Origin of the sequence: Pontibacter amylolyticus, assembly GCF_014638845.1 — a bacterium.
In the GTDB taxonomy this organism is placed as follows: Bacteria; Bacteroidota; Bacteroidia; order Cytophagales; family Hymenobacteraceae; genus Pontibacter; species Pontibacter amylolyticus.
Window position 1 is genome coordinate 56,675 of record NZ_BMFP01000004.1, and the last position, 230,686, is coordinate 287,360.

213 protein-coding genes, 2 pseudogenes and 1 riboswitch (2 of these 216 cut by a window edge) are annotated in these 230,686 nt (G+C 49.6%); of the genes and pseudogenes, 131 read left to right on the forward strand and 84 right to left on the reverse strand.

Annotated elements, in window-relative coordinates; genetic code table 11:
• From rpoC to hscA, 40 genes are all read left to right on the forward strand, one after another.
• On the forward strand, positions 1-4,170 hold the 3' portion of the coding sequence (gene rpoC, locus IEV97_RS10820) for a DNA-directed RNA polymerase subunit beta' (RefSeq protein ID WP_188501543.1). Its footprint begins 156 nt before the window's first position; the window shows 4,170 of its 4,326 coding nt (coding positions 157-4,326); its start codon lies off the left edge, out of view; its stop codon occupies positions 4,168-4,170.
• A 6-nt stretch (positions 4,171-4,176) separates the two neighbouring features.
• Entirely contained in the window at positions 4,177-4,494 is a 318-nt protein-coding gene (locus IEV97_RS10825) for a DUF3467 domain-containing protein (protein WP_188501544.1), read from the forward strand.
• Between the two features lie 106 nt (positions 4,495-4,600).
• Positions 4,601-5,017 carry a 30S ribosomal protein S12 gene (gene rpsL, locus IEV97_RS10830; protein WP_076669251.1) on the forward strand — a complete coding sequence of 139 codons (417 nt, stop codon included), beginning with the start codon at positions 4,601-4,603 and terminating at the stop codon, positions 5,015-5,017.
• Between the two features lie 19 nt (positions 5,018-5,036).
• Entirely contained in the window at positions 5,037-5,504 is a 468-nt protein-coding gene (gene rpsG, locus IEV97_RS10835) for a 30S ribosomal protein S7 (RefSeq protein ID WP_076669252.1), read from the forward strand.
• A 3-nt stretch (positions 5,505-5,507) separates the two neighbouring features.
• Positions 5,508-7,610 carry an elongation factor G gene (gene fusA / locus IEV97_RS10840; protein ID WP_188501545.1) on the forward strand — a complete coding sequence of 701 codons (2,103 nt, stop codon included), beginning with the start codon at positions 5,508-5,510 and terminating at the stop codon, positions 7,608-7,610.
• A 12-nt stretch (positions 7,611-7,622) separates the two neighbouring features.
• Positions 7,623-7,928, forward strand: a complete 306-nt coding sequence (gene rpsJ, locus IEV97_RS10845) for a 30S ribosomal protein S10 (protein ID WP_007654312.1) — start codon at positions 7,623-7,625, stop codon at positions 7,926-7,928.
• A 175-nt stretch (positions 7,929-8,103) separates the two neighbouring features.
• Positions 8,104-8,721, forward strand: a complete 618-nt coding sequence (gene rplC / locus IEV97_RS10850; RefSeq protein ID WP_116541568.1) for a 50S ribosomal protein L3 — start codon at positions 8,104-8,106, stop codon at positions 8,719-8,721.
• A 1-nt stretch (position 8,722) separates the two neighbouring features.
• A complete protein-coding gene (gene rplD, locus IEV97_RS10855) occupies positions 8,723-9,349 on the forward strand; it encodes a 50S ribosomal protein L4 (protein WP_188501546.1) in 627 nt (208 codons plus the stop codon).
• 1 nt (position 9,350) lies between these two features.
• Complete coding sequence (gene rplW, locus IEV97_RS10860; RefSeq protein WP_040573765.1) at positions 9,351-9,638, forward strand: 50S ribosomal protein L23; 288 nt, start codon at positions 9,351-9,353, stop codon at positions 9,636-9,638.
• A 10-nt stretch (positions 9,639-9,648) separates the two neighbouring features.
• On the forward strand, positions 9,649-10,473 hold the full coding sequence (gene rplB / locus IEV97_RS10865) for a 50S ribosomal protein L2 (protein WP_188501547.1): 825 nt from the start codon (positions 9,649-9,651) through the stop codon (positions 10,471-10,473).
• Between the two features lie 3 nt (positions 10,474-10,476).
• Positions 10,477-10,755, forward strand: a complete 279-nt coding sequence (rpsS, locus tag IEV97_RS10870) for a 30S ribosomal protein S19 (protein WP_188501548.1) — start codon at positions 10,477-10,479, stop codon at positions 10,753-10,755.
• The gene (gene rplV / locus IEV97_RS10875; protein ID WP_188501549.1) at positions 10,755-11,150 is read left to right on the forward strand and encodes a 50S ribosomal protein L22; all 396 of its coding nucleotides are present in this window, start codon (positions 10,755-10,757) and stop codon (positions 11,148-11,150) included. The genes rpsS and rplV overlap by 1 nt, the downstream gene beginning before the upstream one ends.
• A gap of 4 nt (positions 11,151-11,154) precedes the next feature.
• On the forward strand, positions 11,155-11,928 hold the full coding sequence (gene rpsC / locus IEV97_RS10880) for a 30S ribosomal protein S3 (RefSeq protein WP_076669267.1): 774 nt from the start codon (positions 11,155-11,157) through the stop codon (positions 11,926-11,928).
• Between the two features lie 30 nt (positions 11,929-11,958).
• Complete coding sequence (gene rplP / locus IEV97_RS10885) at positions 11,959-12,381, forward strand: 50S ribosomal protein L16 (RefSeq protein ID WP_116541563.1); 423 nt, start codon at positions 11,959-11,961, stop codon at positions 12,379-12,381.
• Positions 12,382-12,384: 3 nt separating this feature from the next.
• A complete protein-coding gene (gene rpmC / locus IEV97_RS10890) occupies positions 12,385-12,585 on the forward strand; it encodes a 50S ribosomal protein L29 (RefSeq protein ID WP_188501550.1) in 201 nt (66 codons plus the stop codon).
• Positions 12,586-12,600: 15 nt separating this feature from the next.
• Positions 12,601-12,858 carry a 30S ribosomal protein S17 gene (rpsQ, locus tag IEV97_RS10895; protein WP_007654288.1) on the forward strand — a complete coding sequence of 86 codons (258 nt, stop codon included), beginning with the start codon at positions 12,601-12,603 and terminating at the stop codon, positions 12,856-12,858.
• A 1-nt stretch (position 12,859) separates the two neighbouring features.
• Positions 12,860-13,228 (forward strand): 50S ribosomal protein L14, encoded by a 369-nt coding sequence (rplN, locus tag IEV97_RS10900; RefSeq protein WP_076420876.1) that lies wholly within the window; start codon positions 12,860-12,862, stop codon positions 13,226-13,228.
• A 20-nt stretch (positions 13,229-13,248) separates the two neighbouring features.
• Positions 13,249-13,572, forward strand: a complete 324-nt coding sequence (rplX, locus tag IEV97_RS10905) for a 50S ribosomal protein L24 (protein WP_007654285.1) — start codon at positions 13,249-13,251, stop codon at positions 13,570-13,572.
• Position 13,573: 1 nt separating this feature from the next.
• Positions 13,574-14,128 (forward strand): 50S ribosomal protein L5, encoded by a 555-nt coding sequence (rplE, locus tag IEV97_RS10910; RefSeq protein WP_188501551.1) that lies wholly within the window; start codon positions 13,574-13,576, stop codon positions 14,126-14,128.
• Between the two features lie 5 nt (positions 14,129-14,133).
• Positions 14,134-14,403 (forward strand): 30S ribosomal protein S14, encoded by a 270-nt coding sequence (rpsN, locus tag IEV97_RS10915; protein WP_188501552.1) that lies wholly within the window; start codon positions 14,134-14,136, stop codon positions 14,401-14,403.
• A gap of 90 nt (positions 14,404-14,493) precedes the next feature.
• Positions 14,494-14,892, forward strand: coding sequence for a 30S ribosomal protein S8 (rpsH, locus tag IEV97_RS10920; RefSeq protein WP_188501553.1), 399 nt, complete (start codon positions 14,494-14,496; stop codon positions 14,890-14,892).
• A 14-nt stretch (positions 14,893-14,906) separates the two neighbouring features.
• On the forward strand, positions 14,907-15,461 hold the full coding sequence (gene rplF, locus IEV97_RS10925) for a 50S ribosomal protein L6 (RefSeq protein ID WP_188501554.1): 555 nt from the start codon (positions 14,907-14,909) through the stop codon (positions 15,459-15,461).
• 8 nt (positions 15,462-15,469) lie between these two features.
• Positions 15,470-15,820: a 50S ribosomal protein L18 gene (rplR, locus tag IEV97_RS10930; RefSeq protein ID WP_188501555.1), complete on the forward strand. Its 351-nt coding sequence runs from the start codon at positions 15,470-15,472 to the stop codon at positions 15,818-15,820.
• Between the two features lie 5 nt (positions 15,821-15,825).
• The gene (rpsE, locus tag IEV97_RS10935) at positions 15,826-16,344 is read left to right on the forward strand and encodes a 30S ribosomal protein S5 (protein WP_188501556.1); all 519 of its coding nucleotides are present in this window, start codon (positions 15,826-15,828) and stop codon (positions 16,342-16,344) included.
• Positions 16,345-16,349: 5 nt separating this feature from the next.
• A complete protein-coding gene (rpmD, locus tag IEV97_RS10940; RefSeq protein WP_188501557.1) occupies positions 16,350-16,529 on the forward strand; it encodes a 50S ribosomal protein L30 in 180 nt (59 codons plus the stop codon).
• 1 nt (position 16,530) lies between these two features.
• Positions 16,531-16,977, forward strand: coding sequence for a 50S ribosomal protein L15 (rplO, locus tag IEV97_RS10945; RefSeq protein WP_116541558.1), 447 nt, complete (start codon positions 16,531-16,533; stop codon positions 16,975-16,977).
• A gap of 5 nt (positions 16,978-16,982) precedes the next feature.
• Entirely contained in the window at positions 16,983-18,299 is a 1,317-nt protein-coding gene (secY, locus tag IEV97_RS10950) for a preprotein translocase subunit SecY (RefSeq protein WP_188501558.1), read from the forward strand.
• A gap of 3 nt (positions 18,300-18,302) precedes the next feature.
• The gene (map, locus tag IEV97_RS10955; RefSeq protein ID WP_188501559.1) at positions 18,303-19,076 is read left to right on the forward strand and encodes a type I methionyl aminopeptidase; all 774 of its coding nucleotides are present in this window, start codon (positions 18,303-18,305) and stop codon (positions 19,074-19,076) included.
• Positions 19,077-19,295: a translation initiation factor IF-1 gene (infA, locus tag IEV97_RS10960; RefSeq protein WP_018476861.1), complete on the forward strand. Its 219-nt coding sequence runs from the start codon at positions 19,077-19,079 to the stop codon at positions 19,293-19,295.
• A 5-nt stretch (positions 19,296-19,300) separates the two neighbouring features.
• Positions 19,301-19,417: a 50S ribosomal protein L36 gene (rpmJ, locus tag IEV97_RS10965; RefSeq protein ID WP_045688470.1), complete on the forward strand. Its 117-nt coding sequence runs from the start codon at positions 19,301-19,303 to the stop codon at positions 19,415-19,417.
• 9 nt (positions 19,418-19,426) lie between these two features.
• Positions 19,427-19,804, forward strand: a complete 378-nt coding sequence (rpsM, locus tag IEV97_RS10970) for a 30S ribosomal protein S13 (protein WP_076669293.1) — start codon at positions 19,427-19,429, stop codon at positions 19,802-19,804.
• Positions 19,805-19,813: 9 nt separating this feature from the next.
• Complete coding sequence (gene rpsK / locus IEV97_RS10975; protein WP_116541555.1) at positions 19,814-20,206, forward strand: 30S ribosomal protein S11; 393 nt, start codon at positions 19,814-19,816, stop codon at positions 20,204-20,206.
• A 22-nt stretch (positions 20,207-20,228) separates the two neighbouring features.
• On the forward strand, positions 20,229-20,834 hold the full coding sequence (rpsD, locus tag IEV97_RS10980; protein WP_076669294.1) for a 30S ribosomal protein S4: 606 nt from the start codon (positions 20,229-20,231) through the stop codon (positions 20,832-20,834).
• Between the two features lie 37 nt (positions 20,835-20,871).
• Positions 20,872-21,861 carry a DNA-directed RNA polymerase subunit alpha gene (locus tag IEV97_RS10985; protein WP_188501560.1) on the forward strand — a complete coding sequence of 330 codons (990 nt, stop codon included), beginning with the start codon at positions 20,872-20,874 and terminating at the stop codon, positions 21,859-21,861.
• 70 nt (positions 21,862-21,931) lie between these two features.
• Complete coding sequence (gene rplQ / locus IEV97_RS10990; RefSeq protein ID WP_188501561.1) at positions 21,932-22,441, forward strand: 50S ribosomal protein L17; 510 nt, start codon at positions 21,932-21,934, stop codon at positions 22,439-22,441.
• Positions 22,442-22,517: 76 nt separating this feature from the next.
• Complete coding sequence (gene carA / locus IEV97_RS10995) at positions 22,518-23,624, forward strand: glutamine-hydrolyzing carbamoyl-phosphate synthase small subunit (protein WP_188501562.1); 1,107 nt, start codon at positions 22,518-22,520, stop codon at positions 23,622-23,624.
• A 20-nt stretch (positions 23,625-23,644) separates the two neighbouring features.
• Complete coding sequence (gene eno, locus IEV97_RS11000; protein WP_188501563.1) at positions 23,645-24,922, forward strand: phosphopyruvate hydratase; 1,278 nt, start codon at positions 23,645-23,647, stop codon at positions 24,920-24,922.
• A gap of 101 nt (positions 24,923-25,023) precedes the next feature.
• The gene (locus IEV97_RS11005) at positions 25,024-25,323 is read left to right on the forward strand and encodes an FtsB family cell division protein (RefSeq protein ID WP_188501564.1); all 300 of its coding nucleotides are present in this window, start codon (positions 25,024-25,026) and stop codon (positions 25,321-25,323) included.
• Between the two features lie 171 nt (positions 25,324-25,494).
• The gene (locus IEV97_RS11010) at positions 25,495-26,061 is read left to right on the forward strand and encodes a helix-turn-helix domain-containing protein (protein ID WP_188501565.1); all 567 of its coding nucleotides are present in this window, start codon (positions 25,495-25,497) and stop codon (positions 26,059-26,061) included.
• 111 nt (positions 26,062-26,172) lie between these two features.
• Entirely contained in the window at positions 26,173-28,035 is a 1,863-nt protein-coding gene (hscA, locus tag IEV97_RS11015) for a Fe-S protein assembly chaperone HscA (RefSeq protein ID WP_116541549.1), read from the forward strand.
• A 64-nt stretch (positions 28,036-28,099) separates the two neighbouring features.
• Here hscA and IEV97_RS11020 read toward each other — a convergent pair whose 3' ends face one another.
• Complete coding sequence (locus IEV97_RS11020) at positions 28,100-28,438, reverse strand: hypothetical protein (RefSeq protein ID WP_188501566.1); 339 nt, start codon at positions 28,436-28,438, stop codon at positions 28,100-28,102.
• Between the two features lie 2 nt (positions 28,439-28,440).
• The gene (locus IEV97_RS11025) at positions 28,441-29,508 is read right to left on the reverse strand and encodes an Ldh family oxidoreductase (RefSeq protein ID WP_188501567.1); all 1,068 of its coding nucleotides are present in this window, start codon (positions 29,506-29,508) and stop codon (positions 28,441-28,443) included.
• Between the two features lie 189 nt (positions 29,509-29,697).
• Between IEV97_RS11025 and IEV97_RS11030 the strand changes: the two genes are divergently transcribed.
• Positions 29,698-32,085 carry a tetratricopeptide repeat protein gene (locus tag IEV97_RS11030; RefSeq protein WP_188501568.1) on the forward strand — a complete coding sequence of 796 codons (2,388 nt, stop codon included), beginning with the start codon at positions 29,698-29,700 and terminating at the stop codon, positions 32,083-32,085.
• Between the two features lie 127 nt (positions 32,086-32,212).
• Here IEV97_RS11030 and IEV97_RS11035 read toward each other — a convergent pair whose 3' ends face one another.
• The 4 genes from IEV97_RS11035 to IEV97_RS11050 form a co-directional block, all read right to left on the reverse strand.
• The gene (locus IEV97_RS11035; RefSeq protein WP_188501569.1) at positions 32,213-33,151 is read right to left on the reverse strand and encodes a Ppx/GppA phosphatase family protein; all 939 of its coding nucleotides are present in this window, start codon (positions 33,149-33,151) and stop codon (positions 32,213-32,215) included.
• A 17-nt stretch (positions 33,152-33,168) separates the two neighbouring features.
• Positions 33,169-34,014: a hypothetical protein gene (locus IEV97_RS11040; RefSeq protein ID WP_188501570.1), complete on the reverse strand. Its 846-nt coding sequence runs from the start codon at positions 34,012-34,014 to the stop codon at positions 33,169-33,171.
• Positions 34,015-34,208: 194 nt separating this feature from the next.
• Positions 34,209-35,285 (reverse strand): calcium:cation antiporter, encoded by a 1,077-nt coding sequence (locus tag IEV97_RS11045; RefSeq protein ID WP_188501571.1) that lies wholly within the window; start codon positions 35,283-35,285, stop codon positions 34,209-34,211.
• A 144-nt stretch (positions 35,286-35,429) separates the two neighbouring features.
• On the reverse strand, positions 35,430-36,323 hold the full coding sequence (locus IEV97_RS11050) for a class I SAM-dependent methyltransferase (protein WP_188501572.1): 894 nt from the start codon (positions 36,321-36,323) through the stop codon (positions 35,430-35,432).
• 102 nt (positions 36,324-36,425) lie between these two features.
• Here IEV97_RS11050 and dapF point away from each other — a divergent pair, with 102 nt between their 5' ends.
• The 17 genes from dapF to IEV97_RS11135 all read left to right on the forward strand — a co-directional run bounded on the left by dapF (position 36,426) and on the right by IEV97_RS11135 (position 55,481).
• Positions 36,426-37,211 (forward strand): diaminopimelate epimerase, encoded by a 786-nt coding sequence (dapF, locus tag IEV97_RS11055; protein ID WP_188501573.1) that lies wholly within the window; start codon positions 36,426-36,428, stop codon positions 37,209-37,211.
• Positions 37,212-37,214: 3 nt separating this feature from the next.
• Complete coding sequence (locus IEV97_RS11060; protein ID WP_188501574.1) at positions 37,215-37,736, forward strand: GNAT family N-acetyltransferase; 522 nt, start codon at positions 37,215-37,217, stop codon at positions 37,734-37,736.
• A 1,016-nt stretch (positions 37,737-38,752) separates the two neighbouring features.
• Entirely contained in the window at positions 38,753-42,118 is a 3,366-nt protein-coding gene (gene secA / locus IEV97_RS11065) for a preprotein translocase subunit SecA (protein ID WP_188501575.1), read from the forward strand.
• A gap of 137 nt (positions 42,119-42,255) precedes the next feature.
• Positions 42,256-42,927 carry a deoxyribose-phosphate aldolase gene (gene deoC / locus IEV97_RS11070; protein ID WP_188501576.1) on the forward strand — a complete coding sequence of 224 codons (672 nt, stop codon included), beginning with the start codon at positions 42,256-42,258 and terminating at the stop codon, positions 42,925-42,927.
• Positions 42,911-43,417, forward strand: coding sequence for a sporulation protein (locus IEV97_RS11075; protein WP_188501577.1), 507 nt, complete (start codon positions 42,911-42,913; stop codon positions 43,415-43,417). The genes deoC and IEV97_RS11075 overlap by 17 nt, the downstream gene beginning before the upstream one ends.
• Positions 43,418-43,538: 121 nt before the next feature.
• Entirely contained in the window at positions 43,539-44,738 is a 1,200-nt protein-coding gene (locus IEV97_RS11080) for a M20 metallopeptidase family protein (RefSeq protein ID WP_188501578.1), read from the forward strand.
• A gap of 9 nt (positions 44,739-44,747) precedes the next feature.
• Positions 44,748-45,524 (forward strand): porin family protein, encoded by a 777-nt coding sequence (locus IEV97_RS11085; RefSeq protein ID WP_188501579.1) that lies wholly within the window; start codon positions 44,748-44,750, stop codon positions 45,522-45,524.
• Positions 45,525-45,669: 145 nt separating this feature from the next.
• On the forward strand, positions 45,670-46,164 hold the full coding sequence (locus IEV97_RS11090) for an Hsp20/alpha crystallin family protein (RefSeq protein WP_188501580.1): 495 nt from the start codon (positions 45,670-45,672) through the stop codon (positions 46,162-46,164).
• 183 nt (positions 46,165-46,347) lie between these two features.
• Positions 46,348-47,841, forward strand: coding sequence for a Do family serine endopeptidase (locus IEV97_RS11095; protein WP_188501581.1), 1,494 nt, complete (start codon positions 46,348-46,350; stop codon positions 47,839-47,841).
• Between the two features lie 166 nt (positions 47,842-48,007).
• Entirely contained in the window at positions 48,008-49,582 is a 1,575-nt protein-coding gene (amaB, locus tag IEV97_RS11100) for an L-piperidine-6-carboxylate dehydrogenase (protein WP_188501582.1), read from the forward strand.
• 359 nt (positions 49,583-49,941) lie between these two features.
• Positions 49,942-50,499, forward strand: coding sequence for an RNA polymerase sigma factor (locus tag IEV97_RS11105; protein WP_188501583.1), 558 nt, complete (start codon positions 49,942-49,944; stop codon positions 50,497-50,499).
• Between the two features lie 27 nt (positions 50,500-50,526).
• Complete coding sequence (locus IEV97_RS11110; RefSeq protein WP_188501584.1) at positions 50,527-51,192, forward strand: hypothetical protein; 666 nt, start codon at positions 50,527-50,529, stop codon at positions 51,190-51,192.
• Positions 51,173-52,291: a DUF4097 family beta strand repeat-containing protein gene (locus IEV97_RS11115; RefSeq protein WP_229733900.1), complete on the forward strand. Its 1,119-nt coding sequence runs from the start codon at positions 51,173-51,175 to the stop codon at positions 52,289-52,291. Before IEV97_RS11110 ends, IEV97_RS11115 begins: the two co-directional genes overlap by 20 nt.
• Positions 52,292-52,448: 157 nt before the next feature.
• Positions 52,449-52,874, forward strand: a complete 426-nt coding sequence (locus tag IEV97_RS11120; RefSeq protein ID WP_188501585.1) for a RidA family protein — start codon at positions 52,449-52,451, stop codon at positions 52,872-52,874.
• A gap of 28 nt (positions 52,875-52,902) precedes the next feature.
• Positions 52,903-54,723 carry a MutS-related protein gene (locus IEV97_RS11125; RefSeq protein WP_188501586.1) on the forward strand — a complete coding sequence of 607 codons (1,821 nt, stop codon included), beginning with the start codon at positions 52,903-52,905 and terminating at the stop codon, positions 54,721-54,723.
• Positions 54,724-54,794: 71 nt separating this feature from the next.
• Positions 54,795-55,037, forward strand: a complete 243-nt coding sequence (locus IEV97_RS11130; RefSeq protein WP_188501587.1) for a hypothetical protein — start codon at positions 54,795-54,797, stop codon at positions 55,035-55,037.
• Between the two features lie 126 nt (positions 55,038-55,163).
• Positions 55,164-55,481 carry a hypothetical protein gene (locus tag IEV97_RS11135; RefSeq protein ID WP_188501588.1) on the forward strand — a complete coding sequence of 106 codons (318 nt, stop codon included), beginning with the start codon at positions 55,164-55,166 and terminating at the stop codon, positions 55,479-55,481.
• 91 nt (positions 55,482-55,572) lie between these two features.
• Here the strand turns inward: IEV97_RS11135 and tsf are convergent, their stop codons facing one another.
• The 7 genes from tsf to IEV97_RS11170 all read right to left on the reverse strand — a co-directional run bounded on the left by tsf (position 55,573) and on the right by IEV97_RS11170 (position 61,925).
• The gene (gene tsf / locus IEV97_RS11140; RefSeq protein WP_188501589.1) at positions 55,573-56,406 is read right to left on the reverse strand and encodes a translation elongation factor Ts; all 834 of its coding nucleotides are present in this window, start codon (positions 56,404-56,406) and stop codon (positions 55,573-55,575) included.
• Positions 56,407-56,612: 206 nt separating this feature from the next.
• On the reverse strand, positions 56,613-57,380 hold the full coding sequence (rpsB, locus tag IEV97_RS11145; RefSeq protein WP_188501590.1) for a 30S ribosomal protein S2: 768 nt from the start codon (positions 57,378-57,380) through the stop codon (positions 56,613-56,615).
• A 21-nt stretch (positions 57,381-57,401) separates the two neighbouring features.
• On the reverse strand, positions 57,402-57,788 hold the full coding sequence (gene rpsI, locus IEV97_RS11150; RefSeq protein WP_018476900.1) for a 30S ribosomal protein S9: 387 nt from the start codon (positions 57,786-57,788) through the stop codon (positions 57,402-57,404).
• 6 nt (positions 57,789-57,794) lie between these two features.
• Positions 57,795-58,244 (reverse strand): 50S ribosomal protein L13, encoded by a 450-nt coding sequence (rplM, locus tag IEV97_RS11155; RefSeq protein WP_188501591.1) that lies wholly within the window; start codon positions 58,242-58,244, stop codon positions 57,795-57,797.
• Positions 58,245-58,557: 313 nt separating this feature from the next.
• The gene (locus IEV97_RS11160; RefSeq protein ID WP_188501592.1) at positions 58,558-59,355 is read right to left on the reverse strand and encodes a TlpA family protein disulfide reductase; all 798 of its coding nucleotides are present in this window, start codon (positions 59,353-59,355) and stop codon (positions 58,558-58,560) included.
• Between the two features lie 34 nt (positions 59,356-59,389).
• Complete coding sequence (locus IEV97_RS11165; RefSeq protein WP_188501593.1) at positions 59,390-61,558, reverse strand: M56 family metallopeptidase; 2,169 nt, start codon at positions 61,556-61,558, stop codon at positions 59,390-59,392.
• 1 nt (position 61,559) lies between these two features.
• Positions 61,560-61,925, reverse strand: coding sequence for a BlaI/MecI/CopY family transcriptional regulator (locus IEV97_RS11170; protein WP_188501594.1), 366 nt, complete (start codon positions 61,923-61,925; stop codon positions 61,560-61,562).
• A 200-nt stretch (positions 61,926-62,125) separates the two neighbouring features.
• Here IEV97_RS11170 and IEV97_RS11175 point away from each other — a divergent pair, with 200 nt between their 5' ends.
• A complete protein-coding gene (locus IEV97_RS11175; RefSeq protein ID WP_188501595.1) occupies positions 62,126-63,106 on the forward strand; it encodes an NAD(P)H-quinone oxidoreductase in 981 nt (326 codons plus the stop codon).
• A gap of 164 nt (positions 63,107-63,270) precedes the next feature.
• Here the strand turns inward: IEV97_RS11175 and IEV97_RS11180 are convergent, their stop codons facing one another.
• From IEV97_RS11180 to recA, 7 genes are all read right to left on the reverse strand, one after another.
• The gene (locus IEV97_RS11180; RefSeq protein ID WP_188501596.1) at positions 63,271-63,984 is read right to left on the reverse strand and encodes an RluA family pseudouridine synthase; all 714 of its coding nucleotides are present in this window, start codon (positions 63,982-63,984) and stop codon (positions 63,271-63,273) included.
• A 70-nt stretch (positions 63,985-64,054) separates the two neighbouring features.
• A complete protein-coding gene (locus IEV97_RS11185; protein ID WP_188501597.1) occupies positions 64,055-65,797 on the reverse strand; it encodes a GNAT family N-acetyltransferase in 1,743 nt (580 codons plus the stop codon).
• A gap of 35 nt (positions 65,798-65,832) precedes the next feature.
• Entirely contained in the window at positions 65,833-66,981 is a 1,149-nt protein-coding gene (locus IEV97_RS11190) for an aminotransferase class V-fold PLP-dependent enzyme (protein WP_188501598.1), read from the reverse strand.
• 322 nt (positions 66,982-67,303) lie between these two features.
• Complete coding sequence (locus tag IEV97_RS11195) at positions 67,304-68,347, reverse strand: sensor histidine kinase (protein WP_188501599.1); 1,044 nt, start codon at positions 68,345-68,347, stop codon at positions 67,304-67,306.
• A 3-nt stretch (positions 68,348-68,350) separates the two neighbouring features.
• On the reverse strand, positions 68,351-69,046 hold the full coding sequence (locus tag IEV97_RS11200) for a response regulator transcription factor (protein ID WP_229733901.1): 696 nt from the start codon (positions 69,044-69,046) through the stop codon (positions 68,351-68,353).
• A 195-nt stretch (positions 69,047-69,241) separates the two neighbouring features.
• Positions 69,242-70,054 carry a DUF3108 domain-containing protein gene (locus tag IEV97_RS11205; RefSeq protein ID WP_188501601.1) on the reverse strand — a complete coding sequence of 271 codons (813 nt, stop codon included), beginning with the start codon at positions 70,052-70,054 and terminating at the stop codon, positions 69,242-69,244.
• Between the two features lie 174 nt (positions 70,055-70,228).
• Positions 70,229-71,272, reverse strand: a complete 1,044-nt coding sequence (gene recA / locus IEV97_RS11210; RefSeq protein WP_116541516.1) for a recombinase RecA — start codon at positions 71,270-71,272, stop codon at positions 70,229-70,231.
• Between the two features lie 196 nt (positions 71,273-71,468).
• Between recA and IEV97_RS11215 the strand changes: the two genes are divergently transcribed.
• Positions 71,469-72,581 carry a lipid A deacylase gene (locus IEV97_RS11215; RefSeq protein ID WP_188501602.1) on the forward strand — a complete coding sequence of 371 codons (1,113 nt, stop codon included), beginning with the start codon at positions 71,469-71,471 and terminating at the stop codon, positions 72,579-72,581.
• Between the two features lie 5 nt (positions 72,582-72,586).
• On the opposite strand, the gene IEV97_RS11220 is transcribed toward IEV97_RS11215, so the two are convergent.
• A complete protein-coding gene (locus IEV97_RS11220) occupies positions 72,587-73,216 on the reverse strand; it encodes a GNAT family N-acetyltransferase (protein ID WP_188501603.1) in 630 nt (209 codons plus the stop codon).
• A gap of 179 nt (positions 73,217-73,395) precedes the next feature.
• On the opposite strand from IEV97_RS11220, the gene IEV97_RS11225 reads away from it, so the two are divergent.
• Positions 73,396-74,262: an SDR family NAD(P)-dependent oxidoreductase gene (locus IEV97_RS11225; protein WP_188501604.1), complete on the forward strand. Its 867-nt coding sequence runs from the start codon at positions 73,396-73,398 to the stop codon at positions 74,260-74,262.
• Between the two features lie 79 nt (positions 74,263-74,341).
• On the opposite strand, the gene IEV97_RS11230 is transcribed toward IEV97_RS11225, so the two are convergent.
• From IEV97_RS11230 to IEV97_RS11270, 9 genes are all read right to left on the reverse strand, one after another.
• On the reverse strand, positions 74,342-74,773 hold the full coding sequence (locus IEV97_RS11230; protein ID WP_188501605.1) for a hypothetical protein: 432 nt from the start codon (positions 74,771-74,773) through the stop codon (positions 74,342-74,344).
• A gap of 274 nt (positions 74,774-75,047) precedes the next feature.
• Positions 75,048-76,013, reverse strand: coding sequence for an AAA family ATPase (locus IEV97_RS11235; protein WP_188501606.1), 966 nt, complete (start codon positions 76,011-76,013; stop codon positions 75,048-75,050).
• Between the two features lie 8 nt (positions 76,014-76,021).
• Entirely contained in the window at positions 76,022-77,395 is a 1,374-nt protein-coding gene (locus IEV97_RS11240; protein WP_188501607.1) for a peptidylprolyl isomerase, read from the reverse strand.
• A gap of 36 nt (positions 77,396-77,431) precedes the next feature.
• Positions 77,432-79,741 (reverse strand): peptidylprolyl isomerase, encoded by a 2,310-nt coding sequence (locus tag IEV97_RS11245; RefSeq protein WP_229733902.1) that lies wholly within the window; start codon positions 79,739-79,741, stop codon positions 77,432-77,434.
• 164 nt (positions 79,742-79,905) lie between these two features.
• Positions 79,906-80,316 (reverse strand): ATP-binding protein, encoded by a 411-nt coding sequence (locus IEV97_RS11250; protein ID WP_188501608.1) that lies wholly within the window; start codon positions 80,314-80,316, stop codon positions 79,906-79,908.
• The gene (locus IEV97_RS11255) at positions 80,309-80,647 is read right to left on the reverse strand and encodes an STAS domain-containing protein (protein WP_188501609.1); all 339 of its coding nucleotides are present in this window, start codon (positions 80,645-80,647) and stop codon (positions 80,309-80,311) included. The genes IEV97_RS11250 and IEV97_RS11255 overlap by 8 nt, the downstream gene beginning before the upstream one ends.
• A gap of 19 nt (positions 80,648-80,666) precedes the next feature.
• A complete protein-coding gene (locus tag IEV97_RS11260; RefSeq protein WP_229733903.1) occupies positions 80,667-82,742 on the reverse strand; it encodes a SpoIIE family protein phosphatase in 2,076 nt (691 codons plus the stop codon).
• Between the two features lie 203 nt (positions 82,743-82,945).
• Complete coding sequence (gene guaB, locus IEV97_RS11265; protein WP_188501611.1) at positions 82,946-84,415, reverse strand: IMP dehydrogenase; 1,470 nt, start codon at positions 84,413-84,415, stop codon at positions 82,946-82,948.
• A 215-nt stretch (positions 84,416-84,630) separates the two neighbouring features.
• A complete protein-coding gene (locus tag IEV97_RS11270) occupies positions 84,631-84,948 on the reverse strand; it encodes a rhodanese-like domain-containing protein (RefSeq protein WP_188501612.1) in 318 nt (105 codons plus the stop codon).
• Between the two features lie 106 nt (positions 84,949-85,054).
• Between IEV97_RS11270 and pnuC the strand changes: the two genes are divergently transcribed.
• The 4 genes from pnuC (at position 85,055) to IEV97_RS11290 (ending at position 87,840) form a co-directional block, all read left to right on the forward strand.
• Positions 85,055-85,678: a nicotinamide riboside transporter PnuC gene (pnuC, locus tag IEV97_RS11275; RefSeq protein ID WP_188501613.1), complete on the forward strand. Its 624-nt coding sequence runs from the start codon at positions 85,055-85,057 to the stop codon at positions 85,676-85,678.
• Between the two features lie 119 nt (positions 85,679-85,797).
• The gene (locus IEV97_RS11280; RefSeq protein WP_188501614.1) at positions 85,798-86,001 is read left to right on the forward strand and encodes a hypothetical protein; all 204 of its coding nucleotides are present in this window, start codon (positions 85,798-85,800) and stop codon (positions 85,999-86,001) included.
• Between the two features lie 429 nt (positions 86,002-86,430).
• On the forward strand, positions 86,431-86,952 hold the full coding sequence (locus IEV97_RS11285; protein WP_188501615.1) for an AAA family ATPase: 522 nt from the start codon (positions 86,431-86,433) through the stop codon (positions 86,950-86,952).
• 12 nt (positions 86,953-86,964) lie between these two features.
• Positions 86,965-87,840, forward strand: coding sequence for an aldose 1-epimerase family protein (locus IEV97_RS11290; RefSeq protein WP_188501616.1), 876 nt, complete (start codon positions 86,965-86,967; stop codon positions 87,838-87,840).
• Positions 87,841-87,914: 74 nt separating this feature from the next.
• Here the strand turns inward: IEV97_RS11290 and IEV97_RS11295 are convergent, their stop codons facing one another.
• Positions 87,915-88,163 (reverse strand): hypothetical protein, encoded by a 249-nt coding sequence (locus tag IEV97_RS11295; RefSeq protein WP_076669363.1) that lies wholly within the window; start codon positions 88,161-88,163, stop codon positions 87,915-87,917.
• A 237-nt stretch (positions 88,164-88,400) separates the two neighbouring features.
• Positions 88,401-88,499: riboswitch (TPP riboswitch) on the forward strand.
• 65 nt (positions 88,500-88,564) lie between these two features.
• Between IEV97_RS11295 and IEV97_RS11300 the strand changes: the two genes are divergently transcribed.
• Positions 88,565-91,042 (forward strand): TonB-dependent receptor, encoded by a 2,478-nt coding sequence (locus tag IEV97_RS11300; protein WP_188501617.1) that lies wholly within the window; start codon positions 88,565-88,567, stop codon positions 91,040-91,042.
• Between the two features lie 801 nt (positions 91,043-91,843).
• Entirely contained in the window at positions 91,844-93,022 is a 1,179-nt protein-coding gene (locus IEV97_RS11305) for an acyl-CoA dehydrogenase family protein (RefSeq protein ID WP_188501618.1), read from the forward strand.
• Positions 93,023-93,232: 210 nt separating this feature from the next.
• Here IEV97_RS11305 and IEV97_RS11310 read toward each other — a convergent pair whose 3' ends face one another.
• On the reverse strand, positions 93,233-93,739 hold the full coding sequence (locus IEV97_RS11310) for a phospholipase D-like domain-containing protein (protein WP_188501619.1): 507 nt from the start codon (positions 93,737-93,739) through the stop codon (positions 93,233-93,235).
• Between the two features lie 210 nt (positions 93,740-93,949).
• Between IEV97_RS11310 and ruvB the strand changes: the two genes are divergently transcribed.
• Positions 93,950-94,993 carry a Holliday junction branch migration DNA helicase RuvB gene (gene ruvB, locus IEV97_RS11315; protein ID WP_188501620.1) on the forward strand — a complete coding sequence of 348 codons (1,044 nt, stop codon included), beginning with the start codon at positions 93,950-93,952 and terminating at the stop codon, positions 94,991-94,993.
• A gap of 97 nt (positions 94,994-95,090) precedes the next feature.
• Here ruvB and IEV97_RS11320 read toward each other — a convergent pair whose 3' ends face one another.
• The 3 genes from IEV97_RS11320 to IEV97_RS11330 all read right to left on the reverse strand — a co-directional run bounded on the left by IEV97_RS11320 (position 95,091) and on the right by IEV97_RS11330 (position 96,755).
• The gene (locus tag IEV97_RS11320) at positions 95,091-95,363 is read right to left on the reverse strand and encodes an amidohydrolase family protein (RefSeq protein ID WP_188501621.1); all 273 of its coding nucleotides are present in this window, start codon (positions 95,361-95,363) and stop codon (positions 95,091-95,093) included.
• Positions 95,336-96,247: an amidohydrolase family protein gene (locus IEV97_RS11325; protein ID WP_188501622.1), complete on the reverse strand. Its 912-nt coding sequence runs from the start codon at positions 96,245-96,247 to the stop codon at positions 95,336-95,338. Before IEV97_RS11325 ends, IEV97_RS11320 begins: the two co-directional genes overlap by 28 nt.
• 61 nt (positions 96,248-96,308) lie before the next feature.
• Positions 96,309-96,755 carry a RidA family protein gene (locus tag IEV97_RS11330; RefSeq protein ID WP_188501623.1) on the reverse strand — a complete coding sequence of 149 codons (447 nt, stop codon included), beginning with the start codon at positions 96,753-96,755 and terminating at the stop codon, positions 96,309-96,311.
• 271 nt (positions 96,756-97,026) lie between these two features.
• Here IEV97_RS11330 and queG point away from each other — a divergent pair, with 271 nt between their 5' ends.
• Positions 97,027-97,974: a tRNA epoxyqueuosine(34) reductase QueG gene (queG, locus tag IEV97_RS11335; RefSeq protein ID WP_373283829.1), complete on the forward strand. Its 948-nt coding sequence runs from the start codon at positions 97,027-97,029 to the stop codon at positions 97,972-97,974.
• Here the strand turns inward: queG and IEV97_RS11340 are convergent.
• Positions 97,965-98,156: a hypothetical protein gene (locus IEV97_RS11340; protein ID WP_076669372.1), complete on the reverse strand. Its 192-nt coding sequence runs from the start codon at positions 98,154-98,156 to the stop codon at positions 97,965-97,967. The genes queG and IEV97_RS11340 overlap by 10 nt on opposite strands.
• 291 nt (positions 98,157-98,447) lie before the next feature.
• On the opposite strand from IEV97_RS11340, the gene IEV97_RS11345 reads away from it, so the two are divergent.
• The 3 genes from IEV97_RS11345 to IEV97_RS11355 all read left to right on the forward strand — a co-directional run bounded on the left by IEV97_RS11345 (position 98,448) and on the right by IEV97_RS11355 (position 102,397).
• Entirely contained in the window at positions 98,448-99,887 is a 1,440-nt protein-coding gene (locus IEV97_RS11345) for a BatD family protein (RefSeq protein ID WP_188501624.1), read from the forward strand.
• The gene (aroC, locus tag IEV97_RS11350) at positions 99,884-100,969 is read left to right on the forward strand and encodes a chorismate synthase (protein ID WP_188501625.1); all 1,086 of its coding nucleotides are present in this window, start codon (positions 99,884-99,886) and stop codon (positions 100,967-100,969) included. Before IEV97_RS11345 ends, aroC begins: the two co-directional genes overlap by 4 nt.
• A gap of 669 nt (positions 100,970-101,638) precedes the next feature.
• Positions 101,639-102,397 carry a hypothetical protein gene (locus tag IEV97_RS11355; RefSeq protein WP_188501626.1) on the forward strand — a complete coding sequence of 253 codons (759 nt, stop codon included), beginning with the start codon at positions 101,639-101,641 and terminating at the stop codon, positions 102,395-102,397.
• Between the two features lie 36 nt (positions 102,398-102,433).
• On the opposite strand, the gene IEV97_RS11360 is transcribed toward IEV97_RS11355, so the two are convergent.
• Together IEV97_RS11360 and IEV97_RS11365 are read right to left on the reverse strand one after the other, a co-directional pair.
• Positions 102,434-103,936 (reverse strand): potassium/proton antiporter, encoded by a 1,503-nt coding sequence (locus IEV97_RS11360; RefSeq protein ID WP_188501627.1) that lies wholly within the window; start codon positions 103,934-103,936, stop codon positions 102,434-102,436.
• A gap of 242 nt (positions 103,937-104,178) precedes the next feature.
• A complete protein-coding gene (locus tag IEV97_RS11365) occupies positions 104,179-105,570 on the reverse strand; it encodes a sodium:proton antiporter (protein WP_188501628.1) in 1,392 nt (463 codons plus the stop codon).
• A 263-nt stretch (positions 105,571-105,833) separates the two neighbouring features.
• Between IEV97_RS11365 and IEV97_RS11370 the strand changes: the two genes are divergently transcribed.
• Positions 105,834-106,448 carry a NifU family protein gene (locus IEV97_RS11370; RefSeq protein ID WP_188501629.1) on the forward strand — a complete coding sequence of 205 codons (615 nt, stop codon included), beginning with the start codon at positions 105,834-105,836 and terminating at the stop codon, positions 106,446-106,448.
• 118 nt (positions 106,449-106,566) lie between these two features.
• Here the strand turns inward: IEV97_RS11370 and secDF are convergent, their stop codons facing one another.
• From secDF to IEV97_RS11400, 6 genes are all read right to left on the reverse strand, one after another.
• The gene (gene secDF, locus IEV97_RS11375) at positions 106,567-109,599 is read right to left on the reverse strand and encodes a protein translocase subunit SecDF (protein WP_188501630.1); all 3,033 of its coding nucleotides are present in this window, start codon (positions 109,597-109,599) and stop codon (positions 106,567-106,569) included.
• Positions 109,600-109,770: 171 nt separating this feature from the next.
• Complete coding sequence (locus tag IEV97_RS11380) at positions 109,771-110,142, reverse strand: RNA methyltransferase (RefSeq protein ID WP_229733904.1); 372 nt, start codon at positions 110,140-110,142, stop codon at positions 109,771-109,773.
• Positions 110,143-110,185: 43 nt separating this feature from the next.
• Positions 110,186-110,878: a potassium channel family protein gene (locus IEV97_RS11385; RefSeq protein ID WP_188501631.1), complete on the reverse strand. Its 693-nt coding sequence runs from the start codon at positions 110,876-110,878 to the stop codon at positions 110,186-110,188.
• Between the two features lie 2 nt (positions 110,879-110,880).
• Positions 110,881-111,495: a uridine kinase gene (gene udk / locus IEV97_RS11390; protein WP_188501632.1), complete on the reverse strand. Its 615-nt coding sequence runs from the start codon at positions 111,493-111,495 to the stop codon at positions 110,881-110,883.
• Between the two features lie 85 nt (positions 111,496-111,580).
• Positions 111,581-112,159: a non-canonical purine NTP diphosphatase gene (locus tag IEV97_RS11395; RefSeq protein ID WP_188501633.1), complete on the reverse strand. Its 579-nt coding sequence runs from the start codon at positions 112,157-112,159 to the stop codon at positions 111,581-111,583.
• Between the two features lie 11 nt (positions 112,160-112,170).
• Positions 112,171-112,680: a phosphoribosyltransferase family protein gene (locus IEV97_RS11400; protein WP_188501634.1), complete on the reverse strand. Its 510-nt coding sequence runs from the start codon at positions 112,678-112,680 to the stop codon at positions 112,171-112,173.
• A 176-nt stretch (positions 112,681-112,856) separates the two neighbouring features.
• On the opposite strand from IEV97_RS11400, the gene IEV97_RS11405 reads away from it, so the two are divergent.
• The 4 genes from IEV97_RS11405 (at position 112,857) to hemC (ending at position 116,683) form a co-directional block, all read left to right on the forward strand.
• Entirely contained in the window at positions 112,857-113,102 is a 246-nt protein-coding gene (locus IEV97_RS11405; protein ID WP_076420761.1) for a type B 50S ribosomal protein L31, read from the forward strand.
• 172 nt (positions 113,103-113,274) lie between these two features.
• Positions 113,275-114,480, forward strand: coding sequence for a GlmU family protein (locus IEV97_RS11410; RefSeq protein WP_188501635.1), 1,206 nt, complete (start codon positions 113,275-113,277; stop codon positions 114,478-114,480).
• Between the two features lie 109 nt (positions 114,481-114,589).
• Positions 114,590-115,717: a DNA polymerase III subunit gene (locus IEV97_RS11415; RefSeq protein WP_188501636.1), complete on the forward strand. Its 1,128-nt coding sequence runs from the start codon at positions 114,590-114,592 to the stop codon at positions 115,715-115,717.
• Positions 115,718-115,729: 12 nt separating this feature from the next.
• Positions 115,730-116,683 (forward strand): hydroxymethylbilane synthase, encoded by a 954-nt coding sequence (hemC, locus tag IEV97_RS11420; protein WP_188501637.1) that lies wholly within the window; start codon positions 115,730-115,732, stop codon positions 116,681-116,683.
• A gap of 98 nt (positions 116,684-116,781) precedes the next feature.
• On the opposite strand, the gene IEV97_RS11425 is transcribed toward hemC, so the two are convergent.
• Positions 116,782-118,335 (reverse strand): alanine/glycine:cation symporter family protein, encoded by a 1,554-nt coding sequence (locus tag IEV97_RS11425; protein ID WP_188501638.1) that lies wholly within the window; start codon positions 118,333-118,335, stop codon positions 116,782-116,784.
• A gap of 295 nt (positions 118,336-118,630) precedes the next feature.
• Between IEV97_RS11425 and IEV97_RS11430 the strand changes: the two genes are divergently transcribed.
• The 4 genes from IEV97_RS11430 to IEV97_RS11445 all read left to right on the forward strand — a co-directional run bounded on the left by IEV97_RS11430 (position 118,631) and on the right by IEV97_RS11445 (position 123,315).
• Positions 118,631-119,266: a peptidylprolyl isomerase gene (locus IEV97_RS11430; RefSeq protein ID WP_188501639.1), complete on the forward strand. Its 636-nt coding sequence runs from the start codon at positions 118,631-118,633 to the stop codon at positions 119,264-119,266.
• Between the two features lie 176 nt (positions 119,267-119,442).
• Positions 119,443-120,351, forward strand: coding sequence for an SDR family oxidoreductase (locus tag IEV97_RS11435; protein ID WP_188501640.1), 909 nt, complete (start codon positions 119,443-119,445; stop codon positions 120,349-120,351).
• Between the two features lie 173 nt (positions 120,352-120,524).
• Complete coding sequence (locus IEV97_RS11440; protein WP_188501641.1) at positions 120,525-122,180, forward strand: sodium-dependent transporter; 1,656 nt, start codon at positions 120,525-120,527, stop codon at positions 122,178-122,180.
• Between the two features lie 175 nt (positions 122,181-122,355).
• Positions 122,356-123,315 carry a ComEA family DNA-binding protein gene (locus IEV97_RS11445; protein ID WP_188501642.1) on the forward strand — a complete coding sequence of 320 codons (960 nt, stop codon included), beginning with the start codon at positions 122,356-122,358 and terminating at the stop codon, positions 123,313-123,315.
• A 10-nt stretch (positions 123,316-123,325) separates the two neighbouring features.
• Here the strand turns inward: IEV97_RS11445 and IEV97_RS11450 are convergent, their stop codons facing one another.
• The 3 genes from IEV97_RS11450 to IEV97_RS11460 form a co-directional block, all read right to left on the reverse strand.
• Positions 123,326-123,808, reverse strand: a complete 483-nt coding sequence (locus IEV97_RS11450) for an NUDIX hydrolase (RefSeq protein WP_188501643.1) — start codon at positions 123,806-123,808, stop codon at positions 123,326-123,328.
• A gap of 27 nt (positions 123,809-123,835) precedes the next feature.
• Positions 123,836-124,927 (reverse strand): alpha/beta hydrolase family protein, encoded by a 1,092-nt coding sequence (locus IEV97_RS11455; protein WP_188501644.1) that lies wholly within the window; start codon positions 124,925-124,927, stop codon positions 123,836-123,838.
• A 208-nt stretch (positions 124,928-125,135) separates the two neighbouring features.
• Complete coding sequence (locus tag IEV97_RS11460) at positions 125,136-125,867, reverse strand: hypothetical protein (protein ID WP_188501645.1); 732 nt, start codon at positions 125,865-125,867, stop codon at positions 125,136-125,138.
• A gap of 218 nt (positions 125,868-126,085) precedes the next feature.
• Here IEV97_RS11460 and IEV97_RS11465 point away from each other — a divergent pair, with 218 nt between their 5' ends.
• From IEV97_RS11465 to IEV97_RS11475, 3 genes are all read left to right on the forward strand, one after another.
• Positions 126,086-130,042, forward strand: a complete 3,957-nt coding sequence (locus tag IEV97_RS11465) for an AAA domain-containing protein (RefSeq protein ID WP_188501646.1) — start codon at positions 126,086-126,088, stop codon at positions 130,040-130,042.
• 623 nt (positions 130,043-130,665) lie between these two features.
• A complete protein-coding gene (locus IEV97_RS11470) occupies positions 130,666-131,523 on the forward strand; it encodes a hypothetical protein (protein WP_188501647.1) in 858 nt (285 codons plus the stop codon).
• Between the two features lie 115 nt (positions 131,524-131,638).
• Positions 131,639-132,505 carry an SDR family oxidoreductase gene (locus tag IEV97_RS11475; RefSeq protein WP_188501648.1) on the forward strand — a complete coding sequence of 289 codons (867 nt, stop codon included), beginning with the start codon at positions 131,639-131,641 and terminating at the stop codon, positions 132,503-132,505.
• A 77-nt stretch (positions 132,506-132,582) separates the two neighbouring features.
• Here the strand turns inward: IEV97_RS11475 and IEV97_RS11480 are convergent, their stop codons facing one another.
• Positions 132,583-134,499, reverse strand: a complete 1,917-nt coding sequence (locus IEV97_RS11480) for a hypothetical protein (protein ID WP_229733905.1) — start codon at positions 134,497-134,499, stop codon at positions 132,583-132,585.
• Between the two features lie 382 nt (positions 134,500-134,881).
• Between IEV97_RS11480 and IEV97_RS11485 the strand changes: the two genes are divergently transcribed.
• Positions 134,882-135,073: a cold-shock protein gene (locus IEV97_RS11485; protein WP_116541469.1), complete on the forward strand. Its 192-nt coding sequence runs from the start codon at positions 134,882-134,884 to the stop codon at positions 135,071-135,073.
• A 72-nt stretch (positions 135,074-135,145) separates the two neighbouring features.
• On the opposite strand, the gene IEV97_RS11490 is transcribed toward IEV97_RS11485, so the two are convergent.
• From IEV97_RS11490 to IEV97_RS11505, 4 genes are all read right to left on the reverse strand, one after another.
• Positions 135,146-136,246, reverse strand: coding sequence for an endonuclease/exonuclease/phosphatase family protein (locus IEV97_RS11490; RefSeq protein ID WP_188501649.1), 1,101 nt, complete (start codon positions 136,244-136,246; stop codon positions 135,146-135,148).
• Between the two features lie 197 nt (positions 136,247-136,443).
• Positions 136,444-136,920 (reverse strand): gliding motility lipoprotein GldH, encoded by a 477-nt coding sequence (locus tag IEV97_RS11495; RefSeq protein ID WP_188501650.1) that lies wholly within the window; start codon positions 136,918-136,920, stop codon positions 136,444-136,446.
• Complete coding sequence (locus tag IEV97_RS11500) at positions 136,913-138,415, reverse strand: regulatory iron-sulfur-containing complex subunit RicT (protein ID WP_229733906.1); 1,503 nt, start codon at positions 138,413-138,415, stop codon at positions 136,913-136,915. Before IEV97_RS11500 ends, IEV97_RS11495 begins: the two co-directional genes overlap by 8 nt.
• Positions 138,416-138,438: 23 nt before the next feature.
• Positions 138,439-138,672 carry a hypothetical protein gene (locus IEV97_RS11505; RefSeq protein ID WP_188501652.1) on the reverse strand — a complete coding sequence of 78 codons (234 nt, stop codon included), beginning with the start codon at positions 138,670-138,672 and terminating at the stop codon, positions 138,439-138,441.
• Between the two features lie 105 nt (positions 138,673-138,777).
• On the opposite strand from IEV97_RS11505, the gene IEV97_RS11510 reads away from it, so the two are divergent.
• Positions 138,778-140,193 (forward strand): lipopolysaccharide biosynthesis protein, encoded by a 1,416-nt coding sequence (locus tag IEV97_RS11510; protein WP_188501653.1) that lies wholly within the window; start codon positions 138,778-138,780, stop codon positions 140,191-140,193.
• Between the two features lie 79 nt (positions 140,194-140,272).
• Here the strand turns inward: IEV97_RS11510 and IEV97_RS11515 are convergent, their stop codons facing one another.
• On the reverse strand, positions 140,273-141,436 hold the full coding sequence (locus IEV97_RS11515) for a zinc-dependent alcohol dehydrogenase (RefSeq protein WP_188501654.1): 1,164 nt from the start codon (positions 141,434-141,436) through the stop codon (positions 140,273-140,275).
• Between the two features lie 156 nt (positions 141,437-141,592).
• Between IEV97_RS11515 and IEV97_RS11520 the strand changes: the two genes are divergently transcribed.
• Both IEV97_RS11520 and IEV97_RS11525 read left to right on the forward strand, forming a co-directional pair.
• Positions 141,593-142,471, forward strand: coding sequence for a GNAT family N-acetyltransferase (locus IEV97_RS11520; RefSeq protein WP_188501655.1), 879 nt, complete (start codon positions 141,593-141,595; stop codon positions 142,469-142,471).
• Positions 142,472-142,554: 83 nt separating this feature from the next.
• Positions 142,555-142,884 carry a DMT family transporter gene (locus tag IEV97_RS11525; protein WP_188501656.1) on the forward strand — a complete coding sequence of 110 codons (330 nt, stop codon included), beginning with the start codon at positions 142,555-142,557 and terminating at the stop codon, positions 142,882-142,884.
• Here the strand turns inward: IEV97_RS11525 and IEV97_RS11530 are convergent.
• From IEV97_RS11530 to rsfS, 5 genes are all read right to left on the reverse strand, one after another.
• Positions 142,881-143,747, reverse strand: a complete 867-nt coding sequence (locus tag IEV97_RS11530) for a hypothetical protein (protein ID WP_229733907.1) — start codon at positions 143,745-143,747, stop codon at positions 142,881-142,883. The two genes, IEV97_RS11525 and IEV97_RS11530, sit on opposite strands and share 4 nt — an antisense overlap.
• Entirely contained in the window at positions 143,710-144,480 is a 771-nt protein-coding gene (locus tag IEV97_RS11535) for a UDP-2,3-diacylglucosamine diphosphatase (protein WP_188501657.1), read from the reverse strand. Before IEV97_RS11535 ends, IEV97_RS11530 begins: the two co-directional genes overlap by 38 nt.
• Positions 144,464-145,114 carry a LutC/YkgG family protein gene (locus IEV97_RS11540; RefSeq protein WP_188501658.1) on the reverse strand — a complete coding sequence of 217 codons (651 nt, stop codon included), beginning with the start codon at positions 145,112-145,114 and terminating at the stop codon, positions 144,464-144,466. The genes IEV97_RS11535 and IEV97_RS11540 overlap by 17 nt, the downstream gene beginning before the upstream one ends.
• Positions 145,115-145,126: 12 nt before the next feature.
• Positions 145,127-147,262, reverse strand: coding sequence for an ATP-dependent zinc metalloprotease FtsH (gene ftsH, locus IEV97_RS11545; RefSeq protein ID WP_188501659.1), 2,136 nt, complete (start codon positions 147,260-147,262; stop codon positions 145,127-145,129).
• A 69-nt stretch (positions 147,263-147,331) separates the two neighbouring features.
• Positions 147,332-147,706: a ribosome silencing factor gene (gene rsfS, locus IEV97_RS11550; RefSeq protein WP_116541457.1), complete on the reverse strand. Its 375-nt coding sequence runs from the start codon at positions 147,704-147,706 to the stop codon at positions 147,332-147,334.
• Between the two features lie 49 nt (positions 147,707-147,755).
• On the opposite strand from rsfS, the gene IEV97_RS11555 reads away from it, so the two are divergent.
• The gene (locus IEV97_RS11555) at positions 147,756-148,505 is read left to right on the forward strand and encodes a biotin--[acetyl-CoA-carboxylase] ligase (RefSeq protein WP_188501660.1); all 750 of its coding nucleotides are present in this window, start codon (positions 147,756-147,758) and stop codon (positions 148,503-148,505) included.
• On the opposite strand, the gene IEV97_RS11560 is transcribed toward IEV97_RS11555, so the two are convergent.
• A complete protein-coding gene (locus IEV97_RS11560) occupies positions 148,498-149,094 on the reverse strand; it encodes a YceI family protein (protein WP_188501661.1) in 597 nt (198 codons plus the stop codon). The genes IEV97_RS11555 and IEV97_RS11560 overlap by 8 nt on opposite strands.
• Positions 149,095-149,894: 800 nt before the next feature.
• Between IEV97_RS11560 and IEV97_RS11565 the strand changes: the two genes are divergently transcribed.
• From IEV97_RS11565 to rlmB, 4 genes are all read left to right on the forward strand, one after another.
• Complete coding sequence (locus tag IEV97_RS11565; RefSeq protein ID WP_229733908.1) at positions 149,895-150,455, forward strand: T9SS type A sorting domain-containing protein; 561 nt, start codon at positions 149,895-149,897, stop codon at positions 150,453-150,455.
• A gap of 129 nt (positions 150,456-150,584) precedes the next feature.
• A complete protein-coding gene (locus IEV97_RS11570; protein ID WP_188501663.1) occupies positions 150,585-153,539 on the forward strand; it encodes a glycosyltransferase family 117 protein in 2,955 nt (984 codons plus the stop codon).
• A gap of 90 nt (positions 153,540-153,629) precedes the next feature.
• On the forward strand, positions 153,630-154,886 hold the full coding sequence (locus tag IEV97_RS11575; RefSeq protein ID WP_229733909.1) for a GWxTD domain-containing protein: 1,257 nt from the start codon (positions 153,630-153,632) through the stop codon (positions 154,884-154,886).
• Positions 154,859-155,704, forward strand: coding sequence for a 23S rRNA (guanosine(2251)-2'-O)-methyltransferase RlmB (gene rlmB, locus IEV97_RS11580; RefSeq protein ID WP_188501664.1), 846 nt, complete (start codon positions 154,859-154,861; stop codon positions 155,702-155,704). The genes IEV97_RS11575 and rlmB overlap by 28 nt, the downstream gene beginning before the upstream one ends.
• A gap of 122 nt (positions 155,705-155,826) precedes the next feature.
• On the opposite strand, the gene IEV97_RS11585 is transcribed toward rlmB, so the two are convergent.
• Both IEV97_RS11585 and IEV97_RS11590 read right to left on the reverse strand, forming a co-directional pair.
• The gene (locus IEV97_RS11585) at positions 155,827-156,903 is read right to left on the reverse strand and encodes a mannose-1-phosphate guanylyltransferase (RefSeq protein WP_188501665.1); all 1,077 of its coding nucleotides are present in this window, start codon (positions 156,901-156,903) and stop codon (positions 155,827-155,829) included.
• Between the two features lie 2 nt (positions 156,904-156,905).
• On the reverse strand, positions 156,906-157,877 hold the full coding sequence (locus IEV97_RS11590) for a KpsF/GutQ family sugar-phosphate isomerase (RefSeq protein ID WP_188501666.1): 972 nt from the start codon (positions 157,875-157,877) through the stop codon (positions 156,906-156,908).
• 68 nt (positions 157,878-157,945) lie between these two features.
• On the opposite strand from IEV97_RS11590, the gene recQ reads away from it, so the two are divergent.
• Positions 157,946-160,126 carry a DNA helicase RecQ gene (gene recQ / locus IEV97_RS11595; RefSeq protein WP_188501667.1) on the forward strand — a complete coding sequence of 727 codons (2,181 nt, stop codon included), beginning with the start codon at positions 157,946-157,948 and terminating at the stop codon, positions 160,124-160,126.
• 225 nt (positions 160,127-160,351) lie between these two features.
• Positions 160,352-161,644: a phosphoribosylamine--glycine ligase gene (gene purD / locus IEV97_RS11600; protein WP_188501668.1), complete on the forward strand. Its 1,293-nt coding sequence runs from the start codon at positions 160,352-160,354 to the stop codon at positions 161,642-161,644.
• Positions 161,645-161,720: 76 nt separating this feature from the next.
• Here the strand turns inward: purD and IEV97_RS11605 are convergent, their stop codons facing one another.
• Entirely contained in the window at positions 161,721-162,137 is a 417-nt protein-coding gene (locus IEV97_RS11605) for a BrxA/BrxB family bacilliredoxin (RefSeq protein ID WP_305884434.1), read from the reverse strand.
• A 300-nt stretch (positions 162,138-162,437) separates the two neighbouring features.
• Here IEV97_RS11605 and IEV97_RS11610 point away from each other — a divergent pair, with 300 nt between their 5' ends.
• Positions 162,438-162,761, forward strand: coding sequence for a hypothetical protein (locus tag IEV97_RS11610; protein ID WP_229733910.1), 324 nt, complete (start codon positions 162,438-162,440; stop codon positions 162,759-162,761).
• A 128-nt stretch (positions 162,762-162,889) separates the two neighbouring features.
• On the opposite strand, the gene IEV97_RS11615 is transcribed toward IEV97_RS11610, so the two are convergent.
• On the reverse strand, positions 162,890-163,432 hold the full coding sequence (locus tag IEV97_RS11615; protein WP_188501671.1) for an HdeD family acid-resistance protein: 543 nt from the start codon (positions 163,430-163,432) through the stop codon (positions 162,890-162,892).
• A 50-nt stretch (positions 163,433-163,482) separates the two neighbouring features.
• The gene (locus IEV97_RS11620) at positions 163,483-164,274 is read right to left on the reverse strand and encodes a glucose 1-dehydrogenase (RefSeq protein ID WP_188501672.1); all 792 of its coding nucleotides are present in this window, start codon (positions 164,272-164,274) and stop codon (positions 163,483-163,485) included.
• 662 nt (positions 164,275-164,936) lie between these two features.
• On the opposite strand from IEV97_RS11620, the gene IEV97_RS11625 reads away from it, so the two are divergent.
• The 8 genes from IEV97_RS11625 (at position 164,937) to IEV97_RS11660 (ending at position 176,987) form a co-directional block, all read left to right on the forward strand.
• Complete coding sequence (locus IEV97_RS11625; protein ID WP_188501673.1) at positions 164,937-167,675, forward strand: family 10 glycosylhydrolase; 2,739 nt, start codon at positions 164,937-164,939, stop codon at positions 167,673-167,675.
• A gap of 474 nt (positions 167,676-168,149) precedes the next feature.
• Entirely contained in the window at positions 168,150-169,514 is a 1,365-nt protein-coding gene (locus IEV97_RS11630; protein ID WP_188501674.1) for an FAD-dependent oxidoreductase, read from the forward strand.
• Between the two features lie 347 nt (positions 169,515-169,861).
• Positions 169,862-171,070 (forward strand): site-specific integrase, encoded by a 1,209-nt coding sequence (locus IEV97_RS11635; protein ID WP_188501675.1) that lies wholly within the window; start codon positions 169,862-169,864, stop codon positions 171,068-171,070.
• 17 nt (positions 171,071-171,087) lie between these two features.
• Positions 171,088-172,035 carry a hypothetical protein gene (locus IEV97_RS11640; RefSeq protein ID WP_188501676.1) on the forward strand — a complete coding sequence of 316 codons (948 nt, stop codon included), beginning with the start codon at positions 171,088-171,090 and terminating at the stop codon, positions 172,033-172,035.
• A gap of 84 nt (positions 172,036-172,119) precedes the next feature.
• Positions 172,120-172,404, forward strand: a complete 285-nt coding sequence (locus tag IEV97_RS11645; RefSeq protein WP_188501677.1) for a helix-turn-helix domain-containing protein — start codon at positions 172,120-172,122, stop codon at positions 172,402-172,404.
• A gap of 4 nt (positions 172,405-172,408) precedes the next feature.
• Positions 172,409-173,893, forward strand: coding sequence for a DUF3987 domain-containing protein (locus IEV97_RS11650; RefSeq protein WP_188501678.1), 1,485 nt, complete (start codon positions 172,409-172,411; stop codon positions 173,891-173,893).
• Between the two features lie 308 nt (positions 173,894-174,201).
• Complete coding sequence (locus tag IEV97_RS11655) at positions 174,202-176,142, forward strand: T9SS type A sorting domain-containing protein (protein WP_188501679.1); 1,941 nt, start codon at positions 174,202-174,204, stop codon at positions 176,140-176,142.
• 503 nt (positions 176,143-176,645) lie between these two features.
• Positions 176,646-176,987 (forward strand): hypothetical protein, encoded by a 342-nt coding sequence (locus IEV97_RS11660; RefSeq protein ID WP_188501680.1) that lies wholly within the window; start codon positions 176,646-176,648, stop codon positions 176,985-176,987.
• 514 nt (positions 176,988-177,501) lie between these two features.
• Here IEV97_RS11660 and IEV97_RS11665 read toward each other — a convergent pair.
• Entirely contained in the window at positions 177,502-179,808 is a 2,307-nt protein-coding gene (locus IEV97_RS11665; protein ID WP_188501681.1) for a DNA-methyltransferase, read from the reverse strand.
• Positions 179,809-179,915: 107 nt separating this feature from the next.
• Here IEV97_RS11665 and IEV97_RS11670 point away from each other — a divergent pair, with 107 nt between their 5' ends.
• On the forward strand, positions 179,916-180,179 hold the full coding sequence (locus IEV97_RS11670; RefSeq protein ID WP_188501682.1) for a helix-turn-helix domain-containing protein: 264 nt from the start codon (positions 179,916-179,918) through the stop codon (positions 180,177-180,179).
• A gap of 212 nt (positions 180,180-180,391) precedes the next feature.
• Positions 180,392-180,775: an HNH endonuclease gene (locus tag IEV97_RS20220; RefSeq protein ID WP_373283830.1), complete on the forward strand. Its 384-nt coding sequence runs from the start codon at positions 180,392-180,394 to the stop codon at positions 180,773-180,775.
• A 76-nt stretch (positions 180,776-180,851) separates the two neighbouring features.
• Here IEV97_RS20220 and IEV97_RS11680 read toward each other — a convergent pair whose 3' ends face one another.
• Positions 180,852-181,136: a hypothetical protein gene (locus tag IEV97_RS11680; protein WP_188501684.1), complete on the reverse strand. Its 285-nt coding sequence runs from the start codon at positions 181,134-181,136 to the stop codon at positions 180,852-180,854.
• A 99-nt stretch (positions 181,137-181,235) separates the two neighbouring features.
• Here IEV97_RS11680 and IEV97_RS11685 point away from each other — a divergent pair.
• Positions 181,236-181,895, forward strand: a pseudogene (locus IEV97_RS11685) (SOS response-associated peptidase).
• Between the two features lie 71 nt (positions 181,896-181,966).
• On the opposite strand, the gene IEV97_RS11690 reads toward IEV97_RS11685, so the two are convergent.
• A complete protein-coding gene (locus tag IEV97_RS11690; RefSeq protein WP_188501686.1) occupies positions 181,967-182,899 on the reverse strand; it encodes a DUF4268 domain-containing protein in 933 nt (310 codons plus the stop codon).
• 67 nt (positions 182,900-182,966) lie between these two features.
• The gene (locus tag IEV97_RS11695) at positions 182,967-183,974 is read right to left on the reverse strand and encodes a hypothetical protein (RefSeq protein ID WP_188501687.1); all 1,008 of its coding nucleotides are present in this window, start codon (positions 183,972-183,974) and stop codon (positions 182,967-182,969) included.
• 229 nt (positions 183,975-184,203) lie between these two features.
• Between IEV97_RS11695 and IEV97_RS11700 the strand changes: the two genes are divergently transcribed.
• The 10 genes from IEV97_RS11700 (at position 184,204) to IEV97_RS20225 (ending at position 198,481) form a co-directional block, all read left to right on the forward strand.
• On the forward strand, positions 184,204-185,721 hold the full coding sequence (locus tag IEV97_RS11700; protein WP_188501688.1) for a competence protein CoiA family protein: 1,518 nt from the start codon (positions 184,204-184,206) through the stop codon (positions 185,719-185,721).
• Between the two features lie 223 nt (positions 185,722-185,944).
• Complete coding sequence (locus IEV97_RS11705; protein WP_188501689.1) at positions 185,945-186,409, forward strand: LexA family protein; 465 nt, start codon at positions 185,945-185,947, stop codon at positions 186,407-186,409.
• Complete coding sequence (locus IEV97_RS11710) at positions 186,406-187,683, forward strand: Y-family DNA polymerase (RefSeq protein WP_188501690.1); 1,278 nt, start codon at positions 186,406-186,408, stop codon at positions 187,681-187,683. The genes IEV97_RS11705 and IEV97_RS11710 overlap by 4 nt, the downstream gene beginning before the upstream one ends.
• Positions 187,684-187,771: 88 nt before the next feature.
• On the forward strand, positions 187,772-188,281 hold the full coding sequence (locus tag IEV97_RS11715; protein WP_188501691.1) for a hypothetical protein: 510 nt from the start codon (positions 187,772-187,774) through the stop codon (positions 188,279-188,281).
• 420 nt (positions 188,282-188,701) lie between these two features.
• Positions 188,702-193,336: a protein NO VEIN domain-containing protein gene (locus IEV97_RS11720; RefSeq protein WP_188501692.1), complete on the forward strand. Its 4,635-nt coding sequence runs from the start codon at positions 188,702-188,704 to the stop codon at positions 193,334-193,336.
• Positions 193,337-193,737: 401 nt separating this feature from the next.
• Complete coding sequence (locus IEV97_RS11725) at positions 193,738-195,021, forward strand: site-specific integrase (protein ID WP_229733912.1); 1,284 nt, start codon at positions 193,738-193,740, stop codon at positions 195,019-195,021.
• Between the two features lie 818 nt (positions 195,022-195,839).
• Positions 195,840-196,154: a four-helix bundle copper-binding protein gene (locus IEV97_RS11730; RefSeq protein ID WP_229733913.1), complete on the forward strand. Its 315-nt coding sequence runs from the start codon at positions 195,840-195,842 to the stop codon at positions 196,152-196,154.
• Positions 196,155-196,499: 345 nt separating this feature from the next.
• Entirely contained in the window at positions 196,500-197,042 is a 543-nt protein-coding gene (locus IEV97_RS11735) for a DUF305 domain-containing protein (RefSeq protein WP_116541395.1), read from the forward strand.
• A 186-nt stretch (positions 197,043-197,228) separates the two neighbouring features.
• On the forward strand, positions 197,229-197,858 hold the full coding sequence (locus tag IEV97_RS11740) for a DUF2911 domain-containing protein (RefSeq protein WP_116541394.1): 630 nt from the start codon (positions 197,229-197,231) through the stop codon (positions 197,856-197,858).
• 476 nt (positions 197,859-198,334) lie between these two features.
• Positions 198,335-198,481: a DUF305 domain-containing protein gene (locus IEV97_RS20225; RefSeq protein WP_366915787.1), complete on the forward strand. Its 147-nt coding sequence runs from the start codon at positions 198,335-198,337 to the stop codon at positions 198,479-198,481.
• Between the two features lie 149 nt (positions 198,482-198,630).
• Here the strand turns inward: IEV97_RS20225 and IEV97_RS11750 are convergent, their stop codons facing one another.
• A complete protein-coding gene (locus IEV97_RS11750; RefSeq protein ID WP_116541845.1) occupies positions 198,631-199,533 on the reverse strand; it encodes a hypothetical protein in 903 nt (300 codons plus the stop codon).
• A 332-nt stretch (positions 199,534-199,865) separates the two neighbouring features.
• Here IEV97_RS11750 and IEV97_RS11755 point away from each other — a divergent pair, with 332 nt between their 5' ends.
• A complete protein-coding gene (locus IEV97_RS11755) occupies positions 199,866-200,105 on the forward strand; it encodes a copper chaperone (protein ID WP_116541393.1) in 240 nt (79 codons plus the stop codon).
• A 202-nt stretch (positions 200,106-200,307) separates the two neighbouring features.
• Here IEV97_RS11755 and IEV97_RS11760 read toward each other — a convergent pair whose 3' ends face one another.
• Positions 200,308-201,321 carry a potassium channel family protein gene (locus IEV97_RS11760; protein WP_229733914.1) on the reverse strand — a complete coding sequence of 338 codons (1,014 nt, stop codon included), beginning with the start codon at positions 201,319-201,321 and terminating at the stop codon, positions 200,308-200,310.
• 249 nt (positions 201,322-201,570) lie between these two features.
• Between IEV97_RS11760 and IEV97_RS20295 the strand changes: the two genes are divergently transcribed.
• The 10 genes from IEV97_RS20295 (at position 201,571) to IEV97_RS11805 (ending at position 212,398) form a co-directional block, all read left to right on the forward strand.
• The gene (locus IEV97_RS20295; RefSeq protein ID WP_108213632.1) at positions 201,571-201,885 is read left to right on the forward strand and encodes a four-helix bundle copper-binding protein; all 315 of its coding nucleotides are present in this window, start codon (positions 201,571-201,573) and stop codon (positions 201,883-201,885) included.
• Between the two features lie 228 nt (positions 201,886-202,113).
• The gene (locus IEV97_RS11765) at positions 202,114-202,785 is read left to right on the forward strand and encodes a DUF305 domain-containing protein (RefSeq protein ID WP_188501693.1); all 672 of its coding nucleotides are present in this window, start codon (positions 202,114-202,116) and stop codon (positions 202,783-202,785) included.
• A 407-nt stretch (positions 202,786-203,192) separates the two neighbouring features.
• Positions 203,193-204,137 (forward strand): manganese catalase family protein, encoded by a 945-nt coding sequence (locus tag IEV97_RS11770; RefSeq protein WP_137761700.1) that lies wholly within the window; start codon positions 203,193-203,195, stop codon positions 204,135-204,137.
• A 19-nt stretch (positions 204,138-204,156) separates the two neighbouring features.
• Positions 204,157-204,951, forward strand: a complete 795-nt coding sequence (locus IEV97_RS11775; protein ID WP_137761701.1) for a DsbA family oxidoreductase — start codon at positions 204,157-204,159, stop codon at positions 204,949-204,951.
• A gap of 113 nt (positions 204,952-205,064) precedes the next feature.
• Positions 205,065-205,304, forward strand: coding sequence for a copper chaperone (locus IEV97_RS11780; protein ID WP_188501694.1), 240 nt, complete (start codon positions 205,065-205,067; stop codon positions 205,302-205,304).
• Between the two features lie 536 nt (positions 205,305-205,840).
• On the forward strand, positions 205,841-206,536 hold the full coding sequence (locus IEV97_RS11785) for a DUF8832 domain-containing protein (RefSeq protein ID WP_137761703.1): 696 nt from the start codon (positions 205,841-205,843) through the stop codon (positions 206,534-206,536).
• A 24-nt stretch (positions 206,537-206,560) separates the two neighbouring features.
• Entirely contained in the window at positions 206,561-208,000 is a 1,440-nt protein-coding gene (locus IEV97_RS11790) for an MATE family efflux transporter (RefSeq protein ID WP_188501695.1), read from the forward strand.
• A 250-nt stretch (positions 208,001-208,250) separates the two neighbouring features.
• Positions 208,251-210,893, forward strand: a complete 2,643-nt coding sequence (locus IEV97_RS11795; protein WP_229733915.1) for a multicopper oxidase domain-containing protein — start codon at positions 208,251-208,253, stop codon at positions 210,891-210,893.
• A gap of 254 nt (positions 210,894-211,147) precedes the next feature.
• The gene (locus IEV97_RS11800) at positions 211,148-211,786 is read left to right on the forward strand and encodes a DUF2911 domain-containing protein (RefSeq protein WP_188501696.1); all 639 of its coding nucleotides are present in this window, start codon (positions 211,148-211,150) and stop codon (positions 211,784-211,786) included.
• A gap of 162 nt (positions 211,787-211,948) precedes the next feature.
• Entirely contained in the window at positions 211,949-212,398 is a 450-nt protein-coding gene (locus IEV97_RS11805; protein ID WP_188501697.1) for a DUF305 domain-containing protein, read from the forward strand.
• 179 nt (positions 212,399-212,577) lie between these two features.
• Here IEV97_RS11805 and IEV97_RS11810 read toward each other — a convergent pair whose 3' ends face one another.
• The 13 genes and pseudogenes from IEV97_RS11810 to IEV97_RS11870 form a co-directional block, all read right to left on the reverse strand.
• Positions 212,578-214,716 (reverse strand): copper-translocating P-type ATPase, encoded by a 2,139-nt coding sequence (locus IEV97_RS11810; RefSeq protein ID WP_188501698.1) that lies wholly within the window; start codon positions 214,714-214,716, stop codon positions 212,578-212,580.
• A gap of 18 nt (positions 214,717-214,734) precedes the next feature.
• The gene (locus IEV97_RS11815) at positions 214,735-215,043 is read right to left on the reverse strand and encodes a phosphoribosylpyrophosphate synthetase (RefSeq protein ID WP_168194102.1); all 309 of its coding nucleotides are present in this window, start codon (positions 215,041-215,043) and stop codon (positions 214,735-214,737) included.
• Positions 215,044-215,138: 95 nt separating this feature from the next.
• A complete protein-coding gene (locus IEV97_RS11820; RefSeq protein WP_137761623.1) occupies positions 215,139-215,804 on the reverse strand; it encodes a DUF2231 domain-containing protein in 666 nt (221 codons plus the stop codon).
• 237 nt (positions 215,805-216,041) lie between these two features.
• On the reverse strand, positions 216,042-216,629 hold the full coding sequence (locus IEV97_RS11825) for a helix-turn-helix domain-containing protein (protein ID WP_188501699.1): 588 nt from the start codon (positions 216,627-216,629) through the stop codon (positions 216,042-216,044).
• Positions 216,630-217,026: 397 nt separating this feature from the next.
• Complete coding sequence (locus tag IEV97_RS11830; protein ID WP_188501700.1) at positions 217,027-217,233, reverse strand: hypothetical protein; 207 nt, start codon at positions 217,231-217,233, stop codon at positions 217,027-217,029.
• Between the two features lie 298 nt (positions 217,234-217,531).
• Positions 217,532-218,161 (reverse strand): DUF3347 domain-containing protein, encoded by a 630-nt coding sequence (locus IEV97_RS11835; protein WP_188501701.1) that lies wholly within the window; start codon positions 218,159-218,161, stop codon positions 217,532-217,534.
• A 125-nt stretch (positions 218,162-218,286) separates the two neighbouring features.
• Positions 218,287-218,760 (reverse strand): hypothetical protein, encoded by a 474-nt coding sequence (locus IEV97_RS11840; protein WP_188501702.1) that lies wholly within the window; start codon positions 218,758-218,760, stop codon positions 218,287-218,289.
• Between the two features lie 15 nt (positions 218,761-218,775).
• Positions 218,776-218,904, reverse strand: coding sequence for a hypothetical protein (locus tag IEV97_RS20150; protein WP_256377517.1), 129 nt, complete (start codon positions 218,902-218,904; stop codon positions 218,776-218,778).
• 7 nt (positions 218,905-218,911) lie between these two features.
• Positions 218,912-220,111 (reverse strand): efflux RND transporter periplasmic adaptor subunit, encoded by a 1,200-nt coding sequence (locus IEV97_RS11845; protein WP_188501703.1) that lies wholly within the window; start codon positions 220,109-220,111, stop codon positions 218,912-218,914.
• Between the two features lie 8 nt (positions 220,112-220,119).
• The gene (locus IEV97_RS11850; protein WP_188501704.1) at positions 220,120-221,436 is read right to left on the reverse strand and encodes a heavy metal-binding domain-containing protein; all 1,317 of its coding nucleotides are present in this window, start codon (positions 221,434-221,436) and stop codon (positions 220,120-220,122) included.
• Between the two features lie 79 nt (positions 221,437-221,515).
• Positions 221,516-222,775 carry a TolC family protein gene (locus IEV97_RS11855; protein WP_188501705.1) on the reverse strand — a complete coding sequence of 420 codons (1,260 nt, stop codon included), beginning with the start codon at positions 222,773-222,775 and terminating at the stop codon, positions 221,516-221,518.
• Positions 222,762-225,968 (reverse strand): annotated as a pseudogene (locus IEV97_RS20230) (efflux RND transporter permease subunit). The gene IEV97_RS11855 and the pseudogene IEV97_RS20230 overlap by 14 nt, the downstream one beginning before the upstream one ends.
• 154 nt (positions 225,969-226,122) lie before the next feature.
• On the reverse strand, positions 226,123-226,557 hold the full coding sequence (locus IEV97_RS11870) for an HYC_CC_PP family protein (RefSeq protein WP_188501708.1): 435 nt from the start codon (positions 226,555-226,557) through the stop codon (positions 226,123-226,125).
• A 1,239-nt stretch (positions 226,558-227,796) separates the two neighbouring features.
• Here IEV97_RS11870 and IEV97_RS11875 point away from each other — a divergent pair.
• From IEV97_RS11875 to IEV97_RS11885, 3 genes are all read left to right on the forward strand, one after another.
• Positions 227,797-228,186: an HYC_CC_PP family protein gene (locus IEV97_RS11875; RefSeq protein ID WP_188501709.1), complete on the forward strand. Its 390-nt coding sequence runs from the start codon at positions 227,797-227,799 to the stop codon at positions 228,184-228,186.
• Between the two features lie 208 nt (positions 228,187-228,394).
• Complete coding sequence (locus IEV97_RS11880; RefSeq protein ID WP_188501710.1) at positions 228,395-229,789, forward strand: TolC family protein; 1,395 nt, start codon at positions 228,395-228,397, stop codon at positions 229,787-229,789.
• Between the two features lie 2 nt (positions 229,790-229,791).
• Positions 229,792-230,686 carry the beginning of an efflux RND transporter permease subunit gene (locus IEV97_RS11885; protein ID WP_188501711.1) on the forward strand. Its footprint extends 2,264 nt past the window's final position, so 895 of the gene's 3,159 nt are visible here — the first part of the coding sequence; the start codon lies at positions 229,792-229,794; its stop codon lies beyond the right edge, outside the window.

The window sequence follows — 230,686 nt, forward strand, 5'->3', positions numbered from 1 at the left end:
TTCTGCGAAAGAATATTCGGACCCGTAAAGGACTGGGAATGCCACTGCGGAAAGTATAAGAGAATCAGGTATAAAGGTATCATCTGCGACCGTTGCGGTGTGGAGGTTACTGAAAAGAAAGTGCGTCGTGAGCGTATGGGCCACATTGAGCTGGTAGTTCCGGTAGCGCACATCTGGTACTTTAAATCCCTTCCGAATAAGATAGGTTATCTGCTGGGCTTGCCTACTAAGAAGCTCGACCAGATTATCTATTATGAAAGATATGTAGTGATCCAGCCAGGTATTTTGGCAGAGGACGGTGTAAACACACTCGACTTCCTGACAGAAGATGAGTACCTGGATATGATCGACAAGCTCCCGCGTGAGAACCAGATGTTGGATAACAACGATCCAAACAAGTTCATCGCGAAAATGGGTGCAGAGTCACTGCAAATGCTGTTGGAGCGCACGAACCTGGATGACCTGTCATACGAGCTTCGTCACGCGGCCGCACACGAAACGTCGCAGCAGCGTAAGGCTGAGGCCTTGAAGCGTCTTCGTGTAGTAGAGGCATTCCGTGATGCAACTACCAGAATCGAAAACAGACCTGAGTGGATGATCATCCGCATGGTACCTGTTATTCCGCCAGAGCTTCGTCCGCTTGTTCCGTTGGATGGTGGCCGTTTCGCTACATCGGATTTGAACGACCTATACCGTCGTGTTATCATCCGTAACAACCGTCTGAAGCGTCTGATCGAGATCAAGGCTCCTGAAGTAATCCTTCGTAACGAGAAGCGTATGCTCCAGGAAGCGGTTGACTCCCTGTTCGACAACTCACGTAAAGTGAACGCTGTTCGTGCAGAAGGTAACCGTGCGCTGAAGTCACTTTCTGACATGCTGAAAGGTAAGCAGGGACGTTTCCGTCAGAACTTGCTTGGTAAGCGTGTGGACTACTCCGGCCGTTCGGTAATTGTGGTTGGTCCTGAACTGAAGCTGCATGAGTGCGGTCTGCCTAAGAATATGGCAGCTGAGCTCTTCAAGCCGTTCATCATCCGCAAGCTGATCGAAAGAGGCATCGTGAAGACGGTTAAGTCAGCTAAGAAAATAGTAGACCGTAAGGACCCTGTAGTTTGGGATATCCTGGAAAACGTGCTGAAAGGCCACCCAGTTCTCCTCAACCGTGCTCCTACGCTCCACAGATTAGGTATACAGGCCTTCCAGCCAAAACTGATCGAGGGTAAGGCGATTCAGCTGCACCCACTGGTGTGTACGGCATTCAACGCCGACTTTGACGGTGACCAGATGGCGGTGCACGTTCCACTGGGACCTGCTGCTGTATTGGAAGCCTCTATGCTGATGCTGGCTTCGCACAACATCCTGAACCCTGCGAATGGTGCTCCAATTGCAGTACCTTCTCAGGACATGGTACTTGGTCTTTACTATGTATCGAAAGGAAAGCGTAGCACAGAAAACGAAAATATACCTGGTGAAGGTATGAGCTTCTACTCTGCGGAGGAAGTAATCATTGCCATCAACGAAGGGCGTCTATCTAAGCAGGCGTATATCAAAGTAAGAGCAAAGGTTAAGAACGAAAAAGGTGAACTCGAGACAAAACTGATCGAGACGGTTGCCGGCCGCGTTATCTTCAACCAGTTTGTTCCGGAAGAAGTGGGATACATTGATGAACTGTTGACGAAGAAGAAACTTCAGCAGATCATCTCCAGAGTGTTCAAAGAGACGGGTATGGCCCGTACCGCCCATTTCCTGGACGATATTAAAACACTAGGATTCCAGTCTGCTTACAAAGGTGGTCTGTCCATGGGTCTGGGTGATATCCAGATTCCAGCAGAAAAAGACATCCTGGTAGCTCAGGCCAAGAAAGATGTAGATGCTGTATGGCAGAACTACTCGATGGGTCTGATCACTGATAACGAGCGTTACAACCAGGTAATTGATATCTGGACCCGTATCAACAACCAGATCACGGAGACGTTGATGCGCCGTCTGGAGAATGACGACCAGGGCTTTAACTCGATCTTCATGATGATGCACTCCGGTGCACGTGGTTCGAGAGAGCAGATCCGTCAGTTGGGAGGTATGCGTGGTCTGATGGCGAAGCCTCAGAAATCATTGCAGGGCTCAGTAGGTGAGATTATCGAGAACCCGATCCTTTCAAACTTTAAGGAAGGTCTGGATGTAATCGAGTACTTCATTTCAACGCACGGTGCCCGTAAAGGTCTTGCTGATACGGCCCTTAAAACTGCAGACGCTGGTTACCTGACTCGACGTTTGGTGGACGTGTCGCAGGACGTGATAGTGAACGAAGAAGACTGCGGTACGCTGAGAGGTCTGGAAGTGAGTGCACTGAAAGACAACGAAGATATCGTAGAATCGCTTTCTGAGCGTATCCTGGGACGTGTGACGGTACACGATGTATACGATCCAATCACTAATGACCTGATCGTAGAGTCTGGTTCAGAAGTGACAGAAGAGGTAGCACGTGCTATTGAGAACACAGCGATTGAGACTGTAGAGATCCGTTCCGTGTTGACTTGCGAGTCGAAGCGTGGTATCTGTGCCAAGTGCTACGGCCGTAACCTGGCAACAGGCTTTATGGTGCAGAAGGGCGAGGCTGTAGGCGTAATCGCAGCACAGTCCATCGGTGAGCCAGGTACACAGCTGACACTCCGTACATTCCACGTAGGTGGTACGGCTTCTAACATCGCGGTAGATGCCATGATCCGTGCGAAATTCGCTGGTAGAGTTGAGTTCGAAGATGTTCGCACGATCGACACCATCAACAACGAGGGTGAGCCAGTGAAAGTAGTAATGGGACGCTCAGGTGAGATTAAGATAGTTGATCCGGCTACCGGGAAAATGCTTATCAGTAACCACGTGCCTTACGGTTCATTCATTACAGTAAATGAAGGCCAGGAAGTTGAGAAAAATGATCAACTGTGTATATGGGATCCATACAACGCGGTTATTCTTTCGGAGTTTGACGGTGAGATTGCTTACGAGTCGATCATTGAAGGTATAACTTACCGTGAGGAATCAGATGAGCAGACAGGCTACCGTGAGAAGGTGATTATCGATACAAAAGATAAGACACAGAACCCTGCTATTATCGTGAACCCGAAGAGTGGCGAGTCAAAAGGCTACAACATTCCGGTGGGCGCTCACTTAACAGTAGAGAACGGCGAGAAAATTAAAGCTGGTCAGATTCTGGTGAAAATTCCACGTGCGATCGGCAAAACAAGGGACATCACAGGTGGTCTTCCACGCGTGACGGAACTGTTCGAGGCGCGTAACCCATCTAACCCAGCCGTAGTGTCTGAGATCGACGGTGTAGTGACCTATGGTAGTGTGAAGCGTGGTAACCGTGAAATCTACATCGAGTCGAAAGAAGGCGTGAAGAAGAAATACATGGTGCCGCTTTCCAAGCACATCCTTGTACAGGACAATGACTTCGTTCGTGCCGGTATGCCGCTGTCAGATGGCGCCATTACGCCAACCGACATCCTGAATATTCAGGGTCCTGGCGCTGTGCAGGAGTACCTGGTAAATGAGATTCAGGAGGTATACCGTCTGCAGGGTGTGAAGATCAACGACAAGCACATTGAGGTGGTAGTACGCCAGATGATGCAGAAGGTGGTGATCATTGACGCAGGCGATACGAGCTTCCTGGAGCATCAGGTAGTGGACAAGATCAACTTCATGGAAGAGAACGACCGCATCATTGACATGAAAGTGGTAGAAGATGCAGGAGACTCTTCGAGCATGAAGCCTGGCCAGATCGTGACGGCAAGAAGATTGCGTGACGAGAACTCCAGCCTGAAGCGAAGAGACTTAAAACTGGTTACGGTGCGTGATGCATCGCCAGCCGTTTCGCGTCCAACGTTGCAAGGTATAACCCAGGCTTCTTTGGGTACACAGAGCTTTATATCGGCCGCATCGTTCCAGGAGACTACGAAGGTACTGAGCGAAGCAGCAATCAAAGGTAAAGCGGACGAACTGCTAGGTCTGAAGGAAAACGTGATCGTTGGTCACTTGATTCCGGCCGGTACAGGTCTTCGCGAATACCAGAACCTGATTGTTGGAAGCCAGGAAGAATACGATTCATTAGTAGAATCAAAAAAATCTGGAGTGGGAACCCGCGCCAAGCAGCAGGAACTTCAGAATAACAGATAAACAGGTATGGCAGAGGAACTAAAAAATCAGAATCAAATCAACATCGAGCTTTCGGAAGAGATAGCGGAAGGGGAATACGCCAATCTGGCGATGATTGCCCATTCAAGTGGGGAGTTTGTGATTGATTTTATACGACTGATGCCAGGATTGCCTAAAGCAAAAGTTAAATCCAGAATCGTTATCACGCCGGAGCACGCCAAAAGATTATTGGCTGCTCTGGCCGATAACATTCAAAAGTTTGAAAGCAGCTTTGGGGAAATTAAGCCGGCAAAAGATGCACCTTCCTTCCCGATGAACTTCGGAGGAACAGTGGGCGAAGCCTAAGGTGCTAATAATTAGTGGATTAAAATTTTGAAATTGCAAGGCGATTTTCATACCTTTGCAGACCAAATTTTAGAGTGAAAAATATCTTATAATTAACAAATTATAAATGCCTACTATACAGCAATTAGTAAGAAAGGGTAGAGAGAAACTGACTTATAATTCTAAGTCTCCTGCCTTAGACTCATGCCCACAACGTCGTGGCGTATGCACAAGAGTGTACACAACCACTCCTAAGAAGCCAAACTCAGCTATGCGTAAGGTAGCCAGGGTAAGACTTACAAACGGCAAGGAAGTGAACGCTTACATCCCTGGTGAGGGCCACAACCTTCAGGAGCACTCTATTGTGCTGATCAGAGGCGGTAGAGTAAAAGACCTTCCAGGTGTTCGTTATCACATCGTACGTGGTGCGCTGGATACTGCCGGTGTAAACGGCCGTCTGCAGTCGCGTTCTAAGTACGGTGCTAAAAGACCTAAGCCAGGACAGCCAGCTGCTGCCGCAGGTAAGGGTGGTAAGAAAAAATAATTGATAGAGTTATAATATAATGAGAAAAGCAAAGCCTAAAAGTAGAGTTCTCCTTCCAGATCCAAAGTTCAAAGAGACCCTGGTAACACGTTTCGTAAACTATCTGATGGAAGATGGTAAGAAAAGTATTGCTTATGGTATCTTCTATGATGCTGTAGAATTAGTAGAGCAAAGAACGAAGGAGAACGGCCTTGAGACTTGGAAAAAAGCATTGAACAATGTGATGCCAAGTGTAGAGGTAAAGAGCCGCCGTGTAGGTGGTGCTACTTTCCAAGTGCCGACTGAGGTTCGTCCGGACCGCAGAGTATCTCTTGGTATCAAGTGGATGATTTCTTACGCTCGTAGAAGAGGTGAGAAGACAATGAAAGACAAATTGGCTGGCGAGATAATCGCAGCTGCAAAAGGTGAAGGTGCTGCCGTGAAGAAGAAAGACGACACGCACAGAATGGCCGAGGCAAACAAAGCATTCTCACACTTTAGATTTTAATTAATGGCAAGAGACTTAAAATACACACGCAATATTGGTATTGCCGCTCACATCGATGCTGGTAAAACCACTACAACAGAGCGTATACTTTACTATACAGGTAAATCTCACAAGTTAGGTGAGACGCACGAAGGGTCAGCTACAACTGACTGGATGGAGCAGGAGCAGGAGCGTGGTATCACAATTACGTCTGCAGCTGTGACAGTAAACTGGCCATACAGAGGTAACGACTATCACATTAACATCATCGATACACCTGGTCACGTGGACTTTACTGTAGAAGTAAACCGCTCACTTCGTGTACTGGATGGTCTGGTATTCCTTTTCAGTGCTGTTGACGGTGTGGAGCCTCAGTCTGAGACAAACTGGAGACTTGCTGACAACTATAAAGTAGCTCGTCTTGGTTTCGTAAACAAAATGGACCGCTCTGGAGCAGATTTCCTTGCTGTATGTAAGCAGGTGAAAGAAATGCTGGGTAGCAATGCCGTAGCGCTGCAGTTGCCAATTGGTGCGGAAGATGACTTCAAAGGTGTAGTAGACCTGGTGAACTTCAAAGCCATTGTTTGGAACACAGAAGATAAAGGCATGACCTTTACTGAAGTTCCGATTCCAGATGATATGATGGAAGAGGCTGAAGAGTATAGAGAGAAGCTTCTGGAAGCAGTAGCAGAGTACGATGAGTCTTTGATGGAGAAATACTTCGAAGATCCAAACTCAATTACTGAGGCCGAGATTCTTGCTGCCCTTCGCGCTGCTACAATTGACATGGCTATCGTGCCAATGCTTTGTGGCTCATCTTTCAAGAACAAAGGTGTGCAGACAATGCTTGACTATGTGATGGCATTGCTTCCATCACCAATGGATAAGGAAAGTATTATTGGTACAAATCCTGATACAGGTGAGGAAGTAGCCAGAAAGCCATCTGCAAGTGAGCCGTTTGCTGGTCTTGCATTCAAAATCGCTACCGACCCTTACGTAGGTCGTCTGTGCTTTGTACGTGCTTATTCAGGTGTGCTAGAGGCGGGATCTTATGTGTTTAACTCCCGCTCAAACAACAAAGAACGTATATCTCGTATTTTCCAGATGCATGCTAACAAGCAGAACCAGATCGAGAGACTGGAGGCTGGAGATATCGCTGCAGTAGTAGGTTTCAAAGACATCAAAACAGGTGATACGCTTTGCGAGCAAGGCGCGAAAATCGTTCTTGAGTCAATGGATTTCCCTGAGCCAGTTATCGGATACGCTATTGAGCCTAAAACACAGGCTGACTCTGATAAAATGGGTATGGCCATTGCCAAGCTTGTTGAAGAGGATCCAACGCTTCAGGTTAATACTGATGAGGAAACTGGTCAGACCATCCTGAGAGGTATGGGGGAACTCCACTTGGAGATCATCATTGACCGTATGAAGCGTGAGTTCAAAGTAGAATTGAACCAGGGTGCTCCACAGGTTGCTTACAAAGAAACCATCACAAAATCTGTAGAACACAGAGAAGTATTCAAGAAGCAGTCAGGTGGTCGTGGTAAGTTCGCCGATATCGTGTTCACGATGGGACCACGTGAGGATGGCAAACAAGGACTGGAGTTCGAAAACGCAATTGTGGGTGGTGTAATTCCAAGAGAATTCATCCCGGCAATTCAGAAAGGTTTCGAAGAAGCAATGAAGAATGGTATTCTGGCAGGCTTCCCAATCGATTCCATGAAAGTTCGTCTTTTCCACGGTTCATTCCACGACGTTGACTCCGACTCACTTTCTTTTGAACTGGCTGCACGTCAGGGCTTCAAAGAAGCGGGTAAGCAGTGTGCTCCTAAACTGCTTGAGCCAATCATGGCAGTTGATGTGGTAACTCCTGACGAATACACAGGTCCTGTGACTGGTGACTTGAACAGAAGAAGAGGCATCATGAAGGGTATGGATACGAAAGGAACGTCAACAGTAGTAAAAGCGGACGTTCCGCTTTCAGAACTGTTCGGTTACGTAACTGACCTCCGTACCATTACTTCAGGTAGAGCAACTGCTTCTCTTACTTTCTCTCACTATGAGCAAGTACCACAAAACCTGGCCGATGGCATCATTGCTAAATTAAAAGGAACTGCAGCTAAATAGTAGTAAAAGATAATGAATCAGAAAATTAGAATTAAACTCAAGTCTTACGACCACAACCTGGTAGACAAGTCTTCAGAGAAGATTGTAAAGGCTGTAAAGGCTACTGGTGCAATCGTAAGCGGTCCTATTCCTCTTCCAACAGAGAAGGACAAATTCACTGTACTACGTTCACCACACGTTAACAAGAAGTCAAGAGAGCAGTTCCAGCTTTGCACCTACAAGCGACTGGTTGATATCTACTCTACTAGCTCTAAAACAGTTGACGCCCTAATGAAGCTGGAGCTTCCAAGTGGTGTAGATGTTGAGATCAAAGTTTGATACGATCACACATGATAAGGAAAAGAGAACCTTCGGGTTCTCTTTTTTTATGTGCTGATTAATAATATTTTAGACAAATGTTGTTAAAGAATTTTAAAATTCATTAACTTTGCACTCCCTTAGCAAAAGCTGAGGGGTGAAATTATAATATCCATCTTTTAAAAAAACAAGTTGAATGCCTGGAATTATCGGTAAAAAAATCGGAATGACAAGCCTCTTCACAGCAGATGGTAAATACACGCCAGTTACGCTTATTCAAGCAGGCCCATGTGTAGTTACTCAGGTGAAGACGGTTGAGACTGATGGCTACGCAGCTGTACAGCTTGGCTACGGTGACAAAAAGCTTAAGAGAGTAACGAAAGCGGAAGCCGGCCACTACAAGAAAGCTAATACGTCAGCTAAGAAAAAAGTTGCTGAATTCGATACAGAAGGAGTGTCACTGAATCTGGGAGATACAGTTGATGTGAATCTGTTCGAAGAAGGAGAATTTATTGACGTGGTTGGCACATCAAAAGGCAAGGGTTTCCAAGGTGTTGTAAAACGCCATAACTTTGCCGGTGTTGGTGGTCAGACGCACGGTCAGCACAACAGAGCAAGACACCCTGGTTCAATTGGTGCATGCTCTTGGCCTTCAAGAGTATTTAAAGGAATGCGCATGGCCGGCCGTATGGGCGGAAACCGTGTGAAAATCCAAAACCTGACGGTAGTGCGTGTTATCGCAGACAAAAATCTGTTAGTAGTTAGTGGCTCTGTTCCAGGTGCCAAAAATTCTTACGTGTTAATTGAGAAATAAAATGGAGCTTTCTGTATTGAATATTAAAGGTGAGGATACAGGTAGAAAGGTAACACTTTCCGATGCTGTGTTTGGTGCTACACCAAATGAGCATGCTATGTATCTTGACGTGAAGCAGTACCTGGCAAATCAGAGACAGGGAACGCACAAGTCCAAAGAAAGAAACGAAGTTGCTGGATCTACAAAGAAGATCAAAAAGCAAAAAGGTACTGGTGGTGCTCGTGCAGGTAGCTTGAAAGCTCCTCTTTTTGTTGGTGGTGGTAGAGTGTTCGGTCCTAGACCAAGAAACTACAGCTTCAAACTGAACAAAAAGTTGAAAGAAGTGGCACGTGTTTCTGCGCTTTCATTGTTGGCGAAAGACAATAAAGTATCTCTTTTAGAATCTTTCACATTTGAAGCTCCAAAGACCAAAGAATTCAAAAACATCCTGAGCAACCTGAAGGTAGAGGGCAAGACATTGATCGTGCTACCTGCAGTTGATAAGAATGTTGTTCTTTCTGGACGCAACCTGAACAAGGTGAAGATTTCAACAGCTAGCGATTTGAACACATACGATCTGTTGAATACAGACCGTGTACTGCTGGTTGAAGATTCAGTTAACATTATTGAAAACCTCCTAAGCGCATAATATTATGATACTGAAGAAACCGCTTCTGACGGAAAAATTCGCTGCCATGAACGAGGTTGGAAAGTATGCCTTCGAGGTGAACATCAAAGCCAACAAAGTTGAAATCAAAAAGGCAGTTGAGAAACTTTATGGAGTTACCGTTGAGAAAGTAGCTACCATGAAAACGCAGGGCAAAGTTAAAAGCAAATACACCAAGTCTGGTGCTGTAACTGGCCGTACATCTTCCAAGAAAAAAGCAATCGTTACCTTGAAAGAGGGCGAAGTGATAGACTTTTACAGCAGCATTTAATTAAATAACAATGGCTTTAAAGAAGTTAAGACCAACAACACCAGGTCAAAGATTCCGCGTAGCGCCGGCGTTCGATGAGATCACCACAGCTACTCCAGAGAAATCTTTGTTGGCACCGAGTAAAAAATCTGGTGGACGCAATAACTCAGGTAAAATGACGATGCGCTATTTGGGCGGTGGTCATAAGCAAAAGTACAGAGTAATAGACTTCAAGCGTACGAAGCACGGTGTGCCGGCTACAGTGAAGACTATTGAGTACGATCCAAACAGAACAGCCCGAATCGCTCTGCTTTACTATGCAGATGGTGAGAAGAGCTATATCATTGCTCCATCTGGCATACAGGTTGGAACAGAGATTGTATCTGGCCCTGGAGTAGCGCCTGAAGTAGGCAACTGCCTTCCTTTATCTGATATTCCGCTAGGTACTATCGTTCATAACATAGAGTTGCAGCCTGGCCAAGGCGCAACACTTGCACGAAGCGCGGGTTCTTACGCCCAGCTGGTAGCAAGAGAGGCACGTTATGCAACTATTAAATTGCCATCAGGTGAACTCAGAATGGTATTAGTAAACTGCTACGCAACAGTAGGTACAGTTTCTAATTCAGACCACATGAACGTGAAAATCGGTAAAGCCGGTCGTAACAGATGGTTGGGTAAGCGTCCAAGAGTACGTGGTGTAGCGATGAACCCTGTCGATCACCCTATGGGTGGTGGTGAAGGTAAGTCTTCAGGTGGTCACCCACGCTCGCGCAAAGGCTTACTGGCTAAAGGTCTGAAGACTCGCAGCAAGAAGAAGCATTCTGAGAAACTTATAGTTAATAGAGGAAAGAAATAGTAAATGGCTAGATCATTAAAAAAAGGGCCTTATATTGACTATAGGCTCGAGAAGAAAGTAGACGTGATGAACGAGTCTGGTAAGAAGACTGTTATCAAGACTTGGTCACGCAGATCCATGATTTCTCCGGATTTCGTTGGACATACATTTGCAGTTCATAACGGTAACAAATTCATACCAGTGTATGTGACTGAGAACATGGTAGGACACAAACTAGGTGAGTTTGCTCCAACCAGAAACTTTAGAGGTCACGTAGCTAAAAAAGATAAAGGAAAGCGATAATGGAAGCAGTAGCAAGACTTAAGAACGTGCCTACTTCTCCTCGCAAAATGCGATTAGTAGCAGGTTTGGTACGCGGCAAGAGCGTAAACAAAGCCCTTGGCTTATTAAAATTCGAAGCAAACTCAGGTGCTGCCAGAATCGAGAAACTTCTTTTATCTGCCCTAGCAAACTGGCAGCAGAAGAACGAAGATTCCCGCATCGAAGATGCCAATCTTTTCATCAAAGAGATTTTTGTAGATGAGGGCAAAATGCTGAAGCGTCTTCGTCCGGCTCCACAAGGACGTGGATACCGCATCAGAAAGAGATCTAACCACGTGACACTCGTGATAGACAGCATGACTGAAGAGCAATTCGAGCAACAGCAATCTAAGAAATCTAAAAAAGCCAATAAGTAAGAATATGGGACAGAAAGTAAATCCGATCGGTTTTCGCCTAGGAGTTATCAAAGGTTGGGATTCTAACTGGTATGGTGGCAAAGATTTCGCTGAGAAGCTGGTTGAAGACGAGAAAATCAGAAAATATATTTTAGCGCGTATCCCTAAAGGTGGTATTTCTAAAATCATTATTGAGAGAACCCTTAAGCGCATCACCATTACTGTTAACACAGCCCGTCCAGGCGTTGTAATTGGTAAAGGTGGCCAGGAAGTAGATAAGATCAAGGAAGAGCTTAAGAAGCTTACAAACAAAGATGTTCAGATTAACATCTTTGAAATTAAGCGTCCGGAGCTTGATGCAAAACTGGTAGGCGAGTCAATCGCTCAGCAGCTGCAGGCTCGTATCTCTTTCCGTCGCGCCATGAAGCAGGCTATTGCTTCTGCGCTGCGTGTTGGTGCTGAAGGTATCAAGGTGCAGGTTTCAGGTCGTCTGGGCGGTGCTGAAATGGCCCGTACTGAACACTACAAAGAGGGAAGAACTCCTCTGCACACACTTCGTGCTGATATCGACTATGCATTGTCTGAAGCCCAGACAGTTTATGGTAAGCTTGGTATCAAAGTTTGGATCTTCAAGGGTGAAGTTTATGGTAAGAAGGATCTTACTCCAAACGCAGGCCTTGAAACCAAAGGTGGACCAGGTGCACAAAGCGGAAGTGGTGACAGAAGAAGCCGTGGTGGCGAGCGTGGCGACCGTAAGAAAACGGACGGAGCAGCTAAGCCGCGTAAGCGTCGTCAATAATTGATTGATAACATTATTAAGTTTTAGAAAATGTTACAGCCTAAAAGGACTAAATATAGAAAAATGCAAAAAGGCCGCGTGAAAGGTCTGGCTCATAGAGGCAGTACTATTTCATTTGGTTCTTTTGCCATCAAATCTCTTGAAGCATCTTGGATTACAAGCCGTCAGATTGAAGCCGCTCGTATCGCCATGACAAGAGCAATGAAACGTGAGGGTCAGGTTTGGATCCGTATTTTCCCTGACAAACCTATTACGAAGAAGCCTGCAGAGGTTCGTATGGGTAAGGGTAAAGGTTCGCCTGAGTATTGGGTAGCCGTTGTTAAGCCAGGTACCATCATGTTCGAATCCGACGGTGTACCTCTGGAAGTAGCTCAGGAGTCATTGAGACTAGCTGCACAAAAGCTGCCAGTTAAAACAAAGTTTGTAGTACGTAGAGATTACGTTGAGAAATAGTATATGAAAAATTCAGAGATTAAAGCTTTGTCTTTAGAAGAGCTGAAAGAGAAGCTTAATACGGAGCACACAACCATGCAGAACCTACGTTTCGCACATGCTATCTCTCCGTTGGAAAATCCGATGAAAATCCGTGAGACGAAGAAATCTATCGCTCGTCTAAATACTGAGATTCGTCGCCGTGAAATCGAAGCTAACTCTTAATACTTAATAGAAATCATGGAAGAGAGAAATCTTAGAAAAGAAAGAAGTGGTAAGGTTGTTAGCAACAAGATGGACAAGTCTATCACTGTGTTAGTGGAAAGCAGAATGAAACACCCGATCTACGGTAAGTTCGTTAGCAAATCCACCAAATTCATGGCTCATGACGAGAAAAACGAGTGCAACATCGGTGATACCGTTCGCATTCAGGAAACACGTCCTCTAAGCAAGAACAAGAACTGGCGTTTAGTAGAAATTATAGAAAGGGCGAAATAAGATGATACAGCAGGAATCAAGATTGAACGTAGCCGACAACAGTGGAGCTAAAGAAGTTCTTTGCATCCGCGTTCTAGGTGGCACAGGCAAGAAATACGCTTCTATCGGTGATAGAATCGTTGTAACTGTAAAATCAGCCCTTTCTTCTGGAAACGTTAAAAAGGGAACTGTTTCGAAGGCAGTTATTGTAAGAACAAAGAAAGAGATCAGAAGAAAAGACGGTTCTTATATCCGTTTCGACGACAATGCCGCCGTTCTTCTGAACGCTAACAACGAGCCACGAGGTACGCGTATTTTCGGACCAGTAGCGCGTGAGCTTCGTGAAAAGCAATTCATGAAAATTGTTTCGTTGGCACCTGAAGTTCTTTAATCATTAATTCAGACATCAAGATGAATAAGAAAAAACTTCATGTAAAAACTGGCGATACAGTTAAAGTAATTGCCGGTGACGACCGCGGAAAGACAGGCCGCATTACAGCTGTTAACATAGAGAAGCAAAGAGTAACTGTAGAGGGCATCAACATGGTGACAAAGCATGCTAAGCCGAGCGCCAAGAACCCTCAGGGCGGAATCTCTAAAATGGAAGCTCCTATTCATGCTAGCAACGTAGCTTTAGTAGATCCTAAATCAGGAGAAACTACCAAGGCAGGCAGAAGAAAAAACAGCGAAGGTAAAACAGAGCGTTATTCTAAAAAATCAGGAGAAGTAATCTAATATGGCAACTGCAAGATTTAAAGAAAAATATCAGAAGGAGGTTATACCTGCTCTGCTAGAAAAGTTCCAGTATAAGAACGTTATGCAGGTGCCTAAGATCACTAAGATCTCCATTAACAAAGGTATCGGCGCTGCTGTAGCTGACAAAAAACTGGTTGATATCGGGGTAGAAGAACTTACAACTATTTCTGGACAAAAGGCTGTCGCCACTATCGCCAAGAAATCAGTTTCGAACTTTAAACTTCGTGAAGGCATGCCGATTGGTGCCCGCGTGACACTAAGAGGTCAGCGTATGTACGAATTCATGGACCGTCTTTTGACAATCGCTCTCCCAAGAGTACGTGACTTCAGAGGCGTAAATGATAAAGGATTCGATGGTCGTGGCAACTATACACTAGGTGTTAAGGAGCAGATCATTTTCCCAGAGATCAGCATCGATAAAATTAAAGCCATTAGTGGTATGGATATTACCTTCGTAACTACTGCTCAGACAGATGAGGAGAGCTACGAGTTGCTTAAAGCGTTTGGTATGCCTTTCACTAATATTAAGAAATAAGAAAAATGGCTAAAGAAGCAGTAAAAGCGAGAGAGCTTAAAAGACAGAAATTAGTAGCTAAGTACGCTGCGAAGCGTGCAGAACTAAAAGCTAAAGGAGATTACGAAGGACTCGACAAGCTTCCTAAGAACTCTTCTCCTGTAAGACTACACAATCGTTGCAAGTTAACCGGAAGGCCACGTGGCTACATGAGAAAGTTTGGTATTTCTCGTGTTACTTTCAGAGAGCTTGCTTCTGCTGGTAAAATCCCTGGAGTAACAAAGTCCAGCTGGTAATTTTTTCTTAAGAAACTAAGAAAGAAGAAAAGATATTCCTATCTTTGCCGCTCGCTTAGAAAAAAGCAATCAAGATTTAAGTGATTCATAATGAACTCAGATCCAATAGCAGATTATTTAACTAGAGTGCGTAACGCCATCAAGGCTAACCACAGAGTAGTTGAAATACCATCTAGCAATATCAAGAAAGAGATAACAAAAGTATTGTACGACAAAGGATACATTCAAAGCTATAAGTTTGAAGATTCTTCTGTACAAGGTACTATTAAGATCGCTCTGAAATACAATCCTACCACTAAGCAATCTGCTATTGTGAAACTTGAGAGGATTAGTAAGCCAGGGCTTCGCAAGTACACCGGAAATGACAACTTGCCACGCGTTTTGAACGGGTTGGGTGTAGCTATCCTGTCAACTTCCAAAGGTGTAATGACTGAAAAAGAAGCCAAGTCACTGAATGTAGGTGGTGAGGTATTGTGTTACGTTTACTAATAGGAGGATAGACAATGTCACGTATAGGAAAATTGCCAATCACCCTGCCAAATAACGTTGAATTTGCGATTGCAAAAGATAACGTTGTTACTGTAAAAGGCCCAAAAGGTTCACTTACTACTCCGGTAGATAAAGACATGATTGTTAAGCAGGAGGAAAACCAAATTGTGGTGGAGCGTCCTACTGAGCAAAAGCGTCATAAAGCTATGCACGGTCTTTACCGCTCGCTGATTAACAACATGGTTGTAGGTGTTAGTGAAGGGTACAAAGAGCAGCTTGAGCTAGTGGGTGTAGGTTATAAAGCAACCGTACAGGGAAACGTAATAGAGCTAGCTCTGGGATACTCTCACAATATCTTTATGGCCATGCCTCCGGAAGTTACTGCCACAGCAGTAACAGAAAAAGGTAAAGCACCAGTTATTACGCTTGAAAGCAATGACAAGCAACTGATCGGTCAGGTAGCTGCTAAAATCAGAGCACTGCGCAAAGTGGAGCCTTACAAAGGTAAAGGTATCCGTTTTGTAGGTGAAGTTGTAAGAAGAAAAGCTGGTAAGACAGCGTCTAAATAATAATCATCATGTCTGTTAATAAAGTATCAAGAAGACTTAGAATTAAAAGAAGTATCAGAAACAAGATTTCTGGTACTTCTGCCAGACCGAGATTATCTGTTTTTAGAAGCAACAAAGCTATCTATGCACAGTTGATCGATGACACTACAGGGAAAACTTTGGCGGCTGCCTCTTCTGCGAAGCTTGACGGTGTAACCAATGCTAATATTTCAGTGTCCAATCAGGTTGGAAAAGAAATAGGAGCTAAAGCTCTCGAGATGGGTATCTCTCAGGTGGTGTTTGACCGTTCTGGATACCTTTACCATGGTAACGTAAAATCATTGGCTGAAGGCGCTCGCGAGGCAGGCCTTAAATTCTAAGAATTATGTTGAAAAATAATGTTCGTAGTGTAAAGGCAAGCGAGATCGAACTCAAAGAAAGAGTAGTAGCGATCAATCGTGTAGCCAAAGTTGTAAAAGGTGGTAGAAGATTTAGCTTCGCTGCCATCGTCGTAGTAGGTGATGGTAACGGTGTGGTTGGATACGGCCTTGGTAAAGCAAATGAAGTAACTGACGCTATCGCAAAAGGTATAGATGATGCCAAGAAGAACCTGGTGAAGGTTCCTCTTTACCATCACACTGTACCGCATGCAATGGAAGGCAAGTACTCAGGTGGTTTTGTGCTAGTGAAGCCTGCAGCTCCTGGTACAGGTGTAATTGCCGGTGGTGCAATGCGTGCCGTACTTGAAAGTGCTGGTATCAAAGACGTACTTTGCAAGTCTAAAGGTTCTTCTAACCCACACAACGTGGTGAAGGCAACTTTTGATGCGTTGGCTAAGATGCGTGATCCTTTGGCCGTAGCCCAGCAGCGTGGTGTTAATTTGCAGAAAGTATTTAACGGTTAATTGAGATGGCTAAAGTAACAATCACACAAGTTAAAAGCATTATTGACAGACCGAAGGACCAGAAGCTTACAATTCAAGCGCTAGGTCTTGGTAAGATCAATAAATCAGTAACTGTTGAGAAAACGCCTCAGATTGCTGGTATGATTAACAAGGTTCACAATTTAGTAGAAGTAAAGGACATTTAATATGTATTTGAATTCATTAAAACCTGCAGAAGGGTCTGTTAAGACTAGAAAGAGAATAGGCAGAGGAACTGGCTCAGGTAGAGGTGGAACTTCTACCAGAGGTCACAAAGGTGCCAAGTCTCGTTCAGGCTACTCGCAGAAGTCTGGCTTTGAAGGTGGTCAGATGCCACTTCAGAGACGTGTTCCTAAGTTTGGTTTCAAAAACTTCAACAGAGTAGAGTATAAAGGAATTAATTTAGATGTTCTGGAGTCATTGGCTGCGGATACTAATGAAAAAGTTTTTAACTTTGATTTCTTCAAGGCACACGGTTTAGTGTCCAAGAATGACAAAGTTAAGATCTTAGGTAGAGGAGAGATTTCTAAAGCTGTAGAAGTACACGCTCATGCTTTTTCTCAGACTGCCATTTCATCCATCGAAAAAGCAGGCGGTAAAACAGTAGCCCTTTAATTTTTATGAAGAAGTTTATAACAACAATTAAGAACATTTTTGCTATTGATGATCTAAGGGTACGCATTCTTAATACCTTAGGTTTTATAGCTATTTTTAGATTAGGTTCTTATGTTGTTCTTCCTGGTATAGATCCTAACCAGCTCAAGTCCAACACAGAGGGTATATTCGGCCTGTTGGATACGTTCTTAGGTGGAGCATTTAGCAATGCTTCCATCTTTGCGTTGGGTATTATGCCATATATATCAGCTTCTATCGTATTACAGCTACTTACCATAGCCGTTCCTTATTTCCAAAAAATGCAGAAGGAGGGTGAGTCTGGTAGAAAGAAAATTAACCAAATCACCCGAGTTCTTACTATTATTATTACCCTTGCACAGGCGGTCGGCTTTGTGGCCACCATCAACAGCGAGGCAATCATAGTCAACACGACACTGTTTACCATCAGTTCGATGATTGTCTTGACATCAGGAACCATATTCTGTATGTGGCTTGGTGAAAAGATCACGGATAAAGGTATAGGCAACGGTATTTCAATGCTTATCATGATAGGCATTATCTCTCGTTTCCCTGGTGCTATTGTGGCAGAGGCATTATCCAAAGAACTAAATGGCGCTTTGCTGTTTATCTTTGAGTTGATCGTTCTCTTCTTCGTTGTAATGTCTGTGGTTATGTTGACCCAGGCTATCAGAAGAATACCTGTACAGTATGCCAAGCAAGTTGGTGGCAGCTCTCTTTACAGTGGTCAGCGTCAGTTTATCCCTCTGAAAGTGAATGCTGCAGGTGTTATGCCGATCATTTTCGCTCAATCACTGATGTTCCTGCCTTCTATGATTGCTTCAATCTGGGCAGACTCAAATGAAACAGCGAGCTATATTGGTGCTACATTCTCTGACTTTACATCATGGCAGTACAATGTAGTATTTGGTTTAATGATCCTGATCTTCACCTACTTCTACACAGCGATTACAGTTAATCCAAATCAGATTGCTGACGATCTGAAGCGTAGTGGGGGCTTTGTGCCAGGTGTAAAACCGGGTCGTGCTACCTCTGAGTATATTGATAATATACTCACTAAGATCACCCTTCCTGGTGCTATTTATCTGGCACTTGTGGCAATCTTTCCTGCTATCGCCATGCTATTCGGAGTGACAAGAGAGTTCGCCCAGTTCTATGGTGGTACTTCACTTATCATCATGGTGGGTGTTGTGCTTGACACGCTGCAGCAAATTGAAAGTTATTTACTAATGCGTCATTATGATGGCATGATGAAATCTGGAAAGCTAAGAGGCAGAACAGAAAATATTGCCATGGTATCCTAATAAATGGTTTTTTACAAGACTGAAGAAGAAATAGAGCTAATTCGCCAGAGTGCTTTCATATTAAGTAAAGCACATGGCGAAATAGCTCTTCTTATAAAAGAAGGGGTATCCACCCTTACACTGGATAAAAGAGCTGAAGAGTTCATTAAAGATCATGGTGCTGTCCCATCTTTTAAAAACTATAATGGGTTTCCTTTTAGCCTCTGTATCTCGGTAAACTCTACCGTAGTACATGGGATGCCAGGAAATTATGTTTTGAACGATGGGGATATAATTTCTGTTGACTGTGGTGTCTATCACAATGGATTCCACAGTGACTCTGCTTATACCCATGCTGTAGGGAATGTCTCGGAGGAGGTATCCCACCTACTGGAAGTTACGAAAGAGTCCTTGTACAAGGGAATCGAAAAGGCAGTTGTCGGGAACCGGCTTGGTGATATAAGTCATGCTATCCAGACACACGCCGAAGCTTCTAAATATGGAGTTGTTCGTGAGTTGGTGGGGCACGGAATTGGCCGCAACCTGCATGAATCTCCTGAGGTGCCCAATTACGGAAAGCGTGGTCAGGGGATGAAGCTTCAAAACGGGTTGGTACTAGCGATTGAGCCTATGGTGAATCTCGGTACCAGGTATATTATACAAGAAGAGGACGGATGGACAATCCGTACCCGTGATAATAAACCTTCTGCTCATTTTGAGCATACAGTAGTCGTAAGAAATAACAAAGCAGAAGTATTAACAACTTTTGAATACATAGATAAAGCTAAACAACAATAAATGGCGAAGCAGTCCTCTATCGAGCAAGACGGTACTATCATCGAAGCATTATCAAATGCAATGTTCCGGGTAGAGTTAGAAAATGGACATCAGGTAGTGGCGCATATCTCAGGTAAAATGAGAATGAATTATATCAAGATCCTGCCAGGTGACCGCGTTAAGTTGGAGATGTCACCCTATGATTTAACTAAAGGAAGAATTGTTTATCGTTATAAATAACTACAATGAAAGTCAAAGCATCAGTAAAAAAGAGAAGTGTTGACTGTAAGATTATCCGCCGCAAGGGTAAGCTCTACGTTATCAACAAAAAGAACCCAAGATATAAACAAAGACAAGGATAATTATTAATTATGGCAAGAATAGCAGGAGTTGATATTCCGGACAACAAAAGAGGAGAGATCTCTTTGACTTACATTTTTGGTATAGGTCGTAATCTCTCTGTGCAAATCCTAAACAAAGCCGGGGTGGATCTTGACAAAAAGGTGAAAGACTGGACCGAAGATGAAGCTAATGAGATCAGAAATATCATTGCAGCTGAGATCAAAACAGAAGGTGTTCTGAGATCAGAAGTGCAATTGCATATTAAGCGTCTTCTTGATATTGGCTGCTACCGTGGTTTGAGACACCGTAAAGGTCTACCTGTACGAGGTCAGCGCACGAAGAATAACTCGCGCACAAGAAAAGGTAAGCGCAAGACAGTAGCAAACAAGAAGAAAGCTTCTAAATAATTTTTGATCATGGCTCAGAAAAGAAAAGACAAAGCTAAGAAGCGTGTTGTAATTGTTGAATCAACAGGCCAGGTACACATCAAAGCTTCTTTCAACAATATCATTATCTCAGTAACCAATAACGCAGGACAAGTTATCTCTTGGGCTTCTGCTGGTAAAATGGGTTTTAAAGGTTCTAAAAAGAACACTCCTTACGCTGCACAAATGGCAGCTTCAGATTGCGCTAAGGTTGCTTATGACCTGGGTATGCGCAAAGCTGAGGTTTTCGTTAAAGGTCCTGGTGCAGGTAGAGAGTCCGCCATCCGTACTGTACAGAATACTGGCATCGAAGTAACAACTATCAAAGATGTTACGCCACTTCCTCACAACGGATGTCGTCCTCCTAAACGCAGAAGAGTTTAATTAGTAATTCAGATTAAATACAATGGCAAGATATACTGGTCCTAAAAGCAAAATCTCCAGAAAGTTTAACGAGGAGATTTTCGGCCCAAGCAAAGCATTAAAGAAGAAAAGCTATCCTCCGGGACAGCACGGCCGTGGCCGTCGTAAGAAACAGTCCGAATACGCGCTTCAGCTTACAGAAAAGCAGAAAGCCAAGTTCATTTACGGCATGCTTGAAAAGCAGTTCGCCAATCTGTTTGAGAAAGCTGCCAGAAAAGGCGGTGTAACTGGTGAGCAGTTCCTGACTCTTCTGGAGTCTAGACTTGACAACACGGTTTACAGACTTGGTATTGCTCCAACAAGAAGAGCTGCTCGTCAGCTAGTATTGCACAAGCACATCACTGTTAACGGTGAGATTGTAAACATACCTTCATATAGCTTAAAAGTTGGTGATACGGTAGCTGTTAGAGAGAAGTCTAAATCTCTAGAAGCAATTACTACTAGCCTGAGCGTTCGCAATGCGCGTGCATTCAGCTGGTTAGAGTGGGATGGAGCTGAGATGGTTGGTAAATTTGTGTCTGCGCCACAGCGTGACCAGATCCCTGAGAAAATTCAGGAGCAGCTGATCGTCGAGTTCTATTCTAAGTAAGCCGCTTAATCAAATTTTAACCTTTAACACTGCAAGTATGTCAATATTAGCATTTCAAATGCCAGAGAAAGTTGTGATGGAAAAAGCCGACGACTTTCATGGGTTATTTGAATTCAAGCCGCTTGAAAAAGGTTACGGAGTAACCATCGGTAATGCTCTGCGAAGAATTTTGCTTTCTTCTTTGGAAGGATACGCAATTACTAGCGTTCGCATACCTGGTGTACTGCATGAGTTCTCGTCTGTTGAGGGCGTAGTGGAGGATGTATCTGATATTATCCTCAACCTGAAAATGGTTCGCTTCAAAAAAATAAGCGAAGTTATCGATGACAAAGTTACCGTTACCATCTCAGGTCAGGATAAGTTTGTAGCTGGCGACATTAGCAAGTTTTCTACAAGCTTTGAGGTGTTAAACCCAGAGTTGGTAATCTGCAACCTGGATAAGAACATGACACTGGAAGTTGAGCTGACTATTCAGAAAGGACGTGGCTACGTTCCTGCTGAGGAGAACAAGCCGGTTGACCAGGTGTTCGGCCTTATCCCGATCGATGCCATCTTCACGCCAATCAAGAATGTAAAGTTCAGCGTAGAGAATACACGTGTTGAACAGAAGACTGACTATGAAAAGCTAGTGCTTGACATACAGACGGACGGTTCTATTCATCCGGAAGATGCCCTGAAAGGTGCTGCCAATATTTTGATCCAGCACTTCATGCTCTTCTCAGACAACACCATGACCTTCGAAACAGCTAAGCCTGAAGAAGAAGAAGCGGTGGATGAGGAACTGCTGCACATGCGCAAAGTACTGAAGACTTCGCTTCAGGATATGGATCTTTCAGTTAGAGCTTACAACTGTCTTAAGGCTGCCGACATCAAAACGCTTGGCGACCTGGTACAGCTTGACATCTCTGACATGATGAAGTTCCGTAACTTTGGTAAGAAGTCTTTGACTGAGCTTGAGAACCTGGTGCAAGAGAAGGGCCTGACTTTTGGCATGGACCTTTCTAAGTATAAATTAGAAGAAGATTAATCAATCTACGGCATAATTCCCGATCCCCGGGTGGGTTGATCGACGGTATGCACGTGCACAATTCAAAATAATGAGACACGGTAAAAAAGTAAATCACTTAGGAAGAACCGCTTCGCACCGCAAAGCAATGCTGTCAAACATGGCTGCTTCGCTTATCCTGCACAAGCGTCTTTCTACAACAGTAGCCAAAGCAAAAGCACTACGCAAGTATGTGGAGCCTCTACTGACAAAATCTAAAAACGACACAACTCACTCCAGAAGAACTGTTTTTGCTTACCTGCAAGATAAGGAGTCTGTGAAAGAGCTGTTTGACGAAGTATCTGTTAAAATCGCTAACAGACCAGGTGGTTATACCCGCATCCTGAAGACTGGTTACAGACTTGGTGACAACGCAGAGATGTGCGTGATCGAGCTTGTTGACTACAACGAGGACATGCTGACTACTACTGGTACTGCCGGTGCTAAGAAAACCCGTCGTCGTTCTTCTTCTAAGAAAAAGGGTGCTGAGTCTACTGAGGCTTCAACTCCTGCAACTCCAGAGGCAGAAGGTACTAAAGAAGAAACAAAAGATGCTGAATAAGCTTCATTTGTGAAATATTGTAAAGGGACATGACATAAGTCGTGTCCCTTTTTTATTTTTGTATCAAATTATCAAGATGAAGAAACACACAACTTCCGAAGCTATTCTTTTATTGCAAGATGGTACCGTCTTCACAGGCAAAAGCCTGGGTCGCATTGGTACGACAGGTGGTGAGTTATGCTTTAACACAGGTATGACTGGCTATCAGGAAATCTTCACCGATCCGTCTTACTACGGTCAGTTAGTTGTCACTACATTTTCCCACATTGGCAATTATGGTGTACAGTCTGACGAGGTAGAATCGGATAAAGTACAGATCAACGGTCTTGTTTGTAAAGAATTCTCCCATTTCTTTTCCCGTAAGCAAGCAGAAGGTTCTCTGCAGGATTATTTTGAAAAAGCAGGTATAGTAGGTATCTGCGAAATCGACACGCGTGCCCTGGTGCGACATATTCGCGATAAAGGTGCCATGAACGGTATCATCTCTTCTGAAACTTCTGATGTTACCCTGTTGAAGCAGCGATTGGCTGAGGTTCCCTCCATGGCAGGCCTTGAGCTTTCTTCGCACGTGAGTACGCACGAGATTTACCACATGAAGCCTGAGGAGGTGAAGTATAAAGTGGCTGTGCTGGACCTTGGGGTGAAGCGTAACAGCCTGAACAACCTGGTGGCCCGTGGCTGTGAAGTGAAGGTGTTCCCATACGACACGCCATTTGAAGAAATGGAGAAGTGGAACCCGGATGGTTACTTCATATCGAATGGCCCTGGTGACCCGGCCGCTACCACAGTAGCTATTAACAGTGTGAAGCAGATACTGGACAAGAGCAGACCGATGTTCGGTATTTGTATGGGCCATCAAATGCTGGCGCAGGCCAATGGCATTGCGACCTACAAAATGCACAACGGGCACAGAGGATTGAACCACCCAGTTAAAAACCTGATCACCGGGCTGAGCGAGATCACATCGCAAAACCACGGTTTTGTGGTGGATGCAGAACAACTGAAGAACCACCCGGACGTAGAAGTGACGCATATCAACCTGAACGACAACACAGTGGAAGGTATACGCATGAAGTCGAAGCCGGCGTTCTCGGTACAGTATCACCCGGAGTCTTCTCCAGGGCCGCATGATTCCGTTTACCTGTTCGACGATTTTATCGCCCTGTTAGAGCAAAACAAGTAAAACTATATAAAAACAAACCGATGAGCTTAATTACAGATATTAAAGCCCGCCAGATCTTTGATTCGAGAGGCAACCCGACAGTAGAAGTTGATGTGTTTACAGAGAGCGGCATACTAGGCCGTGCTGCTGTGCCTTCCGGCGCTTCTACAGGTGTGCACGAGGCGGTAGAGCTTCGTGATGGCGACAAAGGCAGATACATGGGTAAAGGTGTACTGCAGGCCGTTCAGAATGTAAACGAGAAAATAGCTGAAGAGCTTGTCGGCTTCCCGGTGTTTGAGCAGAACCTGCTCGACAAGATCATGATCGAGCTGGATGGCACGGAAAACAAAGGCAACCTGGGCGCTAACGCTATTCTGGGTGTTTCTTTGGCGATTGCCCGTGCTGCTGCGCAGGAACTGGGTATGCCATTGTACCGCTACGTAGGTGGTGTAAATGCCAACACGCTTCCTGTGCCGATGATGAACATCCTGAACGGTGGTAGCCACGCTGACAATGCCATCGACTTCCAGGAGTTCATGATCATGCCAGTGGGTGCGCCTTCATTCTCAGAGGCGTTGCGTATGGGTTCTGAAGTGTTCCATCACCTGAAGAATGTTCTGAAAAAGAAAGGTCTTTCTACGAACGTAGGTGACGAGGGTGGCTTTGCTCCAAACATTGCTTCTAACGTAGAGGCGATCGAGGTAGTACTGCAGGCCATCGAAGCGGCTGGTTACAAGCCAGGCGATGACATGATGATTGCAATGGATGCGGCTAGCTCCGAATTCTACGACAAATCTACAGGCCTGTATACCTTCAAGAAGTCAACCGGCGACAAGCTGACCTCTTCTGAAATGGTGAGCTACTGGAAAGAGTGGACCGAGAAGTACCCGATTGCTTCGATTGAAGATGGTATGGACGAGGACGACTGGAAAGGCTGGAAAGAGCTGACTGAAACCATTGGTAACAAAGTACAGCTGGTAGGCGATGACCTGTTCGTGACGAACGTGAAACGCCTGCAGCAAGGTATAGACCAGGGGGTAGCCAACTCTATCCTGATCAAGGTAAACCAGATCGGTACGCTGACAGAAACCATCAACGCAATCAACTTAGGTCTGCGCCACGGGTATAAGAGTGTGATGTCGCACCGCTCGGGTGAAACGGAAGACAACACGATCGCTGACCTGGCAGTTGCCCTTAACACAGGCCAGATCAAGACAGGTTCGGCTTCCCGCTCTGACCGTATGTCCAAGTACAACCAGCTGCTCCGCATTGAGGAGGAGCTCGGAGAAGTGGCTTATTACCCTGGAAAGAAGTTCTAACGAGCATCCTGAAAATATTTTAGGCATAAGGCTGTGGGTTTATGACTCACAGCCTTATTTTTGTGTAAAGCCCTCAGTGTAATATCTATAGTATCCTATATATGCTCAATCGTATACCTAAGTTTGTTCGCAGTTTCTATTTTGTAACAGGTATGCTGTTTTTGGTTTGGATGTTATTTTTCGACTCCAACGACTTTATCACGCAGTACCGCATGAGCAGAGAACTGCGCAATAAGGAGAAAGACAAGGAGTACTACCTCGAGAAAATGGCCGAGGTGCAGCAGGACCGCGAGGAACTGATGGGCAATCCGGAACTGCTCGAGAAATTCGCCAGGGAAAAATACCTGATGAAGCGTCCGGGTGAGGATGTGTTCATTGTAGTGCCAAAAAAGGAGAAGTAAGGTATAGACCCGCAGATGAATGTGCAGAAAGCTGTTTCGACGAACAGCTTTCTGCATTTAATGCCCTTATGAGCCTTTAAGTCATAAATGTCATAGGAATGACGTAGAAAAACCGCAAGCCTGGATGACACCTTTATAGTAGTATTGAGAAACAAACCTAAAAACAACACCATGAATGAGTTAGGAAACAGAATTCTCGAGATACGAAAGCGAAAAGGCTTGAGCCAGGAAGAACTGTCAGAGATGGCAGGTATAAGCTTGCGGACTTTGCAACGGATAGAGAAAGGGGACACAGAGCCGCGGGGCTATACCTTGAAATCCATCTGCCAGGCACTGGAAGTGGACGTGGAGGAGGTATACGACTATGGCAAGGAGCCAGACAAAAGTGTTCTGTTGCTGATGCACCTGTCCGTGCTTTCGTATTTGCTGATGCCGCTCGGCAACCTCGTTTTCCCGCTGATCATCTGGACAACGCAGAAAAAGAAAGTGCTCCATGTGCAGGAGCAAGGTATCAGCCTGTTGAACTTTCAGATCACCTGGTCTCTGGTTACTTATCCGCTGGTCATGCTTTTTGCCTGGATGAAGATCATGCACTACCCGGGTTCGTGGTATGTGTTCGCCGCCTATCTGGTGCTATACTTCCTCAATGCGCTCTACGTCATCAGAGTGTGTTGGCTGGTCAGCAAAGACGCGTCGCACGATCCATACCCGGTTTCGTTCAACTTATTGAAGGCATAAGCCCGGCTATCAGGTATAAAGCGCCGACATCCCGACACCTCCCCTGATTTTTTCGTAACTTTGCGTATAGCGCTGCCCACGTATAGGGTGGCCTCACTAACGTATACAAACATGGCAAAAGTTGCGATAAACCTTTCTACAGGAGCCCTTCAGCAGGAAGAGGTGATTGTGGGTATAGATCTTGGGACTACCAACAGCCTGGTAGCCTACATACATCCCGAAACCAAAAAGCCGGTAGCCATCAACGACCTGGGTCGTGGTACCATTGTGCCGTCTATTGTGCATTTCACGCAGAGCGGTGAGACAATTGTCGGCACTGAGGCGAAGGATTACCTCACTACCGATCCCGCCAATACCATTTACTCTGTCAAGCGCCTGCTGGGCAAATCCTACAAAGACCTGGGCGAGCACAAAGACTACTTCGGCTACAAGATCATCGATGACGACAGCGAAGGCCTGGTGAAGATCAGGGTAGGGGACAGATTCTACTCGCCAATCGAACTGTCGGCGGAGATATTGAAAGAGCTGCGCGAGCGTGCCGAGCATGCCCTGAAAACACCGGTGAACAGAGCCGTGATCACGGTGCCCGCTTACTTCAACGACTCCCAGCGCCAGGCCACCCGCGATGCCGGCAAACTGGCCGGGCTCGAAGTGCTGCGCATCGTAAACGAGCCAACGGCGGCCTCATTAGCCTATGGCATAGGTATAGACCCTTCTGAAGAAAAAACGATAGCCGTGTACGACCTGGGCGGCGGTACGTTCGATATCTCTATCCTGAGCCTGCACCAGGGGATTTTTGAGGTACTCTCCACACACGGCGATACTTACCTGGGCGGCGACGACATGGACCGCGCCATTATCAACTACTGGATACAGGAGAACCAACTGGTGGCCGATACCATCAACGAGGACAAAAAACTGCAGCAGGCGCTGCGCCTGAAAGCCGAAGAGGCCAAAAAGGCGCTCAGTCAGCAGCAGATCTATACCAGCAGGGTGAACGACACGATAGAATGCGGCATTACGCGGCACAAGTTCGAGGAACTCATTGCCCCGATCGTGGCCAAGACCATTGAAAGTTGCCGACAGGCGATGGGCGATGCCAAACTGAAGCCGGAGCAGATTGATGCCGTGATCATGGTAGGTGGCTCTACCCGTGTGCCGCTGGTATACGAAACGGTATCGGAGTTCTTCGGCAAGCCCGCGAACATCTCCCTCAATCCCGATGAAGTGGTATCCCTGGGCGCGGCTATTCAGGCCGATATCCTATCGGGCAACCGCAAAGACATCCTCTTGCTGGACGTGACGCCGCTCACGCTAGGCATCGAAACGATGGGCGGACTGATGGACTCGATCATCCCGCGTAACTCCAAGATACCAACCAAAGCCGGACGTCAGTACACGACCTCCATCGACGGGCAGGTGAACATGAAGATCTCCGTTTACCAAGGCGAGCGTGATTTGGTGCAGGAAAACCGCAAATTGGCCGAGTTCGACCTGAAAGGTATACCTGCCATGCCCGCCGGTTTCCCGAAAGTGGACGTGAACTTTATTCTGAACGCCGACGGCATTCTGAAAGTAGAGGCGATTGAACTGCGCTCCGGCGTGCGCCAGGAGGTAGAGGTGAAGCCACAGTACGGCCTGACGGATTCGCAGGTAGAGCAGATGCTCATGGACTCGATTACGCATGCCCGCGAAGACGTATCGGCGCGGATGGTGATCGAGGCCCGCACCACGGCTGAGCAGATGCTCTACCAGGTAGAGCGCTTCCTGGAGAAGAACGGCCAGCACCTGACCGAGGACGAAGTAAACCTGACGCGTGAGAATTTGCAGAAGCTGCGCGATGTGCTGCCAAGTGGCGACAAAGACCAGATCCTGAAAGCGGTGGATAATCTGGAAGAGCAGACCAGCCCGTTTGCGGAGCGTGTGATGCAGATCTCCATCAAGCAGGCCATGGCCGGCAAGAAAATTGAGTAGGCTATACCTGTTGCCTATACCTGAAAACAAGAAGAGCTGACCATAATGGCCAGCTCTTCTTGTTTTAACGAATAAGCGAAATCAGCGCGTCGAGCAAGGTATAGTTTAGGTATAGCAGCGTAATCGCGACGATCGTCCCAACCAAAACACTGGCGTAAGGCTCATCTTGTTCGCGTACACCCTTAACGCCCCAGTATACATAGGCCACCAAGGCAAGCACACCGTAGAGCAGCAGGATCACAGGTATAGCAATCAGCACCGACTCCGGAACGAGGCTCCAGAAATAATTGATACCGAGCCAGGCCACATTCAGGGTCCAGGATACTACCAGCATCAGGATGCTGCGCCGCGTGGAGCCCAGGCCCAATACCCGGAACAGGGCTATACCTTTGTCGGTTGCCATGGCTAGAATTTCACGCCCAGTTTTTTGCCTAACTCCGCCAGGTCTTTCTCAACAGGCGGTAGCAACGGTATACCTTTACGCAAGCGTATGGCGGTCATGATGCGCTCCGGATCGCCAGGTATAAGGACGGCTTCCTCACCGCGTTTCACATCCGCCTTTCGGAATGAAGTGATCCAGTTGTCCATGTGCTGCTTGAACTCGTCGGCCGGACGGAAAGCGTCGATGCGCATGGCGCCCAGGAAGTGGCCTATACCTTGTCCCACCGGGTCGGCGGGCGGCGCCAGGAAGCTCACAAAAGGCGGCACCCACGGACCGTAATTGGCTCCGGATAGCACTGCAGAGAAAATATCGACGATAGCGCCCAAAGCATACCCCTTGTGACTGCCATGGGTCAGGTCGCTGCCCAGTGGCAGGAGCGAACCACCCTGCTTTAGTTCGTCCGCATTGTCCGTGTCCTCGCCCTGAGCCGTTTGAATCCAGCCTAGCGGCGCTTTTTCGTTTTTGCGCTGCAGGATTTCCAGCTTGCCGTTCGCCGCGGAAGCAGTGGCAAAGTCTGCTACAAAGGGCGGCTGCTCGTTGGCAGGCACGGCCACCGCAATGGGGTTGGTGCCCAGCATGCGCTTTGTCGAATGGGTGGGCGCCACCAGCGGACTGGCGTTTGTCATGGCCATCCCGATCATGTCGCGCTGCAGGGCCTGCATGGCGTGGTAGCCCGCTATGCCGAAGTGGTTCGAGTTGCGCACCGACACCCAGCCTGTACCTACGTTCTCTGCTTTCTGCATGGCAATGTCCATGGCCCGTGGCGCTACTACCAGGCCAAGTCCACCGTCGCCGTCCACTGTCGCGGTGCTGGGCGTTTCGTGCACAATGGAAATGGAGGGCTTCGGGTTGATGCGACCGGCTTCCCAAAGGCGGATGTAGCCGCTAAGTCGGGCCACGCCATGGGAGTCAACGCCGCGTAGGTCAGCCTCCAGCAATACCTGGGTGGCCAGTTGGGCGTCTTCCAGCGGGCAGCCGATGTTCAGAAAAATCTCGCGGGTGAAGTCGAAGAGGTGTCGGTATGGGTACATAGTAATCGGATTAGGGTCGCAAATTAAAAAAATATCAGGCCAATGCCTCGGAATTCCTAAAGCGATTGTCCTTCACGGAAATTATGGGGCTGGTTACCATTTATATACCCTTTTTTCTATACTTTCGGAGTTTGGTAGAAAAGTGGAATAGATTTTGACTTGGCCAAATCAGGCTAAAACGATACGATTATGAAAAGAGCACTACTTCTGATTTGGATACTCACAGCGGCCGTTGCGGTACAGGCACAGAGCCAGCTTGTGTTTAACGAAGCCATACCTGTTTCTTTCCTGATAAAGCAGGAAGCAGCTGCCAGCAGCAGTCAGGTAAACAGCAACAAGATGATCCAGCTGCTAACCGAAGGCGGCACGACCGCGAGCAAAACCGGCGGCCGCCCCAGCCGCAAGACAGAGTTTGTGGTGCGCCTGGAGCAGCATTCCCGTATTGCCAAAGCCGGCGATCAGTTGCAGCTCAAGGTGCAATTGCAGCAGATAGGTGTGAACGGCGATGTGCATTACCGTGGCTTCGACCTGGGCAGTGTGCTCTTGCCGGAGCAGGCCAAGATGACGGTTCGTTTGCTCAACAGCCAGCAGAAGGAAGTGAAGCGCTACAGCCTGCCTATCCTGAATCTAAAGCCAAACGGCATCGTGGCGCTCGAAACCACCGTACCAGACACCGCCAACAGCCAGGGCTATACCTTAAAAATAGAGGGTTTGGAGTTGGTGTATACCCCGGCCGATGTGCAGGAACTGGAAGGGCAGATCAACCTGATCAAAGACTATTATGCTGCCGACGCCACGCTGAACAAAATGCTGCAGGATGTCGTGTTGATCAAGCATGACGATGTAGACCGCATCAAACAGGAGGACAAGCGACTGCGCGACATGGAGGAAATGCTGGACAAACTACAGGACAAGCGCTTCTCTGACAAGCTGAGTCTGAACCAGTACGACCCGCAGCGCTATACCGCCAAGTCGAACCAGCTGAACCAGTTGCTGAAAGAGCGCCGTAAAGCCGTGAACTATACCCTGGCCACGCTCGATCAGCAGTTTTATAACCGGGGCATCAGCCTGATGGCCCGCAACAACCTGGCCGCTGCGAGTACTTACTTTGTGAAGTCACTGGAGGTGAACCCACGCTTCGCGCCTGCGCACCTGCAACTGGCTCGCCTGGACTTTATGAGCGGCAACCTGCAGGGAGCGGCCGGCCGTACCCGCGACATCCTCACCCAAATGCGCGTGGACCCTGAAACCCAGCAAATGGCGCTGGGTCTGGCGCACGACATCTACAGCTCGTTCATGGCAGAAGGCCACGCCCACAACGGCCGCGGCGATTACCGAAGTGCCGTAGCCGCCTATGCCGATGCCCGCGCCCTGTGCAGCACCCTGGGCGGACTGCGTTGCAACATGCCCGCCCTGAACGATGGCGAAGGCCGTGCCGTGTATGGCTATTACCGCAGCATGGTGGAAGAAGGCAAGCGCTTTTTGAGCAGAGGTGACCTGGCGCAGGCCGACCAGTTGGCTAACGACGCCTATACCTTCCAGCGCCAGTACGATTACCTGCTGCACGACGCACCCGAGGCAGCCGAGCTGCAGGGGCAGGTGAAATACCAGTACTATGTGCAGCACATCGACAAAGGCCGGCAGGCGATGAAGTCAAAAGACTACCGTTATGCGCTGGAGCAGTTCGAGTCGGCGTTGGCTCTGGAGCAGGGCTATACCTTCCAGCCAGTGCGCGAACTGGGTAACCTGCTGCAGCAAGCCGCCAAACCGGTGTTGCTGAGCCAGCTGGCGGAGGGCTATACCCTGGCCATGAACAACCGGTTGAGCGATGCCAGAGCAGTAGCCAGCTCGGCCGAGAACATGCGCAGCCGTTATGCCCTGGAGCGCGACAACGAGGTGCAGGGCAAGTACATTGAGCTACGCGACCGCATTTTCACGCAGGAGTGTCGGAATGTGCAGGCCGAATACGACCGGCATTACCAAAATGCACAATCGCTGGTGCGCGAGAAGAAATTCATTGCCGCTGACCAGGCCTACCAGGCTGCTTTACATGCGGCGGAAACGAAAGTCACCTGCACCATTGCCACGTTCACGGCAGAAGACGGCCGTGCCACTATTGCCGATGCTGTTGCTTATCAAAGTATGCTGGAAGAGGCAAACCGCATGGTAGCGACAGGCCGCTACACGGATGCGATACAACGCTACAACACCGCCGAGCAGCACTACCTGACCAAGAAAGTTGGCCGTTTCGGGTTGGATCATATTTCGCTCTACAATTTTGCCCGTGAGCAAAGCAAACTAGCTTTTACGGCTTCTGTGGTAGACCACTTCACCAGCATCCACCAGGAGAAAGCCGCCCTGCAACTCCTGACCAACCTGCTCAACCATGGCTATGCGAAGGGCAAAACCAAGAAGGTGCAGCAGAAGCTTGGTATACAGCTGGCGATACTGGACGTGAGCAGCGGCCAGACTGAAACAGCTAAGGTGATGGCGGCAAGCTATACCCAGGGCGACAAGAAACTGAAATACCTGGGAAAGGCCTACGAGAAAGAGCGCAAGAAACTGGCGAAAGGCTAAGCGCAGGTATAAGCCTATAAAAAAGAACGAGCCTACTGGAAAGTAGGCTCGTTCTTTTTTATAGATATGTAGGGACAGGTCGCGACCCGCCCAATTAGGTATAGGTATAGGTATAGGTATAGATAGGCTACATCGACTCGAGTGCCTGTGCCAGCACGCCTTCCTTCAGCGCATAAGCCGACACCCGGATTTCTTTGAGGTTGTAGGTCTCCAGCACGAAGTCAACGAGTATACTGGCCAGCACGATCATATCCACCCGCATTTCCAGCATGCCAGGTATAGCCAATCGCTCGTCGTGGGTTTTGTGCAGCAGCTCCTGGTATATCTTGTAGAAGTCAGCGATCTGCAGTGAAGCGGAGGCGGGCTGCGAAAGCTGTCGGGCATTGTCACCGTGACTCAGGGCATCGATGTCGCAAAGAGTGTCGAATGTGCCGGATGCGCCTACCAATCTGGACGGGTTATACTTTGCTACGGCTTCGGTGAGCGGCCGCAGTTGCTCTGCCAGGAACTGCTTCTCAGCTGCGACCTCCGCGTCAGGTATAGGATCGGCGCTGAAGAATTTATCCATCAGGCGCTGGGCACCTACTTCAAAGCTTTGCTTCCAGAAAATCTCCTGGTTATTGCAGATAATAAACTCCACACTGCCCCCGCCAATATCCATGATCAGCGAGGTCTGCTCACCCAGCACTCCGGCCGAGCGCACACCGTAGTAAATCAGCTCCGCTTCGCGTTCCCCGTCGATTATCTCTACCTGAATGTCGGTTTGTTTGTAAATATCTTTAATGAAGTCCTCGCCGTTGCTGGCGTTGCGCACCATACTGGTCGCCATGGCCCGCACCGTCTCCACATCGTATTCGTCAATTTGCCTGCGAAAATCTCTCAGCGTTTTCAAAGCCCGTTCGTAAGCCTCCGGCGCAATAGTCCCCTTGCTGATGCCGCCCTGGCCTAGCCGCACCGGCAGCTTGGTTTTCACGAAGTCCGTGCGGTTACCGCTTTCATCTACCTCAGTGATGAGCAGGTGAAAGGTGTTGGTGCCCATGTCGATGAGTGCGAGGCGTTTGGTCATAGGGTATCTGCTTTAATTTAAACTTTGTTCATGTTTATAATTCGCTGTAATGCGTGAATTGTTGATAAGTAGTGATAGAACATCCAACTATGCCAAATAGATTTATCGTATTTGCTCTTTTGCTTTTCATTATGATGTCTGATTCCAAAGTTGTTAGCAATATTGAATAAATCAGATTCGTCCTCTTTCTGTAAATATTTTTTTGCTTCAGGTCTTAGGTATTCAAGTACATCGACTAAATCCCTTATAGCATCTTGCCTATCTTCAAGGGAAGAACGGTACCTTCTAAATTTTGAGATTGCACGCTCTACTCTCAATGTAATATTTTCAACATCATCTGTAGGTAATTCAGCATCAATCAAAGATGAAAAGCCTGTATCAACTAATTTAAGGATTTCACCATTATTAGTTATTTCATACCCTTCCCCATAGCTTTTTAGAATTGGGTTAAATTTATCTCTGAAATGGACTTTACCTAAAGCATCATCAAATTCAGTATAATGCTGACCGCAATTATTCCAATCGTGGTAAAAGCCGTCGATTCCTTTAGAGCAGAAATCGTAGAGGAATTCTAATACATCAAATAGGTCATCTTCAGTGTAATTAGTAATTTTGTGACGGATTGGATATAAGTTTTCCTTCTTCAGATTGATGAGGAATACCAGTTCTAAATCACTACCTAGTTTGCCATCAATGTAATCTTGGTCTACACAATAGTAGCCAAGATATTTCTGGAAGTAACCTTCTTCTTCTAATCCATTATAGATAACTAAGAATAGTCTTTTTAGGATTTCTAAGTCAATTTTTGGGTTTGGATCTACTTTTCCCGTTCTAACTGAATAATAATCTCGGATGTTATTCATAGTGTTTAATTAAGCGGATACAAAAAGGAGAAATATCCAATAAATATAATTGATTGATTTATAGATACTAAACTTATGTATCTCTGAACTAAACTTAAAAAACGTCACCAACGACATCCTTTGCTTCCTTGTATCCTATAAGGTATAGCTCGCCCTATACTACCGCTTCGCAGCCGCAGCCAACATGATTCACCTCAAGGGTAAATCATCAAAAACACGAAAGCGAACAAGTTGACGAGCAGCACAACCCCGTACACAATATTCGTCTTACCGCCACTCAGCGACAGCATCACCGTGAACACGGACAGCCCCAACAGGATAATGGATTTGATGTCGAGGCCCAGGATGATGGGCATATCATAGTAAATGCAGACTGCGGCCACACTCGGAATCGTCAGGCCGATACTGGCCAGGGCAGAGCCAAGTGACAGGTTGATACTGGTCTGAAGCCTGTTTTTTCTGGCGGCGTTGATGGCGGCTATACCTTCCGGCAACAGAATGATGCCTGCAATCACGATGCCGACAAGGGTTTTGGGAAGGCTGTAGCTTGTAATAATACTCTCGATGGTGGGAGAGAGTGTTTTTGCCAATAGCACGACAATCCCCAGGCAGACAATCAGAAACACCAGGCTGATCATGAACACCCTGTTGGTGATGACGATCGGCACCGCTTTTGCCTCGTCTTCATCCTTACCCACCGTCAGAAAATACTGGCGGTACTTTCTGGTTTGCGCAAACAAAAAGCATCCATAAATAACGAGGCAGGCAACAGAGGCAAAAACGAGTTGGGGAGTGGAGTAATAAGCGCCGGATACACTCTCGGTGAAGGTAGGGAACACCAGTGTGAAAACGACGATCGAGATCAGCGAAACCAAGGCAATGGTAACGGAGGGCTTGGAAAAGTCCTGTTCGTAATGCTTTAAGCTTCCGATCAGCAGGCATAGCCCGACGATGCCGTTAAGGATAAGCATGGTGGCGGCATACACCGTGTCCCTGGCTAATGAAGCAGCAGCCTGTCCTTCTGTCATCATCAGGGAGATAATGATGGAAACCTCAATAACAGTGATGGATATAGCCAGAATGATCGTGCCATAGGGTTCACCGACCCTTTCAGCGATTACTTCAGAGTGATGCACTGCCGCCATCACGCTGAAAATAAGCAGTATGGATGCTATGACCTGAAATAAACCGCTATTGTCAACAAGCCCGGAAAAGAAAAGCACCCAGGCCAGTAACGGGATGACAGTCGTCCACTGTATCAATGATCTCATCGTATATAATTAAGGTATAGGTGTGATCTAATAGTTTTTCAACTTGTTTGGCAGCTCCACCCCGGAGCCAGCGCTACAAATTGTTTTTAGTAGGCTTGTTAGAGAGCAAATGCGCCAGGGAGAGTCTGTTTCTGCAGCGTATTCCTAATTTTCCACTGAGCTAAAGCGAAAGAAAGTGCCCAGGGGCAGCTTGCGTTCGCCGCGGTCGTGCAGGTATATCTCGCCCAGTTCTTCATGCTTGATCTGCTCCCCAAACGTCAAACGCATCAGGTTATCCAGAATCAGGGCCGAGAAACCCAGGGAGTAGAGGTTGATGACCAGGAAATAGTCGGTTTTGTCGAGCATCTGGTGGCAAAGCTTGATGAGCTCGTTGAGTTCGTTTTCCAGCTGCCACTTCTCACCGTTCGGACCGCGACCGTAGGCGGGCGGGTCCAGGATGATGCCGTTGTAGGTATTGCCGCGCTTCACCTCCCGGCGGGCGTACTTCATGGCGTCTTCCACGATCCAGCGCACATTGTCCAGGCCGCTGGCCTCCATGTTGTCGCGGGCCCAGAAGTTCACCTGCTTCACCGAGTCGAGGTGCGTTACGTCAGCGCCGGCGGCTTTGGCGGCCAGGGTGGCAGCACCGGTATAGGCGAACATGTTGAGGACCTTCGGCGTTTTAGTCTTGAGCGAGCGGGTCTTGTCGTAGATGAATTTCCAGTTGCTGTCCTGCTCCGGGAACAGGCCTACGTGCTTGAACGAAGACAGGCCCAGACGGAAACGTAACTTCAGATCCTGATACTGGTAATTGATGAACCACTGCTCGGGCATCCCCTTTTTTAGTTTCCACTGGCCTTTCTCCTGGCTGCCTTTGTCGCGGGTAAACTCGGCGTTGGCCATGCGCTGCCACTCGGAGTCGGGCAGGTGCTTGTCCCAGATGGCTTGTGGCTCGGGGCGGGCCACGTAGTATTGCCCGAAGCGCTCCAGCTTTTCAAAATTTCCGGAGTCAACAAGTTCGTAGTCAGTCCAGTTTTCTGTTGTTAAAAAGGAATACATATATTTGCTGTTTATATCGGTGCACGCCGGGGGACGGCAATTTACGAATTTAATGCCGCGTCTGAAAGTGCACGTATCAGCTGTTTTAAATGTTTCTAAAGTATGCCACTAAGCTTTTATAAATACCAGGGTACGGGCAACGACTTCGTGATGGTTGACAACCGGAAGATGATTTTCCCGGCGTCGGACGAACAGATGATAAAGCATTTGTGCGACCGCCGGACGGGCATTGGTGCCGATGGGCTGATCCTGTTGCAGGACCACGACGAATACGACTTCGAGATGGTGTACTTTAACGCAGACGGCCGCCTGGGCTCTATGTGTGGAAACGGGGCCCGGTGTACCGTTCGCTTTGCCAAACAACTTGGTGTAATTGAGGATGTTGCCTATTTTCTGGCAGCCGACGGCGAGCACCAGGCTACCATCGAGCGCGAAGAGATCCAGCTGAAAATGGGCGATGTGACGGGTGTGGAGCGTATCGGGGAGGACTTCTACCTGAATACCGGCTCGCCTCACTACGTGCGCTTTGTTGACAATGTGCGTGACCTGGATGTGTACGCCGAGGGCCGTGCCGTGCGCTACAACGACCGCTTCGAGGCCAAGGGAACCAACGTGAATTTTGTGGAGCGCCTTTCGGAGGACACCATTTACGTGCGCACTTACGAGCGCGGCGTGGAAGACGAAACACTGTCGTGCGGAACCGGCGTGACGGCCTGCGCCCTGGTGGCGGGCATGCGCGGCATGGAGAGCCCGGTGCGCGTTAAGACTCCCGGAGGCAACCTGCAGGTGAGCTTTGAGCAGCACGGCGACAATTTCCGGTACGTATACCTGACGGGCCCTGCCAGGCTGGTGTTTACAGGCACAGTGCCACTTCCGGAGAAGGTATAGCCCATGTTCCTGAAAGGCGACCATACCAGCCTGCGGGCCCTCGAGCCTACCGACCTGGATTTTCTCTATACCTTAGAGAACGATACCTCCACCTGGCATATAAGCAACACGCTTACGCCCTACGCCAAATTTGTGCTGGAGCAATACCTCGAAAACGCCGCCCTCGACATCTATACCGTCAAGCAACTCCGGCTCGTCATCTGCAACCATCAGCAGGAAGCCATCGGCGCCATCGACCTCTTCGACTTCGATCCGCTGCATAGTCGCGCAGGTATAGGTATTGTTGTTTCAGCCGCATACCGTGGCCAGGGGCACGCATCTGAAGCCTTGCATCTTTTGCTTAACTACTGTGCGCATACCCTGCAACTGCACCAGGTATACTGCAGCATCACGGCCACCAACCATACCAGCATCAGGCTCTTCAAGAGCGCCGGTTTCGAGGAGGTCGGCATACGCCGCGAGTGGCTGCGTAAGTCTGATGGCAGTTGGGACGATGTAGTAGAGATGCAGCGGCTGTTTGTCTGAATCAGGATTTGCAGGATTTTCGTGTAGGATTGTCATCCCACTGCCCTCTCCTTTATCGAGGGCCCCTACCCCCAAGGGGGACTTTGCTCTACCAGTTTCTTTCTGTCATCCTGGAAGGATCTTGGTAGAAGGGAGGACAAGCAGTTGCTATAACCTACCCCTGCCCCTCCCGCGAGGTGATTTAGAGCTGCTTCCACTTTATAGGTATAAGTTTCGTGGTTATAGCAGTTCTTTTGCAATACCGGGTCCAACCACCCCTAACCCCTCCTTGTCCAAGGCGGGGAGCCTGTTGCTACTGCTTTACAGATATAGCTCCGATGCTTTATGACCGTGCACGATTAACATCCCCCTGCCCCCTTCAAAGGGGGACTCCTGCTATTGCCACTCTACAGGTATAAGCACTGTCGTAGACGTCACACACCACTGGCGGGTATAGCAAGAGTAACTTGCACGCTGGCAATGAAACAAACAGCATCAGCCAGGTGCATAAACGACGATTTTGTGTTTGAGCGGTCAGCGAGTGGGGGTAGGGGCCCTCTATTTAAAATCGTCTTGATTTTTTTGTCCCGAAAGCTTTCGGGATGCCCGCCGCACAGGCGAAGCTATAAAACAAGGCCGTGAGCTATACCTGCAAAAGGCATTAGCTATTAAGCAAAGTAAGCTATACCTATACCTATACCTATACCTATACCTATACCTATACCTCTATTAGAGGCCCCACTAAAGCAAACACAAGCGTGGACGCCCGCGCCATAACAGCACCAACTCCCAAAACAAAAACCTGATATGTCACAATGCCACACCACCTCCCGTCACTTTCCCTTTCTGGCACAGGAATTTACAAGGCCTTCGCTTTGTTGAGGGTGTAAGTATAGCTCATCGGTAAATATGGCAGATTGGCTATACCCGTGTTATTCTGGTATTGTTTTGGTGCATTGCCTTAGATATGTCAGAAAAACACTTTATTTTTGACGATATTGCAAACGCAGAATTTCATTTAAGAACAACCAATACAGATGTTTGATTTTTTCGGTAAAACCGTTGCGAAACTATTCGGAACCAAGTCCGACAGAGATATAAAGGAGGTAGCGCCTTACGTATCCAAAATTAATGAGGAGTACGCGAAGCTTACCAGCCTGACCGACGACCAGCTTCGTCAGAGAACGGTCGAAATAAAAGGCATTATTGATGAGCGCCTGAAGCCTACCGACGACAAGATAGCTGCCCTGCACAAGCGGGTGGCCGACGAGACGGAACTGAACATCGTGCAGAAGGAAGCTATCTTCTCTGAGATAGACGAACTGGAGAAGGAGCGTAACAAAGAACTAGAGGTGGTGCTGATGGAAGTGCTGCCTGTCGGGTTTGCCATTGTGAAAGAAACAGCCCGCCGCTGGAAAGAGAACGGTCAGCTGGTGGTAACCGCCACTGACATGGACCGCCAGCTGGCTGCACGCAAGCCAAACGTACAACTGGACGGTGAAAAAGCTGTTTGGGCCAACAAGTGGGAGGCTGCAGGCAACGAGATCACCTGGGACATGCTGCACTACGACGTGCAGCTGATTGGTGGTATCGTGCTGCACCAGGGCAAGATCGCGGAGATGGCTACTGGTGAGGGTAAGACCCTGGTGGCGACGCTGCCAGCTTTCCTGAACGCCCTGTCAAAGCGTGGCGTGCACGTCGTAACCGTGAACGACTACCTGGCCCGCCGTGACTCTGAGTGGATGGCGCCTTTGTTCGAGTTCCACGGCCTGACCATCGACTGTATCGACAAGCACCAGCCTAACTCCGAAGGCCGTCGCAACGCCTACCGTGCCGACATCACCTACGGTACCAACAATGAGTTCGGTTTTGACTACCTGCGCGACAATATGTCACGCGAAACCAAAGACCTGGTACAGCGCAAGCACCACTATGCCATGGTCGATGAGGTGGACTCCGTATTGATCGACGACGCCCGTACACCACTGATCATCTCTGGTCCGGTGCCGCGCGGTGATGAGCACGAATTTTATCAACTGAAGCCACGCATCGCGATGCTGGTGGAGGCGCAGCGCAAAGTTGTGAACAACTTCCTGACGGAGGCCAAGCGCATGATCAAGGAAGGCAACACACAGGAGGGCGGCCTTTCGCTTTTCAGAGCCTACCGTGGTTTGCCTAAGAGCAAGCCGTTGATCAAGTTCCTGAGCGAGACGGGTAACCGTGCCATCATGCAGAAGGTGGAAAACCACTACCTGCAGGATAACTCCCGCATGATGCCGGAGGCCGACGAGCCGCTTTACTTCACCATTGATGAGAAGCACAACCAGATCGAACTGACCGAAAAGGGGCTTGACCTGATCACGGGACAGGGCGAAGATCCGCAGCTGTTCATCCTGCCAGATATCGGCACCGAGATCGCCAACATCGAAAACAACAAATCGCTCAACGAAGAAGAGATACTGCACGCCAAAGAAAAGCTGATCGCTGATTTCCAGGAGAAGACCAAGCGTGTGCATACCATCAACCAGTTGCTAAAGGCCTATACCTTGTTCGAGAAGGACACCGAGTACATCGTGACGCCGGACAACAAGGTGAAAATCGTAGACGAGCAGACAGGTCGTGTGATGGAAGGTCGTCGCTACTCGGACGGTCTGCACCAGGCCATCGAGGCGAAAGAGAACGTGAAAGTAGAGGATGCCACGCAGACCTACGCCACGGTTACGCTGCAGAACTACTTCCGTATGTACCACAAACTGTCAGGTATGACGGGTACGGCCGAGACGGAGGCGGGCGAATTCTGGGACATCTACAAACTGGATGTGGTCGTAATCCCGACCAACCGCCCGATTTCCAGAAAAGACGAGCACGACAAGGTATACAAGACCACACGTGAAAAATACAATGCTGTAGCCGACGAGATCGTAGAACTGACTGAGAAGGGCCGTCCGGTGCTGGTAGGTACTACTTCGGTGGAGATTTCGGAGCTGATTAGCCGTATGCTGACGCTGCGTAAGATCAAGCACCAGGTGCTCAACGCCAAGCTGCACCAGAAAGAAGCCGAGGTCGTGGCGGAGGCTGGTAAGCCAGGCACCGTGACCATCGCGACCAACATGGCCGGTCGTGGTACCGACATTAAGCTGACGCCGGAGTCGAAGGCTGCGGGTGGTCTGGCCATCATCGGTACAGAGCGCCACGAATCCCGCCGCGTTGACCGCCAGCTGCGAGGTCGTGCCGGTCGCCAGGGTGACCCGGGTTCTTCGCAATTCTTTGTGTCGCTGGAGGATAACCTGATGCGTCTGTTTGGTTCTGACCGCATTGCCCGCCTGATGGACCGCATGGGTCTGGAAGAAGGTGAGGTGATTCAGCACTCGATGATCACGAACTCCATTGAGCGTGCGCAGAAGAAAGTGGAGGAAAACAACTTCGGACAGCGTAAGCGCCTGCTGGAGTACGACGACGTGATGAACGCCCAGCGTGAGGTGGTGTACAAGCGCCGCCGCAACGCCCTATACGGCGAGCGTCTGGAGCTCGATATCTGGAACATGATCTATGATATCAGCGAGGACATGGTGGTGAACTACAAGAACACGGTTGACTACGACAACTTCCAGCTCAACATCATCCGTGTGTTCGGTATCAATACCACCATCACCGAAGACGAATTTAAGTCCGGTCAGGCCAATGCCCTGGTAGAGCGTCTGTACAACGAGGCACTGAACCACTACCTGGCTAAGAACAAGCAAACCGCTGATCAGGCTTACCCAATTATCGAGAACATCCACCTGAACCGTGGACCGATGATCGAGAACGTGGCCGTTCCGTTCACGGATGGCAAACGCCAACTGGCCGCCGTAGCCAACCTGACCAAGACGTATGAATCGCATGGCATGGAGCTGATCCGTGCCATGGAGAAAATCATTACGCTGGGTACCATCGACCAGGCCTGGACCGACCACCTGCGCCAGATGGACGACCTGAAGCAAGTGGTGCAGAACGCGGTGTACGAGCAGAAAGACCCGCTGTTGATCTACAAGTTTGAGTCGTTTGAGCTATTCAAGCGCATGATCGGCAAAGTGAACGAGGAAACGGTATCGTTCCTGTTCCATGCCTTTATACCTGTGCAGGCACCAGAGCAGGTGCAGGAGCCGCGTGTGCCGCAAATGCCAAAGGCGCCGGTGCTTCATGAGCAGAAAGAGGAAGTGCACTCGTCGCTGGAGCATAACAGTAGCCCGATGCACGCTCCGGAGCCTGAAAAGATCATGCCCGCCCACTCGCAGAAAGTGGCCGGACGCAATGACCGCGTAAGCGTGCAGTACAACGATGGCCGCGTGCTGAAAGACGTGAAATTCAAAACGGTAGAGGACGACTTGCTCCACAACCGCTGCGTACTGATCGAAGACTAATACCAGATAGCCGCCTGCTGAAAAGCCTGGCGGCTATACTTATTATATGATCATCTGAAAGTTAAAGGATATAAAAGCGGGTGTAAACCCAGTCTTTATATCCTTTACTTTTGTCAAAACATCTTTTGTCAAAAATTATGTCAGGAGAAGAACTTGCTTCCTATATAGACCACACCATCCTGCGCCCAGATGCGACAGTAGAGCAGGTGATGCAGCTGTGTGATGAGGCCCGCGACTACGGTTTCGCGGCAGTATGCGTGCCGCCTTGCTATGTGCAGGCTGCCGCTGAGCGCCTGGGGCCGGGCACGCGGGTAAAGGTGGCCACCGTAGTCGGCTTTCCACTGGGTTATCAGCACCCCAAGGTAAAGATTCTGGAAACCCATCAGGCCATAGCTGACGGCGCCAACGAGATTGACGTCGTGATGAACGTGTCGTTTTTCAAGTCAGGCAGGTATAGCGAGATCGAGGGTGAACTGAGCGACCTGGCGAACTTCTGCCACTTGAAAGAGGCGGAGCTGAAGGTGATCATCGAGACAGCTCTGCTTTCGCAGGATGAGATTGCCAAAGCCTGTGAGATCTGCGCCGCTGCCGGAGTAGACTTTGTGAAAACATCGACTGGCTTTGCTTCGGGGGGTGCCCGGGTAGCGGATGTGCAACTGATGCGCCGCGTACTGCCAAACCACATCAAAATAAAAGCGTCGGGCGGCATTAAAACATACGCCGATGCTGTCGCGTTAATTGAGGCTGGAGCTGACCGTTTAGGTTGCTCTGCCAGTATCCAAATTGTAAAGCATGAACAGAGCGCTTAGTTTTCTTTTTATCATTGCCCTGATGGTGTCCTCGGCCTGCAAGCCCTCAGCAGAGGCACGCACGAGCTCACCAGACAGAGCAAGTGCCCGCGTAGTGGATGACATCAGCGTATACCGCCCTACCTACCCGGCCGATGATGCCAATGCCCCGGCAGCTGCCAGGGTAGAACCCACGAACCACGCGAATGCCAAGGTAGCCGTGTTGATGGATTCGGTGGCCAGCGTCAATAAGAATATACGCTATGCACAGGGCTACCGTATTTTGGCTTACAACGGCTCGGAGCGCCAGACCGTGATGAACCTGCGCAAAGCTATCATCGCTCGCGTACCGGAGCAGAAGGACTACCTGACGTACCAGCAACCAAACTTCCGGCTCAAGATAGGCGACTACTTCAGCCGCATAGAGGCGCAGCAGGTACTCAACCAGATCAGCGACCTGATACCCAACGCGCACATTGTGCAGGACCAGATCAACATACCGAAGAACTAAGGTATAGCGGTCTGCCACAGGTATACAGCGTTGCAGTTGCTCAGGCGGCTGCAACGTTTTTCTTTTTATATTTGACAGCTTGTCATAAGGTGAGGATTGCCCTTATCACTGAAATACTTACATGAATCAACTCGCACAGAAAATAAAAGAGCTGGCCCAGGCCTACACCCAGGATACGGTAGGTATACGCCGGCACATCCACGCCAATCCGGAGCTTTCCTTTGAAGAGCACAACACGGCTACCTATGTAGAGCAGGTGCTGCAAAGCTATGGGCTGGAAACAGTGCGTATGGCTAATACGGGTGTGGTAGCGCTTGTCAAAGGACGCAATCCGGAAAGCAAAACCATCGCCCTGCGCGCCGATCTGGATGCACTGCCTATTACAGAGCAAAACACCGTTGACTACAAATCGAAGAACGAAGGGGTCATGCATGCCTGCGGACACGATGTGCATACGGCCTCTCTGCTGGGCGCGGCCCGCATTCTGCAGGAAGTGCGCGGGGAGTTCGAAGGTACTGTGAAGCTGGTGTTCCAGCCAGGGGAGGAGAAGTTTCCGGGAGGCGCTTCCATCATGATCAAAGAGGGCGTGTTGCAGCAGCCAGCCCCTTCAGGTATCATAGGCCAGCACGTGTTCCCGATGCTGCCGGCTGGCAAGGTCGGTTTTCGGTCAGGTATGTACATGGCCAGCGCCGACGAGATCTACATCACCGTGAAGGGTAAAGGCGGGCACGCGGCGCTTCCGGAGCTCAATATTGATCCTGTGCTGATTACATCGCATCTGATCGTGGCCTTGCAGCAGATCGTGAGCCGACACGCCAGCCCCAAAGTGCCCACGGTGCTCTCCTTTGGCAAAGTGGAAGCGCTGGGTGCGACCAATGTGATCCCGAATGAAGTGAAGGTGGAAGGCACTTTCCGGACCATGGACGAGGTATGGCGCAAAGAGGCGCACCGCCGTATACGCAAACTGGCTGAAGGGCTTTGCGAAAGCATGGGCGGCAGCTGCGACATCGACATCAAGTTTGGCTATCCTTTCCTGAAGAACGACCCGGACCTGACAGGCCGTGCCCGCGAGGCGGCAGCGCTATACCTTGGGGAAGAAAACGTGGTGGACCTTGATCTGTGGATGGGTGCCGAGGACTTTGCTTATTATTCTCAGGAAGTGGCTGCTTGCTTCTACCGCCTGGGTACGCGCAACGAGGCGCGCGGCATTACCTCCGGCGTGCACACCCCCACGTTCGACATTGACGAAGCAGCACTGGAAACCGGAATCGGGCTGATGGCCTGGATTGCCGTGCAGGAACTGGAGGCTAGAACAGCATAATCACTGAAGATGAAAAAACTATACCTGATTTTCTCACTGGCTGTGCTGCCTCTTTTGAGCCATGCCCAGAGCAAAGTAAGTGCGCCTACCGCCATCTGGCCCGAACTGCAACTGAGCTACGGGTTGGGCGAAAGTGGCCTGTTGTTTCTGCAGAACCAGTACCGCATCAACACCGACGGCCGCTACAACGGGGTGGGTAGTTTCGAACGCATCGAGTTCACGCTGGGCTACGAGCACACCTTTACGGAGCACTGGCTGGCGGGTGGCATGTTCCGCTATGCCAAGGAAGACATGCCTTCGAGCAATTTTACATCGGCTTTCCTGCGCCATGCCGGCACCATCAAGGGCTTGTACTTTAACAAACAGCTGACGCTCGACTACGTGAACCAAGAGCGCCGCGATCCTTTTGCACGGTTCAGGCTGGGGGCGGAGCTGGGCAAACGCCTCCCGTTGGGTGAGCGTTATATCACGCCGTCCCTATCGTATGAGCTATTGGTGGTAAAGGATTTTGGGGAAGAGACGAACGATCTGCTGGTGCGCACCATCGACCGAACCCGCCTCAGGTTAGACGCCACTTACGAGGTCAGCGACAAGTTTCGCATCACCCCTTACTTCCTACGCCAAACCGACTACTACTTCGTGGAAGTGAGTCCGAAATATGATGAAGACGGGGTGCTGGTCGAGCCGGGCTATACCACTAAGCGCAACCGTATCTCGCCTGTATTCGGCCTTGAGCTGAAGTATACCTTCCATAAGACTACCTCAACAGCCAGCTATACTTACTAGTTCCTGAAAAATTGACATGGAAGATCATCGCATCCTCAAGGTATAAATGACATTATTTCATGATTTGATAAAATAATCCGGCTGGCAGACTTTTAGCTATATCCTTTTTGTAATGAAAACATTAACTTAAAAAAAGGAGGTAGTTATGGTACTCAGAAAATATAACGGCATGCAGAACGACATGCCACAGACGTTCAGCTCCATGCTGGACAGGTTCTTCAACGAGTCTGTCAACTCAAGAGGTTTCTCCGGCTTCACGCCGCATGTGGATGCCTGCGAAACCGATAATGGTTACGAAATTGAAGTAGCCCTGCCCGGTATTCGAAAAGAGGACATCGCCATTGATTTTCAGGAGGGCAAGCTGACCATTTCAGGTGAGCGCCGCTTCGAGAAGAAAGAGGAAGGACGCCGCTACCAGATGCTGGAAACCCAGTACGGTACGTTCTCCCGCTCTTTCTACCTGCCCGACAACGTGAACCCGGACAAGATCTCAGCACAGCTGCAGGACGGTGTGCTGCTGGTGAACGTGCCAAAAGACGAGCACAAAACCATGAAGCGCCAGATCACGATCGCAGGTGGGGAGGAAGCCAAGCAGAGCAGTAAACAAAAGCGTGTAAGTGCTTCTGAGAATGGTAAATAAGAATAAGGAAAGCAAAATAACAAAAAGGAGGCCACCGAAACTGGCCTCCTTTTTGTTATAAAAATGTTAAAGAGTGCCAATTGCCTTGACTAGGTATACTGTCGTATAGTATATTAGCGTTAAAGGTTTGTTATATATATAATACTTAATATTTAAACCCATCAATCAGAAGGAGTTCAATACATGAAGACGAAACAGTTTATTGTTGGCCTCACACTTTCGGCGCTAATGGGCGGCGGTGTGGCAGTAGGCAGCTATAAGTTGCTGGAGAATGATAGTCAGCAGGGAGTAGAGGCTCAACAGCAGTACCCGACCGTACGCTACACAAGCGACATGCGCAGCAGCGATGTGATCGTTCCGGAAGGGCTTAACTTTATTAAAGCCGCACAGGTAACCACGCCTGCAGTGGTGCACGTGATGACAGAATATAGTGCCCGCACCGCACAGCGCAGCAACACCCCCATGGATCCGTTCCTGCGTGAGTTCTTCGGCGACGGCTTTGGCGAACGTGTGCCACGAGGCCCGCAGATGGGCTCCGGCTCGGGTGTGATCATCGCCTCGAACGGTTACATCGTCACCAACAACCACGTAATTGACCGGGCCGACAAGATAGAAGTAACGCTGGACGATAAGCGCAAATTTGAAGCCACGCTGGTAGGCACCGACCCCACCACAGATCTGGCCCTGCTGAAGATCAACGCCGATAAACTGCCTGTGATCCGCTACGGCAACTCCGACGACCTGCAGGTAGGCGAGTGGGTGCTGGCCGTGGGTAACCCCATGAACCTGACCTCTACCGTAACAGCCGGTATCGTGAGCGCCAAAGGCCGTAACATCAACATTCTGCGCACGAGCCAGAACCGTGACCTGAGCATTGAGTCGTTCATCCAGACGGATGCGGCCGTGAACCCCGGTAACAGTGGTGGCGCCCTGGTGAACCTGAACGGTGATCTGGTAGGCATCAACACAGCCATCGCCTCACAGACGGGCTCTTTTGCCGGCTATTCATTTGCCGTGCCATCTGCGCTTGTAAGCAAGGTAGTGGATGATTTGCTGAAGTATGGTGAAGTGCAGCGTGCCCTGCTGGGAGCCGAGATTCGCGAAATAGATGCCGCCTTTGCAAAAGAAAAGAACCTGAACACACTTAATGGTGTATACCTGAACACTGTTGAAGAAGGCGGTGCGAAAGAAGCCGGGCTGCGTGCCGGCGATGTGATCACAGCGATCAACGATGTGAAGGTAGCCCGATCTTCGCAGTTGCTGGAGCAGGTAGCCCGCTACCGCCCTGGCGATAAAGTGAAGGTGGAGTACCTGCGCGACGGTAAGACCCGAACGGCCAATGTGACGCTCAAAAACGTGAACAACAGTACCGAGATATCGAAGCGAAGCAATGCCAACTCCGTGACATTTGACGGCGCTACCTTTGAAGCGGTGAGCAAGCAGGAAATGAACAAACTGGGTATAGACGGCGGCGCCAAGATCTCAAACGTGGCCAAGAGCAAGTTCCGCGACACCGGCATGAAGGACGGATTCATCATCACGCGCATCGACAAGTATGCCGTGAACGTGCCAACCGATGTGGAGCGCCACCTGAAGAACTTTGAAACCGGCATCGTTTACATAGAAGGTGTATATCCGGACGGCCTCAAAGCCTACTACCCGATCGGGAAACGCTAAGATCTAACCATTCAGCAAAAAAGCTTCTGCCAGGCAAGGCAGGAGCTTTTTTGTTTTATTAGAACAGAAAAAAAGGCTATCTTCATGCTGCAGAGCTTCCTGCATACAGGAAATACTGTTCAGAAGATGTTTAAACACCCATAACTCAAAAAGGATACATAGAATTATGAAACAAGCCATAGATGAAATGCCCATGACAAAGGCCATTGCCGATGTGTTGCAGCAGCTAGGTATAAAAGAACTGAACCCGGCCTACAGCACCGGTTTGAACTGGGGCGGCGAAAACAACAAGACCACCCGCGACATTCACTCACCTGCTGATGGCAACCTGATCGCAAGCGTGAACATGGCTACTGCCGACGACTACGAGCAAGTGGTGAAGACCGCCCAGGAAGCGTTTAAGGTATGGCGCACCGTGCCTGCCCCGAAGCGTGGCGAAATCGTGCGGCAGATCAGTAACAAGCTGCGTGAGCACAAAGAGGCGCTGGGCAAACTGGTGAGCTACGAAATGGGCAAAATCCTGCAGGAAGGCCTTGGCGAGGTGCAGGAAATGATCGATATCTGCGACTTTGCCGTGGGCCTGTCGCGCCAGCTTCACGGGTATACCATGCACTCGGAGCGTCCGCAGCACCGCATGTACGAGCAGTACCACCCGCTGGGCATCGTGGGCGTGATCTCAGCCTTCAACTTCCCGGTAGCGGTTTGGAGCTGGAACGCCATGCTGGCCGCCGTTTGCGGCGACGTCACCATCTGGAAGCCTTCTGAAAAAACACCGCTCACGGCCATCGCTTGTCAGCACATTATCCGCGACGTGCTCGCCGAGAACGACCTGCCGGAGGGTATCTTCAGCGTGATCATCGGCGATGCAGAGATCGGCAGCCTGATGGCACATGACACCCGCGTGCCGCTCGTGTCGGCTACAGGCTCTACCCGCATGGGCAAGAAAGTGGGTGAGGCTGTTGGTGCCCGTCTGGGCAAGTCTCTGCTGGAACTGGGCGGTAACAACGCCATCATCATCACGGAGCATGCCGACATCGAGATGGCGCTTCGTGCCGTGGTGTTCGGTGCCGTGGGTACCTGCGGACAGCGCTGTACCTCTACCCGCCGTCTGATTGTGCACGAGAATGTGTACGATCAGGTACGCGACCGCCTGCTCAAGATCTACCCGAACCTGCCGATCGGTCACCCGCTGAGCGACACCACGCTGGTTGGTCCGCTGATCGACAAGGATGCCGTGAAGGCTTTCCTGAATGCGCTGGAAGAAGTACAGGGTGAAGGTGGCAAGCTGCTGATCGGTGGTGAGGTGCTGGAAGGCGAGCAGTACGCGACCGGAACGTACGTGACGCCGGCCATCGTGGAAGCTGAGAACCATTACCACATGGTGCAGGAAGAGACCTTTGCGCCCATCCTATACCTGATCCGATATAGCGGTGACGTGGAGAACGCCATCGACATCCAGAACGGGGTGAAGCAAGGCTTGTCTTCGTCCATCTTCTCAACAAACCTGCTCGAGACAGAAGCCTTCCTGACCCATTGGGGATCAGACTGCGGTATAGCCAACGTGAACATCGGTACGTCCGGTGCCGAGATCGGTGGTGCCTTCGGGGGCGAGAAAGACACAGGAGGAGGCCGTGAGTCCGGTTCTGATGCGTGGAGAATCTACATGCGCCGCCAGACCAACACCATCAACTACAGCCGCGAACTGCCACTGGCGCAGGGCATCAAGTTTGACATTGGGTAGCAGGTCAGAAGCTGGATTTTAGATTGACAGGGTTTCTTATCAGATGACTTTCAAAATCATCAAATTCTGAACCTTTGTATATCAAATCCTGGCAATCCTTAAATTTTGCAAATCTTAAATATTACAAGCCAGCTCCATTTGGGGCTGGCTTTTTTTGTGGCTATACCTGACGAATAAGTAAAATGACACCTGGTAGCGGTGAGCAACGGAAAATTTTTAAAAATATTTTGCAACTTGATGCAACCCAACGCATTCACTTGTGTCTTTAGTGCAGATAGAATGAAGGGAGGGCTGGAAATAAGATGAAGTAAGAGTATAAGTCGACTAACAAGGCAAACGGAACGATAAACGAGGCGATTTTGGAAAAAGGCACTTTTCAGGATGTGAACGCAAAAGTCGTGCAGCGCTGCAGGGAAGGGGATAACCGTGCCCAGTATGAGCTATACAAACTTTATTCCAAGGCCATGTTTAACGTGAGCATGCGCATCACCAACGACTATGCCGAGTCTGAAGATGTGCTGCAGGAAGCCTTCATCAGTGCCTTCAAAAACTTACATTCTTACAAAGCAGAAGCTTCATTCGGGAGCTGGCTCAAACGGATCGTGATCAATGCATCGGTCAACGCCGTGCGCAAGCGCCGCTCGGAACTGGTGCCGCTCGAGGACCGCATCGCCGGGGACATTCCAGACGAGGACTACGACGATGACACCGAGTGGCAGGTAGAGCAAGTGCGACGCGCCATACAGCGCCTACCCGACGGCTACAGAGTGGTGCTCAGCCTATACCTGCTGGAAGGCCTCGATCATGCCGAAATCGGAGAGGTGCTGGGTATAAGCGAGTCAACGTCGAAGTCGCAGTACAGCCGGGCCCGCAAGAAGCTCCTGGAGATTATGAAAGACACACATTCCATGGCCTAGCCGTGGTTAATGATAAAGAAGAGAAAGATGAAAGACAGGTTAAAGGATTTTGTGAATGAAAACCGGGAGGAGTTCGACGTGTTCGAGCCCAGACCGGAGCTGTGGCAGGAGATCTGTACCGAACTGACGGTGCAGAAAGCGCAACAAGAGAAGCCCCGCAAAGAAGCCAAGGTGATTAGCATCAACTTCGGGGATCGCCTCAACTTCACCGCCGACTTTATGTTTATGCGTGTGGCCGCTACCATCGTGCTGCTGCTGGCCTGTGGCATCACGCTCTGGACGGTGAAGCAAAACAACCCGGTAGCCACCAACACCCTTGCCGCTGCTACCGAAACAGGAGAACAGGCATCGGTATACCAGGTGGCGCCCGAACTGGCGGAGGTGGAGGTGTACTATACCAGCCAGATCAACAGCAAGCGCGAAGAGCTGAGCGAGTACGATCTGAAAGTGCTCGGCCTGGACGAAACACGCGAGATAGACAGCGAACTGGCCCGCCTCGACAGCAGCTATACCCGACTCAAGAATCAATTACAAACTACACCGAATACCGACCAAGTGATGGCGGCCATGATCAGGAACCTGCAGATCCGGATCGACGTGCTGAACCGTCAGCTGGAGGTGCTCAAGAAAATAGAAGCTATAAAAGAACAGGATACTACTGAACCACAGAACAATGAAACTACTACTATTTAAATCGTTGCGCTACCACATAGCCACGCTTTTGGTTATACTGCCTGCCCTGGCCCTGGCACAGCCTTATGCGCCCGAGCCTTGCCCAAGCCAAACGCTCCCTGCACCACCAACCCCTGTCGTGCAGCAGACACTACCACCCACTCCTCCAATTCCGCCGGCGCCTCCTGTAATTGTGGTGCCACATCAGCCGGAAGCAGAGGTCTATACCTATAAATCGGAAAAGCGCAAAACCTTCGACAAGACTTACAAAGTGAGCAAGTCGGATGTGCTGAACATCGACAACAAGTTCGGCAACGTGCACGTGAACACATGGAACCGCAACGAGATACAGGTGAAGGTCGACATCATCAGCCGCGCCAATTCAGAGCAAGTGGCGCAGGAAATGCTGAACAGGATTAACATTGCCGACAGCCGAAGCGGCAACACTATCTCCGTTAAGACCGAAATGGGTTCTATGAACTCCAAGAGTGGTCATCAGAGCTTTGAGATCAACTATACCGTCAACATGCCTGCCGATAACAACCTGACCGTGAAGAACAGCTTCGGCAATGTATACCTGCCAGACATGAGGGGTAAGGTGGATTTGAACGTGCGCCATGGTGCTTTTAAAGTGGGTAATCTGGCTAATGCCTCCAACAACATCAAAGCTTCGTTCTGCGACAGAACTTCCAATACCATCGGCTTCCTGAACAAGGGCAATGTGGAGTTAGCCTATTCCACCTTAAATCTGGGCAATACCAATGGTGTACAAGGCTCGTCTAAATTCAGCGACTTCAAGATCGGAAATCTCTCCGAAGCCCTGGAGATGGATGTGAAATACGGCACATTCAGAGTGGATAACGTGAAGAAGAATTTCAAATCCATCAATGTAACCGGAGGCTATGCTCCAATCCAGCTGAACTTTGAGAGCGATACTGCTTTTGAGTTTGATGTGAATGTCCAGTTTGCCGATTTCAAAGTGGACCGTAACCTGGTGAAGTTTACAACTCTGGAGAAAGGCCATACCTCAGCAGAATACAAAGGCAAGTATGGTAACGCCTCATCTAAGGGCACGCTCAGCATCACCTCTAAGTACAACGACGTCAAGTTCACAAAATAGCCCATTGATTTTAAACATATTAGCCCTGACCGGGTTGAATCATAGAGTTTGTTTAAGGGTAGAAAAGCCGGCCTGGTTAGGGCCGGCTTTTTTATTGTAGTGCCACAGAAGCAGGAACTCAAAGCGCAATGCTGGGCAGAATGTTTTATATTTGAGTATGACAAACGACAAAGAGCTTCTCAATTCATCGAAAGCCCCGGAACCGGTGGGGCTATACCCGCATGCCCGTCGCGTAGGCAATCTTTTGTTCCTGTCTGGCGTTGGACCAAGGGAGCGGGGCACCAAGAAGATCCCGGGTGTGGAGCTGGACGAGGCAGGCAACATCACCTCGTACGACATTGAGACCCAGTGCCGTTCTGTGTTTCAGAATGTGCGTTACATACTGGAGGACGCCGGATCGAGCTGGGCGAACCTGGTGGACGTGACCGTATACCTGACGAACATGAAGGACGACTTTGCCACCTATAACCGCATCTACGCCGAGTATTTCAAGGACAACCAGCCTTGCCGCACCACCGTGGAGGTCAGCAAACTGCCAACGCCCATTGCCATTGAGTTGAAGTGCATCGCCACCATCGACTAGGCTATACCTGCAAACAGAAGAGCTATACGTGAATAATAGACAAAAGGAATTTGAGCAGCGGGCTGCGGCCTACGCTGAACAGGAACAGAAAGCAGCCGGCAAATCGAAGTCGGTATCGTGGTTAAGGGTAGTGGTGTTTGTGGCAGGTGCTATTACGGCCTGGCTCTTTTTCCGGGACGGCAACACCAGCGCAGGCATCATCAGCATTGTCGGGTTTTACGTCCTTTTTATACTGGTGATGCGCTGGCACAGTCGGCTCGATTACAGGTATAAGCAGCTGCAGTTGCTCGGCCAACTCAACCTGCAGGAGATCGACCGGCTGCAGGGCAAGCTCCATACCTTCGATGGAGGTGACTCCTTCAGAGACGACCAGCATCCTTATACCTCCGACCTGGATATTTTCGGACCGGATTCGCTTTTTCAGCTGATGAACCGCTCTGTGACCAGCATCGGGAAGCTGCGGCTGGCACAGTGGCTTAAGCAGGCAGCACCTACCCCGGAAGTGCTGCGCAGACAAGAAGCGGTAGCTGAACTGGCACAGCCCGAACAGCAGGAATGGCTGCAGCAGGCCATCGTGAAGCCCATGCACTACAAGCACACCGAGGCAAACACGCAGGAGTTCTTTGACTGGCTCCGTGCGCAGGATCTGTACAAAGCGCATCCCTGGCTGAAGCTACTGGTGTTTGTTTTGCCTGTATTGACGTTGGCTGCCATTGCAGCCTGGTTCTATGGCTACTCGGGTTACATTGCTGTTGCGTTTCTGGCTATTCAGTACCTGCTGGGGCTTAAGTTCCAGAAGCAACGCGACGAGTACTACGAGAAGAGCATTGGTATGTACGAGGCCATGCAGAGCTATACCGACCAGCTACGGCACCTGGAGGCGCATACCTTCAAAACGCCGCTTCTGGAGGAGATCAGAACACGACTCTACAAAAGCGACATACCTGCCTCTACCGCCATCGGCAAAGTCGCCACCATCATCGATTATTTCTCGTGGCGACTCAGCACCCTGATGAGCTTTTTCCTGAACACCATCCTGATGTGGGATTTCGTGTGGATCTACCGGATCGAGTCCTGGAAAGCGGATCATCTGGAACAGGTAGAGAACAGCCTCGTTTTGCTGGCTGATTTCGAAGCCCTCTCCAGTATGGCGGCCTACCAGTACGCCCAGCCGCATTTTGCTATACCTGAGTTAAGCGCTCTTCCTTTCGAGTTTGATGCCGAGCAACTGGCGCACCCGCTTATCTTTTCGGTGGAGCGCATTGCCAACGATTTTCAGATGCAGGGAGCCGGCAAGACCATTGTGGTGACAGGCTCTAATATGTCTGGCAAGACGACCTTCCTGCGCACGGTGGGCATCAACATGGTGCTGGCCTTTATGGGGGCTCCTGTATGCGCCCGCCGCCTGACAGTGGCACCGGCACAGGTATACACGGCCATGCGCACCGTCGATAACCTGGCCGAGAACACTTCTTCCTTCTATGCCGAGCTGAAGCGCCTGCGCATCCTGCTGAACATGACGGAAGGGGAGGAACCAGTCTTTTACCTGCTTGATGAGATACTCAAAGGCACCAACTCCCGCGACCGCCACGCTGGCGCAATGGCCCTGATCCGGCAGTTGCATCGCCGCAACGCCTCCGGCCTCATCTCTACGCACGATCTGGAACTGGGCGCCATGGAGCAGGAGTTGCCGGGCAGTGTCGAGAACTTCAGCTTCAACAGCACCATCGAGGGCGACAAGATTCTCTTTGACTATACCTTGCACCGGGGCATCTGCCGTAGTTTCAACGCCAGCAAGCTGATGCAGCTGATGGGCATCGAGATGGAACGGACCGATGCGGCTGGATAGCGGCGTGCACCTGCAGCCTGATTTTACGTTAGCATATCAAAAATATAATTATATAAGAAGCAAATAAACCTATGAGAGTAGTAGCCGATATCCCTAACCCGCACGTGAAGATCACGCTGCATTCCTATAACAACAAGTATATCCTAAAGCTGGAGAAAGCCAACCTGGAGCAGATTTATAAGATAGAGGAAACCGAGGTGGCAGGAGACGAGGGAGCCATGGCCTTACTGGATGAGGACTTTATCGAAGCAGTGGTCAACCGCTTCCAGGACATGCGCGACGCTTTTGTGAGCACCGTGCGGCGGAATAGCTAAGGTACAGCCGGGAAGCTAAAGGTATAACCGACAGGGCTTTGGCTTGGATTTAATAGAATTTCATCTATATTTAATAAATCTTTTACTGGTCTATACCTTGTCCACCGGCTAACCTCTCCCCATTTCATGAAAAAACTTATCCTGCAAAACACTTTCATATCCCCTTTGCTAATCTATGGCGGATTGGCGCTGATTATGTGGCCTACTGCGCTGCGCATGTTGGGTGTTCTGAACATCGCAAACAATGTTAGCCCCGCTTTTCTGTATGCGGGCCTAGGCGTGATGCTCGTAGGAGGTGCCTTGCGTGCGTACCAGGAACAACAAGCAGGGGAGTCGTTCTTTAAGAGCTATCTGTTTCGGGTGCTAGTAGGTATAGCTGTGGTTGCTGCCATGATGCAGACAGGCATTGTCAAAACACCAGCCTTTCTGCAAAATCTGTTTTAAAGATATATAATAACGCTATACCTGTTTTAGGCAAGTCACAAAAAAAGGCCCTGAGAAATCAGGGCCTTTTTAATATAGTTGCTAAAGCGGATTAGCCGATAGCTACACGCTTGAACTCAGTTACAGTCAAACCTTTGCTTGTTTTCTCAAGCAGCTGAGAGATAGTCAGCGAAGAGTCTTTTACGAACTCCTGGTTCAGCAGGGTGCTCTCTTTGTAGAACTTGTTCAGTTTACCCTGTGCGATCTTCTCCAGCATTTGCTCTGGCTTGCCTTCCTGGCGCGCCTGCTCTTTGCCGATCTCGATCTCACGCTCGATAGTAGCAGCGTCAACGCCGTCTTTGTCCAGCGCGATTGGCTTCATGGCAGCGATCTGCATCGCGATGTCCTTGCCAACTTCAGTCACGTCCGTGCCGCTGGTGTTGTTCATACCTACCAGTACACCCAACTTACCGTTAGAGTGGTTGTAAGCTACCACTTTCTCAGCCTTCACAGTTTCGTAAGAAACCACGTCGATCTTCTCACCGATCTTACCCATCAGGTCTGTGATGTGGTCCTGCAGCGAGCGACCATCAGCCTGAGAAGCGGCCAGCAATTCTTCTTTAGAAGAAGCGTTAGTAGAAACAGCAGTCTCCAGAACGGTGTTAGCCAGGTTCTTGAAGTCTTCTACTTTAGATACTGGCTCAGTTTCGCAAGCCAATGCCACTACGCGACCAGTTGAACCGTCTGCGCTTACGTTAGTCAATACGATACCTTCAGAAGTAGCATTGTCAGCGCGCTTGCTGGCAATCTTCTGGCCTTGCTTACGCAGAATATCTTTAGCAGCTTCGAAGTCACCGTTGGCTTCTGTAAGTGCTTTTTTGCAATCCATCATACCTGCACCAGTTTCCTGGCGAAGTCTGTTAACGTCTTGTGCTGTAATAGCCATCTTGTTATAATTAAGAATTATGAATTAATAATTAAGAGTCTTTTTAAGGGATTCTCCAGAAAAGGAACAGAACGGTTGGCTGCTATTTACAGTCTTTTGTCCTTTGTCAAAATTTCCTTTGTCTCTCCTATGCCCTAAAACAAACTGAACATTGAAGCTTATGGGCCCAATGTTCAGTTTATTGATTATGCTATATGCATGCGAGATTATTGCTCGTCAGCTTCCTGCTTGGCTTTGATGCCTTCTTCTTCAGAACGCTTACGCTCAGTCTCTTCTTTGTCTACCTTGCGCTCAGACAGACCTTCTTCAATTGCCTTACCGATCACAGAAACGATAAGAGCGATAGACTTAGAAGCATCATCGTTTGCTGGAATTGGGAAGTCAACCGTCTCTGGGTTAGAGTTTGTATCGCAAACTGCGAATACTGGCAGGTTCAACTTGTGTGCTTCCTTCACGGCAATGTGCTCACGCTTCACGTCCACGATGAACAGAGCAGCTGGCAGGCGAGACAGATCAGCGATACCGCCCAATACACGCTCCAGTTTCTCACGCTCACGAGAAAGCATCAGACGCTCACGCTTTGCAATCGCTGCATAAGCTGTGTTGTCTTTCACCATCTTGTCGATCGTAGACATTTTCTTAAGTGACTTGCGCACAGTGGCGAAGTTCGTCAGCATACCACCCAACCAACGGTCAGTTACATAAGGCATTTTCAGACGACGTGCTTCTTCTGCCACGATGTCCTGCGCCTGCTTCTTGGTAGCTACGAAAAGGATTTTGCGACCAGACTTGGCGATGTTCTTGATAGCTGAAGAAGCTTCCTCAAGGGCAACCAGTGTCTTGTTCAGGTCAATGATGTGGATTCCGTTCTTCTCCATGAAGATGTACGGAGCCATTTTCGGATCCCACTTGCGGGTAAGGTGACCGAAGTGAACACCTGCCTCAAGTAATTCTTTATAATTAGTACTTGCCATGTTGTTGATACACCTTTAATATTAACGTTTACTGAACTGGAATGAACGACGCGCTTTGCGCTTACCGAACTTCTTACGCTCCACCATACGAGGATCTCTGGTTACGAATCCTTCTTTGCGGAGTGCAGATTTTGTCTCGGCGTTTTCTACTACCAGTGCTTTCGCGATAGCAAGTCTAAGTGCTTCAGCCTGGCCGCTTACACCACCACCTTTTAGATTAGCAGTAACGTCGTACTTGCCAATAGCTTCTAAGGTTTGAAACGGCTGATTCACAATAGTTTGCAGTACTTCGTCAGGGAAGTACGCCTTGATATCTTTACCGTTAATAGTGATATTCCCTTGCCCGGCCGTCATGTAGATACGAGCCACCGAGGTTTTTCTTCTACCAGATGTATTGATAACTTCCATTAATTATTAGATGTTGAGGGTTAATTCTTTAGGCTGCTGAGCTCCGAACGGATGCTCACTTCCTGCAAAAACATGAAGATTTCTGAATAGCTCGCGGCCTAGTGGGCCCTTAGGCAACATGCCACGAACAGCGCGCTCTACGAGCAGCGTTGATGATTTAGCCTTAAGCTCACGTGGAGAAGTCTTGCGCTGACCACCTGGGTAACCAGTGTGTGACAGGTAGTACTTCTGATCCCACTTGCGGCCAGTGAAACGCGTGTCATCAGCATTGATAACGATCACGTTGTCGCCGCAGTCAGCGTTTGGCGTGTACGAAGGCTTGTTCTTGCCTTTCAGGATCTTGGCGATTTCAGACGCCACGCGACCCAAGCTTCCTTGCCCTGCATCAATAATCACCCAGCCTTTGTTGGCTGTCTTCTTATTGACAGTAAGGGTCTTATAACTTAAATGATCCATTTTTGGTGGTTGTAAGCGATTTATTTAACAATTAATTTCTTCTCGAGGGTTCTTGAAAAATGGTCACAAAGATAGGAACTCTTTATTTGATATGCAATACTTGGTGTAGAAATATGCTGGAATACAGGGGGATACTAAAAAAAGACAGGCGGCGACACAAAGCTGCGTCGCCGCCTGTAAGCTAATCTGTTATCCAAGTTGAACGCTGCTATGAACTGCAGCCTGTTGCGAGGCGTATGCAGGTCAGGTATGAAGTAAGGCTGCAGGCAGCTGCCCATTCTCAAGCCTGTACGCGCGGCATCTCACTGGCAGGTTATTTCAGCAGCGAATCTAATACAACAGACATTTCCTTTAATTTCGGTTCACCGTAACCCATGGAAACATATCTTACGACACCTTCTTTATCGAGAATGTAATTCAAGGGTAAACCTCCTCCTTCGTAAAGTTTCCAAATGTCTTCTTGCGTGTCTATGCCAGAGTTGATGTCTATACCTTTCTCCCTGAGTTTGGCTACAGTTTTCTGTATCCTTTCCTTGGGCTCACCTCTTGAAATGGGGAGGAATACGAAATCTTTCGCCTTATATTTCTGCAAGATAGCTTCAGGTAATTCATGAAACTCCATGATGCAAGGCTGACACCAGGTAGCCCAGAAATTGAGCAGTACAACCTTGCCTTTCAAGTCCGATAGCTTCACAGAAGATCCGTCGATCAACTCTACTTCAAAGTCCTTTGCCATATCGCCGACTTTTAAGGCATTGGTATTTTCAGAGGCTTCTTTGGCTTCGACAGGTCTCACTACTTTCGTCACATTGCTGCCTTCTGCCTTTTTTTGTTTTTCTTCCTCGGTCAAGGTATAGATTCTGGCTATGAAATTGTCTCCGATTACATTGCCAAATTTTGCCTGATAGCTTTGTCTCTCCTCATCGGTAGCGCCTGACACTACATTTTTCACGTATCCGCTTTGCGCGATTTCTTTTACCTCACTTTCCGAAACTATGCTGCTGTCATTTAGGATATAAACTCTTTGCGGCTTTTTTATCTCCTTGCTTTCTTGTGCCCGTGCCAGGCTGGCAAATGACAGAAGCAGTACTACCAATAACTTAAATTTCATATAAACTTACTTTAAGGTTGTACTCAGTTATTTACTAGCGAGGAGCAAGCGTGGTGGCAATCCTGACTTCGCCGGTTTTTTTGTTGCCTTGTACTATCACGATGTTGTCAGCCTCCAGAATGCTTTTTAAAGCTCCGGCATTATAAGTGGCACTGGCACGAGATTTCCTGTTTCTGGATGCGAGCTCAATTTTCAGGCTGCTGATCTTCCCGCCTTCATACTTTTCATTAAAGTCCAGTTCGAAGCCACTGCTTGAGAATGCCTGTTGCGCTACTTCAAGCTCCCGTTTGGTGATCTCCTCCGGCCATAGAAAATAGGCGACATGCTCTTCTGTTTCAACCAGGCGTGCACCACCCGCTTTAGGTATAGCAGGGCCCTCATACCTTACAGGCGGTGGGGGTGGAGGAAGCTGTTCTCCCGCTGGTGCAGGGGGTACAGGTGGTACTGCTTCTCTGCCAGGCGCAGGAGGTGGCGACGGTGCTTCCGGTGCCGGAGGGGCCGGTGGTACAGGAAGCTTTTTGTTGAACTCCTGTACCTGACGGGCGTCTTTGTTCTGTTCAGTTACTACCGAAATAACACCCTTCGAGGCTCCTTTGCCGAATACCTCTACTGCGGATTTACCTTTAATTACATTTATGCTGTGGATAGTCTTCGGGTCAAGCTTTTGTACGGCTGCACGGCTAGCTTCCACTCCGTCAATATAGTACAGCGCTGCTTCTGGCATGATTGATAATAGTTCAGCTTTATCCGGTGCTGGTGGAGCTGGCGGTGCATCGGGAGCAGCTGGTGTAGGGGGTGGCGGCGGCGGCAAGAAAGGAAGTTTCCCCCACTTAGCCTCGGCAGCCGGAATGCGCTGGCTTTTGTTGTAATCGTAGGTCTCTGTCTTCCCGTTTTTGAGGTAGATGACGATTGATTCCAGGTTCTTATCCCTGCTGTTGTCAAACTTCCAGGCTACCTCCTTTACATTGGGATGACGCTTTAGGAAATCCTTGTAATCCTCAGGCCAGTTCGCTTTGTCATCGTAATAGCCGATGTGCTCTAGCTTCAGAATGTAGGATTCATCCTGATTCAAGTTGACTCTTCTGGCAACTGGCGGCGCGCTGGGCATTTCGCCATACTTCAACTCGGCAGAGGCCATGCTCTGCTTGTCACCAAAGGTATAGACCTCCTCAGCACCGGACTTCAGTGCCACTACTATTTTTCCGTTCGACCTCCAGGAGACTTGTTTTACCTCGGTGTTTCGGGCATAGAAGGCGGCGTATTCATCAGTCGGGTTTTCTTCAGTCTGCGTTACAGTTTCTCCTGGAAGTATAGTTTCTGTAAGAGTGGCAATATCGTCCTGGGAGGCGCTCCGGAAAGCAACCAGCAGCACCGTTACGAGGGGAAGCACAACCAGCAATCGGAGCCGGCTTGCCTTGCTTGTGGGCATTTTATTCATCATGGCAATTCTTCGTTTAAGTGATGGGAAGTTAAACTGATTGGCAAGCTGAGGTTGTGTGGCGCCCACAACTTTCAGTAAGAGGTATTGGTAGGCTACTCGGTCGACGCCAGCATTTACAACATGCTGGTCGGCTATAAACTCAAGGTTTTCTTTCATGGCCTGCTTCATGAGCCACACGCCCGGGTTGAACCAGTAGAAAACGGTGCTCAACTCGGCCAGCAGCACATCCAGGGTATGCCAGCCGTTCACGTGTATCTGCTCGTGCCGCAGGATCGACTCCAGTTCGGGCGACTGGTGCTGTGCCGGGTTCAGGTAGATGGTTTTCCAGAACGAAAAGGCCTCGCTTATACCTGGCACCTTGCGGAAGTCCACGCCCTGATAAGAGGCGGGCACTGAGGCGCGGTGAATCCGGTAGAGCGAGACAAACTGCATGGTCAGCCGAAGCAGCATCAATCCGCAGCCTAGCCAGAACAGCCAGACAGGTATAAGCCAATAATCGAATGCGGTCTGTTCAGGTATAGCCGTTGGGGTCCAGGCAGGTATAACCACGGCATAGCTTTGCACCACGGCCAGTTCTTCGTGCCGGCTGAACAGCTCGGAGAGGTCTATCAAAGGATAAACGGCGGAGAACAGAATGCCGAACACCAGGAAAAGCCGGTTGAGGTGGTAGAAAGTGAGCTTGCGCAGCGCCAGGTGGTAGGCCAGGTAAAACAGTACCAGGGCCACGTTTGCTTTTAGCAGGTATAACAGCAAATCCGGCATATCATTTCGTTTTTTTATTCTCGATCATGTCAATAATCTCCTGCAGTTCTTCGGCGCTGATCTGCTTTTCCTTCGCGAAAAAGGCCACCAGCTCTTTGTAGGAGTTCTTGAAGTAGTCGCCCACAAAACCCTTCATAAAGCGCTTCTTGTAGTCTTCTTCTTGGATAATGGGGGTATAGCGGTAGGTGTTGCCAAACTTCTCGCTCTGCAGGAAGCCTTTCTTCTCCAGATTTTTCACCGTAGAGGCCAGCGTGGTATAGGGCGGTTTAGGCTCTTCCAGCTTTTCCAGAAACTCCTTTATAAATCCGCCATCCAGCGACCAAACCGCCTGCATGGCTTCCTCTTCTTGTTGCGTGAGCTTTTCCATAGTTCTACGATGTTTTCGTATAATTACGAAAGTTTCGTAAAAAGGGCAAGTATTTGAGGCTAAATTTCTTAAAAATATTTCCTGCCAAGGTATAAGAATCCATTTTGAATGAATGGAGGCAGTTTTGGTACGAAGAAAGAAACATCTAATTTTAGCTGGCGTCTTAAGGTATAGCCACAACTAATTCCAAACTGACTGATATGAAAGCCATTCTGCTAAAGCAACCCGGCGGACCAGAGCAACTGGTGCTGGGCGAATACGAACAGCCACTACCGAAACCATACGAACTGCTGGTGCGCGTGCACGCCACTGCCCTCAACCGTGCCGACACCATGCAGCGCCAGGGTAAATACCCGCCCCCGAAGGGAGAAAGTCCGCTGCTGGGCCTCGAAATAGCCGGAGAGGTGGTGGAGGCAGGTATAAGCTGTACCCGTTTCAAGAAAGGAGACAAGGTCTTCGGGCTGCTGCCGGGTGGCGGCTATGCCGAATATGCGGTGATAAACGAAGAGATGGCCATGGCTATACCTGAGAACCTGAGTATGGAAGAAGCGGCTGCTATACCTGAGGTGTTCCTGACAGCCTGGCAGGCGCTCTCGTGGCTGGGCAAACTGCAGGCTGGCGAACGGGTATTAATCCACGCCGGGGCCAGCGGGGTAGGCACGGCAGGTATACAGCTGGCACGCGCCTTACAAGCGGAGGTGCTGGTGACGGCCTCTGAAAAAAAGGTGCAGGCCTGCCTGGACCTGGGCGCCCACAAAGCCATCAATTACAAGGAAGTGCCCTTTGAAGACGAAGTGCTGGCCTATACCAATTCAGAGGGTGTGGACGTGATTGTGGACTTTATCGCCGGGCCTTACTTCAAGCAAAACATTGAGTGCCTGCGCCTGGACGGTCGGCTTGTGCTGCTGGCTACGATGGGCGGCGGCAAAGTAGAGGAATTTGACCTGCGCAAAATCCTGACCAAGCGCCTGCAGGTCATCGGCTCCACGCTACGTTCCCGCACCCGTGACTACCAGATCAGACTCACACAGGACATGGCCGCTTTTGCTTTGCCTTTGTTTGAGAACGGCACAATCAAGCCCGTAGTTGACTCGGTGTTCGATTGGGCGGACGTAGCCGAGGCGCACCGCTACATGGAAGCCAACCAAAACATTGGGAAGATCGTGCTGCGGGTTAATTAATTTTGACAAAGGACTTTTTGATGAGTGGTGGAATGGGAGGGAGGCTTAGGAAATAGCCCAAACAGCTCTTTATTTCCCTGACTCACTAAAACAACAAAAGGACAAAAGATGCAGGTTCTCCCAGCGTCTTTTGTCCTTTGTCACATAGTCTCTTGTCAAAAAATCTAGCTGTACTGCCGAAGTTGCTTGATCAGCACGGCCATATCCTTCGGGTAAGGCGCTTCGATTTTGATCGGCTCCTCGTTCATCAGCCTGAAACCGATGGCGTGCGAATGCAGCGCAAAGCGTTTGATAAGGGGCTGCTCTTCGGTTTGCTGCTTCAGGTTGAACTTTCGCTTCAGGGTGCTCAGGTATAGGTCCTCGCCACCGTATAGTTTATCCCCTACTATCGGCGCGCCTAGGTAGGCAAGGTGCACGCGTATCTGGTGCAGGCGACCCGTCACCGGCATGCACTCCAGCAAGGTATGGCGGCTGTAGTTCTCCAGCGTTGTGAAGTATGTCTCGGCAGGCTTGCCCTGTGGTGTAAGCTTGGCCACCCCTTTGGCGCCGGCGAGTATGGAGCGGTTGACCAGGTGGTCTTCGAACTTATGTGTGCCCCAGGCCACGGCATGGTATACCTTGTATACCTCGCGGTGCTCAAACTGCATCGACACGTGGCGGTAGGCCTCCGGGTTTTTGGCAAACACCAGGCAGCCCGATGTGTCTTTGTCAAGGCGATGACAGGCCTGCAGCTTTGGATCGTGCTGCTTGGCCAGTTTGAGCAGGTTGGTCGTGTTCGGAGTGCGGTCCTCGAGCGTGGCTAGAAACGGCGGCTTGTTCACCACCAGAAAGTCCTCGTTCTCAAATATGATCAGGTCTTTAAAAACCGGGTATTTCATCTTTAGCAATAGAATTTTGATAACGATGTCTTTTCAAGATATCGCCATATTGCTGCAAAGATAAGGAAATTTAGGCGGCTCCCTGTTGCGAATTGATGTAATAGCATTCAGTGCGCGACACATATACTTTTAGGTCCTGCTCCATCGCCTTGTCTAATGTTGGGTCATTCCTGTTAGTTACAAGAAACATAGGCCTGCTCTCTTTTTCAGCTATTCTGGCAGCAACCGCGTTTAGAAAATTTACCACTTTAGTGCGTCCAGCAGCGTGACAATATAGATTTTCCAGTAAGGCTGCTCCCTCTGGTAGTCCATTCTCTATTTGTTCAGGTTTTACGATGCCCACCCAGACACAGGCAAGCAGACGACCATTTTCTGACCAGCTATAGGCCTGCTGGCCAACCTCAAACCGGCGCATAGCATCTTCGGTGAATTCCCACCTGGTTTTACTGCCCCCATTTTGCTCAAAGTACAGAAGATCACCCAGATTATTTTGGTGCACTTCTAATGGATCATAAAATGTCTCGTTTAATGGAGCTATGCGTAAAATTCTGGGACTACTGCCCATGAAGCTTGTTTTTATTTGTCGCACGATGCTGCTGAACAAACCCTGTTGGATAAAAGCCCTTATTTTCCCTTTAAGCAGGTATAGCCGTTTGTCCACTGAAAGATCAAATGCCATTGGTCGTATACCCACTTTCGTGAGCAGGTTATGTTTGCTCTTGCGGAGGAACCTTTTAGCTCGGTAAGGGAGATTATTACAGATAACGAGTTCATGCACCTTATCATGCCTGTTAGCCATGCGCTCTTTGTAAGGGTCTCCCCCCGGGGTCAAATCGAAGTAGGTAATGCCTTCCTGCGATAGCCATTGACCCAGCATTAAAAAATGCACAAACCCTGGGGAGTAGTTCGCATAAAAAGGTGAATGAACATTAATGCCTGCTAAGTGCACCCACTCTCCGCCCTGCACAGCCATAATACAGGCAATGATTTTGTTATCGGCCCTTAAAACTGTTGCATGTAGAAGTTCCTGCTTGAACATTTCTAGTAGGAAAGCCGCCTTAAGGGGGTTGTCTCGAAACTGGTTCATGTTGAACATAGCCCCCTGTCTAAAATCGTACTGTATCGTGATTTCTCCCAAAATCGATTGTAAAGTTGCTAGCTCCGTGATTTGCTCGAAGCGAAAGTTGCCTAACCGCTTTAAGCGATTCAATTTGTTGCGGAATTCTGCCTTGCGGAACATTTGTGTCACGTCCGGGGCCTGCAGGTCCATAATAGGACGTTTAAAAGCCTGGAGCTCTATCTTTTGCTTCCAATGCGGATTCTTACTAATCCAGTCAAGCGGCACTTGGGGGGGTAAAAATCTGAGGAGAATGTCTTTTTTAGGGAATCTCTTTTTTACTTCTCTGAACGCCTGTGAAATAAACTCATCGCTTTGAAGGGGTAAAGCCAGCCAAGTTTGATACTCGGCATCATACATACCTGCACCCATAATAAGTGGGTGCTTGTTGTGAATGTTTGATTTAGTCGGCAGAGACTTGGGAAGCGCAAGCATCAACAGGCCTGTCAGCCTGTCATCCTGCGTATCTTTAACCATTATGGGCAAATATTCCTTTTCGTAGGTATGGTACCAGGCAATCACGAAACGGCTAGACTGAAAGACTGTACTCCATGGGCAAGCCTGGTAAAGCCAGTCCCATTGCTTGACAAAGTCCTGCTCACTTATTAAGTCAAGAACTTCCTGGCCAGATAATAGCTCGATAGTTCGGGCTGAAGTATCGGTTTTTATAGGTTGGTATAGCGTATTAGTAGGCATACACTCAGAAATTAAAACAAAGCATCTATCATTTTTCAGCTAGCTACAATAGCGGTTCGTGTCAGTTTCCCCTGTGTTTCGAGTACGGCATTTACAATATGCTCTAAGTGAGCTTTTGTAAGTTCTTGGTGCACAGGTACAGCTAAAATATGTTCACGCCTCAACTTGCTCTTGGGGAAATCCTCAACAGGGAGTGATGGGTGTGGGAAAAACCAGAAAAGAAGCCCTTCTATACCCTGCTTTCGGATACTCTTTAAAAAGCCTCTTGGATCTTCTGTTTCTATAGGGAAAGCAAATGGGCTCTCACCTCCCTGCAGTGTCCGGAAAGGCGCTGGAACCAAATCGCTCAAGTGATCGAGCAGGTACTGATAATTGGCTCTCCTGATTTCAGCAGTTGATTCACTAAGAACAGAAGGTAGTAATCGTGATGACATGTTAGCCGGAGGCAGCATTGGGTCGTCTAGAGCAAAATCTTCGTCAGGGCGGTCTGTTTTTAATCGCCACCATGTTAGGATTGGAGCAAAGAACCACCTTACGCGGCCAAACATACTGTTGCGTTCTGCTAGCCAGTTAAAATGCCTTTTGGCCATGCGAATAAACCCTGATTTAGGCCTTGAAGTTGGAGCAGGAATGGCAACATCTGCAATTACCGCGGCTCCATCAGGTATACCATAAGTTTTGTAGAGACAGAAAACACCCATGTGGCCAAAAGAGCCTACAGGTTGCCCTTCACGTGTAGCGAGAAAAGCCTGGGCAGCATCCTCCATCAGTAAGAGTCCTCTTTGGTCGCACCATTTTCTCCAGTAAGCTGCATCTTGAGTGAATCCTAGATAATGTGTCAGGTACAAAGCTCGCACATCAGGGGTTATTAATTGTTCCAATTCGTTTTCATCAGGCTCAAGCATATCATTCAGCTCATAGTACTTGATGCTCAATCCGGCTTTGAGTAAGGCCTCAATTTCGGAACCATGATGGTAAGCCGGTACAAGTACTACATCATTTCTTTTCAATCCGAGAGCCTGGCATGCATTCCAGATGGCATGTCTGGCCATTGAATATATCTGGCAGTTTTCGTGTCCGAGCGGAAATGGACGGCACTCCATTGGTTGACGGTAGTGTACGTTTAAAGGAAGCGGCGGCCAAATTGCAAGACGGCGAGCATCAGCTGAGTTGTACTTTCTCATTTTTCTTTAAATCGAGTTCAAAATATGATAAGAGAAAGGGTGTTGAGCTAGTGTAGGGACAATGATTTACCAGATCCGCTTTAGAAAGAGAAAATATAATTAATACTATAACCAAATTCCTCGCCTCTACCGCAGTATCCTATATAAAACAAATATTCTTAATAAGTTATATTATGTTTTTACTGAAAATATTAATATTTGTTTTGTTTAAATTACTTTTATTTGATCTGGATGAGCAAGTAAAGCCAAAAGGCTGGAAGAGGGTGGTAAAAGGCGTTTATTGATGGGTGAATTTGGGTAAGATAGGGGTGATTAGAGAATTTTATACTCCCTTCGCCTTCAGTAATTTAAACCGGAGTGTCGTGCCCTTGTCGAGTTCGCTTTTGACGGCGATGAAGGAGCGGTGGGCTTCGATGATGTGCTTGGAGATGGCCAGTCCGAGGCCAGAGCCGCCTTTGTCGCGGGAGCGGCTTTTGTCGATGCGGTAGAAGCGCTCGAATATGCGGTTGATGTGTTCCTGGGCTATACCTGGGCCATCGTCTTTCACGGTGATGGTATAGCGCTTGCGTCCTTCCGTAAACGAAACCCAGATATTGCCGCCCGTGTGACCGTACTTGATGGCGTTGTCCACCAGGTTGATGAACACCTGACGGATACGATTTGGGTCGGCGTGGATCATTACTTTCTCGCCAGGGTTCACATCTACCAGATGCAGTTTCGTCTGGCTTTTATTGGCTTTTTGCTCCAGCTGCTCAAAAACTTCCTGTACCAGCTGCACAGCGTCAAAGTCCTGCTTCTCCATTCTCACAACGCCCTTCTCGAACTGCGAGATGCTGATCAGGTCCTGCACCAGGGTGTCAAGGCCATCGAGGCTGTTGGCCGCCTTCTGCAAAAACTTGTCGCGCACGGCGGGGTCGTCCATGGCGCCGTCTAGCAAGGTATGGATAAAGCCTTGCGCGGCGAAGATCGGGGTCTTGAGCTCGTGTGAAACATCGGCCAGAAACTCGCGACGCATGACCTGCAAGTGCCGGAGTTCGTCGATCTCCTGCTGCTTGCGCTCGGCAATCAGGAAGATGTCGTCCTTTATTTTTCGGAGCGGGTCAGCCGTGAACAGGGAGCGGCCCTCTGCTTTGCGGTACTCCTGCTTCTTTATTTTCTCCAGGCTGGAGTACACATTTTTGACCTCGCGGATGACCAGTGCCTCGTAAGAAAAATAAACCAGCAGGAAGCAGCAAATGAACACCAGTACAAGTGCCGCCATCAAGCCCCTGGAGGAAAAGTAGCTGGCTAAAGCCAAAAAGGCAGTGAGCACAAGGGCCACTGCCAGGGATACTAAAAGGGCAAGCGTACGGGAGTTTAAATTCATGTTTTAGTCGGTGTTAAACTTGTAGCCAACACCCTTGATGGTCCTGATCTGATCGTCGCCTATCTTCTCGCGCACTTTCCGGATGTGCACGTCCACGGTGCGGGCGATCACATACACGTCGCTGCCCCACACGTTGTTGAGCAGCTCTTCGCGTGTGAACACCTTGTTCGGAGTAGCCGCCAGAAAGGCCAACAGCTCGAATTCTTTTTTCGGGAGCGTGATTTTCTCTTGGCCCTTGTACACGGCAAAGCTGGTGCGGTCTATGCGCAGCCCCCCGATCTCGATCACCTGCTCCTGTTCTTCCTGCTGCGCATCGCGGCGGGCATAGGCTGCCAGGCGGCTGAGTAAGGCACGGGGCTTTATCGGTTTTGTGATAAAGTCATCGGCGCCCGCGTCGAAAGCGGCTACTTCTGAGAACTCCTCTGATCGAGCGGTCAGAAAAATGATGTGCGTATGACGGAAGTCCTGGTCTTCGCGCAGCTGGCGACAGGCGGCTATCCCGTCCAGCACCGGCATCATCACATCCATCAAAATCACGTCGGGCTTAAAAGTATTCGCTACCTCTATTGCTTTTTTGCCGTTGTCGGCCTGGGCTACATCGTAGCCTTCGCGGGCAAGGTTATACTGCAGCAGTTCTACGATATCCGGGTCATCGTCAACTACTAGTATTTTGTAATGGGCTTGGTTAGGTGTCTGCACGTTTTTAGGATTATGTTTTCCTACCTTTACTATCAGGCAGGTATAACGATTGTTGGAAGCCATTCAGTGGTCTCCATTTCAATACAAAGATACCATTCCGGAGGTATAGAAGTAGGTGGCGGTCAAATCATAATATTTTCTTAACATTGGCTTTTCAGCAAAAGAAAAACCAGCTGTCTAAGCTGGCTTTTTCTTTTATTTCTGTGCCACAAGGGCAGGTTTATGTTTCAGATTCCGGTGTTCGTACAGGTCAACTTTCACAGCACCCACAAACATATTGGCTGAGATCAGTACCGGTATCTTGTTTTTATCATCCGATAGGTATACGGTAATGGCATCCTCACCATTAAACAGCTTGTTTTTCGGCATGCGCGGCACCAGCTTAATCGCTTTAAAGGCGCCGGCCTTGGTGCTGATCGTTTCGCGGCCTTGATAAGTAACTACCATGTCAAACGCCTCTTCGTCGAAGAATCCTTTGACCGTAAACTTGTCGCCGGGATTGTAACGGTCGTAATCGAGGGTGCGCAGGTAATAAAACCCGCTCACAATATCCTGGGCGCCGGAAGGAATCTTATGGCTACTTTGCCTTTTGTCTCTGTTCTTTTTCTTTGACTCTACCTGGGCCGTGTTTGTGTAGTGGTTAAAGTCCACGGTTTCGCGCTTACGGTAGCTGCCTTCCTCAATGTTGCGGAAAGAACGGTGCGGAAGAATGGCAGCTGTATCAATGTAAGACTGGTAGGTATTGCGAATCTTGATGAACAGGTCGAATGAACTGCTGGTCTTGCCATACACGGTGGCTTTATAGGTCGGCCTGTCGTTGACGCGGTGCAGGTTGGGTGCGATATCGATCACGGCTTCGGCTGCCGTTATCGGGCCATAATGCACTTTATACTTGAGCAGTTCGCCTGCACTAAAGCTTTCGTTAGGGATAGTGCGAAGTGACTCTTTGGCTGCAAAGCCGGAGAGCACCATGATGGCCAATATTATCGCTGGAAAAATCTTCTTCATAAGCAGTTTCAGACTTACAGTGTTTTATAGCATCTCCAATATCAACTATTATACCAACTGCGGGCCCTTACTCTAAAGATAATAAGTTGTCTTCACACTACCAACAACTTAAAATGCAAAAAGGTGCTACACAGGGTAGCACCTTTTTGATTATTTATGAGATGGGAATAATGTTCATTCCGCACCGCTCAGATCTTCCAATGCTGCGGCCACTTTTTCAGGCTCACCTTTCACAATTGCTCTGATCTTAGCTTCAATCTCCTCTTGCAGTTCCGGATTGTCAAGCAGGATCTGCTTCACGCCGTCACGGCCCTGGCCCAGCTTGTCGCCGTTGTAAGAGAACCACGAACCAGACTTCTGCACCACACCCAGCTCAACGCCCAGGTCCAGAATCTCACCTACTTTAGAGATGCCTTCGCCGTACATGATGTCAAACTCCACCACTTTGAACGGAGGCGCCACTTTGTTTTTCACCACTTTCACGCGGGTACGGTTACCCGTGATGTTATCGGCAGACTCCTTGATCTGACCGATACGACGGATATCCAGACGTACAGAGGCGTAGAACTTCAGGGCGTTACCACCGGTAGTTGTTTCCGGGTTACCGAACATCACACCGATCTTCTCACGAAGCTGGTTGATGAAGATACAGCAGCAGCCGGTTTTGTTGATCGTACCGGTCAGCTTACGCAGTGCCTGCGACATCAAACGAGCCTGAAGACCCATTTTGCTGTCACCCATGTCGCCTTCCAGTTCACCTTTCGGTACGAGAGCGGCTACAGAGTCAATTACAATAATATCGATCGCGCCGGAGCGGATCAGGTGATCGGCGATCTCCAGGGCCTGCTCACCGTTGTCAGGCTGCGAGATCAATAGGTTTTCAGTGTCTATTCCAAGTTTTTCGGCGTATGCCTTGTCAAATGCGTGCTCTGCGTCGATAAAGGCGGCCAGGCCACCGGCGCGCTGCGCCTCTGCAATGGCATGCATGGTAAGCGTGGTTTTACCAGACGATTCAGGACCGTAGATTTCGATGACACGGCCGCGCGGCAAACCGCCAATTCCTAAAGCAATGTCAAGTCCAAGCGAGCCGGTAGAGATAGCCGGAATGTCTTCCACTTTGTTGTCGCTCAACTTCATCACGGTACCTTTACCGTAAGTCTTGTCAAGCTTGTCTATCGTCAGCTGCAGGGCTTTTAGTTTTTCGTTGCTTACGCTCATGTGTGTTTAATTAAATAGCTTTATATTGATGTGAAATTACGACGTTCAAAATCAATTTGCAAAAAAAGTAGCAGGTATTTTGCTAAATATTTTAGTTGATTATGGCCGTCTTGTTACAACATATACCGACCGGCTTTTGTGCCATCTTACACGCTTTTTTATGATATATTTCAGGCTTTTATTTTGTGCGTTTGCTGTGCTATACAGTTATTTAGGGTATAGCCAGCTAAACAACGACGCCCTGAAGCTGGCTATACCTGTGAATCCTGAAAATGCTAACCAGATTAGAATTGGACTGCATGCCTTTGGCTTCTCTAAAAACAACGAGTACTTCAACAAGATAGCCGATGGCTATACCTTGTTTGGCTACCATTTGATGCCGCGCGTGAGCTACTACCCGTCTGCTTCTGTGCGAATTGATGCGGGCGCTTTTCTCTGGAAGGACTTCGGCAGCTCAGGCTACCAGGACTTTCAGCCGACCTTCACGGTGAAATGGCAGCAGGAAAACTGGGCCTTTGTGTTTGGCACGTTGGAAGGCAACGTCAGCCATGGGTATGTAGAGCCGCTCTATGATTTTGAGCGGGTGATCAACGACCGGCTGGAGAACGGCCTGCAGTTTTTGCTGAACACCCACCGCGTTAAATTGGATGCCTGGATCGACTGGAGCAAAATGATTTACCCGGCTGACCCGGTGCGGGAGGAAGTGGCCGGCGGCATCAGCTCTGCTATACGCCTGCTCAACAAACCCGGCAGGGTGGAGGGCGATACCCTGCGTCTGGCTATACCTGTGCAGTTCACGGCGCAGCACAAAGGCGGACAGATCGACGCTTCGCCATTGCCCTTACTCACGGTATTCAATGCCGCCGTAGGAGTTGAACTGGAGCGCCAACTGCCGCACCGCGTGCTCCACCGGGTATACACTAAAAACTACCTGCTTGGCTTCAACGACTTCTCCAACACCTTTCAACTGCCTTTCACGAAGGGCGGTGCCCTTTACCTGAATGCAGGTATAGACACCAAGTACCAGGATGTGATGCTGAGCTATTGGCGTGGTGACGGGTATATCACGGAGCTGGGAGGCAAGCTATTTCAGTCGGCTTCCACTACCTACAAAAACCCCGACTACATACAGGAAGACCGACATCTGCTGATTCTCCGCCTGATGAAGGACATCGAAGTACTGGACGACCTATACCTGACGCTGCGCCTGGAGCCTGTCATCGACCTGGATGATCCGAAACTGGAATTTTCGAACGCGCTATACCTGACATTCGATACGGACTTTTTTGTGGCGAAGCCTCGTAAGTAGAGGGGTTAAACCGCTTCCTGGGAATCGCGCTCTTTAAGCTGGGTTGCCTGTTCGTAATCGTCGCGGGTCATGCCGTAGTAGCTCAGGTCTAGAAGATCCTCGGAGTCGGCACCCCTGAAGTCACTTCGCAGCACGCCTTCTTTCACAAAGCCACAGCTCTCGGCCAACTGGGCGCACACATTATTATACTGTGTGCAGCGCATGTATACCTTGTTGAGCTTCAAGTCCTCAAAGGCAAAATGCAGCACCGCTCTGAAAGCTTCCTGCGCCAGGTCCAGCATTTCGGACCAGCTGGTGAAGTATAAGGCGGCCTCCGCTTTGGGCACGGACCGGTCTATGTTTTTGAGCGTGATATCACCGATATACGTGTTGCTCTCCCGAAGCCACACACCAAAATCAAACTGCTTGCGGTTATCCCAGTCGGTGCGCAATTGGGCCAGCTGTATGCGGGCATCTTCCAGCACGCGCACGCTGGCCACTCTTCCGGTAAAGGCCGGGCTCAGGGCCGATGCATCTTCATGGATAACACGCATAAACTCCTGCTCGTCTCCCTCTGCATAGGGCCTGATGACCAGATGGTCTGTCTCTAGTTGTTCATCAAAAGCATCGGGCAGGGTGTTGTATAAAAAGCTCATGGATATGTTTCGTTTTAATGGACAGATGGATCGTCGCCTCTCCTGCTTTGTCTGTCATACGCTAATCAGGCAAAAATGTAAGTATAATCTTTCCTGCCCTACTAAGTACCAACCGACCGGGAGTTGCAGCCGTTATAGGATGATACAATCTATGTGCTAAAAACTTTAACCATTGATCTATGAAAAACAGACTGGAAGGCAAAGTCGCTATCGTGACGGGCGGCGGAACAGGTATAGGAGAGGCCATCTGCAAGAAATTTGCGCAGGAAGGGGCCCGCGTAGTGGTAGCAGGTTTCCCGGAGGACCCCGTAGAAGACGTAGTGAAGGAAATCCAGAAGCAGGGCGGAGAAGCGATCGCCTATATCGGCGACATCTCCACTGCAGCCAACGCGAAGGCGTGTGTTGAACTGGCTGTGAAGCAATATGGACATCTCGATATCCTGGTGAATAATGCCGGGGTTTTCCCTGAGGTGAACCTGCTGCAGGACTATACCGAGGAATCCCTGGACTACATGATCAAGAACAACATCAAGACTGCCTTTGCCATGAGCAAGGCCGCCCTGCCCGAACTGCACAAGACGAAAGGGAACATCGTATCGGCCGGATCAGAAGCTGGCGTGATCGGCATAGCGCAAAATACCCCTTACGGTGGCACCAAAGGTTTTATTCATGCCTTTATGAAAGGGCTGGCCGTAGAGCAGGCGCAGTTCGGAGTGCGGGTGAACATTGTGGGGCCGGGGCCGATTGACACCGCCTGGACCCACGAGAGCACCGGCCCGATGGATGGCAAAATGGTGAAGACCATGAAAGGAGCCACGCCCATGGGGCGCCGGGGCAGCCCCGAAGAAGTGGCGAACGTTTACTGCTTCCTGGCCTCGGACGAAGCTTCGTATGTGACGGGTGCGCTCTATATGGTGGATGGCGGCATCACGGTGGCAAAAGGCCCGGTAGGGGAGGAAGCGGACTCCAGCATGAAGAAAGAACCCAAAGGGGAGTTGGAACTGGAGCATTCCAAAGAGGGACATACCTCTATCCGGAACAAGTAAGCACTCCCAGGTATAAAACACAAAGCGCCCGCAGGAATAAGACTGCGGGCGCTTTGTGTTTATCAGGTATAGCCGAGGGCTATTGATTCAATAGGAAAGGGTATTTGAAGTGTTTTGGGCTGTTAAGCTGCTGCTGGCGCATCATCACCTGCAGGGTATGGGCCGTTTCATTGAAAAACTCCAGTCTGCGGATCAGCATTTCTTTCTGCAGGATCACACCGCCTGACGTTTTCATGTAAGCTTTTTTGTCTTCCATGACACGCTGCAAGGTGTCCATCACCGTGTTCTCGTTCTGCTCAAACCAACGCGTGAAATCCTCCAGTCGGGCTGCCCCAGCTGTTTCAGATTTGAACTCAAGGCCATGCAAACGCAGAATATCAGCCAGCAGATCTACTTCCAGCGGAATAGATACATTGTATGGCATGGAGCGAACCTCCAGTTTGCTGTTCAGGGCTCCAATGATCGTGGCCAGGTTTTTTTTAAAGCGAACGTATAGCGCTGCCGCCTCCATAAGTCTCAGGGTAATGTGTCAAAAAATCAGTACAGGCGCAAAATTACACCAATAAGCTTAGATTGCTAAATTGTTTGGAGGTTAAATTGCTAAATGGCTGAATTGTTAAATTGTTGACTCTTGGATGGTTAAATTGTTCAATTGCTAAATTGTTGAAACCCTGTGTATCTGAAAAATCGAATAGGGCACACTCTGCTTTAACCTTCAACTGTATTCAGTTAGCTTTGCTATACCTTTCCAGCTTTAAACAATTTAACCATCAACAATTTAACAATTACAGGAGTTCTTGAATCAGCTGCTCTACCGTTATACCTTCTGCCTCGGCTTTGAAGTTACGCACTATGCGGTGACGGAGGATGGGTAGGGCAACGGCCTGTACGTCTTCTATATCTGGCGAGTATTTGCCGTTGAGCAAGGCGTTGCATTTCGCCCCGATGATCAAATGCTGGGAGGCACGCGGTCCGGCACCCCATTCCAGGTATTGACTGGCCCGCTCAGATCCCATTGCTGTATTTGGTCGGGTCTTGTGTACCAGCTTCACGGCATACTCCACCACATTGTCCACCACGGGTACGCGGCGCACCAGTTGCTGGAAGGCCATGATGTCATCGGCGTGCAGAATCTTGTCGAGAGCCACACGTGCTGCGCCGGTAGTGTTCTTCACGATCTGCAGTTCCGACTCGTAGCTTGGGTAGCCCAGCGTGATGTTGAACATGAAGCGGTCGAGCTGTGCTTCGGGCAGGGGATAGGTACCTTCCTGCTCAATCGGGTTTTGGGTGGCCAGCACGAAGAAAGGGCGCGGCAGTTCGTAGCGCTTGCCGGCTACGGTCACGGCATACTCCTGCATGGCCTCCAGCAGGGCCGCCTGGGTTTTGGGAGGCGTGCGGTTTATCTCGTCTGCTAGAATGATGTTGGCGAAGATAGGGCCCGTCACGAAGTTGAAATTACGGTCCTTGTCCATCGTTTCGGCTCCCACAATATCGCTCGGCATCAGGTCCGGGGTAAACTGCACCCGGCTGAAAGACATGTCGAGCGAGGAGGCGATGGTCTGGATGAGGAGGGTTTTGGCCAGGCCCGGAACGCCTACCAAGAGGCAGTGCCCCTGACAAAAAACGGCCGTAAGCACCAGCCGAACGACTTCTTCCTGTCCTACGATCACTTTTGATATTTCGGAAGTGAGGTCCTGGTAGGAGTGGTACAGCGCGTCGGCTGCTTCTTTGTCAGAGGTATACTGCTTCATGTATGTGTCTATTGCGTTAAGTCAAGCACTTTGCACTGGTCGTACTCGGGGTCGATCTCAATGAATACGGTGTCTATGTTTTTTCGGAACCACTCATCCACCGCTTTGTCCCTTTTCTGGGCCAGGGCGGCGGCGGCTATTTTCTGGTAGTCGTCGCGCATGTTGGCCAGGTGAGGGGTCGATTTGTAGCGAAGCATAATGATACGGGCGGCCTCTCTACCGTCCGGCGTGGTAAAGCTTACCGGCTTCGATACGTCACCCACTTTCATGGTGTCGATCACGAAGAAGATGCTTGGTTCCACCTCGTTCATCGGGATGTACGAGTTACCCGTCATACGGCTTATAAGGGTGCCTCCGTTGTCCTTTGTGTTCTTATCGTCCGAAAAATCTTTGGCAGCCTTCGCAAAGCTGATGCTGTCGTTCACGATGAGGGTGCGCACGCTGTCCAGTGCGGCGATGGCGTCCTGCACATCCACACGGGCAGTTTCAGGCTTGATGAGGATGTGACGTGTGTTGAACTCCTGTCCTTTGCGCTCGATCAGCTGGATCAGGTGAAAGCCGAACATCGACTCGATTACGTTCGACATCTGGCCTGGCTCGAGGCGCAGCGCAGCGGCTTCGTACTCCGGTACCAGTTCCTTTTTCTTGAAGAAACCAAGTTCTCCGCCTGCTTCTGCCGAGCCCGGGTCTTCAGAATACTCACGGGCCAGTGTAGCGAAGTCTTCGCCGGCCACAATGCGCTCGCGAATTGCTTCAAGCTTCTGGCGGGCAGCCTGCTTTTGCTGGCGGCTTACCTCGGCATACTTCACGATGTGGCTCAGTTGCACTTCGCTGGAGAAGTAAGGCAAGCTGTCAGCGGGAATCTGGTTGAAATAGCGGCGCACCTCTTTCGGGGTTACGGTTACTTTTTCAGTGATTTCGCGCTGCATCTTTTCCGACAACATCTGGTTGCGAACAGAGCGACGGAGTTCGTCGCGCAGTTGCTTTACGCTCTTGTTATAATATTGCTCCAGACGCTCCGTGCCACCTACCTGCGAGGCCAGGTAATCAATTCTGCGGTTTAGTTCACCAGTTACAGCCGTTTCTTCCACTACCACAGAGTCAATCTCGGCGCGGGCCAGCAACAGCTTTTCCTGCACCATCGACTTAAGGATCTCACACTTCATGGGTTCCGTCTGCGGGCTTGGCTGCTGTTTGTTCTGGGCCAGGAACTGCAGGTAGCTGAACTCAAGCTCTGAGCGCAGGATCACGTGGTTGTCTACCTTGGCTATGATGCCGTCCAGTTTCTTCTGGGTGGGCGCCTGTGCCGTCGCTGTAAAGGCTGTGATCAGGCAGAGCAGTAGCAGGGACAGGGTTCTCGTTTTATGGATTGTGTTGTACATGTTGGCTTCTATCGGTTCTCTTGTTGCGGACCCGCTTTATTTTCTAATGATTTTATCGACCTCTGTCTGGTTAACGCTAACCGGGTTCTTTTCCTGCAGCTGCTTCACCCACTGTTCGTCCAGATAGTTCTGGTAGTCGGCCGTTACCTGGCCTCTTACTTCGGAGAGCTGCTTTGGAGCAGGAGCCAGCACGTCGTGCACGATCACCAGGTACTGGCGCTCGTTCAGTTCGGTGTTGTAGGTTCCCTTCTCCCACTTAACAGCGTCCACGGCTTTGTTCTCGCCTTTCTGGAATCTCTTTTCAGTGATCTGCACACCCAGGGGGTTACCGGCATTCAGGTTGTCGGCCAGCACGCTTAGTTCGGGTGAGTAAAGCGTAAACGATACGCGTCTGTTGCGGCGGCGACCGGTTTCTGTATTATCAGCGGCGGCTTGCTTGGTTTTGCCCAGTGCTTTGGCGCTGAGCTGGTTGGCTGGTACGCCTCGTCCTGTCAGGAAGGCTACAATGGCTTTGGAGCGCTCTGCAGCGAGGTCACGCTTGCCGGCTGCCTCACGTGCGTCGGCGTGGCCATTCACTTCCAGCGTCAGGTTCGGGTTGTTGCTCAGGCGGTCTGCTAGTTCGCTTAATCGGGCTATGCTCGCCTGGTCCGGCGTGGCGCTGTTTGTTTCGAATGTGATATCGGCTGGTTTGCCGTTGCGCACCTCGTAGCGGCGCTCGTTCAATTGCTGCTGAGCCTTGGTGAGGAGCTCTTTGTTGGCAGCGCTGATCACGGTGGCATGCACGCGCTCTTTCCACTGGTACTTGTCGCGGTTCTGATCGAAGAAAGCCTTCAGACCAGTCGTGTCTTCCACCGCCTTCGACCATACCTTCTCGTCCATCAGCTGGAACAGGAGGATGCCATCGTGGTACTCGCGCACCAGCATGCGGTAGTCAGGGTATTTGTTTTCCAGGTTGGCACGCTCGTACGCCAGCAGGCTCTTCTGCACGAAGTTGTCGTAGAGCGAGTTCATGTGGTGTTGCGGAGTGCCGACCATACGCGGGCGCTGCTCTGCCTTCACGTAGGTATAGAAGTCGGCCACGGTATAGGGCTTGCCCTGTATCGTGAAGAGTGTGTTCTTCAGTGTTTTGTCGGCGGCATCAAAATCCCACTTGCCCTGCAGCAGGTCATCTGTTCCCTTGCTTAAAGCGGCGGCTTTGACAGTGGCGTCTTCGCTGAAGTTGTTTTCTGATTTGATGCGCTTCAGGAAGGCTGCCTTGTTGAGCTCAGAACGGGAGTCCTTGGCGATCTTGTTGCGCAGGTTTTGCTCCATGTCCTCAAACGAAGGAAGCGGCTGCTTGCCGATCAGCTTGATGATGTGCCAGCCATAGGGCGTCAGGACAGGAGGAGCTATTTCGCCCTCTTTCTTCAGACCAAACGCTACTTCCTCAAAGGACGGGATCATGCGGCCGGTACCGAACCAAGGCAGTTCACCACCGTTGGCGGCAGAGTTGGCGTCCTCCGAAAACTCAGCCGCCAGGCGGTCCCAGTTCTCGTTGCGCTGCACGCGCTTGTAAATAGCGTCTACGCGCTGCTTGGCTGCCAGCGAGTCCGCTTTCGGCATGCCCGGTGTGGCGCGCACCATGATGTGGGCCACTTTCACTTCGCCCTGCGCGTTGCGCTTGTCGTTTACTTTGATCAGGTGATAGCCGAAACGGGAGCGAACCGGCTGCGAGATCTGGCCAACCGGTGTTTTGTAGGCGGCGTCCTCGAAGCGGTAGACCATCTGCATGGCTGTGAAATAGCCCAGGTTGCCGCCGTTTTCGCTGGCGGACGGGTCGTGCGAAAACTCACGTGCCAGCTTGCCGAAATCCTCACCGGCCTTAAGTCGCTTGCGCAGCTCCATGGCCTGATTGTAGGCAGCCAGTGTATCCTGCGGACTCGGGTCGTTGGGCAGGCCCAGCAGGATGTGCGAGGCGTTTACCTCCTGTTTCAGGCGCTCATAAGCCTCCCGCACCAGTTGGTCGGTCACGCTCTTTTCGGTGAGGTAGGGTTGTGCAAGCTGCTCTTTGTAGCCCTCCAGTTCGCGCTTAAAAGCGGCGGTGGTGTCCAGGCCACGGCTCTCGCCTTCCATCACCTTCAGTTTGAACCGGGTATAGAGGTCGAGGTACTCGCTTACACTCTGGCGGGTATAGGCATCTTCGTTGCCCCCGTTGTTCTTCTCATACACATACTGAAACTCGGATGTGTAAATAGGTTGGGAGCCAATGGTCGCAATGATAGGTTCCTGCTTGTCATTCTTCTTAGTTGCGGTACAGCCAGCCATAACAAGAGCCGCTGCCGCAACAAGTAGTTGATTGCTGCGCATAAATAGATGATAAACTAACGCTTGGTTTTGCTCTGACGAGGTCAGATCATGCAATTTTAGTTAATTTTTCTGACAGATTAGTCAAAAAGTACCACTATAATCCTATTGCATGCGATTTCGTTCCGGATAACGGATGCGGGGCGCTAAAAGTGTGCAGTTCAGCCCTATTTAATTTTTTTGTACAGGAAGCAGGTGTTCTGCCTGTCGGTCGTCTCAAATTCCACACGGTCCATGATGCGGTTGACCAGGGCGATGCCGACGCCCCCTTTCTTGCCGACCCGGATGTGTTCTTCGATGTTAGGCTCTTTATACTCAGAGCGACGGAAGGCCACCCCGTTGTCGACGATCTCGAATTTGACGATGCCGGCCTTCTCCGTGATGGAGAGGGAAATGCTTTTGGACGGGTCTTCGTTGTTGGCGTGGATGATGAGGTTGGCGCATATCTCATCCACGGCCAATACGATCTGGTTCATCTGGATGTCTGACAAGGTATACACTGCCAGATACTCCGTGACGAAGTCCCGTATTTGCTTCAGATTTTTTTTAGTACAGCTAACTGTAATTTTATTATTCATCAGCAATGGTCATGGCTTCCTCGTAATCCGAAACAATGGTCATGAGCAGGTCGAGGCCCAGGATTTCGAATACGTTGCGCACTTTGTCCTGCATGTTGTAGAAAATGAGCTTGATGTGAGCATCCTCAAAGCGCTGCAGGTGCGAAATAAATACCCCAAGGCCTGCAGACGAAATGTAGTTCAGGTCTTTGCAGTCTACCAGGATCTTGCTGTAGGTCATAATCTCGGGGTCGGACAGTGCTTCATCGAGCATTACAGATGAGCTTGCGTCCAGTTCACCATCCAGGGTGATGATGATCGTTGTGTCTTTGATTTGGTTAGTAATTTTCATCGGCATCCTTTACGTATAACTATTCACTAGGTTGAGTCGGTTTAAACTTGATGACGAGCAGCGTCTGGTCGTCGTATATGTTTTCTGTCGGACCGGTAAAGTCCTCCAGATCGTTGATGATGGCGTACTTGATGTCCTCGGCCTCCAGGTGGTAGGTCTGGGTGAGCATGTAGCGCAGCCTGTCCTCTCCGTATTCGTCATTCTGCGGATTGCGGGCCTCCACGATGCCATCCGTGTAAATCACCATCACGTCGGTCGGGTTGTAGTCATAATACATTTCCCGGACGTGATTGTTATAACTTTTATCACGAATGATGCCAAGTCCCAGTCCATCCGTCTGAAAATAGAAGGTGTCGTCCATCATGGAGTTGTAATACAGGGTATGGCAGTGGCCCGCGCGGGCAAACATAAAGCCCTTCATGCGATAATCAATGATGTATAGCGCAGAAGTGATAAAAGAGGTTTTCTCGAGGCAGCGGCTCAGAGCGCTATTGGCCTGTTTCATGAACTCGCTTGGCGGCATATCCTGCTGCATCAGGCCATGAAAGATACCTTTCATCTGGGCCATGTGGAAGGCCGCCGAAATACCTTTACCCGACACGTCGCCGATGATGATGGCAATGCGCGACTCGCTTAGTTGCAGGAAGTCATAAAAGTCACCGCCCACCTCTTTGGCGGCTTTGGCGTAGGTCGAGATCTCAAACCAACTGTCGCTCGGGAATTTTTTCGGGATCAGGCTATCCTGCACCACCGAGGCGATCTTGAGTTCTTCTTTGTAACGCTCGTTCTGCAGCGACTCGTGCACCAGGCGCAGGTTCTCGATGGTGAGAATGGTCTGGTTGGTAAAAGTGCGCAGCACGTTCACCGTTTCCCTGTCAAATCCCTGCTCAATGTCCTTGAGCAGGTATAGCACCCCAAACAGGTGCTTCTTGGATTTGATTGGCAGGATGATGAGCGACTTCCAGGGCAGCGTCAGGTCACGGAAACCGGGGTTACGGTCGAGGTTGTTGTTGATGTAGTCGATGTGCTGGATGTTGTAGGCCAGCAGCAGGTGGCGGATGCGCTTGATCTGCTCTTCTTCTATGGTGAGCTGATGGCACAGTTCTATCTCGTCTTTTTTCTCGCCCCTGAATATCTCGAGCCAGGCAGCGCTGGCATCCGATGCCTTCACGGTACTCTCAAAGAGCATATCGTATACCTGTTTCTCACTCTGCCCCTGCTGTATAGACTGGCTTAGGCGCTGAAAATTGAGCAGGTCCTCGCTCTTTTGCTCAAACACACTGGAAGTTGGCAAGCTAAAAAGCGCCACAAGGAAAGAGGCCAGGGTATACAGGGCCACAAAGAACATGGCCAGCAGCAGGAAGCCCACGTCAGAGTAATCGATCACCAGCAGCGGGCTGTCTGCAAAGCCGTAGAAAAAGTCAAAGAAGATATAGCAGGCCAGCAGGATGGCCACGAGCAATATAAGAGACCTGCCTTTTTTGTTGAATGTCAGGTAGGCAACCCACTTCAGGTTGGTGCACAGGAACAAGGTATAGAGCCCGATCAATCCTAGCAAAGGCAGGAAGATCAGACTACTGTAGTTGAAATTGAGCAGCGTTAAAATCAGCGTGGCAAACAGCAGGATCTCGTACCAGTCCCAGGCGATCTGGATAAACTTGTTTTTATGATAGAGTATGAGCTGGCGCCAAACGTAAAAGGCCTTTGCCAGGAACAACACCATCAAGCCGAAGTTTAGCTGGTAGACCATGTGCAACAGCAGCGGCGACTGCACACTCGAGTAGTTGGTGACCATGCGGTATACCATGTACAAGGCAATGCTCAGGTAGGCGGCTATACCTCCTTTGGCAAAGATGTTCCAGAGGTAGCCGATAAAGTCTATTCCTTTGAGGTTCTCGGCGCTAAGGCGTTGAAAACCGAACACCGATATGATGAATACAACGATCAGGAAATTGTTGACGAAAGGAAGATCCAGCGCAATGGAGCTCTCGCGATGCATACTCTCAGCCGCCAACAGCACATTAGCCAGCAGGAGTGACCAGCTGATCAGGGCAGAGGTAATAAATAGAGATTTTGCGTTGGTTCTATAAAGCATAAAACGGAAAACCGTGCTTAGTTTTTTCGGCGATAGAAAATGGCTTGCCCGAGACTTTATCAGTTTGTAAGGTAAGAAAATTTTTTGCTCTTTGGCCAAGTTGTCGAGGTGAGTTTTGAAAGAACAACTTGCATAACGTAAAAAAGAAGAAGTAGGTTAACAAAAGCCAACCTACTTCTTCTTTAATGCTGTCAATGTAATAACTAGCGGCTGTAGTTCGGCGCCTCGCGCATGATGTGCACATCGTGCGGATGACTTTCGCGCAGGCCAGCCCCTGTTATTTTCACCATCTTGGCCTCTTGCAGTGTAGGTATAGTCGGCGTACCGCAATAGCCCATGCCGGCGCGGATACCACCCACCAACTGGTAGATCACCTCCGACACCAGACCTTTGTAAGCCACGCGACCCACTATACCTTCCGGCACCAGTTTCTTGCTGTCTTTTTCGTTGCCCTGGAAGTAGCGGTCTTTCGAGCCTTCCTCCATCGCCTCAATCGAGCCCATGCCACGGTAGGTCTTGAACTTACGTCCTTCGTAAATGATCATTTCGCCCGGCGCCTCTTCGGTACCAGCCAGAAGCGAACCCACCATTACGGTGCTGGCGCCTCCGGCCAGTGCCTTCACAATGTCGCCTGAGAACTTGATACCACCATCGGCAATCACTGGTACACCGGTTCCCTGCAGACCTCTGGCGGCTTCCATCACGGCAGACAGCTGTGGCATGCCTATACCTGCGATCACGCGGGTGGTGCAGATACTGCCCGGACCAACGCCTACTTTCACGGCATCGGCACCCGCATCTGCCAGGGCTTTTGCGCCATCGGCGGTGGCTACGTTACCGGCAATCACCTCTAGCTTCGGGAAATTTTCTTTGATCTTGCGTACCACGTCGAGCACACCTTTGGAGTGACCGTGCGCCGTGTCCACGCTGATCACGTCCACGCCAGCCTCTACGAGTGCTTTGATGCGGTCCATCACGTCAGGGGTTACGCCAACGGCGGCACCTACGCGCAGACGGCCGTATTCATCTTTGCAGGCGTTCGGGCGGTCTTTCTTTTTGAGGATGTCTTTGTAAGTGATCAAACCTACCAGGTTGCCCTTGTCGTCCACCACGGGCAGCTTCTCGATCTTGTATTCCTGCAGAATGTCTTCGGCTTTGGCCAGGTCAGTTCCTTTCGCGGCCGTGATCAGGTTTTCGGTCGTCATCACATCTCTTACAGGCAGCGACATGTTCTTCTCGAAACGTAGGTCGCGGTTGGTGAGGATGCCGGTCAGCTTGCCGTTTCCGTTGGTAATAGGTATACCGCCGATTTTGTTCTCCGACATGATGCGGATAGCATCGCCGAGCGTGGCGTCTTCCTGCAGGGTGATCGGGTCGAGGATCATGCCGCTTTCGGAGCGTTTTACTTTGCGCACCTGCTCCGCCTGCTTCTTGATCGACATGTTTTTGTGAATGATGCCGATGCCCCCTTCCTGTGCCATGGAAATGGCCAGTTCAGTCTCGGTAACAGTGTCCATAGCCGCGGATAGCAGCGGAATGTTGATTCGGATATTACGAGTAAGCTGTGTGGAAGTATCGGTGTTGTGGGGGAGCACCTCGGAGTAGGCCGGGAGCAGAAGCACGTCGTCGTAGGTGAGTGCCTCAAATACAATTTTGGATTGATCTGCGATCATGGCAAATAAATTAGGGGTCCTTATTTGCCGCGTAAAATTACATAAATTAATCCGGAAAATATAGCAAGCGGTGTGAGAAAATTATTTGGGTCATGCTACCGGGCTGCTGCCTTTGGCATTTTTTAGTGTCAAATGCCCCTTAGGATCGCATAAGGGGAAATATTATAAAAAGGGGATAAAAGCTGCTAATTTAAAAAGGACCCGGTACTGTATACCTAGTATACCCGCATAGTTGTATCAATCTGTGTTGCCCAGGCATGGATGCCGCCCTTCAGGTTGAGGAGGTTGTCGTAGCCGAGGCGCTGGGTAAGGTAGTGGATGGCCTGTGCGCTACGGAAGCCATGGTGGCAAACCATGACCACGGGCACGTCGCGGCGGATGCGGTTCACCTGCTTCGGCAGATCACCCAAAGGTATAAGTTCGCCGCCCAGGTTGCAGATCGCAAACTCTTCAGGCTCGCGCACATCCACAATCTGCAGTTCGGCGCTGCGGCCTAATCTCTCTTTCAGTTCCTGCGCTGTAATTTCGTCCATTGTAGTAGAGCTCCTGCCTTTGCTATACCTTAAGCTTTGGTGTTTTGGTTTCGATTTGCAAACTTACCAACAAATTGGTCCAAAACATGGGCTTGCGCAGGTATAGATGACAGATTTTTACTATAGCATGACAGCGGCGCTACAGGCCATGAGCCTGGTCGAAGTGATAGGGGTAATTACAGGTATAGCAGGAGTATGGCTGGCGGCCCGCCAAAGCATCTGGACCTGGCCGGTGAGTGTGGTGAGCGTAACGGCTTACGTGTTTGTGTTCTACGACGCCCGCCTTTACGCCGACATGGGGCTGAACGCCTTTTACATCATCACGAGCTTTTATGGCTGGTACGAATGGCTCTACGGCGGAAACGGACATACCGAGCGGAAAGTGACCCGAGTGGGGCAGCGGGAGTTAGGGGTGATGATTGCGCTTGCAGTGGTGTTTACCGCCAGTCTCGGCTATTTCCTGGACAACTATACCAACGCCGACCTATCGTACACCGACTCAGGTACGACCGCTGTGAGCCTGATGGCCTACTGGATGATGGCCAAGAAGCGCCTCGAAAACTGGCTGGTGTGGCTGGCCGTGGATGTCGTGTACATCGGGGTGTTCACCTATAAAGAGCTATACCTGACGGCTCTTCTGTACTTTATCTTCCTCATACTGGCTACCATCGGCTACCTGGACTGGAAGCGGGACATGGAAAAGGAAGCTGCAGCCCCTGTTACAAAGTGATTATTGGAAATATCCTGTTTTATGTTTTTATCTTATGCAGTCATGGCATGGTATGTGCCGTACATGAGTGTAACTGAGGCAATCGTTGAGTTTTAGTGCGCCCAAGTATGCGAGTACCTATGTTCCACGCTACAATGACACTATGTATGATGAACCGCAAGATTGAATTGCCAGACGAACTGAAGTACGAGAACCGTATGAAGTGGGGCTACGAGTCCCCGGACGAGAGCCCCAAGCGCCTGTTGCTCTGTCAGCACGGCGATCGGCACCCCAAAGAGGTAGAGGTGTATAATTTTTATGATTATAGCTTCACCGAGAATTAAGAAATACCCGTCTCACTAACCAGAGACGAAAGTACAGCGGGGACACATTCCTTAGAATGTGTCCCCGCTTTTTTTTGTGAAGTTCCTTACTATTCTACCTCCTGTCAGGCAGCGTTTACCTAGCTATATTACCCACCTGCTGTTTATTTGAAATTTTGTTAGATGGATTGTATTATTCAAGGTATAATGAATAAAAACTGGTTTATTTTTGAGGGCAGGTATAGCTACTCCGTCCCGACTTAACGAATGACTTTGCCTGTAGTGGAAACGGTTTATTGGCTGGCCAATCAGATTAGAGATATGTTATGATATAAACAGTAGGAGGCTGTTAAACAGAGCTGCCGCTGGTGGGGAAATCTGCCGGTGGCGGCTTTTTTATGGCAGGTCCTGCGATGGTGACTTTCTATATAATTGGGCTACCTTTGCAGTATGCTGAAAGTCGCCATTACAGGGCCTGAATCCACGGGCAAATCTACGCTGTCGCAGCAGTTGGCTGCGCACTACAACACCGTGTGGGTGCCGGAGTATGCGCGCACCTACGTCGAAACGCTCGACAGGCCCTATACCTTGCAGGACCTGGAGCAGATCGCCAGAGGGCAGCTGGCACTGGAGGCGCAGCTGCAGGCGCAGGCCGGGCGCATCCTCTTCTCAGACACCGACCTGCTGGTGATCAAAATATGGAGCGAGCATGCCTTCGGCGAGTGTCCCGACTGGGTGCTGCAAAAACTAAAGCAACAGGACTACAACCTTTACCTGCTGATGGGCGTTGATTTGCCGTGGGAGCCTGATCCGCAGCGGGAGCATCCGCACCTGCGCCAGTACTTTTATGACTGGTACAAACGGGAACTGGAAGCGCTGCAGGTGCCCTATCTGGAGATCAGCGGACAGCACGAAGACCGGTTCAACAAGGCCACCCGGCACATCGATGCGTTGCTCCAACATCAGACATAACTATACCTTGCCATGCTATACTATTTACAGAACTATAACTTTAAAGTGGGCGTCGAGAGCAAAGGCGCCGAGTTGCAGCACTTCATCAAGCTCGATGAGGGGTTGGAATTTATCTGGCAGGCCGACCCGAAGATCTGGGGCAGTCATGCACCCAACCTTTTCCCGATCGTGGGGGAGTTGCCCGAAGGAACCTATACCTACGAAGACGAGATCTTTGCCCTGAAGCGCCATGGTTTTGCGCGGCACAAGGAATTTAAGCTAATCGAGGAAGAAGAGGACAAGCTGGTGTTTGAGCTCGAAGACGATGAGGAGACCCACCAGGTATACCCGTTCAAGTTCAGGCTCCTGATCGCTTACAAACTTGAGAACAACAAGCTGTCGGTCACTTACCAGGTGCTTAACCGCGACAAGAAAGGCCTATACTTTTCCATCGGCGGCCACCCGGGCTTTAACGTGCCTTTTTATGCGGGCGAGCAATACGAAGACTATTTCATCGAGTTCGAGAAAGAAGAAACCCTGCACCGCTACCTGCTCACGGACGAAGGGCTGCAGAGCGGCGACACGGAAAAAGTGCTGGAGCACGATCGGGTGCTGCCCCTGAAGCACAGCTATTTTGCCAAGGATGCACTGGTGTTCAAGAACCTGAACTCAGACAAGCTGTCGCTGGGCAGCCGCACCAACCAGCGCCGCATCGAAATGACCTTTCCCGGTTTTCCATTCCTGGGCATCTGGGCCAAGCCGGGGCCGTCGCCTTACGTGTGCATCGAGCCCTGGTGCGGTATAGCGGGCCGTGACGGGGAGTCCGGCGAGCTCGATAAAAAGGAGGGTATCAACCTGCTCAGCCCGATGCATGTGTTCGAGCGCACCTATACCTTGGAAATACTGTAGCAGAAGCGAATCTCTTAAACTAAAAAGTCCCCTGCCGAATGATCGAGCAGGGGACTTTTTAGTTTCATTTTGTTTCATTGCAGGGAAGGTTCCGGAAACTTGGGAACCTTGATGCGTCGCAGGTCATAGTGCGGTTCATAATCATTGATGGGCAATGATATGCCGGGTGGCAGGTCCAGATCTGGCAGATCGTCGCCGAGCGGCTCACCTCCATCGTCATCGTTATCAGTAGAGGAAGACCCTCTGAATTTTTTGCGTGGAGCGAAAGCGTAGTATGCCAGTATCGTTAGCAGTGCTAAAGTATACAGTAAGCTGATCATCATCACATTTCTTCTTTAACTCTCTCTAAAATTGTTTCAGCCGGCCTGTTTTCCTGGCAAATCCAGCTTTGTTAGGAGCGGGCGCTTGAAAACGTGCCTTGTATTGTTTTCAACGTAGTTTGCCCGCAAGGGGTTATCGGCTTTTGTTAAAATAAAATTGTACTTAACTGGCTGATACTGTGGATTGGCCATTCTTTGCACCATAGGACTTTGTTTTGATCAAAAAACGGGTCTACCTTTGCATCAGTTTAGGGGTGCCTTATAACAACGGGCTGAGATCATACCCATTGAACCTGATTCCGGGTAATGCCGGCGAAGGGAAAAACACGGGGAAACAATGTAAAGCAGGCTGCCGGCCCCAGGCAGGTCTGTATGTTTCATCTTATTCTTTTCTTACACATCAAATGAAAAAATTACTGATTGTGATGGCAGCCGTCATGCTGTTGCCATTGCAGTTGCTCGCTCAGTATAAGCTGAGTGGCCACGTAACCGATGCAGCCCAAAACGAAGCGCTGGCGGGAGCTACCGTGGTACTTTCCGGCAGCAACCAAGCCACCGTTTCCGGCCCCGACGGCCGCTTTCAATTCCAGAACCTGCCAGCCGGCAGCTATACCTTGCAGGTATCTTACCTCGGCTTTGCTCAACTGAGCAGACAAGTGCAACTCAATGCCGACACGGAACTTCGTCTGGCCTTGCAGCCAACTAGTGTGAACACAGGTGAAGTACTGGTGTCGTCTACCCGTGCCAACGAAAGAACGGGAACAACTTTCACGAACGTTACCCGCGAAGAGATAGCGGAGCGCAACTTCGGGCAGGACCTGCCCTACCTGCTGGAGCAGACGCCCTCGGTGGTGGTGAACTCCGATGCTGGCGCTGGCGTGGGCTATACCGGTATCCGCATCCGCGGCTCCGACATCACCCGCATCAACGTGACGGTGAACGGTATACCTGTCAACGACTCCGAAAGCCACGGTACTTTCTTTGTGAACATGCCAGACTTTGCCTCCTCTGTGGAAGACATGCAGGTGCAGCGCGGGGTGGGCACGTCCACCAACGGAGCGGGTGCCTTTGGAGCCAGCATCAACATTCAGACGCAGCGGGTTCGCCGTGAGGCCTATGCCGAAACCGACAATAGCTACGGCTCTTTCAACACCTGGAAAAACAACGTGCGCTTCGGCACGGGCCTGATCAACGGCAAGTTCGCCTTCGACGGCCGTTTGTCGCGCATCAAGTCCGACGGCTACATCGACCGTGCTTTTTCTGACCTGAAATCCATGTACTTCTCAGGAGGCTACTACGGCGACAAAACAACGGTGAAGTTCGTGACCTTCTCGGGACAGGAGCAGACCTACCAGGCCTGGTATGGCACACCGGAGGCGCTGGTGTATGGCAATGCCGCCGACCTGCAGGCCTACATCGACCGCAACGGAATTGAAGGCAGCGACCTGGAGAACCTGCGCACCGCCGGCCGCCGGTATAACTACTATACCTACGACAACGAAACAGACAATTATCAGCAGGATCACTACCAACTGCACCTGTCGCATGATTTCACCCCGGAGCTTACTTTCTCGGGTGCGCTGCACTATACCTATGGCCGCGGCTACTACGAGCAGTTCCGTGCCAACGACAAACTCTCCAGCTACGGTTTGCCGAATGTGGTGATAGGAGAGGAAACGATCAGCCGCACTGATTTGATCCGCCGCCGCTGGCTCGACAACGACTTTTTCGGAGCCACCTACGCCTTGCAGTATTATCCAACGCCACGCTTGAATGCAACCCTGGGCGGTGCCTGGAACAGGTATGACGGGGATCACTTCGGAGAGGTGATCTGGGCCAGATTCGCCTCTACATCCAACCTCGGCGACCGCTATTACGACAACAATGCCGTGAAGACGGACTTCAATATTTTCGGCAAAGTGACCTACAGCCTGACGGACCAGTTGAGCCTGTTTGGTGACATGCAGGTGCGGAACGTGAATTATACCTTCGAGGGCATCGACAAAAACTTCGAGAACCTGGAGCAGGAGGTGGATTTTACCTTCTATAACCCCAAGGCAGGTATAAGCTACGAGTTGAAACCGGGTCATCAGCTCTACGCCTCTTATGCCATCGGTAATCGCGAGCCGGTGCGCGACGATTTTACCGAGTCTACCGCAAGCAGCCGTCCGAAGCACGAGACGCTGCGCAACGTAGAGGCCGGCTACCGTGGTCAGTTGGTGCTGGGCGAGCTGGTAGGGCGTGAAGTGGGTGCGAGTCTGGAAGCGAACTACTTCTTCATGGACTACAAAAACCAGCTGGTGCTGACCGGCGAGATCAACGATGTGGGTGCCTATACCCGCACCAATATCGATAGGAGCTATCGCAAGGGTATAGAGCTGGCTGGAGCGGTCCGCCTGGGTGATTTAGCAAGTCTGAGCAGCAACCTGAGCTACAGCCAGAACAAGGTGCGCAACTTCGAAGAATTCATCGACGACTACGACAATGGCGGTCAGGTCCTGAACCGTTACAGTGAGTCAGCCATTGCCTATTCCCCTGATTTTGTGTCGGCCACACAGCTGGAGGTAGAGGTGCTGAAAGGCCTGAAGGCAGCGTTTATTTACAAGACCGTGAGCAGGCAATACCTGGATAATACCGAGAACGAGAACCGCACTATACCTGCCTACCAGGTAGGTGATCTGCGCCTGCGCTACACCACCGGTTTCACGGGCGTACTGAAAGGGTTGGAACTTGGCCTGCAGGTCAATAACATCTTCAACGAACGCTACGCAGCCAATGGCTATACCTACAGCTACATAGCAGGAGGGGAGCAGACGACCGAAAATTTCTACTACCCGCAAGCTACCCGTAACTTCCTGGCCTCTGTCGGTCTAAGATTTTAACATAGATTGAGAATTTTTTGGAAAGGCCCCGCCAATTGGTGGGGCCTTTTTTTTGATCAGGATTTGTTGAATTGTTAATTGCTAATTGTTGCCGGTGCACGATTGGTACTGGGCGCGCCCTGATACCTTCAAATACGCTAATGCTCTCAATGCCTTCAAATACACTACTGCTCTTCCGGATTTCCGAATCCGGAAGTTAACTGTTGGGGATGTCCACATCCCCGTATGCTGATCGTATTTTCAAGTATAGGGGACAAGGATGTCCCCGGCAGAAATACTTTCGGACACGGATGTCCGAAAGAGCACCAAAATCCGGGAGAGCACTAAAACATACACACGGGGATTAGGAAATCCCCGACAGTGGGGGTAGGGGCCCTCTTGGAAGCTTCGGGATAGATAAATCCCGAAGAGCCTCATGGTAGGGACTTTTTGAAAACGTGACTACTTGTAGGGACAGGTCGCGACCTGTCCGAATCGTGCACCGGCAATCATGCACCCGTATACCAAACCGAACCATGTAACGACATTCATGAACCGCTATACCTGCCCGAATTGTGCGCCGCTATACCTGTCCAAATGCCGTGCCAGCACACCTATCCGAATCTTACAGGGAAATTCCCTCCTCGGACAGGAAAATTCCCTCCTCGGAGTGGCAGGTTAATCGTGCACCGGCAACAATTAGCAATCAGCAATTAACAATTCAGCCACCCTGTAAATCCTTGGGGTTGGGGCCCTATTTAGAGATTCAGAAATCTTGTTATATTTGCGTGTTACCCTTACCCTTAAAAGATAAAATAAGCTATGGCCTACGAATCATCAGGAGCCCCTGACTACTATAACATTGACGATTTACTCACAGAGGAGCATAAACTCATTCGCCAGTCCCTGCGCGAATTTGTGAAGCGCGAGATTTCTCCGAACATCGAGCAGTGGGCGCAGGACGCGCACTTCCCTTCCGAGATCGTGAGAAAATTTGGTGATGTGGGTGCTTTCGGACCGACTATACCTGCCGAGTACGGCGGTGGCGGACTGGACTACATCAGCTACGGCATCATCATGCAGGAGATCGAGCGTGGTGACTCCGGTATGCGCTCTACTGCTTCGGTGCAGGGCTCGCTGGTGATGTACCCGATCTATGCTTATGGTTCGGAAGAGCAGCGCAAAAAGTACCTGCCCAAACTGGCCAGCGGCGAGTGGCTGGGCTGCTTCGGCCTGACCGAGCCGGACCACGGTTCTAACCCGGGCGGTATGACGACCAACATCAAAGACATGGGCGACCATTACCTGCTCAACGGCGCCAAGATGTGGATATCCAACTCTCCAGAGAGCCAGGTAGCGGTGGTGTGGGCCAAAAACGAAGAAGGTCGCATCAAAGGTCTGATCGTGGAGCGCGGTATGGAAGGCTTCTCAGCGCCGGAAATTCATAACAAGTGGAGCCTGCGCGCCAGCTGCACTGGCGAACTGGTGTTCGACAACGTGAAAGTACCGAAAGAAAACCTGCTGCCGAACGTGGAAGGCCTACGCGGACCGTTAGGCTGCCTCGACTCCGCCCGCTACGGCATTGCCTGGGGCGCGATTGGCGTAGCCATCGACTGCTACGAGTCGGCCCGCAAGTATGCCATGGAGCGCATCCAGTTCGACAAGCCGATCGGCGCTTTCCAGCTCACACAAAAGAAACTGGCCGAAATGCTGACCGAGATCACCAAAGCGCAGCTACTGGCCTGGAGACTCGGCACCTTGAAAAACGAAGGCAAAGCCACCACGCAACAGATCTCGATGGCCAAGCGCAACAACGTGGACATGGCCCTGCACATCGCACGCGAAGCACGCCAGATCCACGGCGGTATGGGCATTACAGGCGAATACCCGATCATGCGCCACATGATGAACCTGGAGTCAGTGATCACCTACGAAGGCACGCACGACATCCACCTGCTCATCACCGGTGCTGATATTACAGGTATACCAGCGTTTAAATAGACCCCATCCAACCCGGCCCTAAAAACAGGGGAGGGCTTTTAATATAGAAAGGCAGCTACGGGAGTGGCTGCCTTTTCTGTTTCAGTAGACCTCGCGGTGTGCGCAGCTCCCGCGAGTGTCTGGAAGTCGTATAAGCCTTTATCGCAGAGAGCAAGGAAATACAGCAACAGCCGGCCCAGGTATAGGTATAGGTAGGCGGGTCAGTCCAGACTACACTTCCCGCTCCCAAAACTCCTCCCTGCTTCTGCCTCCGGGGTTGTACTTCATCATATCCTGCCAAAGCCGGTCAAACTCCTCGCTGAAATCCTGTACGATGCTGCGGTTGTCAGTAATCAGGATGTTCTCGTGGTTGTAGAGGGCGGCGCTGCGGGTCCAGTTGTAGCTGCCGGTCAGTACACGTAACTCATCAAAAATGGCGAACTTGTGGTGCATGTGGTTGCGCGTTTTGTCAATCCGCACCTCCAACCCTCTGGCAGCGAGTTCTTGTATGTCCGATCCCGCATCGTGCAGCTTGTGGTTGTCTGTCATAATTTTGATAGCAATACCACGTTTATGCGCCCGCACAATGGATTCTGTTATTCGGTTGTCGCTGATGGTGAACACGCATATTTTTACACTTTCTTCGGCCGCGTCCATACAGGCGATGATGGCGTTTAGGCAGTCGTCGCCGGGGCTGAAGAAGGCATGGCTGGTGATTCTTTGCTGATGGGTTTGCATCGGGTGCTGGTTTTGAGTTTTGTAAGGTACTACAGACCTATCAGATTTCTAAACGAACTCCTTTATTTGCTAACCTGATTAGAATTTTGGTGAATCACTATAATATAGTTAGCAAAATTTAGTAAATTCGTCTGCAGAAATGGAGCGAAAGCAACGCTGAAACTGTTACCTTTAGGTATAGCAGAAAGCGCTAAATCAGATAGCATTTTTATGAGAGAAGATTACCTGACTGGCAGTAACGACTACATGTCGCCGGTCGAAAAAGACATAGACAAGGCGCTCCGTCCGCTGAGCTTTGCCGACTTTACAGGGCAGGCCAAAGTGGTGGAGAACCTCAAAATATTTGTGCTGGCGGCCAAAAACCGTGGCGAGGCGCTGGACCATGTGCTGCTGCACGGACCTCCCGGTCTGGGCAAGACCACGCTGTCGCACATCATCGCCTCGGAGTTGGACGCAGGTATAAAAATGACCTCCGGACCGGTACTGGACAAGCCCAGCGACCTGGCTGGTTTGCTCACGAACCTGGACCCGAACGATGTGCTTTTCATCGACGAGATACACCGCCTCAACCCAATTGTGGAAGAGTACCTGTACTCGGCCATGGAGGACTACAAGATCGACATCATGCTCGACTCGGGACCGAACGCCCGCTCCGTGCAGATCAGTCTGAACCCGTTCACGCTGATCGGTGCCACGACGCGTTCTGGCTTGCTGACAGCACCGTTGCGCGCCCGTTTCAGTATTAACTCACGTCTGGAGTACTATGATGCCGAACTACTGACTTCGATTGTGAAACGCTCTTCGGCTTTATTGGGTGCTCCTATACATGAGGATGCCGCTTTCGAGATTGCCCGCCGTAGCCGGGGCACGCCGCGTATCGCCAACAACCTGTTGCGCCGTACCCGCGACTTTGCCCAGGTGAAGAGCAACGGTACCATCGATGTGGAGATCGCACGTTTCGCCCTGGCTGCCCTGGACGTAGACCACAACGGCCTCGATGACATGGATAAGCGCATCCTGTCCTGCATCATCGACAAGTACAAAGGCGGTCCGGTAGGTATATCCACCATCGCGACGGCCTGCGGCGAAGAGGCAGAGACGATTGAGGAGGTATACGAGCCGTTCCTGATCCAGGAAGGCTACATCAAACGCACCGCCCGCGGACGTGAAGCTACGGAAGCTGCTTACAAGCATTTAGGCAAAATTCCACCGCAGCAAGTAGTGGCTGGTGGTTTGTTTGATCAGGCTGAATAATTATTGTTTGTGATATGTGAAAAAAGCAGGCTATAGGCCTGCTTTTTTTGTTTTAGCAGGTATGACCTTTCCTATACCTTGTTTCACCAAGTGAGCTTTACTTTATCCTCGTCCCGCTTTTCCAGATACCCATGATTTTGCTGAGGGACTCAATGTCGCTGGTTGGGTCGCCATCAATCAGTAAAAAGTTAGCTTTATTATTCTCTTTGATAAGCTGGTTCTCCAAGAAATTGAAAGCGATTGCCGGGTTAATGGTAGCAGTTTTCAGTGTTTCAAAATCGCTAAGCCCTGATGCCTTAAGTAATCTCAATTCCTCCAATAAGTCATCATGAAAGTTTATACCTAGATTAGGTGCATCTGTTCCGGCCAATAAGAGTATTTGATTTTGGTGTAATCTATACACTTCCCTCTGTATCTCATCAAAGTGCAGGTGTTGCAGGGCCAGCTCCTTTTGGTCAGCGTATTGTAGGAGTTTCTTTGTGACGTACAAAGTTGGCATGACGAAAGGTTTTGTGTGGCCAGCCGAGCCAGTTGCTCTTCATCCATTGCGCTGTCAAACCAAATATGCGCAAATCCATCAACCTTTAATTCACTGACTGCAAGCGCATCGTCCAAAGTAGAAATATGCGCCAGGGCTAATTTGCCGTTTTGATGAGCGGCTTCTATAAGTGCTCCAATAGTTGCAAAGTCTAGTGTAGACCGTAGGGGCTCCCTGATTACTTTGATATAATTGACTCCATCATCGACCCTATTCCTGATAAATAGACTCGCCTCGCCAGGATGGGAGACGGTGGGTACAGCATAACCTAATTGCGTGCCGTGTCCACCCGGGGCTGTAGCTCCTGGTCCTGAGGTATAGTAAGTAGCGTAATGTGTAGAATCGTTAAACGTCCGGAGTTGCTTCGCCTTTTCACTGGAGGTATATAGGTCGAGTACCGTGCCTATACCCTGCGCCAGTCTTTCTTTTAGGTGCAGCGGTTCGTGCACATGGGCGTGCGCATTTACCAGCAGCGGTACGATGGTCTTGCCTCTCCCATCTACTATGGTAGCGGCTTCATCCGATATATGTTCCCCAATCGAAATAATTACGCCATCCGAAATCAGTACATCCACCTGCTCCCTGATTGTTGAGCCGTCATACAATCTAACCTGTTTTATCAGCACATGCTGATTGCTATTGCCACATCCATAAAGTAACAGGCAACAGAGGAGCACTGTAATTTTAAAGGTATACTCGAGGGCTCGGAGAATCATGGCAGATAATTGACAGAACAAGACAAATGTATATTATTCTGAGAATAGGTGCATACAAATGCTACTCCGTCTTCTTAATCTCCGCTATCACTTCCACTTCCAGAATAGTGTCTTCCTCAAACAGCCTCGATACCTGAACCCATGTGGCAGCTGGTGTGTGGTTATCATAATATCTCTTGCGTATGGGCTGACATTTCTTGGCTGCTTCAATGTCTGTGGCATACAGGTTCTCCTTTACCACATGCGTCAAATCAAGTCCGTATTGCTTCAGCGTTAATTCAATGGTTTTGTATACGTGTTCCATCGCCTTGTCCATGTCACCTTTCCCGACGGTGCCTGACAGGTATAGCATGTTGCCGCTCCGATAGGCCTGGGCATAATTCCACTCCTGCTCACCCTTCGGATGCAAATGAAAGACTTTGCCATTCTGTAATTTTTGTCCCTGTGCCTGCCCGTTATAAGCAAAGCCAATGAGTAAGGCGATTAGTAATAGAAGGTTCTTTCTCATAGTTTCGAAACTGTTATAAGTTTCATCTGCTATACCTAAGAGTATGCCAACAAAAGAAAGTGCCTTTACCGGGGCTAGGGGGATGTTTAGAGAAGTGATGGGTGCGGTATAAGTGTTCTGAATAGTACAGCCCTGTTCGCAATCGGACAGAAAAGGACGCGCAAATTCAAGAGGCAGGTATAACTGAAGCAAACTTAGATTAGAATCGGACTTTTTTCTCCCTAAATTTGTTCTCCTCAAGGTATAGCTATACCTGAGCGACACGCATATTTTGAACAAAGCACACAATACATACCTCATCAAGCAGAAGGCGCAGGAACTGGGCTTCATGTACTGTGGCATTTCCAAAGCGGATTTTCTGGAAGAGGAGGCGCCGCGACTGGAGAACTGGCTGAAGCAGAACATGCACGGGCAGATGCACTACATGGAAAACCACTTCGACAAGCGGCTGGACCCGCGGCTGCTCGTGGAAGGGGCCAAATCGGTGGTGTCGCTGCTGCTCAACTACTACCCCGAAAAAGAAAACCAGCAGTCCGGCGAGGACACCTACAAAGTGTCGAAGTACGCCTACGGCACCGACTACCACTTCGTGATCAAAGACAAGCTGAAAACGCTGCTCAACTACATAAACGTGGAGGTAGGGGAAGTGGGTGGCCGCTGCTTCGTGGATTCTGCCCCGGTGCTGGACAAGGCCTGGGCCAAGAAGAGCGGACTGGGCTGGGTAGGCAAGAACTCGAACCTGATCGCCCCGCAGGTGGGCAGCTTCTTCTTCATCGCCGAACTGATCATCGATCTGGACCTGGAGTACGATGGCCCGATCAAAGACTACTGTGGCTCCTGCACCCGCTGCCTGGACGCCTGCCCGACCGATGCGATCGTGGCCCCTTATGTGGTAGACGGCAGCAAGTGTATCTCTTACTTCACCATTGAGCTGAAAGACCAGCTGCCGCAGGAAATGAACGGGAAGTTCGGTAACTGGATATTCGGCTGTGACATCTGCCAGGATGTGTGTCCCTGGAACCGGTTTAGCAAGCCGCACCATGAGCCTGCCTTTGAGCCGCACCCGCAGCTGAAGGAAATGAAGAAGTCGGACTGGGAGGAAATCACACAGGAAGTCTTTGCGCAGCTGTTCAAGAAATCAGCTGTGAAACGAACAGGTTACAACGGCCTGCTACGCAATATCCGCTTCGTTGAGCAAAGCCCCGATCCTCAGACCTGAGCTCTGGAGAATACCTTGTTCAGCACATAAAGGTACATCTCCGAAAATTTTTCATAGCACCATTGTTTCAACTGCTTGAGTTCTTCGGGAATCAGCACTTTAAAGGCTTTTCTCAATTCTTTCTCAAACAGCATTTTGTCGAAGCTCACCTTCAACAAGATCGTTTTAACGTACTCCAGCATTATTATAGTTTGGTATTTCGGTATTCTATTCTGCTATACGAAATTAGTCTAAAAGGTTCATTCAGTCTTGATTAAATTGTAAAATTCTACGTTAATCAGTTGATTCTGAATAAGAAAATCAAGCTGGATATTATTGTTTGGCTAATAGCAGAACGCTGAAAACAGGCCTGTATTTTACAGCAACAGCCAGTCAACCCAAAACACACAGAAGCGGTGAATTCATGAAAATTGCACTATAATATTCCGGTGTATAGCGACAAGAATTTGTAAATTTGCTATTATACCTGAATTATGCGTCTGACTTTCCTACTTATGCTGCTATACCTGTTGGTGTTGGTGCCCGCTTTTGGGCAGCAGGCCCGCATTGAGCTAGGCAAAAGTCCGCTGCCCATCAACACCTACTTCACGGTTTCCATCAGGCTGCAGGATCAGCAACTCAAGGAGTATTCTCCTTTCCCGGAGATAGAGGGCTTCAAAAAAAGCAACCGCTTTTCGTCCACCAAAACGGTTATAGCGGGAGGTAAGACCACCACAGTGCTCACCGTCACCCAGAACTATGCTGCCCTGGCCGAAGGGGACTACGAGCTTAAGCCCTTCAGCATGACCGTGAATGGACAGGCCTTGAAGTCGGCGGGTATGAAGATCAAGGTGGGGCCAATGGCTACGGTTAGTCCCAAGGAACCGGAACTGGTTATACCTGAGCAGCCCGAGCAGGGCGAAGCGAAACCCCAGGAGTATGTGGACCAGGAGGATAATGCTTTCCTGACGCTCTACACCGATAAGAAGGAGGTATACGTAGGCGAGGGCCTGAACATTGTGCTGTACTTCTACCTGGCCGAAGCAGATCAGCGGCTGCTGGACTTTCATGATTTCGGCAACCAGATAACAGGTATACTGCGTCAGCTGAAACAACCCAACGCCTGGGAGGAGGTGTTCGAGATAGATGAAGTGACGCCGGAGCAGGTGCTGGTGCAGGGCGAGCCATACCTGCGTTTCAGGCTATACGAAGCGGTGCTATACCCGCTCACAACCGAGCCGCTGCACTTCCCGAAGCTATCGCTGCGCATGCTCAAGTACAAAGTGGCCGTTAACCCAACGCTGCTCGAAGACAGGATGGAAGGCTACAAGACCTTTTTTGCCCGGGAGCGCATTATCCCTGTCAAGGAGCTGCCACCGCACCCCTTGCGCGATATGGTGCCGGTCGGTGAGTATACCTTGCGGGAAGGGCTGTCGAGCCAATCAGTGCCGTTGAACAAAAGCTTCAGGTATATGTTTGAGCTGGAAGGGGAGGGCAACCTGGCCGCCATCATGCCTCCCAGCCCATCGACCACGGGTACACTCGACTTTTATCCGCCGGATATGCAGCAGGACATCACGTTGCGCGCCGGACGTGTGCAGGGCGTGAAGCGCTTTACCTATTCCGTGCTCGGGCGCGTGCCGGGTACTTACAACCTGGCCAACGACTTCCAGTGGATCTACTTCAACCCGGTAACGGCTACGTACGACACGCTCCAGTCCAAACTGAGCGTGACGGTAACAGGTATAGCCGAAGCGGGCACCATGGTGCTGGCCCGCGATCTGGGCCCTTTTTACAAGATCATCGAAAACGAAGACCATACCCTGGTCAGTCTCTATCAGGACGAAGTCATTAAACGCTATACTAACATTATCCTGCTGGTGCTGCTGGCCTTGTCAGGATTCATTTTCTTAAAGTATCGAAATATCAAATGAGCAACTCATACGGTAAGATTTTCAAAATAACCACCTTTGGCGAGTCCCACGGCGTGGCAGTGGGCGTGATCGTGGATGGCTGCCCTGCAGGACTGGAGATCACAACAGAGGAAATACAAGCCGCCCTGGACCGCCGCCGGCCCGGGCAGTCCGACATCACCACACCCCGCAAAGAAGAGGACAAGGTGACCATACTCTCCGGTGTGTTCGAAGGCAAAACGACAGGCACCCCGATAGCCTTGGTGGTGGGCAACAAAGACCAGGCAAGCCACGACTACTCGCACGTGGCGCAGGCTTTCCGCCCCTCCCACGCCGACTATACCTATACCGTTAAGTATGGTCTGCGCGACCATCGCGGTGGCGGCCGCAGCTCGGCCCGCGAAACAGTGGCCCGCGTGGCGGCTGGCGCTTTGGCTGCCAAGCTGTTGCAGCATTATGGCATCACGGTGCGCTCGTATGTGTCGCAGGTGGGAGGTATAAAAGTACGCAAGCATTACGCCAAGCTCGACCTCACGCAGATCGACAGCAACAAGGTGCGTTGCCCCGACGGCAAAACAGCCGCCCGCATGATCAGCCTGATAGAAGATGCCCGTGATAGCCTGGATACCATTGGCGGCGTGGTGAGCTGCGTGGTGCAGGGCGTTCCGGTTGGCCTGGGAGAACCAGTCTTCGACAAGCTGCATGCGGAGTTGGGCAAAGCCATGTTGAGCATCAATGCCGTGAAGGGCTTTGAGTATGGCAGTGGCTTCGAGGGGGTGAAACTACGCGGTTCTGAACATAATGACCAGTTCTATACCGATGATGAAGGCACCGTACGCACCCGCACGAACCACTCAGGCGGTATACAGGGCGGCATTAGCAACGGGCAGGACATTTACTTCAATGTCGCCTTCAAGCCGGTTGCCACCATCCTGCAACCCCAGCAAACCATCAACGATGCCGGCGAGGAGATCACCCTGCAGGGCAAAGGCCGCCACGACCCCTGCGTGCTGCCGCGTGCCGTGCCCATTGTGGATGCCATGGCCGCGCTCGTGCTGGCTGATTTCTTGCTACGTCAGCGAGCTAACAGACTGACATCCTGAAAGGATGTTGCCGCTTTAGCTTAAAATGATTATATTTGTTAGTAGTGATGATAAGCGGCGTTCACATATCCACCTGTGTCAGGCCTTTGATGATGGCCTTCGTGTTGTTCGTAATTTTCATGAGCAACGGGTATGCGGCATCAGGCTGTATAACTGAATCTAAATTCTCCGCGCTACCCGAATCTGTTGCGGTCACACTGCACGAAACAGGTTCTATCCTTTCGCAGGGGAAGCAGCGTCTTTCTCAGGATGCCACTCCGCCTACCGGCCTGTATTTTGGTCTCCAAAAGGCAGGAACGCCGTTAAAGAGCTTTACTTTCCTCATACCTTCCGATGAGGTTATTCCGCCTTATGCCCCCAGAGCCCCCGGCAGAGATGGCTTTTTCAAATACTTCTACCGTTCCATTCAACCGCAAGCCCCCTAGTAGGCTTTTCTTGCTACGCACGCCCGGTTACTGGCAAGGCAAGCTTACCTGACCGGTAGGTATACGCTTTGCTTTAAAGTGCACCATCCGCCAGACAGCAACTAAGGTTCCCTTATACCCTACATGAGCGACTGCCCGGAATGATCCAATTTCGTTGGGCCGTTCGCCTATACCTGCTGTCTGCCCAGTACAGCTGCTGTTATGCAGTTATATTATTTTCACAATTCTTAATTCTGCTAATAAAATGAATAACGATTCAACTTTGATCATACTAGAAGACATCTCTACCTGGCCCCAGGAAATCCTTGACTATGTGAGCCCGAACCTTGCCCGTATCAGCCAGGAGCGTGAACTGGAGCTTGCCAAAAACCTGCAGGGGAAGAGCTGGCTTTCGAATATACCTGACTCCATCTATGTAAGAGCCCAGAAGCAGCTGGCAATCATGCTGCGTAGCTACGCCATAAAGGCATACCACTGTACCAGGCTCATTTCTCCAGAAAAGGCGCTTCAGAAAGGCTTGTTACCACTCAGTTTAAAAACGCTGGCAAAAGGGCTGAAAAATATGTCTACTCTCCTGGCATCGCCGGAGGATAGCGTTGAGGCAGAATTGGAGTTGATACATTTTGTAAAAGGCGAGGACTTCAAAAACCAGCAGGGACTCGTGTGGCTATACCTGACGGAAGCGCAGACGCAGCAGTACGATTGCCAGGACCTGCAGGAGTTTTACGGAGGGCGCTCGTTACGGGCTGCCCTGGCCAATAAGCGTTATAAATATTACCCGCTTCTCAAGCGCCTGGGAGCTCCTGCCGTAATTGCCTGCCGCGTTCAGATAGCGGACGCTACTGACAGTCAGGTGGAGGCACTCGCTAAACTGATGCTGGACCATATGCTGGATGATGCCAACGGATACCCGGCCCGACCTTTAATGGGAGAGCTTTCCGTGAACACGGCGGTGCCTGCCGCACATATTATTGAGATCCAGGAGCAATTACAGTATACCTGACAGAAAGCACTGTAAAGCACTTCTTTTTGAGGTGCTTTACAACTTGCTTGGGGCCCCCAAGCTCTGCATGTTCTGCATCAGAGCTTCCAGGTCGTCCGTGATGATGAGCAGCTTGTCATCTTCCTGGAGTGCCGTCTTGCCTTTCGGTACAAAGTATTTGCCGTCGCGTTTCACCATTACGGCGAGTGTCTTGTCTGGGAGCGGCAGATCCATCAGATAACTTCCCTTTGCCAGCATCTGTTCCGTAATGTTGATTTCAGTTGTGATGGATTTGATTTCATCAGAGAACTCGATATCGAAATCCTTCAGCTTGTGAAGTTCACGCGGCTTCTCGGCCAAGCCCAGCCAGACCGCCACCTGCGAGAGTGTCGTTCCCTGCACAATGAGCGATATCAGCGTACAGAAAAAGACGATATTGAACATCAGACGGGCATGCGGCACATCTGCGGCCAGCGGCAAAATGGCAAAGATAATGGGCACCGCTCCCCTCAATCCCACCCACGACACATAGGTTTTGTCTTTGGTACTCATGCTGCGGAAAGGCATCAGGCACAGGAACACACTGAGCGGGCGTGTTATGAAAATCATCAGGAAGCTGATAATCAAGCCCGGGATAATTATGGGGATTAGTTCGTGCGGATTAACCAGTAGCCCCAGCGTGAGGAACATGAGCAGCTGGCTCATCCAGGCCATGCCATCGAAGAAGTTGAGCGAGGAGCGCTTATGCACGAACTTAGAATTGCCGATCACGAGCCCGCCGATGTATACCGCCAGGAAGCCGTTGCCTTTGATAAAGTAGGTGGCCGAGAAAATGAAGATACAGACAGTGAAAACAAGGATTGGATAGAGCGAGCTGTTGTCAATGTCAACGTAGTTGATCAGGCGCACAGCCAGCCTGCCAAACACATAGCCGGCAACACCTCCTACAATCAGCTGCATCAGCAGCATGCCGCCCGCCGCCCAATAATTCACGCCGCTTCCCATCAGTACTATCTCAATGAGCGTGATGGTGAGGATGTAGGCCATCGGGTCGTTACTGCCGCTTTCCAGCTCCAGCATGGGGCGGAGGTTATTTTTGAGGTTTAAACTCTTGGAGCGGAGGATCGAGAAAACAGAGGCCGAGTCGGTAGAGGACATGGTGGCCGCCAGAAGCAGCGAGGTGGTCAGGCCTATACCTGCAGACCCCATCGTCATGCCCAATATCCACCAAATGGCAAAGCCTGTCAAGACAGCAGTGAGGAATACGCCCAGAGTGGCTAGCACGGCGCCTTGCGCTATGACCGGCCGTATGTCTGCGATTTTGGTATCCATACCGCCCGAGAACAGAATGATACACAGCGAAACCGTACCGATGATCTGGGCAATCTGGATGTTTTGGAACTGAATGCCCAAGCCATCGCTGCCTGAGATCATACCTATAGAGAGGAACAACAACAACGCCGGGACGCCGAACCTGTGCCCTGCTTTTCCGGCCATGATACTTACAAAAAAAAGGATAGCAATAGCAAATAATATCAGCTCGACATTTATGTTCTCCATGCGGTAGTATTATCGGTTAACTAGTTTCAGCCTGCTGCGAGGCCATACAAATATAACCATAAAAACCTAATGGAGCGGCTCTGAAAGTGCCCAGGCGCAAAGTTAGATGCATTTTTTGCTATCGTTGCGCTGCCATATTCCGCTCCGGGGTGTGTAGAAAATGGTTGTTTGTCAAAAAAAGAGCCGCCCCCTGGACCAGGGGCGGCTCTCGTATGATCATGGCCATGCCTTGTTCGTATGGCTTAGAAGAGTCTCAAGTGCACCACAAAGAACCAAACCAGAATGAGGATTGGCAGCAGGAACGGGATAGAGAAGCGCAGCACGTAACCGAAGAAAGATGGCATTTTCACACCGGCGCTCTCGGCGATCGCCTTCACCATGAAGTTAGGTCCGTTGCCAATGTAGGTGAAAGCTCCGAACAGTACGGATGCCAGCGAGATGGCTTCGAGCTGTATGAGCGTATCCATACCTGCGGCAGAGGTGCCGGCGGCGAATTGTCTGACATCCTCCACGTTGCTCTGCGACAGGTCAAACTTGGCCATGGCCAGCGACAGGAAGTTGGCATAGGTAGGCGCATTGTCCAGGAAACCTGAAAGCGAACCCGTAGCCCAATACAGGAAGTTTGGCGTGATGAGGTTGGCGTACGCAGGCGAAGAAGCGATCTCGGCTGACAGTTGCAGGGCAGGCATCATGGTAAAGAAGATTCCGAAGAACAGGAACACGACTTCCAGGATGGGGTGGAAGTTGAATTGGTTACCCGCCAAGGCTTCTTTGTTGGAATTGCGATAGCACATGAAGGCAGCGCCCAACTGAATGATCTCGCGCAGGTATGAGAACTTGTTACCGTCGTAGTAGATGTGTGGCAGCGCATCGATCACGTTTGGGTCGAGGAACACGGCACCGATGATGACAGCTAGCCAAAGCAGGTTGCGGCGGCCCTTGAAGCTGAATTCCGATTTGCCGGAGCTTGGCTCCACCAAATCGAGATCAGCGATGATTTGGTCACCTTTGTTGCGTCTGTCTACGAAGTAGAACATGAGGCAAAGCAGTAGGATCGCCATCATCCATGGCATGAACAGGTGCTGCAGTGTCCAGAAGAACGGCACCCCCTTGATGAAGCCGATGAAGAGCGGCGGGTCACCCAGCGGCGTTAACAGACCGCCGGCGTTACTCACGATAAAGATAAAGAATATGATTTGGTAAGGCTGCAGACGGTGTGCATTGAGGCGCATGAACGGACGGATCAGAAGCAGGGAGGCACCTGTTGTGCCGATAAAGTTGGCTAGAATGGCACCTGTGGCCACCATCGCCACGTTTATCAGAGGAGTTGCCTTGGCATTCACGTTGATGTATATACCGCCAGCCGCAATGTAGAGGGAGCTGAGGAGCACGGCAAAGGTGAAGTACTCCGCCAGCGTATGCACCGGCATGTGCACATCGCCTAACACAAACAAGTAATAGGCCAGCACGGTTAGTCCAAGGGTTACAGCTATTTTCTTGTAATTGTGCTCCCAGAAATGTCCGAAAAAAATGGGGCCACTGGCAATAAGACCAATCAGGAGCAGGAAAGGGATAATCATGAAACCCGGAACGGCTTGCTGTGCTTGTGCCAGCAGAATGTAGTTGTAAAGCATGTTAAACGTGCGGAGAGTTTTTCAGATCAAAAATTTACTGCGTTGCAAAGTTACTTTTTCTGGACTAATTAGCTAAGCAAATTGTTGTCTATACAGGCCTTATGTGGCAATCTGCCAGCCTGAACTAACGAAAAAAAGAACCTGTTGCAGATGCATTTGTCACGTAAGTCGGCATGCGGTATACTATCACTTGTCAGAATAATTGAGTAATTTTGGAAACTTTAAGGCGAAGGCCTAGGTTTTAATTTAAAACGCTGATATCCATGTTAGAAAATAGAGAAAAGACGGTTTCGGTATACGCCGAGGCCAACCCGAACCCCGAGTCCATGAAGTTTGTGATGAACGTAGGCCTTCTGCCCGATGGCCAGAGCGTGGACTACCCGAACTTAGAGAGCGCCGCCGACTCACCGCTGGCACAGGAGCTCTTCAACTTTGACTACGTGACGCGTGTGTTCATTGCCAGCAACTTTGTTACCGTAACAAAAGCTGCCAACATCGAGTGGGTGAAGCTTATACCTGAACTGCGCACGTTCCTCAAGGCCTATGTAGAGGCTGGCGGCCCCATCTTTGTGGAAGGCTTCCAGGCAAACAAGCCAGCAGCAGGTAGCGAGTCCCATGTAGATGCTACGGAAGAGGATGCCGCTATCTCTAAAAAAGTAACCGACCTGCTGGAAAATTACGTGCGCCCTGCCGTGGAGCAGGATGGCGGTAACATCTCCTTTAAGTCTTACAAAGACGGTGTGGTAACAGTACACCTGCAGGGTTCCTGCAGCGGCTGCCCATCAGCTACCGTAACGCTGAAGGCGGGTATCGAAAACCTGTTGAAGCGCATGGTGCCTGAAGTGACGGAAGTAGTGGCAGACGGTGTAACCATCTAAGCTATACCCGAGGAAAACGATATAAAAAAGGCCAGCCCTGTTTAGAGGGCTGGCCTTTTTTGTTGCTATGCAAGAGAGAACACCCGGAGCAGGCTAGTCCGCTCCGGGTGTTCTTGTTTTAGGCTTTCTGCGCTTGCGCCGCAGGCTTGGCTGGAGCAGGTGAAGGCGCCGGCTTCTTCTTCATGGTGTCCACCACGATCGGTGATGCGATGAACAGCGTAGAGTATACACCGAACAGGATACCGATCATCATGGCAAGAGAGAAACCACGCAGGATCTCGCCACCGAAGATGAAGAGCACCAGCACCACCATGAACACGGTGAAAGAAGTGATAATGGTACGGCTGAACGTGTGTACGAGGGCCGGGTTGATGATCTCGCTCACATGCAGGCGCGGATTATCGTTCATGTACTCCCGCACGCGGTCAAAGATTACCACGGTATCGTTGATGGAGAAACCGATGATGGTCAGCACTGCCGCGATGAAGATCTGGTCCATCTCATAAGAGATACCAAACAGGTCGAGTATGGCAAAGATGGCAATGATCATGATGGCGTCGTGGAGCAAGGCTATCACACCTCCCAAGCTGAACTGCCAGTTGCTGAAACGGAACATCACATAGATGAAGATACCCGCCAGTGCCAGCACCAACGATATCACAGCCGTCTTTTGGATGTCATCCGCCATGGTGGCACCTACCTTGGATGAGCTCAGAATCTCAGGGTTGAGGTTCTTGTACTCTTCCAGGCCCTGCAGCAGGGCGCTTTTCACTTGCTCATCCGCTGTGGTGCTCTCGTCATCCGCCAGGTAGCTGGTGATCACTTTCAGACGGTTAGAAGCGCCGAAGGTTTTCACTTCAGTTCCTTCCTCCTCAAAGTTGTCAAGCAAAGCACCGCGAACATCAGATGCCGGAACGGCGTCATCAAACTGCACCACGTAAGAGCGACCGCCTTTAAAGTCCACACCCAGGTTCGGTCCTTTGATAGCCATGGCTACCATACCGAAGGTGATAACAGCAAACGAGAAGATGTAGGCAGGCTTTTTCCACTTCATCACATCAAATTGCACGTTAGCGAAAAGCTTGTCGGTGAAGGAGGTTGAGAAGGACAGTTTGCCTGCTCTCTTGAAGTTACGCTCGATCAGCAGCCTGGAAATGAATACCGAGGTGAAGAAAGACGTCACTATACCGAGCATCATGGTAATGGCGAATCCTTTCACCGGGCCTGAGCCGAAGAAGTAGAGAATGAAACCGGCCAGGAATGTCGTGGCGTTGGCATCCAGAATCGTCAGGAATGCCTTGTCATATCCTTTGTTGATGACATCGCGTAGGCTCAGGCCTTTGGCGGCCTCTTCGCGCATACGCTCAAATATCAGTACGTTCGCATCCACGGCCATACCCAAAGTAAGCACGATACCGGCGATACCAGGGAGTGTGAGGGCAGCGTTGAACTGGGCCAGAATACCCAGGATAAAGAACACGTTGAAAACAAGGGCCAGGTTCGCAATGAAACCGCCTGTTCTGTAGTACGCGATCATGAAAATCACCACCACCAGCAAACCGGCCAGCGTTGACAGCAGGCCCTGGTTGATGGCTTCCTGACCTAGTGAAGGACCCACAATGGCTTCTTCCACAATGCGGGTAGGAGCTGGCATCTTACCGGCTTTCAGGATGTTGGCAAGGTCTTTTGCCTCTTCAATCGTAAAGTTACCTGTGATAGAAGAGTTACCGCCTGTGATCTCGCCCTGCACTACTGGCGCAGAGTATACATAGTTGTCAAGCACAATGGCCACCTGGCGGCCTACGTTGTCGCCTGTCAGTTTAGCCCAACGCTTGGCACCGGCTGGCGTCATGGTCATGTTGATCTCAGGGCGTCCGTTCTGGTCAAAGTCCTGGCGGGCATCGTTCACGGCCTCACCGGTCATCGGCGCTTTGCCGTCACGTCCTTTTTTGATGGCGTAGAATTCTACGAACTCCTGGCGGTTGTCACCCTTTATTGGCTTCACACCCCACAGGAACTTCATGTTCGGAGGGAAGATGGCGCGTACGTCTGGTCTCTGGAAAATGTCGTTGATCCTGGCTGTGTCGCGTGTGTTGGCACCGATACCGCCTGGCATCATGGTAAACAGACGGCCCATTACGCCCATCTGCTCTTCCTGCAGCGACTGAAGCGCGTCTGCAGTGTCTGTTTTTGCCTGGTCGGCAGAAGCGAGCGCTGTCGTATCGTTTGCAGCGGCAGCTGTATCATTAGTAGTAGCGGCAGCCTGTGCTAGTACGTCGTCAGCAGCAGCAGATGGCTTTGTGTCACCGGCTGCTGGAGTACTCTGTGCAGAAGTACGGCCAATGTTCAGACGGCCGGCTTTTTCTTCTTTGTCAAGGTGCTCGCTCAGTTGAGAGAAATACGGGGAGAATTCTTCCGGCGTCCATACCTCCCAGAACTCCAGGTTCGCCATGCCTTGCAGGAGTTTGCGTACACGGTCCGGGTTGTCTATACCCGGAAGCTCAATCTGGATACGGCCACTGCCCTTAAGGCGCTGGATGTTCGGCTGGTTTACACCGAACTTGTCGATACGCGTGCGCAGGATGTTGAAAGAGCGCTCGATGGCATCATCTACTTCCTGGTCAATTACGTTGATAACCTCCGCGTTGCTGGACTCGAAGCTGATCTTGCCACGGTTGGCTGTGTTGGAGAAGATACGGCTCAGGCGTCCGTCCGGCTCCACCTCGCGGTAAGCCTCGGCAAACAGGGTGGTGAACTTCTCCTGGCTGTTCTTCTGCATCTCCTGGGCGCGGGCAAGCGCCTTCAGGAAGTTAGGGTCTTTGCTGTTGCCAGAGAGGGACCGGATGATTTCAACCGGGGAAACCTCCAATACCACGTGCATACCGCCACGCAGGTCAAGGCCAAGGCCCAGTTCGTTTTCTTTTACCTCCTGGTAGGTGTACTCAGCGCCCAGGAAGTTGTAAACAGGCTCCTTCCAGATAGAGTCGAGGTAGGTTTGCTGTTTGTCGTGGTTTACGTTGCCTTGTGCGTCTGTGGCGTAAGCCTCAGCGTCTTTCTGCACACCGCGGGCAACAAACGAAAATGACAGGTAGTACAGGCAGAGCGCCGATACTATCACGGTCATAATGATGATGAAATTCTTATTCCGCATGGGTTGGTTGATAAAAAGGGTATAGTTGATAGAATGTTAATGCTCAGGAAATCACAGCGGCGCTATCTTACATAAACCAAGAAATGCTGTGAAGCCGTTCCGCTATACCTTGAATCTGGGTATGCGCAACGGGGCAGGACCGTAGGTGGGGCCTGCAGGGAAAGGGTTCGCTTAGGGTGCGTTGGGTTGAATGGAAATAGGGAAGAAGCGGGCTACGAAGCCAGCTCCGGGCGCCCTGGCCGCATAGGCAGGCAGCGCCTCGTCAGTAGGTATAGCAAAAGCAGGTATAGGAGTCGGCTCCAGTGCGTTTTGCTCCAGGTTGAGCACCACAAAGGAGGTCGTCGCCTCCAGCATGACTTTTTGCTTGACAACCGTTTTCTCCTGCGGGGCCGTGGCCAGTTGGGAGGCCGACTTGACAGGGGTGCCCTGCGCCGTGTAGGTATACGCCACTACTTCCTGCCCATTGAGCATAAGCGCCCAAAGCAGGGTTACGGTCATCAGAAGATGACGGAAGTGTGGCAATATGTTGGCAGCGTGTGGCATACAGAAAGCAAATGTAAGGCTTTCTTTGAAAAATTAAAACCCGTTAGCGGTTTATATCAATAAATCGTTTGATGTCGTGTTTTTTTCCGATAAGGATCAGGATGTCAGAAGGATAGATAATGGTGTCGGCCTTGGGAACACCGATGATGTGCTCCACCTGCGTGGGTTTGCCGTCCTGTATCTCTTCAAAAAAGCGCTTGATCGTGATCAGGTTGAGGTTGTACTTCTCGCGCAGCGATATCTTGGCGAGGCTTTTATTGGAGATGCCGCGCGGGGTGTTGATCTCCACGATCTCGTAGTTGTCGGGCAGCGACAGGAAGGTGCGGATACTCGGCTGCAGCAGGCGCTCGGCCACTGTTTTGCCAACTTCCCCCTCCGGCGACAGGATTTCCTGCACGCCCATCTTTTCCAGAATGCGACGCTGCTGCTTGTTGGCGGCACGCGTGATGATCCGCTTGATGTTGAGCTCCTGCAGGTTGGCCGTCGTGATGAGCAGGGCCTCGAAGTCCTCGCCGATGGACACGATGGCCGCGTCCATGTCCTGCACGTTCTGCGCCTCCAGTGCCCGGATGTCCGTCGCGTCCAGGGCAACGGCGTAGGCCACGTCGTCCTTTATGTCCTCCACATGGTCCTCGTTGTTGTCGATGGCAAGCACCTCTGCGCCGCGCTCTGCGAGCGTGCGGGCAATGGAGTTGCCGAATCTACCCAGTCCAATTACTGCAAACTTGTGTCGCATTCTTATAGTTTGGAATTAAGAAATGTGGTCAGAACCTCCAGTCCGCGGTCAAACTTCTCGTTGTTCGGGATGATGATGTCTGCGTCGTTTTTGTAAGGTTTGATGTACTTCTCGTATGTCGGCGCCACATGGTGGGTGTAGCGGTACAGCACATCGTCGAGGTCGTAGCCGCGCTCCACCTTGTCGCGCACGATGCGACGCTGCAGCTTGATGTACTCTTTGGCGTCGATGTATACCTTCAGGTCCAGCAGTTTGGCGATTTCCTCGAAGTAGAAAACGAAGATGCCCTCTACCACCACAATGGGGGCCGGCTTAAACTCCAGCTGCCTGGGCACCACGTTGGGGTTGTTGTAGGTATACTCTTTGCGGAAAACGCTTTCGCCCTGGCTCAGCTTCAGGATGTCCTGTGCATAAGCTTCGTCGTCGATGCAGGAAGGAAGGTCGAAGTTGACGACCCCGTTGAGGTCGCGGGTCTGGTGCTCGCGGTCTTTGTAGTAGTTGTCCTGAGAGATCAGGCAGATGTTCTCAGGGGAGAAGGACGCAAGTAGTCTGTTCAAAAAAGTGGTTTTCCCTGAAGCACTACCTCCTGTAATTCCGACGATAAATGGCTTTTGCATTGGAGATTATAGTTTCAGGCTACAAAATTAGTCTTTTAAGGCCAATGTGGCTACAGCCTGTGCTAATTATTTTACCCCTCAAACGCTAGGCTGTCTTCAAAAATTCCACCAGCTTCCGGATGGCCTCCCCGCGGTGGCTGATGGCGTTTTTCTCCTCCGGCGACATCTCCGCAAAAGTGCGGTCGTAGCCCTCCGGTATAAACACAGGGTCGTAGCCGAAGCCCTTGTCGCCCTTCCACTCGGTGGTGATTTGTCCGTTGACAATGCCCTCGAACTGGTGCTCCTGCCCGTCCAAGTATAGTGTGATGGACGTGCGGAAGCGGGCACGGCGAACGACATGTCCTTCGAGCTTCTTGAGCAGGTGGCGGATGTTGTCGGCGTCGTTGCGCTGCGGACCGGCATAGCGGGCGGAGTACACGCCGGGTTCGCCGCAAATAGCGTCTACTTCCAGTCCGGTGTCGTCGGCAAAGCAGTTGACCCTGTATTTCTCCCACACGTACTGCGCCTTCTGGCGTGAGTTACCTTCGAGTGTGTCCTGGTCTTCGGCCAGTTCCTCGTGGCAGCCTATGTCCTCGAGGGTGTGCAGCTTATACTTGCCTTCGAGCATGCTGCTTACCTCGGCTACTTTGTTTTTATTGTTGGTGGCGAAGCAGAGTTCTTTCATAGTGTATAATGTTAATGCAGGTAAGCCGCCACTTCGTCGTCTTGCAGCACCACATCCACGCGCTCGCGCAGGGTGGTGGCCAGCGAGTAGCCGGTATAGGTGCACGACACCGGGAACAGGGTATGGTGGCGGTTCACCAGCGTCGCGATTTCCACTTTCTTGGGGTTTTGCGGCAACAGGGCGTTCAGGGTATAGGCGAGTGTTTTGCCGGTGTTCAGCACGTCGTCCACAATAATCACCACGGCTTTCTCAATAGAGGCAGCCTCAGGCGTGATAGCGACCGGCGATTGCAGCGGGGCCGTTTTGTCTATCGTCACCTTCAGCAGTGTTACTTTGATGGGGGAGATCTTCTCCAGTTCCCGCGCCAGCATACCGGCCAGGGTATAGCCATTGCGGTGTATGCCTGCCAGCACAAGTGCCTGTTCCTCAAAGTTCTGCTCGTATACCTCGTAGGCCATGCGGGTGATCTTCTGCCGGATCTGCCCCTGGTCGAGTATCAGGTTTTGCTGTGGATGTGTCATGTGGGTGTCGGTATAAGGTATGGCGCTGTGCCAGAGGCAAATTTAAATAAATATCGCTAGCAACAGTGCCCTGCGATGAATGTTAAAATAATTTGGTTAGTAACATTTTAAATTCGAAAATACTTCTTAAATTTGCAGTCCGATTCAGAAATTAAGGTTAATTAACGTTTATAATAATGAAAAAAGGCATTCACCCAGAATACAGAGAGGTGGTTTTCCAGGATATGACGAGTGATTTTAAATTTATCACACGTTCTACGATGAACTCTGACGAGAAGATCACGATGGAAGACGGCAAAGAATATCCAGTAATCAAAGTGGAAGTTTCTTCTGCGTCACACCCTTTCTACACTGGTAAAAACATCTTTGTGGATACTGCGGGTCGTGTGGAGCGTTTCAACACACGTTACAAGAAAAAATAGTCAGGTATAAAGCTTGGTTAAAACGTTTGAAAAAAGTCTTTCTGTTACCATACGGAAAGACTTTTTTGCTTTTAACAACTTTCTGAAGACCCTGGCCGGTACAGGTACGGTATAAGTTATTGTGATCAAAGAACCTGTTTCACATTCCGCAAGACTTTTTATTTTTACAGCTATGAACATCATACTCTTCGATGACCCCGTTATCCGGCAGTCGCTGTTGCCGCTGACGTTTACCAGGCCGGTGGCCGATATCCGCATTGGCATCATGACCATTGCCGAAAAGTGGCAGCTGCAGGCAGAGGCGACCGTGTCGTATCTGACGCAGCCATACCTGCAGCAGAAGTTTCCGGCGCATTACGACACGCATAATGTGTTCGTGAACGGGGCGGTATGCCCGGACGAGGCATTGGTAGAGCAGGTCAGGTCCCTGAGAGTAGGGGAAGGACTGTACTGCGACGGTATGCTGGTGGCGCTCCATGCCGATAACCTGGACCTGCACGATGCCGGTGAACTGGCCATCTTCTCTTCCTCTAAAAAGCTAGAATGCCAGCCTGAAAACATCGTTCGGGAGGTGTGGGAAATTTTCGTTCAGAACGGCAACCAAATCCGAAGCGACTTTAAAGTGCTGACAGCGGGACGCCAGAGCCAGCCCATCGACGATAAGTACACCATGGTGTACGATGAGGAGAACATTTTCATAGAAGAGGGCGTCAAAATTCGCGCGGCTATCCTCAATGCTGAAAACGGACCGATCTACATCGGCAAAAACGCCCAGATACACGAGGGCGCCATCATCAAAGGGCCCTTTGCGATCTGTGAAGGCAGCAACGTGAACGTCGGCGGCAAAATGCGCGGCGACGTGACCATCGGGCCTTTCTGCAAAGTGGGCGGCGAGGTGGCGGCTTCGGTAATATTCGGCCACACCAACAAAGGACACGAGGGCTACCTGGGCAACTCGGTGCTGGGCGAGTGGTGCAACCTGGGCGCTGACACCAATACCTCCAACCTGAAGAACAATTACGCCGAAGTGAAAATCTGGAGCTATGCCAAAGGCGGCTTCAAAAGCACAGGGCAGCAGTTCTGCGGCCTCATTATGGGCGACCACAGCAAGAGCGGCATCAACACCATGTTCAACACGGGCACGGTGGTAGGCGTGAGCGCCAATATTTTCGGGGCTGGCTATCCGCGCAACTTTATACCTTCCTTCGCCTGGGGAGGCGCCTCCGGTTTCGAGACTTTTCAGCTGCGCAGAGCCAGCGAAGTAGCCGAAAAAGTAATGGGACGGCGCAATTTGCCCTTCGATGACACAGAAAAGGCTATCTTCGCAGAAATATTCGACCAAACCCAGGAATACCGGGTGTGGGACAGGAAAGGGTAGTGGCTAAATTGTTATTGGTTAAATTGTTAACTTCGTGGAATGTTAATTCTGCGTGTGTTATCCAGCAGTTTAACAATTTAGCCATCCAACAATTTAACAATTCATCAATTTGCATTTCTCTCAAATAATAGGGCATCAGGAAACGAAGGGGTTGCTCATCAACTCAGTGCGGCAGAACCATGTGGCGCATGCGCAGCTGTTTCTGGGGCAGGAGGGAAGTGCCAACCTGGCGCTGGCGCTGGCCTATGCTACCTACATCAACTGCGAGGACAGGCAGCCCGATGATTCATGTGGAACGTGCAACAGCTGCGTGAAAATGAACAAACTGGTGCACCCCGACTTCAACTTCGTGATGCCGGTGACCAGCACCAAGTCCATCACCAAGGATGTGCTGAGCCAGAAATTCCTGACCGAATGGCGCGAATTCGTGCTGGCCAACCCCTACCAGGGACTGAACGAATGGATGCAGCACATTGGTGCTGAGAACAAGCAGGGCAACATCTCCAAGGAGGAAAGCCGCCAACTGGTGAAGCTGGTTTCGCTGAAGGCTTTTGAGGGCGATTACAAGATCGTGCTCATCTGGCTGCCGGAACTCATGCATCATACCGCTGCCAACGCCCTGCTCAAACTGCTCGAAGAGCCACCCGTTAAAACGCTCTTCCTATTGGTGTCGCAGTCGGCCGAGAAACTGCTGGCGACCATCACCTCGCGCACCCAGATCGTGCAGGTGCGGGCTTTTACTGAAGAGGAGGTGATCAGCTACCTGCAGGAAAAGCACGGACTCGACAACACGGCCGCCTACCAGGTGGCGCAGCTGGCAGAGGGAAGCCTGAATGCCGCCACCAAACTCACCAGCGAGGTCAGCAGCGACTACTTCACCTTCTTCACCGACTGGATGCGTAACTGCTACAGCTACAAGTTCGAGAAAGTGGTGGATGCCAGCGAGGAGTTTCAGAAGCTGGGGCGCGAAAACCAGAAGAACTTTTTGCTCTACGCGCTCAACCTCTTCCGCAAGGTGATGCTTTACGGCGTGGACGAGTCGCTGATTGCCTACCTGCCCCCAAACGAGCTTGATTTCGTACAGAAGTTCTCGAAGCTGATCACAGAAAATAATGCCGATAAACTGGCGCAGGAACTAAACGAGGCGCATTATCACATAGAGCGTAACGCCAACCCGAAAATGGTGTTTGTCGACAGCTCTATCCAGATTGCCCAGTACCTGCGCAATGCTAGTTAAGGAGAAGATATCATGGAAAATAATACAATAGTAAAAACCATTCGAATCGGTACGCGCGGCAGCAAGCTGGCCCTTTGGCAGGCAAACGCTGTGGCCGATAAGCTGCAGGCTGCCGGCCTCGATACCGAGATTGTCATCATCAGCACCAAGGGCGACCAAATACTCGACCGCTCCCTCATCAAACTGGGGTCAAAAGGTGTGTTCACGGAGGAGCTGGAAGTGGGCCTGCGCGAAGGCACCATCGAGATTGCCGTGCACAGTGCCAAAGACGTGCAGTCAACTATACCGGACGAGCTGGAACTGGTGGCCTTTATGGAGCGCGAGATTGTGAACGACGTGGTCCTGTCCTTTAACCCAGACTTCAAACTGGAGCGCGATAGCAAGGTAATGCTCGGTACGTCTTCTACGCGCCGCAGGGCTTTGCTCCGGAAGTACTATCCGAACGTGACCACCGATGAGTCGCGCGGCAACCTGCAGACCCGCCTGCAGAAGCTCAAAGAAGGCCCGTTTGAAGCGTTGGTGCTCGCTTATGCCGGCGTAGTTCGGATGGGCTACGACCACATGATCGTGCATACCTTCCCGGACGACGAATTTGTGCCCGCCGCCGGTCAGGGCAGTGTGGCCGTGGAGTGTGCTCGTGACCTCGATCCGGAGGTGAAACAACTGATAAAAGATGCCGTTGACCATGCCGATACCCATGTGTGCCTGCTGGCAGAGCGCGCTTTCCTGCGCACCATGGAAGGCGGTTGCAGCATCCCTTCTTTTGCCTTGGCCAAGCTGACGGCGGAGGGGAACGTACGCATACATGGCGGCATCGTAAGTCTCGACGGGCAGCAGCACCTCTCGGAGGTATATGAAGGAAGTCAGGAGGAAGCCGAAGCATTGGGCACGAGGCTGGCCGAAACGATTCTAAGCCGTGGCGGAGATAAGATACTCAAGGAGATCAGGTCCGAAAGGGAAGAATAAGCAGTAGAGAGTAGATAAAAGATCATAATAAAGAAAGGGGCCGCCTGCTATGTGCAGGCGGCCCCTTTCTTTATAGCAGGTATGTACTACACCTATCCCTATGTTTCTAAGGGGGACGCTTTCACCGTTTCTGTCGTAAGGGGCGCTTTGTTTCTTGAGCGTGCGTAGGCGAGAAAGGTTTTCATCTCGCTCTTTACCACTGGCGCCAGTATGAACAAACCTACCATATTCGGAATGCCCATCGAAAAGAGCATAGCATCGGAGAAGGCGACCACGCTGTTTAGCTGGATTGGGGCACCCAGCACCACAAAAGCACAGAACAACACCTTAAAAGAAATATCGGCCGCTTTGTTGTGGCCAAACAGGTAGGTCCAGGATTTGAGGCCATAGTAGGACCAGGTGATCATGGTGGAGAAGGCAAAAAGAATAACAGCGGCTGCCAGGACAAGTGGGAACCAGCTGATTACGGTAGCAAAGGCGGAGGAGGTGAGCGCAATGCCATCGCCGGTGTCCTGTGTGTAAGCGCCTGTCACTACAATGACCAATGCTGTCATGGTGCAGACGATGACAGTATCGATGAAAGGCTCAAGCGAGGCCACGAAACCCTCTGTAACGGGCATGTTGGTTTTAACGGCGGAGTGGGCGATAGAGGCAGAGCCTATACCCGCTTCGTTTGAGAAGATGCCGCGGCGCAAACCCTGGATCATGACCCCAACTAAGCCACCGCCAAGAGCTGTCGTGCTAAAGGCCCCTTCAAAAATAGAGGCAAAAGCGGCAGGTATCTGGGAGAAGTTGACTGTCAATACCACAATGCCGGCCAGAATGTAAATGCCGCACATCAGGGGGACTACTTTTTCGGTTACACGGGCAATACTCTTCATGCCCCCCAGAATCACGAGTCCCACTAATACGGCCATAATCAAACCGAACAGCCAGGCGTTGCCGCCCCCAAAGAAAGAAGCTTCGGCACCGCCTGTCACCGTAATGAACTGCTGCGTCGCCTGGTTGATCTGAAACATGTTGCCTGCTCCCAGGGCGCCGCCAACACACATCACTGCGAAAAAGACCGCTAAAAACCTGCCCAGGCCCTTCATGCCCCGCTCAGCCAACCCTTTTTTGAGGTAGTGCATCGGGCCACCCGAAACGGTGCCGTCGGCGTGCACATCACGGTACTTCACGCCCAGCGTGCACGAGACAAATTTGGTAGACATACCCAGCAGACCGGCCGTGATCATCCAGAAAGTAGCGCCGGGTCCACCCAGTGAGATGGCAATGGCTACACCCGCAATATTTCCGAGACCTACCGTACCCGAAACGGCAGCTGTCAGCGCCTGAAAGTGTGAAACCTCCCCGGGGGCATCGGGCTGGTTATACTTGCCACGTACGATATCAAGTGCATATTTAAAACCCCGGACATTGATAAAACCCAGGTATACGGTAAAGAAAAGAGCCCCTGCCAGCAGCCAGACCAGGATAAGCGGTATACCTACGCCAGCTACCTGCACTTCGTAAAAGATGATATCAGAAATAAATTGCGCAGTAGGCGCTACGGCAGACTCAATTTTTTCATCAATCGTAGGTTCCAGAGTTTGTGCCTGCGCACTGCCCGAAATAGCAATGGCAAGACACGTTAGAAGTAGTACTTTTTTCATCAAGTAAGGGTAGGTAAGTTTAGTAGGTCTGCATGAATATAATTTTATTTGACGGAAGTAGGAAATTAACCTTTAAATTGCTTCTACGGGTACAGCATAAAGTTCTTAAAATGCAAGCTACACCTTGTTTGACGGTAGTCCCGCTTAATTTGATGCTATACCTGCGGACTTTAATTTGAAATAGGAGAATTCGCATAAGCTGGCAGAAAATGCGGCTAAAACATGAAAAGGAGCTAAAAAGGCTTAAATTTGAAATTTAGACCTGATTTTCAAACCTAAAACCTACCCCTTTAACATGAACCTGCTTAGAAAGATAGCCGCTGTCATGCTGGTGCTATGCCCGATGGCTGTGCTCGCCCAAAAGGCACCCAAAGGCAAAGATCAATTGGTAACCATCTCCACCCCACATGGAGAGATGAAACTGGTGCTGTTTGATGACACGCCACTCCACAAAGAGAACTTCCTGAAACTCGCCCGGCAGGGCTTTTACGACGGCACCACCTTCCACCGCGTGATCGATGGGTTTATGATCCAGGGCGGCGACCCGAACACCAAGGATGATGACCCACGTAACGATGGCGCCGGTAACCCGGGCTATACCGTGACCGCCGAGATCAACCCGAAGTACAAGCATGTGCGCGGCGCGCTGGCCGCAGCCCGTATGGGTGACCAGGTAAATCCCAAAAAAGAGTCGAGCGGCTCCCAATTCTACATCGTGGAGAACCACCAGGGTACGCCGCAGCTCGACGAAGCCTACACGGTGTATGGTCAGGTTATTGACGGTTTGGATGTGATCGATAAGATTGCAGCGCAAGCTGTCGACGGCCGTAACCGCCCACTTTCCGACATACCTATGAGCGTGAAGGTGGAGGAAGTGAAAAAGAAAAAGATCGCCAAGAAGTACCGCTATACCTATCAGCAGGCAGACTAACTATACCTGAAGAAATATCTTCCTCTTTAGTCAATTGCTATACCTGGAAGCAGTGCAACGTCGATAAGTAACCACACACTTACCTTTATTAAAGGCATATGGCGACGCTGCTGCTTGAATGGACAAAGGAGTGATCCCCTTAGGGGAGAATTAATCATACAACAGAAACTGAAACCATGAAAAAAATACTGATTACAGGCTCCAACGGCCTGCTGGGCCAGAAACTGGTTGCCCTGCTGCTTCCCCGCACCGATGTGGAACTGCTGGCGACCAGCCGAGGCGAGAACAAGCTGGCCGAAATCTTCCCGACACTGGCCTTTGCCTCGATGGATGTGACCAACCGCGAAGAGGTGGAAAAGGTAGTGGCCGATTTCAAACCAACGCACTTGATCCATACCGCCGCCATGACCAACGTGGACCAGTGCGAATCGGATCGGGAGGGCGCGCTGAAGCTCAACCGCGACGCAGTGGCCCACGTGGTGGAAGCCTGCGAAAAGCACAATGTGCACCTGATCCACCTGTCCACCGACTTTATTTTTGACGGCGAGGCCGGCCCTTATGACGAGGAGGCAGCAGGCAACCCGATCAGCTTTTATGGCGAGACCAAACTGATGGCCGAGGAAATTGTGAAGCAGGCCAGGTGCAAATGGGCGATCCTCCGCACTGTGCTCGTGTATGGCGTGGTGCACGACTACGGCCGCACCAACATTGTGCTGTGGGTGCGCGACAGCCTGCGGGCCGGCAAAGTGATCAAGGTGGTAACCGACCAGTTCCGTACCCCGACGCTGGCCGAGGACCTGGCCATGGGCTGCTGGCTGGCCGTGCAGCACGACGCCGAAGGCATCTACAACATCTCGGGCAAGGAGATGTACACCCCCTACGACATGGCCCTGCTGGTAGCCGACTATTTCAAGCTGGACAAATCGCTGATCGACAAAGCAGACGGCAGCACCTTCTCGCAGCCCGCCAGGCGCCCTGCCCGCACCGGTTTCATCATCACCAAAGCCGAGAGAGAGCTCGGGTACAAACCGCATACCTTTCGGGAGGGTATCGCTATGGTGGCAGAACAGGCTGATATGTATTAAAAATATTGAATTTAATATGGTTCAATCAGAACCATTGCTTAAATTGGAAGCTTTAAATGCTGATTATGCGGATTTTAACCTTGCTGCATGACTGGTTTTTAACAATTGCGCACAAAACACAACCCTGCTTACCTTAACCAACTAATCTGAACTAACCAACCTTTACCCTTATTATGAGTGCTAACAAAGAATCATGGGGCTCCCGGGTGGGTCTCATACTAGCCATGGCCGGCAACGCAGTGGGCCTGGGGAACTTCCTCCGTTTCCCGGTGCAGGCGGTGCAAAACGGCGGTGGAGCCTTCATCATCCCCTACCTGATCTGCTTTCTGGTAATGGGCATTCCGCTCCTCTGGATCGAGTGGTCCATGGGGCGCTTCGGCGGAAAATTCGGTCACCACTCCACGCCTTTTATCGTGGATACCATGCACAAGAACCGTCTCTGGAAATACATCGGCGTGTTCGGCATCTGGACCAACATTGCGGTAGCCTCTTACTACTGCTACCTGGAGTCCTGGACACTTTCTTATGTGTTTCACTCACTGGGCGGCACTTTTAGCGGACTCGACCAGATTGGCGTTTCAAACTTCTTTGACGAGTATGTGAACCTGGGTGAGTCAACCTTCGGCATTCCGTACGAGCCTATTTTCTTCTTTGTCGTGTGCTTGCTGCTGAACACCTGGATTCTTTCGCAGGGACTTGCTAAAGGGGTGGAGCGCGTAGCCAAAATAGGTATGCCGCTCTTAATTGTGTTTGGTATGTTCTTGGCCTACAAAGGTTTTACTATCAATGCCGGCGAAAACGGTGCCATCAACGACAGCTCGGTTGGCCTGAACTTCCTGTGGACGCCGAACTTCGACGAGCTTTGGTCGCCTACGGTATGGCTGGCTGCGGCCGGTCAGATCTTCTTTACGCTTTCCGTAGGTATGGGTACCATCCATTGCTATGCTTCCTACGTGCGCTCCAAAGACGACATCGCCCTAAACGCCATGTCAGCCGGCTGGATGAACGAGTTCGTGGAAGTAGTGCTGGGAGCCTCCATCCTAATTCCGATTTCGATCGGTTACCTGGGTATAGATGGTGTCGTTGACCTTGTGAACAGCCAGGGTGGTCTGGGTCTGGGCTTCCGTACGCTGCCCTACCTGTTCTACCAGTGGGGTGATGTGCTGGGCGCTATAGCCGGCGTGATGTGGTTTGGCTTGCTGTTCTTTGCAGGCATCACCTCATCGCTGGCCATGGGTACGCCTTGGATTGGCTTCCTGCAGGACGAGTTTAACTGGAACCGTAGACCAGCGGCCTGGTCGTTTGGCCTTATTGTACTGGTGCTGGGTATGCCAACGGTGCTTTTCTTTAAGTATGGCGTGTTCGACGAATACGACTACTGGGCAGGCACTGTATCGCTGGTAGTGTTCGCTTTGTTTGAGTCTATCCTGTTTGCCTGGGTGTTTGGCATGAACAAGGGCTGGAGAGAAATTACCTCCGGCGCTGACATCAAAGTGCCAGGCATCTACAAGTTCATCATCAAATTCGTTACTCCGCTCTTGTTGCTATGGGTTTTCATCGGCTCGCTAATTACACCGAAAGGCGGCGACTGGGCTGGGGCGTTCAGCAACGGCTGGGAACTGGACGACAGCTCTATCATCAACAAGATAAAGAACTCGAATCTGAAACGACAGCTGGCCGAGGCCACCGACCCGGCCGTGATTGAGCAGTTGCAGGAAACGCTGTTCTTCGTGAATGCTTCGCGCATTTTGTTGGTAGTCGTGTTCCTGAGCATCGCTGGGCTGGTATACATGGCGTATAAAAAAAGAGTTAGAGAAGGAAGAATTTAGGAAACTATGAATACATCTGCACTTGTTGTCATGCTCAGTACTATGTTGTTAGTAACTGGTGCAACTATATACTTTTTTATCAGGGTGCTTAAAACGCCTCCCAAACCGGAGCCGGACTCCTATCTCGACAACGACGACGAGATAGAGCGGCGGGCTCCGCGGGCTTAACTATTTTATGAAGAAAATCAGGTACTGGATTCGACGCAACTTTGGCTTTTCGCAGCGCGAGGTAAACGGGTTTCTGGTACTGATAGGGGCAATGGTGCTGCTGACGGCAGCACCATTGCTGTTTAAATGGTTTTCGAAACAAGGGACAGGCGTTGTTGAGAGCGGCGTAGCCGACAAACAGCTGCTCGACAGTCTGGTAGCGCAACTGGAGGCCAAACAGCCGGAGCGGACGGGCAGAAAACAGGTATACCAGATACCGGAAGCATTGCAGCCCTTTAACCCCAACCACCTAACAGAAGCGCAATGGCAGGAGCTGGGGATGCCCAGGTACATGGCACAGCGCATCCTCAACTACCGCAACAAAGTCGGCGACTTCACCTACAAAGCCCAGCTTGCTACCATCTACGGTCTGCCCGATTCCGTCTTTCAGAAGCTATACCCGTACATCCAGCTCCCCGAAACCAAGCCCGACAGGTATGGCCGCCAGCAAGGTATAGCCGCCAACTCCCGGACAGCGCCTAATCCAAACTGGGCCAGCAACTCGCGACCCCGCGAGCGCTTTATCCTCGCCCCTTTCAACATCAACACCGCTGATACCACCGCCCTGAAGCAGATCAGGGGGATTGGCAGCAAACTTTCGGCAAGAATTGTGAAGTACAGGGATGGCCTGGGCGGGTTTCACAGCATGGCACAGGTACAGGAGGTATACGCACTGCCGCCCGCCGTAGTGGACAGCCTGCACAAGTATACCTTCGTGCCAAAAGCCAATACGGTGCAACAGCTGTCACTCAACCAGGCCGATGCAAATCAGCTGAAGGCGCACCCTTACATCAGCTCCAACGTGGCACGCGCCATCGTGGCCTACCGGGAGCAGCACGGCGAATTCAGGAAAGTGGAGGATATCCGGCAGATCAAGATCGTGACGGCAGAGCTGTTCGAAAAACTCAGTCCATACCTGGCGCTGTAGGTATAGCGCCCTACTTTTTAAGGGCTTCTATCAGCCCTTCGGCCTTTTCCAGCGCCTGCCGCTCGCTTTTAAAAGAGATTAATTCCTTTGCTGCCTGCAGATCCACCCAGCGGGCCTCATTCACTTCCCAGTCGTGCTGGCCAATGTCGCCTGACTGGTAGGAGAGCAGGAAGAAGTGCACAAACTTGTGAAAACGGACGCGCTGCCCCGCCTTGTTGCCTACGTACCAGTACTCAATCGTGTCTATCTTTTCAACGAGGCTAGCGGTAACGCCGGTTTCTTCCCGCACTTCCCGCACAGCCGTTACCTCAGGTATTTCACCGGGGTCCACTATACCTTTGGGCAGTTGCCAGCGCTCGGGCTTACCCACCGATATCAGCGCCACTTCTATGCCTGATGGTCCCTGGCGGAATACTACGCCACCAGAGGAGACTTGCTCCAGCATAGGTATAGCGGGTTTGGCATGCTCGTCTTTTTTAGAAGCTTCAGGCATCGGTTTGATTTGCAAGAGGAAAATTACTCAGTGCCCGGCTACCGGCTCAGGAGTAGGGATTGCGGTTTTCTTCCGCTGCTCGTTCAGCCACAACAGGCCGGGGTTGTAGGCCATGTCGTGCTGGCCCACAAACAGCACCAGGCGCACGTTGTCGGACTGCCGCACAAACACCACCTCCGGGTCTGAGGGTCCGAAGTACTTGTTCTCTTCGGTTGTCTTGGCCAGTTCCTCCGGCAGTGTCTGCTCTTTCAAAAGGTAGTCGATGTTTTGCTGCGAAATGGTATCGCTGGGGCTGGCCAGGATGTTGTAGGCCCGGATGGAGTGGTCCGGCGGAACCAGTACGTCGATCGTGCCGTGCGCCAGGAAAATCGGGACGTCTTTGGCTTGGTGGATGTAGGTGCTGGGACTGCGGCGTTTGCATTCTTCGGCGGCGGGAGTGCCTGGCAGCGGCTCGCCCCCACAGGCTGCCACCACATGGCGGTTGTAGTCGCGGTGCGGGTAGTTTTGGCTGAAGGCGTACCAGTCCACCAGATCGAAAACGGGAACCCAGGCGACCACCCCCGCCCAAATCTCAGGATGCCGGCCGGCCGCCACCAGGGCCGTCATGGCACCGCCCGAGGAGCCGAGGATGTAGATGCGGTTCGTGTCGATCTCGGTGTGCTGCTTGGCATAGTTCACGGCGTCCACAATGTCCTGTATGGCCAGGTCAGAGGCCATGGCGTCGGGGTTGTCGAACTTGCCGCGGTAGTTGGGGTGGATGAACGCCCAGTCGTATTCCTTGCTCCAGAGTGCGTAGGGGATGCTCTTGACCTGCAGGTACTCGCTGCTCCAGCTGTGCAGCATCACCAGCAGCGGCCGTGGGCCGGTTGTCTTAGAGGTATAGAACAGGGCCGGCTGGGTGGCGCCGTCCATCGTGGACTTAATATTGACTTTTTGTATCTCCGGAACCTGCTCTTTCCATTTCTCCAGGCTCTCGTCCGTAAACTTAAAAGGGTACTTCTTGGAGGTGGTGAACTCGTCCATGCGTTCTACTTCTTTCTCCACCCGCTCTTTTCGGCAGGAGGCTAGCAGGGTGAGCATCAGCCCAAGGAACAGGAGCAGATTGATAGGCTTTTTCATAGTAAACGTCGGTGCAAACGGGATGCAAGCTACAGCATGTGCGTGATTCTACAACTGCTATGCGGCGGAAAATGTTGTCAGGTATAGCGGGGCACAAAATAGCTTGGCAGGAAATTTTTACTCCATACGGTTAAACTGGCCCGATAGGTTAGGTTGGCGGCAAGCCTTCGGGTTTCAAGCTGCTTTCGGTTAACAGGAGGGGCTGTAGCTAAACCGGGGGCGAAGTTTCTCTGTTGTAGGGAAACAGGAAGGCGTAAAAAATAAAGCTGACAAGCACAAACTCCTGCAGTTCCCACTTTTTCCCATCGTTAATGAGCAGCAGGCTGATGAAGAGTAAGGTATAGAGCAGCGCTTGCAAAGGGGTCGGCAAAGGTAACCTGATTTTATCCACCAGCTGCCTAAACCACTGCCTGTGCCGGTAGAGCACGGGCAGAGCCAAAAAGTAGACGAACACGCCCAGGTATAATATTTTGCCGAAGATCAGCTTGTTCAGGTTCACGCCGTTCAGGTGAATGTTGTGGAGGTTGAACTCGCTTTGCGGATTGATCTTCTCCAGGTCATCCGGCACTTCAAAGCCCAGCAGGCGCTGTCCCCAGGAAATCTCCTCGCCGAAGCCAAAGAAAAAAACAGCCGCCGCCACATAATAGAAAGCCTTCGCCCATTTACCGTCCATCCGGGGGGCCTTATAGAAGCAGTACAGCGAAGTGGCCAGTAAGAAAAAGGAGGTAAAATATTCGATATACCCGTCTTCTGTGAGATAGCTGTAAAAGCGGCTCGTATCCTGGAAATAAAACGCAATGCCGACCAAAACGTGCGCCACGGTAAAGGTATAGAGAAAAGCGCCCAACAGGACAGCCTTGCTGATGGTAACATGTCCCAGGCTCTCCCCGGCAGCAGTAATGAATAAGCTGTATGATCTGAATTTTCTGATCGGATTCATAGGTATAGGTATTGCGCGGAGGTGCAGACCTTGCTGTTGCTGTAGTGAGCTATTAGACAAGGTCTTGTTAATATTTTTACGGAAATAATACCAGGATGATAGCCGTTTCGTCGTTTCCAAGTCCACTAAATTCCTATTAACTTGCCGTATTGCTGCCGACTTGCCGTATAGCTACAGACTATTCTGCAATTCCATCCGTTTTCGGAACAACGCACTTTATGAAATCCATTTTAAAAAGCTACCGCCATCGCCTGCTTAACCTGAGCGCCGGCAACAGGGCCCTGTTGCTGTTGCGGCTTTCGCGTGAGCTGCACCTGGACGTAAACGAGCTGGATTTCATCAACAACAAGCCTGCTTTTCATGTGCTGGAGAAGGTGATCAGTGGCAAAACCGCTGTACTGGCCCCTTTCGCCGACAGCCGCTATGCCCCGGTAACGCCCGTCAGCCAGCGCCTGCGCCTGATCCGCCGCAAAGCCGACATGATTCTGGAGGAGCGCGGTAGCCGGGAGCTATACCTGGGCTGGCCTTTTGTGCATGGCCAGTTCGCCGACGGCACCACCGTGCGCTGCCCGCTGCTTTTTTTCCCTGTGCAGCTGCAGGTTAACGGCAAGCAGGAGTGGGAGCTTCTACCTGACACCACGCAGCCTGCGCAGTTCAACCAGAGCTTTGTGCTGGCTTACGCCCACTACATGGGCACACCGCTGGCCGAAGCCTTGCTGGAGCTCGACCTGGGCACACTGCCCACCCACCCGCTGGAGTTTCGCACGCAGGTATACGAGCTGCTGAAAGAGAGCCAGCTGACGGTGCACGCAGGGCGGGAGTTCTTTACCGATAAACTCAAGCCATTCCACGATTTCCGCAAAGCCGACTACGAAGCCGACCTGAAGCCCGGTCAGCTATACCTGGAGCAGGAGGCTGTGCTCGGTCTATACCCACAGGCCGCGTCTTATTTGCTAGGCGACTACGACGAACTGTTGCAGCGCAGCGGTTTGCAGGAGATGGAGGACCTGTTCACAGGACCTGATGCAGGTATACCGCAGGTAACCCCGCAGGCGCAACACACCTTCACTGCTTTCGCCATGGATGCGTCGCAGGAGGCAGCCTTGCAGCAGGTGAAGCAGGGGCGTTCGCTCGTAGTGCAGGGCCCGCCAGGCACAGGCAAGTCGCAGCTGATCTGTAACCTCGTGTCGGACTTTACGGCCCGCGGCAAGCGGGTGCTAGTGGTGAGTCAGAAACGCGCCGCCCTCGACGTGGTGCACCAACGCCTGTCATCGGCCGGACTCGGTCCGTTTGCCGCTTTGGTGCACGACATCAACGCCGACCGCAAAAGCATCTACCAGCAACTGCTCCTGCAGATTGACCAGCTGGAAGAATACAAGAAACAAAACCTCGCCCTCAACAGCATTTACACCGACCGTACTTTCCTGGAAGTGAGCCGTGGCATCAACCAGTGCCTGCAAAAGCTGGAGAGTTTCCGTACCGCCCTCTTCGACAGCAGTCGTTGTGGCTGGTCGCCCAAGGAGCTATACCTGCGCAGCAGTTTGCAGCAGCCTCACGTGCAGCTATCAGAAGTGTTCAGGCAGTTTACAGCGGCTACCGTTACTGATTTTTTGCCGCGTCTGCGGGCCTGTCTGCAACAGGGCATTGTGCTGGAGCAGCCCGATTTTATCTGGAAAGAGCGCCACAGCATGCGGGGCTTCGGCTGGCCGCAACGGCAGGAAATGGAACGCACCATCGAAGCGCTGCCTGAACAGTATCGGGCCATGCAGCAAGGCATCAGCCAGCTGAGCGGTGCCGAATTCGAACTGAGTAGCCTGGAGCACTTCCGCACGGCCTACGACACCCTTGACGAACTGCAGCACCTGCTTGAGCGGGAAGGGGTGGCTGAAGTGCTGCGTCCGCTGCTGCGCAAAGAGGCCAAGGCATCGGAACTGAAAAAGCTGGTGCGCCAACTTAAAGGGCTATACCTGGTGTGCCCCACTCCGGATGCTGCTATACCTGTCGAGCAACTGACGCTGGTGAAATCGGCGATCACGGTCTTCGAGGCGAAAAAAAAGGATTTCCTGAAAGGGCTTGGCTGGTACTTTTCACAAGACAAGAAAGTGCTGCAGCAGGCGCTGGCCAAGTACAGGCTGGAGCTAACCCCCGGCGGAGTAGGCGAACTGCAGCGGCGTCTCGAACTGCGGGAGCAGGCGCAAGGACTGATCAAAGCCATCAACAAGCCCATCAACTATATCTTGCGCCTCGAAGACAACCCGACCCCGATGCTGCAAAAACTAGAGGTAGTGGAGCAGGCCCTGGAGGCGCACCAACTGCTGAAGCAGCTGCACCGGGAGCGGGTGCTGCACGAAAAGATGTGGCTGGAGACCAACCTGCCAAGTCATTTGCAAGCCCTGGCCCAGGCCCTGCAGGTGTTTGAGCAGCGCTACGGTGAGTGGGAGCAATGGCTGCCGAAAACGCACATCGAAAAACTGGCAGAACAAGAAGGTTACAGCACCAGGTTACTGGAAAGCCTGGGCCAGTATTTTGAGCAACTGGTGGCGTACGACGAACTGCGCAGCACGCTGTCGGTAGCCGAGCAGGAAGTCTGCAAGCAGGTACTGCGCGAAGGTATAGCCAACGCACAGCTAGGCGAGGCGCTGTTTCTGAACAGCCTATACCTGGCCTGGCTGCACGAGCTTGAAAGCCAGTGGCCCGAACTGCGCATGCCCGATAGCGGCGAGCTGGACCGGGTAGAGACTGACCTCCAGAACCTGCTGCAGCAAAAGCAGGACCTGAGTCAGGAGATCGTGCTGTCAAGGTTGCGGGAGCAGACGTACCGGGATATGGAGTACAACCGCCTGGGCAACGCTGTGACCTACCGTCGCCTGCATGCCCAGGTGAGTAAAAAGCGTAGCCTGTACCCGATCCGCAAATTGTTCGAGCTTTTCAGTGAAGAGATCCTGAACCTGGCACCTTGCTGGCTGGCTTCGCCTGAAACAGTATCAGCGGTATTCCCATTGGAGCGCTGCTTCGATCTGGTGATCTTTGACGAGGCCAGCCAGTGTTTCGCGGAGACAGGTATACCCGCCATGCTACGCGGTCAGCAGGTGGTCGTGGCTGGCGACGAGCAGCAGCTGCGCCCCTCTGACTTGTACCGCTCCCGCTGGGGCGGCAACGGTAACGAAGAACCGGAAGAGCTGACCGCGGAATCGCTGCTGCAACTTTGCGGGCTATACCTGCCGCAGACCATGCTCACGCAGCATTACCGCAGCCGCTTCCCGGAGCTGATCGACTTTTCTAATCGCTATTTTTACCGAAACCGGCTGGAGCTTATACCTGAGTTGCAGGACGTGAATGCCCGCCAACCCGCCATTCAGTTTGTGAAAGTGCAGGGCCTGTGGCAGCAAAACAGCAACCTCCCCGAAGCCGAGAAAGTGGTGGAGCAGGTGTGGCAACTCGTGCAGAGCGGCCTGGAAGACGTGGGTGTGATCACCTTCAACTACAACCAGCAAATGCTGGTGCAGGACCTACTGGAAGAAAAGGCACAGCTGCAAGGTATAGCGTTGCCGCCAACCGTAACGGTCAAAAACATCGAGAACATGCAGGGCGATGAGAAGGAGGTCGTGATCCTGTCAGTCGGGTATGCGCCGGATGCGAAGGGCAAAATGGTGATGCAGTTCGGTAGCCTGAACCAGTCGGGCGGCGAAAACCGCCTGAATGTGGCCATCACCCGTGCCCGGCAACTGGTGATCGTGGTGAGCAGCATCCGGAGCGAGCAGTTACAGGTAGACAGTTCGCAGCATGCGGGCCCGAAGCTGCTGCGCGATTACCTGCACTACGCCCAGCAAGTCAGCCGCCGTTATTTCAACTACGAGCCGCAGGTACTGCCCATGCCGACGCAGGTGCCGATGCTAAAAGAGCAACTGGCCCAACTGGTGCCTGCCCTGCAAGCCGCCGTGCCCTTCGCTGACCTGACCTTGATGGAAGATGGAAACTACAACAGTGTGGTGCTTACCGACGATGACCTGTACTTCAACAACCTCTCCGTCCGGCACGCCCACGCCGACATCCCCAAATTGCTCCGGCAGCGGAACTGGCCTTTCCAAAGGGTCTACAGCCGGCAGTTCTGGGCCAACAAAGACGCGCTGGTGAAAAGGTTAAAGGGGATGGGAGTTAAGGAGTTTGGGAGTTGAGGAGTTTGAGAGTTTGAGAAGGTATAAAGTCGGGCATTGTAGCGGCCTCAAACTATGCCGCGGTTTCACTGTAACGTCGTTCCGCTGGCGCACAATTTTTGTAAGGGAAGTTATCGGCCCGGTGCCTTTAACTTAAAAAATTAGAGGAGGCTGATCTGGTTCTTGTTTATCCCAATCTTGAGCGTGCCTGCCTCCAACTACTGCTGGCCTCTGGAACTGAGCGGGCCGGTACACAGGGATGTGGACATCCCTAGCAGAAAACTTTCGGACATGGATGTCCGGAAGAGCGGTTAGGCAGAGCACGCAGCGAAATTTGAAGCATGACCAATGCGGGAGAATAATCCAGCTCTCTCATTTCATTCGAGATGACAGTTTCCCATTTTGCTCTTTTTGACTCAGCTCTTTTGGATTTTCTTCTACTCTTTTGGAATTGCAATCCGGAAGTATGGTAAAAGCGGATTTGTAATCCACAGGCTAAAGGCTCAAACTACTGGCAGCGAAGCGGGCTTAAGTTGCAGGCGCTACGTTACAACCAGTCTGAATCGTTCACCAAGCAATCAACAAATAACAAATAACAATTCAGCCATTTAACCATTTAACCATCCAGCAATTCAACAATTTAAATGCTCATCAAACTCTTCACCCTGTATGTATACCTGCAAACGGCTTTGTGTGGTTGCGGACCCGACCGGCGCAACAGCGACTTTGAGCGGCTTCGGAAGGATTACAAGGTGAGAGTGGAGCGCATCGGCCGCCTGGACGCCCGCATCAGGGAAAGCTCCGGACTGGCCCATGCCACGGACAGCACTTTTTGGACACACCCCGACAGTGGCCTACCGGCTGAGCTATACCTGTTCAACCTGCAGGGCGAGCTGCTACAAACCGTGCCCCTGCCTATGCCTAACCGCGACTGGGAAGAACTGGCGCAGGATGACAAGGGGAATCTCTACATCGGCGACTTCGGCAACAACGCCAATGCCCGGCGCGACTTGCGGGTCTATAAGACGCAGGAGCAGGGGATGACCGTGCAGGATACCATCCACTTCAACTTTGCCGACCAACAGGCCTTTCCTCCGCCAACATCTGGCAAGCACTTCGACCTGGAGGCCTTCTTTTACCGTTCCGACAGCCTACACCTGTTTACCAAAAGCCGCTCCCGCAAGGGAATCACCCGTCGCTATACCTTGCCTGCCGCAGCAGGCAGCTATACCTTGCCGCCGCAGGAAGAACTACGGGTGAGCTCCGCCATCACGGCTGCCGACAGCGCGCCGAATGGGAAAGACTTTGCCTTGCTCGGGTACGGACGGCTATACCTGTTCGAGCCCGAAAATGAGCGGGTGCAATTTGCCGGCAAGCGCTACTGCCTGCCGCTGGCCCGAACAGGCCAGGCGGAGGCGGTGCTATACCTGTCGCCTACAGAACTGCTCATCACCAACGAGAAAGGCAAGCTATACCTGGTCAGCTTTGAGCTGAAACGGTAAACATAGCGGCACCCTAACCTATCGCCAGCCAGATCAGTTTATAAGTATGGCTATAAAACGACACGGCAGCAGTGCCGCGCACGTATAGTGAACATACCTCAAAACAGACAAAACGATGCGACAAACGATATTGGTAACGGGCGCTACAGGTACGGTAGGCCATGAGATTGTAAAACAGCTTTCCATGCAGGATGTCACGGTGCGGGCAGGCGTACACTCCATCATCAAAGGCGAAAATATGAGACGACTACCCGGTGTGGAGATCGTGGAGGTTGACTTCAATGATCCTGGCTCGCTGCATGCTGCCTTCACACACGTAGATAAGCTGGTGCTCATCACGCCACTCTCCGAAAACCAACTGGAGATGGCCCGCAACCTGGTGGAGGAGGCGAAGAAACAGGGTGTAAACTATATTGTCAGGCTGTCGGCGCTGGGAGCAGGGGCAGAGCCAGGTATACAACTGGGCCGCTGGCACCGGGAAATGGAAAGGTATGTAGAGGAAAGCGGCATCCCTTATACCATCCTGCGGCCTGCGGGCTTTATGCAGAACCTGGTGAACTACAGTTCTACATCTATTAAACGCGAAGGTAAATTCTACATGCCCGTGGGAGAGGGCAGGGTCAGCTACATCGATACCCGTGATATTGCGGCCGTAGTCGAGGAGGTGCTTCTGTCAGACAAGCATCATGGGAAGGTATACGAACTGACCGGGCCGGAGGCACTCTCGCATCAGGAAATGGCTGCGCTGCTGGGCGAGGCAACAGGCAAGCAGGTAGACTTTGTGGATGTGCCCGAAGAGGCAGCCCTGCAAGCCATGCTAAAGCATCATACACCAGCACCAATCGCTGAGGCCATCCTGGAATTATACGCTGCTTACAAAGCCGGAAAATCGGCTGCCGTAACGGATACAGTACAGGAAATAACAGGCCGCTCTCCCCGCAGTTTCCGGCAGTTTGCCAGCGATTACCAGGAGTGCTTTTAGAGCGTCAGGTATAGCACCAAAAAAAAGAGGCCCCTTCCTGATGCAGGAAAGGGCCTCTTGCTTTAGATCAATTCAGATTAGTCAAGGTCGCGGTAACGGTCGCTTCTTCTTGTTTCGAAGCTGCTGTCGTCATCATAATTGGAGCGTCCACGCTGCGAGGAGTCCTGGCCGCCCATCATGCCACTGCGATAATTTTCGCGTGAAGACGAGCCCTGGTTATCGCTGTAGTAAGAGGTGCCGCTGTCCATAGAGCCATAGCGGCTCTGGTCGCCTCCTCGTCCGCCCTGGCCGTAGCCACCTTCACGGTAACCACTCTGGCCATAGCCGCTCATGCCGCCGCTTCTCTCGGAGCCACCGTAGCCGCCACTGCTCATAGAGCCGTAACCGCCTTGTGACCTGCCCTGCGAACCGTAACCGCTCTGCGAAGACGAGCCGTAGCCGCCCTGCGAGCCACCGCGGCCGCTCATAGAGCCATAGTCGCTGCCTTGTGAGCCCTGACGGGAAGAACCGCCGTAGCTGCTCTGCGAGCCATAGTTATCACCGTAAGAACTTCCGCCACGGCCGCGGTCCTGAGACGAGCGGTACTCATCGTTGTAAGAACCACCGCGTGAGCCGTAGCCGCCCTGCGAACCGTAGCCACCTTGCATAGAGCTCTGTGAGCTGTAGCCTCTCTGTGAGCCATAGTCATCGCGGTCGTATTCGCTCATGCCTCTCGATGAGCCATAGCCCATGGAGCCGTGACGATCACGATCGCCGTAGCTGCCCTGAGAAGAAGAACCGTAGCCACCTTGTGAGCTACCACGTCCGCTCATAGAACCGTAATCGCCTTGAGAGGAAGAACCGTAGCCGCTGCTATCGCCATAGCCACGCTGCATACCACTACCCTGCGATGAGCCGTAGCCGCCCATAGAGCCGCGCTGGCCATAATCGCCTTGTCCGTAGCTCTGCTGATAGCCGCCCTGGCTGCCATAACCACCCTGCATGTTTGATCTGGATGAACCAGAGCCTGTAGAGCTGGAGCCATAGCCTTGCTGGCCACTGCCCATAGAGCCATAGCCGCCCTGGTTGCTGCTGCGGTAACCACCGCCTTGTTCGTATCCACCGCGGCCGCTGTCGTAGCTGCCGTAGCCGCCCTGGTTAGAGCTACTGCCCTGCATGCCAAAAGAGCCCTGTGAACCACCGTAGCTCTGGCCACCGATGTTGTCGCCTTCTCTATCCTGATAGCCGCCCTGCATACCGCCTCTTGAGGCACCGTAGTCCTGATCCTGGTAGCGGGTGCGGTTACCTTCCATGCCGCCCTGGTTGCCGTAGTTATAGCCACCCTGCGAGCTTCCATAGTTGCCTTGTGAAGAAGAGCCGTAGCCGCTGCTGTCGCCGTAGCCACGCTGCATGCCACCGCCCTGCTGCGAAGAACCATAGTCGCCCTGATAACCATAGCCACTCTGGCCACCGTAGCCGCCGCTGTTCTGCGAGCCGTAACCGTAGCCGCCCTGCGAGCCATAGCCCTGCTGGCTTTCACCGTAGCCCTGGCCACCTTGCTGTGAGCCATAGCCACCCATGCCGCCTTGCTGCTGGCTGCCATAGCTCTGGTCGCTGCTGCCCATCAGGTTGCTATCTGAGTCTTTGTCTTTGCTGCTTCTGGAGGAAGTAGAAGATTTTCCTGTTTTTGAATCAGAAGATTTGGCAGAGGTCTTAGTGCCTGATTTGGCTTTTGTACCTGTCGTCTTGCTATCAGAAGTAGTAGACTTGCTGCTGCTCTTCGAGGAAGGAGTAGAGCTGGAAGATGATGATCCGATGCCGGAACTTCCCTGGCTCATGGAGCCCATATTAGAACCGCTTTGACTGGAGTCTCTTTGGCTGGAACCACTTAGGCCGGAACCACTTTGACTAGAGCCACTTAAACTAGATCCGCTTTGATTGGAGCTACCCGATGACGAGCTGCCTGACATGCTTCCAGACTGGCTGGATGACTGATTTTTTTCGTTTTCTTTCATAGTTCTGATCTCCTCAGTTTATAGTTATAGATTAATTGGAATAGTAAAGGCTCGATTAAATGTGACTTCGCCGCTGCGCAGCACAAAGTGCCGGAACAGAGGCAAGGCCTTGTTCAGGTCACATCAAAAAATGGTGATTATACCTATTTAGTTAGTGTAACTGAACGTTTTAGCTATACGAACCTCGCGTGGGAGGGTTATGAGGCGCGCACTCGGTGGAAGGGGGAATGTTGGTGCAGGAAGCACCTGCGACAAGTAGCTGAGGGAGTTGCAAAATCAAGGCTATGTTTCTGAGTCAGATAGCCTTATTTTATTTTTATGAATTTGGTTATTTATAAGAACTTATTTTTACCTTTGCTTCTATTATTAACAATTATTTATCATGCAAACAGGTAAAGTAAAATTCTACAACGTATCTAAGGGCTTCGGCTTCATCGTAGCTGACGATACAAACCAAGACATCTTCGTTCACCAGACTGGTCTGGTTCACGAAATCCGTGAAAATGACCGTGTTTCTTTCGAAGTGAAAGATGGCAAAAAAGGATTGAATGCAATTAACGTAGAGCGTATCTAAGTTAACGAACATATAGCCCTTTAGGCAGGGCATTCATCTATTTTGACCCGCTCAGTTATCTGAGCGGGTTTTTTATTTCATACCATTTTCAGTCTTCTTTTCCCCATTGCGCTCCTCGCCTTTTTCCAACCCTTCCTGTATCAGCTCATTGGCTTCTTCGTGGTCGTCTGCGCCGGCTTTGGGAGGCTGCTGTTCTTCCTGATTCTTCGGCTCATAGTTGAGTGTGATCAGAATCGGGAAGTGATCGGATCCGAACTTTGGCAGTCGCTCCATGTGCACCAACCGGAATGATGGGTCATAAAAGACATGGTCCAGGGGGTAGCGGAAAAGTGGTATGTAGGCATTGTAGGTGTTGTAAAAGCCGCGACCGACCCGGGGGTCTAGCATGCCACTTATCTGCTTGAACAGTTTAGTGGTGCTCGACCAGGCCACATCATTCAGGTCGCCAGCCACGATAGAAGGGCGATGGGATTTCTTGACAACCTTCGCCGCGATGAGGAGTTCCGCTTCGCGGGTCTCCGTGTTCTGCATGAGCCTGGGCGGCTGCGGATGCACCGTGTACAAGTCAAACTGGAGGCCGCTTGGCAGTTCCACCACCGTGAAAAACGAAGGGATATCGTCTTCCACCATAAAACGAATCTCACTGTCCAGAAGCTTGAACTTGCTGTAGAGCAGCATGCCGTATGTATTCTCCAGCGGCTTTTTGATGGCATAGGGGAAGCGCTTGTCGAGTTCGGGCTGCAAGTGTTCGTGCCATGCCTGGTTGGGCTCGTTAATCAGCACAATGTCAGGGTCGGTGTGCAGGACGAGCTGCAAAAAAATCTCATACTTTTTGTTGGTCATGCGCACATTCGAGACCATTAAAGTGAGAGTGTTGGCTGGCGCCTGTACTTCCGTACGCAGAGCTTCAATCGGAGCGAGCGGCGTAAAGAAATACACGTAGCGCAATTCATTCGCAATAGCCAGCACCCAAAGTGCGAGCATCGCGATCTCAACTGCACCACCCGTCACACCATAAAGCACCACGTAGGCCACCAGTACACCTGTGAGGAGTATGGCCACATGCAGGCGGGGAAAGTCAAGCACCCTGATCCACCACAAGGGGGATTTGATAAGAGGCAGGAAAGAAAATAGCGTCAGAACGAATCCGGCTATCTGGAGGGTGAGCTTCATACAGTTGCAAGCAATTAGGTATAGGACAGTAAGATATACTGCATACTTTCAACCGTAATTTTTTGTTGTAAGAGCCTGCTGTTTCTTGTTAGGGTATAAAGCGTTCGCTTTAAAGTATAGAGCATGAGTGCGCACAAAAAAAAAGACCGGAGCTACATGCTAGCTCCGGTCTTTTTTTTCAATGATCGTGTATGGTCCTACTTGGCAGCTTCTTCCACGCGCACACCCACTGCCAGGATATTGGGAAGCGGATCGCGGCGCATGTACTGTGTCAGTTGCAGGCGGTAAGTGCCCACCTGCGGGAGTGCCACCTCCTTCAGCACAAGCGACTGTACATCGTAGATATCGCTCGAGCCTTTTCCTTCCGGCTTGCCTGTTTTGGCATCCATCAGGTGCAATTCGGTTAGCGACGACGATACCATACTGCTGTCAGGGGCCGTGAGGCGGTGCTGCAGGTATAGGTTATAGTAATCGTAAGCCAGGGAGTAGCGCACATTGAAGTACACGTTATACCGCTTGGTGGTGTCCTCGATGGCAAACTCAAACACAGGCGCATTGTCTACTGTCCAGTTTTTGTCGGGCATTTCTACGTTCTGCTCATATACCCGCGAAGGATCGCAAGCCGACAGTAGAAGGGTGCCCGCTACTGCCAGCATAAGCATCATGTTACGCATCTGTCGGAGGTGATTTTGGTTGGTTTGGTTTCGGGCCTCGGTTTGGTCTGCGTGACCGCTGACGTTTCGGCTGCTGCGGGGCACCTTCGCCCTGCGGTTGCTGGCCTTCCGGTCTGCCTTCACCACGCGGCTGTCTGGGGGCGCCACCTTCCCGTGCCGGTCTTGGCTCGCGGGTCTGCCTGTCGTCTGCTCTTGGCGGTCTGTCCTCCCTGTTTTCCCGTCCTTCGCGGTTGCCGCGGTTGCGTGGCGGACGCTGCTTTTTAGGACGCTGGCCCTGTTCGGCAGGCGCTCCATCCGTTCCCGTTGCAGGCAGTTCCGCTTTCGCCTGTTGCTGCTGGTCAACGGGTTTTGCCTCGCGCGGACCCCTGTCACGACCACGGCCATCACGCTGTCCTCTGCCTTCACGTGGTCCTCTATCTTCACGCGGGGCGCGTGGTTCGCGGGTTTCTGTGTCCTGCACGCCACTTCCGGACAAGCCTTCTACCTTATCGCCAGCCGACTTTTTCTTCTTTTTCTTCTTTTTCTTGTTCTTGAACTTGTCGTCGAGGCGCTCCAAACTGCCCTCTACCTGAGCTACAAATTCGTTCTGCCTGGATTCTTGTACAGGCTCCTCCACCAGCGTTTCAGGTACAACGCCCTGGCTGTTCATTTTGAGGATCTCGTGCACACGCTCCACCGGAACAGGGTACCAGTTGTTGTCGCCGCGGTAGCCGAACCACATCATCTTTTTGAAGATGTCGGTTTTCTGCAGCATGGCATCACCCTGCTTGGTCTGCAACGGACGCGACACAGTAGGGATGTCCTTGAGCGCCTCCATGTAGGTTTCGAGCTCGTAATTGAGGCAGCACTTCAGGCGCCCGCACTGGCCCGACAGTTTGCTCGGGTTGAGCGACAGGTTCTGGTAACGCGCCGCCGTAGTCGATACACTCTTGAAATCGGTGAGCCAGGTAGAGCAGCACAGTTCGCGTCCGCAGGAGCCGATGCCACCTAAGCGGCCGGCCTCGTGACGCAGGCTGATCTGGCGCATCTCGATGCGTACCTTAAACTCCTCGGCCAGCTTTTTGATCAGGTCACGGAAATCGACACGGTCGTCGGCAGAGTAGTAGAACGTTGCTTTGGAGCGGTCGGCCTGGAACTCCACATCTGATAGTTTCATCTTGAGGCCAGTCTGCTGGATGATCTCGCGGGAGCGGTACATGGTAGTCGCTTCCTGCTCCTGCACCTCGCGCAGCTTTTCCAGATCGCGCTCGTTGGCGATGCGGTAGATGGTGCGGATCTCCTCGTTGTTGTCCACCTTTTTCTTAAGCATCTGCAGGCGCACGAGTTCACCTTTCAGCGATACGGTGCCGATGTGATGCCCATTGGGTACGTCTACTACCACCGGATCGCCGGTGGTCAGGTCGAGTCTGTTTATGTTGCGGAAGAAATCCTTACGTCCTCCCTTGAATCTTACTTCTACAATGTCGAACTCCTCAAACGCGGTTGGAATCTCCATATCGCTGAGCCAGTCGAACACATTTAAACGATTGCAGCCTCCTGTGCTACAACCGCCGTTGCTTTTGCAGCCGCCTGGCTTTTCGCCGGTGCTGCATCCGCCACTAGAACATGAACTACATCCCACTTTTTATATCTCCTATATAGCCGTGAGGCTTCTTGTTTTCTTATTGTCTGAATTAACAAATATACTACTTTTTTGAGCTTTTGCTCATCATGACAGCATTTGTACCTGCGGTCTTTAACAGACCGGGGCATAAATTAGTGCTTTTACGGGAGTTTATATAGCATGGGATATGGTGATTTCTGAAAATGCATTCTGATAGGTATGGCTGTGAATGGATTATCACCTAATTTTAGAGGATGCTTCGAAAACTCCTGTCACACGCTGCGATCTACGGCCTGTCTGCACAGATCCCCCGCCTGGCGGGTGTGCTGGCCCTGCCACTGATCACGCAGCACCTGACCCCGGTTGATTATGGGGTGGCAGGGGTCGTGACAGCCTATTATAGTGCCCTGATCATGCTGCAGTCGCTGGGATTTACGGTGGTGATGGAAAACAGCTTTGCGCGGCACCCCAACCGTTTCCAATGGATCTGGCGTCAGCTTTATGGTTTTCTGACCAGTTGGTCGGTGCTTTATGGGCTTGCCTCGATGGGGATTATCTATTTAGCCATACCTGCCGATGCGCATGATAACCGGTCTCTCATCGCGCTGCTTGTCGGGATTCCCATGGTCTTTTTTGTGGTTACTGATCTGTTTGGGGGGATGTTTTGCCTGCACACCCAGCGGCCGCTCCCCATTGCACTGCGATCCTTCCTGATGGGGGGCGTGAACGTCATCCTGACCATCTACTTTATCGCAGAACTCCAAATGGGGTATATGGGCTGGTTCTATGCCAGCACCATTTCGACGGCAGCAGGCTTTGTGGTGAGTTTCTTCATTATTGCCAGGCAAAAACTCTGGCCTATCTTTCATTTTAAATGGCACCGCATCCGGCACAGTCTCAAAGTTTCACTACCAGCAGTACCGCACGGGTTTTCTTTCTTTATGCTCGACACTTCGGATCGTTTGGTATTGGATGTGCTGGGCACCCCTGTCGGGCGGATAGGACTTTACAACGTGGCATCGAATTTCGGGATTTATTTCGCGTCGGCCAGCTTTGCCGTGGTGCAGGCGGCAACACCGCTTTACATGAAGCTTTATGCGCAGACGAAAAGCATAGAAGCCGCGCTCCAGGCCCGCTACATGACCTATACCTTGCAGCTGCTCTTTTTCATCGGCACATTTATCGGGAGCCTCTGGATGAAGGAAATTTTCGACTTCCTGATCCGCAACGAGGAATTGCAACAGGCTTATCCGCTGGCCATCGTCATTCTGATGGGGTATAACTTCCGGCCCATGTACATGGCCGTCATCAACCTGCTCACCTTCCACGAGAAAACAAACAAACTCTGGCGCATTTCCACCGTGGCAGGTATAGGCAACATCGTGCTCAACCTGATACTAGTGCCGCTTTTTGGTTTTCAGATGGCAGCCTACACCACCTTTGCCGCACTCATGTACATGGGTTACGCGGGCTTTTTCCTGAAAGTATACAAAGAGCTGACCCTGGTGCGCTACCATGCCATTTGGTGGCTGCTGGCGACGATTGCCTTGCTAGTGTTGGCTTACCAGTTGCGGGAAGTGGCGGTGTGGCAAAAAGCTTTGATTACACTCTTGAGTTTGAGTGTAGGGATGATGGCTTTTTGGAAATACAGGAGCAGGGTACAGGTCTAGGAAGGCTGTAGCTTCCAAAGCAAAAAACCAGCAGCAAGGTATAAGCCTGCTGCTGGTTTCTTTCTAAGTGGTCTCCAGATTATGGCTTCAGTACTACCTTCAGGCAGTTGTCTTCTTTTTTGTTGAAGATGTCGTACATGCGCGAAGCTTCCGCCAGCGGCACGGTGTGGGTAATGATATCATCGAGTTTCACTTTGCCCTCCTGCACCAGCGATATGAGGTGATCGATGTAGCGGTGCACCCAAGCCTGGCCACCCCGCAAGGTTAAACCCTTGTCAAACCACTTGTAGAGCGGGAAGTTGTTGTAAGGCGAGCCGTAAACCCCAACCACTGACACAGTGCCTGCGCGGCGCACAGAATCCATGCACTTTTCGAGTACTTTCATCGTGCCTTTCTCCATCTGCACGACGTTCATGGCTTTTTCCAGCACGTTGCGGTCGGCCTCCATACCTACGGCATCCACGCACACATCAGCGCCGTAGCCGCCGGTCATATCGCGGATCACCTGCACGGCGTCTACTTCAGCGTAGTTGATGACTTCTGCATTGGCTGATTTGCGTGCCATCTCCAGACGGTAGGGCTGAATGTCTATACCTATTACCCGCTTGGCCCCCTGCAGCCAGGCCGATTTCATGGCCATGATGCCAACCGGGCCGCAGCCCCACACGGCCACTGTCTCACCGCCCTTTAGTTGCGCCCAGTCAATGGCGGCCCAGCCGGTAGGGAAGATATCGGTCAGGAAAAGCACCTGCTCGTCTGTCAGGCTGTCCTGTACTTTGCGGGGACCATAGTCGGCGTAGGGCACGCGCACATACTCTGCCTGTCCGCCGTTGTAACCGCCGTAGATATCGGTATAGCCAAACAGGGCTGCCCCGACGCCTTTCATCATCGGGACTTCTCCTTCAGGACCATAGTTTTCCGGGTTGGAGTTTTCGCAGTGCGTGGGCAGCTGCATGTTGCAGAAGTGGCAGGTACCGCAGGAAATAGGGAAGGGCACGACTACACGGTCACCTTTCTTCAGGTTTTTCACGCCTGTTCCCACTTCCTCGACAATGCCCATGAACTCATGGCCCATCACCATATCGCGGGCCTGGGGCACCATGCCGTTGTAGATGTGCAGGTCGGAGCCGCAAATGGCCGTGGAGGTAACCCGAAGGATACAGTCGCGCGCGTCCTCTATTCTGGGGTCATCAATGGTCTCAACCTGGATATCTTTCATTTTGTGGAATACTGCTGCTTTCATAGTTTATTTTTTAGGTTTTCGTATTAGCTTCTGTAAGCTTTTGTATTTTACAGTACTTCAGTTTAACGGTAAGCAGTGAAGGCGGGTTATTGCGAAAGGCGTGTCGGTCAGGCTGTTGCTGTTGTAACCGGTACTTATACCTTAAAACTAAACTGCATGCAAACGCAAGCTTCCTATACTTTCTCGTTTTTGCGCGAGCACGATATTCCCGCGCTGTACGATACCTTCGTGGCCGCCTTTGCCGACTACGTCATCCCCATCAAGGTAAGCAGGGAGGAGTTTGCCATGAAGTTCAAGCGGGAAGGAGTAGAGCCCACCTTTTGTGCGGGCGCTTTCTACGGCGGGCAATTGGTGGGCTTTATCCTCACGGGACTGGGGGAGTGGCAGGGTATACCTACCGCTTACAACGCGGGCACGGGTGTGCTGCCTGAGCACCGGGGAAACCAACTTACCAAGCGGCTCTACGAATTTCTACTACCCAAACTGCGCGAAAGTGGTGTAGAGCAATGTTTGTTGGAGGTGATTAAAGGCAATGCGGCCGCCTATAAGGTATACCGCTCCATCGGGTTTGGGGTAGTCCGTACACTGGACTGCTATCGAAGCCCGGTTGGGGAGTTACTGCTCTCAGGCGAAGAGCCAGAGCCTACAGTGGATATCAGGCAGGCAGTTAAGCCCGATTGGAAAGCCTATGCTGGTTTCTGCGATATAAGCCCAAGTTGGCAAAACACCAAAGAGGCTTTTTGCAGAAATCCCGATCAGAAATTGGTGCTGGAGGCTTATGCAGAAGAACAACTGGTGGGCTACGTTGCTTTTTTTCCACGCACGGGAGCAATTGCCCAGTTATCCGTGCAGCAGGATAATCGCAACCAGGGGATAGCCAAGGCACTGCTGAAAGAAGCCATAAAACATACGCAGGCACCTGCTCTGCTGCTGCTCAACATAGACCAGACAAGTACCACGCTGGCGAATTTTTTAGAGCGGATCCATCTCAAACGCTTTCTCACGCAGCATGAAATGCTCCTGCGCCTGCAATGAGTATGGCGGTCCTCTTTAATCTGCCTAATTTGCAGCCTGTTTTTTTATCACCGGAGCTTCAAGGCTCTTCAAAACCTAATCATATGAGTACTGCGTGGTTTTACCTGATTCTGGCAGGTATATGCGAAATAGGATGGGCCTTTGGTCTGAAGTACAGCGAGGGCTTTTCGAAACCTTTGATCAGCATCGTAACCGTCATCGTGATGATCCTGAGCTTTATCCTGCTGGCGCAGGCCATGAAGACATTGCCGCTCGGCACCGCCTATGCTATCTGGACAGGTATAGGAGCCGCGGGCACCGCCATTCTGGGCATGGTTTTCCTCAACGAGCCCAAAGACCTGATGCGAATCCTGTGCCTGCTGATGATCGTGGCCGGTGTGGTGGGGCTGAAATACTTTGCCGAAAGCAATTAGCGGCTGAGGAGGTACACATCGGCCTGCTCTTTGGAGAACAGGTATAGCGTGTTGTTGCTGATCAGGGCGGAGAGGTAGTTTTTGTCGGCCGGAAGGGACAGGGTGCGCTCTTGCAGCTTGTACAGATCAAAAAAGTGCAGCGCGTTGTCTTTCAGAAAGTATAGCTCGTTGCCCTTGAAAGAAATATAAGACACACCCGTAAAGGGCAGCTTCTTTTTGTAGTTACCCAGGTTGTCGAACACATAGATACCGCTATTGTAATCGAGCAAGTAGACCATGTTCTGGTACTCCCGGATAAAGCGCACATCAAAACGGGCTTTGTCCAGAATAAGGTTGAGCGGGGTTTCGATGATGGGTTTCTGGTATCGCAGGTCCAGTTTGCTAAGCGTAAAGTCCGACTCGTTGAAGAGCCAGAAGCTATCGTCGGAGGTGAGGGTGGCTGCCTGCACGTTGCCCATGTATCCCAGGTCCGTCAGGCGGGTGTTGGCAATGGGGCGCAAAAAGCGGTCGAGCAGGGTGAGCTCCTGTCGGTCTTCGTAAAAGAGAAAGACCTTCATCGGGTTCCAGGCTTCGACAGCCGTAATACGACCACGGCTGGGCGGCGAAAAAGTGTTAACCGGTCTGCCCAGTGTGTCGAGTACGAACAGGTTTTGGCCTGTGTCCATCAGGTATACGCTGCCGTTTCGGGCAACGGAAACCGTGGCAGGAGAGGAGATGGCAAAGCTATGGCTAAAGGTGAGCGTAACCGATGAGTCAGGCTGCTGGGCAAATGCAGGTATAGCCAGCATGGCCAGCAGCAGGTATAGCGCTGCGCCCAGGTATAGCCTACTGTTCAAAATACGCGAGTTTAAGGTCCTTGCCATCGTATACGCCGTAAGAGCAAAAATTGACCCACTCTCCCAGGTTCACATACCTGCTGTCCCCGTTAATCGGCATGTCGAGGGGCAGGTGGCGGTGACCGAATACATAGAAATCGTGGTGCTGCTCGCTTTCCACTTCTTTGCAGTACTGCACCAGCCATTCCTCCTCCCCAAAAAACTTTTCGTCTTCCTTGGTGTTGCTGATGCGGCTTCTGCGCGACCACCTGTTGGCGATGCCTATACCTGCGTTGGGGTGCAGCCAGCCAAACATCCACTGACAGGCTTTGTTATTGAACACCTTCTTGAGCACTTTGTAGGTATGGTCGCCCGGGCCCAGACCGTCGCCGTGCCCGATGTAGAATTTGTAGCCACCAAATTTGGTGGAAATAGGTTCCCGGATAATGGGGATATTGAGCTCTTCCGGAAAGTAGTCGAACATCCACATGTCGTGGTTTCCCGTGAAAAAAAGCACCGGTATACCTGCATCGGTCAGTTCGGCCAGTTTACCCTGCAGCCTTATAAAACCCTTGGGTATAGCGTGGCGGTACTCAAACCAGAAATCGAATATGTCGCCCAGCAGCAGGATGGCCGCCGCGTCGTGCTTTACGGAGTCGAGCCAGCGCACGATCTTTTTCTCGCGGGCGCGGCTCTGCTCGGCGTCGGGTACACCCAGGTGAAAGTCAGAGGCAAAATACACTTTCTGGCCGGGGGCCAGCTGGTCAATGTGGAAGGTCATCTATCAGGAAAAGTACGAGCTGTTTTGGGCCGTGAGCGCCCATTACCAATGTTTTTTCGATATCGGCCGTGCGGCTCGGGCCACTCACCAGCGATACCATGGAAGGGAAATTCTCCTTATACTTGTTGCGCACCCGCTGCAGGCCGTCTTTGATGTCGGGCACCAGTTGGCTGGCTTTGGCTACGACCATGTGCGTTTCCGGGTAAATGCTCAAGCGTCGGCCACCGGCATTGCCTGAACTCACCAGAATGCTGCCGGTGCGTGTCACGAGGGCTTCGCAGGTAGTGAGGCTGGCCTGCGCTTTTTGGATAAAGTCCTCTTCTGCGGAGGTGAAATCTATACCTGCCTGGTAGAGGATGTTCTGCAGGTTAGGCTCCCAAACGTGCAGGAACTCGATCTGCTGCTCTCTCTTTAAATTGAAAAGCTGGTCGAAAAAGTCCTCTTCGTCTTCGCAGTATACAAAAAGACCGCTGTTGGCGATAAAAGCCTGCGCGAAGGCAATGGATTGATCTTCAGACAAGGGCAAGTGCAGCGGCGAGCTGAAGTCAGGGGTGGGAGGCAGAAAAGGCGCTGACTTAGCCAGCGCCTCTCTTACTCTTCTTAATACAATTTCTTTCGATTTTGCTTCGTACATGCTCGGAGTTTATCAAGCAATTCTGCTATTGATGGTATCGTTCGGATTAGCAGACGCATCATTCTGAATGGGTGTGCCCGGCACGCTGCCCTGGCCATTTTGTTCAGGGTGCTCCGTCTGTCCAACCTCCACCGGATGCTGCTCCTGGCTTACTTCGCTCTTTGTTTTGCTGCGATCCGTGCCGGCAGTGTGTGCCTGGTAGGTCGTGAGCTCGTCAAAAGGACGTTTGCCAACCAGTCGCTCCAGATCACTCTGGAACAGAATCTCTTTCTGCAACAACTCCTGCGCTACTATCTCCAGTTCTCTTGCCTTGTCCGTCAGCAATTGCTTGGTGCGGATGTAAGCGGTTTCGATGATGTTGCGTACTTCGTTGTCGATGGTTTCGGCGGTGGCCTCAGAATACGGCTTGTTGAAAGTCATATCCGTCTGCTTCGAATCGTAGAACGACACATTGCCGATTTTAGCGTTCATGCCATACATCGTCACGATGCTGTAAGCCATTTTGGTGATACGCTCCAGGTCACTCAAAGCGCCCGTCGAGATCTTTCCAAACACGAGTTCTTCAGCGGCGCGTCCACCCAGGGCCATGCACATCTCGTCGATCAGCTGCTCAGTGGTGTACAGGAACTGCTCTTTTGGCAAGTACTGCGCATAGCCCAGCGCGGCAACGCCACGTGGAACAATGCTCACTTTTACCAACGGATCGGCATGCTCCAGGAACCAGCCTGCAATGGCGTGACCCGCTTCGTGGTAAGCCACGATTTTCTTCTCACCCGGAGAGATAATCTTGTTCTTTTTCTCCAGACCACCGATCACACGGTCGATGGCGTCGTTGAAGTCCTGCTGATCAACTGCCTTCTTGTTGCGGCGGGCAGCGATCAGAGCGGCCTCGTTGCACACGTTGGCAATTTCGGCACCGGCAAAACCAGGCGTCTGGGCTGCCAGCTTACGGGCATCAACATCAGCAGACAGCGTAAGCGGCTTCAGGTGCACGTCAAATATCTCAGTACGGCCGTTGATGTCTGGCTTGTCGATGCTGATCTGGCGGTCAAAACGACCCGGGCGAAGCAGAGCCGAATCCAGGGTGTCAGGGCGGTTAGTGGCTGCCAGTATGATTACGCCTGAGTCAGTCGCGAAACCGTCCATTTCTACCAGCAGGGAGTTCAGGGTGTTCTCGCGCTCGTCGTTACCGCCTGGCGTGGCGCCACGGCTACGGTGACGGCCAATGGCGTCAATCTCGTCAATGAAGATGATACATGGTGCCTTGGCTTTCGCCTGCTTGAACAGGTCACGCACACGGGCCGCACCCACACCTACGAACATCTCCACGAAGTCAGAACCTGACAGCGAGAAGAACGGCACGTCGGCTTCACCGGCCACCGCTTTGGCCAGTAAGGTCTTACCTGTGCCCGGAGGGCCTACCAGGAGTGCCCCTTTCGGGATTTTACCGCCCAGGATGGTGAATTTGCTTGGATTCTTGAGGAACTCCACAATCTCCTGGATCTCTTCTTTCGCCTCTTCCAGGCCCGCCACGTCCTTGAACGTGATCTTCACTTTGTTCTCGGCGTCAAACAGGGCAGCCTTCGACTTGCCGATGTTGAAGATCTGGCCGCCTGCGCCACCCGCTGTTACGCGGCGCATCAGGAACCAGAAACCAAACAGCAACAGGATCAGGAAGCCCCACTGGAAGAAGAAGTCGGCAAAGCCGGTGCGTGTCTCGATGGTATAAGGCACCCGGTTCTCACGCGGGATGTTCTCCTGCAGCTTTTCATAGTCCTCTTTAAAAGACTCTGCCGTGATAATGGTGAAGTGGTAGTGCGGACCCTGGTCCACGCTGCCTAGATTGCCACGACCTGACAGCTCGCGGCTGTACTTTTCGTTCTTCAGGGCCTCATCCTTCAGGTATATCTCCACGATTTTGCCGTTCACGATGGTCAGTTTCTTCACATCGTTACTGAGCAGCATCTCTTCGAAGTTCTGCTGGGTGGTTTCTACGGAGGCGTTGCTCTTGTTAAGCCAGGTGAGTCCGAAAATAAGTAGGATGAGTACCGCCAGCATCCACAGCTGCATCGTAGGCCGTGGGGGCGTCTGGGGTATCATCGGCTTTTTCTTCTTGTTATTATTTCCTTTATTATTCTTTTCAGCCATGAATGTGTTGTTTCAGATACATGAAATACAGGAAGGAACCCCTCTTTGTTCGGGATTCCTTCTTCGGGGTTAAGCATCCTCTATACGCTTGATGTTGGCATCACCCCATAGTTCCTCAAGCGCATAGAATTCGCGCTTGTCTTTCAGAAACACGTGCGCCACTACGTCTACGTAGTCGAGCAGCACCCATTCTTTGTTGGTGCGGCCTTCGCTCTGCCAGGGATTCTGGCGTACGGCTTTGAATATTTCTTCTTCTATGGAAGACGCAATAGCGTCAAGCTGCGAGTCTGATGATGCGGATGCGATCACAAAGTAATCAGATACGGCATTTTTGAGTGACTTCAGGTTAAGAACGACGATATTGCTGGCTTTCTTTTCCTGCATGCCTTTTACTACAAGCTCTGCCAATATGTCTGAATTGGCCTCAGCCTTGGTTTCTTTCATTTGTACTACTTAAATTTGATTTACAAAAGTACTAAATTCTGTTCAATGTATGGTGCCTAATACGCTCTTTATGGGCCAGCAGCTGTTTTTTCTGCCGGTATGTGCATCCACCAACTCAGAAGCCCAGCAGCTACTCCTCAAAAATGAGGCCACAGAGGGCTGTGTGGTGCTTACCGATGAGCAGACGCATGGCCGCGGTCAGCGGGGCAACACCTGGGAGGCAGCGCCCGGTAAAAATATCACACTTTCTGTAATTCTGTCACCTGTTTTTCTGGCTGTCAGGCACCAGTTTTACCTCAACATGGCGGTTTCGCTGGCGGCGCTTGACCTGTTGCGCGAACAGGGGCTGGGGCAGGCCCGTGTCAAATGGCCCAACGACCTTTACTTCGAGGACAGGAAGCTTGGCGGGATTCTGATAGAAAACACAGTTAGCGGTCAATCCATACAACACAGTATCGTAGGGATTGGTTTAAACGTAAATCAGCTTCATTTCGGAATCGGCACGGCCACTTCGCTGGCAGCCGAAATAGGTACGCAACTCGACGTGAAAAGATTGGTGAGCAGGCTGCTCGAGCTGCTCGAAAAACGCTACCTGGAGCTTCGCAGCGGGAAAATCGATAAACTAAAGTATGAATACCTGCAGACGCTGTACCGCTACCAGGAGGAGCATGGGTATCAGATCGGTCCGGAACAGGTACAGGGCCGCATTATGGGGGTGGACGAAGATGGCAGGCTGGCCCTCGAAGTGGATGGCGGACTGCGCTACTTCGCTTTCAAGGAAATCGCCTACCTTATTTGAAGCTGAACTTTTTGATGGCCATGATCTGCTGCGGTTCAGGCTCTGTGGGCGTAAGCGGCATTTTGAGCGACACGTTCATGGTGCTGGCGCCATAGCCCGAACTTAGCCTGGGCGCCTGGATGTGGTGGTCAGCCAGCTTGACCGGAAAATCAGTTACAAGCTGCCAGGTGTTTCCCTTCTGCACGATCGTGCCGGTAATGGTTCTCTTTTTAGAAACGCCGTGGATGGTCAGTATGCCTGCCGCAGTTACTTTCGCCTCCCCCTTGGCTGAAACAGGGCCTTTTTCAGTGATTTTCCCTACGAAGGTCGCCTTCTGGAAGCGGCCGCTCTGCATGTACTTGTCGTTGAAGCGCTCCTGCATGAGCGAGTTCAGAAACTGGAATGAGGTGATGGGGACGTCGAATCTGAGTTTGCCTGTCTCCAGGTCAATCAACCCGTTGGCGGACTCGGAAGTGCCTTTAATCAGGTTGAAGGGAGCACCAGCCTCGAACACGATGGTTCCGATGCCCTTATAGGTGCCTGTCTGGGCCTGTGCCTGCGGGAGGAGCCAGTAAAGGCTGTATAATACAATTAGGAGTAGCTTTTTCATACATGTCTCGTCTTCTCATCGGGTAAGCTTTCCTTCCTTTTATTTAACTAGTCTGAGCAGAGATAGTTGAGCCCGTTCACTAAAAATAACCGGTCACTGGGATTTTTTTGGTTTTTAGCTTCTCCAATCGCTGCGCGTTCCTTTGTTGCTTCAGGTATAGGTGTCTGATCTGTTTCTTGCGAAAACGTTGTTGCTGCCAATTATTTTTAAAAATATCGGACTAACGGATTTGATACTGTGCAAAAAAGATTAGTCCAATGAGTTGCTTGTTTTTGATGTAACGGGGCGCCTGCTGATGAGTTGCACATTTTCTATGTATGGCTCTATAGTTCAATCAGATTCTTTTTATCTTTATAAATCCTCTTTAAGCCATTTTTGGTTTTTGACAGTGAATTATGGAATCAGGGTAATGAAGATATGCGATGCGTGGTAGAGATCGGTAGTATAGTATAATATTAATATTGTTGAGGCTTCTTGAGTAGCAGAACTGCAAAGTGTAAGTTCAATTTCTGTTGCCGTAACACAGGGCGCGGGAGGAGTGATTTGGCTGGGTGCGATGCAACCTCAGGTATAGGTATGGGGTCATGGTGGTGCAAAGGGTGTTGAAAGGCATGGTTCTTGATAATGTCTGAGCGAATCCAAAACAGTAAAAATTACAGGTATAGCTATTTCTATAGTATCCTGCATTTTTAATTAGATTTTTTCTATTTACTATATTTTGGTATATCTTTGACAGCCTGCCAGCTCGTGGCCAGGACCTTTAGAAAAGCGAGGTGTGATATATGAGAACTTTTACAAAAATGATAATAACGGCTGTCTTTGCGGTTTCGCATTTGGCAGCATACAGTGTAACGGCCGATGGCCGCTTAAAAGAGGCGGGCACCCTCTCCGCCAATGAAGGCGGTAGCTCCGCCTGGAAAGCCGTTCCTGAGAGGAAAGCCGAAGCAAACGTGCGTGCTGAAAATGCCAGAACTGCCGCCTGGGTGAAGGATTACACCAAAAACAAGAGCAAAAGCTTATACCTGACAGAAACGGCCTACGCCAGCTCATCCAGGTTCGTTATCAACTCTTACATGGCCTTTATGCCGTCGCCTGAGCGTCAGACGCCCTCGATCAATGCTTACCCGAATCCTTCGCGTGGCATTACCCGGGTGCAGCTGTCGCAGGTGGGTATGGCTGAAAACTACAAGCTGAAGATATCGAACACGATCGGTAAGGTGATGGAGACGCACGAGCTGCCGGTAACGCACTCCAATGTTTTCGTGCTCGATATGACAGGATACCCGGCCGGGGTGTATTTTTACAGCCTGCTCGTGAACGATAAGACCGTGGAAACGAAGCGTTTGATCCTTCAAAAATAAAAGGGAGCTATACCCCTTACAAGAGCGAAAGCCAGTTGAGAGACTGGCTTTTTTTTATGGCAGACTCTTCAAAGGTGCGCAGGCACCAATTTATTTAGTATTTTCGACGCTGAATATTTGTAAATTGCTATGACGGATTATCGCAAGATAAACAACCTCGTAGGCTGGCTCGTGTTTTTGATCGCGACCGCCGTGTATGTATTGACGCTGGAACCTACTGCCAGTTTCTGGGACGCGGGCGAATTCATCGCCTGTTCTTACAAGCTCTTAGTACCGCACCCCCCGGGGGCGCCGTTCTACCTGTTGGTAGGCCGTATGTTCTCCATGTTCGCCGGCGATCCAACCCAGGTGGCCTGGTGGGTGAACCTCCTTTCTGCGCTCTGCAGCTCATTTACCGTGTTGTTCCTGTTCTGGTCCATTACCATCCTGTCGCGCCGCCTGCTGGTGAAGGTGGAGGGAGTAGCACCATCCAAGGGACAGACCGTGTTGATCATGGGCGCTGGTGCCGTGGGTGCGCTGGCCTACACCTTCACGGACTCCGCCTGGTTCTCAGCGGTAGAAGCCGAGGTATACGCCATGTCGTCTTTCTTCACGGCCATCGTTTTCTGGGCCATGCTGCGCTGGGAGTCGAAGGTGGGAGAGTCGCTTTCGGATAAGTGGCTGATTCTGATCGCCTACCTCATCGGCCTTTCGATCGGGGCGCACTTGCTGAACCTGGTGGCTATACCTGCGCTGGCCTTTATCTACTACTTCCGTCTGTACAGACCGACCTGGAAAGGCGGCCTGATCGCGTTTATGATCAGTGCCGTGATCGTGATGGCCATTCTATGGGGCATTATACCTGGTCTGCCGTCGCTGGCCGGCAATGTGGAGGTGTTCTTCGTCAACTCACTGGGAATGCCTTTCGGCTCGGGTATCATCTTCTTTGTGATTCTGCTGGTAGCGGCCATCATCTACGGTATACGCTACTCTATCCAGCATAACATCCGGGTGCTAAACACGGCCCTTCTTTGTTTCTCCTTTATCCTGATCGGCTACTCGTCTTACATGATCATCCCGATCCGGTCATCCTACAACCCGACGATTGACGAAAATGCACCAGACGATATTCTGAGTTTTGTGTCTTACCTGAAGCGTGAGCAGTACGGTGACCGTCCGCTACTCTACGGACCGCAGTACAACGCGCAGCCTGTGGCCCAGGAAGAAGGAGCTCCTCGTTACGTGAAGGGCAAAGACAAATACGTAATGGCTGGTCGTAAGCTCGAAACCATTTACGACAGCAAAGACAAAACCCTGCTGCCGCGCATCTACAGCGACAATCCGCAGCACCTCCAGGAGTATAAAAAATGGGTAGACCTCCGGGAAGGACAGGCGCCAACGTTTGGCCAGAACCTGAGTTTCCTTTTCCGTTACCAGCTTGGCCACATGTACTGGCGCTATTTCCTCTGGAACTTTGTGGGCCGCGAAAGTGACGTGCAACAGTCGGGCGTGCTGTGGTTTGGCAAACCAACCGACGGCGTACCTGACCGGGTAGCCAACAGCAAGGCGCGCAACACCTTCTACCTGCTGCCCCTTATCTTCGGCATTGTCGGTTTGATCTACCAGATACGCAAGAACGAGCGCGATGCCTTTATTGTGGGCCTGCTCTTCTTCTTTACAGGTATAGCCATTGCCCTATACCTGAACCAGCCGCCCATCGAGCCGCGCGAGCGTGACTATACCTTTGCGGGTTCCTTCTACGCCTTCTCCATCTGGATCGGGCTGGGGGTGCTGGGCATAGCCGAGCTGCTGAACCGCGGCCTGCGCAATGTCACGACCAGCGGCGCTATTGCCACCGTCATCGGTCTGGCCGTGCCAGGTATACTGGCCGCCGAAGGCTGGGACGACCACGACCGCTCCAACCGCTACCACTCTGTAGACTCCGCTAAGAACCTGCTGGACTCAGTAGCGCCAAACGGCATCCTGTTCACCAACGGCGATAACGACACCTTCCCGCTGTGGTATGCGCAGGAGGTGGAAGGCTACCGTACCGATGTGCGCGTGGCCGTGCTCAGCTACCTGAACACCGACTGGTACATCGACCAGATGAAGCGCCAGGCTTACAAGTCTGATCCGTGGCCGCTGACGCTCGAGAACGAGAACTACCGCCAGGGCACCAACGACTACCTGCCGTACGTAGAGCGCCAGCAGGTGGCGGCAGGTATAGACCTGAAGCAATTCATCAGTCTGGTGCGTCAGAACCATCCGGCGCTGCAGGTGCAGGCAGGCAGCGGTACCTCGCTACTGAGTTTTCCGACTAAAAATTTCTTCCTGGATGTGGACAAGAACAAAGTAGCGCAGGCCGGCTTTGTCGCCAAAGACTTCCAGGACCAGATCACGGACCGCATGCAGTGGACCATCAACAAGTCGCTGCTCGAGAAGAAGCACCTGATCATACTGGACCTGCTGTCCACAAACGAGTGGGAGCGCCCGGTATACTTCTCCACGACCGTGAACAGCGCCGATTTTATGGGCTTGTCGGAATACTTCCAGCTTGAGGGGCTCGCCTACCGCGTAGTGCCTGTGAAGGTAAGCAGCGAGGAGGCGCCGGGCTTCCTGAACAAGGAGCTCATGTATAAGAACATGATGAACTTCAGCTTCCGCAACTTCAACGACCCGAGCATCTTCTACGACGAAAACTACTTCCGTTTCGCCGCCAATGCCCGCGACAAGTTCGGCAAGCTGGCCGCTGAGTACCTGATGAGCGGCGACAATGCCCGCGCCAAGGAACTGGTGGACCACTGCTTTGAGCAGCTGCCGCCAAGCACCGTGCCTTACGACTACTATACGCCGCAGTTTATTTCCATTATGGCGGATTTAGGTGAAGAGGAACGAGCGAAGAGCCTGTGGGAAGACATGGCCAAAAACTCGCGTGAGTCAGTGGACTACTACCTCGAAAAAGGCGCCCTGTTTGACATGGAGATACAAACCAACCTGTTTATCATGCAGCAGCTCATAGGCGAGGCGCAGGCCATCGGCGAAGAGCAGAAGGCAAAAGAACTGCAGGACGTGTTTGTGCAATATCTGCAGCGTATGCGGCGTTAAACAAAATAGAGAGTTAAACAGTACAAAAGCCGAACCCGTTTGTGTGTTCGGCTTTTGCTATTTTCGGGTGCCTGCTTTATCTTCAAGCTAATGAAACAGATAAGTCTTCTTACCTGCCTGTCCGTACTGCTACTGCTCTCCTCGTGCGGTAGCTCCGACATTGCCTACGCGCCGATGTACCGCGACACTGCGCCCGTTGCCGCCAGATCAGAGCAGCCCGAGGTGGTGCTGCAGCACGGCTACTACAGCACCCCCGACAGCCTGCACCTGATCCTTCGCTTTGAAGAACTCCGGCAGTTGCTCGACCTGACGCAGGCCGCTGACCGTGTGGACTTCACCATCCGGTCAGGCAGCACCGAACGGGACATGCTCCTGCTGCGCGATACGGTGCAGGTGCTGCCACAGTACAGGGTGGCGTCGAACGGGACCTTGGAGGTGCCGGTGACGATACCTGCCAGGTATGCAACGGCGGGCAATACCATGCAGGTGCGGCTTTGGATGAAGCTGGCCGGACAGGAGCGCCTGGGTGTGTCTCACCGACTGGCACTAAGCCCCAACATGCTGCGAAAAGACTTTATGCTGCTGCAGGTACGGACGAATGCGCCGCTGCTGCGTGGCTTTGCGACTACTTCCGACAGCCTATACCTGTGGCAGCCAAGCGATACCAACACTACTTTCAGGATGCAACAGGTGGACTATACCTTGCAGCCTGCTTTACCCCCGATGTCGACGAGACAAGAAACTATGCCGGTTGTGCCGCAGGTCGCAGGAGACTCGCTGGCAATGGCTGCTCTGGATACCTTTCGTTTAGAGCAAGAGGGGCTATACCTGCTGCGCACCGGATCAGGCGCCACGCAGGGGCTGGTGGTGCAAGGCGGCACCTATCCGCTCATCACCCGCGTGCAGGACATGATCACCCCACTTATTTACCTAACCACTTCAGCCGAGCGGGAGGCGCTCTACAATACGCAGGATCAGAAAGCGGCCGTGGATGCCTTCTGGCTAAAAATAGCCAAAGACAAGAAACTGGCGCGCGAGTTGATCCGCACCTACTATACCCGTGTCGAGACGGCGAACAAGCTCTATACCTCATTCAAGCCCGGCTGGGCCACCGACCGCGGCATGATCTACATCATCTATGGCAAGCCGCACAACGTGAGCGTCAGCCCTGATGCCGAAACCTGGATCTACCGCGAATCGGAGGCGACGCCCTACGTCAAGTTCGTATTTACGAAAAAAGAGAATACCTTTACCGAAAATCACTTTGAGCTGGTACGGAACCGAGAGTACGAGGAGAACTGGTACAGCACTGTAGCAAGATGGAGAGCAGGAATAACAAATTTGTAGGCGGTAACCGCTATGGCGGCCCCAGAACTCCGAAGGAGGATAAAATGGAAATGATCTTCGGCCTCAGACCGATCATAGAGGCCATGCTGGCCGGAAAGGTGCTGGAGAAGATCTTTGTGCAGAAGGGTGCCCGAAATGCCACCACGGATGAACTGCTTGACCTGGCCAAAAAGCACGATATACCGGTTGCCAGCGTACCGATCGAAAAACTCAACAACCTGACCCGCAAAAATCACCAGGGAGCCGTTGCGCTGATCTCAGCGATCACGTACATGCCGCTGGACGAGATCGTAACGTCACTTTTTGAGAAGGGCAAGAGTCCGCTGCTGCTGATACTGGATCGCATCACGGACGTGCGCAACTTCGGTTCCATCGCCCGTAACGCCGAGTGTATGGGCGTGGACGCGATCGTAATACCGAGCAGGGGAGGAGCCCAGATCAATGCGGATGCGATTAAGACCTCAGCCGGCGCCCTGCACCTGGTGCCTGTCTGCCGCGAACCCAACCTGAAAAACACAATCGACTACCTCAAGGACTATGGCGTGCAGATCATTGCCTGTACCGAAAAGACAGAGCATAACCTGACCGATAACACAGTGGACTTCGTCGGTCCGACTGCCATTATCATGGGCAGCGAGGAAGACGGTATATCGCCGGAGTACCTGAAGCGTGCCGATGCCAAGCTGCGTATTCCGCTCATCGGCCAGATCGGATCCCTCAACGTATCGGTTGCCACCGGCATCATCCTTTACGAAGCCATGAGCCACCGCCTGCGCGAAAGCGGTTACTCCAGCCAGAATACTTTCGAGCCGAGATAAGCAGGTATAGCCTCACCGAATGAAGGTATAGCTTGCCGGAAACAGATAAAAAAGGGGAACGCTGCTGTCAGCGTTCCCCTTTTTTCGTTCTGAACTATACCTTGTCAGGTATAGCCAGTGTGCTAGATGTAGTCAGCGCCTTTTTTAGACTTGGCATCCGACATGAATTCCTTTACTTTCTGCTCTTCGCTCAGGCGGCAGATCATGAGCACATTGTCGTGTTCGGCCACAATATAGCCTTCCAGCCCCTCAACCACCACCAGGCGGTCTTTAGGCGTTTTGATGATGCAGTTTTTGGTATCGTAAAGCAGCACATCGCCGCCTACCACGTTGCCGGCTTCGTCTTTTTCATTGATGGTGTAAAGCGAGTTCCAGGTACCCAGGTCGGACCACCCGATGTCGGCCAGCACCACGTACACATTGTCCACCTTCTCCATAATGCCATAGTCGATGGAAATGTTACGGCAATGCGAGTAGGCTTTCACAATGAAATTGGGTTCTTTGGGCGTATTCAGGCTGGTGGCGCCCTCTTCAAAAATTTCGCTTATTTCAGGCAGGTACTGTCTGAAGGCCCGCATAATGCTCTGCACATTCCAGATGAAAATACCGGAGTTCCACACAAAGTCGCCGCTGTTGAGGAACATCTGCGCCAGCTCCAGGTTTGGCTTCTCGGTGAAGGTCTTTACCTTCTTGATGGTCTGTGACTCGTCGTCGATGTACTGGATATACCCGTAGCCGGTGTCAGGGCGGCTCGGCGTAATGCCGAGGGTGATGAGGACGTCGTCGCTGTCGGCAGCCTCCACCGCTTTTTTGATGACCTGGGTAAAGGCGTCCTGCTTCAGTACCACGTGGTCCGAAGGCGTCACGATGAGGTTGGCGTTCGGGTTGATCTGCGCAATTTTCCAGGATGCGTAGGCAATGCAGGGAGCGGTGTTGCGTCCGATCGGCTCGAGCAGGATCTGATTGTCGCTCAGCTCAGGCAGCTGCTCCTTCACCAGGTTTTCATAGTCGCGGTTGGTGACCACGTATATGTTTTCGGGTGGGCAGATGTCCCTGAATCGGTTCATGGTCATCTGGAGCATGCTTTCGCCTACGCCCAGTACATCATGAAACTGCTTTGGGAAATCGGTACGGCTAAATGGCCAGAAGCGGCTTCCGATGCCGCCTGCCATGATGACCACAAAAGTGTTTTCGTTCATGTCTATATGAGTCCTTCTTTCAGCAAGTCGTGGAGGTGTACGAATCCCTCGAACTTACCTGCTTTTGTGACAATGAGTTGTGTGATGTTTTTTTCCTGCATGATAGCAAGGGCTTCTGCGGCATAGGTTTCAGGCTCTATGGAAAGAGGGGAGGCTGTCATGATATCTGATGCGCGTATACCTTCTATCGAATCATATTTGTTGAGCATACGGCGTAAATCGCCATCAGTTATAATTCCCACCAATTCTGTCGTTCCGTCCTTTACAACAGCGGTAGCTCCCAGCCGCTTAGAGGAAATTTCGATAATAATATCCTTCAGCGGGGCGTTCTCTGAAACGTGTGGGGCCATGTTCTGGCGGAAAATGTCGTCCACTTTCAGGTATAGGCGCTTGCCCAGCGAGCCGCCCGGATGCAGTGTGGCAAAGTCGGCGCTGCTGAAGCCGCGGGCCTCCAGCAAACTGACAGCCAGGGCATCGCCGAGTGCCAGCGCAGCGGTGGTGCTGGTAGTAGGGGCCAGGTTGTGCGGACAGGCTTCGCGCTCCACCGAGGCGTTCAGCACGAAGTCAGCGCTCTGGGCCAGGTATGAGTCGGTGCTCGAAACCAGGGCCGCCAGCTGGGCACCTTTGCGTTTGAGCAAAGGAACAAGTACCTTTATCTCAGGCGTGTTCCCGCTCTTGGAGATGCAGATCACAAAATCGTCGGGCTGGATCATGCCGAGGTCGCCGTGAATGGCATCGGCCGCGTGCATAAAGAGCGCGGGCGTTCCCGTCGAGTTGAGGGTGGCGACAATCTTGGTGGCGATGTTGGCACTCTTGCCTATACCTGTCACCACCACACGGCCTTTGATGCTCAAAATGGCTTTGACGCAATCTTCGAAGTGTTCGTCGATAAAATCTGCCAGTCTGGCGATAGCCTCGGCTTCGTCAGTCAATACTTTTTTTGCCGTAAGGGCTATATTATTAAGAAGATTCAATTTAAATTTGTGTTAGAGGTATCCTACAGGGGATACGTTGCTTTACAGTTAAATTTCTGATTTATTACATGTCTACCAAACAGGAGATCAATCTCAAGAACAAATTAAAGGAAGTTTTTGGGTATAATCAATTTAGGGGGAATCAGGAGTTGATAATAAACAACATTATCAACGGAAAGAACACCTTTGTGATTATGCCGACCGGAGCTGGCAAGTCGTTGTGCTACCAACTGCCTGCCCTTTCGCTGCCGGGAACTGCCATCGTTATTTCGCCGCTTATCGCCCTGATGAAAAATCAGGTGGACCAACTGAACGCTTTCGGGGTGAATGCCCAGTTCCTGAACTCCACGCTTTCTAAGTCGGAGATCAACAAAGTGAAGAAGGAAACCCTGGCCGGCGAAGTGAAGCTGCTCTACGTGGCGCCGGAATCGCTGACCAAAGAGGAAACGGTTGAGTTTCTGCGTGCCTCCAATATCTCCTTTGTAGCCATCGACGAGGCACACTGTATCTCGGAGTGGGGGCATGACTTCCGCCCGGAGTACCGCCGCATCCGTGGCATCATTGACCAGATCGGCAACCTGCCGATCATCGCCCTGACGGCCACGGCCACACCGAAGGTACAGCTCGACATCCAGCGCAACCTGCAGATGGACGAGGCCTCGGTGTTTAAATCGTCCTTTAACCGTACGAACCTGTACTACGAGGTGCGCCCCAAGCACAACACCAAGAAGCAGGTGATCCAGTACGTGAAGAAGCACAAAGGCAAGAGCGGCGTGATCTACTGCCTGAGCCGCAAAAAAGTGGAAGAGATCGCGGAGCTGCTCCGCGTCAATGATATCAAGGCGCTGCCCTACCATGCTGGTCTGGACTCCAACATACGCATGGCCAACCAGGATGCTTTCCTGAACGAGGAGGCCGACGTGATCGTGGCGACCATCGCCTTCGGCATGGGCATCGACAAACCGGATGTGCGTTTTGTGATCCACTACGACACGCCGAAATCCATTGAGGGTTACTACCAGGAAACAGGCCGTGCTGGTCGTGATGGCCTGGAAGGCAACTGCATCATGTTCTACAGCTACGACGACATCATCAAGCTGGAGAAATTCAACAAAGACAAACCCGTAACTGAGCGCGACAATTCCAAACTACTGTTGCAGGAGATGGCCGCCTATGCCGACTCGGCCGTGTGCCGCCGCAAGCAGCTGCTGCACTACTTTGGGGAGGCTTACGAGAAAGACTGCGGCTTCTGCGACAACTGCCTGCACCCGAAAGAGCGTTTCGAGGCGCAGAACGAAGCCTTGCTGGCACTCAAAACCATTCAGCAGACAGGGGAGCGCTTCAGCATCGAGCACAACACAGCCGTGCTGACAGGCCTGCGCAACCAGTACGTGACCAGCTACGACCACGACAAGCTGGAGGTGTTCGGCGCCGGCAAGGAGCACGACGCCCAGTTCTGGAGCTCCGTGCTGCGCCAGGTGTTGCTCTCCGAGTACCTGGAGAAGGACATTGAGCAGTTCGGCATCGTGAAGCTCACACAGAAAGGGCTCGACTTTATTGCCAACCCGCATCCGATCCAACTAACCAAAGACCACGATTTTGAGCAGGAAGTAAAAGAAGACGAGGAGAAAGAGGAAACGCAGGCATCTGCCGGCCACGACGAAGTGCTTTTTGATTTGCTCAAAAACCTACGCAAGAAACTGGCAAAGGAGAAAAACCTGCCGCCTTATGTGCTGTTCCAGGACCCTTCCCTGAAGGAGATGGCCACCGTATACCCGACTACCCGCGACGAACTGGCCTACATAGCCGGTGTAGGTATGGGCAAGGTGCAGAAGTTCGGCAAGCCCTTCCTGGACCTGATCAGCAAGTACGTAGAGGAAAATGATATCGTAACGGCCGCTGATGTGGTGGTAAAGACCACTGTTAACAAGTCGAAGATCAAGATCTACATCATTCAGCAGATAGACAAAAAGGTGGACCTGGAGGAGATCGCCTCTTCCAAAGACCTGACCATGCAGGAGTTGATCGAGGAGATAGAGCACATTTGCTACTCAGGCACCAAGCTGAACCTGAACTACTACATCGACAACATTCTGGACGATGAGCGCCAGGATGAGATCTACGACTACTTCATGAGTGCCAGTACTGACAACATAGCGGTGGCGCTCAAGGAGCTTGGCACGGACGACTACAGCGAAGAGGATGTGCGCCTGATGCGTATCAAGTTCTTGTCGGAGTATGCGAACTAAATTGTTGCTTGCTGATCGATGATTGTTTGGTAGCGATCAGCAGGAAGAAGAATAAAAAGCAGGGAGAGGCCGTTGCATTAGTGCAGCGGTCTCTTTTTTTAAGCTATACCTGGCAGGAAAAGTAAAAACCGTGATTTGTGCTTTACTGCGCCTTATAAATTTATAACTTCGTGCCAACGCTTTTGGCAACGCTGGGAGCACCGAATAACAACGAGCAATTAGAATATGAACGTACTGATAATTGGTTCCGGAGCGAGAGAACATGCGCTTGCCTGGAAACTGAGCCAGAGCCCATACGCCCAGCAGATATTTGTCGCACCCGGAAACGCAGGCACAGACGAGTTTCATACGAGCTGCGCAATCGACATCCACAACTTCGATGAGGTTGCCAAATTCGTGACCGATTTCAACATCATGATGGTGGTGGTGGGTCCTGAGAACACGTTGGTAGAGGGTATACACGACTACTTCCAGGAGAAGGATTTTCTGCGGGACGTGCTGGTGGTAGGCCCTAAAAAGCTGGGTGCGATGCTGGAAGGCAGCAAGGACTTCTGCAAGGCCTTTCTACAGAAGTACAACATCCCGACGGCACGTTACGAAACATTCACCGAAACCAACTACCGCGATGCCGTAGAGTACCTGCGTTCGCACAGTTACCCTGTGGTGCTCAAAGCCGACGGCCTGGCTGCCGGCAAAGGCGTGATCATTGCGCAGACCTTTGATGAAGCCATTGACAGCCTGGAGGCCATGCTGCGCAACCATAAGTTCGGCAAGGCCGGGAGCAAGGTGGTGATCGAGGAGTACATGCAAGGTATAGAAGTGTCGGTGTTTATTTTGACGGACGGGAAAGAGTATGTGCTGCTGCCGGAGGCAAAAGACTACAAGCGCATCGGCGAAGGCGATGCAGGTCTGAACACAGGAGGCATGGGCGCCATTTCGCCGGTTCCTTTTGCCGACGAGGCCTTTATGCAGAGGGTGCGTGAGCGTGTGATCGAGCCGACCATCCGCGGTATGCAGGCCGATAACCTGGACTATACCGGCTTCCTGTTCATCGGCCTGATGAACGTGAACGGCGACCCTTACGTGATCGAGTTCAACGTGCGCCTGGGCGACCCTGAAACAGAGGCCATTCTGCCGCGCATCAAGTCAGATCTGTTTGAGCTTTTCCTGGCGCTGCACGACCACAAACTCGGCGAGTTCAAACTGGAGATAGACCCGCGCACGGCCGCCACAGTGTTCCTGGTGTCTGGTGGTTATCCGGAGGGCTTTGACAAAGGCAAGGAGATCTCTGGCCTGGGTCAGGTAAACCCGGATACCCTGGTGTTCCATGCCGGCACAAAGCGTGTAAATGATAAGATCGTGAATAACGGTGGCCGTGTGATTGCGGTAACGGGCCTGGGCGATACCATGGAAGAAGCACTGGCGAAAGCCAACCAGGCAGCCGAAGCGATTACCTGGACCGACCGCTACTACCGTCGTGACATAGGCTTTGACCTGCAGAAGCAGCCAATGCCCTAGGCGAGCTATACCTGGATAAAAACAAAAGCCGGTGTTTCGCGAAACACCGGCTTTTTTGTTGAGATAAGCTTTCAACTTAGCAATAAGCTTCGAAAGCGCCTTGCAGGTTGTCTACAATGCGGTTAAGCTCGTTACCCTCGATGTGGTAGCGCTCGATCATGTGCACCAGCTCACCGTCCTTGAACAAGGCAATAGAAGGAGATGATGGCGGGTAAGGCAGCATGTACTCACGTGCCTTGGCCACAGCGTCCTGTTCCATACCTGCAAAAACGGTGATCATTTTAGAAGGGCGCTTCTCAGAAGCGGCAACCGCCATCTTAAGAGCCGGGCGCGCCTTGGAAGCGGCACAGCCGCAAACAGAGTTCACCGCCACCAGCACCGTGCCTTCTTTAGACGAAAGTGCCTGCTCTACTTCTTCTGCGGTCATCAGTTGTTCGAAGCCTGCAGAGGTGAGGTCTTCGCGAATTGGGGCGACCATATATTCAGGATACATTCCCATGATTATCAGCTTTTAATTGAAAGATACTTGACACCGCAAAATTAATCATAATTCTGCAGAAAGGCTACATATCAGGAGCATAACACGAGGCAGGGAACTTAAAATATATCTTTTTGTATAGTTTTGAGAATATGCGTTTTAGCTAAACACAAGGTAAAGAATAAAGGTATATACGTTTATTCCGTTATGCTGTGTTCGCGGCCTGATGCAGGGTACATGGCATTCGGGTACTTTGCGCGATCCTTGGCTTAAGACCTGACTATGCAACCTCACTCTTACCCACATCCATTTGGCATGAAAAGGCTCCACCAGGCGGCCTACTTTTACATGCCCGCTAACGATGAACGGCCCGCCGAGCTTATCCAGATCCTGAACTGCGACCGCTCTTACATCCATGTGCCCATGCGGGAGGAGGACGTCACGCTGGACGCCTTTTTCGTGCGCGACATGACGGAGGCGGAGATTCAGAATTTTGGTGGCAATCAGACCTGGCAGATATTCGTGCATTGGGACGAGCTCCACGAGGACCATGTGCACTACAAGGTGAGTGGGAAAGTGATCAAACAATTGGAGCAATTCAAACTGAAGTTTCCGTTATCTGAAAGTGTAGCGGCCTGAGGGCGATTAATTATAAAAATACAGGACAGGTATAAACCAAGTAAAAAGCCTCTCAGGGAAATATGAGGGGCTTTTTACTTGGTGCTGGCAGTGCTTTAACTTTAGCTTTGGAGTGTTATCACCCCCTTCTATTTTCTCAACTGAAAAGCCGTGTAAATGTAGGAAACACCAGCGAAAATAAGCGCTAGCGCAGTATAAACAACGATGGTCATTCCGGCAAACAACGGGTTCCACAGCAGGATAAAGGAGAATACTACTCCCAGTATGCCGATGACTAATAAACCAGCCCAGTTCGGAATCCGGTACTTTCTTAATTCAACGGCCCACACTATGGACATGGTGGAGCGGAACAATAAACCGAAGCCCACAAAGAAGGGGAGGATTAGCAGCGTAAGCTCGCCCCGTGCAAGCAGCAGGATGCCCACCAGCAGGTTCATGATGCCACCGGCAAGCGCCCACCCCCAGCCGTCAAGGAAGTTGCGGTTAATGACAGCATAGATAATCTCCAGTATACCTGTGATTAAAAAGAGGTAGGCGAACAAAAATGCCAGGGCAACATACGAGGCAATAGGCGTACGGAAAACCCATATGCCCAGCACAACGAAAAGTATACCCAGCATTAGAAGAAGATACCAGAGCCTGCCAGTTTTCCTAGTTGTTTTAATTTCCATTCTTGTTGGTTTTAGTTTACTCCCTGGGTTTTCTGCTCAGGCTATACCCGTTAGACAATGCCATAGCTGTTTGACTCGCCACCATCAATGGCTATGGTCTGGCCGTTAACATAAGACGCATCTTCACTTAACAGAAAGATTACAACTTTGGCCACTTCTTCAGGTAATCCTAAGCGTTTGATCGGGTTTGCCTGTGCATATTCCGTTTCAGCGGCTTTTGGGTCGTCCGGGTTTACCTGCCGGAAGGCTTCGGCCACCATCGGCGTCAGGATGGCGCCCGGGGCGATCGCGTTGGTGGTAATCCCATACCTGCCAAATTCCAATGCTGCATTTTTGGTCATGCCCGAAACGGCATGCTTGCTGGCTACATAGGGGGTCTGGTTCAGCACACCTCTGATACCGCCCACGGAAGCTACGTTTACAATACGCCCATACTGCTGCTTCTGCATGATAGGAATGATGTACCGCATGCCGTAGAACACACCCATCAGGTTAATATCGATCACCTTCCTGAACACCTCTACATCGTACTCCGTCATCAGAGCCTGCTTCCCTTCTATACCTGCGTTGTTGTAAAAGCCATCGATGCGGCTGAATGCTCTCACCGTTTCATCAACATATTTTTTTACTTCCTCTTCTTTGGAAACATCGGCTGCCAGGGTTATGACTTTGGCTTCGGGATACTCTTTTGAAATGGCTTGTCTCGCTTCATCCAGGGCCTTTTCGTTATAATCGATCAGCGACAGATGGGCGCCCTGTTCTGCCGCTTCTTTTGCCGCAGCCAGTCCCAACCCCATGGCGGCTCCTGTGATGACAATAACTTTGTTTTCTAGCTTTTTCATTGTGTAGATTTAATAAGCTGTAATTATTCAAGTGGCTTATCGGTAATTGTCATGCCTTCCGGTTAGCCGATTTCTTTACCTCGGCTAGCTGACAATATACCGCATACCTTGCCTAACAGGTATAGCCTCCCAAAACCTAAGCAGGTTTTGTAAAATGCAATTTGTAATTGTTTATGTTATATAATGAATGTTTACGCGGAAACAGGTCCGGAGTTATTTGACTGTTCAGTTGCGGTTGTCACCGAAAATCAAATCGCTTTATTGAGCTAAGTGACGGTGCGTCTACCATCATTATTACTTGTGTTAGTCCCCTTCCTTTGCTACAAACAACGATCTTCATAGACCGGCATCTTAAACCATCAGAAAGCTGCAGCCTCATACCTAAACAAGGCGGGAAACTGCTTTTCTATTCGTTTGAAACTCAGTCCGAAAGGAGACCAGCTCATAGAGCAATGCGCCTTCAATTTGCCGGAAAAGGAACGGGATATAAAAAGTCCGGGCTTTCTATACCTGGGGAAAACGCTTTCTGCACATTTCTGAGTGAGATTTTCTAATCGTGGGCAAATTATTAGATGTTATATTAAAACATTCCTATAAATAAATGCGTTTATTTGTCTATCCTTATATCATTCACGCATAAAAACATAAAAAGAAATCTGCTTATGAAAACACCTTTACTCTCTATTCTCCTCACGCTGGCGCTGTTCCTGAACGGGATGGCCCAAAGCGCGCCCAAGCGGGAGTTCCGTGGCGCTTGGATCGCGACCTACGCCAACATCGACTGGCCAAACCGGAACCAGACACCAGCCCAGCAGCGGGCCGCCCTTATTTCAATTCTGGATCACCACAAAGCCACCGGCATCAACGCCATATTCCTGCAGGTGCGCAGCCAATGCGATGCGCTATACGCTAGCCCTATTGAACCCTGGTCCGCTGACCTGACCGGCCTGCAGGGAAGAGCACCCAGCACACCCTGGGACCCGGTGGCCTTTGCGATCGAGGAGTGCCGCAAGCGAGGCATGGAATTCCACGCCTGGATCAATCCTTACCGCGCCATTGCCAACTATAACAACATCGGCACCTTCGACCCGAGCCACGTGGCCCGACGCAAGCCGGAGTGGTTGCTGGCAGCCGGCAACCAGCGCATCCTCAACCCCGCCTTGCCCGAGGTGCGCGACTACGTGACTTCTGTGATCGAAGACATTGTGACGCGCTACGATGTGGATGGTATTCATTTCGATGACTACTTTTATCCGAACGCGACTTTCAACGACGACGCCAACTACCTGGCTGATCCGAGAGGCTTCACGGACCGCGGCGACTGGAGAAGGGATAATGTGAACATGCTTGTGCAGCAGGTGAGCGAGAGCATCAAGGCTGCAAAACCCTGGGTGAAGTTCGGCATTTCCCCTTCCGGCATTTACCGCAACAGCACCAACCCTGCCATCGGCTCAGCTACTTCTGGTCTACAGCACTACGTGACGCTTTATGCCGATTCCCGCAAATGGTTGCAGGAAGGCTGGATCGATTACCTGGCCCCACAGGTATACTGGTACATCGGTCAGCCGGGCGCCAACTACAGTGTGCTCATCCCTTGGTGGAACAACAATGCCTATGGCCGCCACATCTACATCGGGATGGCAGGTTACAAGGTGAATGACCCGGCACAGGGTGCGCACTGGGCAAACCCGTCGCAGATACCGAACCAGGTACGCATGAACCGCGACGCTGCCCACAGCAACATCTACGGACAGGCCATCTACAATACCAGCAGCCTGCGCAGCGCCACCAAACTGGGCTTCCGCGATTCGCTGCGCTACGACTTCTACAGCAAGCCCGCCCTGATGCCCAACATGCCATGGCGTGACAACGCGGCACCGGCAACCCCGACAGATCTCATCGCGCAACGCCACGGCAACGACTCGGTGGTCATCACCTGGAACAAGCCTGCTGATAGCGGCAACGAATTTGATAAGGTAAGGCAGTTTGCCGTATACCGCTCCCTCAGTCCGATGATGGATCCGGAGAACACCGACAACCTGCTGGCCATCACCAACACCGCCACCGGCCGGTATACAGACAATGCCGTGCCTTCTGACGCACCTTACTATTACTTTGTGACGGCGCTGGACCGCTTCCACAACGAGAGCGCGCCTTCTAACGTGAGCGACTACCTGGCGCCGATCATAGCCGGTGTGAGCAACCAGGAGATTGCGCTGGATGCCGCCAACTGCTCCGCCACCCTGCCTGACTACACCGGCATGCTGACAATAAGTGACGACGTGTCATTCCCGGACCAGATTACGCTGACGCAGTCACCGGCTGCCGGTACCGCCATCAGTGGTGTTGGAACCATGCAGATTACGTTCACGGCAACAGATGCATCGGGCAAGTCCAGCTCCGACAGCTTTACCCTCACCAAGAAAGACGTTACAGCACCGGTTATCCTGGTTCAGAACATCACGCGCGCACTCAGCAACGGCATCGTCAACATCACGGCGGCTGACCTTGACCTGGGTACCTGGGACAACTGCGGCCTGGATGTGAATGCACTCCAGATCTCGCAGAGCAGCTTTGATTGCAGCCACATCGGCGAAAACACCGTGACCCTGACGGCCCGTGACCTAAGCGGCAACGAGGCTTCGGCTACAGCCGTGGTAACGATCAACGGTGTGGTGCCGCAGGCGGCCATCAGCGTCAACAGAGCGGATAACACCTATACCGGCCTGCCAGACAACACCATCGCCCTGGGTTATGGCGCGCAAACGCTGACACTCACGGCTACCGACGCGACTTCAGCCGATGCCACCACCCGCTATACCTGGACGCCGGCAACCGGTCTGAGCAGCACAACAGGTGTTGTGGCTGAGTTCTCTCCGCAGGCAGCCGGCACCTATACCTTCACCGTGGAGGCAACCAATGCGTATGGCTGTACCTCTACTGCCACCGTTACTGTAGAGGTGATCGATGTGCGCTGCGGCGAGAACAACGACAAGGTGCTGGTATACCACAAGACAGGCAGCGCCACGAATCCGGGCAACGGCATTTGCATAGCGCCCGAGGCAGTGGCCGCACACCTAAGCAAGGGTAGTGCACTGGGTGGCAATGCTCCTGTTGCAGTTGCAAACAAAGGCCTTGCTCCTGTCCTGAGCGCTTATCCGAACCCGTTCACCAGTGAGACGACAGTGCAGTTCACGCTGGGCCAGGCAGAAGAGAAAGCGGTGCTGGAGGTATATGACCTGAATGGCAACAGGGTGGCGCGTCTGTTTGAAGGCAGTGCAGCAGCCGAAAGAGCCTATACCTTCACGCTCAACGGCAGCACTCTTAGAAACAATGTGTACATCGTGCGTCTGGTAACATCCGGACAGGTACAGACCTTCCGCCTGATGAAGAACAGGTAAGCCTACAATGGTTTGTTTATGAGAAAGCACCTGCCGGGGAATCGGCAGGTGTTTTTTTTTGCGGCACTGTACGAGTTTTGGTCCAGTGTGGGCCAGGCTATATCTTAAGTTCCACCATTCAGAGTTTCCCTGGGCCAAGTTGAGAGAAAGGCAAAGGGATAGCATTCTGCCTTTGCCTCAACTTGCCATGTCTTGTCGGTTTCTCCGGATAACCGTATTTTCCAGGTTGATGCTTGAATCCATTCAAGCTCCCTATACTAACGTGCCTGGTTTATAGACGTATCTAATTAATAAACCCAAAGGCAGTAGAATGAAAATTCAAGCTGTTGTATCACATAGCGCAGGAGAACCCTTGTAAATGGCAGGTATAGAATTAGCGGAACCCAACGCTTCCCGAGTTTCTGCCACGATCATAGTGACTGGTGTCAGTGCTATACCTACCTGCCCATTCCTCACGCTTAAAACACGCAACTAATGGCAAAAACGATAGAGCCGCATTACGACAACCTGATCATAGGTTTTGGCAAAGGAGGGAAGACCCTGGCTGCCTGGCTGGCTAAAAAAGGAGAACAGGTGTCTCTTGTTGAAAAGTCTGATAAAATGTACGGCGGGGCCTGTATCAATGTCGCCTGCATTCCCACAAAAGCGTTGATAAAAAAGGCCGAAGAAAAAATGCCTTATCAGAAGGCATACGGACTGAAAAATGAGCTGACTTCTTTTCTCAGAGAGCTCAACTATGATAACGTTGAAAAATTGCCCGCGGCAACCGTGATAACGGGCGAAGCCTCATTTGTTACGGCTAATGAAGTGCTGGTAAAAATCATCGGCAAGGATAAGGGAGAAAAGCGGATCACGGCCAACCGGATTTTCATCAACACGGGCTCGCAACCCTTTGTACCGCCGATACCAGGTATAGACACCGCCAAAAATGTTTACACCAGTATTTCTTTACTGGAGCAATCCACGCTTCCAGAAAAGCTGGTCATCATTGGCGGAGGATTTATCGGGCTGGAGTTTGCCGATATGTATGCCAAGTTCGGAGCAGAGGTAACCGTTCTGGACAGCGCTGACGAATTCTTACCCCAGGAAGATGAGGATGTGGCGGATGAAGTATATAAAGTACTAACTAGCAGGAAAATTAATATCGTGACGGCGGCAACTGTTCAGAAAGTAGAAAACACGGAAGGTGATAAAGTAAAGGTGGAGTATAAAGATAAAACCGGGGAAACGGTCTCGCTGCAGGCCTCGGCTCTCCTTATAGCTACCGGCAGAAAACCTATGACGGAGGGCCTGAACCTGGAAGCCGCCGGCATCAGGACCGACAAAAAGGGCTACATCGAGGTAGATGAGTCTCTAAAAACAAACGTCCACAATATATGGGCATTGGGCGATATCAATGGTGGCCCGCAGTTCACCTATATTTCGCTGGATGATTTTCGGATCGTCCGGGATCAATTATCAGATGCTGACTATACCACTGTGGAGCAAAGAAAGCAGGTCGCTTCGTCGGTTTTTATTACGCCCCCCTTAGCGCACATCGGGTTGCGGGAGCGAGAGGCCGTTGAGAAAGGGTATGAGATTAAAGTGGCTAAACTTCCGGCAACCAGTGTGGTCAGGGCAAGGATAGATTGCAACACAAGCGGTTTGCTAAAAACGGTGGTGGACAAGAAAACAAATAAGATCTTAGGCTGCATCCTGTTCTGTACAGGTGCAAATGAAATGATTAATACCATTCAGGTGGCCATCAACTGCGGCTTGGATTACCAAGAAGTTAGAGATACCATTTATACCCACCCGTCCATGACAGAGGCTTTTAACGATCTGTATGCTCAGATTTGACATCAATGCAAAAATAGATCAAAACTATATCTTCAGAGGGCGATAGGTCAAAGAGTTTTGGTATTTGGCCGTGCTATAAAATGCCTGAGCTATACCTGAGTAAGCTAAATCAATTGTAGCAAACAGAAAAAGCCCCCTAGCGTGCTGCTAAGAGGCTTTTCAAGTGGTCGCGAAGGGAGTCATAACTTTGCACTTATTGACATTAATATGCACCCTGTTTGCTTATAATAGCCCTTTTTTGTAAATTTAGGTATGTTTTTGGAAGCAGCTAGAAGCAGGTAAATGTAGAAAATGTTTTACCTTTTGTTTTACCTGTTACTGGTTGCTTGCCTAATTTACTTGTAGATATGGCCACAGTAAAACTTATTTTCAAAATAGAGAAAGTTGACTCAGCAGGGGAGGTGCCTCTTTACCTAAGAATAACCAAAGATAGGAAGTCCAGGTACGTTTCATTAGGCGTAAAGATAAACCCAGATAAACATTGGAATGAAAAGGACAGAAAGGTTAAAAAATCTCATCCTAACTCACAAAGGTTAAACAACTTTATTGCCCAGAAGATAGCTGAGGCAGAGGGGTTAGCACTCTCTCTTGAAACATCTGCCAAACCTGCATCATCAAAGAGTATAAAGGATACTCTTAAGGGAGCTGCTTCTACAAGCTTCTTGAAGTACGCCGACACCTATATTGATACGATTGAGAAGAAAGGCAAAATCAGTACTGCAACTAAGGCTAGAGCTATTATTGCTAAGTTAAGAGCCTATCTGGGTACTAAAGAACTTCACTTTGAGGAAATCACAGTTAGCTTCCTTAAGGCTTACGAGCACCACCTCAGCCATAAGTTAGGCAACAGTACGAACACAATTCATGCGAATCTGAAAGTTATAAGAAGACTCTTTAACGAGGCCGTCAGTGAGGACTTGATTCCATTCGAGAAGAACCCTTTTCTTAAATATAAGCTTAAGCTGACTAAGACAGTTAAAAACTTCCTTACTGAGGAGGAGCTAAAGGCTTTGGAAGACTTTGAGATTACTGCAGGTACTATGAAGTGGCACCATAGAAATATGTATGTGTTTGCAGCCTATGCAGGTGGCGTTAGAATTTCAGATGTACTTTTGCTTAAATACAAGCATTTCGACGGCGAGAGAATACTGTTAGATACTTACAAGACGGGGAGTACTATATCAGTCAAGTTGCCCCAGAAAGCATTGGATATAATAAACCTATATGTAAAGGATAAACCCAATGCTGACGAGTTTATCTTTCCTATATTAAAGGCTAATAAGGAGTATAAAGACCCTAAAGTGCTCTTTAGAGCTATCTCTTCCGCAACAGCCTACGCCAACAAGAATCTTAAGAGTATAGCGGAAAAGCTTGAGTTTAGCCACAATCTGAACTTTCACTCTAGTAGACATACATGGGCAACTAGAGCACTTCGAAAAGGTATGCGGATAGAGTATGTTTCTAAGCTAATGGGGCATAGCTCTATAAAAACTACTCAGATATATGCTAAGATTGTGTCTGAAGAGCTAGATAAGGCGATGGAAGTTTTTGATTAGTGTCAAACCCAGTACCAATGATTGAGAAAGCTAGAAAGTTTAGTAAGCTATTCAATAGCTTAAACAGACTTAATGAGTTGTTGAGACGAGATTACCATGCCTTTTTAAAACGTGAGGAGCTATCATCTAACAGCTCTCACGAGCAGTATGTAGAAAGCGCCACTGACAGACTTAAGGCTGAGCTTAGAGCCATTTGCCGAGCAATACGGGTCAAAAGCTTGCTAGATTATCAAAGGGTAAAGCCTGATATCTATATACTATATCTTCTCTTCAAGTACCTCAGAAAACAATCTAACACCTTACTACAAGAATGTAAACAAGAACTAGCACATCTAAGTGATGAAATGAATCTGGATGTCGCTAAAGATTTTTATCTCTCCCAAAACAAATCAGAGCAGGAAGCAACAATCTTAGCAAGTAGAGATGTAGAGAGTAGTGCAATAGAGTATCAATTCGCAGAAAAGGTACTCCTATCGTTTCTAAAGAAGTCTAAAGTTATTATTAATGATGTATATGAGGATTTTAGCGCTTCTAATGCATTCCTTTTAGAAGACGTATCCAAACAGGCCTTGGAAATAGATAGTGCTACTGCACGAATCGGGAGGCTACTGCAACTACCAGATGATAAATTCAGCAAAGCTATCACCAACGCGGAATTTGGCAATCCTGAAGATGGTAGGTACAAGAAGTATAAGAAACCTCAATTGACGGTAGAGCAGGTCATAATTCTCTTCCTTGCATTGAAAGATACACAAGGTATTAGCCCACATGTAGGTAAGCAAGCTCTGTCCTATCATTTAGCACGGATTACGAATCATTCTGAGAATACATTAGCACAGGGGGTAAGTAAGTTTGAAGAAATTTTAAATGAGCACAAACGTGGGCATGATGCCTACAACGGGTATACGGTAATAGAATACCTAAACAAGGTTATCAAATGGATAGACGATAAAATTGATAAATAATAAAATTTAACCCCCATTTCTTAAGGGACAGCCTGCTATTTTCCCCCGTAGCTTTGCTTCATGTTAAATCAAAAGTTAATAAACATGACGCAAGTACATCTTTTAGCCGAGGGGGACTTTCAACTGTTGTTGAATAAACTCCACTCCATAGAGGCTAATATCAAATCAACACAAGAGAAAAGTCTGGCCGATACATGGCTGGACAATGAACAGCTGATGAAGCTGCTCAATGTAAGTCGACGTACCCTGCAAAACTGGCGAGACCAAGGATTGGTTAGCTTCAGTCAGGTGGGTAGTAAGATTTACTACAATCGAAAGGACGTAGACTCCTTTCTTAATAAACATATCCAAAAATCTTTTAACGAATAACGAATTGTCTTATGAAGAAAAACTAAATCTAGAGGGCACAGCGTGCCAGGTAGAGAATGGAAGTATAAACTCAGTAGAAGCTACTGTAACTGATACTTCTAATACAACACAAATTGCAAACTCTGCACAATTTGCACGAATTGCAAAGCCTCCAATAGATGGAGGTGGAGATGAAGATGATATTGATTTATTTGATACACCACTCATACCCAAGGAAGTATATGAAAACCTACCAGACCTTCTAAAGGGGAACAGTGCAGTTTTTGATAGACCCAGAGAAAAAGACGTGTTCCTTACAGGAGCCTTGACGATTTTAAGTGGGTGCTTAAATACAGTTGATGGGATATATGATGAAAGAGAATTCTATGCCAATCTAAACTGTTTTGTAGTGGCTCCTCCTGCAAGTGGTAAGGGAGTGTTTGTTTATGCAAGAATGCTAGGAGAAGCATATCATGAGAAGCTAGTTGAAGAGAGCGAACAGACACGAAAGCAGTATCAGGCTCAATTGAATAAATATGAAGACAATAAAGATGCGACTTCAACAGCAGTATTAAAGAAGCCTCCATTCAGGATATTGTTTATTCCTGGCAATGCTAGTTCATCAGCAATTATTCAGCACTTGGTAGAAGGAGAAGGAAGAGGTATATTCTGTGAAACAGAAGCTGATACTTTGACAGGTAGTATAAAGCAGGACTGGGGCAATTTCTCAGACCTTCTTAGAAAAGCTTTTCACCATGAATACGTCAGCATAACTCGAAAGACCAATAGTGAATACAATGAAATCAAAAGGCCTCGCCTGTCAGTTGCCCTTTCTGGGACACCTAATCAGGTTGAAGGGTTAATCCCCTCTGCAGAGGATGGTTTATTTAGTAGATTTATCTTCTATGCCTTTAGTTCTAGGTCAGAGTGGCGAAGTGTGGCACCTAGAAAGAAGAGAAGGAACTTGAACTCTTATTTTAGAGAGCAGTCAGTTGAAGTTTTGAAAATGATTGATTATTTAGATGCAAACCCATCTTCCTTTGATTTGACAGAAGACCAATGGAGTAAGTTAGACCAACAATTTGAAGCATGGCTTCTGAATGTTAATCAAAGTATAGGAGGGGACGCTGAGAGCTCAATCAAGCGGTTAGGATTGATTCTTTTTAGATTAGCAATGGTGTTGACATCTATAAGGAAGTACGAAGCAAAGAGTAAAGAAAATAGCTTAGTGTGTTCTGACATCGATTTCAAAATTGCGATGCAATTAGTTGCGGTGTATAAGGAACATTCGCTGCATATGTTTAACCGATTGCCACAAACAGGAAGTTTCAGTGATAAGATGGCAAGGCAATTTTATAATGAGCTCCCTAAAGCCTTCAAAAGAAGACAGGCGTTGGATGCTGGTGATAGTAATGGAATAGAAGTTAGAACAGTTGATAAATATCTACGGGCTTTAGTAACAGCCAAAAAGTTAGAAAAATTGAAATTTGGCTCATACATTAAAACGTAGTCCGTGCAAATTGTGCAAAACATGCAAACTATACAGAGTAGAGGGGAAGCCCTTCTACTCTGTTTTAGTTTATGGGTTTCTGACTTGATAGTATTTTGGACAGGAAGTTTACTAGCACAGAGAATTTTCATTACTTCTTACTGTAAAAGTGCCCTTTCCAAATAAGATAATTGTTCAAACGATAATTAGGGTATATATAATATTAAGTATATTATATTTGTATTGTTGCTTGGCTTTGAAGCTGTCCAAATTGGATGCATTACTCATTCTAAACTTAAAGCAAGCTACCAACTCTTCAAATCTAAAATATGTATTCTGATACCATTAATTTCTTTAGGATAGGGCGAATAGGCATAATGCTAGCTGTATTTTCTATTGTATCCAACTTTGTAATTGCTCAAGCACCTGTAACTAAGCTATGGGATAAAACTTTAGGAGGAACTGGTTACGATGCACTTTATTCTATGACTACGACTCCTGATGGTGGTTACCTCTTGGGGGGCAGATCATCATCTGGACTTGGAGGGGATAAAACTGAAGGCTCTAGAGGTGGGGAAGATTTTTGGGTTGTTAAACTCAATGCGGATGGTAGTAAAGTCTGGGATAAAAGATTTGGAGGTAGTAAAGATGATTATTTGATGTCTTTAACTGTGGCCTCTGACGGTGGATATCTACTAGGGGGGTTATCATCTTCAGATATAGGCGGTGATAAGACTGGAGCTTTGAAAGGTGCATATGACTTCTGGGTAGTCAAAATTGATACGGATGGCAATAAAGTATGGGATAGAACTTACGGAGGAAGCGGAGATGACCAACTTATATCTATAGCCCCAACATTAGATGGTGGTTACTTTTTAGGAGGGATGTCTTCATCAGGTATTGGAGGTGATAAATCAGAAGCATCAAGAGGTGGAGGTGACTATTGGGTAATGAAAATAAATGCTGTAGGTGATAAGATATGGGATAAAACATTGGGAGGAGCTAGTTTTGATGATTTTGCTTCCTTAGTTACCACACCTGATGGAGGCTGTTTACTAGGGGGTACTTCTACAACTGGTATTGGAGGAGATAAGTCAGAAGAATCTAAGGGTAATGAGGATTATTGGATAGTTAAACTTAGTGCTAACGGTAACAAAGAGTGGGATAAAACGATTGGTGGAGGGGGATATGATAAATTATATTCCTTAATTGTAACACCAGATAATGGCTACTTATTAGGAGGAGCCTCTAATTCCGCTTCTGGTGGCGACAAAACCGAAGGATCAAGAGGGAGCGAGGATTTTTGGGTAGTTAAACTAGATGTTGCTGGCACAAAGCTATGGGACAAGAGGTATGGCGGTAGTCGTGGTGAAGGAGTGAGCACTCTTATTGCAACACAGGATGGGGGATATCTATTAAGTGGGCCTACTACGTCAGGAAAAGGAGGGGACAAAACAGATGGATTTGGAGGACCGTATGACTTCTGGGTTGTAAAAATTAAGTCTGATGGTAGTAAAGAATGGGATAAGAGTTTGGGGGGAAGTGGAAGTGACGTTCCTCTCTCTCTAATCAATACTACTGATAATAACTATTTGATAGGTGGAGTGTCCAACTCTGCAGCTGATGGAGATAAAACAGAAGATGCGAAAGGCGATCATGACTTCTGGGTTATTAAACTAGGAGTAGATGCAATAGAAGAACCAAATTCTGCCCCTACTGCTATTCTCCTGAGTAAAAATCATATCAACGAAAATAATGCAATTGGAGACATAATTGGAACTCTCTCCAGTACAGATGTAGATGAAGAAGATACTCATACTTATTCCTTAGTAGCAGGTGAAGGCAGTGATGATAATACCTCTTTCACTATTGAGGGAAATGCTCTGAAGGCGGCCCATGTATTTGATTATGAAGTAAAGAGTAAGTATAGTATTCGGTTGCAGACTATGGACAGTGGTGGTCTAAAGTTTGAGGCAATTCAATTTATAAATATCAATGATATACAAGAAACAGTATTGGGCATTGAATATGAACAGAATGAAATGCTTATAGTGTATCCAGTTCCAACGTCTGATTACTTAATTGTAAGCTTTGATAAGCTCATAGAATCTATCACTCTTATAAATAATACTGGTAGCATAGCGTTGACAAAAGACGTGAGAGCTGAACAGGCCAAACTTGATTTAAAATCGCTTAAACCTGGTGTTTATACAGCACTTATTTATTCAAAAGATAATGTATATACTAAGAGAGTGTTACTAGTGAGATAAAGTTATATCCTTGATTCGTTAAATGATTTTTCATCTAATCAGGGAGCAGTGATCACAAGGTATTAGATACATTTAGGCAGGTTTGTATAAAGCCTTAGTAGAGCTATAAAGCTTTGCTAAGGCTTCTTTTATTTTATAACTCTAACAGTTTGCGATACAAAAAGAAAAGGTGGCTGAAACTTCGTGTTTTTGATAAACTACAATTCAAAATAAACCATAGACATTACAATTATATAGCTATGTTGTAAGATTAGCTAGTCCCACGTTTTCCAAAATCCTGTCATTGGACAAGCTTATTCTTTGGGTTTATAAACTCGCTTAAGCTACATTATCATATCTACTCAACTTCCTTTCTGTCTCTGTGGTTTATCAGTACCCTAACTCAAATTTTTTTTATTTTTTCTGAGTCACTAAGCTAGCCAGCCTACCTCTGAGAATACCCCCACTAGGGAGCAGGGTTGGATGTACCGCCCCATGATGTATAACCACATAATTTTAAACACATGGTAACGATTACTGGCTTTGCCAAAAGAATGAATTCTGAAGAAAAAGAATTCAACGTGCTACTCCTGCAGGGGGAGATTGAGCTGATTCAGTCAAAGGAGTCTGGCAGGTTCTATGCCACAGCTAAAACCTGTTCTATCCCGTGTACTTTCAATGACCTTATGTGTCAGGGACTGATAGGGAAGACGCTTCCAGGCAACATTGAGAAAGTACAATGTGACCCTTATGACTACCATATCCCTGGTACAGACGAGATTATCTCACTTGCCTACTCTTACTACTACGACCCTATCGAAAGGACGATGGAGCAGGAGGTATTCCAAATGAAGCCTGCAGCTTAAACAACTAAGGGTAGTCAACATGGCTACCCTTTTTCATTTACTTCTTTTGAATTTCTCGCATATGATTACTAGGTACCTATTGAACCCTGAGCCAAGCAGGTTCTCTGATAGTTGTCTATTCCTATCGAAGTACAAGCTCCAAAGGGTTTTCTGCCCATTTGAAGTAGTTTGTACCAGAGCCATCCGCAAACTAAATGAAGGAGAGAAGCTAAAGGTAGACAGGATATTGAGTTGGCATTCAGGAGTTATTTTATTCTTTATTCAGGGTAAACTCTACCCGCACAGTCATTTCAGCTATAAACCTCCTACACAGTTCGTAGCGACAGGGGTAAAGTAGCTGAAATAGGAGTTATGCTGAATTTCTTAGGCATTGTTCTGTGAGATGGTTACTCCTCAAAATCAAACCACTGAAAGAACGTAGCAAAAGACTTATAGCTATTTGTCTGGAGGGGGAGGGTAATTTACCTCCCCCTTTATTCTCATAGTCTTAAAACTTATTTACTCTAAGAGTTACTTAATTTACTTTATCGAATAGTAGTAACTCTTTAGGATAGATTTGATTTACAAGGCGCGTAAGACCTATTTCACAATGTTTTGCATCATAATCTATTGAAATCGATGATAAGCCCTGATTATATGCAGATAGTGCAGTTGTCATTGTACCACCATACGGGTCTATAATCTTGCTATCTTCTGGTAGAATTGTACTCAACAGATTAGGAATAGATATAGGATAAGGTGCATCGTGCCCTATAGTATTTTTTCCTTTCACCATCTTTATAACAGGTTTACTCTTCAAAATCTTGGGCAATTTACCTAGTATATTATCATCTACCTCTCCTTTTGAAAAGATGAAAATATGCTCATAGCTATTATGAGGCGCTTGATAATAGGGTGACATGTTACCCTGATTAAAATTCCTTTTCCCTTCTACCTCTCCCTTAAACCAGACAATATTCCCATTAAGCTTAAAACCAATCTTTTTAAATAAGTAGATAATATAAGCTCCTAGTATTAGGCGCTTCTTTCCCATAGCTGAGAATACAACATTATTCTCATTATCAAAATAGTCGAAGATGTTGTAAAGATAAATTGAACCTGGCTTAAGCAGTCTGTAAACCTCTTGAGCATTAACATACATATCTTGCAAATAACAGTATATGTTGCTCCATGATGAGTAGTCTTTAGCATTGTAGTAGGGAGGCGATGTAACTGCCCCATCTAAGCTATTATCCTCAAATTGACGCATAACCACATTTGAATCACCATTATATATCTCTATGTTATTTACAGTGCTAATATCTTCAAATAGGGGGTGGGAAGTCGCTTGAGCACCAGAGTCTATTCCAAACCTATTAAAGAAAGGCATATTGTAAAACCTACTCGCGTAATCTTGTCTAGCAATTGAGGGGAAGTCGATTGACTCTATATGGCGGTGATTGTAGTTGCTAGCATAATCAACATTACATACAATAATACTATCATGTACTAATGTGTAATGGTTTATTAGCATTTCCAATGCTAAATCATAATCAGTCAGGTTTACTACATCAAGTCGCCATTTTTGGATACTTGCCGCATTTATCTGATTCTGCTCATCATCAATAGCCTCTTGGCGTATTAATGATGATAAGGAATATCTCTTCCCTCTGTTATATTTACTCTTATCATTACAGAGAATATTGTTGCATTCCCAACTCTTTACATTAAGTATAGGATAAGAATTGCCGCGTACATTCTTGCTGCGACACGAAGGACATGGTATCAAATTCTCATCCCTTTCATTCTTCTCTAACAATACCAATACTGAGTAGTCTTTATATGACTTGTATTCTTGCTCTTTGAGCTTCTCATCAGAACAAAGTATAAAACAGTCTTTATAGACGAAGCCTTCATTAACTTCTGAGAAATCAGCCTTATCCTCGTTTAAGTCTGGTATGCCGTTCAAAGTCTGATTTCTTACCTTATCAGGATGAAAGTAGCCACTCTTGATTTTATGGTTTATAAACTTCTCTGAGTAGAGCATGATATCTCCAAAGAGATTCCATATTACCTCTTGTGTTATTGTTGAAGAGCTCTTTATAAGCACACCTAAGTGGCAATGATTAGAAAGAGTCGCAAAACAATCTGATATAAACTGAAACAAGCTGTTCCTGAATGCATCATCATTAGGAAAGCGGTTAACCAATGCGTCATCAATAACTAGATAGTACAATGACTTATCTCTGTGGATTTGTTGAGGATGAAATGTGATAAGATGTTCAAAATAGCGCACCTTATAATCAGCATCACAATCTTTGTTAAAGTACTTATGCACTAACTCTTCAGGAAAGCTATAGTAAATAGCTGCTGAGAATAAAGACGTAAATATATCATCAGACAAGTCAGGGTTGTCTAAAACGTGTTTATTCAGGAGTTGAACCGTTTCATCACTGGTTTTGGCGTGAAGCTGTGAGAAGAAGCCTTCAGAGTATTCCTTTTGATTTAGTTTAAGGCGCGCCCATTCTTTCAAACCTATAACATTGTTGTCATCTAAGAAAAATTCTATTTCTCTCTTTTGGTGGTAGTTGAACGTTCTACCTTTCTCCTTCGCAAAGTATGCATACAGCTTCTTATAAATATCTTCATTGAAGCTGAATTTATTATTAATAACTCTAATGAGGTGCTTTCTACGAATGGCAGCTGAATATGCGTGGTTTACACCTATTGATTCAATCAATTCTAAAGAGCTATTGTAGATAACTTTATCAGGAATCCAATCTGTACTTAGAGTAACTTGAAATTCGTGTAGTAGTATGCTCAGTAATGTTTTTGAATCCATGAGTTTAGTAAGCGAAAGTAACATCAATGTACCTTCAAAGATATGCGATTTTGGCATACGCAACAAGGATAAATACCTTTAAGAACGCAAAGGCTCCATTGTGCTAAATGAAATCTAAATCTATCTACGACAGGAATCACTACATACTGATTAATTGCTTGCGCTCATTCAGAGAAAAGGCTGGACTGACTCAACAAGAATTAGGTGTAAGAATCGGCTATGACCAAACACTTATTAGCAAAATCGAAAATGGTGATAGAAGGATAGATGTCATAGAACTTCGCAAGATGTGTATTGCAATGAATGTTGATATTATTGATTTCATCACAGAAATGGAGCGTCAAATCGCATTAAAATTCAAAGAATGCTAACTCCTCCACAAGAAGACCTCCCTAACTCTGACAGAGATTGGAATGAGCAACATTGGAAAAACTTGCTCGAAATGTTAATTGAGAATGGCTTAGTAAGCTATAAGGAAGTAGCCTCACATGTATTGGGCGGTTTAAATCCCCCACAAGTAGGCACATCATTAACCACTGCCAACTTCCAAAGGGTATATGGGAAAGGGAAGACCATGCGTAAGATGTTCGAGTGGTTCTATGCTCAGGATGGAGTATGCAGGAACTGTGGAACTAGGTTGGACTTACAGGCTGACCATGTTAACCCAAGGATTAAGCTCAAAGAAGAGGCGGACACTCTTGATAATATCCAGCTATTGTGTCGTAGGTGCAATGTAGTTAGGAGAGAAAGCCATAAGCAAGGAGGACTCACCTTTCTTACTACACAATCTGCCTTAATGTGGATATTGTTCGTTAAACAACCTAAAACTTATAAAGAATACCATGACCTATGTCGTGAGTATGGATTAACAATGGCCAATATACGCTTTCAGGAAGGCTGGGCTATGGCTGAATGGCTACATAAGCAAGGGATATACAATATTGAGGATGAACGCAACGCTCATTAGTGTAATCTTGGGTAATCCTTAATCAGACTACAAGGTGGTCTATGACTGTTAAGTTAAGAAAACAAGATACATTACTCTATTTGCTACACCTCTTACAAGGCTTTCTTTTGAATTTAGCCTTAGCATCAGATTTAGTTACTGCTATAATGTCACGTGTACAATAGGTCAATCCTTCACAAGCCTTATCCATATGATAGGCATAAGCTGCCCCGCCTTTACAGATGTAAACTAGTAGATTAACCTTGTTATAAAACTGAGCAACATTTTTATTAACAGGCTTACCCTCTAACTCTGATACAGTTTCGACAAGAGGTGCAAAGCTAAACATCATACAAAATAAGGGGAGTAAGAGGTTCTTCATAGTATTTCTTATCTGTTAACAAACTTGCTACAAACTTCGTGTGGAAACATGAGTATCTACATATTAGGTGCATTAACATCTGTACTTATTTAAAAGTTTATGTGTGGTCGATATTCAGTCATTCCTAAGGCTAAAGGTAATTCACGTGTAGCCAAGCTATTGATAAACCACATGAAAGAGGCACATTATAATGCTGCCCCCTCTCAGAATCTACCTGTAGTGACTAATAGTGAACCCAATAAGATTCAGCTCTTCTCTTGGGGCCTATAGCCTTTCTGGGCAAAGGATGTTATGTTATTGAAACGCTCCATCAACGCTAGGGCTGAAACTCTGACGGAGAAGCCCTCTTTTAGGAACCTGCTCATATCAAAGAGGTGCCTGGTGCCAGCTGATGGTTTCTATGAATGGCAGGTAACACCACAGGGGAAGGTGCCCTATAGGATTCTACTTAAGAACGAAGAGCTTTTCTCCTTTGCTGGTTTATGGGATGAGTGGCTAGACAAGAGTACAGATGAGGTGTTGCATACCTACACCATCATTACTACAAATGCCAATGATATAGTGAAACCTATCCATGGCAGGATGCCTGTAATACTGTCACCAGAGGCTGAGGAGCTGTGGCTGGGTGAGCACGAGACACAGGAGGCTTTACTTGCTCTGCTGAATCCTTACAATTCTGAAGAGTTGAAGGCCTATCCAGTATCCCCACTGGTAAACTCCCTAATGAACAACACACCTGCTGTTATCAATTCACTATAGCTCAAGAACCCACTTGTCTATTAAGTGGAATATATGACAACAAGGTGCTATAGGTTCTAGGAAAGAACAGCTTATGGAGCCTCAGCCACAATCTTTGCGAATGTCTCCCTAAACCTAATTGTGTATTGGACAAGCCAATCCAACGCAGCTTCGATTTTCGTAGGGTCATTGAAGTCAGTTGACTGCGTTAGTGCGATGATTTTGTCACGATTGTTAGGATTGGGGTTCCAACTAAGGGGCTGCCCTATCGCATTTTCTATCTCAGCCTTTCTGCTCTCTAGGTAAGGGAGCATTGTGTCTGCGATTTTGTTTCCTATGTACACCCTTATACCTACATTGTTTGCATCAGTATTACAGATGTTCGATAAGTGGATGTTTGACTTGCCTAAGGTAACGTCAAACCAATACTGGGGGCGGGGTGTCTGCAGAGAAGGTATTTTCTTTGTCTTAGCAAGCTTATCCCTGAACTTAGTCCAAAGCTCAAGTTGAAACATCCGTTTGTCTGATAGGTCCTCATTCGCCTTGGACTTAGCAGCCTGTCTGACAGCCTCATTGGGTTTACTGACGATATTGAATCTAAGAGCTGGCTTGCTATCGTCGATTTGCCAGAGTTCCAATTGGACACCATAGAAAGAGATTTCATCAGAGGTGTGGTCGTTCAGCCAGTCAAGTGCCTTTGTATGCTCCTGGGTAAACTCAGTCGCAATCCAAACTATTGTTGAAGCATCCAAGACAGATGAATAGGTGATTGCCTTGCCCAAGTGGTCGTGGTTAGTTTTCTCAAGTTGGTTTTCTATCACGACATACTTGCCTGTTCCAGTATCCTTAGCGAGTATGTCTGCAGAGTATGGACCACAAGCAACCTCAGTGTTCTCTACTTCCAGTTCAAGCCCTATGGCTCTGTTCAGGCTCTCAATGTTGTTTGCTAGCCAAGGTGTAAAGTCTCTTGCTTCGCTGTTCCACTTAAGGCGAGGTGGGATTGTTTTTATATTTCCTAAATCCATTGATAGTTAGTTTATTCTTTCAATTAGACTGATATGAACTAGTGAATAACTTAGGTCAGATAAAAGGTTAGAATGGCAAATCATTATCTGCATCTGATGAATAGAAGCTCGTATTAGTATACTGTTTATCATCAATATCTTGGCAGTTCTTACAAAGCCTCATCCCAAGCTGTTTAAGATAGTCTTCTGTCACAACATAGAACTTAGTTTCTTTATTAGAGCCAAAAACCTTTGTATTAGCGTGAAATACACCATTCTCATCGTAATCATTGTGTATACTTTCGCATTGATGTACATGATTATGAGTAGGGAAATGCTTATAGCGAGAAACATGCTTATGGAATACCTGTCTCCCAAATCTTGCAGCTATATCTTCAACGGGCCCATAGCCCTCTAACATCAACAATGCCTTGGCGTGGTCTGACAAGTTCATTAGATGATTCTCGAACCTATCGTTTTCGTTCATCTCTTTGTAAAGGTTTAGGAAATAAGCGCTCTGTTTCTCAAAGCACAGTAACAATTCTTCTATAGTAAACCTTCTACTATTCAGATTCTCCAGTGATAAATTCTTTCTCAGCTTATGTATCTGGCTAGGGGTGTAGCCTTGAGTATTGAGATAAACCATAGCATAGCGAGCCATTGAGCTGGCGGTGGCATTTGTGACATATCTATTACGAGCACTGTTGTCGTCACCCATGCTCGCATCTGATTCATAGTAATTGTCCTTGAGAAACTGAAGTGCCTCGCTAGTATCCTTTATTCCAACTGTGTCATACCTATAGTACACTCCACTTTCGAAGTGACTTTCATATTGAAAACACTTAAGAGCAAATTCTATATCGATATCATAATTATTGGGATTAAAATCGAAAGGGTGGTCTTGGGTGATGATTTTTAGATATGCATGGTCAAAGACATCGCCAATGCGGCAGTTATAGTTGATACTTCCAATTGTATAACCTGTCACTCTCTCCTTCTTCTTTCGATATCCTGGGATATTGGGCAAATCCTGCTCTATAGTGATAGATACAAGCTCAGGGTCTGGAAGCGCCTTTATTTCTATTACTCTTATCATCTATCATTTATATTAGTTTACCATAGCTCTTTTGAGCGTCTGGATAAAGTTGTCATCATGCACAAAATCAAGTTATTGTAAAGTGTAACATATTATGGGTACGACTTTTGTTGTATATTAGAAACAATATATAGCATAAACTACACTATCGCAATTGCAGGCGATGACAATTGATTCTTATAGAGATAATAATCATGGAGAAACTTATAGGCTCTTAGAGGATAATCAAATGGTTAAGATAAAGGAAGTAACATTCGAGTTCGCAAAGTATATCACAGGAGAAGTCTTTCATATTACTTCTGCACAGAGTGGTGCTAATGGATACTATTGTATAGGATGCAGCTCTGAGATGATTGCTTACTTGGGTAGGATACGCCAGCCACACTTTAGGCACCATCCGAATGATGTAGATAAGAGCAGTGAGTGCACCTGGTCTGATGAGACCTATAGACACAAGATAGCCAAGGAGATTCTGCAGAGGCTTAAGGAGGTGCGCGTCCCAAAGGTTTCGATTGGTGTTCCAAAGGAGTATGGAGGGGGCAGCATAACTATATCTCCCTCCAGAATAGTGAAGGCAAGTTCAGTGCTTATCGAGCGCTACATCTATGAAGATGAGTATGGGCAAGTAAAGTTTGGAAAGAGCTTCGACAGTATGGGAGGTAAAAGGCATCTTTTGGTAAAGCCAGATGTACTCTTCTTGGATGAGAAGAATAAACCTATATTGATAATAGAACTCTGTGCTACCCACAAAACGGACGAGGAGAAAAGAATGAGGCTGATGCATTTGGGGGTCGACGCCATTGAGCTGTTGATTCCCAAGGCGGCTAACCCACAAGATATTGAAAAGAATATAGTATCATCTAATCACAGCAAGTGGCTGTACAACAATGAACAAGCGAAAACCAAATTCAATCCAGCTACCCACCTTATTAGTAACGCAAGTACTGAGTTTAATAGAGAGCCAGGAGACATTCCTAAGGGGGAAACCATCCAGTGCCGCACGTTCAGAGTTAGAGAATGCATACGAGGAATTAAGAAGTTTATGGGAAGCAGTGACTTTGCAGAGGGAAGAAGAGCTATTGAGGAAGAGCTATCAAGAGTTGAGGGAAATGCAGAAAGAGAAAGGAAAGAGTTGGCAGACCTTATTGAAAGAGCAAGAGCAGAAGCTGAGGCAGCAGTTTCAAAGTTTATCCAACGAGAACAGCAAAAGGCAAAGGAGCTTGACTCAACAGAAGCTAGATTTGGAGAAGAGGCAGAAGCAGAGGAAAGACATCATAGAGACTTGGAGGAAAGATATCACACAAAGAGAGACAACCTTATCAGAGAGCATAAAGAAATTCAGCGAGAAGAAGATGATTTTTATGATAGATTGGAAGGAAGAAGAAAGGAGCTTGTTGAAAGAATTAGAAAGCTTAGAGAATGTAGAGAAGCAGTTGCAAGAATTAGAAGAGCTGGAGAAGAACATGAAGCTGCAAGAGAAAGAGTTATTAATATTCAGAACGGAAACGCTGAGGAAGAGCGGAGAATTAAACAGGAGGAGAGTCAAGCTGCAGAACTTAGAGGACGAAGAGAAAAAGATAGCCAGGGCAGAAGCGAGGCAATTATCGATGAGTTCGAAGAAATCAGAAGAATGGAGGAAGACATTCGTGAAATGGAGAGACAGGAAAGCCATATTAGAAAACTCAGAGAAGAGCTTGTTAGGATTAAGGACAGAGCTTTTGACGCTAGATTTAATAAAAGAGACTGATTATCCATATCTACCCTAAGATTAGGCTTATATAAATAGGTAAAAGCAGGAGAACCTTTTATTTGTCTACACTAGTGGTGTGTGTTATTTTCCAGCAACTTAACCCTTAACCAATGTAATGTTAATAGTTATGTTTATAAATAAAACTAATTAATTTAGCTAAATCAATAAATTGCTACGTAATTGCTAATTATATTAGTTATAAGATATAATAATAGCTGTTATGTGTACTGCCAAAGTTATTCCCATATCCTCCCATGCCTTAGAGCCCTTTGACTTTGAATCATTAGAAAACATCGACTTGCCTCTTTTTGCTTCCTATGTCTCAGCTGGATTTCCTTCTCCTGCTGATGATTACCTAGAGGATAGGATTGACTTAGGTAAGTACTTGGTACAGAATCCAACCTCTACCTACATGATGCGTGTTAAGGGCAACTCAATGCAGGATGCAAACATCCACGATGGGGATATTCTAGTAATTGATAAAGCGCTAACTCCAACTGATGGATTGCCTGTCGTGTGCTTCCTAGATGGGGAATTCACTGTAAAGACTTTCAGAAAGATTAAGAATAAAGCATACCTCTACCCAGCAAATCCAAACTACAAGCCAATTGAGGTCACAGAGGACATGGACATGAGAGTATGGGGAGTGGTGGTCTGGGTACTTCATAAACCCGTTAGGCTATGACCAGTCTGTTCGCACTATGTGACTGCAATAATTTCTATGCTAGCTGTGAGAGAGTATTTGACCCCTCGCTGAATGGGAAGCCAGTGGTAGTGCTAAGTAATAACGATGGGTGCGTAATCGCAAGGAGCAATGAAGCAAAGGCGCTGGGCATACAGATGGGGGACCCTTTCTTTAAAATTAGAAACTTGGTTGAGCATAGCCATGTCAAAGCCTTCTCATCTAACTATGTGCTCTATGGTGATATGTCTGATAGGGTTATGCAGACACTCTCACAGTTCACGCCTCATGTGGAGGTATACTCCATAGACGAGTGCTTTCTCGACCTTGGCGACTTCTATGACATAGACCTGTTCAGTTATTCATGGGAAATCAAGAAGACAGTGACGAAGTGGACTGGCATCCCTGTCAGTCTGGGAGTAGCCCCAACCAAGGCACTGGCAAAGGTCGCGAACAAGCTCGCAAAGAAGTCAGCGAAAGCCAATGGTGTTTTAGTTTTAACAGACCCTTTCCACATTAAGAAGGCCTTAGAAGCTACGAAGATAGAGGATGTATGGGGTATAGGTGGGCAATATGCCAAGTTCCTTAGAAATCATCAGATACATACAGCATTGGAGTTTACTAACGCTTCTGAGAACTGGGTCAGAAAGAATATGACTGTTGTTGGTGCCAGGCTGCTAAAGGAGCTCAAAGGGGAGTCATGCTTAGAGTTGGAAGAGGTAAACCCTCCTAAGAAAGGTATCTGCACTTCAAGAAGCTTTGGGGCTAAACTAACCACCTTTGAAGATATTCAAGAGGCCACAGCGAACTATGCAGCTAAGTGCGCCAGGAAGCTCAGGGGGCAAAAGAGCTGTGCCAGACTTGTAACTGTGTTTATCCAGACCAACCGCTTCTCTGAGAACGATAGACAGTACTACAACAGCAAGACCATCTGTATGCCAGTAGCAACCAATTCAGACATAGAATTGATTCATTATGCTACTCTTGCACTTAGAGCTATCTATAAACCAAACTACTACTATAAGAAAAGCGGGGTTATTGTGACAGAGATTATACCTGACAACCAGATACAGTTTGACCTCTTAGATACGGTTGACAGGGATAAACATAGTAAGTTGATGAATGTAATGGATAAACTCACAGACAGATTTGGCAGAAGCAAGGTACAGGTGGCTGCACAGGGTACTAACAAGAGCTGGATTCTGAAGTCTGATTATAAGTCCCCTTGCTATACCACTAGGATGGCTGAACTTCCAACAGTTCACAACCTGTTTTAGATGTACTCTTTCTATTTTTCTATATACCTATTAAAATATATTATATAACTTGTCAGTATCAGAAGAAACATTACTTCATCAAATCCCTATGATAAGCCTTCAGAAGATAATTCTATTACTGGTATTTAACTGTATAGCTGCCTCTGCCTTCGCACAAAACCTTTTCTTTATTGGAAACAAGAGCTATCCTAGCACTGATACTTATACACTTCGTTCGAAAGATTACGGGACCCAATCCCTTGATGTATTAATTGCTAAGAAGGGAGAATCTGGAGTTATCGCTCTTAGTACAGAGTCAATGTTAGGGACCCTGATAAGAGGTAAAGCTTATATCTTCCTAGACAATGGAGAAGTAATTACGTTGATTGACCGCGGTTTATACGATTATGTGAATAAGGTTGCAACAACAGCCTATTACCTAACACCAGAAGAGATTGAGATGATGAAAGATAGCAACATCAATACAATCAGATTCACAATGAAATGTAGAGAATGTGCCATGGCTACTGATGAGGGAAACTACTCTGTAGTTAACTCACACAATTCCATATATGGAAGAGCCGATTTCTCTGAATTACTTATTAATCTATTCGATTAGTTAGTAAAGATGAACAAGGAAGAAGCTTCTAATACCCATTAACTGTTAACCTGAACCAATCTAATACTTCTAAGGAAAGTAAGGCTAATATTAAGTTCAGAGTGTCCTAATAGTTACTGAAGCAGCTTCAGGCTCTTCATTCTCTTGAAGACATTGACTGAGGCAGCATGATGAAAGCTATATAATGTATATGTAGGGTTTATCAATGCGAACTCTAAAATTTTATTCATTGCCCTCGACTATGACGTTTTGAACCACGACTTATTGTATAGACAGAAGATTAGGGAAGAATAGAACGTATCAATATCAAGCCTCGCAGAAGCTCTCTTATTACCTAAATTTGAAGGTTAACTATTTAAGAAAATAGATTACAGGTTACTTGATAAGTGGTCTGAAGTATTCCATCACAGTTCAAACATCATGGAACTCAAACTTATTATAGACAAACTTTACCAAGACTCAAAAAATACACCAATCAGAGGCCTGTCAGCCATCGCTGAAGCTGAAAAATATCTGCAGCAGGCATATGAGGGCCGTTATTTATTTGAGTTGATACAAAACGTTCGTGATGCCAATAAAGAGATAAACCAAGATGGGCTAATCTTTATCGAATTAAACGATAATGTTTTAGCTGTTTCAAATACTGGTGCTGAATTCAGTGAGAAAGGTATAGAAGGAATTACTACAATTGGGCAAAGTACAAAGCAAAGTCAAGACTTTATTGGTTTCAAAGGCATTGGTTTTAAGGCTATACGAGAAATTACAGATACCCCTAGAATTGTTACGCGATATGGATCTGTCATATTTGATCGTAATCTTACCTTGAAAGATTACAAGACAAAGAATGTTATAGAATCTAAGATTCCACTATTCTACTTTCCTCACTATAGTCCTAGTAAGCTTAATAATAGAAAGTCCGAAAATGGTATAGTAACTCGTATTGAACTCCCCCTCAAAGAAACAGTAAAAGAAGAGAAAATAATAGCCGACTTCAATAAGATAGGCCCTAGACAAATACTATTGCTAGATAATATTTCAAAAATCGAATTTAGCTTAGGTGAGTATAGGGTTAAATATGCTATTGAGAAAGATTTAAAGCGTCATTATGTTAAACTCACTCTAAATGATGACAAGGTTTATCAATACAAAAGTTTCTCTCCTAAACAGAAAGTCACTATCCCTAGCTCTATTATTGAAAGCTTAGAAGGTAAAGAGAGGGAAATATTTAAGCTTAATCAGCATGTAGATATCAATATAGTAGTTGAGTTAGACGATAATGGTCATTTTGTTCCAATTGATAAAGCTGAACTTTACTTATTTTATCCTTTAGAAATAACTTCAGGATTTAGATTTTTAATACATAGTTATTTTATAGTAAATCCAGAACGTACAAGGTTACGAACTTCCACGCTTAACAATTTCCTGTTAGAGGAATTGGCTAAATTCATTTCAAATGAGATGTTAAATCATCTTAAGAGAAATCACAAAACAAATACAGCTGATATACTTTGCTTTGAACGTAATCAAGACGCTAAACTGGATGTGCTTTATGATACACTAGTGAATGAGTTAAAATCAAAAGCATTTATCTATGATAGTATTACAAAGAGGTTTTATAAACCTTCAGATGTATATGCTGCGGACAATTTTGATAGAGGTCTATTTCCTGATGGAAAGCTTAATAATAGACAACTTGTTTTCTTCTCTGATCAAAAGGTTCATGAATGGTTGTTTGAAGAGTTTGATGTTCCATATCTCCACTACGATGATATCGCAAATGAAATTGAGCAGGAATGTAGAAAACAGCTAAAGAAGAAGAACTTAGTTTTTTTTCAGAAGCTGTATAACTATGTTAATGATCATGAAAAATTTAATATTACAGGGAAGAAAGTTCTCTTAACGAATCAATGGAAGTTAGTGTCCAGTGATGAAGATGTATTTTATATTGGGAATGAAGCCAATCAGATAAAGTTAGGGAAGCAAGTCCAAAAGCACATTAACTTTATACATAAAGAAATAAAGTTATCTATCCGAGAAGGAAAAAGCAGAATAGGGTTATTAGAATACAGTAAATATGAGTTAGTTCGTCGGTTGCTTAAGCTTTTTAGCAATAATAAAAAAGTGCCTAAAAGTGAGGTCTTGCAAGCATTATTACAAATAGAGTTTGATAACAAGTCAGAGCTAGAGGTTAAAGAAAAAATTTTATTACCAATAAAAGGGCAGAGCGATTGGCTGCAGCCTCTATTTAATCCTATATATAGAGATCTGCCTGAGCTAAAAGAGCTCTATCCTGGAGGAAGTTTTGTTGACCTAGACTTAATATCTGCGCTGGCACCAGAAAGGAAAGATATTATTGAGTTCCTAAAAATAGCTGGTGTGTGGTCTATACCTGGTGTATACGTGGAGCCAAGATTATATGAATTGTCCAGAAGTGATGCCAGAGATAAAGAACTCTTTAAACTGGACTGGCTTTATTCTCGACCTTTTAAAATGCAGAATGATGTGTTAATGGATATTCCTTCTGCATTTACGTCTTTCTTCACACAAAGCATCCTTAACAACTGGCTTGTCTATCGTAATTTCATCCAAAGCAATCTTTTGCCAGAAATGAAATACCGTTCTAAAGATTCTGGGCTAAAAACTATTGAAAGTGTTAACAGATTAAAGGTTAGTGGGTTCGTAGAGTCTTTAAAACATCAGAAGTGGGTGTCTTTTGAAGGAGAATCAACTACATATGGCATTAAGGATGTTGTTGGTATAGAGCCTCTTGATACAACATTATCAAGTTTGCAAATATTAAGGAAGTATTTGGTAACATTTCCGATATCATTCAAGCACCAAAAGGATTTACTAAGGTTAATTAATATTTGTCATCTGAATGGTGAATCATATGAGGATTATAAGTTAATTCTTTCAGGCATTTACAATAGGTACAAGACCAGCTTAAACCTGAATAAGGATTTCAGTAACTTTTATAACAAGATTTTGGGTAAGTTGTACGATTACTTTGCTCATAGAAGTGATGGGTACGAGGAGGGGATCATAACTCTAAAAGAGATACATCTTTTAGGGGTAAATGAGCTTAGTGGGGAGTTCGTATGGGCGAAAGGGAAGGACTTAATATATATTGATGACAAATTAAATTATGATTTGCTACCAATTAACATCAAAGAAAAGATACAGCCTCATTTTACTAATCGTGATAGAAATACCATAGGTCGTATTGCCAGTAGAATTGGCAAAAAGTTTTCTGAGTCATTAACTAAAGAACTTGTTGACTCATCAATCAAAAAAGGTTTACTGCTTACAGATTACTTTGAGCTATTACCTGAAAGCTTGGCGCTACTAGAGTATCATCTTGGAACTGCTTTACACACCGAGATAGATGAAATAAAGAACACTCGTGTATATATAAAGGACAATATTGTAATAAATATTAAAGTTCAGGGTGGAATAACTACGCCAATGGAGGTAAGTCATTTCGTCCGTAAGAACAAAAATCATGAGATTCACATCATTGAAGATCCGCTAAGAAATAGTAAGAAACTTATTGCTGAATCACTAAATGAGTTATTTATACTGATTTTAGACCGTGATTTAAGGAAGTATAATAGGTTTCTCCAAGACTTTTTAGAGAGGGAAGATAAGACTGGCTTTCTTGAGCAGTATGAAATAGAACAACTAAGGATTGGTGAAATAAAAGATATTCTAAATTCATCTGGCTTGTCAGTAATCCAAAGGTTTTGGCATACTGTCTTAATAATAAAAAATGCGGAGCAGCAGACTTTCCTTGCTAGTAAGGGGGTGAGAGATGATGTGCTAAGTAATTTACTTAGCTGCGATATCGATTTGATAAGGCATTTTAATTCAAGCTTCGACTTCTATAATCAGAGTCACAGCGACAATATACCTATGTTACATGATTTATTTATGCATTTAGGTATCTCTCTAGGTGAATTTAATGAGCTTGCTTTCCCAAAGATCAACTTTCAAGCTCACTATGCGAGATTGTTGAATAGTTACATAGATGGTTATGAAAACCAATTTGATAAGTTCCTTTATAATCACCTGCTAGGTACTGGTATAGATGAAAAATCAAGATATCAGGATTACTTAGATACTTATAAAAGAGGTTTAAATGTTTCGATATCGTCATCCTCTTTATATTTAAATGTTGAGGAATTATTTGTTGAGCAAATCATGAATAACTTCCCTTTTCTCACTTTGACTTCTTTAGCAGTATTTAACACGCATATACAGAGAAATGTTAATGCTATGTATGCAAAATCTTATTCCAAATTAAGAAAACTATTAGAAAAGGGTAAAATCGAGTCAAAGTATTTGGATGAATTTTTAAGCTATAATCGATTTAGAAGTTTACTTTACTTTGGTGAGGTTATAGCAGTGGTTGATGCCTACAAAGATTGGATTAGTAATAAGTCAGATTCTGACAATGTTTCTCAAAATGGACATTCAGGTAATAGATTAGCTGAAACTCTATCACAGTTCATAAACGAGAATGGTGCTTCTATTGAGTCTGTTCAAACCAAGAGTGTTGGAAATAGGAGGGATGAGGGAGTGGGAGTAAACGGATCAGGAGGAAGAAGAGGCGATGGCGGCAGTTTTGATGAATCTCGTCAAATGATAGGGCTAGTAGCTGAGAAGGTTGTTTATGACAAGCTTTGTGAAGAGTATGACTCAGTAAGATGGGAGTCAAAAAATGCTACAAAAGCTTATCCCGAACTCTTTCCAGAAGGAGATGATAAACTTGGATACGATATTTCTTACAAGGATAAAGAAGGCAATAGAATTTATGTGGAGGTCAAAGGCAAATCAGATAATCAAAAGTTATTCGAAATAAAGAAAAATGAATTAGACAAGGCTCTTAAATTCAAGGAAAATTATAAGGTGATATTCGTATCCAATGTATTAGATAATAAAAGGAGGCGAATGTTAGATCTAGGTAATCTCTTTATTTTAGAGAATGGACATGATTTCTTCAACAACAATAAGTTTTCAGCACGCTATAAGAACTTTGAAATTTATTTTAATTAGTAATTCAAGCTTAAATAATAATAGTGGAGCTATAACTATCAGGTAGGATTGTGACAAGAGGCAGTTTACTTAACTGTCTCTTGGGACATGATATATAGGCAATGTTTTACCTATGTTTACCCTATTAAATGAAAAACCCGCTAAGTTATTGATTCTTAGCGGGTTTCTATGGTTAATTGTGGTCGCGAAGGGAGTCGAACCCCTAACCTTCTGATTCGTAGTCATGACGATAGCCTTTATTGCTAGTATTATATATTAGTAAAAACCGTCTTTTTAGCCAAATTAAGCAATTTTTGTTTCTCCTTGTTTAGTAATATTACTTGACTTTTTGACGGTTTGTGTGCAAATTGTGTGTACAGGAAATAATTTGCACACACATGATACCCGTACTTACTTCCGTCATGCTGGATACCAGAAGGGCTCTGAAAGATGGCTCATTCCCGGTAAGGTTGAGGCTCACCTTCCAAAGACAGCGCAAATACTATAATACGAGCTACTCTTTGAGCGAGGCAGAATTCTTTAAGGTTCAAGCGGAAAAGCCGAAAGGAAAGTACAAAGAGCTTCAGATAGCTTTTCAGGCAATAGAGCAGAAGGCTATAGGCATCATCCGTAACCTTGAAACCTTCACTTTTGAGCAGTTCGAGAAGAAGTACCTGAACACTGCAGTTAAGAACGATGTCTTTACAGCATTTGAGCAGCAAGTCACAAGACTGGTTGAGGAAGGCAGGGTAGGCACGGCCAGCAGCTACGAGAGCGCCAGCCTCTCCTTGCTATCCTTTATTCAGAAAGAACCCCTTACCAGAAATAAGGGCTTATCTAGAGCTAAAGCAACCGAGAAGAGGGAAAACCTGCTGAAGAAACGCAAGCCTCTGGCTTATGCCGCTATAACTGTTGATTTCCTGATGGGGTACGAGAAATGGATGCTTCAGCACGGCCACTCGATCACCACCATAGGCATCTACCTGCGGGCGCTTCGCGCCATCTACAACAACGCCATCGCGGCAGGGGAGGTGAACGCCGACCTCTACCCGTTCGGCAAGAGAAAGTACCAGATACCCTCCGGCCGGAATGTGAAGAAAGCCCTGACGCTGGCAGACATTGAAAAGATATTCTCCTATAAGCCTGCCACCGAGAACGAAGGGCGTGCGCGGGACCTGTGGATCTTCTCCTACCTGTGCAACGGGATAAACGTGAAGGACATCGCCCGTCTGAAGTACAAGCAGCTTGACCAGGAGAGGATCACCTTTGTCAGGGCCAAGACGGAGCGGACCAGCCGCCAGAATATCAAGGTCATTACGGCCATGCGGACGCAGGAAATTGATGAGATCATCGAGAGATGGGGTAATAAACCCGCTTACAGTGAAGATTATGTGTTCCCCTTGCTTGAACCAGGGTTGTCTGCGGAAAGAGAACGGGCAAAGATTCAGCATGCCACCAAGACTATAAACAAGTACATCAAGCGTGTTGCCTCCGCGGTTGGCATTGAAAAGAATATAAGCACGTACACGGCCCGGCATTCCTTCTCTACAGTCCTCAAGCGAGCAGGGGCACCGATAGAGCTTATATCTGAATCCCTTGGGCACTCTAACCTGAAGACGACCGAAAGCTACTTGGATAGCTTTGAAAACGACGTGAAGAAGCAGTACGCTGCACGGTTAACAGCATTTAATATGATTAGCGAGTGAGGTTTAATTAATAGTTAATACGATTCTGCTGTGGAAATAAACAAGGGACCATAATACACTATGCGCCTATAATAATAGATAGCGATGAATATTGGAGGGAAGGTTGTCATGTATTTGACTGGCCTTGACAATAAGCTGACTACTATTGTAGAGTACAGGGCAAAGGCGGTTCAAATACTCTAAATTTAGGTACATTAAGTCTCATAATGAGTAGGAGTCTAGTTCAATTTCAGGTAATCTAGCTTTAGGATCAGCTTCTTTTGAGTAAGGTCGTCAGGTGACTTTTTTTATTTCCTTACATTTTTATGTAAGGAAGAGATCATCTTCATGGTAGCAGCCCAATTTACATACAGCGTAATTGAGATTGGCCTTTAATCCTCTATTATCGTCACGAGGTGTTTATGCCTTTAACTTGTAGTGTAGGTCCATAGTCCTGGAAAATTTTCTATGATTGTCGCGACAACTGAATATACCGGAGAGGCATGTGAGGTATATACCCATATTGGCAAGGCCAATATTTTGCGCATTCTAACTTAAGAGCCCCGCATTAAAAGTTTTTGTGAAGCAGTTCCAGTAATGGAGTAGAAGCCTTGAGCATTAGACTCTTCCTAACAATGGCGCCCTGCAGCCCAAGCATTAGTATATTCCTGCAAATATACCCTATAAATATAATTATTAAAACACTGTATTGCTCAGGCAACCAACAAGGGGTATTCATAATTATATAAAAATCAGCTGGGAATGTATAAAACTATCACGGTAAGGGATGGGTATAACTAAGGACTTATAACCAAACAAAACAAACTATGAACATAACGATGAATAGAGAACTAGTTTCAGTGTTGGCAGAATGTGCCGCAGCCTGTAACTACTGTGCTGTCTCCTGTCTGCAGGAAGACGATGTGAAAATGATGGAGCGCTGTATCCGCCTCGATCTGGACTGTGCCGCTATCTGTAAAATGGCGCTGGATTATGTATCCCGTGATTCGACTATGAAGCGAGACGTGCTGGACCTGTGCGCCAGAGTGTGTCGCGAGTGCGGTGCGGAATGTGAAAAGCATTCGCACATGGAGCACTGCCGTATGTGCGCTGAGGCTTGCCGTCGTTGCGAGCAGGCTTGCCAGCAGGCGTAGTTGTTATTACAAGTTGGTCAAATGCAAGACCTAAGAAACACCCTGATTGTTCTATACCTGCTAGAGCGGTCAGGGTGTTTTTTGGCGTGGACGTGAATTACAGTGCACCGATAGAAGTCCCCATAAAATTAAGAGGCTTAGTAAGTGAATTTTGGTCACATTTTTTAACCACATAATCTATGAAAAAAATTTTATCAGTATCAGAAGCTTTGCTCTTATGCTAATTGCCGTCTTTGTGTTCAGCAGCTGCGAAAATGACCAAGATGTTGTTAGCCCGTTAAGTACCAGCGCAGAGAAAGCGACGAAAGGTCCTTACTGGGGGGCGACAAAGCATTTGACAAGGAAATGCAGCAGATCATCAACTCCATGATGAAGATGATGAACCAGATGGAGATGACCTGCGACCCCGACATTGATTTTGCCAACATGATGATCATGCACCACGAAATGGGTATTAAAATGGCCGACCTGGAACTCCAGTATGGGCATGAGCCCGAGGCACTGGAACTGGCCGAGAAAACGAAGATAGGCAACATGGAAAGTAAAGTACGTCTTGAAGCATTGCTGGCATCGCATCCAGGGGCGGAACCACTCTCGAAGGAGGAGTGCAAGATGTTTATGATGGAGATGCGAGAGGACATGATGGCTATGATGCACTGCATGCGTTCTGTAATGGACACACCTGATCCGGATGTTGATTTTGCCCAGCTGATGATCTGTCATCACGAAGGAGCCCTTGCCATGTCAAACACAGAATTGAAGTGGGGGGATGATGAAATGGCCTTGGAGGAGGCTGAAATGATCATTGAAGAGCAAGCGCAGGAAATAATGGAGCTAGCCGCATTCTTAAATGAGCACGGTATACCGACCAAGCACCATAACATGTAGTAAGTCAGCATGATCTGACTTAAGATTTACAAGCCCGGCTACTGGAAACGTCAGCCGGGCTCTTTAGTTAAATGCCGTTTCATCCGGAGTATAAAATTTGTAGTTTTAGCCTTCATTTACATCAAACAATAGGTATTGCTTACCTTGTCAAAGCCGGTTTAATACCCATACTACAACCCTTACACCATGAACCCCAAAATTACAAACAGCTTTTTTGCTCTTATATTTTGCGCCTCCCTGTCCTATTGCAATCAAACCGCTAAAGAACTGGAAGTACCAGCAGAAGAAACACAGCACGCCAATCATACCCCTAAAATGAGCGAAGGCGCTGTCATTATACAGGATCAACCGGAACCTGATACATTAAGAGGCAGTCTGAAAGCAGAAGCCCATGGTATGGTAGGCAATGCGCACCTGACCATCAATTACCATTCACCAGCCGTGCGCGGACGCAACATCTGGGGCGGCCTGGTAGCTTACGACCAGGTATGGGTGACAGGAGCGCACTCAGCCACCAGCCTGACAACGGATAAAGATATCACCATAGAAGAAAAGCTACTGCCAGCAGGCAAGTATGCCTTGTTCACCATTCCTGGAAAGGAGGAGTGGACTATCATCATCAACAAAAACTGGGAGCAGCACCTGACCGACGATTACACGGAGAAGGAAGACGTATTGCGCGTTACCGTAAAACCTGAAGCAGCAGCGCAGCCACAGGAGCGACTTCGTTACCAGATCGTGTCAGAGGCTGATAGCAAAGGAGCCATTAACATAAGCTGGGACAAGTTGAAAGTAACAGTACCCGTTGCTATTTAGGTGTAGCCAAGAAGCATATTTTTATTCATAAAGCCACTCCGACAGCTGTTGGAGTGGCTTTATGAATTTATAGATGAACCTGAGTATAGCCATATGGATATACCTGAACAAGAAGCAACGTTGCTTACTTGAAAAGACTTATAGGCAAACAATTATACTTTAACAGTTAAAAAAAATGGAAAAGGGAAATTATATGAAGTTTTTGTTGATGCTAGCCGTATCGTTTGTGATCATGTACGGGGTGATGTATTTGAATGCCGATAAGTTTGATCATGTGTACCTGAACCTGAACAGGCTGTACATGGCCCTATTGATGGTGGCGCCTATGGCGCTTGTTATGTTAGGGTTTATGTCGGGAATGTATACAAATAAGAAGCTGAAGTATCATTGTAGCTGTTGGTGTAGTAGCTTTTGCCGGCTCACTGTTCATGCTAAGGAAACAGGCCTTAGTGGATGATAAACAGTTTCTAAAATCCATGATTCCGCATCACTCTTCAGCCATTCTGGTAAGCCAGGAAGCAAACATAAAAGATCCCGAAGTGAAGAGGCTAACGGAGCAGATCATAGAATCTCAGGAAAAAGAAATAGCAGAAATGAAGGCAATCCTAACCAGAATGAGGTAAATCTTATACTGTATCCATGGCCGGATCTTATTCTTGGTGATGCATGTATAAAAACGAAGCCGCCTCTTTACCGAGGGGCGGCTTCGTTTGATAATAAGGTGGACTATTTTACAACCAAAGAATAGTTTAGACCTGTTAAGTTTTTACTGTTATATTTTCCTGAAATGGATCTTGTTTTCATCTTCCCAGACACAAAGCGTTTTTTTATCCGGCATTTCAGCAGTTTCAATATAGCTGCCTTTCCCTACCACAGTTTCCGTATCTGCATTCAGGAATTTTAGTTTTAGATCTGAACCATCTTTCCAGGCAATAACCGGATTTGTTTTTCCGCTGATGCGGCAGTTCCGGCCTCTGCCAATTTGCACTTCCTGTTGGCCAGGCTTTGCATAGAAGATATTCCCTTCCCGTTGCCAGGAAGTGTGAATCGTATTCTTACTATCCAGTACAATGCCCCCGCCGTCCATGGGACATCCTTCCAGTTCCCAGGTGCCATTCCCTAGTTTCTGTGGCTGAGAAAAGTGTTGTCCGTTGTCAGTTGATTTGGTCAGGTAAAAATCTCTGGAGCCATCTACCCAGTTTCTGAACATCAGGATTACCTGTTTGCCTTCCACATCTATACTTGGCTTACAGCATTCGCACACGGTGCTGTCTGGCGATACGTATACTATCTTGTTTTCTGACCATGCGGCGGCGTTTCCTGTAGTGGAGGCAAACACGATCTTGTTTTGTTTGGTGTTTCTTACATCCAGCCACACAGCATAGAAGGTGTCTTGTTCATCGGAGGCGATACTCATCAGGCCTTCTGGCACTGAGCCCGGTATGTCATTCACACCAGCTGCCTTTATCCACTTATTTGTATCATGGTCCAGACTGTAGGTATGGATATTACCCTGCTTATCTATGGCGGTTACCACCGAGTAATTCATGGAGCTGGCAATCTGAGGCCCCATGGACATGCCCAGGTACAAGCCCTTCAGCTGCCCCACCAGTAGAGGTTCTGAGAAGGTTTGTCCGTTATCTTTGGACGTGACGCAATAAATTCTGTCTTCCAAGCCATACACTACCCTGGTATTCCCTTTTGTATCTACTGCGATCTGTGGCTGACGACCTGCCAGGAGCAGGGTGTTTGTCGTTTCTTGTTCTGTTTTGCTACAGGAGGTATTTAAAATCAGAAACAAGACAAACGTTAGAAGCTGTAATGGTGCCCTCATTCTTTACAAGTTTAAGACAAAGTATACTGTAAGATAAGAGAATTTTTGGAAAGATTCCGCTTGAAGGCAGGTAAGCGAACATGCCTGATGAATACATACAGGCCGTAAAGCGTAGCCGTTGCACAACCTGGTGTAAACTGTCGCGTTCATTTTAAGCAAAAACACATGTTGCTATGGAAGTAATCAAGTTCAAAACCAATGTGGAGAATGAGGAAGCTATATCCAGGGTAGCGCCTTACCCGGACAAAGAAGAAAGTATCAGCAGGTGGAAGCTGGAAACTGGAAGCACAGAAAATATTTTAAGTGTCTCCGGTACAGATCTTGATCCCCAAAGGATTGAAAATGTGGAGCAGGAAGCAGGATTCAAAGCTGAAATCATCCGGGTTATAGGCATCGGTGGCAAGGACTTGTAAAGCCGATAGCAGAAACTGTTAGGAGTGCTTACCATTTAAAACCAGGCATACACTAAAATGATTTTAGTAAAACCCCAGCTGATAGAAAGAGATACTAGTGTTAAATTAATCCGGGAACCTAAATTCAGCCAAGCAGAGATAAATAATAGTGCACCTCCATCTAAAATCTAAAATCTTACACAAGGTTGTGAAAGTGCTCGACTTACGATTGATACACTTCCTTCCAGGGCCAGCCGTCCATTTCCAAAAGGGAAGATAGCAGTCTCCGGCGGTCCTTCAGGGTCTGTTTGAAAGTTAGTTCAACTTCTTCCCTTTTGTTAAGCGGAACCTCCTTCTCCTCCAATTGCCAAAGATCAGGTGTAGGGGCATCTTCCTGGGGTGAAGTGTTCTTCAGGAAACCTTCTTTTACCATTTCCAGATAAGAATCCAGAGCCGTTTGGAGCATCACCATTTTCACTTCACTCCTTTTAACATCCTGCGAAACGGCTTGCTCCAGGAGCTGATATGCCTCATCCAGCAGCACAACGGCGGGCGCAACAGACAACTGTGCTTGGCTGTTATGAAAGTAATGAATTACAGGAAAGGAGTGGTGGTTCACCGTATGCTGCATTAGCATCTGGCATATGTCTGACACATTATCGAAAAAGGAGGAAAAGTCTTTCCCATTCCAACTGTTTGCCAGTATCTGCTGTGGCGTTTTACCCATGCTGTTAATGTAAAGACTGAGCTTGCTCTGCAAGCCTACGGCAGATAACACCTGTACAAAATAGGTGAGGGAAGCAGTTATGAAAGCTAAGCCAGAGAAAGCTGTGACACTCGTAATGATCCGCCACACATCATTTGATGCCTTGTAGTCTCCCACGCCCAATGTGGAAAGTGTAAAGCCGGCGTAGTAGAGCTTCTCCAAAGGGCTGGCACTGGATAAGGTAGTGCTGCTTACAACAGAGTCCGGATCAGAGAGCAGCAGCAGGAACAGTCCTGCCCATAGCCCAAGGACCCAGGTCAGAAGCGTGCAGGTAAGGATAGACGGCCCCGCATACTCAAGCAATTTTGTTTTCCCATTCTTACCCGAGACAAGGAAGAAAATCTTCCATACCGCTTTGGATACCATTTCCGTAATCCGGCCGCCTCCGCTTGAAGAAAAGGTGGTCTTGATGATGTCCATTGCAATTAAGATATAAATAAGAGCTCCCAGGAAGAGATACAGCATGTTCATAAAGCACATAGAATTGTTAGCACGTACTTCTAAACGCAATAACAGGTAGGGAGTTAAACAGCATAGAGGTGACAGACCCTGGCAAAAGCAAGCTTGCAGCCACTGCTAGGGCAGATTTTACCTGTTTTAAAGAACACTTAAGTTAGTACCGCCACTAAAAATATATAATTATAGTTCAAGAATTTATAAAACAGAAGGGGCTTTGAATGGGTATAACCAAGCATATGTTTCAATAAAATCTAGATAACTATGAATAAAGACTTAATAACCGCATTAGCTGAGTGTGCAGCAGCCTGTAACTACTGTGCGGTTTCCTGCCTGCAGGAAGATGATGTGAAAATGATGGAACGCTGCATCCGACTTGACTTGGATTGCGCAGCCATCTGTAAAATGGCACTGGACTATGTATCACGGGATTCTACCTTCTCCAGAGAAGTGCTGGATCTGTGTGCCAGAGTATGTAGAGAGTGTGGTGCAGAGTGTGAGAAGCATTCGCACATGGAGCACTGCCGTATGTGCGCTGAGGCTTGTCGCCGTTGCGAGCAGGCTTGCCAGCAGGCGTAGTTGTTCCTACCTGCTGACCCAATGCAAGACCTAAGAACCACCCTGATTGTTCTATACCTGATAGAGCGGTCAGGGTGGTTTTTGCTTTGCTTGAGCCCAATTACAATGCAGAAAAAGAAGCTTCTGTAAGAAAAGAAGGCAGAGTAAATGATTTTTGAGTACCATTTTTAACCACTTAGTCCATTATGTATGAAAACTAGTTTTATCAGTATCAGGAGCTTTGCTCTTATGGTAGTTGCTGTCTTTGTGTTCAGTAGCTGCGAAAAGGATCAGGATGTTGTAACCCCATTAAGTGCTACTGCAGAGCAAGCTGCGAAGGGTCCTTACTGGGAAGATGACAAAGCCTTTGACAAGGAAATGCAGCAGATCATCAACTCCATGATGAAGATGATGAACCAGATGGAGATGACCTGCGACCCCGACATCGATTTTGCCAACATGATGATCATGCACCACGAGATGGGAATTAAAATGGCAGATCTGGAACTGCAATATGGGCATGAGCCGGAAGCGCTTGCGTTGGCTGAGAAAACGAAGATAGGCAACATGGAAAGCAAAGAAAGATTAGAGGCTTTTTTAGCTGCTCACCCGGGCGCAGAGCCACTCTCAAAAGAAGAGTGCAAGATGTTTATGATGGAGATGCGGGAAGACATGATGGCTATGATGCACTGCATGCGTTCTGTAAAGGATACGCCTGATCCGGATGTTGACTTTGCCCAGCTCATGATCTGTCACCACCAGGGAGCGATAGCCATGTCAGAAACCGAGTTAAAGTGGGGAGACGATGAAATGGCATTAGAAGAGGCCAGATTAATCATTGAAGAGCAGTCGCAGGAAATAATGGAACTGGCAGCTTTCCTGAATGAACACGGTATACCTACCAAACATCATAATATGTAGTAATATGCTTTGTAATATGTAGTAATATGCTTTGTACCGAATGAAGATTTAAAAGCCTGGCTGCTGACACTGTTAGCAGCCAGGCTTCTTGTCTTAATACCTTTTTTCAAAAGTGTAAACTTTGCAGCCTTTTGTTTTTTCCGCACGAAATAAAAGGTAATATTCACTTTACTAAGATCAGTTTTACACCCGTACTATAGGAAGTTTCGGGTTTCTGATATACAGTTCGGGTGCCTCTTGCTAGCCTGCCTTTACACTTCAGTTACGTACACCTGTTCTTATCTGGCAGTGCAGGTTCGTTTCTAAATGATTAAATCCTAAATGATTAAATTTATTTTTACAAACTCTCCTTTCTGCTCTCCGTTTTAGAAAAGACAATTTTTGTTTTATTTAAGAAAGGAGGACAAATGTTTTATCACGTAAAGGAGCTACAGTTTAATGCGCGTGTATCGAAACCTGACCCAGCCTTTGCCAGCCTGCTGCTGGAACAGTTTGGGGGTGCTAACGGAGAGCTGAAAGCCGCGATGCAGTATTTTGTGCAGGCCTTTAGTGTGCGTCAACCCCATCCGGATCAGTATGACATGCTGATGGATATCGCCACAGAGGAATTCAGCCATCTCGAAATTGTCGGGGCTACTATCCAGATGCTGCTGGGGCCGATCAACGGTGAGTTGAAGAACGCGGCCGAGGAGGCTGAGATCATGCAGTTGCTGCAGGGTAAGGCGAAGAAAGAGGATTTCATCCACAACGCCATGGTCAACCCGCAGTTCTTCGTGCTGAGTGGCGGAGGACCTACCCTGACCAATAGCCAAGGGGTGCCGTGGAATGGCTCTTATGTGGATGCCAACGGAGATCCTACCGTTGACCTCCGCTCTAACATAGCAGCTGAGTCCAGAGCCAAGATCGTGTACGAGTACCTGATGCAGTTCACGGATGACCCTTATGTAAAGGAGACCCTCAGTTTTCTGATGACACGTGAGGTGGCGCACTTCCAGATGTTTGAGGCGGCACTGGAAACAATACAGCCAAACTTCCCGCCAGGCGTACTACAGGGCGATCCGCGTTACAGCAACAGCTACTTTAACATGTCGAATGGACCTGATGTGAGAGGGCCCTGGAACGAAGGCAAGAGCCCCGGCCTTGGGGAGACCTGGCTTTACGTGGAAGAGCCCTTCCGGCACGTGGTGGAAACCAACGGCATGATTGACCACAAACCAAATGGTACTGACCGTACAATGAAATCTGTTGATAAAATGGACAAGGCGTTGAGCCAGGAACGAAGCAAGAAAGTCAAAGCGGCAGTACCTCAAGGGGAGAATCAGTGGTGCGAGTACCCTCAGAGTAGCCTGTAAGCAGGAGAAACAATTGAGAATGGTTGAACGAGAAAACAAACGAGATAATAAAAAGGAAGCAGGGTCGGTGGAGATAGAATACTACACCGACCCTCTTTGTTGCTGGAGTTGGGCACTCGAGCCCCAATGGCGGCGTCTGCGCTTTGAGTACAGCGGCAGGGTAAAGTGGCGCTACCGCATGGGCGGGCTTATTCCGAACTGGGAAAGCTTTAATGACCCGATGAACGTAGTTAATCGTCCGCTGCAGATGGGGCCGCTTTGGATGGAAGCAAAGTATGTTTCCGGTATGCCCATAAGGGATAAGATCTGGTACGAAAACCCGCCTGCGTCTTCTTTTCCTGCATGTATTGCTGTTAAGGCTGCCGGGCTGCAGTCACCGGTAGCCTCGGAAGCATACCTGCGTAAAGTGCGTGAAGCTGTAATGCTGCAGGGGCAGAACGTTGGCGAGCGTGATGTTTTGCGGCAGGTGGGACGTAGCTTAGCCGAGGTGCAGCCTGATGTGTTAGACGCAGACGTGTTTGAACGTGACTTGGGAGGAGAAGAGGCGCGCAAGGCTTTTGAGGAAGACCTCAGGCAGGTGCGCTTGCATGGTATTACCCGCTTCCCGGCACTGACCATGCGGCGCGAAGGCGAGGAGAACGGCGTGCTGATCATTGGGTACAGACCTTATGAAGCGCTTCGGACGGCACTTTATAAGGTGGCTCCTGAATTAGAACCAGTGCAGCATACAACTGACGAGTTTGAATACAGGAGGTACTGGGGAAGTATAACGGAGCGCGAACTGGAGGAAGTGCTGAAAGGTACCGTATCCTGAAGCCGAACATAATAGCACAAGGTGGTAACTTTCTCTGCTCTAACATGGTTGTCTGCAGCTGTTTTGTGCAAAAGTGTAAGAAGCAATGAGTTTGGACCTTAGTTCTTATTTGTATGAAAATAATCAAGTTTAAAACTAACATCGAAAGCGAGGAGGCCTTGACAAAGGTGGCTTCTTACCTGGATAAAGAAGAAAGTATAAGCCGCTGGCACGTTGATACGGAAAGTAAAGATACGCTGTTAAGCGTATCCGGTACAGACCTTGATCCCCACAGGATCGAAAATGTGGTGCAGCAAGCAGGATACAAGGCTGAAATCATACGGGTTGTAGGCATCGGTGGCAAGGACTTGTAAAATCGATAGTCGGAATTGTTAGGAGTTTTTTAGACTTGCTTACCATTAGGAGTGCTTACCATTTAAGGCCAAGCAGACACTATCGAATAGTTAGCACGTTCTTCTAAACGCAATAACAAATAAGGAGTTAAAAAGCATAGGGGGGCATATTCAGGTAGTCGGGCAAGTTTAAGCTTGAAATCACTTTCAGGGTAGATGTTGCCTGTTTTAGAGGGACTCAAGCTAGTGCTAAAAGCTAATTTATATAAAAACAACTCATGAATATATAAAACAGAAGGGTGCACGGAAAGGTATAACCAAGCACGCTTTCATGAGACTTATGTAAGCATTAAGTATGGACACAGTGCCTTGATAAAGGCTTAAGCAGTATGTGCAGCAGCTTGTAACTAGTAGGCTGCATCAAGCCGGCCTGCACACGGTATATCCTTCCATATTGGAGAGGTATGTGGTCACTTATGTAGCGTATAGCTCTGAGGCTGTAGTGGATCTATGAATTCCTCTAGGGCACAAGGCATAACAATTAAATAACTTAATTGATGTTTGACGTTTTAATAAGCTCTCAGCCTTCCGCTATAAGCGCACAGGAAAAGGTTAAACTACTTCTCACACCTGTTAACCAGGAGGCCGCCGGTGTTCCCCTTGTACTGGAAGAAGTACATACCAAAGACATTCACCTCATCATAGTATCAGAAGACCTTTCTTTCTTTGCCCACGAGCACCCGGAAAAGGCAGGCAAGGAATACTCTGTTGACTTCATATTTCCCTTTGGGGGCAAATTCCTGCTTTACTGCGATGTAAAGCCCCTGAATACGGCACCGGCTGTTATCCGAAAATCGGTGGAGGTTGCCGGTGACAGCAGGAACGTGCAGCGCTACCAGCAGGATGTGCTCAGTAAAACGGTTGACAATGTGAGCGTTCAACTGGATGTGCGGGAGCTAAATGCCATACGCGTTACTATGAAACAGGGGGAGGCTGCCATAGCAGCCTCTTCATTAGGTGATTTTCTGGGTGCTAAGGCACATGTGGTCATGATCAATGTGGATACAAAAGAATACCTGCATGTCCATCCCATGGTGCACGAGGATGTGCTGGTGCTGCACTCCGCTTTTACAGCCAGTGGGCTATACCGGGTGTGGATTCAATTCCTGCTGAACGGGCTACTATATACCCTGGACTATGTCGTGCAAGTAGCTGAGCTTCCGAGCCAAGGACATCATGGGCACCATCACTAAAAGCAGCACACCGCAATATTACCAATGGAAGTTAATAAAGAGCGTGTAGATATACCAATTGCTGTCACTCTTCGTGATAAAATGAAGATTGTCCTGCTCCTTGCTTTTCCAGCAGTAGTAGAGAACTTCTTTCAGACATTTATTGGCTTTGTGGATGTCTATTTTGTCTCAAAGATAGGCTTAGCCGAAGTTTCTGCCATAGGGGCCACCAACGCCATACTGGCTATCTATTTTGCCGTCTTTATGGCTATCGGGGTGGCAGCAAACGTAAGGGTGGCAAATGCCCTGGGAGCGAAACAGGTAGAAAGGGCTCGGCATATAGCGCAGCAGGCCATCATACTCTCCATCCTTTTCGGCATTCTGACAGGTATCGTAACATTGTTTTTTGCACGCCCCCTGCTCACGCTCATGGGGCTGGAAGAGCAGGTGCTGGATATTGGAGAGAACTATTTCCGGGTTGTGGGTATTCCTTCCGTGTTCATGTCGCTCATGTTTGCGCTTAGTGCCAATTTACGGGGCTCGGGTAACACACGGGCACCCATGAAAGTCAGCATTCTCATCAACATCTTCCATGCGCTCTTGGGGTATGCTCTTATTTTTGGTTTCTGGATTTTTCCTGAAATGGGAGTGACAGGTGCTGCTTTGGCTACAGTTGCTTCCCGTGTACTTGGGACCTTACTGCTGGTCTACTACATCCAGCGGTCGGAGGTGCTGGCCTTCCGGAAGGACTTCTGGTCGGTAGACTGGGGCCATCAGAAGGAGCTTGCTACATTAGGCAGCCCTGCGGCCGGGGAGGTGCTCATCATGCGGGCAGGGCAGATCGTCTACTTCGGGTTCATCGTTTCGCTGGGAACCAACGTCTTCGCCGCCCATCAGATTGCCGGTAATGTGGAGGTAATCTCCTATATGGCAGGTTATGGCTTTGCCACAGCAGTTACTATACTGGCAGGACAGCAGATAGGTGCAGGAAGAATAGAGGAGGCGATTTCCTTCACAAAAATAGGGGCCTGGATGGCTGTAGGCATCATGGGTGTGCTGGGCTTACTGCTCTTTTTCCTGGGAGAGTGGGCTGGCAGTCTGTTCTCCGAAGACCCGGAGGTAATCTCTAAGATAGGGGACGCCCTGAAGGTTTCGGGTGCGTTTCAGCCTTTCCTGGCAGCCCTTTTAACGCTTACAGGCGCGTACCAAGCCGCTAATAATACGAAGTTCCCCATGTACCTGACGGCGGCTGGTATGTGGGCCATCCGCACCGTTCTGGTCTACTATCTTGGAATCACCCTGGGCTGGGGCCTTATTGGTGTCTGGATCGCCATTGGTATTGACATTGTGACCCGTGCAGGGGTCTTGGCCTATAAGTTTGCTAAGGGTACATGGATGAATCTGGAAAAGGAAGCAGAGGTGGAGTCACAATGTCACCCGCAGTCCATTAAAGAGACCATGTCTGACTGCGTTAACAATTACTAAATATGTACTAAATGACAATGCCACCGGGATATGTTAGCAAGAAGAAACTCAGCTAAATCTGTTGGTCAGCCACCACCAATTATCCAGGTACTAAAAGAGGCTAATCCAACCTATGAAGCTGTTTCATGTAAACAGAGATATAAATTAGCAGCACTAGCTTAGAAGTGGATAAAAGACCTTTAAGCATTGCGTGTCGCAGGTATAGTATAGAACGCTTTAATTACCTTACCAGCTTAAAATGTATAAACTTTTGATACTAGTATTATTGCTCGGGACTGGGCAGTATACTTTCGCACAGCACGAACAGCATAAGCCAACCCAGCAACAGCAGACTGAGATCTACACCTGCCCGATGCACCCCGAAGTGCAAACCTCAAAACCCGGTACATGCCCCAAGTGCGGTATGACGCTGGTAAAGAAAAAGCCACAAGCCCCTGCAAAACAACAGCAGCAACAGGCTCCACAAAAAAAAGCTGTTAAAGCCAAGCCTGCTGCCCCAGCAAAGCAACGTGTACAGCAGAAACAAGCACAGCCTGCTCAGAAACAAGCTCAACCTGCTCATCAACATGCACAGCCGACACAGCAAAAGCCAGTCACACCTGTACAGAACCCGGAGGAAAAAGAGAAGCCCATCCACAAAGCAGGACACAAGCCAGAAAGCCCGGGACAGACCTATACTCCTCGCACCGTTCGGTATGACCTGTATGTACGGGATACCTTGGTCAACTTCACAGGAAAAACCAGAAGAGCCGTGGCTATAAACGGGAGCATTCCGGCACCTGCCTTAACCTTTACCCAGGGTGATACAGCCGAGATCTATGTGCATAATGAGATGGATGTGGAAACTTCTATCCATTGGCACGGCGTGTTTTTGCCCAACCGGTTCGATGGTGTTCCCTGGCTTACCCAGCAGCCGATCAAGCCCCATTCCACTTACCTCTACAAATTCCCGATCATCCAGAATGGTACTTACTGGTATCACAGCCACAGCGCCTTTCAGGAACAAAGCGGCATGTACGGTGCCCTGATCTTTAACAAGGTGAATGAACCGGATATGCCGGCTATACCGATCGTGCTTAGCGACTGGACCGATATGAACCCCAAAGAGGTATACCGTTCCTTGCGGAGCGCCAACGACTGGTTTGCGATCCGGAAAGGTGCTACCCAAGGCTATGCAGAGGCTATAAAGAAAGGCTACTTTGGCACCAAACTTAAAAATGAGTGGAAGCGGATGACGGCAATGGATGTGAGCGATGTGGCCTATGAGAAGTTTTTAACCAATGGGCAGGATATTGCAGAGCAAACCCATTTCACGGCAGGGGATGTAGTCAAACTCAGAGTAGTGAATGGCGGTGCTTCCACCTACTTCTGGCTGACCTACTCTGGTAGTAAGATTACGGTGGTGGGCAACGATGGCAACGATGTGGAGCCAGTGGAGGTGGATCGCCTGATCATTGCGCCTGCCGAAACCTACGATTTGCTGGTCACCATACCCGAGAGCATGCAGTACGAATTCCTGGCTACTGCCGAAGACCGCTCCAATACCACTTCGCTGTGGCTGGGCAGGGGCATGAAAATGAAGGCACAGCGTCTAGGCAAGCTGAACTACTTTGAAGGCATGAAGATGATGAACGACATGATGAAGATGAACGGGGACATGGAGCCGATGGGCATGGAAATGAGCAACCAGCAGATGGATATGAACCGCGTGATGTACCCGGAATCAGCAGCCCAGGACCACAGCATGCACGGAGAAGGGGCGACAAAACCTGCTGCTGATACAAGCATGCAGATGAAGCAGCAGGTTGACACCACCGCACACCAGGGCCATGATATGAAAGGATACGATATGCAGAACATGAACATGAGTGGCAGCAAGGACGAGATGGTCACCCTGAACTATGGCATGTTGCGCGCTCCTGAAGAAACAACCCTGAAGCCCGGCCCGGAGAAAGTATTGCGCTTTGAGCTTACCGGCAACATGAACCGCTATGTATGGACGATGGACAACAAGACGGTGTCAGAGTCGGACAGGATCCTGATCAAAAAAGGGGAGAATGTGAAGATCATCATGTTCAACAACTCCATGATGCGCCACCCCATGCACCTGCACGGGCACGATTTCCGGGTACTGAACAAACACGGAAAACATGCACCTCTAAAAAATGTACTGGACATACTTCCGATGGAGACAGACACGATTGAGTTTGCAGCTTCGGAGAGTGGTGACTGGTTTTTCCACTGCCACATACTCTACCACATGATTGCCGGCATGGGCCGTGTATTCACCTACCAAAACTCACCACCCAATCCTGAGATTCCGGATCCTGAGCGGGCCCAAAAGATGTTTAACCGCGAAGACAAGATTTTTCTGCCTTCAGCGATGGTAGGGCTGGAGAGCAATGGCAGCGACGGAGAGTTTGTACTTGGTAGCTCCCGGTACCAGATCTCCACTGAATGGAGGATTGGTTTTAAGAAGGAGTATGGTATTGAAAGCGAGACCTACTTTGGCCGTTATTTTGGAAAAATGCAATGGCTCTTTCCCTTCGTCGGCTTTGACTATCACTACAATAGTATAGAGAATGAGCCCGAGGAAAACATGTTCGGGCAGCTAAGCAACCAAGATAACCGGAAGGTGGCCGTGGCCGGGGTGCAGTATACCTTGCCTATGCTGATCGTGTCAGAAGCGAGGATAGACTCCAAGGGTAAGCTGCGGTTCCAGTTGCGGCGCGAAGATGTCCCACTAACAAGCCGCCTGCGCCTGAACCTGATGGGGAACACCGATAAAGAATACATGGCCGGCCTGCGATACATTGTAACCAAGTATATATCCCTATCAACGCATTACGACAGCGACATGAAGTATGGCGCTGGGCTTACATTTATTTATTAGGCTGTGTTAGCACAGGAAACAAATGTGCGTTTCTATTCTGGTTCGACATCTAAGGTATAATTAAAACGCTCTGTGGACCACTGCTCCTGGATCTTAATCATTTCAACAGTACTAACCTTTGTACTATCACAGCCAGGCTTTTTTACCTGAATGCTAGTATCATCAGGTGCATAAAATTTGTAGCTTTAAAGATTCATTCAGAACAAGAATTAAAATCGCTCTATACCTTAAAGCCACCTATACCGCTAAACAGCATGAACAGAAATCTTACAAAAACCCTTTATGCCCTTATACTTTGTGGCGCACTTACTTACTGCAACCAGCCAGCGCAGGAGCAGGAAGCTCCTGCCGAGCAGGAACAGGAGGCAGTACATGCCGAACATACGCCGAAAGTGAGCGAGGGAGCAGTCGTGATACAGGACCAGCCAGCGGCGGACACGCTGAAAGGCAGCCTGAAAGCAGAGGTGCACGGGCAGATCGGGAACGCACACATTATGATCAACTACCATTCTCCTGCTGTGCGCGGACGTACTATCTGGGGTGGTCTGGTAGCGTATGATCAGGTATGGGTGACAGGTGCGCACTCTGCCACCAGCCTGACCACGGATAAAGACATTACCATAGGAGGGAAGACATTACCGGCAGGAAAGTATGCCCTGTTCACCATTCCGGGTAAGGACGAGTGGACGGTGATCATCAACAAAAACTGGGAACAGCACTTGGCCGATGACTATTCCGAAGCAGAGGATGTGCTGCGGATCAAAGTAAAGCCGGAAGCAACAGCACAGCCACAGGAGCGTCTGCGCTACCAGATTGTATCGGAGACTGACGAAGAAGGGGCCATCGTCATCACCTGGGATAAGCTAAAAGTAAGCATTCCGGTTGCTGTATAAACAAAAAAGAAAGTCATCTCAAAAAGCCGCTCTGACGACTGTCAGAGCGGCTTTTTGACTTTTAATAATAACCAAAATACATAAATACCTGTATTTCTATACTACTAAAAGCCGCCCTTTCAGCGAGCATTAGCTTCGAGTACTAAACTAAAAACCAATAAAATGGAAAAAGGAAATTATAAGAAATTCTTCCTCATGCTGGGTGTCTCATTTGTCATCATGTACGGGGTAATGTTTCTGAATGCAGACAAGTTCGACCATGTATACCTGAACCTGAACCGCCTTTATATGGCCTTGCTCATGATAGCTCCCATGGCGCTTGTCATGCTGGGGTTTATGTCCTCTATGTACAAAGATAAAAAGCTGAATGGCATCATAGTAGGGGTAAGCCTGGCCGTAATGGCAGGAACCTTTCTACTGCTCAGAAGTCAATCGCTGGTAGGTGACAAGCAGTTCCTGAAGTCTATGATCCCGCATCATTCCTCTGCCATTCTGGTCAGTCAGGAATCCAATATAAAAGACCCGGAAGTGAAGAAACTAACGGAGCAAATCATCGAGTCGCAGGAAAAGGAAATTGCTGAAATGAAGGCGATCCTGAAGAGAATGGAGTAGGTACTTTGCTCACTTTTTCTGCTGGTTTTGTGAGCCATCTCTTTCATTTTCTTGTCTACGCTATTGGCTAGTTATTCATCGGCCATCCGGACTGCTCCTTGAAAGGGGTGGGCTCACATACTGCATGTGCTGATGCAGAAGGCCTATCAGTTCTATCTTATTCTTATCCTACAAAATAATCAGTATTTTAATTGCCGGCGCAGCAACTGCGCATTGATCGCCACGATTACCGTACTCAGGCTCATCAGGGCGGCGCCCACGGCAGGCGATATCATGATGCCTTGGTTATAAAGTACACCAGCCGCCAGGGGTAGTGCGATGACGTTATAACCTGTGGCCCAGATCAGGTTCTGGATCATTTTGCGGTAAGTGGCTTTGCCAAACAGGATAAGCGAGGCGATGTCCTGCGGGTTGCTGTTGACCAGAATAATGTCGGCTGTTTCGGCGGCTACGTCAGTGCCGGAGCCCACGGCTATACCTACATCGGCCTGGGCCAGCGCGGGGGCGTCGTTCACACCGTCGCCGGTCATGGCCACAAACTCGCCCTGGTTTTGCAGTTCTTTCACTTTCTCCTGTTTCTGGTGCGGCAGCACATTGGCCAGGTAACCATCCATTTGCAGTTTGTCGCTCACGCTTTTGGCTACCCGTTCGTTATCACCGGTGAGCAGCAGGTTCTTGATGCCGTTCGCCTTCAGCACGCTTATGGCCTCTGCCGACTCTTCCCGTATCTGGTCGCGCATGGTGATGTACCCGACGGGCTTTCCTGCTACCAGCGTATAGACCACTGTTTCCACGCCTTCCTCTGCCTCGCTGGAAGGCACTTCAATGTTAAATTCCTTGATATAATTGGGACCCACCACCTTTACATCCTTGCCCTCTACCATACCTTCCAGTCCTTTGCCGGGCAGGTAGTTGAAAGACTGGGAGGGAGGCACCGCTATACCTTCGGCCTTCACTTTCCGGAGGATGCTCTGCGCGATGAAGTGCTCGGAGTTCTGCTCCACACCGGCTGCCAAACGCAGCATTTCCCGCTCGTCCAGAGCCTTGTCAAAGGTCACGACAGCGGCTATTTCATGCGAGCCTTGTGTAAGGGTGCCGGTCTTGTCGAAGATGATGGTAGTGATGAGGCGGGAGTTTTCGAAAGCGGTGCGGTTGCGGATAAGCAGGCCGTTATTGGCGGAAACAGCGGTGGAGATCGCCACCACCAGCGGCACGGCCAGTCCCAATGCGTGCGGACAGGAAATCACCATAACCGTCACCATGCGCTCTAGGGCAAAGGCAAATTCCTGCCCCAGTAGGAGCCAGACGGCAAGCGTGCCAAAGCCGGCGAAAAGGGCAATGTAGGTGAGCCACTTGGCGGCACGGTCTGCCAGACGCTGCGTTTCTGATTTCGTCTTCTGGGCATCCTGCACCAGTTTGATCACCTTGTTGAGGTAACTCTCTTTGCCGGTAAACTCCACCCGCACCCGCAGTGCGCCATTGCCGTTGATAGAGCCTCCGATCACTTTGTCATCTTTGTTCTTTTTAACCGGTTTGCTCTCACCGGTGAGCATGCTTTCGTTCAGGTGACTCTCACCCTCTTCCACCACGCCATCGGCGGGGACTTTCTCGCCAGGCTTCACCAGAATTAAGTCGCCCTTCTGCAGGTCCTCGATTCGCACGCGCACCGTTTCCCCATCCTTGATCAGCATCGCCTCGGCGGGCATCATGCTTACTAGCAGTTCCAATGCCTTGGAAGCGCCCAGCACCGACTTCATTTCGATCCAGTGCCCGAGCAGCATGATCACAATCAGGGTGGCCAGCTCCCAGAAAAAGTCCATTCCTTCTAGCCCGAACACGATGGCAGTGCTGTAGAGGTAGGCTACGGTGATGGCCACCCCGATCAACGTCATCATACCCGGTGCGCCTTTCTTCACCTCCTCAACCAGACCCGTCAGGAAAGGCCAGCCACCATAAAAGTAGATGATGGAGGAAAGCACAAAAGCAATGTACATGCCGTAGGGCACATCCAGCGTAAAGCCCAGAATGTGCTGCACCATGGGGCTCAGGATGATGACAGGTACAGACAGCGCGAGCGAAAACCAGAAGCGCTTTTTGAAGTCCACGATCATCATGCGGTGATGGTCGTGGCCGTGCTCGCCGTGGCCGCTGTGGTCATGCCCGTCGTGCGGCGGGTGGCCGCCGGTGTCTTCGTGCATGGCGTGCTCGTGGCCGTGCAGCATTTTTTTCCCCAAGTGTTCTTTGGCTGCTTCTACGTGATTTTCAGCTTGTTTTTTGGGCCCATGGTGATGATGGTGATGCTCAGGATTGTTCTTCATAACTATCTGATCTGATGTTTAGTACTCTCGCCTTAATTTGCGGGCCAAATCAGGCGTAACAGCATCAGCATATACGCCATATGCATCCACCAAAACTCCCTTCACTCCTTTATCAGAGGAAACAGCATACACGACAGAATTATCATCCGGATTGCTGGCACCTTCAAACCGGTAAACTTCATCAATCTCAAATTCTTCAGGTTTTAACTCCAGGTGTAGCTGCGGGCATTCCAGACAGGTGGGCTGCAAATTAAAGTCTACTGCGTAGCCGCGCTCCCGTAAGTTGTTCAGCGTCTCGACCATCGTATCATACTTGTACTGTTTCATCTATTTAGCTTTAGTAAATATAATGATTTTGTTTGATTCTTTCTTGAAAATTAGTAAATGGAAAAGGCGCAGCTAGGGTGACTGCGCCTTCGGACTTAATGGTGGTGACCAGTCTCCAGGTATTTGCCTTGTGGGCCGACACCCTCTATATGTACGAGCTGAGCGCCATAATGTCCGGCCATGGCCACACAGTAGGCAGCACTGGTAAGAACAAGGGCAACAACCAGCACGCTCCAACGCTTCCCTTTAAACAAGAACTGATTTAACAATTGGGCTATCAGGCCTATTCCTCCTAGGTAGATGGTCCAGTCAGCGTAGAAGTCATGCTGTTCAAGCACCAGCTTGGCATGCGCTGTAAGGCCAGTTGTATGCGGGTGGTCGATTTCAGTTACATAGTAGGCCGTACTAAAGCTGATCAGAGTGGCTACGGTGGTGATCCAATCGAGCTCCTTGCGCAGAAACAGGATGTTGCACAGCTGGACGGCAGCAGCCACTAAAAGCAGCACGATGGGGAAATGCACGATCAAAGGGTGCTTATTTGGAAAATCATCCGGCCTGGCGTGGGCGGAAGCGGGGTCCTGCACGTGGGCTGCGTGCTCTTCGGGTGCTATCTGCTGCGGCGTAAGGGTATCTGGCACCTGCGAAATAGCCTCTGTCCGGGCGGTGCTGCCATGTTTCTCGCCTCCATGTGCGTAAAGCGGGGCTGTATGCATCAGACACAAAAGCAGGATGAATAGCATTGATAAAAGGGTATTTTTCATGATTTGTAAAAATTTAGCATTTATTGGGGTGTGATTAAACAGGATGTAAACTCTGGAAAGTACCTGTCCATGAGAGCTGGCAACACACCAGCTCGTAATATGCTAGCAAAGCGCTGCTGTCAGCCAGGCATTAGAAGCAAGGCAGCACATTAGGCTACACTTCCAGTACTATGCCGGCCCTCGGGCAGCTTTTTAATTTATAAAGCTGTAATCTCTTTGTCCATGGGTACGCATATGTCAATACAGGTTATCAATGGGTTGACGATCCGCTCCGCCCTGCTTCTTGTATATACTGGGGCTTATGCCGGTTACCTCTTTGAACTGCCCAGACAGGTGTTGCAGGCTTCTATAGCCTAACTTGGCCGCAATGGTACCAAGAGGGAGCTCTCCATAGGTTAGCAGTTCTTTAATGCGTTCCACCTTCTGCAGTATGATGTATCTGTTCAGGGCAATTCCCTCAGATGCTTTAAAGGCCGTACTGATTGTAGCGTAATCCTTCCCAAGCTCCATGGCCAGGTGCGTGGACAGATTTGTAGATAGGGTGGCAAGCCTGTCTGCAGAGATCAGGTCAATAACAATTACCTTGATGCTTTCCACAAGCTTTTCTCGCTTGCTGTGAAGCAGTTCAAACCCTTTGCTAACCAGTGCCGCTTCTATAGCGGTTTCATCCAACCGGTCACTCTGCTCGATTAGGGCCGTGCCAAGCTTTACTTCCAGTACATGCAGGCCGAGGTTTTCAAGTTCCTGGCGCACTACCATGATGCAGCGGGGACACACCATGTTTTTAATGTGTAGCACCTTGAGGTGCCGACTCTCTTCACTCATTTTCACGAATTGAATATGAAGCGAAATCCTTGCTTCACTTGTTGGACAAACTAACTTAACACGACGCTAAAAGCCTTTCTGCATACCAGGAATTTGGTATAGGGCAGGGGACAGAAGGTCGTCTGCATCGGTGCTTGAAAGCATAGGCTTTCAAGCACCGATGCAGAACAAGTACAGTTTGTGCATCAAATAATAAGAGAGTGCAGGAATACCCTGATATCGGGTATTTTAGGTACAGGGGCATCGGGGGGAGTATACGTTACATCTGTAATATGGCTCTTGTACAGGAAACCCAGCACTGCCTGATAGAAGGTGTCTATGAAGGCAATAGGTGCTTTTACAAGCTGGGAAAGCTCCACGGATGGGGAGGCTTTGAGAAAAGGAGCGTACTCTTGTTCTACGCAACAGCCAGTGTCTTCCGTTGACGAAGCAGGATGCTCACCGCTTTGGTGTGCACTCCTGTCACCGTGATGCGCGGATGTAGGGGTTCCATGTCCAGGAGAGTGACTGTGTTCTCCATGCCCCATGCTATGGTGGTGTGCTGTAGAAGCGACAGGTTGAAGCCGCTGTACCAGGTGCGGCAGGTTGCAAGCCAGCTGAACAAGGTACAAGTGTACGAAGACCGTTAGGAGAAACAGTCCCGTAAAACTTATATTCTTGTTATGCCTGGTTCTTTTCATGAAGCAAAGCTGCAATCGGACAGGGTACTGCCCGATGCGCATGATAAATATAAAGAAAAAGTATTACCTAAACCTACTCTTAGGCAGGGCACGACTGGCTACTTGCTGCATCGCCTCCGTTCGGACTCACTCGCCAAATACTTCGTACCGACCTTGGCAGGCGCACAGGTATAATAAGTTAAGTCATGCGTGAGCCACAGTTTGACCCACGCATGAATGGTTTTAGTTGAACACTTCCTCGATGCTACCGCATTCTAGCATGCTCTCGCCAAAGTATGGGTTACGGATTTCCCCATCAGCGCTCAGCCAGTAGGCACCTTGGTTGTTGTTGGCCATGGGGCAGTGCTGGTAGAATAAAGTAGCGGTGGAAGCACCAAAGGCTTTGGTCAGGGCAAAACTAGCTTCAGAAAGCAACTCTAACTGACCACGCTGCACCGCCAGATCAGCTGCCTCTGCCATTTTGGAAGCGCTTTGTTTGACCTCTGCTATTCTTTCTTCCACAAAGGCTTTTTGTTCTCCTGCCAGTCCTGCCGCATCTACTTTTTCAGCTGCAGCCAGCAGCGTTTTGGCTTCATCCTGCGCTTGCTGAGCATCAGAAGCAACCAGGTTGTCTTTCAGCTTCAGGAAGCTGTCCAACACTGCAGCAATTTGCTCTTTTACAGGTGCTGCTACAGCTGTGTAGTCCGGAGCCTCTACTACTAGTGAGTTACTAGCAGGCATTTCATCACCATGTGCCATGCCTTCATGGTGTTCGTGGCTTTCTGTTTCGGTTGCAGAGGTTTCTTGTTTCGCCTCTGAACAGGAGGTAAACAGAAATGCTGCCAGGGCGGCGGCGATTAGGGGTTGTTTCATCGTTGGTTCGGTTAATTGTTTATGTAAGGATTTAATTTAAATTCAACTGGACTTCAAGAAAGCAGTCAGACAAACAGTGAGCAGAACGTTACAACCAGTTCCGGTATTCTCCTTTTGCTTCCATGCTACTGCATGTACTTCCGGTAATTTTCTTCAGAGGCAAAGTAGAGCACATCGCCGTTGGCGCCGCCGGGTTTCAGGGCGATGAAGGCCAGCGACTTGTCCACCTCCTCCCCGGTCACCGGATCGACGGCATGGCGTACTTTCCGCTGCTGCTGGATGGTGTTTACGCACATTTCGCAGCAGCCGTAGTACATTTTGTTTTCGAATGGTACAGGGAACTGCTTTTTACCCATATAGGCGTTGTTGACCATGCAAACCAGGTCTTTGGGCAGGCCCTCCCTGGTCATCAGCTCTTCCGCGGAAGGATCAGCCTGTGTTTGGGCAGTGGCGACCGGTATGTGGTTTGCGTGGGGGACGGGTGCCGCTGCAGTCGGTTGGGCCGCGGCGGCGGCCTGGGTCTCGGCGGTCTTTTCTGAAGTGCACGATGCCAGCAGGACTGCTGACAAGGCTGCGGTATACAGCAGGTTCTTTTTCATGGACAAGGAAATAAATTAAGTTGTAAACTGTTCAAACAGCACCAGCCCGAGGGCCAGCAGTAGAGCCAGGTAGAGCAGCCGCTTCGGCCAGCTGTTCTTTTTTTCAGGCGCTTGCTCATCGCCGGTTCTGCAACATTCCTTCATCGTATACTTAGTGCTGATGGCCGGCCATCGGGTCAGCCCCCTGCTTCAAAACAAACTCGCTGTACAGAAGGTAGGCCCCGCTCACCACGACCCTGTCGTTTTCCTTTAAGCCGGAAAGAATGGCCACGCTGTCGGCGCTCGCTGCGCCCAGTTTTACCATTTGGGCTTTGAAGGTATCCTTGCCCGACTGCACCCACACATGGCTGCCTTTGCTGTCCCGGAGCACCGCATCGGTTGGCAGGGTAAGGGACTTGCCGCTGGGGTTGCGCAGGATAACGCTTGCCTGCATGCCCGGCAGGTATTGCTGGTTGGGGTTAGGGAGTTCGGCGCGAAGGGTGGCCACCTGGCTACCTGCCTTGAACTCCGGACTGATGAAGGTCACTGTTGCGGAGACGGGCGTTTGACTGAAGCCTTCGACCGCGACTTTCAATGCATCGCCTTCATTTACACGGGCAAGCTCCTGGGGATACACTTCGGCTTCTACCCAGATTTTGTCGAGCCTGCCCAGGCGGTACAGAATCCCTCCCTCCGCCACGTACTGGCCTTCGGCTGCTGCGACTTCGGTCACCACACCGCTAACGGGGGCGACAAACGTGATACGCGGGCTCACCTGCCCGGAACTAGCCAGACGTTGAATTTGCGCCTCTGTCAGTCCGTATAGCAGGAGCTTCTTTTTGGCGGCTTCCAGAAAGGAAGTGAAACGCGGGTTTTCTTGCCCCAGCTCCTGGTTTTGCCGGAGCGCCAGCAGGTATTCGCGTTGCAGCGTCAGCAGCTCTTCCGAGTACAGCTCGTAAAGCGGCTGTCCTTTTTTTATAGGCTGGCCGCTTTCTTTCAGGTATAGCTTCTCGATGCGGCCGGCGGCGCGGCTGCTCACCACATCGGTCTGCGTTTCGTCGAGCACCAGTTTGCCGGTAAGGATCGCGTTGCTCCCCACGGAGCCAAACTTGATGCGTTTGGTTTTGATGTTGCCCAGGGCAATCTGGCTTTGGCTCAGCATCAGTTCCCCGTTTTCCTTACCCGTCTGTGACACCGGCACCAGGTCCATGAAGCAGATAGGGCAGGTACCGGGCTCGTTCTGAACGATCTGCGGGTGCATCGGGCAGGTATAGGTTGCTGATTCGCCATCAGCATGCGTTTTTTCCTCCACCGAACAGGCAGCTACAAGTATAGCTGTCAGCAGGAAGAGTATGTTCAAATATCGTCTCATGGGTCTCTTTAATTATTAACCTTGATAAAGCTTTCACTGTCGACCAGGAACTGGGCGTTGGTGGCGATCACATCGGTTCGCTCCAGGCCAGCCGTGACCTGGATCTCATGGCCTGCGCGAGCGCCGGTGGTCACTGTAACCGGTTCGAAGACACCGTTCATTTTCCGGAAGGCCACCGTTTTGGTGCCGATGTCCAGCACCGCCGCCTGGGGTACCCACAGGGCGGGGGCCGTGTCGACACGGGCTGTTGCGGTCACCAGTTGCCCTGCCATCGCCAGTTTTGCATTACCGGGCAGGTATACCCGCACTTTGGCAAAGCTTTCCCCCTCGTCGAAGAACGGCTGAAAGAAATCCACCTTGCCATCAAGCTGCTCACCTGGGATTTGTGGGAAAGAGATCTTCACCGGCGTGCCCTTTGACAGGGTCTGTAGCTCGCCGGCAGGCACATTAAACTCGGCCCACAGTTGCTCGGCATTCACCACCTGCACCAGCGGCTGCCCTACGCTCACATACATGCCTTCGCGCAGCTGGATAGCCTGTCCGGCTGGATTAGTTGAAGCCCCGGAAGGAGGTGTCGGGGCTGCAGCGCCGCCTCCGCCCATGGCGTCCATGCCGCCACCGGAGCCGGCTGCAGGGGTAGCTGCGGCCATACCGGTAGAAGCAGCCGGAGAAGCGGTATTGAGATCAATTACGTAGCCGTCATAGGGGCTGTAGAGCGTGAAGGTATAGCTTTCCTCGCCCTTGCGGATAAGGCGGTTTATCTGCTCGTCGGTGGCCCCGAGGTACTGCAGTTTTTGCCTGGCGGATGAAATCAACTGCTGATCTTCAGGTGAAGCCTTCACCAGGTAGAGCAGTTCGCGCTGCGCCGTGATCAGGTCCGGGCTGTACACCTCCATCAGCTTCTGCCCCTTGCGGATCGGCTGGAAATTGTATTTGACAAACAGCTTTTCGATGCGGCCGGCCACGCGGGCGGGGACTGTGTAAACGCGCCGCGGGTCATAGGTGATGATGCCGTCCAGCTGCACGGTGGTCTGTGTCGCCTTCTGCGCGGGCTTTGTCGTGGTGATACTGGCTACCACCGTGCCAGTCGTCGGTTTCAGCAGAAACGCCAGGTCCTCGGTAATTTCAACGCCTTCGCCATGTACGGTTTTGGGGACTAAATCCATGCCGCACACAGGGCAGGTGCCGGGCTTGTTCTGCACAATCTGCGGGTGCATCGGGCAGGTATACTCCGTTTCACCCTGTGCATGTGTTTTTTCCTCCACCGAGCAGGCAGCTACCAGCAGCGCTGTCAACAGGAAGAGTATGTTCAAATATCGTCTCATGTTTGATTTTGAGTGAGTGATCGAGTGGCTGTGTGTCAAGGTTTGAATCGAATCCTTTGCCCAGTCACTCGACCGCAATTTATTTCTCGATTTCTTTTTCATAGCTCACCGACATCTGGTAGAGCGACTGCAGCAGCTTGAGATACTCCATCTGCGCCATGTTGAGGGCTTCCCAGGCATCGATCACCAGGGGCAGCTCCTCACTGTTCTGCTCATAGGCCAGCAGGGTCACATCGTAGTTCTTCTTCAGCGCCGGGAGGATCCTGCTGTTGTAATTTTCAACCTGCTCCCGCATCGTATTCAGCTCCAGGGCCATGGTTCGCGCCATCCCTTGCGCCTCGTTGAGCATGGCTTCCCGCTCACGCTGCATGGCCTGTATTTCCAGGTTCATGGCCTTGGTGTTGGCCTTGTACATCTTCGACGACCAGGGGGCGATCGGGATCGAGACCATGCCCATGGCCGTGTACTGCTGCGGCATCATGTTGTCGCGCGGGTACATGTGGTCGAAGCGCAGGCTGAAATCCGGCAGGCGTTCCTTCTTTTCCATCTCCACGTTCAGTTGCATCGACTGGATGGTTCGGTCGAGCTGGCGGATGTCGCTGCGGGCCCCGCTCAGGTAGCTCGTATCAATGGCGGGGACAGCCGGTGCAGGTACGGCTACGGTGGTATCGATTTTATACTTCTGGTCTTTGGGCAGGTTCATCAGGATGTTGAGCTGCACGTTCTGCTGCTCGATCTGCGAAGCCGTCATCACCTGCATGTTCTTTACCTCGTGCAGCCTGGCCTCGGCTTTGTAAACGCCACCCAGCTTGCCCTGGCTGTAGGGGTAGCGGAGGCGGGCCAGCTTGAGCATGTATTCCATGATCCGCTCGTTGTCTTTGAGAACATCCAGCTGTTTTTCCAGCACCACCCAATTGTAGTAGGCCGTTTTGGCCTGCGCCCGCAGCTCGTTGAAGGTCACATCCTTCGCCGCCTGCTCGACGCCTGCTCTTGACTTCATGTATTTCTCCTTGGCGCGAAGCTTTACCGGGTTGGGTATGTCCTGCTCTGCCGATATCATCCAGGCGCCTTTATCACGCTCATCCATGATCTCGGCCCCTGGGTAGGGGGCCATGAACACACCGCCGCCTACCATGGGCGCCATCCAGCTCTTTGCGCCTTCAGCGTAGGCATCCATCGCCTTTGCCTTATAGTTGTACTGTTGCAGCATGGGGTTATTGTTGCTGATGCGCTGCAGTACGCTGTCTAAGTTGATGGTGTGTTGCTGCTGGGCCAGCACCGGGGTGCCAGCCAGCAACACAAACACAAACAACCAATTTATTTTATTAATGCTTAACATCGTATATCTCTAATTTGCCGTGCTTCTTTAACTCATACTCTTTCGTCATTTCAAACACCACCGGGGTTACCAGCAGGATGTGGATGGAAGAGGTAAGAACCCCTCCGATCAGCGGCAGCACGATCGGGAGCATGACGTCAGTGCCCACACCGGTTGCCCAAAGGACCGGTATCAGGCCAAACAGTGATACCGACACGGTCATGATCTTGGGACGAAGGCGCTTTACCGCTCCTTTGAACACGTAGTCCCGGATGTCCTGCTTGGTAATCGTCTCGCTGCTGTTGCCTTTCAGTGCCACCAGCTCATGCATCGCCTCGTTCAGGTACACCACCATCAGCATACCCGTTTCAATGGCCATACCAAACAAGGCGATAAAGCCTACTGCCACTGCTACCGATAAGTTCACACCGTAGAAGTAGACAATGAATACCCCGCCGATCAGGGCAAACGGGATGGTGATCAGGCTGAAAAAGGCTTCTTTCAAGGAGTTGAAAGAGAAGTATAAAATAAAGAAGATGATGAGAACCACCAGCGGAAGTATGATTTGCAGGGTCTGGTTGGCGCGCACCTGGTTTTCCCACTGCCCGCTCCACTCCAGGTAATAGCCGTTGGGCAGACCGGTCACTTCTGTATTTATCTTCTCAATGGCTTCCTTCACAGTGCTGCCCAGGTCGCGGTCGCGCACGTTGAAGAGCACGGCCCCGCGCAGCTGCGCATTCTCGGAATTGATCATAGGAGGCCCTTCGGTGAAACGCACCGTGGCAACCGAAGAAAGCGGGATGGAACCTGCCGAAGCCGTCTGGACGGGGATGCGCTCAATCCGCTCCACGCTGTTGCGGTATTCCTGTGCCAGGCGCACGTTAATGGAGAAGCGCTGGCGCCCTTCAATGGTATTATCTATTGGTGCGCCACCCAATGCCGATTCCACGATCATGTTCACATCGTCTACGGTCAGGCCATAGCGGCTGAGGGCTTCCCGATTGATGTCTATTTCCAGGTATTTGCCGCCTGTGATCGGCTCAACGAACAGGTCATTTACGCCTTCGACATCACGCAAGGCAGCCCGCACTTTTTCCGATACCGACGCGATGGAGTCCAGGTTCTGGCCATACACTTTCACGCCCACGTCGGTCCGGATGCCGGTAGCCAGCATGTTGATGCGGTTGATGATGGGCATGGTCCACCCATTCACCACACCCGGGATCTGTAGCTTGCTGTCGAGTTCCCGGATGATATCCTGTTTGGTGATGCCTTCGCGCCATTCCGACCGTGGTTTGAGCATAATGATCGTTTCGATCATGCTGATCGGGGAGTTGTCGGTGGCCGTACTGGCGCGGCCCGCTTTGCCCAACACACTCTCCACTTCAGGCACCGATTTGATGATCTTGTCCTGCACCTGCAGGATGCGCTTGGCCTCAGCGTTGGAAATGTCAGGCAGTGTTACCGGCATGAACAGGATAGAGCCTTCGTCCAGCGGCGGCATAAACTCGGTGCCCAGGCTCATGAGCATGGGGATGGAAACCAACAAGGCCAGGATGTTGACCCCGATGGTGGTTTTACGCCACTTCAGGCACCACTTCAGCACCGGTCCGTACACCCATTCCAACGCCCTGTTGATCGGGTTGGCGCTCTCTTCTTTAAACTTCCCTTTCAGGAAAAAGGAGATGAGCACTGGTGTCAGCGTGATGGCCACGATGGCGTCCACGATGAGGATAAATGTTTTTGTCCAGGCCAGCGGGCCGAACAGCTTGCCTTCCTGGCCGGTGAGCAGGAATACCGGCAGGAAAGAGGTGATGACGATTACGGTACTCCAGAACACGCTGGGCCCCACCTGCTTGGCAGCCTTCTCGATGATCCGGATTCTATCTTCTTTTGATAATTTCATGTTGAGTTTCTTCTTGAAAGACTACAGTTAATCCTCCCATGGTTTGCCCTTGCTCGCGTCAGCCAGATGGCGGTAGGAGTTTTCTACCATCACAATCGCATCGTCCACGATCACACCGATGGAAAGGGCAATGCCGGTAAGCGACATGATGTTGGAAGAGATACCGAAGGCGTTGAGCAGTATAAAGCCAATGGCGACTGACAGGGGCAGCTGAATCATGATGACCAGTGCACTGCGCCAGTGGAAGAGGAACAGAAACACAATCACGGAGGCTACCAGCATCTCTTCGATCAGGGTCTTTTTGATGGAGTCCACCGATTCGTTGATCAGGCCGCTGCGGTCGTAAACGATGTTGAACTTCACGCCCTCGGGGAGGCCTTTGGCGACCTCTTCCATCTTCACTTTCACGAGGTCGATCACTTCTTCGGCATTTTCGCCGTAGCGCATCACCACAATGCCGCCCACCGCTTCGCCCTCGCCGTTCACGTCGAAAATGCCCAGGCGGCTTTCCCCCGTCATCTGCACCGAGGCCACATCGCGCACCCGCACCGGTATGGAGTTGTTGGTGGCGATGGCAAGGTTCTGGATCTCTTCTGTAGATTGCAGGTAGCCTGTGGTTTTGATGATATAGCCGATGTCGGATAGTTCGAACTTACGGCCACCGGCTTCGTTATTATTGGCGCGGATGGCCTGGATAACCTGCGGCACCGAGAGTTTATAGTAGGTAAGTTTATTAGGATCCAGCGTGATCTGGTATTGCCTCTGGAAACCGCCAAAGGAGGCCACCTCGCTGACGCCTTTCACGTTCTGTAGCGCAAACTTCACATACCAGTCCTGTACGGCGCGTTGCTCTCCCAGGTCCATGCCCGGGGCATCCAGGGTGTACCACAGGATATGGCCCACGCCGGTACCGTCCGGGCCCAGGGTAGGGGTGACGTCTTCCGGCAGCATGTTGCCAACGGAGTTAAGGCGCTCCAGCACGCGGGTCCTTGCCCAGTATACATCTGTTTCGTCTTCAAAGATGACGTAAATAAAGCTCATGCCGAACATGGAGCTGCCCCGTACATACTTTACCTGGGGCAAACCCTGCAGGTTGGTAACAAGCGGGTAGGTGATCTGGTCTTCGATGATCTGTGGGCTGCGACCCATCCATTCGGTAAAAACGATCACCTGGTTTTCAGACAAGTCCGGGATGGCATCCACCTTGTTTGTCTGCACGGAATACAAGCCCCATCCGAATAGTACCGCCGAGATGAGCAGGACGATATAACGGTTACGGAGCGAAAGGGAAATTAATTTCGCAATCATGTAAGTAGAAAATAAACCTTAACAGGAATTTGAGCAGCCACTGGGTTGTGGCAAGTAGAAGGTGAGGCCAAAGCCCATAGGAAGACCAGTCCGGTCCTTCAGGAGAAGACACGGCTGCGCCAGCCAAAGCGTGGCATCACAGGAGCCTGAAAGGTTATAGCAGGAATGATTGCACCAGCACCGGGATGTCGCGGGCAATCGGGGGGGATTTATACAGCGCGTAGGCAGAGGCTTGTTCTGCTTCAGGGGCAAATAGCTGAAGTATAACCACTTTAAAAGCGGCTGCAAATCTCAGGTCAGGACTTTTGGTAAGCAGCTGCGCGGTGGAATCGGAGGCGGCATCAGCCTGCTCCAGGAGGAGCGTGTGGTCATCGCAGCAGGCGGATGCAGCATTGCCTGGGGCAGGCTCGTTGTGGCAGGATGGCAGTTTCTGTTGCGGCTGTTCCATCGGGCAATCGGCATCAGCGCCAAAGAAAGAAAGATCATGTAATTCGCCTTCACACAAATGCATGCCCACCGAGATGCCGGTCGAAGAGACAAGCACCACGAAGGTCAGGATAAGTAGGATCAGGTGACGGATCAGCTTCATAGTGTGACTTAAACTTTTGCAAAGATAAAACATGTGTAGCAGAGTTTGTTACATAAATAGCGGAATGTTTTATAAATTCATTGCAAAACAACCCATCAGGCGTATGATGGTGCCAACGGATCACAATTTAAATAAGAACCAGTGTGAGGTTTCAAAAAACAGAAAAATGCTTAGCTTCTCCTTTTTGTTTAATTCTGCTTGAAGATTATGTACTCTACTGTGTGTTGTATCTCTATGATACGTTGGTAGATGGAATCCTTCTGGCTTAATTGTGGGATAACTCATTCCGACTGAAACCAAGCCCTTGACAACCATCCTGTAAAACCTGCAGCACTCAGATTGAATTCTATAACAGCCGGGGCAGGACGAAGATACAATTTTCCGGAGTGCAGAATCTTTCTTGGAGGCATACAGTGCGGATGATCAGGCAGAACCTGTTCCGGGCCTTCATCCACAATCTAATAGGCATTTCCATCAGGGCTGGGGTACTCACCCGCTACAAGGCTTCCTGCTAAATCCGATGGTAGTAGGAGTAGCCATGATATTGAGGTCTGCGTCAGTGATGACCAACAGTTTGCAGCTAAAGGCGCAGAAAATATAGAGGTGCAAGATAAATATGTTAAAAATAAGAAGGATTGTGTAACAGACCACCCTCAGGCAGGTGCTGTTTTTGTAGTGATAAAAATAAAGTAAGAAAGCTAGCTATACAAAAGGATGAAGCAGCTACAGTTTAAATCCAATATCAATTGCGGAGGCTGTGTTTCAAAAATAACCCCTGTGCTCAAAGACAACGAGTGGAGCGTGGATAATAAAGTGTTAACCGTGAAAACAGATTCTCTCTGCCAGTCAAATCATTGTTACGGTAGAGGAGGCCGGTTTTAAGGCACAAGCTCTTTAGTGTTGTAGTCCAGAAGTGGACCAAAGAAAAACAATGCCAGCGATCGTAAGTATTAGAGACAACTCCTGTAATGAACATGAGATTGTAAGTAACGCTAACATTCAAGAAGAAGCTACTTATGCAGTAGCTTCTTCTTGAATGTTATAAAGACAACACTACGGTTTAAGTTTTAAAGCTCACCGGTAAAGACTACAACACAAACAGTAAACTACACCATGGTGGCTGCAGGTATATGCCTTATCTTTGTCCCAAGAATGGGCAATGCCAGGCTCAGCCTGGAGATTTATGACAGTTGTGAACGGTTGATTGGAGTCTATTGTCGAGTTCTTTCCCTATAAATTGTGAATAGCTTTTTAACCATATTGTTTAGTATCCTCTACGTCACGGCTTCCAGCGGGGCGGCCTTCCAATTGCAGTTCTGCAAGGGGCAGGTGGTGGATATGAAGCTATGGTCGGATGAAGAAGGTGGTTGCGATAATGATTGCCCTACTGGTAAGCCTGAGAAAGAATGCTGCCAATATACCCAGCAGCAGCTGAAGGGCGACAGCCAGCACGACGATTTAGTTACAAGTATTTCAAAGCCTGTTTATCTGGCTGCTATTATATCGTATCCAACACAGGATGTTCCCTCTTCCTTATCATCGATAGTAGTAGAGTATCCCAAAAGCAACGGACCACCTCTGGCAGGTAAGATTGCGCTCTACATCAAAAACTGCGTTTTCAGAATTTAGATCATTCCCCTCTTTAGACTCAAGCCTCGTTCCAGCAGGCTTAGCCATTACCGATACACTTTGAAAGCTACCATAGCTTAAAAACCTGTGCCCTTACTTGCTCTAGTTTGTGCACAACGCCTATCGTTAATGGCCATTAACCGACTGCTCTTCTCATGCCCATGTGTGCCAGGTTGAAGCAGTAAATCCAACCTTATTTTTTTAACCAATGCGAGTAGAACGTATGACGCTCTTACTCTGCCTCCTGCTGTCCGTTCCGGCGTTTTCCCAAACGCTGACGCTGCAGGATGCAGTCGATAGGGCCTTGAATAACTATGGCTCCATAAAAGCCAGAGAAAAATATCAGCAAGCATCAGAGGCAACCGTTCAGGAACGGAAAAAGGATTACCTGCCCGATGTCAGACTTTCGGGCCAGCAAAGCTACGGAACAATAAATGGCCAGCATGGCCCCCTGTATGGGTTTGGCGGATTAGGCGTTGCTTCCACCGCGCTGCCGCTCCCCGAGCAGGATTGGAACGCCGCCTTCGGCGCGCTATACCTGGCAAACGTCAACTGGGATTTCTTCAGTTTCGGGCGGGTAAAAAGCTCAATCAATGTAGCACAGTCTGAAGCGGCTGTGAGCCAGCAGGCGCTGGAGCAGGAGCAGTTTGAGCACCAGGTGAAAGTAGCTGCTGCTTACCTCAACCTACTCACAGCCCAAAGGATAGCCTATACCAAAGCGGAGAACCTCAAGCGGGCGCAGGTATTTAAATCCACTGCCGCTGTGTTGGCCAGGAGCGGGTTGATTGCAGGCGTCGATTCTTCCCTGGCCAACGCGGAAGTTTCCAATGCCCGGATTGAGCTGCTGAAAGCGCGGGATATGGAACTGGAAAAGTCCAAAACCCTGGCTGTGCTGATGGGCGTGCCTTATGCCGAGTTTATACTGGATTCGACGTTTGTTACCCGTATACCTGCCGCTATAACGACGGAAGCAGCTCCCGTCGAAAACACACATCCCACTCTAAAACTGCAGTTAAACCGCATTGCCAGGAGCGACGCCGAAGCAAATCTATACCGCAAAATGGCTTACCCGACATTCTCCTTATTTGGGATCGTACAGGGGAGAGGCTCCGGGTTTCAGTCCATTTATCCGCAGGACCAGACTGCTTTTTCCAATAACTATTTCGACGGGGTGGGCATTGGCCGGGGAAACTACCTGGCAGGTATCGGGCTATACTGGAACCTGACCTCCATCTCGCGCCTCAACTCCCGGGTCAAATCGCAAGAGCTGCGGTCCCAAGCGTTGAAGGATGAGTTTGATGTGGCTTACCAGGAGTTGGAGGCACAGGCAAGGCTGGCCGATGCCAAGATAGCCAATGCCCTGGAAAGTTACCGGGAGGCACCGGTACAGGTGAAAGCCGCGTCTGACGCTTACAGGCAGCATACCGCCTTGTACAAGAACGGCCTGACAACGATTGTGGACGTGACGCAATCCCTCTACACGCTCAGCCGGGCGGAGGCAGAAAACGAGATTGCCTATGCCAATGTCTGGCAGTCTCTTTTGCTGAAAGCTGCCGCTACCGGTGATTTTAATCTTTTCATGGACGAAGTTAAATCTGAATAACGATGAATTTAATACGAAGCGCCTTACGTAAACCCATCTCCGTGCTGGTGATGGTGGTGGGCCTGCTTTTCTTCGGGGTGCAGGCTACCCGCGATGTAAAAGTGGACCTGCTGCCGGAAATGAAGATGCCCGTGGTTTACATTGCCCATTCCTTTTATGGGTATACGCCCAAACAGATGGAGTCCTACTTCACAAAAATGTACGTGAACATGCTCCTGTTCACCAACGGTATCAAGGACATCCAATCAAAGAACTCGCAGGGCCTGACCCTGATGAAAGTCACCTTTCATGAGGATACGAACATGGCCTCTGCCATTGCCGAGATAAACGCCCTCTCCAACAGGTCGCAGGTGTTCCTGCCGCCGGGTGCGCCGCCGCCCTTCATCATCCGATTCGATGCTTCTTCGCAGCCGGTGGGGCAGCTGGTCTTCACCAGCCCTGTCAAGAACAACAACCAGCTGCAGGATGTGGCCAACTTTGCGGCCCGCCCGTTTCTGATTTCCATTCCGGGTATACAAACCGCGCCGCCATTCGGGGGAAGCCCGCGCACGATAGAGATCAACATCGACCCCGAACTGATCCGCGCCCATAACCTGACGCCTGACCAGATCGTGGAGGCGATCAGCAGCAACAATATCACAGCCCCCTCAGGTAACGCCACCATCGGCGACATCAACTACCTGATACCCACTAGCAATGTCATCAAGACACTGGAAGAGTTCGGCGACATCCCGTTGTTTAAGGGCAGCGTGGAGAACCTATACTTGCGGGATGTGGCCACCATCAAGGACGGCGCCGATATCACGACGAGCTACGCCCTTATCAACGGGGAACGGTCGGTTTACATCAACATCGCCAAATCCGGGGATGCCTCCACCTGGGAGGTGGTGAAGAACC

Excerpts from the sequence above, each read along its gene's own strand:
- ruvB (WP_188501620.1), top strand. The coding sequence starts at position 93,950 with ATGAGAGAAGATTACCTGACTGGCAGTAACGACTACATGTCGCCGGTC.
- IEV97_RS11715 (WP_188501691.1), top strand. The coding sequence starts at position 187,772 with ATGATAAGCCTTCAGAAGATAATTCTATTACTGGTATTTAACTGTATA.
- IEV97_RS11045 (WP_188501571.1), bottom strand. The coding sequence starts at position 35,285 with ATGAGATCATTGATACAGTGGACGACTGTCATCCCGTTACTGGCCTGG.
- IEV97_RS11235 (WP_188501606.1), bottom strand. The coding sequence starts at position 76,013 with ATGAAGCAGTATACCTCTGACAAAGAAGCAGCCGACGCGCTGTACCAC.
- IEV97_RS20150 (WP_256377517.1), bottom strand. The coding sequence starts at position 218,904 with ATGAAGGAATGTTGCAGAACCGGCGATGAGCAAGCGCCTGAAAAAAAG.
- dapF (WP_188501573.1), top strand. The coding sequence starts at position 36,426 with ATGCCACTAAGCTTTTATAAATACCAGGGTACGGGCAACGACTTCGTG.
- IEV97_RS11135 (WP_188501588.1), top strand. The coding sequence starts at position 55,164 with ATGAAAAAACTTATCCTGCAAAACACTTTCATATCCCCTTTGCTAATC.
- IEV97_RS11355 (WP_188501626.1), top strand. The coding sequence starts at position 101,639 with ATGAATAACGATTCAACTTTGATCATACTAGAAGACATCTCTACCTGG.
- IEV97_RS11095 (WP_188501581.1), top strand. The coding sequence starts at position 46,348 with ATGAAGACGAAACAGTTTATTGTTGGCCTCACACTTTCGGCGCTAATG.
- IEV97_RS11625 (WP_188501673.1), top strand. The coding sequence starts at position 164,937 with ATGAAAACACCTTTACTCTCTATTCTCCTCACGCTGGCGCTGTTCCTG.
- IEV97_RS11585 (WP_188501665.1), bottom strand. The coding sequence starts at position 156,903 with ATGAACGAAAACACTTTTGTGGTCATCATGGCAGGCGGCATCGGAAGC.
- IEV97_RS11460 (WP_188501645.1), bottom strand. The coding sequence starts at position 125,867 with ATGAATCCGATCAGAAAATTCAGATCATACAGCTTATTCATTACTGCT.
- IEV97_RS11310 (WP_188501619.1), bottom strand. The coding sequence starts at position 93,739 with ATGCAAACCCATCAGCAAAGAATCACCAGCCATGCCTTCTTCAGCCCC.
- guaB (WP_188501611.1), bottom strand. The coding sequence starts at position 84,415 with ATGATCGCAGATCAATCCAAAATTGTATTTGAGGCACTCACCTACGAC.
- recA (WP_116541516.1), bottom strand. The coding sequence starts at position 71,272 with ATGAGCGTAAGCAACGAAAAACTAAAAGCCCTGCAGCTGACGATAGAC.
- rlmB (WP_188501664.1), top strand. The coding sequence starts at position 154,859 with ATGGAGAGCAGGAATAACAAATTTGTAGGCGGTAACCGCTATGGCGGC.
- IEV97_RS11535 (WP_188501657.1), bottom strand. The coding sequence starts at position 144,480 with ATGACCTTCCACATTGACCAGCTGGCCCCCGGCCAGAAAGTGTATTTT.
- IEV97_RS11690 (WP_188501686.1), bottom strand. The coding sequence starts at position 182,899 with ATGGATTTAGGAAATATAAAAACAATCCCACCTCGCCTTAAGTGGAAC.
- rplX (WP_007654285.1), top strand. The coding sequence starts at position 13,249 with ATGAATAAGAAAAAACTTCATGTAAAAACTGGCGATACAGTTAAAGTA.
- IEV97_RS11565 (WP_229733908.1), top strand. The coding sequence starts at position 149,895 with ATGATAATAACGGCTGTCTTTGCGGTTTCGCATTTGGCAGCATACAGT.
- rpsI (WP_018476900.1), bottom strand. The coding sequence starts at position 57,788 with ATGGAAGTTATCAATACATCTGGTAGAAGAAAAACCTCGGTGGCTCGT.
- IEV97_RS11305 (WP_188501618.1), top strand. The coding sequence starts at position 91,844 with ATGGCCTACGAATCATCAGGAGCCCCTGACTACTATAACATTGACGAT.
- IEV97_RS11835 (WP_188501701.1), bottom strand. The coding sequence starts at position 218,161 with ATGAAACAACCCCTAATCGCCGCCGCCCTGGCAGCATTTCTGTTTACC.
- IEV97_RS11060 (WP_188501574.1), top strand. The coding sequence starts at position 37,215 with ATGTTCCTGAAAGGCGACCATACCAGCCTGCGGGCCCTCGAGCCTACC.
- IEV97_RS11370 (WP_188501629.1), top strand. The coding sequence starts at position 105,834 with ATGTTAGAAAATAGAGAAAAGACGGTTTCGGTATACGCCGAGGCCAAC.
- IEV97_RS11800 (WP_188501696.1), top strand. The coding sequence starts at position 211,148 with ATGAACAGAAATCTTACAAAAACCCTTTATGCCCTTATACTTTGTGGC.
- IEV97_RS11245 (WP_229733902.1), bottom strand. The coding sequence starts at position 79,741 with ATGCGCAGCAATCAACTACTTGTTGCGGCAGCGGCTCTTGTTATGGCT.
- aroC (WP_188501625.1), top strand. The coding sequence starts at position 99,884 with ATGAGCAACTCATACGGTAAGATTTTCAAAATAACCACCTTTGGCGAG.
- IEV97_RS11455 (WP_188501644.1), bottom strand. The coding sequence starts at position 124,927 with ATGAAAAAGCCTATCAATCTGCTCCTGTTCCTTGGGCTGATGCTCACC.
- IEV97_RS11395 (WP_188501633.1), bottom strand. The coding sequence starts at position 112,159 with ATGAAAGAACTCTGCTTCGCCACCAACAATAAAAACAAAGTAGCCGAG.
- IEV97_RS11175 (WP_188501595.1), top strand. The coding sequence starts at position 62,126 with ATGAAAGCCATTCTGCTAAAGCAACCCGGCGGACCAGAGCAACTGGTG.
- IEV97_RS11075 (WP_188501577.1), top strand. The coding sequence starts at position 42,911 with ATGAACAGAGCGCTTAGTTTTCTTTTTATCATTGCCCTGATGGTGTCC.
- IEV97_RS11820 (WP_137761623.1), bottom strand. The coding sequence starts at position 215,804 with ATGAAAAATACCCTTTTATCAATGCTATTCATCCTGCTTTTGTGTCTG.
- IEV97_RS11295 (WP_076669363.1), bottom strand. The coding sequence starts at position 88,163 with ATGATGATCAGCTTACTGTATACTTTAGCACTGCTAACGATACTGGCA.
- IEV97_RS11635 (WP_188501675.1), top strand. The coding sequence starts at position 169,862 with ATGGCCACAGTAAAACTTATTTTCAAAATAGAGAAAGTTGACTCAGCA.
- IEV97_RS11255 (WP_188501609.1), bottom strand. The coding sequence starts at position 80,647 with ATGAAAATTACTAACCAAATCAAAGACACAACGATCATCATCACCCTG.
- infA (WP_018476861.1), top strand. The coding sequence starts at position 19,077 with ATGGCGAAGCAGTCCTCTATCGAGCAAGACGGTACTATCATCGAAGCA.
- IEV97_RS11695 (WP_188501687.1), bottom strand. The coding sequence starts at position 183,974 with ATGATAAGAGTAATAGAAATAAAGGCGCTTCCAGACCCTGAGCTTGTA.
- IEV97_RS11660 (WP_188501680.1), top strand. The coding sequence starts at position 176,646 with ATGGTAACGATTACTGGCTTTGCCAAAAGAATGAATTCTGAAGAAAAA.
- IEV97_RS11020 (WP_188501566.1), bottom strand. The coding sequence starts at position 28,438 with ATGGCAACCGACAAAGGTATAGCCCTGTTCCGGGTATTGGGCCTGGGC.
- IEV97_RS11880 (WP_188501710.1), top strand. The coding sequence starts at position 228,395 with ATGCGAGTAGAACGTATGACGCTCTTACTCTGCCTCCTGCTGTCCGTT.
- IEV97_RS11870 (WP_188501708.1), bottom strand. The coding sequence starts at position 226,557 with ATGAAGCTGATCCGTCACCTGATCCTACTTATCCTGACCTTCGTGGTG.
- IEV97_RS11845 (WP_188501703.1), bottom strand. The coding sequence starts at position 220,111 with ATGAGACGATATTTGAACATACTCTTCCTGCTGACAGCTATACTTGTA.
- amaB (WP_188501582.1), top strand. The coding sequence starts at position 48,008 with ATGAAACAAGCCATAGATGAAATGCCCATGACAAAGGCCATTGCCGAT.
- IEV97_RS11555 (WP_188501660.1), top strand. The coding sequence starts at position 147,756 with ATGGTGCCTAATACGCTCTTTATGGGCCAGCAGCTGTTTTTTCTGCCG.
- IEV97_RS11340 (WP_076669372.1), bottom strand. The coding sequence starts at position 98,156 with ATGCTGGAGTACGTTAAAACGATCTTGTTGAAGGTGAGCTTCGACAAA.
- IEV97_RS11540 (WP_188501658.1), bottom strand. The coding sequence starts at position 145,114 with ATGTACGAAGCAAAATCGAAAGAAATTGTATTAAGAAGAGTAAGAGAG.
- IEV97_RS11270 (WP_188501612.1), bottom strand. The coding sequence starts at position 84,948 with ATGGACGAAATTACAGCGCAGGAACTGAAAGAGAGATTAGGCCGCAGC.
- IEV97_RS11185 (WP_188501597.1), bottom strand. The coding sequence starts at position 65,797 with ATGCCTACTAATACGCTATACCAACCTATAAAAACCGATACTTCAGCC.
- IEV97_RS11040 (WP_188501570.1), bottom strand. The coding sequence starts at position 34,014 with ATGAATAACATCCGAGATTATTATTCAGTTAGAACGGGAAAAGTAGAT.
- recQ (WP_188501667.1), top strand. The coding sequence starts at position 157,946 with ATGTCTACCAAACAGGAGATCAATCTCAAGAACAAATTAAAGGAAGTT.
- IEV97_RS11405 (WP_076420761.1), top strand. The coding sequence starts at position 112,857 with ATGAAAAAAGGCATTCACCCAGAATACAGAGAGGTGGTTTTCCAGGAT.
- IEV97_RS11480 (WP_229733905.1), bottom strand. The coding sequence starts at position 134,499 with ATGAAAGAAAACGAAAAAAATCAGTCATCCAGCCAGTCTGGAAGCATG.
- IEV97_RS11025 (WP_188501567.1), bottom strand. The coding sequence starts at position 29,508 with ATGTACCCATACCGACACCTCTTCGACTTCACCCGCGAGATTTTTCTG.
- rpsJ (WP_007654312.1), top strand. The coding sequence starts at position 7,623 with ATGAATCAGAAAATTAGAATTAAACTCAAGTCTTACGACCACAACCTG.
- IEV97_RS11840 (WP_188501702.1), bottom strand. The coding sequence starts at position 218,760 with ATGAAAAAGAACCTGCTGTATACCGCAGCCTTGTCAGCAGTCCTGCTG.
- udk (WP_188501632.1), bottom strand. The coding sequence starts at position 111,495 with ATGCAAAAGCCATTTATCGTCGGAATTACAGGAGGTAGTGCTTCAGGG.
- rplV (WP_188501549.1), top strand. The coding sequence starts at position 10,755 with ATGGAAGCAGTAGCAAGACTTAAGAACGTGCCTACTTCTCCTCGCAAA.
- IEV97_RS11035 (WP_188501569.1), bottom strand. The coding sequence starts at position 33,151 with ATGACCAAACGCCTCGCACTCATCGACATGGGCACCAACACCTTTCAC.
- IEV97_RS20225 (WP_366915787.1), top strand. The coding sequence starts at position 198,335 with ATGATTCCGCATCACTCTTCAGCCATTCTGGTAAGCCAGGAAGCAAAC.
- IEV97_RS11180 (WP_188501596.1), bottom strand. The coding sequence starts at position 63,984 with ATGAAATACCCGGTTTTTAAAGACCTGATCATATTTGAGAACGAGGAC.
- IEV97_RS11435 (WP_188501640.1), top strand. The coding sequence starts at position 119,443 with ATGAAAAAAATACTGATTACAGGCTCCAACGGCCTGCTGGGCCAGAAA.
- rplD (WP_188501546.1), top strand. The coding sequence starts at position 8,723 with ATGGAGCTTTCTGTATTGAATATTAAAGGTGAGGATACAGGTAGAAAG.
- IEV97_RS11230 (WP_188501605.1), bottom strand. The coding sequence starts at position 74,773 with ATGGAGGCGGCAGCGCTATACGTTCGCTTTAAAAAAAACCTGGCCACG.
- rpsM (WP_076669293.1), top strand. The coding sequence starts at position 19,427 with ATGGCAAGAATAGCAGGAGTTGATATTCCGGACAACAAAAGAGGAGAG.
- IEV97_RS11240 (WP_188501607.1), bottom strand. The coding sequence starts at position 77,395 with ATGTACAACACAATCCATAAAACGAGAACCCTGTCCCTGCTACTGCTC.
- IEV97_RS11205 (WP_188501601.1), bottom strand. The coding sequence starts at position 70,054 with ATGAAGAAGATTTTTCCAGCGATAATATTGGCCATCATGGTGCTCTCC.
- pnuC (WP_188501613.1), top strand. The coding sequence starts at position 85,055 with ATGACAGATTTTTACTATAGCATGACAGCGGCGCTACAGGCCATGAGC.
- IEV97_RS20220 (WP_373283830.1), top strand. The coding sequence starts at position 180,392 with ATGTTCGAGTGGTTCTATGCTCAGGATGGAGTATGCAGGAACTGTGGA.
- IEV97_RS11520 (WP_188501655.1), top strand. The coding sequence starts at position 141,593 with ATGCAAACGCAAGCTTCCTATACTTTCTCGTTTTTGCGCGAGCACGAT.
- rplB (WP_188501547.1), top strand. The coding sequence starts at position 9,649 with ATGGCTTTAAAGAAGTTAAGACCAACAACACCAGGTCAAAGATTCCGC.
- IEV97_RS11850 (WP_188501704.1), bottom strand. The coding sequence starts at position 221,436 with ATGAGACGATATTTGAACATACTCTTCCTGTTGACAGCGCTGCTGGTA.
- rplE (WP_188501551.1), top strand. The coding sequence starts at position 13,574 with ATGGCAACTGCAAGATTTAAAGAAAAATATCAGAAGGAGGTTATACCT.
- IEV97_RS11630 (WP_188501674.1), top strand. The coding sequence starts at position 168,150 with ATGGCAAAAACGATAGAGCCGCATTACGACAACCTGATCATAGGTTTT.
- IEV97_RS11440 (WP_188501641.1), top strand. The coding sequence starts at position 120,525 with ATGAGTGCTAACAAAGAATCATGGGGCTCCCGGGTGGGTCTCATACTA.
- IEV97_RS11755 (WP_116541393.1), top strand. The coding sequence starts at position 199,866 with ATGGAAGTAATCAAGTTCAAAACCAATGTGGAGAATGAGGAAGCTATA.
- IEV97_RS11725 (WP_229733912.1), top strand. The coding sequence starts at position 193,738 with ATGCTGGATACCAGAAGGGCTCTGAAAGATGGCTCATTCCCGGTAAGG.
- rplM (WP_188501591.1), bottom strand. The coding sequence starts at position 58,244 with ATGGATCATTTAAGTTATAAGACCCTTACTGTCAATAAGAAGACAGCC.
- map (WP_188501559.1), top strand. The coding sequence starts at position 18,303 with ATGGTTTTTTACAAGACTGAAGAAGAAATAGAGCTAATTCGCCAGAGT.
- rsfS (WP_116541457.1), bottom strand. The coding sequence starts at position 147,706 with ATGAAAGAAACCAAGGCTGAGGCCAATTCAGACATATTGGCAGAGCTT.
- IEV97_RS11570 (WP_188501663.1), top strand. The coding sequence starts at position 150,585 with ATGACGGATTATCGCAAGATAAACAACCTCGTAGGCTGGCTCGTGTTT.
- IEV97_RS11825 (WP_188501699.1), bottom strand. The coding sequence starts at position 216,629 with ATGAGTGAAGAGAGTCGGCACCTCAAGGTGCTACACATTAAAAACATG.
- rpsG (WP_076669252.1), top strand. The coding sequence starts at position 5,037 with ATGAGAAAAGCAAAGCCTAAAAGTAGAGTTCTCCTTCCAGATCCAAAG.
- IEV97_RS11510 (WP_188501653.1), top strand. The coding sequence starts at position 138,778 with ATGCTTCGAAAACTCCTGTCACACGCTGCGATCTACGGCCTGTCTGCA.
- IEV97_RS11410 (WP_188501635.1), top strand. The coding sequence starts at position 113,275 with ATGAACATCATACTCTTCGATGACCCCGTTATCCGGCAGTCGCTGTTG.
- IEV97_RS11705 (WP_188501689.1), top strand. The coding sequence starts at position 185,945 with ATGTGTACTGCCAAAGTTATTCCCATATCCTCCCATGCCTTAGAGCCC.
- IEV97_RS11760 (WP_229733914.1), bottom strand. The coding sequence starts at position 201,321 with ATGAACATGCTGTATCTCTTCCTGGGAGCTCTTATTTATATCTTAATT.
- IEV97_RS11110 (WP_188501584.1), top strand. The coding sequence starts at position 50,527 with ATGAAAGACAGGTTAAAGGATTTTGTGAATGAAAACCGGGAGGAGTTC.
- IEV97_RS11170 (WP_188501594.1), bottom strand. The coding sequence starts at position 61,925 with ATGGAAAAGCTCACGCAACAAGAAGAGGAAGCCATGCAGGCGGTTTGG.
- IEV97_RS11500 (WP_229733906.1), bottom strand. The coding sequence starts at position 138,415 with ATGGAGATTCCAACCGCGTTTGAGGAGTTCGACATTGTAGAAGTAAGA.
- IEV97_RS11465 (WP_188501646.1), top strand. The coding sequence starts at position 126,086 with ATGAAATCCATTTTAAAAAGCTACCGCCATCGCCTGCTTAACCTGAGC.
- IEV97_RS11785 (WP_137761703.1), top strand. The coding sequence starts at position 205,841 with ATGTTTGACGTTTTAATAAGCTCTCAGCCTTCCGCTATAAGCGCACAG.
- IEV97_RS11815 (WP_168194102.1), bottom strand. The coding sequence starts at position 215,043 with ATGAAACAGTACAAGTATGATACGATGGTCGAGACGCTGAACAACTTA.
- IEV97_RS11090 (WP_188501580.1), top strand. The coding sequence starts at position 45,670 with ATGGTACTCAGAAAATATAACGGCATGCAGAACGACATGCCACAGACG.
- IEV97_RS11790 (WP_188501695.1), top strand. The coding sequence starts at position 206,561 with ATGGAAGTTAATAAAGAGCGTGTAGATATACCAATTGCTGTCACTCTT.
- IEV97_RS11430 (WP_188501639.1), top strand. The coding sequence starts at position 118,631 with ATGAACCTGCTTAGAAAGATAGCCGCTGTCATGCTGGTGCTATGCCCG.
- ftsH (WP_188501659.1), bottom strand. The coding sequence starts at position 147,262 with ATGGCTGAAAAGAATAATAAAGGAAATAATAACAAGAAGAAAAAGCCG.
- rplC (WP_116541568.1), top strand. The coding sequence starts at position 8,104 with ATGCCTGGAATTATCGGTAAAAAAATCGGAATGACAAGCCTCTTCACA.
- IEV97_RS11775 (WP_137761701.1), top strand. The coding sequence starts at position 204,157 with ATGGTTGAACGAGAAAACAAACGAGATAATAAAAAGGAAGCAGGGTCG.
- IEV97_RS11485 (WP_116541469.1), top strand. The coding sequence starts at position 134,882 with ATGCAAACAGGTAAAGTAAAATTCTACAACGTATCTAAGGGCTTCGGC.
- rpsH (WP_188501553.1), top strand. The coding sequence starts at position 14,494 with ATGAACTCAGATCCAATAGCAGATTATTTAACTAGAGTGCGTAACGCC.
- IEV97_RS11670 (WP_188501682.1), top strand. The coding sequence starts at position 179,916 with ATGAAATCTAAATCTATCTACGACAGGAATCACTACATACTGATTAAT.
- secY (WP_188501558.1), top strand. The coding sequence starts at position 16,983 with ATGAAGAAGTTTATAACAACAATTAAGAACATTTTTGCTATTGATGAT.
- IEV97_RS11655 (WP_188501679.1), top strand. The coding sequence starts at position 174,202 with ATGTATTCTGATACCATTAATTTCTTTAGGATAGGGCGAATAGGCATA.
- IEV97_RS10825 (WP_188501544.1), top strand. The coding sequence starts at position 4,177 with ATGGCAGAGGAACTAAAAAATCAGAATCAAATCAACATCGAGCTTTCG.
- IEV97_RS11810 (WP_188501698.1), bottom strand. The coding sequence starts at position 214,716 with ATGAAGAACAATCCTGAGCATCACCATCATCACCATGGGCCCAAAAAA.
- IEV97_RS11345 (WP_188501624.1), top strand. The coding sequence starts at position 98,448 with ATGCGTCTGACTTTCCTACTTATGCTGCTATACCTGTTGGTGTTGGTG.
- IEV97_RS11505 (WP_188501652.1), bottom strand. The coding sequence starts at position 138,672 with ATGCCCCGGTCTGTTAAAGACCGCAGGTACAAATGCTGTCATGATGAG.
- IEV97_RS11260 (WP_229733903.1), bottom strand. The coding sequence starts at position 82,742 with ATGCTTTATAGAACCAACGCAAAATCTCTATTTATTACCTCTGCCCTG.
- IEV97_RS11250 (WP_188501608.1), bottom strand. The coding sequence starts at position 80,316 with ATGAATAATAAAATTACAGTTAGCTGTACTAAAAAAAATCTGAAGCAA.
- rpsQ (WP_007654288.1), top strand. The coding sequence starts at position 12,601 with ATGGAAGAGAGAAATCTTAGAAAAGAAAGAAGTGGTAAGGTTGTTAGC.
- deoC (WP_188501576.1), top strand. The coding sequence starts at position 42,256 with ATGTCAGGAGAAGAACTTGCTTCCTATATAGACCACACCATCCTGCGC.
- IEV97_RS11615 (WP_188501671.1), bottom strand. The coding sequence starts at position 163,432 with ATGGAAATTAAAACAACTAGGAAAACTGGCAGGCTCTGGTATCTTCTT.
- carA (WP_188501562.1), top strand. The coding sequence starts at position 22,518 with ATGAAGAAACACACAACTTCCGAAGCTATTCTTTTATTGCAAGATGGT.
- rpsS (WP_188501548.1), top strand. The coding sequence starts at position 10,477 with ATGGCTAGATCATTAAAAAAAGGGCCTTATATTGACTATAGGCTCGAG.
- IEV97_RS11805 (WP_188501697.1), top strand. The coding sequence starts at position 211,949 with ATGGAAAAAGGAAATTATAAGAAATTCTTCCTCATGCTGGGTGTCTCA.
- secA (WP_188501575.1), top strand. The coding sequence starts at position 38,753 with ATGTTTGATTTTTTCGGTAAAACCGTTGCGAAACTATTCGGAACCAAG.
- IEV97_RS11385 (WP_188501631.1), bottom strand. The coding sequence starts at position 110,878 with ATGCGACACAAGTTTGCAGTAATTGGACTGGGTAGATTCGGCAACTCC.
- rplQ (WP_188501561.1), top strand. The coding sequence starts at position 21,932 with ATGAGACACGGTAAAAAAGTAAATCACTTAGGAAGAACCGCTTCGCAC.
- IEV97_RS11130 (WP_188501587.1), top strand. The coding sequence starts at position 54,795 with ATGAGAGTAGTAGCCGATATCCCTAACCCGCACGTGAAGATCACGCTG.
- rplO (WP_116541558.1), top strand. The coding sequence starts at position 16,531 with ATGTATTTGAATTCATTAAAACCTGCAGAAGGGTCTGTTAAGACTAGA.
- rpsN (WP_188501552.1), top strand. The coding sequence starts at position 14,134 with ATGGCTAAAGAAGCAGTAAAAGCGAGAGAGCTTAAAAGACAGAAATTA.
- IEV97_RS11665 (WP_188501681.1), bottom strand. The coding sequence starts at position 179,808 with ATGGATTCAAAAACATTACTGAGCATACTACTACACGAATTTCAAGTT.
- IEV97_RS11030 (WP_188501568.1), top strand. The coding sequence starts at position 29,698 with ATGAAAAGAGCACTACTTCTGATTTGGATACTCACAGCGGCCGTTGCG.
- IEV97_RS11605 (WP_305884434.1), bottom strand. The coding sequence starts at position 162,137 with ATGTATCCTGAATATATGGTCGCCCCAATTCGCGAAGACCTCACCTCT.
- rplR (WP_188501555.1), top strand. The coding sequence starts at position 15,470 with ATGTCTGTTAATAAAGTATCAAGAAGACTTAGAATTAAAAGAAGTATC.
- IEV97_RS11525 (WP_188501656.1), top strand. The coding sequence starts at position 142,555 with ATGAGTACTGCGTGGTTTTACCTGATTCTGGCAGGTATATGCGAAATA.
- IEV97_RS11530 (WP_229733907.1), bottom strand. The coding sequence starts at position 143,747 with ATGGCAAGGACCTTAAACTCGCGTATTTTGAACAGTAGGCTATACCTG.
- IEV97_RS11610 (WP_229733910.1), top strand. The coding sequence starts at position 162,438 with ATGAAAAGGCTCCACCAGGCGGCCTACTTTTACATGCCCGCTAACGAT.
- IEV97_RS11330 (WP_188501623.1), bottom strand. The coding sequence starts at position 96,755 with ATGAGAAAGAACCTTCTATTACTAATCGCCTTACTCATTGGCTTTGCT.
- IEV97_RS11005 (WP_188501564.1), top strand. The coding sequence starts at position 25,024 with ATGCTCAATCGTATACCTAAGTTTGTTCGCAGTTTCTATTTTGTAACA.
- IEV97_RS11050 (WP_188501572.1), bottom strand. The coding sequence starts at position 36,323 with ATGTATTCCTTTTTAACAACAGAAAACTGGACTGACTACGAACTTGTT.
- rpsB (WP_188501590.1), bottom strand. The coding sequence starts at position 57,380 with ATGGCAAGTACTAATTATAAAGAATTACTTGAGGCAGGTGTTCACTTC.
- hemC (WP_188501637.1), top strand. The coding sequence starts at position 115,730 with ATGGAAAATAATACAATAGTAAAAACCATTCGAATCGGTACGCGCGGC.
- IEV97_RS11010 (WP_188501565.1), top strand. The coding sequence starts at position 25,495 with ATGAATGAGTTAGGAAACAGAATTCTCGAGATACGAAAGCGAAAAGGC.
- IEV97_RS11085 (WP_188501579.1), top strand. The coding sequence starts at position 44,748 with ATGAAAAAACTATACCTGATTTTCTCACTGGCTGTGCTGCCTCTTTTG.
- IEV97_RS11700 (WP_188501688.1), top strand. The coding sequence starts at position 184,204 with ATGGTTAAGATAAAGGAAGTAACATTCGAGTTCGCAAAGTATATCACA.
- IEV97_RS11740 (WP_116541394.1), top strand. The coding sequence starts at position 197,229 with ATGAACCCCAAAATTACAAACAGCTTTTTTGCTCTTATATTTTGCGCC.
- IEV97_RS11560 (WP_188501661.1), bottom strand. The coding sequence starts at position 149,094 with ATGAAAAAGCTACTCCTAATTGTATTATACAGCCTTTACTGGCTCCTC.
- IEV97_RS20295 (WP_108213632.1), top strand. The coding sequence starts at position 201,571 with ATGAATAAAGACTTAATAACCGCATTAGCTGAGTGTGCAGCAGCCTGT.
- hscA (WP_116541549.1), top strand. The coding sequence starts at position 26,173 with ATGGCAAAAGTTGCGATAAACCTTTCTACAGGAGCCCTTCAGCAGGAA.
- IEV97_RS10985 (WP_188501560.1), top strand. The coding sequence starts at position 20,872 with ATGTCAATATTAGCATTTCAAATGCCAGAGAAAGTTGTGATGGAAAAA.
- IEV97_RS11220 (WP_188501603.1), bottom strand. The coding sequence starts at position 73,216 with ATGAGCTTTTTATACAACACCCTGCCCGATGCTTTTGATGAACAACTA.
- IEV97_RS11730 (WP_229733913.1), top strand. The coding sequence starts at position 195,840 with ATGAATAGAGAACTAGTTTCAGTGTTGGCAGAATGTGCCGCAGCCTGT.
- rpsC (WP_076669267.1), top strand. The coding sequence starts at position 11,155 with ATGGGACAGAAAGTAAATCCGATCGGTTTTCGCCTAGGAGTTATCAAA.
- IEV97_RS11195 (WP_188501599.1), bottom strand. The coding sequence starts at position 68,347 with ATGAATTTAAACTCCCGTACGCTTGCCCTTTTAGTATCCCTGGCAGTG.
- IEV97_RS11780 (WP_188501694.1), top strand. The coding sequence starts at position 205,065 with ATGAAAATAATCAAGTTTAAAACTAACATCGAAAGCGAGGAGGCCTTG.
- purD (WP_188501668.1), top strand. The coding sequence starts at position 160,352 with ATGAACGTACTGATAATTGGTTCCGGAGCGAGAGAACATGCGCTTGCC.
- eno (WP_188501563.1), top strand. The coding sequence starts at position 23,645 with ATGAGCTTAATTACAGATATTAAAGCCCGCCAGATCTTTGATTCGAGA.
- IEV97_RS11120 (WP_188501585.1), top strand. The coding sequence starts at position 52,449 with ATGACAAACGACAAAGAGCTTCTCAATTCATCGAAAGCCCCGGAACCG.
- fusA (WP_188501545.1), top strand. The coding sequence starts at position 5,508 with ATGGCAAGAGACTTAAAATACACACGCAATATTGGTATTGCCGCTCAC.
- IEV97_RS11115 (WP_229733900.1), top strand. The coding sequence starts at position 51,173 with ATGAAACTACTACTATTTAAATCGTTGCGCTACCACATAGCCACGCTT.
- IEV97_RS11640 (WP_188501676.1), top strand. The coding sequence starts at position 171,088 with ATGATTGAGAAAGCTAGAAAGTTTAGTAAGCTATTCAATAGCTTAAAC.
- rplF (WP_188501554.1), top strand. The coding sequence starts at position 14,907 with ATGTCACGTATAGGAAAATTGCCAATCACCCTGCCAAATAACGTTGAA.
- IEV97_RS11490 (WP_188501649.1), bottom strand. The coding sequence starts at position 136,246 with ATGAAGCTCACCCTCCAGATAGCCGGATTCGTTCTGACGCTATTTTCT.
- IEV97_RS11470 (WP_188501647.1), top strand. The coding sequence starts at position 130,666 with ATGCTCATCAAACTCTTCACCCTGTATGTATACCTGCAAACGGCTTTG.
- IEV97_RS11380 (WP_229733904.1), bottom strand. The coding sequence starts at position 110,142 with ATGCCACACGCTGCCAACATATTGCCACACTTCCGTCATCTTCTGATG.
- rpsE (WP_188501556.1), top strand. The coding sequence starts at position 15,826 with ATGTTGAAAAATAATGTTCGTAGTGTAAAGGCAAGCGAGATCGAACTC.
- IEV97_RS11720 (WP_188501692.1), top strand. The coding sequence starts at position 188,702 with ATGGAACTCAAACTTATTATAGACAAACTTTACCAAGACTCAAAAAAT.
- rpmC (WP_188501550.1), top strand. The coding sequence starts at position 12,385 with ATGAAAAATTCAGAGATTAAAGCTTTGTCTTTAGAAGAGCTGAAAGAG.
- IEV97_RS11280 (WP_188501614.1), top strand. The coding sequence starts at position 85,798 with ATGTTCCACGCTACAATGACACTATGTATGATGAACCGCAAGATTGAA.
- IEV97_RS11855 (WP_188501705.1), bottom strand. The coding sequence starts at position 222,775 with ATGTTAAGCATTAATAAAATAAATTGGTTGTTTGTGTTTGTGTTGCTG.
- IEV97_RS11225 (WP_188501604.1), top strand. The coding sequence starts at position 73,396 with ATGAAAAACAGACTGGAAGGCAAAGTCGCTATCGTGACGGGCGGCGGA.
- secDF (WP_188501630.1), bottom strand. The coding sequence starts at position 109,599 with ATGCGGAATAAGAATTTCATCATCATTATGACCGTGATAGTATCGGCG.
- IEV97_RS11425 (WP_188501638.1), bottom strand. The coding sequence starts at position 118,335 with ATGAAAAAAGTACTACTTCTAACGTGTCTTGCCATTGCTATTTCGGGC.
- rpsD (WP_076669294.1), top strand. The coding sequence starts at position 20,229 with ATGGCAAGATATACTGGTCCTAAAAGCAAAATCTCCAGAAAGTTTAAC.
- IEV97_RS11290 (WP_188501616.1), top strand. The coding sequence starts at position 86,965 with ATGCTATACTATTTACAGAACTATAACTTTAAAGTGGGCGTCGAGAGC.
- IEV97_RS11680 (WP_188501684.1), bottom strand. The coding sequence starts at position 181,136 with ATGAAGAACCTCTTACTCCCCTTATTTTGTATGATGTTTAGCTTTGCA.
- IEV97_RS11620 (WP_188501672.1), bottom strand. The coding sequence starts at position 164,274 with ATGAAAAAGCTAGAAAACAAAGTTATTGTCATCACAGGAGCCGCCATG.
- rpmD (WP_188501557.1), top strand. The coding sequence starts at position 16,350 with ATGGCTAAAGTAACAATCACACAAGTTAAAAGCATTATTGACAGACCG.
- IEV97_RS11080 (WP_188501578.1), top strand. The coding sequence starts at position 43,539 with ATGAATCAACTCGCACAGAAAATAAAAGAGCTGGCCCAGGCCTACACC.
- IEV97_RS11325 (WP_188501622.1), bottom strand. The coding sequence starts at position 96,247 with ATGATTCTCCGAGCCCTCGAGTATACCTTTAAAATTACAGTGCTCCTC.
- IEV97_RS11360 (WP_188501627.1), bottom strand. The coding sequence starts at position 103,936 with ATGGAGAACATAAATGTCGAGCTGATATTATTTGCTATTGCTATCCTT.
- IEV97_RS11735 (WP_116541395.1), top strand. The coding sequence starts at position 196,500 with ATGCAGCAGATCATCAACTCCATGATGAAGATGATGAACCAGATGGAG.
- rpsK (WP_116541555.1), top strand. The coding sequence starts at position 19,814 with ATGGCTCAGAAAAGAAAAGACAAAGCTAAGAAGCGTGTTGTAATTGTT.
- IEV97_RS11445 (WP_188501642.1), top strand. The coding sequence starts at position 122,356 with ATGAAGAAAATCAGGTACTGGATTCGACGCAACTTTGGCTTTTCGCAG.
- rpsL (WP_076669251.1), top strand. The coding sequence starts at position 4,601 with ATGCCTACTATACAGCAATTAGTAAGAAAGGGTAGAGAGAAACTGACT.
- rpmJ (WP_045688470.1), top strand. The coding sequence starts at position 19,301 with ATGAAAGTCAAAGCATCAGTAAAAAAGAGAAGTGTTGACTGTAAGATT.
- IEV97_RS11765 (WP_188501693.1), top strand. The coding sequence starts at position 202,114 with ATGGTAGTTGCTGTCTTTGTGTTCAGTAGCTGCGAAAAGGATCAGGAT.
- IEV97_RS11475 (WP_188501648.1), top strand. The coding sequence starts at position 131,639 with ATGCGACAAACGATATTGGTAACGGGCGCTACAGGTACGGTAGGCCAT.
- IEV97_RS11575 (WP_229733909.1), top strand. The coding sequence starts at position 153,630 with ATGAAACAGATAAGTCTTCTTACCTGCCTGTCCGTACTGCTACTGCTC.
- IEV97_RS11160 (WP_188501592.1), bottom strand. The coding sequence starts at position 59,355 with ATGAAATTTAAGTTATTGGTAGTACTGCTTCTGTCATTTGCCAGCCTG.
- IEV97_RS11710 (WP_188501690.1), top strand. The coding sequence starts at position 186,406 with ATGACCAGTCTGTTCGCACTATGTGACTGCAATAATTTCTATGCTAGC.
- IEV97_RS11285 (WP_188501615.1), top strand. The coding sequence starts at position 86,431 with ATGCTGAAAGTCGCCATTACAGGGCCTGAATCCACGGGCAAATCTACG.
- IEV97_RS11450 (WP_188501643.1), bottom strand. The coding sequence starts at position 123,808 with ATGCCTGAAGCTTCTAAAAAAGACGAGCATGCCAAACCCGCTATACCT.
- IEV97_RS11300 (WP_188501617.1), top strand. The coding sequence starts at position 88,565 with ATGAAAAAATTACTGATTGTGATGGCAGCCGTCATGCTGTTGCCATTG.
- IEV97_RS11495 (WP_188501650.1), bottom strand. The coding sequence starts at position 136,920 with ATGCGTAACATGATGCTTATGCTGGCAGTAGCGGGCACCCTTCTACTG.
- IEV97_RS11165 (WP_188501593.1), bottom strand. The coding sequence starts at position 61,558 with ATGCCGGATTTGCTGTTATACCTGCTAAAAGCAAACGTGGCCCTGGTA.
- IEV97_RS11645 (WP_188501677.1), top strand. The coding sequence starts at position 172,120 with ATGACGCAAGTACATCTTTTAGCCGAGGGGGACTTTCAACTGTTGTTG.
- IEV97_RS11365 (WP_188501628.1), bottom strand. The coding sequence starts at position 105,570 with ATGCTTTACAACTACATTCTGCTGGCACAAGCACAGCAAGCCGTTCCG.
- IEV97_RS11190 (WP_188501598.1), bottom strand. The coding sequence starts at position 66,981 with ATGAGAAAGTACAACTCAGCTGATGCTCGCCGTCTTGCAATTTGGCCG.
- rplN (WP_076420876.1), top strand. The coding sequence starts at position 12,860 with ATGATACAGCAGGAATCAAGATTGAACGTAGCCGACAACAGTGGAGCT.
- IEV97_RS11400 (WP_188501634.1), bottom strand. The coding sequence starts at position 112,680 with ATGACACATCCACAGCAAAACCTGATACTCGACCAGGGGCAGATCCGG.
- IEV97_RS11515 (WP_188501654.1), bottom strand. The coding sequence starts at position 141,436 with ATGAAAGCAGCAGTATTCCACAAAATGAAAGATATCCAGGTTGAGACC.
- rplP (WP_116541563.1), top strand. The coding sequence starts at position 11,959 with ATGTTACAGCCTAAAAGGACTAAATATAGAAAAATGCAAAAAGGCCGC.
- tsf (WP_188501589.1), bottom strand. The coding sequence starts at position 56,406 with ATGGCTATTACAGCACAAGACGTTAACAGACTTCGCCAGGAAACTGGT.
- IEV97_RS11770 (WP_137761700.1), top strand. The coding sequence starts at position 203,193 with ATGTTTTATCACGTAAAGGAGCTACAGTTTAATGCGCGTGTATCGAAA.